A 169,975-nucleotide genomic window follows, 5' to 3' on the forward strand; every position below is an offset into this window, starting at 1 on the left:
TCCAGTCCCGCAAGACGCCTCGCTAGCTTCGGGCTCGGGGATTCCAGCAACGAAAAAAGCATGTCATGGCGGGCCTGCCGGATGCGGCCGAGCCACAGATTGGCACGGACGAGATCATCCATCATATTCAAAGAACTGTGTTGGTGCGCGAAACCCGCCATAGTCGCCCGCGCTAGCGGACTGGCGTTGGCATCATTCTCGATGGCCAAACGCGAGAGCCCGTGTTGACGGGCATTACGGCTCGACTTTGCCTTTCCAACTTCCGTCTTGGGCCCAGTGCTTCGCTTGGCATTCCGTCGGTTCGCTTCGATCTTTCGCTCTGAGGTCATGCTGCTGCGTTCTACAGTTTTTGCTCCCCTACACGATTCCCTCCATCCGGCTGATAATTCAACCGCTGTCGAACCTCCACGGTTCTCGGGCGAGAATGCAAGCCGGGAGCGTCGTTATTTCGTGGGCCTTCTAAACAGGTTCTTGATAGCGCCAATCACCCTGACCAGCGGCTTCGGCGCCGGCGACTTACGCAGCGGGATCACGATCAGCACAAAAAGTAAGTTCAGCAGCAGCCAAGTGCCAAGAACAATCAAATAGACCCGCATTCAGAATCCGGGGCAAATGGACAATCAAAAGGATCAAATGAAGCTTGAAACAGATTGATTGAAGCCCAGGCAGGACGCCAGTTCAAGTCCCGGGATTGGAATCTTGAAGTCTGTATAGCTTAGCCGCGGTGGAGGCACCTCCCTATCGAGTTCGCTAACGCGCTGGATTTTGGCCGGGACGCCGATGTCGAAGCTTCTTCTGCACCGGTCCAGACGACTGCTCGTCCCGCGGCCCCGTTATGTGGCTTCGATTTGTCACTTTGCGAGAGCGAGGTATGCTGGGCGACCAACCGCTGAAAGTCCGGCAACAAGAGCAACAAGATTGCTGCAGAATGGACTGGCATTCCCCTTCGATTGGAGCGTTACTGAGTCGGCCGGGCGCAATGGCGGGGCCGGTATCTCACCTCGCGGACGCGGGGCTTCAGGCAGTGCGGCGACGAGCGCCGCTGTTCTTGGAGTAGGAGATACCCGTGCGTAGCGTACAGAGTGACGGCGTGGCCGAGCCACAGCATCAAATCATCAGGTTCAACCCGAACGACCGCCGCCATTTCATCGGCGGCTCGGATGCCCGCATCATCATGGGGGATGACCAAGAGAACCTCATCCGCCTGTGGCGGGAGAAGCGTGGCGAAATCGAACCGCAGGGTCTCTCGGACAACCTGATCGTCCAGCTCGGGACCGTGACAGAGGTCTTGAACCGCGCCTGGTACCAACGCGCCAGCGGTCACACCGTCAAGGATATCCAGAAGCGTCTTCGGCACCCCGTGCACAAATGGATGGCGGCAACGCTGGATGGGACGGTCGAGCAGACCGGAGCGGTGTTCGAAGCCAAATTCATGCTGCCGTGGGCCTTCACAGAGGAAGCCGCGGCCGAGAAGCACATGGCCCAGTTGCAACACAACATGTGGGTGACAGCCGCCCGCAGCTCGGTGCTCTCGATCATCACCGGTGGTGGGAAATGGGTCGAGATCAAGATTCACGCTGATCCGCTCTACCAGCACCTCCTGCTCACGGCCGAAAAGAAGTTCTGGCGCTGCGTTCAAAGCGGCGAGCCGCCGATCCTCTTCAATATTGAAACACCCCGGCCAAGGCTCGAGGCGGTGAAGGTCGTTGATATGTCGACCTCCAACCAATGGGCCGAACTGGCGGCGACCTATCTGCGGACGCGAGAGGCCCATGGCGAGCACGAGACGGCCAAATCGGATCTGAAAAAGCTGATGCCGGAGGATGCCAAGGAGGCAACCGGCCACGGCATCAAGGCCAAGCGTTCCAAGTCGGGGGCGATCAGCTTCGAGGCTCAAGCAGCGGAGGGGTCCCATGCACCAGTCCAGTGAGCGCATCGGGACCATTGCGGCCGCCCTCGCCCGAGCTCAGGCTGAACTGATGAACCCGGAGAAGACCTTGACTGCCGTCATCAGGTCGCCCTTCCCGCGGGAGGACGATCGGACTTTCCGCTACGCCTCGCTCGCGAGTGGCCTGGACATCGTCCGTAAGACGCTGAGCCAGCAGGAAATCGCCACCATCCAGACCACCCGGATCGTGCAGCCAACTGGCCAAATTCACCTCACCACCCTGCTCGCCCACGCTTCAGGGGAGTGGATCTCCTCGGATCTCCCAGTCTGCGCTTCCAAGGAGGTCGAGGCGCCGCATCGGATGGGAGCGGCGCTGACTTACGCTCGCCGCTATGCGCTGTTTGCGTTGGTCGGAATTGCCGGGGAGGACGATCTGGATGCCCCCGACCTCATGACCGGATCTCCCGCCGCCGTCGAGCCACAGATCGCGCCAGGCCCGAAAGGAAAGCCGCACAAAGTCGTCCTGAACCGCTCTCCCGTCCTGCCGCCTGACCGTTCCGCTGAGCTATTGGATCGGCTTTTGGGTGAGCTTGCCATGCGGGAAAGCGGCGAGGACCTGCTCGCCTGGGCCAAGATCAGCCTCGCCCTCAAGAACACTCTCCTAGAGACGGACGCCCGCGTTCTCGAGGCCGCCTACCAGAAGAAGTTCGAGGAAGCCGCCCTTCCCGACATCAATTCAGCAGAGCAACCGCCCGTGTCAGCGGTCGGACTAACTGAGGATTATCCTTTCGAGACAACCAGCGACGTTCACGTACCTGCCAACGCTTCTCCCGGAGAGCAGGTCGGTCTCGCCTTCCCAAAAGAGCCGCCTCGGAAGCGAAGCAAGGATCACCTCGCCTTCATCCGCAGCCAGGGTTGTCTGGTCTGCCACAAGACCCCGGCTGATGCGCATCACCTGAAGTTTGCTCAACCGCGGACCTTGGGGCGGAAAGTCAGCGACGAGTTCACCGTGCCGCTTTGCCGATCCCATCACCAATCTCTGCACCGGCACGGAAACGAAAGAGCCTGGTGGACCAATCTGCAAATTTCGCCGCTGCCGATCGCAAAAGAGCTTTGGGATGCCAGCCCCGTCCATCTGACCAACGGAGCAAACATCGATGCGCCGACGTCACGTCCGCAATCGGAGGTGCGAGGTCAATGAATGGGCCCGTCAGCCTACCTCCACCGCAGTCGCCGATCGTCTTGCCGTCAGAATTCGAGGCGCTGTGTCCTCCGCCTCAACTTCTGCCCGGAGAGAACATCGACCATTATCATGCGGTCCAGGCCGCAATCTTCCGCGACATCGATCCTCAATCAGCTATCGAATGGCTACTCGCCATCGACATCGCGGAACTCTCCTGGGAGATGCAACGCTATCGGGTTCTGCGGCATAGGCTGCTGAGCACCTATCGCCAAAAGGCCGTCGAGATGACGCTTCGCCGGATCGATTTGGCGGGCATTGCCCCGGACTTCCAGGATGTAGCCGAGATCTACACCATCGGTAATGCCCTAGACTGGCAACTGGATTCTTCTGCGGCCCTCGACATCGAAGCTCGTCTCCGATCGTACGGCTTCGATCAACACGCCATCAGCATGGAGGTCTACGTTCAGGCGCGCGAGATCCTCTCTCTGTTTGAATCACTCCTGAATGGAGCGCAACTCCGACGTCTAATGTTGCTGAAGGAGATTAACAACCTTCGCGGCGCAAAACTGGCAGAACTAGGCAATGTCGCTCGGCGCAGAGGTCAGTGAGCGTCCCCTGCTGATCTTCGAAACCCTCAAACTTCGATACTCGCGTTCATTTAGATGGATATCGTCTTCCGAGACGGCATCATTGAAGGGTCACCTCCCGTTGCCAGCACTACCATCCAGTGCTCGCGCGTTATGATGCTTCCGGACGACAGTCGGCTGGGCGCCTTTGGCTAACTCCTGTTTGTCTGACTGGCACGTCCCACGCTCTCGTAGGTGAAACCGGCCGCTTCCATATCTTCAGGGCGGTAGATGTTGCGGAGGTCGACAACGACCGGCTGCACCATGACGGTCTTCAGTCGGTGGAGATCGAGCGCTCGGAACTGCACCCATTCGGTGACGATGACGAGCGCATCGGCACCTTGCGCGCAGGAATAGGCGTCCTCGCAATAGGTGATGTCAGGCAGCTCGCCCCTGGCCTGCTCCATGCCGACGGGATCGAACGCCTTGACCGTTGCGCCCATGTCGATCAGGCCCGTCACCAGCGGGATCGACGGCGCATCGCGCATATCGTCGGTGTCGGGCTTGAAGGTGAGGCCCAGCACCGCAATGGTCTTGCCGCGCAGCGAGCCGCCGAGCGCCTGACTCACCTTGCGCGCCATCGCGCGCTTGCGGTTCTCGTTGACCGCCAGCACGGATTCGACGATGCGCAGGGAGACATCGTAATCCTGCGCAATCTTGATCAGTGCCTTGGTGTCCTTCGGGAAGCACGAGCCGCCGAAGCCGGGACCTGCATGCAGGAACTTGGTGCCGATGCGGTTGTCCAGGCCAATGCCGCGCGCGACCTCCTGCACATTGGCGCCAGCCTTTTCGGAGAGATCGGCGATCTCGTTGATGAAGGTGATCTTGGTCGCGAGGAACGCGTTCGCCGCGTATTTGATCATCTCGGCGGTGCGACGTTCCGTGAACATCAGCGGCGCCTGGTTCAGCGACAGCGGACGGTAGATGTCGCCCATCACCTTGCGGCCGCGCTCGTCGGAGGTGCCGACCACGACGCGATCGGGAAACTTGAAGTCGCGGATCGCGGCGCCCTCGCGCAGGAATTCTGGATTGGAGGCGACCACGACGTCGGCCTTGGGATTGGTCTCGCGGATAATGCGCTCGACCTCGTCGCCGGTGCCGACCGGCACGGTCGACTTCGTCACCACGACGGTGAAGCCTTGCAGCGACTGCGCGATCTCTTTCGCTGCAGCATAGACATAGGAGAGATCGGCATGGCCGTCGCCACGACGGGACGGCGTGCCGACAGCAATGAACACGGCATCGGCATCCGCAACCGGCTTCTTCAGGTCGGTGGTGAAGTCGAGCCGCTTGGCCTTGACATTGGTCGCAACCAACTCGTCGAGGCCGGGCTCGTAGATCGGGATCTCGCCGCAATGGAGCGCCGCGATCTTCTTCTGGTCCTTGTCGACGCAGATGACGTCGTGACCGAAATCAGCAAAGCAGGCACCGGACACCAATCCCACATAGCCCGTGCCGATCATCGTGATACGCATAAGGAACCTAGCTATTCTGAAAATCAAGTGTGGGTATTTCGTAGCACACCCTGGAACATTTCTTCAGCTGGCCGGACGCCAACATGTGAGCAGGAGGCATGGAAATCGGAATAAACCTTAACCGCATCCCGCAAAACAGATGCTAGGCGCTTGCCACGAGCAGCAGCCCGCGATGGATTAGTTTTGCGGCCTACACAAATAGGCCTCGTAGGCTATCTTCAGGCCAATCGCGAGCGGCGTTCGCGCGGACCAACCCGTTTGCGCCAAACGACTGACGTCGAGGATCTTGCGCGGCGTCCCATCCGGGCGTGAGGTATCGAACGTGATCCCGCCGCGATAGCCAACGATGTCTGCTACAACACGCGCAAACTCAGCAATACTGATGTCCTTGCCGGTCCCGATATTGATCAAGTCCGAGCTCGAATAAGTCTTCATCAAATGGACGCAGGCATCGGCCATGTCGTCAACATAAAGAAACTCTCGGCGCGGCGCCCCGGTGCCCCAGACCGCGACGCTGGGTGCACTCAAGACCTTCGCCTCATGGAAGCGGCGAATCAGGGCCGCAACGACGTGGCTATATTCATGGTGATAGTTATCGCCGGGACCATAGAGATTGGTCGGCATCACGCTAATGAAATCGGCGCCGTACTGGCTGCGATAGGCCTCGGCCATTTTGATGCCAGCTATCTTTGCAATCGCGTAAGGCTCGTTGGTCGGCTCCAGTGGGCCGGTGAGCACTGAGTCCTCGCGGAGCGGCTGCGCCGCCAACCTCGGATAGATGCAGGACGAGCCGAGAAACATCAACTTCTCGGCTCTGTTTAGATGGGCCGCATGGATGATGTTCGCGGCGATTGCCATGTTGTCGTAGATGAATTCTGCGCGCAGCGTATCGTTGGCAACAATGCCCCCGACCTTGGCGGCAGCGAGAAATATGACCTGCGGTCGCGCCTTCGCGAACCAATCGAATACAGCGGCCTGGTTGCGGAGGTCAACCTCGCCCCGGTCCACAGCAAGAAGCTCAACATCCTCTCGCGCCAGCCGTCGCACGAGTGCGCTGCCGACCATACCACGATGGCCGGCGACGTAGACGCTCTTGCCTTTGAGTTCAAAGCTTACGTTTGCCACTGCCCACGTCCCGCTTCGCCTCGGCCAGATCGCTCGCCACCATTTCCTCTACGAGCTGGGAGAAGGTCCGCCTCGGCCTCCAGCCGAGCTTCTCGCGCGCCTTGCTGGCGTCGCCGACGAGAAGATCGACCTCGGTGGGCCGAAAGTAAGTTGGATCAATCCGCACCACGGTCTTGCCGCTCGTCACACAAATGCCGGTTTCGTCAACACCCCGGCCATGCCATTCAATCCGACGTCCGACCTGCGCGAAGGCGAGCTCGACCATCTCCCGCACCGAGCGCATCTCGCCAGTGGCGAGCACGAAATCGTCGGGCGTGTCGGCCTGGAGAACCATATGCATGCCCTCGACGTAGTCCTTCGCATGCCCCCAATCGCGCTTCGCCTCCAGGTTGCCAAGATAGAGTGTGTCCTCCAGCCCGACTTCCATGCGAGCAACGCCGCGGGTGATCTTGCGCGTAACAAACGTCTCACCGCGGATTGGGCTCTCATGATTGAACAAGATACCGTTGCTTGCAAACATACCATAGGCTTCGCGGTAATTCACCGTGATCCAGTACCCATAGAGCTTGGCAACTCCATAAGGAGAGCGCGGATAGAAAGGCGTAGTCTCCTTCTGCGGAATCTCCTGCACGAGGCCATAGAGCTCGGAGGTCGAGGCTTGGTAGAACCGAGTCTCCTTCTCCATGCCCAGGATACGGATCGCCTCCAGAAGCCGCAGCACACCGATCGCATCGGCATTGGCAGTGTATTCTGGGCTTTCGAAGCTAACAGCGACGTGGCTTTGCGCGGCGAGGTTGTAGATCTCGGTCGGCCGGATCTGCTGCACCAAGCGGATTAGGTTTGTCGAATCTGTCATGTCACCATAGTGCATCAAGAAAGGCACGTTGCCGACATGCGGGTCCCGATACAGATGATCGACTCGCGCAGTGTTAAATGACGACGACCGCCGCTTGATGCCGTGAACGATGTAGCCCAGCGACAGAAGATATTCGGCGAGATAGGCGCCATCCTGGCCGGTCACACCGGTGATTAAAGCGGTTGGCTTACTCATAGACTACCCAAGTTTATGGGAAAGTACTGAATCATCACGCTTGCATGCGCGAAATCACTGAATCGAACTTCTCTTCGAAGCATCGCAGATCGAGCTGCAATAGGTCACCGCATAATCGCGGCTAGTCAACCCGCGATATTATGGTACGACGGGAAGGCCGCTTAGATCGAAAGCGCAATCGCGCACGTCGGTTTCGATGACTTAAGTGTTGGCCAAGCTGCGCAGTAGATACGCCACACAGCACATCAGCCGCTCACGCCGGGCTATGCCCGTCACATACGTGAAGGGTTCACGAGGCCAACAGGTTAAGCACGATCGCGAGTGTGTAAGCTGCCTGTCAATACGCGCGACGCAGCACGGGACCAACTGGTGCGCATACGCGGTCCATATACCAACCATAAGGCGTCTCGACCCGCACCAAGGGACAACGGCGCACCGGCACATAGCGGTATGGGTATGGCTGCGCCCAAAACGTAATAGGCGTCACTTGGCTCTGACCCGTGAGCAGGGCCGCCGGTGCCGGCATCTGCACCGCGGCGTTAGCTCCGTTCGCTGCGCATAGGGTAACCGTGACGGCGAAAAGGCCTGCTCGCATTAACGTCGAAAACATCCCGAAAGCTCCTCGCGCCTGCGCGATCCAATCCCCATCGCGCTCGCCACATTCCAGTCAACGGAAGCGCCTTGGGTGAGCCGCGCGGCTAGCCCAAATAGTTGACGGAATTTACCAACGCCGCCGGCAGAAAAGCAACCGCTGCCAGGCGGCCGAGAGCTTTTTGGGTCGATATGGCGCGCAGGTGTGGCTTCTTGGTCCTACTTGTCCTCATTCCCGGCCCCCGGAGCAGCGAGGTCGGGTGAACGGCGGTACACATCCCGAAGAAACTGGTAGTTGACCGCCTGAGCCAGCGGTACGTCCTCTTCACCCAGCTTGGCGAAGAGCAAAATATCCCGAAGCGTCCGCCACCGGCTTTCGTCGTAGTCCCCGATACGGCCGCCGGTCGGTAGCACGAGCGAGCGCTGCTGCTGCAGCTCGAATATAAGCCGTTGGGGGTTCAACCTGGCCTGACCGCTGCCGGCGAGAACGGGCACGCTCCTTGCATAGTCCGCATAGGCAAATTGCCACCCTCGAATGAGACCCCGAAGAACATCGGCGATCACGGACGGTTGGTCATGAACGAGATCATTGCTGGCGAAATAGACCATGCCGGGGACATGGATACCGTAGTCCTGCGGCTTAATGACGTTCAGCTTCACGAAGGTCGGGCTGGAGGGATCGGGCTGCTCATCGATCGCGGCGATGATCGCATCCACCTCCCCAGCCCTCAGAGCCTCGAATCTGTCGCGGTCTGGGACCTTGGTGATCTGGCTTCGGGGAAGCCCGAGCTGCGCCATCATGGCATCGAAAACGACTTCTCCCTCACTCGCTCTGCGATACCCGACCCGCTTCCCGACCAGGTCGACCGGACGCCGCAATCCCGAGCTTTCGAGTATGAAGATCGCGACCGAGGTATCGAGAAAGCTGGCCGCGAAGGCAGTGACGGGGACGCCGCGCCAGCTCGCCAGCAGGAACTTCTGGCCGCTCGTCACGCCGATGGCATGTTGGCGTGCGATCGTCTGTACGAAGTCAGGGTCGGGTTGAGCCGCCAACTCAATGAGGGAGGAGAAATATCCCTGCTTCGATGCAGAGAGTTCGCCAGCGAACCGTGCGCCATGTGGCCCGTCCAGGAGGAGCTTGACCGCCACGCTTTTGGAGGCTGTTGGCGCTCGTACAGGAGCCGCGTCAGGGCGAATAAGGAGAAGCACAATGCCTGCCAATGCAACAGCAGCAAGGCTAATGGCGAGGTAACGCTTCGCTCTCGGCCGGGCCTGCCGCCGGGACCGGGCTCTTAACGAAGACTTCCTAATGAGTTGTGGATTCGACATATCACTTGAGGCGAGATGAGCTACAATGTACCTTGGGGTAAGGTTAATTTTTCCCTCACCTTGTTTTAACAGCGATTTTGACCGATAGCACGGTTTGTTCGGACAATTAATTTTGCGTCAATGGATTAGGCAGGATGTCAATTGTTTCTACTCGACCTGTGCCCGTCCCTGATTCTGCGACGGGAATTCGCGTGGTCGAGCAAACCGCATCAACATCTAAGTGGTTTTCGCCGACCTGGTTGCGCCCGGCGGTTGTTGAACGCTTTCTGGCCTTAGTTGATGCGGCGTTGATCGTGATCAGCGGGATTGGCTGCGCGGTCGGCTACCTCCTGTCGACCGCGGGCATCGTCGGCAAAGCCGACTTCTACGCGGCGGCTAGCGTTCTGGTTGCAATAAATTTCATCCTTCTGACTTTGGTACAGCAGGGCTACCGGCTCAAAATCATCACCGACCTGCCACGCACGTTGCGGATGACACTGACGACGTGGACCGGCCTGTTCGGCGCGCTGCTCGCGATCGCCTTTACGATGAAGGTCAGCGAAGAGTTCTCCCGTGGCGCCACGATCTCGTTCTATCTGGTCGGCCTCGCCGCCCTTCTCGCTTGGAAGACCGTCGCCGCGCGCTTGATCACGCATGCCTTACGCACCGGCGCCTTTGCCAACGGCCGTGCGATCATGATCGCCGAATTCGGCCTTGCCACCTCCTCCTCCAACGCGGTCGACGACCTTGGTCAACACGGCTACCGGCTGATGCGAATCATGGAGATCCCCGCGAGGGAGCTGACTTCGCCGCTACTGCTCTCCTCGCTCGCGCCGCGGTTCGAGGAGCTGATTGCCTATGCGCGCGAGAACCGGATCGAGCACATCTTCCTGCTGATTAACTGGGGCCGGCAGCATGTGATCGATAGCATTTTGGACGCACTGAAGATCCTCCCCATTCCGGTGCATCTGGTCCCGGACACTCACACGGCGCGCTTCCTGCGCTATCCGCTTTCCGGCACCGGCAGCACATTCATTGCCGAGTTGCGCCGCGCTCCGCTGTCCTTGCGGGAGCGGGGACTCAAACGCGCGCTGGATCTCGTCGGCGCGAGCCTTGCGCTATTAGTATTCGCGCCGGTGATGCTGGTGACCGCAATTCTGATCAAGCTGAGCTCGATGGGCCCGGTGTTTTTTCGCCAGACCCGCCACGGCTTTGGCGGGCGCGCGTTCAAGATCTTCAAGTTCCGCACTATGCGCGTGCTCGAGGACGGCCCGACGATCGTGCAGGCGCAGAAGAACGACCCGCGCGTCACGCCGATCGGCAAGTGGCTGCGCAAGACCTCGATCGACGAGCTGCCACAGCTCTTGAACGTGCTCAAGGGTGAGATGTCGCTGGTCGGCCCCCGCCCGCACGCGGCCGCCCACAACACCGAATACGAGCAGATCATCGGCAATTATGCCTTCCGCCACCACGTCAAGCCCGGCATCACCGGCTGGGCCCAAGTTAATGGTTATCGCGGAGAAACCAATACGCTTGACCTAATGCAGAAGCGCGTCGAACTCGACCTCTGGTACATCAACAATTGGAGCCTTTGGCTGGACATCCTGATCATCATGCGAACCGCTGTGATCAGCCTCGCGCAGGCTAAGGCATATTAACGCAAACCGGAATATTGAAATGCCTACCTCAATTGTCGTCTTTGGAGGGGCCGGCTTTATCGGCACCCATTTGCTTCGCCGCCTTGTCTCGGAAGGAACGAACAGCATCATCTCTTTCGATCTCAAGGATCCCAAGGAAAGGCTGCCGGGAGTAATTTACCGCATCGCGGATGTACGCAATCTCCAAGACGTCAACGTGGAATCCGGCGTTGCGCGCATATACAATTTGGCGGCGGTCCATACTACTCCCGGTCATGCGGACCACGAGTACTTCGAGACGAACGTCGCGGGCGCGCTAGAGGTAACCAGCTTCGCGACGCGGCATGGCGCGCCCGAAATCATATTCACGAGCTCGATTTCTGTGTATGGACCCGGCGAGTCCGTGAAGACAGAAGAGACGCCGTTAGCACCCACCTCCTCGTACGGGATCTCCAAAGCGCTTGCCGAGCGCATACATCAAAATTGGTTCGACGGAGACAGCAATCGCAGGCTGACCATCGTGAGACCTGCCGTGGTCTTCGGCAAAGGCGAAGGCGGCAACTTCACCCGACTTGCAAGCCTTCTCCAGAAGGGCTTCTTCGTTTACCCGGGACGAAAGAACACCGTGAAAGCCTGCATTTACGTCGGCGATTTGCTTGACGCGATTGAGTTTGCTCGATCGTCCGCCGAGCGTTTCGTGCTGTTCAACGCATGCTATCCGGATCGCTATACAATTGAGGATATTGTAAACGCGTTCCGGTCTACTTCCTTCCCAAATGCGCGAGAGTTTCTCATTCCCGAGCCGGCCGTGAAGGCTGCAGCGGGCATTCTCAAGCCTTTCTCCGCTCTTGGTTTAGGTATTCATCCCGACCGTGTCATGAAGCTCGTCAGGTCGACGGATATTGTCCCGGGTTGGCTTCAATCCAAAGGTCAAGCGCAGCTTGGACAGTTGCAGTCCGCCCTGCTCCGCTGGAAAGACGAATCATCGGGATTGTTCACATAGCGGCCGACAGAATGGCCACAGCCTAGGCCTCGCGACCAATCATTCGAGCGCTACTTGCGCCTTGATCAATCGAGCTAAGATATGACCATTCCTATTGTTATCACGGGTGCGGCAGGGTTCATTGGTATGCATGTGGCCGAACGACTGCTGGATCATGGCGAAGCGGTGATCGGGGTCGACGTCTTCAATGCCTATTATAGTCTCGCCCTGAAGGACGCCCGGGCGGCGCGCCTCGAGGGCCGACGCGGCTTCCGCATGGTCCGCATGGACATCGCCGACCACAAAGCCTTCGCCGAGTTGGTAAAGACCTCCGGCACCAAGCGGGTGATCCACTTGGCCGCCCAGGCTGGAGTTCGCTACTCGATCGAGAACCCGTTCGCTTACGAACGCAGCAACCTCGCGGGACACCTCTCTGTGCTGGAAGCCTGCCGCCACGCTGAGGTAGAACATTTAGTTTACGCTTCATCGAGCAGTGTTTACGGCGACCGGCCGCTGAACGGCGACGGCTTCCGCGAGACCGACCCGGCCAACGAACCCGTCTCGCTTTACGCCGCCACCAAGCGCTCCTGCGAGATGCTGAGCCAGAGCTACGCCCGCCTCTACGGTTTTCCGCAATCCGGCCTGCGTTTCTTCACCGTGTACGGCCCCTGGGGGCGTCCCGACATGGCCTATTATGCTTTCACGGAGAAGATGTTGAAGGGAACGTCGATCGAGGTCTATGGCGAAGGTCGGATGGCCCGCGACTTCACCTATATCGACGACATCGTCGATGGAATCTTGGGTGTGCTCAAGCATCCGCCCGCGCGAGGCGGTCACGAAATCTACAATATTGGCGATAACGACCCCGTCGGGCTGATGGACATGATCACCACGCTGGAAGCCGCCCTGGGCATCGAGGCCAACAAGGCGTTCCTGCCAATGCAACCAGGCGATGTCTCAGCCACCTTCGCTAATATCGACAAGCTCCAGGCCCTTTGCGGCTACAAGCCCAAGATCAAACTCGCCGAGGGCTTGGCCCACTTCGTGGCATGGAGGCGCGTCCAGGTGGGCTCCTAGGCAACAGAATAACTGGGAATCGACTCAGATCTTGCTGAACGGAAGCTCCATGAAACAGGTAAACAAGAAGCGGTGACCCCGCTATCATATAAGCAAGAACATGAGCGATGCCCTCGCAGAAATACGACAAGGTCCTTAGGCCTCCATCTCGAGCGCGCGAACAAGCTGTTGAACTCGACCCTGCGTTTTTCCCCGGATGGGCTCTGAAGCAGGGATTGTTCCGAGACGGCGCCTTCGTCTTGGGCCTAGACCGCTGGATCGCGGCGACGGAACGCACCTTTGTCTGCCCGCAAGTGACCGCACGAAAGCAGATCATGAATCATCATACGATCCTCTCAGAGACAGCTCGGCAAGACTCGAAGATAGTTGTCGTGATTCCGACGTTAAATGAAGAGCGAACGATCGTCGCCGTGATTGCTTCACTTGCTCGTGAAAAGGCCAGATTAGCCAATCTCCAGATTGTCGTCGCTGACGGAGGCAGCGCGGACCGAACAGTAACGTTAGCCAAGGAACAGGGTGAAATTTATCCCTTCGTCTGTGTCATCAACAATCCCAAACGACTGCAAAGTGCGGCCGTCAATCTGGTTGCTCGGCAATGGCGCAATCAAGCTGACGTGCTGGTTCGTTGCGACGCTCATGCGCATTATCCTGAACGCTTTGTCGAGCAACTGCTCACGACTCTTATCAATACCGGCGCAGATTCAGTCGTGGTCCCGATGGATTCAGTTGGGCGCGATTGCTTGGAGAAGGCTGTGGCCTGGGTTTCAGATACTCCCTTAGGGTCTGGCGGGTCAGCGCATCGCGGCGGCAAACGCAGTGGCTTAGTCGACCATGGCCATCACGCAGCATTCAGGTTGTCGAGTTTCCTCGATAACGGCGGTTATGACGAGACCTTCAGCCATAATGAAGATGCCGAATTCGACTGTCGGCTAAATGCTCGCGGTGGAAGGGTCTTTCTCGACGGAGATATCCGTCTCCAATATCATCCACGCAATAACTTCCGCAGCCTCGCTAAACAATATTTCAACTATGGCAAGGGCCGATCGCGTACTGTTCGCCGGCATCCTCATGCAATGCGGCTGCGCCAGATTGTGGTACCGGCTCATTTCGTACTTACGATCGTTTCGTTTCTTGTCGTCCTGATCACCAGAAGCTGGCTGGCTCTTGCTTGGCCGCTCCTCTATTTGACCGTGCTGATGGCCATGTCGCTTATGCTCGGATTCAAGCATAAATCCATCTGTGGACTGCTGGCCGGTTTTGCTGCGGCATGTATGCATTTTTCATGGGCTTCGGGCTTCTTCTGGGGATTGATCAACATAAGAGAACACCGTTGGCTGCCCGTGAAGGCTCCGGCCTAATGCTCCCTTCAGACATGGAAGCGGGCTCCATTGGCGGGATCGAAGGACCAGATTCGGGTGGGATCGTTGATGAGATCGCGATCCCGCCAATCAGATCTGAATCGCGTGGGATGGGGGCGTTGTTGGCAGAAAACCCGTGCATCAATGTCACAGCGTTGGGTGATCGTCATTTCTTGTTAAGCTATAAACCGATGAGGCTGGTAGATAGGATGCTGTGGTCAGAATCCAGTGCGAAACGACAACCAGTAGTCGGGCGATGAAAGCGACCAGAAGACGATTTCTCGCATGGGGCTACGGCGCGGGAATCGGGCTCGGCTTCGATTTTGCCAGACGGGCGAATGCCCGTCAGCCGAACTTCGCGGTCTCGTTTGACGCCGCCGTCGAGAACTACACTCCCCTCGCCGACTACAGCTTCGGAACGGGCGCAGCGCCCCGCGGAGCTACGCGTATCGCCGATGCTGATATCCTTGCCTCTTTCTTCAACCACTGGGCGGCAAATCTCCGCTCGCCGACCGCGACGATCAATACCGAGAATCAGCGCTACATGCCCTTCTCTTCAAGGGAAAACTTCGTTTTCGCCGAAGACGCGCTGGAACTGACCGCGACGTTGCCGCATGGCGGCGGTCTCGGGTCGGTCGTCGTGACTGCGAATGCGGCCGGTTCGCGGACCCTCGCCGTTTCGGACGCAAGCGCCATCTGCGTCGGGCGGGTAGTCTCCTTCGGCGAACGCCAGCTCGCAAACCAGCACGTGACGCTGGGATGCGGCATCCGCGGCAAACTGGCGGACGGCGACAGCGTCACACTGAGCTTCGATCTTTCGGCCACCGGCCAGGAGGCGATCACGCTCAGCGAGACCGTCAGCGCAACCTCCACTCACCGGGCGCTGGCGCAGATTCTCGTCGACCGTATTAACGCCGATGCGCGCCTGAGCGCGCTCGGCATTGCCGCCATCAAGGGGACCAGCCCCGGCAGCTACTGGATCACCTATCCCCGCCTTAACAATCCCGGCGGCCCGCCGTTCGGTAGGGCGGCCAATGGCTCCATGCAATGGTTGAGCCTTTCGGCCGGCCGAAACGGCAGCGTAACGCATGAGCGCAAGGCTAGTGTCTTCCTGACCTGGGTCACAGGACGCGAGGGCAACAACATCACCCTTAACCACCCGGTGACTGCTCAGGCTGGGCAGAAGCTTCACCTCATGCCTTCGAAAATGATGGAGCGATCCGACGCCTATCAAGGCATTTCCGCCACGATTCCTCTGGCCGACACCGAGGGGCTGGAGATCGGACAGGCTGTCACCTTCGGTTACAATGACCGCCAATACCGGCCGATCGTCTCGAAGACGGTGGACAGCATCACCGTCAACGACGGCGTCAACGTCACAGAGGGCCTGTTCGTCACCTCGCAACCGATCTGGCTGGCGAAAGTCGCCGCCGAGGTCAAGAACAGCAATATCATGACCTTCGAGGCGATCCCTGCCGGAGTGAGTGTGGGGCAGCAGGTGATCCGGCAGGACACCAACCCCAACAACAATGTTAAGGTCGTCGCCATCGACCGGACGTCCTCACCGCAGAAAGTGACGCTCAGCGGGCGCGTCACCATGCCGGTGGACGGCACGGCCCTCTTCCACCCGCCGATCCATTCGGGACAGATATGGTCGAAGGTCGGCTATACGCCCGGCGAGTTCGGCCGCGACTGGATCGCTCTCGAACTGAAATGCGACCTGCCCGACAGCGCCGATATCGGCGCATGGCCGGCGTTCTGGCTGTTTCGCGACCCATACCAGCTGACCGACATGCCCACTCCCAAGGACAGCGCCTCGGAAATCGACATGACGGACCTGTTTGTTTACTGGTCCAACCTGAGCACCAACAGCCATCGCCCCGCCAATGGCAAACCCACGACCGAAATCTATCGCAACACCGCCTTTCATAACGGCGAATATGTAGTAGGAAACAACATGGGCCTGAAGACCCGGAAGATCCAGGCAATCTGGTCCACCGACCAGGTCTTCTACTACATCGACGGCATTCTGGTCTGGGCGCGCAACTTCACCTACAACCGCTCGGCGCGAGCGCAGATCGCGGCCAATCTGGCTGTCGGAACGACTTCCCCGAATTTCACCGGCAACGGTTTCTTCCCGCTCGACTTTAGTCGGTTTCCGATGAAGTTCCGATTGAGGCGCCTGCGCATCTTAGCCGCGGCTGACTGAACCCTTTCGAGACGTGGCGGCAACGCCACGCGCAAGCCAGGACCGCTTGAACAGGCCACGATCCATGCCGGTGCTCTTGAAATCGGGACATCGACGGGTGTCTAGCGACTCCAACGAGGGGGTCATAAAATTGCGACCGCTTTCGCTGCGAGCTCGACGTCCGTTTCCATTCAGGTTGCTTTGGAGCTTAGCCGCATGAATGAACTAAATAGTTTACAGTACTTGAGGGCCATCGCCAGTATCGCGGTGGTATTCTTCCATTGCGGCGGCAAGGCACGTATTGACTTCACAGTCGGTCAATCCGGCGTGGACCTGTTTTTCATCATCAGCGGCTTTCTCATGATGGTGATTACCAACGAGCGCAGCAATCCGCGGGAATTCCTTCGAAGACGCCTCCAACGCATCGTTCCGCTTTATTGGGTGGTCACGACCGTCCTTTTAATCGGAGCAGTAGCGGGATTTTTTCCGAGTGTGAGGCTGACAGCCTGGCATATTGTTTCTTCCTACCTCTTCATCCCAAGCGTGTCCCCGAGTAACGGACACATCTACCCGCTTCTCGTTCCAGGATGGACGCTAGTATATGAAATGTTCTTTTATCTCAGCTTTAGCATGGTGCTTTGCCTACGAACTACCGAACGCCGCAGGCTCATCCTTCTCACGACTGTATTTGTCGTTCTGATTGCAGCGGGACAAAAACTGGAGCCGGAGCAAGCCATACTCAAGACGTTCACCCCCATGCTCCTCGAGTTTTTTTTAGCGGGATGCTGGATCGGCTTGGCCTGGAAAGAAGGCTACCGGATTCCGTCGTTCTTTAGTGCTATCTTCATAGGCATCGGCGTGTTGCTGCTCTCGGCTACCATGCTCTACGGCCGATTTGCAATCGACCACCGTCTGCTCTTCTATGGCGTTCCAATGTTGCTCGTCTTCGTTGGCGTTCTCCGTTACGAACAAATTGGTGCGGTCAGAGAATGGCCGATGTTGCACTTCCTTGGCAACGCAAGCTACTCGATTTACTTGTGGCACACACTTGCGATCTCTGCCGCGGCAAAGGTGGCGATTATGCTAGGGATTGGCGACATTTCGACGTTTGCATTCTTAGCCCTCGCTGGCATTGTCGTCGGCTCAATCGGTTATGCCTTACTTGAAAGGCCCGTGCTCACTGCGATCAAGTTGAGCGGTCGTGCCACGCCCGGCGGGGTACAGATCGCGGCCAATCTGGCCGTAGAAACGGACTTCCGCAAACTTCACCAACAACGGCTTCGTCTCACTCGACTCCCGCCGGCTTCCGATGAAGTTCCGATTGAAGCGCCTGCGCATCGTGGCGGTGGCCAATTGAATCCTTTCAAGACAAGGCGGTAACGCCACGCGCAAACCAAGGCTGCTCGAACAGGGTCATGCATCATTGAGCCGGCTCTCGGATGACTTGGTGTTTACGAAAACTGTGTTGTGTGTGGACGAATTGAGATTTAATATGGCAAGTAGGCAAGTCAGTTCAGTGCAGTCAGGCTTTTCCCTTTCCGACAATAGCCTTGACTTGATTCGGATAATTGCGGCAGCGCAGGTTGCGATCTATCACATTTGGGCCCGCATCCAGCCAAGCGATAGCGGCGGCTGGATAATCGAGGCGCTGAAGTATTTTCCCGGCGTGCCCGTTTTCTTCTTCATTAGCGGTTTCGTCATAATGGCCGCATGGCGTCGCGACCCGGATATTCCTCGGTATTGCGTATCGCGCGCGTTTCGCATTCTGCCTGCTTATTACGCGGTGTTCTTGTTTTCACTTGTGTCCATCTTGGTGCTTTACAGCGATCCGGTCGATCAGAACCTGAAGCAAATGGGGCTATGGATCATTGCTCAGATCGTCGTGCTCCCAAGCTGGAATCCTGATTTTCTGAGAGAGTACGGAAACGGCACGGTCAACGGCTCCCTCTGGACTATCCCGGTCGAGATTTCGTTCTACGCCTGTGCGATTGCCATCGGCCTCTGGGGTCGGGATCGCCGCCGAACGACGCGCCTTCTCATTTCAGTGATCGCAGTCTCGCTAGCTGTAAATGTCTACGCTCACTATTTCATGACTCCGCCAGGCGAGAAGGCGGACTTCACGACGAAATTCCTTACCGTATCGCCGCTGTCCTTCGTCAGCTGGATATGGATGTTCTGCATCGGCGGACTTGCGGCCTCATGGTTCGACACGATCGTCAGGCCCGCCGTCCGTTGGTTCTTTCCAATTCTGGCAACCTTTCTGGTTCTCTCGGTTGTCGGGACGATGTGGGGGATACCGGGGGTCCTTCGCCCCTTCGGAAACAATGTCGGCTTGGCCAATATGATCGCAATCGCGGCGCTGGTGTTCAGCTTCGCATTTCGTTATCCGGATCTGGGACGAAAACTTCTAGGCGGAAACGACTATTCCTACGGCCTTTACCTCTTCCACTGGCCCGTTATGAATCTGTTTCTGGAACTTGGCTATAGCGGCTGGTATTGTGTCGTCCTTGCTCTCGTTGGTTCGGCGGCGATGGCAGCGATCAGCTGGTGGTTCGCCGAAAAGCCGATGTTGCGCGTAGGTAAATCGGTAAGAGAACGGTTACGCGCACGGCAGCCTGTGAGCCCCCGGCAGCAGAGCCAGATGATCGCTCCATAAACGTTGCGCCGGTTCAGCTATGATCCAGCGAGCCGGAGCGTGGCATTTCGAAGGGGCGCGGCAGCGGTTTCACTAAACCCCGGGAAGTCACCCAGTTTGCTTGGGGACAGCAAAAGTTCGGCACATGGGCCAGCTGTGCCAGTGAGATCGATGCGGTGCCGACGACGCCGTCCGCCAGATGACCCTCTCACGCTCAAGGTGCTAGTCTTATAAAATCTCGATAACCTAACCCCTACCGGACGACAATTCCCATGGCAGGTCCGTCCTATCCCAAAAGCGGCACACGCTTCAAAGCCGACCTCCAAGACAACGCCGAGCCGCAGACGAGACAACTGATGAGAATTTTGTTCGCTAATATTGTTTATCCCACGCCTTTGAATCCGAAAATCGTCGGAGGCGCTGAGGTATCGGTAAAAGCTCTAGCAGAGACCTTCGCATCAATGGGACACGCTGTTGCGGTAATTCGAGGGCATGATTCTGGCCTACCCGACAGTTTCGAAGTAGTTAATGGGGTTGAAGTTCATAGTTTCAATATCAGAAATTTCTACTGGCCTTTTGACCACACGCCGAGAGGAAAACTGAAAAAACTTATTTGGCATGTTGTTGATAATCTTGGACTGGCGCCGAAAGGCGTAGACCGAGTTTTTGATGAATTTAAGCCCGACGTTGTTCATACCAATAATATTATCGGACTGAGTTGGGGCATATGGCGGAAGGCGCACCAACGAAACATTCCAATCATGCATGTATTGAGGGACTACTACCTTTCCTGTGGCCGAAGCGCTCGCTTCAAACACAACGCGATTTGTGAAACGACTTGCCGTGACTGCAAAATTGCAACTTACAAGCGGTCAGCAATGACGAAATTAGTGCAGGGAGTAAGCGGCAACAGCCTGGCAATCCTTAATATTCATCTACAAGAGGGACTCTTTGCGAATGCCCGGCTGAAGACAAATATAGCCAACATTGCCGTACCTCGCGAGATAGAAAGGGTTCCGAGCCAGACCCTGCGCTTTGGCTTTATCGGTCGTGCATCAGTTGAAAAAGGACTCGAATTCTTAGTAACATCATATGGCGGAACTCGATACGATTGTCAGCTCGTGATCGCAGGCGAGGCAAGAGAAGAAGTTCGAAGTGAGCTGCAAGCGCTTTCTGGAAAGCCCATAAAGTTTCTAGGCTTCGTGCCACCCGAATCATTTTATGCGCAGGTGGACGTCGTGGTCGTACCATCTCTTTGGGCTGAACCTCTTCCGCGAGCTGTTCTGGAGGCCTACTCGTATGGGCTGCCCGTTCTCGGTTCTGATCGTGGAGGCATTCCCGAGGCCATTGGAAATGCCGGTGGTGGCTGGCTTTTCGATCCCAGGAAGATCGATTCATTGACAGCATTGATGGACATGCTCTGCGCTGATCCGCTGTTGCTCGATCACGCATCGACAAAGGCGAAGGAGCGGGCGGAAGATTTTTCGCAAGAGAAGATTGTTGCGCAGCATTTCGCTGCGCTCAAAGAGCTCGTCGGCCATGAAGGAAGTTCAAGATAGTGGGCGTTTGAACTACCGACACACCTCACCTCGCTCCATTGAAAATTTCCATGAAAACATCTCCCTGGTCCCGGGCCTTGTTACCGCTGTCGGTTGCGGCACCTAATGTCGCAAACTTTTTGCTTATTATGGCGGTCGCCGCGTTATTGCCGGCAACGGCTTTTGCGACGTTCAGCCTGATGTGGGGGATTGCTCAGTTTATAGCAGTTGTAGCCTACGAATGGCTCCGTCTCGCAACAATCCGGTATTCTCCCGGCAAGGAAGCGGGCATAGGACTGACCAAGAATTACCCAATCCTATTTCTCTATCGCGCAATGATCCTTGGCGGACTTTGCGTGGCCATTGTTAGCTCGTTGATCCCCGGGATCGGCATTGGAACGTTCGGAATCTTCTTTTTTGCAACCGCCAATTCAGCCTTCGAAGGCCGCCAAGCGTACTTTCGTGCCACCCAACAAAACAAACGATATATATCATCTTCTCTTGTCCGAACAGCAATGTCGATGATTTCGACTATTGGCGCGGCTTGGGTCACCAAGGACGGGATGGCGACACTAATAGGCTTAGGATTTTCGTCTCTGATACCCCTTCTATTCTCATCGAAAGCCGAAATGAAGTCGGCCTTCCGAAAAGATCGAGCTGATCTGCAGAGCGTCACTGAACTAGCAAAATATGGCTCGGGGCTGGCCCTATCCGGCATCGTTTCTGTTGCTACCGTTAGCCTGACACGAGCGTTCATTTTCGAGGGCAGCCATCCGCAGAAAGCCGCCGCTCTATTGCTGGTATTGGAAATTTCTCAAAAGATAACACAAGGCATGGGCATGAGCCTCAATCTCCTACTATTCCCCTCTGCTGCACAGGCTGTTGGTCGCGGAGCAGAGGAGTTCAACAATGTCATTGGATATCAAATAGCATTGGTTGCGGCCGCGATGATGCCTGCAACGATCGGGCTGATCCTTATAACGCCGTCGCTAGCTTGGGTCTTTCCAGGAAAATTCATTCAGTCATCGCCAGATAGCATCTTTATCATTTTAGCTCTCGGCTTCATCGCGTTTCGAAATTTCTCTAGCGATGTCGTCTTTGCTCTAATTGGTAACGTGCGTCCCGTTTGCTATGGACCGATCATAGGCCTGTTGATCAACGCAACGGTCGCCTATGCTGGCGCGGCCTATCTGAACGCACCTGAAACATCGTCCGCTTTGGCATTCTTCATAGGAAGCGCCGTCGCTATGTTGATCAGTTTGGTCTTTTCCAGACAGCGGACGCGATGGAAGATATACACCAGAACGATGTTTGGCACCGCCATCGCGACAACGGCATTGTCCACTCTTGGACTTCTTGTGAATGTGAGGACAGGGCCGCTCTCTTTGGCCGCCATTATTTGTCTTGGAGTAATTGTCTATGCGGCGGTCTTGATATCCTTCGACGCATTTCAAATGCGGACAATGTTGGTAAAAAAACTACGAGCTAACTGATGGCTATCGCTTGGGCGGCGCCTCTGTAACGATAATTCGTGCGGGACTTCCAACAGCGGCAGAGCCCGCTGGAACATCTCTCAGAACCACTGAGTTTGCTCCAACGACGGAGCCGTTACCTAAATTAACTTCTCCAATCACTACCGCACCTGCGTAAAGTATCACATTATCACCGACTGCTGGATAGCTCCTATCCGTCATCTTGTTGCGACCCAGGGTCGTGCATTGATATATTGTACAGCCGTCCCCAACTTTGACGCCTTCGCCTATGACGATGCCTACCGGATGAGGAAAATGTAACCTCGCCCCCAGACAAGCATCAGTGGAGATATAGCACCCGGCTCCTTCCACAAACATGATATGGGCCAGCCTGCCGAATAACCGGCACAAGACATTCTTGTTCGATGCAGCTTTAGAAAAGCGCCAAGTAGAGATCACCCTAAAGCCAGGTGAAAAAATGAAACCAAAAACTGCCCCAACTAGCGTCGGCGGACGAGAGTGAGTAACAAGATCATCTCTCCACATCTTCTTCACCTCTGGACAGATTGGGGCAGAGCGCGTTCTTACATTGCTTAAACCAGTCGAAACGCTCAAGGACTGCGTCACGTAACGTGGCAAAATTGCAAGATCATTTTTGAGAGTGTACTAACCGCGTCGGAGTTGCCGGATTGTGGGCCACAGAACAATCAAGCTGAATAAGACGGCCAGGAAGACGGGCTGGAGCAATTGTCCTCCGGAAGCGAGCCAGGCATAAAAGCCGGCAATCTTCAGTTCTACAGGCCCTCGGGATCGCCAAAGGCAGACCATCAAGAACAGGAAGCCCGCAACGGCGCCCAATATCCCGTACTCATAAAGCAGTTTTGCCCAGGTCGGGCCGTGGATCTCCCATCGGCCCTCATACCAAATGTCGGCATACATACTCAATGAAGGCGCAAGACTGCCGGATCCATTGCCAAGCCACGTTCTTTCGAAGGAAGTCATTCCCGCTTCAACGACCGACTGCGGTGCGATGAAACGCGCCCAGGCGCTCGAGCCTTCTCGATTGAACTCGTCCAACCTATGCAGGAAATAACCGTCGAAAACAAACGCATCGAGTGGGGGTATGATCGCAAAGCCCACGGCGAGAATGGCCGTAGCACGGAGAAGCGCCTTCGGTTTGGTCGGTATCAGCAGTCCTGCCGCGACGACGAACATCCCGGTGCCTGAAAAGCTCAGCAGGATGCCGACGCCGTATATTGCGAGACGCAACAGCCTGCGAAAGTACAAGAATTCTATGAGAATGGCGAACCCGAGTAGATTCGACAGTTCCGAAGGCTCTCTCAGAAAAAATCCGTTGGCTTTGAAAAAGCTGCCGGCATCGGCGCCCGTGTTCCAGCCGCCTTTATCCACGATGGCACGAGGAATGATCAGCGAAATATTGAAAACCCAGGAAAGCCTTACGACGAATTGAGACAGGAACTGCACCACCGCGATGATTGAGATTGCGATCATGCAGTTCAGGAAGAAGCGTATCGTTCTTTCATAGAGCGCGTCCGTAACGGCTGTTCGCGCAACCGTAAACACGAACGGGAAGTAGAGGACGATCAGATAATACATCGACGCCGACGAAATGTTCGGCCCGGTCGCCGATAGCTTCGTCAGGAGAATGCTGTAGACAAAAATGAGGTAGGCTCCCAGCTTCGCCCAATCGAGCGCCAGGTTTCTTTCGAGAAACAGGGCCGGCAATGCCGCATACATGGCGATCATGCTGATGCTGAGCGAAAAATCCTCCTTCAAACCGATCCCGAAATATGCAAGGAAAATAAAGGAAACGATGATGCCGAGCACAGCTCTTCTGGTGAGCGTATGGAAAACTCGCGCGCCAGGATCTCCGACAACGAAGCCCGTCGGAGCGAATTTGGGTGGGTTGTTATGAATGTCTGAGGCCATTCGCGATAACCGTTAAATTTGCAGCGACCGAGGTTCGCTGTGGCCCACTCTAGCCCGCCCGCCGCTGGCTTTTGGGCGGTGCAAGGTTGCTCCAACCTCGATCACTTTCTCGACGAACCGCTTGCCGTTGCTGGACCAGTCGAAGAGCCCTTTCGCGGCTTGGAAGGCCGCGACCTGCATCTGCTGGAGCCTGTCAGGGTCGTTCACCGCTTCGACGATAGCCTTCAGCAGAGGCTCCGTTTCCGAATAGCTCACAACGTGAGGAGCGACCGTATCCGGAAGGCCCTCGAGGGCATGCGTGTAACCGCCGACTGGCACGCGTTGGAAGATATAGTCCAGCATTTTCAGCTTGAAGCCGCCGCCGGTCCGGTCGACGACGAGACCCATCCGCGCATTCTCGAACTCGGCGGTCGGGTCGTCCACGAAGCCGAGCAGCCGCGTCGCTTTCCACCGGCGCGCCCGGATTTCGTGGAAATCCTCGGGGATCTTGCCGATGACCCGGAATTCGATTCCGTTCTGGAAAAAGAACTCGTCCGCACTTTCGACGAATTCCAGCAGGTTCATCCGCTTGGCGAGCCAGGTATAGGAGCCGATTGCGATTACCCGTTTCGGCACGGCGTCTGAAATCGAGCGGGATTCGACGACGGCGCCGCGATATCCCGGGGGGATGACCAGGCTGTCCAGCTTGGGATTGATCTCTCTGAAACTGACAGCATCCTTCTCTGTGAGCGTAACCATCAGATCGCAACGAGCGGCCAGCAATCGTTCGGCGGCTGCGGTGCGTTTGGCATTCAGCTTGAGAAGGGTCTTCTTGACCGGGTTGCCGGAATAGGAATCAGCGATGCCGCGGGTAACATGCGTTTCGAAATCATGTGCGATATGGACGACCGGCCCCCGGAAGCGCGCCTTCTCGATCAGGGGAATCGCAAGTGCCAGCGCATAATGATCGAGCACCACGGCGTCCCAGGGGTCGCGCGTCAGAGCCTGAAAGATCGCATCCGTGTATCCCCGCACGTCGTTCTTTGCACCCGACATCGGCAGACTGCTGTAGAGGAATTTCAGGCTCGAATTTGGCCTGGCATGGACGGGCCGCCAGTCCACCGCGGAGGATGAAGGCTGAAACTGCCCTTTGCTCTGGTCGGTGAGGCCAATATAGGACAGCGTCACGCCGGGTTGCTCAGCGACAGCGCAAACGAAACTATAGCTGTAGACGCGGTCTCCCGCATCCAGGGTCAAATCGACCGAACGGCCTAGCCAAAGAACACGCACTCGTTGTCTCCTGTCTCTGCCGTCTCAGGCGACGTCCGAGGCCGGGCGTTTCGAAGCCCGGTAGTCGTTGATGAGGCGACGCAGCCGGCTATCATTCGCCGTCCCGATAAGAACGACATCGACGTCGGGACGGCTGGTAGCAAAGATGAGCCGATCCCTCACGAACTCCGGTGACAGAGGCACGCTGTCCGGCGGACGGGCGCCACCGAATATCTCGCGTGCGATTACGAGAAGGCCGGCTGCCCGGCGCTTGTGCAGCCGCTCTGCATCGACACCATCCAGGACGTCGAGCGTGACCTGGACTGCGTCGATCCGATCGTCGTCGAGCGCAGCCTCGAGGGCTTCGACGTCATCGCAGGCCGCACCGATCCTCTTCGCCGCGCCGCGCCGCTTGATTGCCTGGAGTGTGGAAACAGCGTCTTTTCGTCTCAGGACATCCGCCGATGGGCTGTGCAACAGGAGAATGTCGACCGAATCCGTCTGCAGCCGCGCGAGGCTCTCCCGGAAATTCCGTTCGACATAGTCGCCCGAAAAATCCTGCGGCAGGATCCGCGCGCGAACCGTACGGACAGCCGACGCGCCGCCCGCCCGGCGCAGCAGCGATTTGATCGTGCCCTTCAGCAGGAAGGCAGGCTTGAAGTACCACGGAAAATACTGGCCGACCTTGGTGCAAATGACAAAGCTGCCGTTGCTGCTTCGAAGGAATTTTCCGATATGACGTTCGCTGTCGCCCTGTGCGTAGATGTCGGCGGTATCGTAAAACGTGATCCCGACCTCTGCTGCCGTCTGAAGAAGCTTTTCGGGCGGTGTGCTGTCCTGGGCACCGATCGAGCCTAGCCGGCTGCAACCAAGCCCGATGCGGGTGATATCGCGGATGGATGCGTCCGTCTGCGCGGTGGATGCCATTATCCAGTCCCTTCGCCTCTTCGCACGATCAGCGCTTTTGCAATTTGTCGATAAGCTTGCCGAGGCGGTTTTCCATCATCCGCTGCCGGTAGCCGGCCCTATAGTCGCGTTGCCCGGTAACCATGTCAGGCAGAGGGGCGATCTTCTCAAAAGTCGTCTGGGGCACGGTCGCAATGCCGCTGGCGCCCGCGCGTTGCACCATCATGGTGAGTTCGTTGATGTGGATCAGAAAGTTCGGCGGCATCGGCTGTTTTCGTCCATCGCGCATGGCCCGGTCCATTTCTGCGAGTCCCAGAAGCTTGTCTTGCGCGTAGATTTCGCGACGCCGCAGCCAACTGACGAACCTGTGCTTGAACGATTTGCCAACACCTTTTTCCGCCTCGACCGCATGGGACTTCCAGCGCCGCGCCAATTTGAGTTTTCTGCCGCCGATGCCGAAAATCCGGCCGACGAGCGGTTGATTACGCGCCGTATAGGCCTTTCGGGCAGCCAGACTGACACGCGAATACCGTTCCAGGTGGACTGGCGTCTGATCGTGAAAGATGTTGTCCGCACCGAGTTCCCCGGCGTCGCCGACAATGCGGAAACGGTGGTCGCGTGGCGCAACCCACGAGCAGGTGATGCGCGCCGCAACCCCTTCGTCAAAGTCGAGGCATACGACGGAGAGGTCCGGTGTATCGGCGGGATTGAGCGGCGTATCTGTCTTGTGCGGGATCAGGTTCTTGGAATAGGCGGTCACCGCTCTTGCCGGACCGAACATCGCACAGATCCACACGAGGTGGTAGGCTAAATGCTCCACCGTGCAGCCTTCCTGCAGTTCCTCCACATAGGGGAAGGGCGCGCCGGTCGGGCTCTCCATCTCTTCCAGGTTCATCAGATGGGCGGGATTGTCGTCCAACTCGGCATAGACGAGAACCGGCTTGCCGATAGCGCCGTCTAGAACGGCTTTCCACATGGTGGCAACGGAATCGCAGTAGAGATTGCAAGGGGCACCCGCCAACACAAGCCCGCGCCTCTCCGCCAAGGCAAAGAGCTCCTTGGTGGTATCGAGTTCGGTCGTGACCGGTTTTTCGGAATAGACGTGCTTGCCTGCTTCAAGCGCGCGTCTGGTGATTTCATAGTGGGAATTAATCGTGGTCAGGTTGACGACGATTTCCACACGTGGATCAGCGAGAAGTGCGTCATAGTCCGCATAGACATGAAAGCCGTAATGTTTCGAAACGGTCTCAGAGCGGCGCTTGTCGATATCGAAGACGCCGCAGATCTCCATCTCCGGATAAGCCCAGCGTGTACGCATATAAATGTCGAAGACATAACCGCAGCCGACGAAAGCAAGCTTCATATTCCGTCTTCCTGTCTTGCGACGATCGCTGCGCAGGACGACATCACGGGAGATTTTTCGCTAGAATTCATGAATATATCAAGCGCATAGCTGAGCTGTTTACTGGGGGCCTGTCCAAGGCGATCATCTTCGATTTCATAGTCTAGTATATGTCGGGCTCAGGCGAGGCAGCAGAATGCGAGCGCCTTGCTGCCAACCGCTCCAATCCTTCGAGCCTTTCCATGATCCTCAATTCGTAAAAGCGATTACGAATTTCAGTTGCTCTCAATGTATGCCCCCGGACGCCCCCTAACATCGATCACAAGCTCGAAAACTTTATGGAGCAACGTTGGCTTTCGCTTTGATTGGGCGATGTTCCTCGAACACCCGCTTGCAATCGGCTCGATACCAGAACCTCTATTTCTGCGAAATGGAATAGCGAAAATTGCGTATTTCTGTCATCGTTCCAAGTATCGTATCTATGCGGCCATACCCTGACACACGAAATACGTTGCACTTGCTGGAGTTGAAATAGCACGCCGTAACATCGATTGCGCGAGGGCAATTGTTCTTGACACTCACGATGTGATCCACAAGTTTGGGATTCACCACACGCGATCTCGCTGCTGCCTCCACGTCCAGACAGGGGCGACCGAATGCATTTTTGATAATCGGCGCAGCGGTCTGCTCCGCTGATCCTTGAAGCGTCAGGCTTGAATTCGCACCTGGAGCGGCAGACTGTGCCTGCCCCGGGACATTTACTGTGACAAGCAGAGTGCAAATAGCATTGCTATACCAAAATCGTGACCGGAAATGCTTCATCTCCAGGGCCTTTCGTCATAGGAAACATCGGGAATTTTCAACTTGAGGCCATCCGCGGCAAGGCGTCTGTAGAGATTCTCTCGCGACACCAAATTCGCCTGTGCAAGAGTCGGCAATAATTCTTCCCGATGTGCCCAGCCCACCCCTTTCAGAATCGAAGCCGCCTCGGTGCTGAAATCGGCGTCGACGATTTGAGCGAACTCTGAGATAGCCACACGCCTGAGAGAATCATCGAGAAACGGAAATACTCCCAGGGTAAGTCGATTCCGTCGTAGCGCGAGCCAACCCTCACATGGACCTATTCGATAGGATTCAGCGAGATATTTGATGTTGACCGGATCGAATCCATTTCTAACCAGCGCTACCGAATACAACGACATCCACAGAAAAGCGTCATTGGGATTCTCCGCAAGCGAGAATTTCATGTCGCGTTCGGCATCAACCGCCTGGCGGTCTCCATCATCTATTGCATCGGGACGCCCCATCGTTTTCCGCGCCAGCTCAAGACGAATGAGAGCCTTCGCCCGTGAAATTGAAGGCTCCGCAACCAAACTCCTTGATGTTCCCTCGATATGCGCCAGCATTTCAATTAGCACACTTTGCTTGAAGCGTTCATCCGCCATAATTCGACCGATGAAATCGCGAGCTGGCGAAGCTGAGAAAAAAATCGGCAAAGTGATCGCGGTCCACCAGGAGCCGATCAAACCAAATACAAGTAGGCAAACGCGCAGCACGCTTCCCGGACACTTTCTATGGAGATCGTTCACATCCCAGCTAGCTTTTTAGAGGCCCAGAATCTGCGGTCGGCCTCCTACTCCACATATCCATAGCGCGCATAGTACTTTTGGTAATAGTAGCGTCCGTGATAGGATTCATAACGCGCAAGTGCCTTCGTATCCGCCTTGTTCAAGACTACGCCCAGCAGCTTATCCTGGATCTCGGGCGCGGTGCGCAGGTTATGCCTGACGACGTCGATTTTGGTTTTGCCCCATTCCAGTACGAAAATGTAAGAGTCGACGAAGCTAGACGTGACGCGCACGTCCACAACGGGCGCCATTGGCGGCATGTCCATTACGACGTAGTCGAATTGGGTGCGGAGCAGGGAGACCAGTTCACGCATCGCCTTCGAGGCCAAGATCTCGTTGGTGTGCAACAATTTCGAAGTAGTCCCGGCAGGCAAGATCGAGAGCTGCGTCACTGGGTCGACCACCAGCGCATCCTCAAGCTTGACCTTCTGCGCGATGACATCCACCAAGCCTGCCTTCGCGTCCGGCACCAGCGCACGGGAGAGTGAAGGGTTGCGCAGGTCGCCATCGACCAGAACGACGCGCGCGCCGCCATGCGCCACGAGTTGAGCGAGATTGCTCGAGAGCGTGCTCTTGCCTTCGTTCGGCAAGGTCGAAGTGGTCGCTAGCACGCGATTCTCACGCAGAATTTGATTGAGATCAGCGGCAACTTTCACCGAACGTACGGCTTCCGAGAAGCGCGATAGCGGATTGCCAACAACGTAGCGGAGCAGATCGGGCTGCTGGCTGTTGCTCCCCGCTCCCCGACCGCTCGGCATCATCCACCCCGACCGCGACCCAGGCGAAGAGCTGAGAACCGGGAGGATCGCGATGCAGCTCACTCCGAGAGCGTCCTCGACCTGTTTGGTTGTACGGAACACCTTGTCAGTCATTTCCCGGGCCGTTGCCACACCAAAGGACAGCATCAAGCCTCCGAGCAGAGCCGCGCTCAGAACGAGAAGAGATTTGGGATAGCTCTTCACCAGCGGCATTGTCGCCACGCTAATCACGCGCGCCTCGGTGATCGGGAACGACTGCTGCTGCACGCTTTCCATGTAGCGCTGCAGGAAGTTGTCGTACATCGCTTGATAGCTCTGCGCATTGCTCTCGAGTTCGCGAAGCTGCACCTGAGCCTGATTGGTAAGCTGGGATTCCGAGACAATATTGGCGAGGCTCGACTTGATGCTTTCCTCACGAGTCCCAGCAATATCGTAGTCGCTCTTGTAAGACTCCTGGATACGCCTCAGTTCATCCCGGATGTTCTTCTTGATCTCCGCCATCTGGCTGCGCAAATTCACGGCCGCGAGATGATCTCGGCCATATTTGATCGACCAGATCGATTCCTTGGAAGCCATATCGACATATTGCGCGCGCAGTTTGACGATGGTCTCATTCTTAAGCGCGTCCGCAACGTTGGCGTCCGGAATGTCGTGCTTCTGGATATCATTCATGCGATCAAGCCGCGCCCTGGCCTCGGCGGTGGCTGCACGCGCCAGGATAAGCTGGCTGTTGACCTCGGCAAGTTGTTGCTCGTTCATCAGCCGTCCGCCAGTGTCGACGATATTGTTGGTGGTTTTGAAGTCTACCACCGCCTTTTGCGCGGCGGAGGCCTGGGTACGCAGCTCTTTGATACGGTCCTGCAACCAGACACTGGCGCGGCGGGTCGACTGGTATTTAGCCTCGAGCTGGTCAACGATATAGGCGTCCACGATAGCATTTGCGATCTTCGCAGCCTTCCCCGGATCCTTCGATGTGAAACCAACCTCCATCACATAAGTGCCTTTGATGCGATTGACGTCGCGGTTTTTTTCGAAGCGTCTCAGCGCCTTGCGCACCTGCTCGTATTCAGACACCGCATTGCTCTCAGAGAACAGGCTGCCGACAAAACTGACAACCGACCCAAGCAAGCCGCCGCCCGTGCCGGTAAATTCAGGATCCTCGACGAGATGCAGATCACGAATCACAGAGAGGCTAATGTTCTCTGCTTTCAGTATCTCAACTTGAGTCTCGACTGCTGCAGCATCTATAGCAACATCGCCAAGGACCGACTGCTGCTGAAACAGCTGCACCTTGCGGGTGTCGATCACCATCGAGGCAGTGGAGGTAAATAGCGGCTCGGCGGTGAAGAGATAGAGCAGCGCCAGGATCACGCAGGCCGAGACGATCGCTACCATGGTCGGGAACTGGCGCCTGACGATGTCAAGATAGGAGGTCAGCGTCTGCGACGGAGAGCCGTCGGTCTCGGCGAAATCACGGTTGATCTCCGAGGTCGGCTTGTTCACCTGCAGCATCTAGCGAATTCCTGAAAATGGATCGATGTTTGTTCTTGGAATCAATGGTGGCCAAAAGCCTGATGGCGTCCGGAGCAAACCCGATGCCAAAGCCTGCGCTGCGCGCAACACTAACATAAGCCTGCCTGCAATTGAACGCGGTGGATGCACTGCACAGCACGGCTTGCGCGACTTTTTGCAGGAAGCTTAACGGCGCAAAAAGCAAAGCGACGCCCGTGGGCGACGTTGCCGTGAGGTGTCATGGGCCTGCCGCCGGGCCGATGCCGATTAGCGCGGGCTGACGCTGTTCGTGCTGCCGCCAACGCCGCCATTACCGGTATTGGGCGCGTGGTTGGCCGTAGTGTTGTTGCCGAACACGACCACACCGCCGCCACCGCCGCCCGTGGGGAAGCCGTTGCCCGTCGGACCGCCTGCGCCAGTGCCACCGCCTCCCGCGCCGCCGGTCGCAGCGATCGCAGCGTCGCCGGTCGCCGCCTGGTAGGAGGCGATCACATCGGGATCGCCGGTGCCAGCAATCGCGGTCTGGATCTCGTTGGCATAGGCCTGGTCCGACTGCGCCGCCATGCGGGCGACCTGGGCGAGGCCGCCGACAATCGCGCGCATCTGGTCCTTGGTGGTCGCGGGATCCTTCAACAGCGCGATCAGGCCGGGGAGCGTGGTGGGGTCGGAGGCGCCGAGGTCGCGCACGCGCGAGATCAGTTGCGGGCCGCCGCTCGGGTATTGCTGCAGCAGACTGTTGGGAGAAGCCTTGAAGTCGGAAATGACGGTAGCCGGCAGCTGGCGCTGTGGCGGGTAAACGGCCGCGCTGGCGACCGACGAGATCGTCGCCGCGAGGGCAGCGGCGGCAGCCATGCGAAGCGCGTTTCTGATAACGCTCATAAATCAACCTCCCAAAAAATCAGATGCGCCGATCTGCCTGTTCGGCCGGGCAAAATGGCTGTGCGGTGCAACAACCTAGCGAAAGAAAGAAGGGCTGTCCATTTTTACTAAAAACTTCGTAAACAGCGCAGCTGCTTCAAATCTGGACACTTTGTAGAGCTCGGGCAGCTGGCGCCTGGCCGTGCCGGCGGTGGCCGGGCCGCCCTCGCCTCGCCGGCTGGTAGAGCGAGTCTCGGCGGCCGGCCGGCTCTCCCGGCTCGAGAAAGATTGCGCCAGGCCCGCGCCGAAAAGCGCAAAGAATGGAATGCTGTAGCCGGGCACCTGCAGCGTGAAATCGAGGCACGAATGCAAGAGCGACAGAGTCGCCGTCGCCGCGGCCACCAGCGGGATGATGGCATCGCGGCGACGTCCGAACACGCCCCGCGCCAGCACCAGCAGCATGATGGCCCAACCCAGCGCCACCAGCAGCGCCATGGGGATGCCCACCTCGGAGGCAAGCTCCAGCGGCGTCGAATGCGCGGCGTCCCAGACGCCGCGAATCGAGATGTTGGGGCTGCGGTAAGGCGGGAAGGCCCATTGGAAGGTGCCTATGCCGGTGCCGAACCAGGGATTGTCGCCGATGATTCTGAGCGTCGATTTCCAGGCCTCGATGCGGCCCTCGTCGAGCAGGCCCTGGCTGTCGAACCGACTGGAGACGCGGCCGCCCAAGAACTGCAACAGGCCGAGCGCCACGGCGATGCTGGAGCCGAGAGAGATCCAGATCCCGGTGCGCGGCGGCAAATCTTTGCGCAGGAACAGTGTGAACGCGACGATCATCGCGAGCAGCGACAGGCCGACGCCGGCGCGCGAGGTCGTCATGAACATCGCCATCAGGCAGTTCAAGAGGCATGCGAGCTGTGGCAGGATTTCTTTCGGCGGGATCGCCCGCAGATCGAGCGACAGGCGTTTCCATTCAATGTGCCGTTCAGGAAGACGGCGGCGAATATCTTCCAGGATCAGCAGCATCCAGGTCACCGCAGCTGAGCCGAAATAAGCCGCGGCCGTGTTGCGGTTGATGAAGGTGCCGGTGACGCTGCCGAGATAAGCCGTCTTGTCCCGCCACAGGATCATGGTGGGCTCGATCAGGAACGAGAGCACGCCGTAGAGCGCGTAGAGCGCGCCCGAGATCGCGATCACCCACAGCAACCGGCGCGCGCGGTCGCGGTTCGCGCCGACGGTGATGCCGAGCACGATCGCGAGGATGTTGGCGAGCGGCGCGCCGAGCGCGAAGAACGCCTCGTTCTTGACGATGGAAGCAGACGGGGCGATCGGCACGCCCAGAAGATCGGAGGCCTGCTTCCAGATCGGCTGGAACGGCGCCACCCAGGGATGGTCGGAGAGCTGCTCATGGAGCACGAAGGCGTAAGCGGCAACGATCACGCCGATGCCGGCGAGCAGCCACAGCTGCGGTCGCCGCAGATCGCGCGTCGGCGCGAACACCACCGCGATCCCGAGGCACAGGCACCAGAACGCGATCGACAGATCATTGGTCGAGCCGAACGGGAACGGCGCGCCGGCGGTGACGAAAAACAGGATGAAGGTCGCGGGCATGCTCCACGACCAGCGAATCCTGAACCAGTCGATGTTGGCAGGCCAAAAGCGCATCGTGATGTCTTGCGAGCTTCGCTTTAGCTTAGAGGAAGCAATCGATGGGGTAGATCTTCAGATCGACGTTGAGGCGGCTGTTCCGGGTCTGCGCCCGGAAGGCGTAGAATAGCCCAAAGCTATCACTCCCCTGATCGAGTTTTATTCCGGGGGTTAATTCATCGGGCGGGACCAGGACGCCGATATGCCGGTTGATCGCAGAGATCTCAATCCGGCTCTCCCCCTCGCCAAGTCGTCCACTGAGCTGGGTCACGGTGACCTTCGGCAGACCGCGGCGCTGATGGCAAACGTCCTCCTCCCACAGCTTGGTCTGCTGGACCAGCGGTTTGCCTGGGCGATCGGGAACGACGATATTGGGGAAAGATGGGCGCAGCATCCCGAAGAACTTGCTCTCCTTGGAGTTCGCCGACAGCCGGATCGTGAACGAAAGCTCGCCCCCGGCTCCCTTCAGCCGCGACAAGATTGGCGCGTCAGATTCGGCGGAGACCATCACGTCGATGCGATGGCGGACGCCCAGCTCTGCGGCAGCGCCAAGAGCCGTCCCGCCCGGTGCGAGCCCGAAGGCGAGCGGGACAAAAGCCAGAAGACACCAGAATGCTCTAAAGCGCATGAAGCCCCTTGCAACAGTGCGGGATGCCCGATGACTGGCGCTCAGTGGCGCCTTGATCCTCTCCCGAACTCGTAGCCGCAGCAGAATCGCTGCGATCTAAACGAAAATGGCACCGGGACAAAGGCCCCGGTGCCATCTCTTTTGGTCGATCAAGTCAGCGCCTTACGGCGCCAGCTTGATGTTGTTGCGGAAGATCAGCGCGTTGTTCGGCAGATTTATTGCATCGTTGCCGGTCGCCATGATCACCCGCATGTACTGCAGGAACTTGGCAACCTCGACGTTGCGCGAGTTCGAGACGTAGAGGATGTCGCCATTCTTCATCATGACCTTGGTGGCCAGGAAGAAGCCGCTCGGGTCTCGGAAGTTGACGTTGAAGATGACCGGGATCGTCTCCGAGGTGTACTTGCTCACGTCGATGCCGAGCTGGGCAGCGACCTCGCGAGGCTCGCGGCGATAGAGATACACGGCAGCAGGATCGGCCTGACCATCGAGGAGACCACCGGCCTTACCGACGGCTTCAGCGAGGTTGATGCGCCAGGCATCGAAGTTAAACTCGCCGCTCTGGCCGCTTGCGCCGAACGCCATGAACTTCTGCTGCTCGCGATAGACGTAGATGCTGTCGTCGGGGCGAACATAGACGTTGTTCTCGGGCGCCATCACGAGATTTTCGAACGGCACGGTGGCGCGTCGTCCGCCACGCTCCAGCATGACCCAGGTCTCGAAGCCTTGGCCCTTGATGCCGCCGGCGCGGGTGATCGCATCGAGCACCTTGTCCTTTGCACCCGCCGCACTCGCCGGATAACGCGCGGGAGCATTGACTTCGCCGAGCACGCTGATCAGCTGGGTACGCTGCGAGGACATCGAAACCACGGCCTGCGGCTCGATGGCGCGGTTGCCGATCTTCTCGATGATCGAGCGCTGGATCTCCACCGCCGTGCGGCCCGCGGCCTTGATCTGGCCGGCATAGGGAACGGTGATGAAGCCGTCATTGTCGACCGACTGATCCGGGATCGTCACATAGTTACCGGGGCGGACGCCGGCTTCCGCCGGAATGAACAAACCGCCTGCGGCGGCTTCGAAGATGGTGACGCTGACGACGTCACCGATGCCGAACACGATGCTGGCGGGCGGACGGCGATCGGTGAACACGCCGGCCAGCCCCTTCGGCTCATGGGTGTGCAGGATCTTCACCGTGGCCGGATTGAGCGGCACCAGCTCATAGGCCGGCGCGTTTTCTGTCTGGATCTTGTTGTTAACATCGTCCGTCAGCGGACCCGAGCCAGGGTTGGTCGAACACGCTCCGAGCGCCAAAGCGGCGGCCAGGAATGCAGGCTTCAAAACATAGGTCTTGGCAATAGATGACATGAATGGCGCCCGAGAGTCCCCAATTGACGTAGATTGGTACGGCCTAGGCTGTGGTGCGACAAGGGTTCCCGGTGGTTAACGGAGCGATCCGTCCGCCACTGTTGCGTGTGGGCCACTCTTTGAGGCTTTGTTTAACCCATTGTGACTATTTGTTGTATTTCGCGTGCCCGGTTTGGGAGCAAATTGCCCTAGTCGAGGCCGCGGTATGTCTCGTGGTCTCGCCCGCCTCTGTTAAGTTAGGATCCTTAAAAGTAGGACCCCCGTGTCTGGCTTCCTTCTGTTCACCTTCTTGGCAGGATCGCTCCTTGGCGGCGCGGACCGCTGCGCGGGCGCGCGACCCTCGTGCCAAGGCGACCCAATCGTTGAGGTGGCCACCCCAGCCCCCTCTTCCGTCTGGAAGTTCAGCCGCACCCAGGGGGCCAAGGACGGCGAAAGCTTCGCTGCCATCACGAAGACAGCGGATACGACCCAGTCCGACCCGGACTTCGCGGGCCTGATCGTTCGCTGCGCGCCGCGGGGCAAGATTGACGTGCTGCTGGCCCTGATCCGGCCCTTCCCGCCGCGCAGCCGTCCCAAGGTCACCATCGCTGCGACCGGCGGCGGCACCCTAACCCTTGATGCCAGCATGGCGGCCGCAGGCGCCGCGGTGTTGCTGCCCGACGAGGTCTCGGCTTTCGCTGCCGGCAAATGGCAGACCACGCCCTCACTATCCCTATTGGTCCGGGAAAACGACAGCGAGATCAAGGGTGTGGTGGCGCTGAACGGCCTGCGCGAGGCCTATCATTCGCTGCTGGCAAATTGCGGCCAATAGGCCAAATTTAGCCATACAGCTTAAGGGTCTTTTTAGGGTGGGGAACCTAGGGTCCGAGGCACGGGAGTGTTTCGGATGACCGCGTTTTTGATTTTCAGCTTTCTGGTAGGTGCCGTGCTGGGCCAACGGTTTCGCGTCCTGGTGCTGCTGCCGCTGACCTTCGTCATGGTGCTCGCCGCGATCCCGGTCGCCTTGGTGATCGATCTCACCATGCTCGAGAGCCTCAAAGGCGTGATGTTCGCAGCCATCGCCCTCCAGGGCGGCTATCTCTTCGGGTCAGCGGCGCGCTTCGGCCTTGCCGCCACACGGGCCGCCCGCGTCTTCGGTCGCCCAGTCAAGGCCACCCGCTAACGCGCCGATCGACGCTGCCACGGTCTTGCACGTATGCACGGGCGGCTCGAGCTCAGCTGTTGGTCCGAGGCAGACCTCTGTTTGAAAACCAATCGACGGCTTGTATGGTGACCTGACCGTTTCAGGATTCCATTCGAGCGCGCGTTTGTCCCTCGCTTATTTTGCCCTCATCGTTTCCATCGTTTCCGCTTCCGCTCTCGAAATCGCTGGCGCCAAGTTCGGTGCACAGCTCGGGACGATGGCCGCCGCGCTCAGCCTGCTGGCGGCCACCGCAAGCGCGCGGAAAGCCGATTACGAGCACTATGTCCGCGCGACCTCCTGGGGCCGCTGGATCCTGATCGCCATTCCGCTGTGCATCGCGGCTCAACTCACACCGCTTCCCCTAGCCTTTGCGCACCCGATCTGGGCCAGCGCCCACGACGTCCTGGGCGACCTCTCGCTCGGGCCGATCACGGCCGATCTCGGCTTGACCGTGAGCGCGCTACTCCTGACGCTTGCAGCGATCTCGTCGCTTGGCGTCACCATTCTGGTGGTCCGTGACCGCGGCCGCGCCGAGTTGGTCCTCTTCGTCCTCGCTGGTGTCGCCGCATTCTCCGCCTTGACCCTGGATCTGCATCGGTTGTCGCCAGCAGTCGCCGAGGCCGCCGCAACTTCCGAGCTGGCGACAACCCTGGCCGGCTTCGGCCTCATCCTGAACCTGGCGGTCATGCAGCTCGCTGCCGAACGGGCCGAGACGCGTCATTCGCTGCTTCGCTCGATCGTGCTTGGTCTTTTGGGCCTCGTGGGCGCACTGGTCAGCGCGCTTGCGATCTTCGGCCTCTCAGGCACGAACAGCGCGATCGCAGCAAGCTTCGGCATCGTGCTGATCCTGCTGATCCTCGTCATTCGCAGGCTCGACCTTTCACCATTGGCAGTGGGCGCGCTCTCGCTGGCAGCTCTGATCGGAGCGGGGATCGTCCTGACCTTTGTCTTTGAGAGGAGTTCTGGACCGGTCCTCCTGCGTCTGGTTCCGGAAATGGGGACCGAGACGAGGGCCGCCCTCGAGCGGATGCTGGCCGACACGCGCTGGTTTGGCGCCGGCGCAGGGACCTTTGCCGCAGTGGGCAGTATCTATCAAAGCGACGCTGGAGCTATTTTGACGGTGCCTTCCACGGCGGCGTCCATCTTTGCAGAGATGGGGTGGATCGGCCTGGCTGCCCTGATCGCGGTGAGCCTGATCGCTTTGGTGCGCCTGTTCTTCGGCGCTTTGCAGCGCGGACGCGACTCGTTCTTCCCCGCAGCAGCGGCGGCCTGCGTTCTCTTTGCGCTGGTTCAGAGCTTCGCAGGTCCCGGACTGCTGCGGCCCGCAGCAATCCTGTGCCTTTCGATGATCGTGGGATTGGGGCTGTCGCAGGGCGTCAGCCAATCGTCATCACGATAGAGCGCCGATGATCAGACCGCGCGGTCGCCCAGCGAAGCCCAGTAGTTCGGGTTCTTGGGCGACTGGATGCGGACCCAGCGATAGGGCTTCTTCGACCACGGCAGGATATGGCCGGAGAGATTGTCCAGCACGAGATCGCCGGTGAAGGTGCGCACCACGACAACGAGATGATGCTCGCCCCAGCTGGTCACGACTTCGCTGAGCAGCACCGAGCGCGCCGGAAAGCCCTTGGCGATCAGATCGTGACGTTTCGTCACGGCGTAATCATTGCAATCACCGCTGGTGGGGTGAAGCAGCCATTTCTCGCCGCGCAGCCCTTCCAGATTGGGCTCGGGACGGATGGCGGTATTGACGCGCAGGTTGACCTCTTGCATTTGCGCCAGCCGCTCGGCGGTGAGCTTCAGCCGCCCCCCCCTGAACACGATCTGTTGCGGCCGCGGCTTGCATTCGTCCTTGTACTTCAGGCAGAAGAGCGTGAACGCCATCGGCGCCAGCGTCGGCTGGTCGAACTTGATATACTGGATGGCACCGCGCAGCCCCAAGGGCGCACCGACGAAAGCGGCTTCAGCGCGCTGATGCGCCCCCGCAGCAACGACGATGGCGGCCAGAGCCGCCAGGAACTTTACAATTTTGCGCATGTCGCGCTCCCCGTTCTTGTTGGGGAGACGCTACGCGAGACGTCTTGAAATACGGCTCAAAGGTCGCGCGATCCTTTAATCAAAATGCGGGCTGATCGGTCGGAAACAATTAAGAATACCGATGTGTGACTTGTTCTGCTAAGAGCGGCCTCGACGTTCCGCTCGTGACGCTAGAGGCGATTCGACCGACCTGATGGGCCTTTCCAGACGCTTTCGAAAGAAGACGAAGCCGCGGCTCCCCGACGGCCTTCGCGTCTATGCCATCGGAGACGTGCACGGCCGCGCCGATCTGCTTCAATCGTTGTTAACCGTCATCGATGCCGATCTTGCCCGCTCCACCCCCGAACGCGCTATCCAGGTCTTTCTCGGCGACTATGTCGACCGCGGCCCGGACTCACGTGCCGTTCTTGATCTGTTGATCGAACGCTCGAAATCTCACGAGACGGTCTGCCTCAAGGGCAACCACGAGGTCTTCCTGCTCGAGGTGCTCAAGGACCCCGCCCGCCTGCAGGAATGGCGCCATTATGGCGGCCTGCTGACGCTGGTCTCCTACGGCGTCAGCCCGACCATGAATCCTTCCGCGGAGCAACAGGTCGAACTGATCGAAGGACTGAAGCGCGCGCTGCCGCCCGAGCACCTCGCCTTCCTGCAGCAATTGCCCTCGTCCTTTACCTGCGGGGACTTCTTCTTCGTCCATGCCGGCATCAAGCCAGGCGTCGCGCTCGAGCGTCAAAGGGAAGAGGATATGCTCTGGATCCGCGAAGAATTCCTGGCCTCCGAAGAGCGCTTCGGCAAATACATCGTCCACGGTCATACGCCTGTGAGCGTGCCAGATATTCGCCCGAACCGGATCAACATCGACACTGGCGCCTATGCGACCGGCAACTTGACGCTGCTGACGATCCAGGGCGATAGTCTGATGGCAATCTAACGAATCCGGCTGAACGTCGGTCGCTTCGTTGGCTGCTCTCACAGGCTTCGTCGATCCACCATGAACCGCATGATCCTGCTTCGCGTCGTCGGCCTCTGTATCGCGATCCTGCTGGCGCTTCATGCCGGCTTGGCATTCTACGGCGATCTCGTACGACCGAATTTCCGCGCGAGCGACTTGTTCTCGGGCGAGATTCCGCCCGACAAGGTCAAGCTTGCCGCCAGCGGCGTCATGGCATCATTTTCGCTGGATGGGGACCTGCTTGCGAATTACGCAGCGGCGCGGGCCGCTGACATTCTTCACCGTCCTTCAACCGACGCGAGCGGAAGGACCAGCGAGAACAAGGCCGCCCAAGCCGCCATCATCGCTGCCTTGAAAGTATCACCAATCAGGCCCGCGCTATGGCTCACGCTCGGGACGCTGCAGGCCCAGTCCGGCGAAGCGGCGACGCCTGCGGTGAAGATGTCCTACCTGACCGGGTCGGTGCCGATCGACGTTGCTATCTCTCGTGTCCGTACCGTGACGTCGAGCGCAGCCGCAACGGACGAGGAGATCAAGCTGCTGGCGCAATCCGACATCCGTTCGGCGCTAGCCAATCGCTCCCGCTACGAGCCGTTGCTGATCGCGGCCTACGTGCAGGCAACTCCCCAAGGCAAGTCACTGCTGCTCGAGACCACGAAAGTGACGGATCCCAGGTTCAACGAGATTCTGCGGCGGTACTGAACCTTAGCGGACCGATTTCGGATTGACCGGCACAAAGTCCTGATCGCGCCGCTGCTGGTCGGATCGCCCCTGATAGACGAACATGCCCTTCTTGGTCGTGACGATGTCGCCCCGTTGCAGGCTATCGTCGCGGAGGAGACGTTCGGTCGCGACGAGGTCCGGATCCTCCGGAATCGGCTTGTAGAGCTCGGGATGCTCGCGCCGCTCGCGCGAGGCCTCCGTGGCCCGGCGCCGCGCGTCCTCGATCCGCTGCCGCCATTCGTCGCGCGAGACTTCCGGCTCGCTCGGTGGAAGATGGTCGTTGAGGGACGGCTCTGGCTCGCTCTGAGCGAGACACAGGGGTGGACCGGCGACAGCGAGCCCGAGCGCGCCGGCAACCGTGATGACCACCGCGCGAACCCACCATCCGTCATCTGGCAATTGGTCAACTCGGACGGTTCGCACTGCTGATCGCTCCAAAGACACACCACAAAGGACGATTGGCCGGAAACTCTCGCCGCTGCCCCTCAGTCTATATCTTTGCCGATTGCAAGGAAGTGGATTCAGCGGCAAGATTTCCTCTTTGGCTTGAGGATTTTCCCGTGGCTCGCATCATTGCCTTGTTCATTCTGATGATCTGCTTTGGCGCGCAGCCGGCAAGGGCCGCCCAGATCGAATACCCGCAAGTCATCCATACTCAATCCGAGGCGGTCGATCAGAAGACCGGAGGTCACTTCGTGCTGTGGTCAGAGCGCGAGAAGATCTTCTACGGCCTCGACCAGAAGCTGTTTCCCGGCGCTCGCTACGTCGACATCACCCAGGTCACCCCGAGCGTCGGCTCGATCACGTTGACTTACATTGAGGTCCGCACGGTCGGCAGCACCACCTCGGACTATCTCTATCTGGCCGGCAATGTGCGCTTCCGCGTCAGCGGCATGACCCTGAAGTCCAGCAACTTTCCTGCCGGGGGCGGGATGACTCCCAACGGGCAGTGATTGACACCTGATCTGGGGCCTTGGACCCTCCCATCAAAAGCTGAAAAACAACCCCATGCACAGTAGACGGCATCAGCCGGATCAATGGCTTACGCTTTTTCCGAAGCTGCAATTGACCTGTCGGGCAAAACAGGCCCAGGATGGCATGCTCCGGAGAGACTGACTGATGTTGGTTGATACGAGCGCGCGGCACCGACAAGTTCCCGCTGCGGATCGCAGGCAAGAACCGGCACGAGCCAGGAGCATCGACCCTGGAGGTCGAGGGCAACCGGCAATAGGTGGTTAGCTCGCTAGCGACGGCTCGACCCGCTGGTCCGGGTTCTGTTCCCGTAATACGGCCGAGCGCGTCCACCCGTCGTCACGGGGGGCTCGATCCGGCTTGGGATATTGCGCGTCGCGTTGGGGCGCGCGGGCTGCGACGGATTGACGATGGTCACGTTGCGGTTGGGTGTCGATGGATCATTGACGCCCTGACCCCAGGCGGTGGCGGGCACAAGCAACGCAATTGCGATCAGGACTGGTCGTTTCATTCGATATCTCCCGAGCAAGAACGTCAGGGAGGCGAACACCGTTCCTTCACGACTGCTTCACGGTTCGTTGCGTCGCCTCACCGCGGCACGGCAATCAGCTTGCCATCCCGCCAGACGCCTTGGGCCGACTTTCCGGCCGGAAGATTGCCCGTCACATGCCGGACCGCGGTCGGCCGGGACGCTTGGGTGGTCTGCGCCTTTTTCGACGATGTCGTGATGATGCTGGAGCTGGTGGTGTTGGACGGGTCCTTGATCCCTTGTGCAGACGCTGGATGAACCAGGAAGGCCAGGAATGTAATGGCTGTCAAAACGCCGCGCATGGTCAAACACCGGAATGAGGAGCTTGGCGAAATGTCACAGGTTTCCGCCCAAAAGCAAGCTCTTCGAGACGATCGCGAAGGTCCTTTGCAGATCAGAGCATCAGGGCGATCGCCAGGGCCAAGCGATCCGGGCCGAAACAGCCTAGCGGAACAGCCATATCCGGGCTAGTTGATCGACCTTGATGACGGAGCCCGGCGACACAGCAGCCAACGCCTCGAAGGCGCAAGAGATCAAGGCGGGACTTGTCCGCCTGTTATCAGGGCGGATCCGTGAAATCTCGGACGACCCCCGGCAGATGCGCGATGTCGTTTACGAGCTGGCCCGCATCAAGCTCCTTGAACAATTTACCCACGCCGATGTGCGGGAAGCGCGAGAGCTCCAGCAGGTGCTTGAACGCGCCATCCGCGAGGTCGAACGGTCATTTGAGCGAAGCGCGGCGTCTTCATCGGCAAAAGCTACTGCCACCATTGCGTCGACTTCTCCGCCGGTCGATATCCCTCCTGCCGCGCCGGTTACTCCCCCGCCCATTCCCACGTCGCCGGCTTTGGCTTCACCGTCCACTCCGAAGGAGACGGAAGCACCGCGCGGTCCTGCCGCACCGCCGGGTTCGCTCGACCGGCCCAAACGGAGCGGCGCCTTCAAATCTCTCGTTCGATTGACCGCGATCCTCCTGCTCATTGGCGGGGCCGCGACCGTGGTTGTCTATTGGCCTCGACTGAAGACACAACTGACCGCATTGACGCAGATGGCGCGGCCGCCGGAGCGAGCACCGAACAGCCCGGAATCTCAGCCGACCGCCAGCCCGCCTCCCGTGGTGGGCGAAACTGCTGAACGGACGCCGGATAGCCAGAAAGAGCCGGCGCAACCTGCACAACCCTCGATGCCTCTGCCGACGACGTTCGGTGTCTACGCCTTGAGCGAGGGCCAGCTCCATGAACTCAAGCCGGTGCCGAGCAAGGTTCCGGACCGCCGCGTCGCGATCTCGGCGGCCATCAATACGCCGAGCGCCACGACGTTGATGGACGGCGACGTCAAATTCATCGTCTTCAGGCCCGATGGAGGCGTCGATGCAAGCGGGACCGAAGTTCGGGTCGTCGCCAAAGTCTCGCGAGCCATGGGCGTCGATGCCACCGGGAGAGCCGCCATGGTCAGCGCCGGCGATTCCTGGGTCATCCGCAGCATGTCCCACCCCTACAAGGTGGGTCCGGTCGACGACCAACCGAGAATGCTCTTGCTGCAACCCGAGCAGGATGGCTTCACGCTCTCTCCCGGCCGCTACGTCGTGGTGATCAAGGGCATCGGCTACGACTTCACGGTGGCCGGAACGGTCACTGATCCCAATCAATGCGTCGAACGCATCAATGCGGCGAATGGCGCGTTCTATTCGCCCTGTCCGCCGCCGCGACGCTAGCTCCCGATGTCTTATTTGGCCGGCTTGTTCTTCGAGGCCTCCGCCGGAGCGTCCTCGACCTTACCGTCGTTCCCCACGCATTTTTTGAAGTATTCGCGCTGATCCTTGGCCGTTCCCTTGACGCTGCCGGCCGCAGGATTTCCGATTTGCCTGGACGGAAAGGCCTTTGCCACCGCCGCCTCGCATGCGCGTGCCACTTCGGCGGTGATCGCCGAGGCCGTCGCCGGCGCAGCCAATGTCAACACGCATGCCAATCCAACCAACCTTCGCATATTCCTGACCGGCACCTCGTTGCTCCTTCAAACCGTGAATGCTTGCCGGAACCATAGCAAAAAGGACCAAAGCGCCAAACGGCAAAGCGTTGCCGAATTGCCGCGCACTTCGTCCTCCTCACGAAAGCGCGCCTAAAGCGACGAGTCGAAGGATGGCCGCAGAGCGCGCAGCAAATTCCCGATGCTAGCTGTTGAGCTGCGGCGGCCTGAAATCCGGAAAGCGTGTGAGCATTGCGGTCCTGACGAACTTCAAATGAGCAATGCTGCTTGCCAATTCCTTGAGCCGGCGTTGGCCATTCGAGATGTCGGCCGCAAAGAGATCCTGATGATGATTGTCGAGCGCCTCCCGCTCGAGATATTCATCGGTCCCGTTTCCGAAGGTGACGGATGCACGCGCGAGGGCATCGTCAACCCGCCGGTTGAGGCCGGCCTGCTCCCTCTCCGCCTCCTGCAACGCTGTTTCGATTGCCGCGAGGACGGCTCCGATCCGTGCGCGATCGGTTTCCGAGTCTCGCTCAGCGGAGCGCGCCTTGAAGGTCTTGTCCTCGCGGCGGGAGCCGAGAAGATTGTGTGCGCGCGCTCTCAGGAACAGCTGAAACATTTGGGCCATCCCACCTTCGAGATTTGGACCGCTACCATCGGTCAGACATAGTTAACAAAGCCTAAATCCTGCGTCCGCTCCGCCTGGCTTTGTGCGATCCACACCCGCCAGGCTCCTTCGTGCTTGGAATAGAGCTCAAGCCATCGAACGTCCTCAACCGCGGCCGCCCCCTCGGTCGCTGCAACATCCAGCACTTCGAATTCCGCCGTCTCCTCCAACGAAAGGCCGATCAGAACACGATGCCGTTGCGCGTCAACGAAATACCTGCGCGGCGCGTTGTGCCGTTGATCAGTCATTTGAATGACCCTCGTTCATGATCCAAGGACCTGGAAGACCTTTCAGATGCCGCCCATAGCTGCAAACAAACCCGATCAAAATGAGGGCGCAAGTCGCCGCGCCCAGCAACGCAATGAGATACGCCATTTATGCCTATCTGCGCGCCCCGAAAAATCGAGGCGACCAAACGCCCGCCATGAACCGATCCGTCTTAGGCCGCCTTTCCAAAGCGCTCAAGGACGGCGTCGGGTTAACCTAACCGCACATGGTTATTTCGATTTCGCCACGACCGGCGAGTTGCGGCGCCGCGCGCGATTCTACGATGACGATGGCGGCTGGGTTCGACCGGTCTCCATCGCGGCGGGGGTATAGGGTGCGTAAAGACGATACCGCTCCGATCGCTTCCGCGAGCGCCACGCCCTTGCACCGTAGCCGCAGCAAAAGCCCGCTGCGAAAATCGAAATCAAAACCAAAACAGCTAACATCTGGAATATTCCCGCGTTTGCCGGAACGCTCCTCCCGCGCTCATTTCATCTTTTCGTTGTGTCGACTTCAAGATCGGGTAGCGATGAAACTTTTGTCAGATGACGATGAAGTTTGTGCAACGTGGTGCTCGAAGATTGGTCGGCACGCGAGGGCCCAAATGGCGGAGAAGAAGCGCAAGTTCTTTTTACCAGAACTTGACACAGCGACACCACGAACCCCGGCTTATCTGACGCTCCAACCCTTCACCGGCGCGCAGCTGCTTATCGTAGGCCCGAGAACGGCTGTTGTCCGTGCTTCCACTCATCGATGCCTGCGTCGTCGGTGCAACGTCACCTGCGATCGGAGCGCGCATCAGATTCGCAGGCGAAAACACCGTGCTCATACGGAGCGTCGCGTGCCGATTTCAGCGGGGTAAGGTTGAGCGGTTAGCTTAATCCGCGTTGTTTGTTGCGAAGTCTCACCGATCGCATATCCATCTTCGCACCGGGCTCCCCCAAGCCTGGCCCCACCCAAGCAAAGCCGTCGAGCGAACATGGGTCGCTTGGCGGCTTTGCCGTTATGTCGACGAGAGGATCATTTCGGTTATGGCGCGCAAGCCCTGGTCGTTTAAGGAAGACCGCCGGCTCATGGAATTGGCGAAGTCTTCGGCTTCGCTGGAAGAAGCGGCAAAAGCTCTCGGACGCTCGCCTGATGCGATCAAGCGCATGGCCTTGCGGCTTGGCCTTTCGTTAAGGTCGAAGACCGGCAAGAAGAGCTAGTCCTGGAAACAACTCGTGGCGGACGGCAGCTTTCCTTGTCCGCCGTGACGGCAACCCTTCTCGCCGAACCCCCACAACTTTTGCTCTTGCAGGACGGAACCAAAGCAATCACGAGATGTTAATCCCGACTTCGCGCTGAGGTCTGGCCGTGGTCCATTTTGTGATTTCCGCAATGTTGGTTTGGCTGGCGATCAACATCGCTTTCGTGGTGCTTCGGCTGCGGGCCACCCGCTATCCCGCCGCGCCCCACATCCCCAGGCGCAGCCTGTCTTCTGCAGAGGCAATTCCCGTCCGCCATCGCCTCGGTCGGTGAGCATCGACCGAAGGTTGAACGGGCCGTCCGCTCGTTCAGCCTAAAGCGCGATGCGATTGGGATGAATGGTCACCGCGCGTTAGGTTGTTGTTTAAGCACGGACTTTTCCGAAAACCGCTGCGCGCTTTTCCGGATCATGTGTTAGTTGCGCGTCTTCTTCTGGGAGCCCATCCCGGGGCTGGTGCCGTAGTTGGGTGTCCCCGTTCCCTTGAAAGCTCCACCCATGCTGTCCGAACCGGAATTCGTCGCGGTGCCACTGCGGGAGGTGGGCTGAGTGCCGGATGGCTGGTCTTTGGTTCCCTGAGCCCAGGCCGCGGAGCTTCCGACGACGAAGGACAGGAGGAGGAGGCTTAACGTCCTGATCATTCTGCTCAACTTTCTGCTCGGGCGCGCGACCATCGGTCAGGCAACCACTCGGTAGCCCTTCCGGACCGGTCCGCCCGTTAAACCCTATCTTAGCCCCCGCTGGCTAGGATCAATTCCCAAAACCAGTTCCCAAGATCAGTCACCCAGCCTCTCGTGAATTCCGCCCGGACCAGATGAGACCGCAGCGACCGAACCTTCCGTTTGTGGCGCTCGTGCTTGCGAGCACGATGGCGTTCGCCCTGGCCGGCCATTTCGCGGCCGAGGCCGTCATTCGTCAGCAACAGGCGCACCAGCTCAACGAGCTGACCGAGGTCGTTTTGCGCCGCGCCGAATTCGCAGCCGATTTTGCCGCGGGGAGCCTGGACGAGCTTGTGAACCGTGATCTTGCCAGCTGCGCTCCGGCCGCGCTGCAAGCCGTCCGGCTCCACGTCTACCAGCGCTCGGCCATCAAGGATGTCCGTCTCGTCAATCCGGACGGCTCGGTGATCTGCTCGGCCTATTCCGAGACGCTCGAGTTCGACAAGGGATGGGCAGGTCGCCACGACATGCTGTCCTCGCAAGACAAGGAGCTCTCGCTGTTCCGCGTGGAGCAATTCGGCGGCGACGCATTGGGCGTGCTCAAGGACGTCAACCGCAGCTCCGCCCTGGTCGCCATTGTCGGCATCAATGCCAACCTGTTCGATCTGATGCCCGCCGAGCTGCGCGCGCACAGCGATGTGACCCTAGCCCTGAGCAATGGCGAGAAGCTCGGCGAATTCCGGCTCGATGCCGACAGGCCCCTGCTGGGACCAATCAGCTTCGAGCGCCATTCCACGCGCTTGCCGCTTCACGCCACGATCCGGCTCGAACACGCCGCCCTTTCGAGCTGGAACAGCGAGGCTTATTGGCCCGCGCTCGCAGTCTCCCTTGGACTTGGGGTCATCTTCGGCATCCTGCTGGCGCGCAGCCGCCGGATGGAAGGGCCGGTCGCCGATCTCGATCGCGGGTTAGCAGCCCGGGAATTCAAGCCATACTACCAACCCATCTTCGATCTCAGGACAGGCAAGATCACCGGCTGCGAGATTCTGGCGCGCTGGGTTCGTCGGGACGGTTCGGTGGTGCCGCCGATGAACTTCATTCCGCTGGCCGAATCCAGCGGGCGCATCCAGGTGATGACCTGGCAGATCCTGAGATCGGCGCTTTCCGACCTGCGTCCCGTCCTGAGGGCCGACAAGACCTTCAAGATGTCCCTGAACGTCGTGCCCAAGCACCTGTTGAGCGCCGGCTTCGTTGAAACGCTGCGCCGCACGGTTCTGACGGCCAGAGTCTCCGCACGCCAGATCGTGATCGAAGTCACCGAGCGCGACGAACTCGACGATCTCGCGCGCGCCGCAGCGATCGTGGCCGAGCTGCGCGACCATGGCTTCCGGGTCGCCATCGACGATGTCGGCGTTGGCCATAGCGGGCTCTCGCGGCTCAAAGGGCTCGGCGCCAACACGATCAAGATTGACAAGTTCTTCGTCGACACCATCACCCTGGATGCATCGACCACGACGATCGTCGAAATGCTGGTCGCGCTCGCCAAGGACTTCCGAATGACGGTCGTCGCGGAAGGAATCGAGACGGAGGAGCAGCGCCGTGCCTTGATCGCGTCCGGCGTAGAGGAAGGACAGGGCTATCTCGTCGCCGCACCGCTCGCGTTTGCGAAGTTCAGCGAGCTCCTCGATTCACGCCGTCGCTCCGTATGCCCGGCGCCGGCTGGCGATGTCCTGGTCGCCTGACCATCTCCGCTGGGCGAACGACAAGGCGTTTTAACGATATTCTCGTCTTTCGAAGCGGAATGGCACCCAAATGGCTAGGGTGGGCCATGCGTCGAAATCACCTCATCGCAGCCGCTGGAATCTGCCTCGCCCTCATCGCCTATGCCACCCTGGCGAGGCTGGCGGGACGGCCGGCGCTGATGGGGCATCACGAGGCCTACTGGATCGTGGTGATCGAGCGCTTCAGCGCCTATGGCCTGCTCGGCTTCCTCCTGGCCTTTCTGTTGCCCGGCCGGCTCGTTTTGGCCTGCTCGCTTGTCGTGGCCGTCGCAATGGGGCTGGAAGTCCTGCAAACGCTGATCCCCGATCGTGACCCGGGTTTCCTGGACGTGCTGCAAAAGGCTGCGGGAGGCACCTTCGGTGTCATCCTCGCCCAGACGATCCTGGCCTTCTTGCCCCGGCCGCCGACCTGAAGCTCAGCGCGCTGAAGATCTTTTCAGCGCCCGTGGGACATGGCCTCTTACTTCATCATCTGCCCGCGCAGCTCGCCGCCCGGGTTCGCAGCCGTATGAATGTTCGCGTACCACTTGCCGGCCAGCAGATCGGCGGCCTGGATGTCCGTGAGCGTGGCGCTGCCCTGGATGGGGCTTTGGACCGTCTTGAACGGCAAAGCGATGCCGGCGTTCTTGCCCGCCTCGCCCGGACCATGAAAATGAGCCGCCATCGCCGCACCGGTCAGATCGGCGTAAGTGACCGTATAGGTCAGGACTTTGGTGTCGGTATCGAACGCAGCTTCGGCCTTGCCTGAGCCGGAGGAGCCGTTCGGAGGCACTTCGTTGCTGCCTTTGAGGTCGGCCTGCAGCTTGATGACCTCGGCCCGTGATGGCGCGGCTGTGACGATCAGCAGCCCACCGAGCATCGCCGCTCCCAAAATCGTCACGCCGACCCGATACTTGGCTTTCCTCATTGCATTCTCCTACGGGCTTTATGACCCGTTGCGGTTGAAACCCCAGTCCCGGCCTGAAATTCCGGAAAGCGAAGTTTATGCCTGATTCGCGAAAAGCGACGGGAAATGCGGCGAGCGCCGTCTGGAGGATGCCGGCTCGAGGATGTCGGGCGAAGGGCCTAAGCCACCCCGCGCTCGCGGGAACCCGGCCGGTGCCAGGAGTTCGGCCATTTGCCTATGCGTGCTCTGGAGCGCCTCGATCGCGCCGTCGAGATCGAAATCCGCTTCGCGGATTGATGCGAAGAACTTGGCGGTCAGCGCCAGGTCGAGCTTGACGCGCGTTGCGCCGTCGCGGCTCTTTCGGCGGTCAAGGGACAGATGGAGTGCCCGCAGTCTGGCTTCGGCCGGCGTGCAGCCGCTGAGCGTCGCCAGTTCGTCGTATGTCATCCAGATTTGAGGCATGTTTCTCGTCCGTCCTTTACAGCGGCCTCATCCTAGCTTTGCGCGCCTGAATGCACCCTTGCCGCGCCGCGGTCGCAGCTGGTTTCGCTGCGGTAGGGTCAACGCAAGACTAATGGTTCAAGCATGATCATTTCGGAAAGCCGCTGCGCAGTTTTCCGGATCATGCTTCAAGAGACGAAGGCCTCGGAGATGCCGGGAATTGACGCGGCCATGAGCGGCTGTCGAGGCCCTTGGGCAATTTGTCATTGAGCTTGACGACGGCGCCGCGAGCTTCCACAGCCGGTGCGTCTTCCTGGCTGTAGATAAGCGTCACCTCGAACATCACGTCGGGGGCTTCCCTCGCTGTTCCGGAGCAGGTCGCCATCCCACCGTTGCACACGCCCGCGAGATTGACCTCGACCTCGTCCAGCCCGAACACCGTCGGCGGACCGTCAGCATGCCGCCGCGTGGTCAGGACGGCCGTGAAGCGCTGCTCGTCGTCGAACCGATAGGAGCCGCCATAGGTGAAGAAGCAGTCGCCGCCGGAGATCCGTCCTTCCGCCAGATGCACGATGCCGGTGCCCTGGGCGCGCGGGGTCCTGAACCAGGCCGCGTATTTGCCGTCTCTCATCATGGAAACATCCGCCGTAAAATTCACTGGTATTTGCAACCAACTCCCGGGCGCGGCAATGACCGATGCGGCGAGCTATTCCGCCACGGTTAACCCCCTGCAAAGCCAACCCCTCAAATTGCCGCCGCCGCGCGAGGGCACCGTCAGAACAATTCTATGCCGTCATCAGCGCTCTCGACCGCGTCGACCCCGTGGCAGCGATCGACACCGATCCGAGTGTTTGCAGAAAGTCGCGGTGAACATCCCGGTCACGCTCGATCGTTCGATCCGGCTTACGTCGAAGCCTTTTTGTCGCGCTGGGACGACGTCCTCGATGTCGCCGCCGGGGAGCAGGCGGCGACGTTTCTCAAGCCAGAGGCTCCGCTCGCTCCGATCATGGGCACTTCCGTCGAGAGCCGTTCGCCTGAGGTTGCGACGGCCACCTGACATCGTCCTCCGGCCAACGGCTCGACACCCCCTTGTCGCCGATGGCGGGTTTGAACCACTTCCTGCTAGAGTGCACCAATACTCAAAGGGTGATTCTGGTCACACTTGCCTGGGCGCTCCGATGCTAAGCATCGCACCGGGACGGGGGCCAGCGAAGTATCGGTCGAATTGAAATGAGCATACCCATGAGAAGCCTGATCGGCGCCGTCATCGGCGCTTTCTGTGTTGCGGCCCCCGCCTTGGCGGAGACGCCGGCCGCGATCGTCGAGGATGTGCAAGGCAAGGTCGACGGCGTCGAATTCATGGACTATGTCGCGCCCGGCAAGATCATCAAGCTCGGGCCCAAAGCGAGCATCACGCTCAGCTACCTCAGATCCTGCCTGCGCGAGACGATCAGCGAAGGCGTCGTGTTGGTCGGCGCCGAGCAAAGCACCGTGCAGCTCGGCGACGTGCAGCGCGCCAAGGTGCCCTGTGACAGCAAGGCGGCGCAGCTCTCCGAGCGCGAGGCGAACCAGAGTGCCGCGACCACGTTCCGGACCATGCGGTCCGATGCCAAGGGCACCCCGTCCAAGCTGCCGACGATCTATGGCGTCGCGCCGCTGGTCCAGGCCAAGAGCGGGAGCACGCTGGTGATCGAGCGCACCGACGGCAAGGAACCCACGATCAGCGTACCACTCAAGAACGACATCATGATCCGCGGCAAGTTTTATGATTTTGCCAAGGCCGGAAAATCGCTGACCCCCGGCGGCAGCTATCTCGCAAGCCTCGGCGCCAAGCGTTACACCTTCCTGGTCGACGCCAGCGCCACCTCGTCACCGACCCCGATCATCGGCCGCCTGCTGCGGCTCGAATAAGTAGCCTAGCGACAGGGCGATGCGGCGGATCGGGGGACGGGACATCGTTGCAGCTATCCTGATTGCGCTCCTGGCGGGCGCAATTTTCACGTCTCCGCCGCTCCAGACCCTGCAAGGCCTCTCACTCGACATTCTCACGGCACTGCGCGGCAAGCTCATTGGCGACCGCCGCGATCCCGCTACGTCGCCGGTCGTCGTCGTGGCCATCGACGGTGAGACCTACGACACACCGCCCTTCAAGGGATCGCCGACTCAGACCTGGACGCGCGAGATCGGCCGGGTGCTCGGCAGCATCACGGAGGGCGGCGCCAAGGTGATCGGCTTCGACGTCATCTTTCCGAGCTCGATCGAGCAGTCGGAGATTCCTTTTGGCGACACGTCGGTCGGCAGCCGCATGAAGGGCTTCGACCGGGATTACCTGATCGCGCTGCGGCAAATCTCCGACAGCGGCAAACTGGTGCTCGGCGATATCCTGAGCAACGACCATCCGGAAGTCCCCTATCGCGCACAGCAAGTCGCGGTGCGCAACAGTATTCGCGCGCTCAACGTGCATACCGACGCCGATGACGTGATCCGGCGAATGCCGCTGAGCTTCTCAATCGAGGGCAAACCGGTGCCGGCAATGGCCGTCGAGCTCGCGGCGCGTGCGCTTGGCGGAAAGCCCGAGATTGCGCCGTCTGGCTCGACCGAATTGTCCGGCTATGCGATTCCGAGCGCAGTGCCGAATACCATGACGCTCAACTTTCGGGGGCTGGGCCGCGACGTGCCGGCCTATTCCTTCGCCGATTTGCGCGCCTGCGTCGAAAAAGGCGACCGCGATTTCTTCCGCCGCGCTTTCGATGGCAAGGTCGTGCTGCTCGGCACGGTCCTGAATTTCGAGGATCGCAAGCTCACATCGATGCGCCTGTCCGGCGGGTATGACGGCACGCCGTCGGCACGATGTGCCCTGCCCGCGCCGGAGCGCGCCACGCAACGCGCCCGCAGCGACATCGCCGGCGTATTCGTGCACGCCACCGCCGTCCGCAACCTGATCGAGCGCGATGCCGCGACCGAGCTCGGCTTTCCCGCGCGGAGCATTCTCACGATCGCGTTCGCGCTCACCATCGCATGCGCGGCCTGCATGCTCGCGCCGAGCGGTGCGCTGATCGCCTGGTTCGCACTCACTGCCATTTACGCGGCCATGGCCGTCAGCGCGTTCGTCCATGCCTTGGCCCTGCCGCTGACGGAGCCGGCATTCGCCGGCCTTGCCGCGCTCGCGATCATGATCGGCTACCGGTTCGTGCTGGCCGATCGCGACGAGCGCTTCCTGCGCAAGAGCTTCGCCTTTTACCTCGCGCCGGAGGTCATCGAGACCATGGTCTCCTCCGGCAAGATGCCGGCGCTCGGCGGCGAGATGCGCAATGTCACCATGTTCTTTTCCGACCTCAGCGGTTTCTCGTCCATTGCCGAGACCATGACACCGGGCGAGTTGGTGACGCTGATGAACGAATATCTGTCCGCCATGACCGACATCATCGAAAGCCATGGCGGCTACGTCGACAAATATATCGGAGATTCCATCGTCGCCATGTTCGGCGCGCCGGCCGACGATCCCGCACACGCGCGCAACGCCGTCCGCGCCGCGCTGAAGTGTCATACGAGGCTTGCGGAGCTCAATGCCGTCAATCCCGCTTTCGCCGGGCACGGCCTGTCGCATCGCATCGGGCTCAATAGCGGCGAAGCCGTGGTCGGCAATATCGGCTCGCGCCGCCGCTTCAACTATACCGTGATGAGCGACACCGTGAACGTCGCCTCCCGCCTCGAGGGCGCCAACAAATATTACGGCACCGCGATCATGGCGTCCGAAACCACGATGGCGCAGACCGGTGATAGTTTCACTTGGCGCGAGCTCGATGCGATCAGAGTGCTGGGCCGCGGCGAGGCCATCAAGGTGTTTGAGCCTTTGGCGGACAAAGGTACGGAGAGCGCCGACCAGACCAAGGTGACCGCGGCGTATGCGCAGGGACTCGCCTGCTGGCGCGCGCGGGACTTTGCGAAGGCGTCTGATGCGTTCGGGCGTGTCGCAGAGATCGACCGGGCATCGGCGCGCTTTGCCGAACGCGCGCGAACGCTGGTCGCAAATCCGCCAGCATCCGATTGGACACCCGTTCATACGCTGGAAGGGAAGTAGCGGCCACTTTGCCCTAAAACGGCAGCCCCACGTAATTCTCGGCGAGCAGGCGCTGCGCCGTCTCGGACGAGAGCAGATAGTCCAGCTCCGTCTGCTGCAACCGATCCTCGTAGGCGGGCCGGTCGGGAAAGCGGTGCAGGAGCATCGTCATCCACCACGAGAAGCGCTGCGCTTTCCAGATCCGCGCGAGCGCCTTGGCGGAATAGCCTGCAAGGCCGGAATCATCGCCGCTCTGATAATGCGCGAGCAAGGCGTGATAGAGATAATAGATGTCCGACGCGGCGCTGTTCAGCCCGCGCGCGCCCGTCGGCGGCACGATGTGAGCGGCGTCGCCGGCGAGGAACAGCCGGCCATAGCTCATCGGCTCCGCGACGAAGCTGCGCAGGGGCGCGATGCTCTTCTCAATCGACGGCCCCGTGATCAGGTTGCCGGCGACCTCGTCAGGAAGGCGGCGCTTCAGCTCGGCCCAGAACGCATCGTCGCTCCAACTCTCGACCTTGGCGGTCAGCGGCACCTGGATGTAGTAGCGGCTGAGCACCTGCGAGCGCAGAGAGCAGAGCGCAAAGCCACGCTCGTGTTTCACATAGATCAGCTCAGGCGAGACCGGCCTGGTGCGCGATAGCACGCCCAGCCAGCCGAACGGATAGACCTTTTCATATTCGCGCAGCACGTCCTTCGGGATCGACTTGCGGCTGACGCCGTGGAAACCATCGGCGCCGACCACATAGTCGCAATCGACGCGCACGATCTCACCGTTGGATCGATAGGTCACGTAGGGCCGGTCCGACATCAGATCATGCGGCGTCACGTCCTGCGCATCGTGCACGACCTTGCCGCCGTGGCGGTCGCGCGCCTCATAGAGGTCGCGCGTCAGCTCGGTCTGGCCGTAGACCAGCACCGAATTGCCGCCGGAATGCTTGTGCAGGTCGATCTTGGAGAGCACGCCGTCATGGGCGATCTCGAAACCGGTGTGGATTTCGCCCTCGCGATCCATTCGCTCACCGCACTGCGCCTCGCGCATCAACTTGGCGAAGCCATGCTCGAGCACGCCGGCGCGGATGCGGGCGAGCACGTGGTCTCGGCTGTATTTCTCCAGCACGACCGTGTCGATGCCCTTCAGGTGCAGGAGCTGGGACAACAGCAGCCCTGAGGGGCCGCCCCCGATGATACACACCTGAACTTTCATTTCTGCGTCCTCCCGTCGGCACTTTTTTGCAGATTTGACGCCGCAGACCGATGGAGGGTTTCGCCATTGTCTTGTACGATTCGAACATGAAACGCACAGCCCCGGCGATCCGGATCTACAATCTGTTCGGCGAGTCCGGCGATCTGCCCGACGTCGTGCATTGCGAGACCATCGCGTCCCGCTCGGTGCTGCACGACTGGACCCTGGCCGTGCACCGCCACGCCCGGCTGCACCAGGTGCTGCTGATCGAGCGCGGCGGCGGCGAGGCGACGCTTGACGGGCGGGTGGTGCCCTTGAGGCCGATGCAGATCGTCAACGTGCCCGTCGGCCACGTCCACGGCTTCCGCTTTGTGCCCGATACGCAAGGGTGGGTGCTGACCATCGCCGCGGAGATTCTGGACGAAGCGCTGCTCGCCGCCGAGGGCCTGCGCGGTGCGCTGTCGCGCTCTTCCGTGGTACGCGGCACACCGCAGATCCGCGCCATCATGAAGCAGATCTTCGCCGAACATGCCGCGCGGGATTTTGGCCGCGCGCATGTGCTGCGCGCGTTGTCGTCCGCCATGATCGGGCTGGTGGCGCGCGCGCTCACGCGCGACAGCGGCGGCAACGGCGCGGTCGAGTCCAGCCTGTTCCGCCGCTTCGAGGCGCTACTGGAGCAGCATCATCTGGAACGCTGGAGCGTCGCGGACTATGCCGAGGCGCTCGCGGTGACGCCGACGCATCTCAACCGGATCACACGGGCGGCGACCGGCGATACCGCCTCGCACCTGATCCTCAACCGGCTGATCCGCGAGGCACGGCGCAACCTCGTCTACACCAATTTGCCGGTGTCGACGATCGCCTACACGCTCGGCTTCGAGGACCCCGCCTATTTCAGCCGGGTCTACGCCGCGGCCACGGGAGTGTCACCGCGGAGCTTTCGGGCGCGGCTCCACGGCGGCGACACGTGAGACCTCACACGTCGAAAAACACCTCTCCTCCGGCCCCTGCAAATTGATCGTAAAGCAATACACGACCTTGCCGGCACGCTCGCAGTGCTTTGCGATCAGAGTCGAGCGCCGGGACGGCTGTTCGATCAGGTTGAGCGCGGGGTCGGCGGTGCCTATCTCGCGGCGCGACACATTACTGTCGTCTACACCGACAATGAGCGGCTCGGCTTCGACCGCCGCTGGCGGTCAACGGCCTTCGCCGCGACATCGCGATCTCGGTGCCGAACTGTTCCGGCGTGCCGCCTTCCTTCGCGGCTCGCAGATGCTGGCGAGCATGCCGAGCCCGCTGGCGTCCGGGGTCATGCGCGGTTCGCGCAGACGCGGAATCCCGTTTGGCGTTCCGCACGCGGACGCTGGCTGAGCTGCCGATGTTCATGGTCTGGCACCAGCGCTATCAGAAAGATCCGGTCCACCGTTGGGTCAGGAGCCAGCTCGAGGGTGTCGCGGCGATGGCGGCAGGCGGCTGAACAAGGATCCCGCCCAATTGCGCGGCCGCCGCGTCGCGCCCAGCGAACAGTTTGACACGGTGCAATCATCGCTGCCGCCCTCGAATGCGTCCCGGACGGTGGCCCCGCCGGGCGCGGGACCGGGTGACCTGCCCCTCGCCAAACCCACTGGTTGCGCGAGGGGAGCCACGCTAAAATCCCCCCATGACAGTGACCGACATTGCGAGCCGGACCTACAATCACAGCTGGCGGCTGGATCCCATCATCCGCAGCCTGCTTGATACCGACTTCTACAAGCTATTGATGTTGCAAATGATTCGGGAGACTTACCCGAAGCAGCAGGTGACCTTCTCGGTCATCAATCGCTCGCGCCACGTCCGGCTCGCGGAGATCATCGACGAGGGCGAGTTGCGCGCCCAGCTCGACCACGCCCGCACCATCCGCTTCACCAAGAAGGAGCTGATCTGGCTTGCCGGTAACACCTTCTACGGCAAGACCCACATGTTCTCGGCGGACTTCATCCGCTGGCTGGCCGAATTCCGGCTACCCGAGTATGAGCTGCGCAAGGTCGAGGGCCAGTACGAACTGCATTTCCACGGGCCCTGGACCCACACCACGATGTGGGAGATCCCGGCGCTCGCCATCCTCAACGAATTGCGCTCGCGCGCGGCGATCAAGGGCCGCGGCCGCTTCGAGCTCGACGTGCTCTATGCCCGCGCGAAGGCCAAGCTGTGGACCAAGGTGGAACGGCTGCGCGGGCTGGAGAACCTGCGCCTGTCCGACTTCGGCACCCGCCGCCGTCACGGCTTCCTCTGGCAGCGCTGGTGCGTGGAGGCGGTGAAGGAAGGCCTCGGCCCGTCCTTCATCGGCACCTCCAACGTGCTGCTCGCGATGGACAACGATCTCGAAGCCATCGGCACCAACGCGCACGAGCTGCCGATGGTCGCGGCCGCGCTCGCCAAGGACGACGAGGAATTGCGCTGGGCGCCCTATCGCATTCTCGACCAGTGGCGCCAGACCTATGGCGGCAACCTCCTGATCGCACTGCCCGATGCCTTCGGCACCAAGGCCTTCCTGCGCGATGCGCCGGAATGGGTCGCCGACTGGACCGGCTTCCGGCCCGACAGCGCGCCGCCGATCGAGGCCGGCGAGGAGATCGTCGCCTGGTGGGAGAAGAAGGGTCGCAACCCCCGGGACAAACTGCTCGTCTTTTCCGACGCGATGGATGTCGGCTCGATCGAGGAGACCTATCACCACTTTTCCGGCCGGGTGCGGCTCTCCTTCGGCTGGGGCACCAACCTCACCAATGATTTCGTCGGCTGCACGCCGGATGGCTCGTTCAATCTCGATCCGATCTCACTGGTCTGCAAGGTGTCGTCGGTCGACGGCCGTCCCGCCGTCAAGCTCTCCGACAATCCGGAGAAGGCGACCGGCATGCCCTCGGAGATCGAGCGTTACCTGCGCGTATTCGGCGACGCTGGCCGCGTGCGCAAGCCGGTGCTGGTCTAGCCGCGGACCCGACTCTCTTCATCAAGCAGACCGCGCACGACGCATCCGAGGCATTGGTTCGGCGATACCGCGCCAGATCCGGTTTAGCTGCATTTAAAGCGATCTGCGCATATCCACGTCACAGTGCCTTCACCCTGCGCCACAGTCCTGCGCGCTTTTCAGATCGAATTAAGCAACCATCTCCACTACTTCACGTTGCAGGCGCAGCGCTTCCGCTGGGCTCGTTGCGCGATTTGGGGAACGCCTGGTGTTTCGCAGAACAGCGACGTCGATGAAGGGACACAGCTTCCTTCACGTCATCAAGCTCGTCTCGCCTTTCGTGATGGTCGTCGTGCTCCAGGCGGCGATCGCGGGATTCAGTCTCGAGGTGATGTCGTCGGTTCGCGCCTATGTCGCGGGCGAAGCGATGTGGTCGCGCTCGCAGAAGAACGCCGTCTATTTCCTCAATCTCTATCTGCATTCGGGTGACGCCAGCCAGTTCACGCAATACCAGGCCTCGCTCGCCGTTCCCATCGGCGACGAGTTCGCGCGCTGGGCGCTCGAGCGCGATCCGGTCGACGTCGATGCCGCGCGCATCGGCTTCCTGCAAGGTGGCAATCATCCTGATGATGTTTCTGGATTGATCTGGCTGTTTCGTTATTTCAACCGCGTCAGCTTCCTGCAGGAAGCGATCCGCGAGTGGACCGCTACCGATCCGATGCTGCTGGAGCTGAGCGTGTTCGGCGAGGTCATCCGGTCCGAGCTGGAGAACGGCAGAGTTCAGGATCCAAACCGCCTGCAATTCCTGTCGTCGCGGCTCTCCGAACTCAACACCCAGTTCACGGTGCATGCCAAACGGTTCTCCACTGTCCTCGGAGAAGGCTCCCGTGCCATCAAGCTGACGCTGACCGGCATCAACATCGTCACCGCCGTGGCGCTGATCCTACTCCTGATCTGGCACACCAGGCGATTGGTGCTGCAACGACAGACATTCGAAGACGCCCTGCATGCCGAGAAGGAACGCCTGGCCTGGCAGGCATCACATGACTGGCTGACCGGCCTCTCCAACCGCCGCGCCTTCGAGGCGCGCCTGCAAAGCGAATTGAACGTTGCCGCGGCGGGTTCGCTGGGCTTGATCCTGCTCGACCTCGATCAGTTCAAGAACGTCAACGACACCTGCGGGCACCTTGCTGGCGACCGTCTGCTCTGCCAAGCCTCGCGCCTCCTGCAACAGGATCGGCATCCGCGTGATCTCGTGGCCCGGCTCGGCGGCGACGAATTCGGGCTGATCCTGCCGCAGTGCCCGCCTGCGAAAGCGGTCGATATCGCCGAACGGCTGCGGCAATCGCTGGAGCTGCTCAACTTCGCCTGGGACGATCGCTGCTTTGCGGTGACCGCCAGCATCGGCGTCGCATGCATCGCCGACCGCAACACCACGCTCGAGGACGCAATGCGGCGCGCAGATGCCGCCTGTTATCGCGCCAAGGAAAAGGGACGCAACCGCGTTCAGGTCGAGGGCGGCAGAGTGGACGTCATCGCCATTGCAACCAGGGCACGCGAAGCTGCACGGGCCTGAGGCGGCTCGCCCCGTTCACCGCAAAGGCAGAATTCCGAGACCCGCCAGATGCGTGTCGACAAATTGCTCGACCTGCTGGCGCAGCATCTGGGGCGGCACGGCCACCATGCGCTCCTCAAGACCGAGCGAGATGATTCCGTGTACGGCGGAGAACAAGGTCCGCGACAGCAGCGCGATCTTCACGTCATCCGCATCCGGCAATAGCCGCACCAGGGGCGGATGCATCAGCGCAAAGGCATCCATCACCATCTGCAGGATGTCATCGGGATAAGGACGGTCGTCCTCCATCCGATGCTCGAACAGCGAGCGCAGCAGATTGGCGTGCTCGGCAAAGAATTCGAGATAGGTCGCGGCAAGCCCATAGAGCTGGCGAACGGGGTCCTCGGCCGGAACCCCGCCAAGCCGGGCCGTGAGCGCCTGAACGGTCTCCCGATTGACGGTCAGGATCACCCCGTCGAAGTCGCCAAACTCGTTATAGACGCTGCCCACGGAACAGCCGGCGGCTTCGGCCACGTCACGGACCTTCAACGATTCCAGCCCTTTAGCCGCGATAATGCTGCGGGCGATCTCCAGGATCTGGAGCCGGCGCCGATTTTTTTTCTGGTCCCGCCGCGATTCTTCTTGAACATTGTTCATTTTCAAGCTACTCATGTGAACATTGTTCAACTTAACCCGGAGAACTGAAAATGCAAACCCTCGCTGTTGATATCGCCTTCACCTTCGTCGATGACGCTGCTGCTATCGCGACCGGCCTCGGCCGGGCCGTGCTGCGCTTTGCCATGGCCCCGATCGATCGCATCGCCAATGCCTGCGACATCGCCGGCGTGCTCACTGAGCGGCGCGCGACCTTCCGGACGTGGCGCGCGAGCCGTGCCCGTGCGCGTCAGGAGGGCCGCCGGTTCAGCCTGCTCGGCCGCTTCTCGCCCTTTCGCCACCTCGCCCATCTCACCTGAGATGCGCATCCGCCACGTTCTGATCGGCTCGAATGCAAGACCCGGTTGCAAGGAAGGAATTACCATCTCCCGACTTTCGCAGCCGATCTCGCGGGGTGTGGCGATGCGGTTCAGCTTTTCCTCATCGTCCCACGCGATATCCCGCCAAGCGCGGCCATTCCGCCCCAACCTGGCCGCGACCAGATATTTGCGAACCAAACGAGACCAGTTGGAGACCAAGGATCGGAGGGATCGAGGGGGAAAAGGCAGGCCGGCGACCGTCGCCCCCTGCAATCGGTCCTCCCATGCCCGTCCGGTCGTGACGCTTCACAGATAACGTAACGAACCTCAGGCTGCCTTTCCAAAACAGGACTAGTCATGATCAGGGAATTGATGTCGTCACGCCGCTTTGCGCCGCTGTTCTGGGCGCAATTTTTCTCGGCGCTCAATGACAACGTGCTCAAGAACGCACTTGTCATCATCCTGCTTTACAGTGCCGCGACCGGCCACGGCGATGCGCTGGTGACGGTAGCCGGCGCCGTCTTCATCTTCCCCTATTTCATCCTGTCCGGGCTCGGCGGCCAGCTCGCCGACAAATACATCAAATCCGTCGTCGCAAGGCGGCTCAAATTCGCCGAGATCTTCGCGGCCTGCTTTGCAGCGGCCGGCTTCTTCCTGCACTCGGTGCCGCTCCTGTTCGCAGCGCTCGCGCTGTTTGGCGTCATCGCCGCCCTGTTCGGGCCCGTGAAATATTCCATGCTGCCGGATCAGCTCGAGCTCGGCGAGCTCGCGACTGGCAACGCGTTGGTCGAAGGCGCGACCTTCATGGCGATCCTGCTCGGCACCGTCGCCGGCGGCCAGTTCGTGGCCGGCTCGGCGCATATGGGCTGGGTCGCGTCGGCCGTGGTCGTGCTGGCACTGTTGTCATGGGCCTTTGCCTCGCGCATCCCGCAGACGACGCCGTCCGCGCCAGATCTGCCCGTCAACGCCAATCCCTGGACGTCGACGGTCGGCCTCCTCAAGACTCTGCACGCCGATCACCGGCTGTGGGACGGCACCGTGATCGTTTCCTGGTTCTGGCTGGTCGGCGCTATCGTGCTGTCGCTGTTGCCGGCGCTGGTGAAGGATGTCGTCGGCGGCACCGAGGGCGTGGTGACGCTGTGCCTTGCGATCTTCGCGATCGGCATCGCCATCGGCTCGCTGTTCGCGGCCAGCCTGAGCCACGTTCGTCCGAATCTCGCGCTGGTGCCGATCGGCGCCATCATCATGGGGTTCGCCGGCCTCGATCTCGCCTGGGCCATCGGCGTGACCACCAAGGGGCAGGACATCAGCGCGGCCGGTTTCGCAACCTCCTTCGCCGGCCTGCGCATGCTGATCGACTTCGTCGCCTTCGCCTTCGGCGGCGGCTTGTTTGTCGTGCCGTCCTTTGCGGCTGTTCAGGCCTGGTCGGCGCCGTCCGAGCGCGCCCGCATCATCGCCGCCGGCAACGTGCTGCAAGCCGCCTTCATGGTCATTGGCTCGCTGTTCGTAGCGGTGCTACAGGCGGCTGGTCTCCATATCGGCTGGATCTTCTTCGGCCTCGGCGTCGCCAGCTTCGGCGCGGTGTGGTTTGTCCTGACCAAATGGGGCAAGGAAGGCGTGCGCGATTTCGGCGGGCTGCTGTTCCGTGCGCTGTTCCGCACCGAGATCCGCGGGCTCGAGAATCTGCCGCCTGCCGGCACCCGCATGCTGATCGCGCCCAACCATGTCAGCCTGATCGACGGCCCGCTGCTGCACGCCGTGCTGCCGATCGACGCCAGCTTCGCAGTGGATACCGGCATCGCCAAGGCCTGGTGGGCCAAGCCGTTCCTGCGCGTGGTCAAGCATTACACCATGGACCCGAGCAAGCCGCTGGCCGCGCGTGACCTGATCAAGCTCGTCGCTGCCGGCGAGCCCGTCGTGATCTTCCCGGAAGGACGCATCACCGTCTCGGGATCGCTGATGAAGGTCTATGACGGCACCGCGATGATCGCGGACAAGGCTGACGCCGTCGTGGTGCCGGTCCGTATCGAGGGGGCCCAGCGCTCGCATCTCAGCTACCTCAACTCGAGCCAGATCAAGCGCTCCTGGTTTCCGCGGGTGACGGTCACCATCCTGCCGCCGGTCAAGCTGCCGGTCGATCCCTTGCTGAAGGGCAAGGCACGCCGCAACGCTGCGGGCGCCGCACTCCAGGATGTGATGATCGACGCGATGGTCAAGAACGCCATGCTCGATCACAGCCTGTTCGAAGCCCTCGGTCACGCCTATCGCGACCGCGACACCGGCAAGGTCATCATCGAGGATGCGCTCGGCACCAAGCTGACCTACCGCAAGTTGATCCTTGGCGCGCAGGTCCTGAGCCGCAAGCTCGAGAGCGGCAGCACTGTCGGCGAGAACGTCGGCGTGCTGCTGCCGAACTCGGCCGGCGTCGCCGTCGTCTTCATGGCGCTGCAGAACATCGGCCGGGTGCCGGCGATGCTCAACTTCTCGGCCGGTCCGATCAACGTCCTCGCCGCCATGAAGGCCGCGCAGGTCAAGACCGTGCTGACCTCGAAAGCCTTCATCGAGAAGGGCAAGCTCGACAAGCTGATGACCGCGATCTCCGCGGAGGCGCGTGTCGTCTATCTCGAGGACGTCCGCACGTCGATCGGCGTCGCCGACAAGATCAGGGGCCTGCTCGCCGGCACCACGCCGCGCGTCGCCCGCCAGGCCAACGATCCGGCCGTGGTGCTGTTCACCTCCGGTTCGGAAGGCACGCCCAAGGGCGTGGTGCTGTCCCACCGCAACATCCTCGCCAACGCGGCGCAGGCGCTGGCGCGGGTCGACGCCAACGCCAACGACAAGGTGTTCAACGTGCTGCCGGTGTTCCACTCGTTCGGGCTCACCGGCGGAATGATGATGCCGCTGCTGGCGGGCATTCCGATCTACATGTACCCCTCGCCGCTGCACTACCGGATCGTCCCCGAGCTGATCTACCAGACCGGCGCGACGATCCTGTTCGGCACCGATACGTTCCTCACCGGCTACGCCCGCTCGGCCCATGCCTACGACTTCCGCACCCTGCGACTGGTGATCGCCGGCGCTGAAGCGGTCAAGGATCGGACACGGCAGGTGTTCATGGAGCGCTACGGCATCCGTATCCTCGAAGGCTATGGCGTCACCGAGACGGCGCCGGTGCTGGCGATGAACACGCCGATGGCCAATCGCCCCGGCACCGTCGGCCGCCTGTCGCCGCTGATGGAGAGCCGCCTCGATCCGGTCCCCGGCATCGAGGAAGGTGGTCGCCTCTCGGTGCGCGGACCGAACGTGATGCTCGGTTACCTCAGGGCCGAAAATCCCGGCGTGCTCGAGCCGCTCGCCGATGGCTGGCACGACACCGGCGACATCGTGGCGATCGACGCTTCCGGCTTCATCACCATCAAAGGCCGCGCCAAGCGCTTTGCCAAGATCGCCGGCGAAATGGTCTCGCTGTCCGCGGTGGAGAGCATCGCCACCACATTGTGGCCGCAGGCCGCATCGGTCGCCGTTTCGATCCCCGACCCGCGCAAGGGCGAGCGCATCGTGCTGCTGACGACGGAGAAGAACGCCGAGCGCAGCGCGATGCTGGGCCAGGCCAAGACGATCGGCGCGTCAGAGCTGACCGTTCCCGCCGCGATCATGGTGGTCGAGAAGGTGCCGCTGCTCGGTACCGGCAAGACCGATTATGTCACGGCAACGACGATGGCCCGCGAGCAGGCGTCCGCGCCGGAGCGCGAGGTGGCGTAAGAGAGATGCACGAGGCGTCTCAATCAGGCGCTGCGCGATGCCCGGGAGTGGTTCTGCTTCATGGCATCGCGCGGACCTCGGCATCCCTGACCAAGCTGGAGCGGACGCTCCATCGCCTATTTCGCCGAACGCGACGCACCGTTGCACGCTTCATCGATCCCGTTGCGGGTCTCTTCGTCCTGCCGAAGCCGAATGACGGGCGGGTCTCGGTGCAAAGCGCGATGCTGGCCGGCATGGCCGAGCATGTCGTCGTGAAGGCGTCCCATACCGGGCTTCCGCGCCACGCCATCGCAATTGCGCAAACGATCACCTTCCTGCGCGACGGCCGCTTCCGACCGTCTGAAACTCAAGAGCCGGCTTCGCTGCGCCGCTCCTGCGCATAACGCAGCAGCGCCGCGAAGCGGTAGATGCCATGCACGAACTTGCCATAGGGCATGGTGACGAACAGCGCGAACACCGCGCCGAGATGCAGCGCGAGCAGCGGACCCATGGCGGCGGTCTCGCGCAGGACCAGAAGCGCCATGCCGGTGAAACCGGTCAGGAACAGCATGGCAATGAAGCCGACATCCATGCCGTAGCGGGCTTCATCGAGCAGCGCGGGATCGCGCCGCATCTTGGCCATGAACAGGCCGATCGGTCCGACGATGAGACCGATGCCGCCGAGCGTGCCCAGCACCACGGGCAGGTCCCACCACGGATACGGCGCCTCGCGGCCGAGCAGATAGTGATACAGCGTGGCGACGGAGGTCGCGGCAAAACAGAGCAGGAAGCCGTAAAAGGTGAGGTGGTGATAGAGCTTGCGTCGGTCGGTCGGCTTCTCGTCCTCGTTGTAGCAGCCGACGCCGCCGCCATGGAGATAGCGCAGCTCGCAGGCATCGCGGATCGCCTGAAAGATCGAGCCGCCGTCGGCCCGGCCGCCGATCGGCGGACCGATGTCGCGCCAGAACGCGCGCACGCTCATGACGAGGGCGAGGATCGCATACAGGAAGGCGGCGCTGAACAGTGCGGCCATGGCGTTATGCGGCATCAGTCTGTAGAAGGCGCCGGGGCCGGTATGAACGCCGAACAGCACGCTGCGGTCGTTCAGGGCGGCGAAGCCGAGGATGAAGGCCGCCATGCTAAGCGCGGCGACGATGCTGATCACGAGACCGTTCCGCGCAAATGTGCCTGACAGCACGCGCGGCCAGGCATACGCCGCATAGGACTCGGCGCGCGCAACGGCCAGCGTCTTTGGAACGTTGACGTTGAACTCGTGCGGCGGCGAGAACTGGCAATCGACATAGCAGGCGCCGCAGGCGTGGCAGAGGTTGGCGAGATAGTTGAGGTCGCCGTCGGAGAAGGCGCGGCGCATCTCCATCGCCGGAAACACCGCGCACAATCCCTCGCAATAGCGGCAGGAATTGCAGACCGTCATCAGGCGGTCGGCTTCGTCGAGAATTCTGGTTCCGTGCATGGCTTTACTTCGTCAGGCCCTTGGCCTCGAGCCATTTCTGGATCAGGCCTGCGACCTCGAGATTGTTCTTGTCCATCATCACCATGTGCGAATTGCCCTTGATGCCGGCTTGAGGAAGGTCGACGACATCGACGCTGCCGCCGGCTGCCTTGATGGCGTCCGCAAAGGCGATGCCGTTGGCACGGATCTTGGGCCAGCGCGAATCGCGCTCGATATAGTCGCCATAGATGATCAGGGTCGGAATGCTCTTCAGGACATCCGCCTTGGCGGGATCGCCGATGCCGGCCGGCTCGATTGCGATCAGCGCCTTGACCTTGTCGGGCCGGGCTTGCGCGACCTTGAAGCCGAAGCTGCCGGCTTGGCTGTGGAACAGGATCACCGAGGGGCCGACGCGGTCGAGCTCGGCGATATAGGCCGCGATGATCGCATCGTCCGTCGTGGTCCAGCGCGGAACGTTCTGCTTGACGAAATTCTCATAGCCCTCGACGGGGAACTGGTTGCCCGGCAACAGCCTTCGCTTGGCAGGATCTGGATCGTAGGAGTTTGGCCCATCGCCGATGCGGAAGCGCTCGAACGGATTGGCCGTAGTGAGAAAGACCGGCTCGCCCTTGAAGATATCGGGGTATTGCGCCCAGCCTGCGCGCCCACGCTCGACCGCGTCGGAATTGTAGACTGCCCATCCCTTGCGCAGGAAGTAATTGAGCCAACCTTCGCGCCCGTCAGGCGTGGTCTCGTAGGTGACGCCGGTCAGTCCGCCGCCATGCCACATCAGCAGCGGATAGGCCCCCTTCTCGTTGGCCGGCAGGAAATACTGCACGTACATCTGCTCGACCTGATAGGTGCCGTTGGGGTCGACCTTGGCCGGCACGCCGCCAGGCGTGAACACGACCTCCTTCACCGGCTTGCCGGAGATTTCGACGAGACGCCCGCCGACGTGGAACGAACCCATGTCACGCAGCGTGATCGGCTCGGCGGCGCGGGCGTCGCCGACCATCAGCAGAGCCGTGATCGAGGCAATGGCAAGGCGCGACATGGTCCCTCCTAAATCTTTTCAGTCTAGTTCTTCGCATGGCGGGCCGCTTCCCGTCCTGCGATCCGTCCGAACACGCTGCCGATGGTCATGCCCATGCCGGCCGCATAACCCTTGCCGAGCACGTTGCCGGCCATGATCTCGCCGGCCGCGAACATGTTGGCTGACGGTTTGCCATCGGCCATCAGCATTCGCGCGTCCTTGGTGACGCGCGTGCCGAGATAGGTGAAGGTGATGCCGGGCCGCACCGGATAGGCAAGATAAGGCGGCGTCTCGATTTTGCGCGCCCAATGCGTCTTGGGTGGCGTTATGCCCTCGGTCACGCAGTCATCCAGAATGGTGTGATCGAAGGTGCCGGGCCGCACCGCCGCGTTGAATTCGGTGATGGTCTTTTCCAGCGCGGCCGGATCGAGCTCGAGCTGGCCGGCAAGCTCGGCCACTGTCTGTCCGGCGATCGGCGGGAACAGCGTCGGCATGAAGCTGGTGACCACGGTCGAGTCGAAGATGATGTAGGCAATCTGATCCGGCTGCGCCGCGACCAGCCGGCCCCAGATCGCGTAGCGCTTCGGCCAGATGTCCTCGCCCTCGTCGTAGAAGCGCTGTGCGTGCTTGTTGACGACGATGCCGAACACGACGGAGTCGTGGCGTGTGATGATGCCGCCGTCGAATTTCGGCGCGCGGGCGTCGATCGCGACCGCATGGCACTGGGTGGGATCGCCGACCTCCTGCACACCCTTGTCGAGCAGCATCTTCAGGATCGACCCGCGATTATAGGGCGTGCCGCGGATCAGGAAATTGTCGGCGGCCTCGCCCCAATATTGCTTGAGCCATTCTATGTTGGCCTCGAACCCGCCGGCCGCCGCGACCAGGGATGTCGCGCGGATCTCGGTTGCGCCGTCGACCGGCCGCTTTAGGCGCGCGGCGAGAAACATGCCGTCCTCGATCACGAGATCGGTGACCTCGGCATCATATTGGACCTCGACACCGAGCTGCTCGGCGGTGAGATAGAGCGCGTTCAGCATTGCGCGGCCGCCGCCGAGGAAAAAGGAATTGGTGCGCCCAAGGCTCAGCGTGCCGCCCAGCGACGGCTGCCAGCGCACACCCTGCTCCACGATCCAGTTCAAGATGTCCTTGGACTCCCGGATCATGTGGCGCGCCAGCACTTCGTCGGTTTGCCCGCCGGTGACGCGCAGCAGGTCCTCCCAGAATTCCTCTTCGGTGTAGGGACCGGTCAGGATTTCGGTCGCGGCGTCATGGGCGCAGCGCATGTTGCGGGTGTGCCGGGTGTTGCCGCCGCGATAGAACTTTGGCGCTCCCTCCAGCACCAGCACCGACGCTCCGCCGCGCCGCGCCGCGATCGCCGCGCACAGCGCCGCGTTGCCGCCGCCGATCACCAGCACGTCGTATTTGCTACTCATGCCGTTTGTCCGATGACATCCGAGATCAGAGACTTTCCATGCGTCAGCGGCATGCTCGATCAGGCTCCGCCATTGCGTACCTTTGTATACAAAGATATACATCAGCGATGCAAGCGGTTCTCCGCATGGGCAGGATGCGCATCGAGGGACAATGGCGAGACGCCCGGCAAAGACAGATGGGTCGATCGTGCGCGGTGGCGGCTTGGCGCTCGGCGAGGCGGTGTTCCGCTCGCTGTGCGAGGCGCTCCAGGCCGGTAGCTACCGCGCCGGAGATCGCCTGCGCGAGGAGGAGGTCGCGCAACGGCTGAAGGTCAGCCGCACGCCGGTGCGCGAAGCCCTGGGGCGCCTTGCAGCGCGCGGCTTCGTCGAGCCCGCCGGCGGCCGCGGGCTGATCGTGCGCAATCTCGACATCTCCGAGGTGCTCGAACTCTACGCCATGCGCGAGATCATGGAAGGCGCTGCCGCGCGCCTCGCCGCCGAGCACGCCTCCGCCCCCGAGATCGATGCCATCAGGGATATCGAGCAAGCTTTTGTTGAGGCCACGGAGAGCACCGCAGCCGAGATGGCAAGAGAACGAGCAAGGCTCAACCGCGCCTTCCACGAGGCGATCTGCCGCGCCGCGCGCAACCGCTATCTCGACAACGCTTCGCGGGAATTGCAGGACTGGATCGCTCTGCTCGGTCCGACCACCTTTACCGTATCGGGCCGCCCCTCAACCAGCCACGACGAACATCAGGCCATCATCGACGCCATCGCCGCGCGCAACGGCGAGGAAGCCGAACAGCTCGCGCGCGCGCATATCCGCGAGGCGCTGCGCTGTCGGCTCAAGCTGTTGCAGAAGCAGTAGGCAGGTGGCCACGCCTGCTAAATGCGCACCAGCAGCCAATAGCCTCCAAGCAGACTGATGGCCGCCGACACCATGTAAACCAGTCTCGCCGCCCTCACCGGCCCGGTCCGGTCGGTCGTGGTCAGCCGGTCCAACAGGCCGAGCGCCGGCAGGACCAGCGCGACAATCGCGACTTGTCCGATCTCGACGCCGATGTTGAAGGCGGCGAGCGCCGGCACCGCCGCATTCGGTGGCAGCCCGATCTCGCGAAGCGCACCGGCGAAGCCGAAACCGTGGATCAGCCCGAACAGAAAGGCCATGCGCCAGCGCTTGTCGACATCGCGCGAGAAGAAGTTCTCCACGGCCACGAAGACGATGGAGGCCGCGATCGCAGCCTCCACGATGCTGCCCGGGATCACGAGGACATCGAGCGCGGTCAGCGACAAGGTGACCGAATGGGCGATGGTGAAGGCCGTCACGATCTTGACGACGGGAATGAGCCGCCTGGCCCACAACACCACGGCAATCAGGAATGCGACGTGATCGTAGCCGAGGAAGATGTGTTCGATGCCGGTGAGGACATAGCGCTGCATGGTCGACCACAGCGACGGCGGCGCGTTTGAGAGTGTGACCGTCGTGTTGCCGGCGTCGAGCAAGGCCTGCGTCTCCTGCCTGTCCTGCGCAATCAGGACGATTTGGCGCGCGGCTGGGTCCTTCTCGGTCAGCACGGTGGAGCGATAGATGATGTCGCCACCGACGCCCGCGCAGGCAAAGCTGTCGCGATAGATGATGCCGTCGCCGTCAGCCAGGATCGCAGCATCTCCAGCCGGACAGGCCTTGGCGCCGCCCGTTACAGCCAGATGCGCGCGCATATAGGCGAGGATGGCTGCGCCCGCCGCTTCGGCCGCCGCGGGATCGACCGCGTCCTGCCGCGAATCATAGGTCTTGGTACCGATCAGGCGATCGACATCGCTGCCCTTCAATCCGAGCTCGACGCTTACCGTGCGATCGGGGCTCAGCGCCACGCGCGCCGTGACGAGGTTGACCTGATGCGCCTCAGCCGGAAGAGCGATGGCGAGCAGCGCCGCAAGCCACGGCAGCTGCAACCACCTCATGGTCCCACCCCGTTGCAGTCACGCCAGCACATCCGCCACGACCGCCTTTACGACTTCCCGCACATCGGCCGGCTTCAGCCGAACCTGCAGTCCGCGTTGACCGCCATTGAGATAGACGAGATCATGCGCAAGCGCGCTTTGCTCGATCACGGTGGCAACCTGCTTGCGCTGCCCGAACGGGCTGATACCGCCGACCTTATATCCGGTGACGCGCTCGGCCTCGGGCGGCTTCATCATCTGCGCCGACTTGCCGTCCGCGGCCGCTGCGAGCTTCTTCATCGAGACTTCCTGGTCGGATGGGACGACGACGCAGACCGGCTTGCCGTCCACCAGCGCCATCAGCGTCTTGAGGACGCGCGCCGGATCCTCGCCGAGCGCAGCCGCGGCCTGAAGGCCGATGCTCGCGGCGTCAGGATCGTAGTCGTAGGCATGGACGGTGAAGGCAACACCGGCGGCGGTGAGCGCTCGGGTCGCGGGAGTGACTTTGGACATACGCCATATCTACCACCGTCATTGCGGTGAGCGAAGCGAGGAAGCGATTCAGAATCTTGCCCTTGAGGCAGCCCTGGATTGCTTCGCTTCACTCGCAATGACGGTGTCAAGCATACGCTTGCCGCACCCTCGGTGCCGTCCCGGAGAACGTTACTCCGCCGCGTCCCGCATCTCCGCCCGTTCGGCTCTGGCCGCGCAGAACTTGAATTCCGGGATCTTGCCGAACGGATCGAGCGCAGGATTGGTGAGCAGGTTCGCCGCCGCTTCCGCGTAGCAGAACGGCATGAACACCATGTTCTCGGGCACGTCACGGTCGGAGCGCACCTTGACCTCGACCGCGCCGCGGCGGGTCTCCAGGCGAATGAAATCGCCGGGCACCAGCTTCTTCTTGTGCATGTCCTTCGGCGACATGAACGCGACCGCCTCGGGCTCGATCTGGTCGAGCACTTGCGCGCGGCGGGTCATCGAGCCGGTGTGCCAGTGCTCCAGCACGCGGCCGGTCGAGAGCACCATCGGATATTCGGCGTCGGGAATCTCGTCCGGCGGGATGACCTTGGCCGGCACGATCTTGCCGCGGCCGCTCGCGGTCGGAAATCCCGTCGTGAAGATGATCTCGTTGCCGGGCTTGTCGGGACCGTCGACGGGATAGGTCACCGCGCCTTCGCGCACCAGCCGCTCCCAGGTGATGTTCTTCAACGACGGCATCAGCTCTGCCATCTCGGTGAAGACCTCGCCGGGACCGGCATAATTCCAGGGCAGGCCCATGCGCTTCCCGATCTCCTGGATGATCCAGAGATCCTGGCGCGCGTCGCCGGGCGGCTTGATCACCTGGCGCGCGAGTTGCACGCGGCGGTCGGTGTTGGTGAAGGAGCCGTCCTTCTCCGCGAAGGCCGAGGCCGGCAGGATGACGTCGGCGTGGAAGGCGGTCTCGGTGACGAAGAGATCCTGCACCACGAGATGATCGAGCATCGCGAGCGCGTGGCGCGCATGCTGGAGATCCGGGTCGGACATCGCGGGATTCTCGCCCTCGATATACATGCCCGTGATCTCGCCGGCATGGATCGCGTTCATGATCTCGACCACGGTCAGGCCGCGGACGGGATCGATCTCCTTCTGCCAGACCGTCTCGAAATTCACGCGCAGATCGTCGCGGCCGACCGGCTGATAGTCCGGCAGGAACATCGGGATCAGGCCCGCGTCGGAGGCTCCTTGCACGTTGTTCTGGCCGCGCAGCGGATGCAGGCCGGTGCCGGGACGGCCGACCTGGCCGGTGATCAGCGCCAGTGCGATCAGGCAGCGCGCATTATCGGTGCCGTGAACATGCTGGCTGATGCCCATGCCCCAGAAGATGATCGAGGATTTTGCGCGCGCATAGGTCCGCGCCACCTCGCGCAGGGTCTGCGCCGGGACGCCGCAGATGGCCTCCATCTTTTCCGGCGTGAACTCCTTGATCTTCTCCTTGAGGTCCTCGAAGCCTTCGGTGTAGCCGGCGATGTACTGGTCGTCGGTCAGGCCTTCGGTGATGATCGTGTGGATCATCGCGTTCAGCATCGCGACGTCGGAGCCGGGCTTGAACTGCAGATGCTTGGTCGCATGGCGCGACAGCGTCTGCCGGCGCGGATCCATCACGAACAGTTTAGCGCCATTCTGCTTGACCGCGTTCTTGATGAAGGTCGCGGCAACCGGATGGTTCACGGTCGGGTTGGCGCCGATCACGATGATGACCTCGGCGTCCATCGCCGCCGAGAACGGTGCCGAGACCGCGCCGGAACTCAGGCCTTCGAACAGCGCCGCGACCGAGGAGGCGTGGCACAGCCGCGTGCAATGGTCGACATTGTTCGAGCCGAAACCGGTGCGCACCAGCTTCTGGAACAGATAGGCTTCTTCGTTCGAGCCCTTGGCCGAGCCGAAGCCGGCGAGCGCCTTCACGCCCTTCTCGTCGCGGATCTTGACCAGGCCCTTGGCGGCGATGTCGAGCGCTTCTTCCCAGCTCGCTTCGCGGAAATGGGTGAAGGGGTTGGCCGGATCGACCTGGTCGTTGGAATCCTTCTTCGCATTCGGCAGCCGAACCAGCGGCTTGGTCAGGCGATGCGGGTGGTGGATGTAGTCGAAGCCGAAGCGGCCCTTGACGCAGAGACGATTGTGATTGGCGGGACCGTCGCGGCCCTCCGCATAGATCACCTTCTCGTCCTTGACCTCATAGGTCACCTGACAGCCGACGCCGCAGAACGGGCAGAGCGAGTCCACCTTCTTGTCCGCGTAGGTCACGCGGGTCTGCTTCTCGTCGAGCATCACGGCCGGCATCAACGCACCGGTCGGACAGGCCTGCACGCATTCGCCGCATGCGACGCAAGTGGACTCGCCCATGGGATCGTCGAAGTCGAACACGATTTTCGAGCCATGATTGCGGTAGGCCATGCCGATGACGTCGTTGACCTGGACCTCGCGGCAGGCGCGCACGCAGAGGCCGCACTGAATGCAGGCATCCAGGTTGACGCGCATCGCCGGATGGCTGGCGTCGGTTTCCCAGCGCTCGGCGGCAGGGAAGCGGCTCTCGGTGACGCCTGTCGTCTCGGCCCAGTGCCAGAACTTCGACTCAGGATCGTGGCTGGTCTCACGCGCCGGCTGGTCGGCGACCAGCAGCTCCATCACCATCTTCTGCGCCGACACCGCACGCGCGCTCTCGGTCTTCACCTTCATGCCGACTGACGGCGTGCGCTTGCACGATGCCGCCAGCACACGCTCGCCCTCGATCTCGACCATGCAGGCGCGGCAATTGCCGTCAGGGCGATAATCGGGCGCCGGCGAATAGCACAGATGCGGGATCTCGCGACCCTGGCGCTTTGCGACTTGCCAGATGGTCTCGCCGGCGTTGGCTTCGACCTGCTTGCCGTCGAGCTCGAACGTAATCTTGGTCATTCGGCCGCTTCCTTGAACTCGTCAGGGAAATATTTGATTACGGTGGAGAGCGGATTCGATGCCGCCTGTCCAAGCCCGCAAATCGAGGCATCGCGCATCGCCTGGCTCAATTCTTCCAGGAGAGCGCGGTTCCAGACCGGCTTCTGCATCAGCAGCGCCGCCTTCTGGGTCCCAACGCGGCACGGCGTGCACTGGCCGCAGCTCTCGTCCTCGAAGAACTTCATCAGGTTCAATGCCGCCGCGCGCACGCTGTCCTTCTGCGACAGGATCACGATCGCAGCCGATCCGATGAAGCAGCCGTATTTCTCCAGCGTGCCGAAATCGAGCGGGATGTCGTCCATCGACGCCGGCAGGATGCCGCCGGATGCGCCGCCCGGAAGGTACGCATAGAATTGATGGCCATCGGCCATGCCGCCGCAATATTCGTCGATCAGCTCGCGCACGGTGATGCCCGCGGGCGCCAGCTTCATGCCGGGGTTCTTGACGCGGCCAGAGACCGAGAAACTGCGCAGGCCGTTGCGCTCATGACGGCCATGGCCCTTCCACCAGTCGGCGCCCTTCTCGACGATGTCGCGCACCCACCACAGCGTCTCGATGTTGTTGATCAGCGTCGGCAGGCCGAACAGGCCGACCTGGAACGGATAAGGCGGCTTGTGCCGGGGCAGGCCGCGCTTGCCCTCGATGCTTTCGAGCAGCGAGGATTCCTCTCCGCAAATATAGGCGCCGGCGCCGCGGCGCATGTGCAGCGTCGGACCGCCCGGCGGGAGCTTTGCGATCTCGCGCTCCAGGATCTCGCGTGAGGCTGGATATTCGTCGCGCAGGTAGATGTAGACGTCGGAGGCCTGCACCACATGCGCGCCGATCAGCATGCCCTCGATAAAACGATGCGGATCGCTTTCGAGATAGACACGGTCCTTGAACGTGCCGGGCTCGCCCTCGTCGCCGTTGATCGCCATCAGCCGCGGGCCAGGCTCCCCGAGCACGGCGCGCCATTTGCGTCCCGTCGGGAAGCCGGCGCCACCGAGGCCGCGCAGCGAAGCATCGTCGAGCGCCTTCAGGAGGTCATCCTTGGGCAATTCGCCTGAGCGCAGGCGGCCCAGCAGCTTGTAGCCGCCGCCGGCGACATAGGCCTCATAGCCGACATAGTTGGGCAGATGCGCGTGGGTGTCACCGGCCTTCGCGGCGGCCATGACATTTGCGACGGTAGCGTGGTCGACGAAATTGTGCCCGACCTCGGCGGCGGGCGCGGTGTCGCAGCGGCCGACGCAGGGCGCCCGCACGACGCGGATGCCGGGGCCGCTTGCACTTTGCAGGTCTTCGAGCAGCTTCTCAGCCCCGAGCATCGCGCAGGTCAGCGAATCGCAGACGCGGATCGTCAGGGGGGCGATGTCAGGCTCGCCCTCCTTCACCACGTCGAAATGGGCGTAGAAGGTCGCGGTCTCGAACACTTCGGCGAAGGCGAGCTTCATCTCGTCGGCGAGCGCAGCCAGATGCGCGGCCGAGATCTGGTGATATTTATCCTGGATCAGGTGCAGATATTCGATCAACAGATCGCGGCGCCGCGGCCTGTCGCCGAGCAGCTGCTCGATCTCGTGCGAGGCGGTGGGATCGACCTGCCGCCCCTTGGGCGTTGCCTTGGCTCGCTTGCGTCCCTCGCCCGGGTGTTCGAACGGGCGGACCTCTTGCACGTCATGGCTCATCGCTTGGTCTCGATCTCGTCTCTTAGAACGGCTCAAGTTCTAGCTGCTGGCATGCCAGATGCCAAGGGAATTATCATGTTCGCGAGATCAGTTAAGGATACCGGAGGGCAACCCCTGGATCGCGGCCGCATACGGCCTCACCTTGGATCCGGCGCGTCGACTGATGAAACGAAGCCTGAATCGGTCTCGAGATCAATAAAGGCTTCCCATGCTGCAATAGCGAAACGGTATCGCGCTCTCGCGATCCCCGGATCAGCTCTTGCCCATGCACTCCTCAATATAGAACCAGCGGTCGTCGCCCGCGAGGCCTTTGGCCTTCACATCCTTGCGGCAGTCCTTGAGCTTCGATTTGTTGGCGCCCCACTTGGCCTTCATGTCCTTGAGCTTCTGCGCCGTCAGCTTGATCTTGCCGGGTTTGGCTTCGGTCGCGGCGGACGACGTTGCGGCCGGCGCCGCGGTCTGTGCAGATGCGGATTGCAGGGCACCGGCGACGAGCAGCATGGCGGCGGCACAAACGAATTTACGAGCCATCGAATCCCCCGAGGAAAGTTTAAACCAATCGAAATGACCGGCGGGAGCGCACCCTAGGTGCGCTCCCGCTCGCGATAAATGTGCGATCAGAAGATCTTGACCGCGCTCTCCAGCGTCTTCCAGACACCCCAGAGCAGGGGAATGCCAACGAAGGCCCAGAACAGCCCCGCCCTGGCGTCGAGCCCGCCAAAGCCGATGCCGTAGGAGCCGTGCGGCCCCGCGGCTGCAGCGCTGGCGCTCGCCGCCTGCAACTTGGCGACGTCGGCGTCCTTCATGTGCCACTTCGAATCGACCGGCTTGATCAGGTAGTTGCAGATCAGGCCCGCGATCAGCATCGCACAGAGGATGTACATAGTGGTGTTGTAGAGCTGGTCGCGCGGCACGCCGGCCGCGAGCTGGAACTCGCGGATGTAGTTCACCACGACGGGGCCGATGATGCCCGCCGTCGACCAGGCAGTCAGCAGCCGGCCGTGGATGGCCCCGACGAACTGGGTGCCGAACATGTCGGCGAGATAGGCCGGCACGGTGGCGAAGCCGCCGCCATACATCGACAGGATGATGCCGAAGCCGAGAACGAACAGCAGCTTCGAGCCCATCGCCGCAAAGGTCGGCGCCAGCGCATAGAGCACGATGCCGAGGATGAAGAACGTGTAGTAGGTGTTCTTGCGCCCGATCTTGTCCGACAGCGATGCCCAGAAGAAGCGGCCGCCGATGTTGAACAGCGACAGCAATCCGGCGAAGCCCGCGGCGATCGCGGCGATCTGCGCCTTCTGCCCGGCGTCGAGCGCGTTGAAGCCGACGTTCGGCAGGCCGATCAGCTTGCCGCCGAAGATCTCTTGCAGCATCGGCGAAGCCATGCCGATCACGCCGATGCCGGCCGACACGTTCAGGCACAGCACCCACCAGATCAGCCAGAACTGCGGCGTCTTGTGCGCGTCGTTGAGATGAACGTTGCTCTTCGAGATCATCGCGTTGGCCTTGGACGGCGGGGTCCAGCCCTCGGGCTGCCAGCCGGGCGGGGGCAAGCGATAGCGGAACGCGCCGATCATCATGAACACGAAGTAGATGACGCCCATCGCGACGAAGGTCTCCCAGACGCCGACCGAGGTCGGGGTCTTGAAGTAGTTCATCAGGAGGTTCGCCAGCGGCGCGCCGATCATGGCGCCGCCACCGAAGCCCATGATGGCCATGCCGGTCGCCATGCCGCGGCGATCGGGGAACCATTTGACGAGCGTCGACACCGGGGAGATGTAGCCGAGGCCGAGGCCGATGCCGCCGATCACGCCCGAACCCAGCCACAACAGCCAGAGCTGATGGGTGTAGACCCCGATCGCACCCAGGAAGAGACCGCCGCACCAGCACAGCGCCGAGACGAAGCCCGCCTTGCGCGGCCCCACGCGCTCCAACCAACCGCCCCAGACCGCAGCCGCGATACCGAGCAGCACGAAAAAGAGCGTGTACATCCATCCCATGCTGGCGACCTTCCAGTCGCAGCTGGTCGTGAACAGCTCCTGCCACAGCGACATGTCCGGGCAGGCCTTCGGTGCGTTCAATCCGATCGCACGCGACAGCGGCAGCCAGAACACCGAAAAGCCATAGGCCATGCCGATGCAGAGATGGATGCACAGCGCCGCCGGCGGCACCAGCCAGCGATTGAAGCCAGCGGTCGCGATGGTCCGCTCGCGATCAAGAAAACCCGCGCCAGCGCCTGAAAGTGTCCCAGCGCCTTCTATTGTGGTCATACATTCCTCCCCTCAGCCACCCTTCTGAGCAGCCTGCCGCTACTATCCCGTGCCTCAGCTCATTGCGGTGCAGACAACTGCCCCTGTTGCCTCGCACAATCATCCGACGCGCGCCAGGATCGTCACGCGCATCCGAAACGCTAACCCCTCGCGCGGGGCACTATGCCAATACGACGTGCAGCCTTCGTGAGGGTGGCCCGTTGATCCGCGTATCGACTCAACCTCCGCGCCTGCACAGTCAATCTGGGCAGAAGCCATGATCGATGTCGATAGACAAAAGGTCGGTATTAGTGAGGTAACGCTCACGAATGCGGTGCACCATTGGCACTGCCTATCGGACCATTTGTCTTTTCTATCAGGAACACGATGCGCTCGTCGTTGCGCTCGGTGATCTCCACCGTGTCGCCGGTCTCGCGGATCAGGTTTGGAATGTCAATCACCGACAACGGGTCGGTGCAGTGAACTTCGAGCTGATCGCCCGGGCGCAACGGCTTCAAGGCCTTGCGTGTCTTTAGGGCGGGCAGCGGGCACTTCAGTCCGGTGAGATCGAGCGTCGTTCTGGTCATGCGCGCAACATGGCGAGACGAAGCGATGGCGTCAACGCAAGGCGTCTAGAGTAGATCGGCATAGGACAAGAAACCTACGCTGTGCCCCGGCTCGACGCCCGTGATGCTCTCACGGAGTTCGACCAGCCCGTCGGTCTCGACCAGCGAGGACAACAGCCCCGCTCCCTCGCGCGGAAACTTGATGGCCTCGAGCCCGCCGTCCTGCGCGCGCCGCAAGGAGACGCGCACATATTCACGCCGCCCCGCCTTCTTCTTGTAAGCAAACGCCGCGCGCACCGGGATGGGCGTCAAAGGCTCCGGCAAGCCACCCGCCAGCGCCAGCACCGTCGGCCGCACGACGTGGACAAACGTGACGAAACTCGCGACGGGATTGCCGGGCAATCCGATCAGCGGCGTCCCGTCGATGATGCCCATCGCCACGGGCCGGCCGGGCTTGATCGCCATCCGCCACAGCACCAGCGAGCCGATGCTTTCGACCGCCGCCTTGACGTGGTCCTCCTCGCCGGTCGAGACGCCACCGGTGGTGAGGATCAAATCGTGGCGACCTGCAACCTGCTTCAAGCCATTCGCGAGCGAAGTGCGCTCGTCGCGAAATATGCCGAGGTCGCTAACCTCGCAGCCAAGCCGGCGCAGCATCGCGATCAGCATGAAGCGGTTGGAATCGAACAGCTGCGACGCCGCGCGTGGCTCGCCGGGGGAAGCCAACTCGTCACCGGTCGAGAACACCGCAACGCGAATGCGCCTGACGACATCGAGCCTGACAAGCCCGAACGCCGCGGCGAGCGCGACGTGCTGCGGCAGCAAGCGCTGGCCGGCGCGTAGCGCGATCTGGCCCTCTGGGATGTCTTCGCCGGCGGGACGGACATTGGCGCCCGGCTTCAGCCCCGGCGGCAGCACGATCTTGCCGGAATCGTCGATGCCGACATCTTCCTGCATGAAGACGGTCTCCGCACCCGGCGGCATCGGCGCGCCCGTGAAAATGCGCGCGGTGTGACCGGGCTTGATCGGTGCCTGTGCAAGCCCGCCGGCCTGGATGCGGCCGTCAAGCGGCAGCGCCTGCTCGGCAGCATCAGGAAGATCGGCGTTGCGCACGGCGTAGCCGTCGACGGCCGAGTTGGTGAAGGGCGGCAACGGCAGCGGCGCCGCCACGTCGCGCGCCAGCACGCGCCCGTCCGCGTTGACGAGCCTCACCGTCTCCAGGTCGGCAATCGCGTTGACGCGCGTCGTGATGAGACCAACGGCCTCGTCGACCGACATCATCGGGCCGCCGAAGGCAAAGCAATCGTCCGACAGTTGCGCCATGGTGCCTCGTCAGCGTATCGCGGCGCTCTTTGCCACCGCTTCCTCGACCGGCATCGCCGCGCGCAGCAGCAATGCGGCAGCCGCCGCGATATCGTCGAGATGGACAGTCGGCAGCCCAGTGTCAATGGCGGTATCGGTCGCGATCCCGGCAATCCCGGGATCGTCGGGAAACAGCAGCGGCTTGTCGTTGGCCGCACGATGCACCTCGATCTTGCGGTGCGGCTCGCGCTTGAAACCCTCGACCACGACGAGGTCGACCGCGGACAACTTGCTCAACAGTTCCGGCAGACGCGGCTCATTCGCGCCGCGCAGCTCGTGCATCAGAGCCCAGCGGCTTGACGAAGCGACCAGCACCTCGGCCGCGCCGGCCTCGCGGTGGCGCCAGGAATCCTTGCCGGGCACATCGACGTCGAACTGGTGATGCGCATGCTTGATGACGGAGACGCGCAGGCCCAGCGCATTGAAATGCGGGATCAGCCGCGTCAGCAGCGTGGTCTTGCCCGCACCGCTCCAGCCCGCAAGGCCGATGACTTTCATTGCAGCTCTCTCTTCCGCAACCAGCGCACGCTGATGGAACCTCCGGCGCCTCCTCCGTCATTGCGAGCGCAGCGAAGCAATCCAGACTGCCGCCGCGGAAATAGTCTGGATTGCTTCGCTGCGCTCGCAATGACGAGTGGAGGCATTTTACCCGCTCCCGGCCATGCTTATATCGGCTTGACCCGAATGTCATGCTAACGTCGCGACCATGATGAAGATCGACAAAGCTCCCGTACCCCTGATCGTCCCCAATCCAGACGATCCGCGCCTGACCCAGAGCGTGACCGGCACCGACCAGACCGGCGCCAGGGTCGAGATCAAGGTGCCGGTGGAGCGGCCGCTGACGCTGTACCTGAATGCCCAAGAGATCGTCACGATGATGACGATCGGCGACTATCCGGAATATCTGGCGCTCGGTTATTTGCTGAACCAGAACATGCTGAAATATAATGACGAGGTCACCGAGGTCGAATACGACGACGACCTCCAGGTGGTCGTGGTGCGCACTGAGCACCACACCAATTTCGAAGCCAAGCTGAAGAAGCGCACGCAGACCTCCGGCTGCGCGCAGGGCACCGCCTTCGGCGACCTGCTGGAGGCGGTCGAGAGCGTCGCGCTGCCGAAAGCGGAGTTGCGTACCTCCTGGCTCTACCAGATGACGCAGACCATCAACACCATGCCCTCGCTCTATCTCGAGGCAGGCGCGATCCACGGCTGCGTGCTGTGCAAAGGGGGCACTCCGCTCTGCTACACCGAGGATGTCGGCCGGCACAACGCGGTCGACAAGATCGCGGGCTGGATGTACCGCCACGGCGTCGATGCCTCCGACAAGATTCTCTACACCACGGGACGGCTCACCTCGGAGATGGTGATCAAGACCGTCCGCATGGGCATTCCGATTCTGGTGTCGCGCTCCGGCTTCACCGCCTGGGGTGTCGATCTCGCTCGCCAGGTCGGGCTGACGCTGGTTGGACGCACGCGCGGCAAGCGCTTCATCGTCCTCGCGGGCGAGGAGCGCATGGTCTACGACCAGGATCTCGCTTACGTCGAGGAAGAATCGGCCAGGCACAAACGCAAGGGTGAAGGCCGTGACGACTAGTGTTCCAGCCACGCAAGGTGTGCTGCTCGCCGGCGGTCTCGCCCGCCGCATGGGTGGCGGCGACAAACCGATGCGCACCATCGGCGGCCGCACCATCCTCGATCGCGTGATCGCGCGCCTGTCACCGCAATGCAGTGGGCTGGTCCTCAACGCCAATGGCGATCCCGCGCGTTTCGCCGCCTTCGGCCTGCAGGTTGTCCCCGATGACGTGCCCGGCTTTCCCGGCCCGCTCGCCGGCGTTCTCGCGGCGCTGGACTGGACTGCGGCAAAGCGGCCGGGTGTCGAGTGGGTGCTCAGCGCCGCCGGCGACTGCCCGTTCCTGCCGCGCGATCTGGTTGCCCGCCTCCATGACGCACGCGCGCGCGAGAACGCGCAGCTCGCGGTCGCCGCGTCGGGGGACCAGTCACATCCGGTGATCGGCCTGTGGCGCGTCGCCTTGCGCGACGAGCTGCGTCACGCGCTGGTCGTCGAAGACCTCCGCAAGATCGACCGCTGGACCGCGCGCTATCCGCTCGCAACGGTGACGTGGCCGGCCGAGCCGCTCGATCCGTTCTTCAATGCCAATACGGTCGAGGACATCGCCGAAGCCGAGCGGCTGGCGGCGCTGGATGACGCATCCTAAGGCGTTGCCTTGAGTTCTTGACCTTGAGACCGACCGTGAACCGGACGTGGGAAGCGAACGACCAATGACCGGGACATTGCCCCGGATCAGCCATGGCAGACTCTCTGTTGGAAGTCATTTTCGATGTTGTCGATCTCGCACTCGATGTTTCGGACGTGATCGATCGCACGAAACAGCTGAGCAAGCGTGACGCCGTCGAGGTCCCGCCGGACCCGAGGCCTCTGCCGCCTGCGGCGCAGCGGGCGCTGGCCGAAGCCGAGGAGCGGGAGCGCGCCGCTCAGGCCGCCAGCGGCACCGACCAGGCATCGCATCGATAACCCGGCCCGCATCTATGCAGGCCGAAATCCAGCCCGCTCCAGCGCAGCGCGTGCATCCTCCGAGCGGAGTGCATTGAGAAAGGCCCGCACCGCCGGCCGGTCCTTGCGCGCGGTCACCAGCGCGAAGTCATAATGCTCTTCCGCGAGCGGAATGAAACCGAGGCCGACCGCATGGGCGACCGGCGCAATGGTCATGCCCCAGTCGGCGCGATGCTGCGCGACGGCAGCGGCAACCGCGTTATGCGAACGCGGCTGGTTCCAATAGCCTTCCGGGCGCGCGCCACCGAGCAACCGATCGATCAGGATGCGCGTGCCGGCGCCCTGGTTTCGGTTGACCATGATGCAGGCGGGGTCAGCGAGCGCCGCGGCAACGGCATCCTTGGCACCGACGCCTTCGAAACGCTTGTCGCCCTTGCGGAAGACAATGCCCTGCATCCGCCGCCAGCCCGGCACGAGTTCGAGTCCCTCGACGAGATAGGGCGTGTTGTAGGTCTCGCTTTGATCGTCGAACAGATGGATCGGCGCGAGATCGCATTCGCCGCGTTTTGCAGCCGCAAGCCCGCCGAGGCTGCCGACCGCGATCGATCGCACGGTGAGGCCGGCCTGCGCGAGCTCAGCGGTAACGAGATCGAGGCCGGTGCAATGGCTGCCGACGATGACGAGATCGGGCACGCGCACATGCGGCGTGAACAGCGTTACTTCGGCTTCAGTCCCCGCCGGCATCTGGTCGGCGAGCGCGTCGATGCGCAGAAAGCCGTCGGCCTGCGCGAAGGACGTGATCGCGCCGGAGCCCTTGCCAGAGGGATAGGCGATCAGGCGATCCTTGCCCTCGACCAGCGAGACCATCACGAATTCGGTGCGGCCGAGCTCGGAAGCGATGCGGACCGGCACGGTTGCGCTGACCCTCGCATCGGAGCGCGGCGGCAGTCCGGCCATCCTGCGCAGCACCGGCACGATCATGTCGTGGAAGGTGAACATCGCCGAGGTTGGAAAGCCCGGCAGGATCACCACCGGCTTGCCGTCGCAAACGGCAAGGCACAGCGGCTTGCCGGGCTTGAGTGCAACGCCGTGCGCGATGATGCCGGGCTGGCCGAGCCGGCCGATGATGCGGTGGGACAAATCGCCCGCACCTTTCGAGGTGCCACCCGACAGCACCAGCATGTCGGCATCCGCCAGCGCGCGACGCATGGCGGCTTCGAGCTTGACTTCATCGTCGGGGACGGCGCCGTGGGAAACCGCCTCACCGCCATTCTCATCGATCGCAGCAGTGACGATCGCACCATTGGTGTCGTAGATGTCGGCAGCCGCGAGCGGCTGGCCCGGCTGCACCAATTCATCGCCGGTGGAGATGACAGCCACAACCGGCTTGCGCGCGACGGTCACCTCGGCGATGCCGCAAGCGGCCAGCATGCCGATCTCGCGCGAGCCGATGATCGTGCCGGCGCGCAGCAGCGCTTCGCCGCGCGCGATGTCGGACCCGGCGTACGAGACGAATTGCCCTGGAGACGTGGCGCGACGAACCTCGATCGCGTCCGACCCTGCCGGCTGGGTGTGTTCGACCATGACGACGGCATCGGCGCCGCGCGGCAGCGGACCGCCGGTGGCGATCGCCGTCGCGGTTCCAGCCGCCACTTGAAGCGTCGGCGCGGTGCCGCAGTGGATGGTTTCGCCGTTCAACCCAAGTCGCACAGGCTCGCCTTCGCCTGCCGCGGCGACATCCGCCGAACGCACGGCAAAGCCATCGACATTGGAGCGGTCGAACGGGGGAACATCGATCGGAGCCGTGACGTCCTGGGCAAGCGCCGCACCGAGCGCATCGGCGAGCTTGCGTAGCTCGATCGGAATCACGCGCGGAAACAGCGCCGCCTCGAAGCCTGCCAGCGCTTCCTCACGCGACAGGATCTTAAGGAACTGCTCCTGTTCGAGCGCGCTACGCTCTTGCGATCGCGGCATCATCGTCATCCCGGAACCCATATCATTCCCGCATCAGATAGGCATCGACCGAGGTGCCCGCCGCAAATCCCTCGTGGCTGGCGGGGGCGAGCAGCCATGCATCGGCACGGGCAATCGCCTGGAGCGGCCATTCGCCCACGGCAAGCGGCATCCACGCATGATGTTCCAGGGACAGCAGCGCCATTTCGGCGACGCCGACACTGGATGCGATTTTACGCGCAAGCGGCAAGGTCACCTGCCGGCGCGGCTGCCGCGCGGACAAATGGTCGATGAGCGGACGCACGAGCGCGAGCCAGGCTGCAAGCGCATGATCGGGCGAGCCGGGCAAGGCAATCACGGGAATCCGCCCGAGCCGCCCGACCGCGGCGGTGCGTCCGGGCTGGAGTGCAAGGCCATGGGCCAACACCTCGCCACGCTGGGCCAGCGCCAAGACAGCGGCATCCCGACGGCTGACGCCGCTGCCGCCCACCGTCAGCAGCAGATCACAAGAGGACGCATCAAGCACGTCGGCAATCGATGCTTGATCGCGTGCACCGGCTTCGCACGTTTCAACACCCAGTCCCGCTGCATGCGCGAGCCCGGCGATCATATGCATCGTCGCCGTTGCGCCCGGCACATTGACGATGCGCAGCCGGGGCCGGCGCACGCCGAGTTTCTCCACACCCGCAACGCGCGCCAGCAGCAGATCAGCCGCTCCGACCGGACAGCCCTCGGCGGCGGCAGGCGTGCGTTCCGCGACGTCGCTGCCGGCGCGTCTGACGCCCTGCCCCGGCACGCCTTCCGCCAGCACTTGCGCGAGCGGCCCCGACACCTCCGCTGTGTCGGCATCGAGCACACAGTCGCATCCCGCCGGCATGGCTTCGCCGGCCTCGACCCATTGCGGCACTTTTGTCAGAGGCAGCGGCGAATAAGAGGACGCGCCGACGAGATCATTGGCGCAGAGCGCCCAGCCGTCCGCGGCGGCAATGTCGCGCGGCGGATGGGCCGCAAGCAACGGCGTGCCCGCAGCGATGCAACCGGCCGCGTCGGTCAGTGGCAACTCCACCGGTGCAAGCGGCTCAAGCCGGTTCAGCAACGCGGCGAGCGCAGTGTCGAGCGGCGTGAGCGAGGACGGCAGGCGCTGGGTCATGCGCCATGGTGGACCATGCATCGCGCGCTTTGGCAACCGCCGGGCGATGCGGGCCTTAACCGCCCGACCGGTCCGAATTCGGGAAGAACAGCTGCTGCCCGTCGACCTTGTAGCCGGCGATGGCCGTCTGCCCCTCCGGCGAGGTCAGCCAGTCGATGAAGGTCTGCGCGAGATCCTTCTTCACGTTCGGAAACTTCTCGGGGTTCACCAGCATCACGCCGTACTGATTGAGTAGCCGCCGGTCGCCTTCGACCACGATGTCGAGATCGCCGCGATCGCCGAACGAGATCCAGCTGCCGCGCTCCGACAGCACATAGGCATTGGCGGCACGCGCGGCGTCGAGGGCCGAGGTCATGCCCTGCCCGGCCTCGCGATACCAGGCGCCCTTGGCAGCGGCGATGTCGATGCCGGCGACGATCCAGAGCGCGAGCTCCGCGGCGTGGGTGCCCGACCGATCGCCGCGCGTCACGAATGGCGCGCCTTTGGCTTCGATCGCCTTCAGCGCCGTCACGATGTCCTTGCCCTTGACGGCCGCCGGATCACTCTTCGGGCCGATCAGCACATAGTCGTTGTACATCACGTTGAAACGCTTCACGCCAAAGCCGTCGGCGACGAATTTCTCCTCCTGCGGCCGCGCGTGCATCAGCACGACGTCGGCCTCGCCCCTTCGCGGCCCGTTGAGCACCTCATCGGCGCGCCGCGCGATCACGGTCACCTCGATGCCGGTCTTGTCCTTGAAGATCGGCAGCAGATAGTCGAGCAAGCCGGACTCCTGTGTCGATGTGGTCGAAGCCAGCACAATCGCGCGGTCCTCTGCGGATAACGCCGCAACGCCCGCGGTGAGGCCGCAGAAGAGCGCGAATGCAACGGACAGTCGGCGGACGGCCATGATCGGGTTCCCACTGGATAAGACGCGGCCATGATGGCGCGCGATTGCGCCGCACTCGTGACGCATCTACTGCTTTGCGCGGCGCAGTCGGGAAATGTCGGCAAAGCATGCTGACTGGTCCTTGCCGAACTGGTCGGCGCCGACCAGGCCGATTGCCGCGCGCCGAGGAGCTGACCGGCTACGATCCGTCAGGCAGGGCAGATCCGCTTCGCAGCCTGACATTGACGCCCGCCCCAAAATAGTTGCAAAAGAAACCAATTCAGCCGGGGGCACACCCGGCAAAAAGCAACACCGGCCAACGCGCCGGATCAGGGGAGGACAAGCGTGAATCCAACCAGATTTGGACTACCGGTCGCGGCCGCCTTGGCCGCGGGACTGATGTCGGGTGCCGCAATGGCGCAGGTCTCCGATGACGTGATCAAGATCGGCGTGCTCACCGACATGAACGGCCCGGCCTCCGCGCCGACCGGCCAGGGCTCGGTGACGGCAGCGCAGATGGCGATCGACGATTTCGGCGGCAAGGTGCTCGGCAAGCCGATCAGCATCGTGGTCGGCGACCATCAGCTCAAGGCCGACATCGGCGCCTCGCTCGCGCGGCGCTGGTTCGACGTTGAGCAGGTCGATGTGATCGTCGACGTGCCGGTCTCGGCGGTCGGGCTCGCGGTGCAGAACATCGCCAACGAGAAGAAGCGGCTGTTCATCACCCACTCCACCGGCACCGCCGATTTCCACGGCAAGTTCTGCTCGCCCTACGCGATCCAATGGGTGTTCGACACCCGCGCGCTCGCGGTCGGCACCGCCGATGCGGTGGTCAAGCGCGGCGGCGACAGCTGGTTCTTCATCACCGACGACTACGCCTTCGGCCATTCGCTGGAGCGCGACGCCTCCGCGGTCGTGACCGCCAATGGCGGCAAGGTGCTGGGCTCGGTGCGTCCGCCGCTGGCAACGCCCGACCTCTCCTCCTTCGTGCTGCAGGCGCAGGCTTCCAAGGCCAAGATCATCGGCATCGCCGCAGGTCCGCCCAACAACATGAACGAGATCAAGACCGGCTCGGAGTTCGGCGTGTTCAAGGGCGGCCAGCAGATGGCGGCCTTGCTGGCGCTGATCACCGACATCCACGGCCTCGGCCTGCAGGCCGCGCAAGGCCTGCTCCTGACGACCTCGTTCTACTGGGACATGGACGACAAGACCCGCGAATGGTCCAAGCGCTACTTCGCCAAGATGAACAAGATGCCGTCGATGTGGCAGGCCGGCGTCTATTCCAGCGTGATGCACTATCTCAATGCCATCAAGGAAAGCGGCACCGACGATCCGCTCAAGGTCGCCGCAAAAATGCGCGAGAAGCCGATCGAGGATTTCTTCGCCCGTAACGGCAAGCTGCGCGAGGACAATCTGATGGTGCACGATCTCTGGCTGGTGCAGGTGAAGACGCCGGAGGAGAGCAAATATCCGTGGGACTATTACAAGATCCTCACCACCATCTCCGGCGACAAGGCGTTCGGGCCGCCGGACCCGGCGTGTCCGCTGGTGAAGAAGTGACCGCGTAGCGAGTACGAAGCCGCGCAGGCGGTGCACCCTCTCCCCTTGCGGGAGAGGGTGGCTGCGCAGGGCGCAGCCGGGTGAGGGGTTCTCTCCGCGAGTCCAACTCTGAATTGAGTGCGCGGAGACAACCCCTCATCCGGCGCTTCGCCCCACCTTCTCCCGCAAGGGGAGAAGGAAGGAAGAAAGCTACTTCACCACGCCGATCTCGCGAAAATACTTCATCACACCGGGGTGGATCAGCTCCGGCCTCGGCGCGGCCGCGACCGTGTTCGCGGCCGTGGTCTCGCACGCTTGAGCCAGCTTCTTGCAGAAATTCGCCTCGACACCGTGCAGCGTCTTCGCCAGGCGATAGGCGACATCGTCGGGCAAGTCTTCGCGCGTCAGCACAAAGCTCCAGGAGCCGAGCGAGGCGATCGGCTCGGCCTGGTTCGGATAGGAGCCGGCCGGCACCGTCAGCGGCTTGAGGAACGCGTGCTTGGCACGGATGCGCGTGATCTCCTCCGCGCTGGGCGCGATGAAGCGCGCGCCTGAGGCGCTCGATGCGAGCGCGGCGAAGCCGGGCCAGCCGATGCCGGCGCCCCACAGCGCCGAGACGCGGCCGTCCTCGACCATCGCGGGGCCATCGCCGGCGCGGTCGAGATAGACAGCCCTGAAGTCCTCGTCCTGCTTCAACCCGAGTCCGTCCAGCACGTAGCGCGCGAGGATCGGCAGGCCCGAGCCCTTGGCGCCGAATGCCACCGGCTGTCCGACGAGATCGCGGATGGTCTTGTAGGGACTGTCCGCGCGCACCACGAACATGCCGGGATTGGAATAGATCGCGGTGAGGATCTTCAGCCGCACCGGTGCGCGGCCGATGCCGGCGAAGGCCTCATAGGCCGGCTCGCCCGCGACCAGCGCGAGATCGAGATCGCCCTTCTCGAGCAGCGGAATGTTCTCGTTGCTGCCCTTGGTGTTGCGGGGCGCGATGGAGATTTGCGGATCGGCCGCGTTCATCACCTCCGCGAAAGCGTTGCCATAGAGCGGGAAACCGCCGCCGGGTGTCGCGGTGCCGAGGCTGATTGTCTGGCTGATCGTATTGGTCGAAATGGCCGTGCCTCCGGTTTGCGCAGCGGCGGGGCTGAAGAGCAGCGCCGCGCTGATGAGGATGATCGCTGATCTCATGGACGTCCCTGACGGACCTGCGTCAACACCGACTTGCGACGATGTAGGCAGCAGCCCGATTTTGTGAGAGCATGCCTTAAACGACAATAGAACAATGGGAGACGTCATGTTGCGAAATTTGCGGTGCGGTGTTTTCGGGCTCGCAATCCTCTTGGGTCTGTTCAGCGCCGCGCCTCCCGCCTGCGCCGCCTATCCCGACCGCCCCGTGCATTGGCTGATCGGCTTTTCCGCCGGCGGCCCGGTCGACATTGTAGCGCGGATCATGGCGCAGTGGCTGTCGGACCGGCTCGGCCAGCAGTTCATCGTCGAGAACCGCACCGGTTCCGGTGGCAACATCGCCGCCGCGGCCGCGATCAGTTCGCCGCCGGACGGCTACACGCTGTTGTTCGTCGCGCCCAACAACGCGATCTCGACCTCGCTCTACAAGAAGCTGCCGTTCGACTTTTTGCGCGATACCGTGCCGGTCGCGAGCATCATGCAGCTCACCAACATGCTGGTCGTCTCCAACGCGTTCCCCGCGAAGACGGTCCAGGAGTTCATCGACTACTGCAAGGCCAATCCCGGAAAGATCTCCTTTGCCTCGTCGGGCAACGGCACCTCGGTGCACATGTCGGCGGAGCTGTTCAAGGTGATGACCAAGTGCGACATGGTTCACGTGCCCTATCGGGGTTCTGCGATCGCCTTCCCCGACATCATCTCCAACAAGGTGCAGCTGATCTTCGACAATCTGCCCTCCGCGCTGGAGCAGGCCAAGGGCGGCAATGTCCGCGCGCTGGGCGTGACCTCGCCGCAGCGCTGGCCGATCGTGCCCGACGTGCCCGCGATCGCCGAGACCGTGCCGGGCTTCGAGTCGGTCGGCTTCTACGGCATCTCCGCGCCGAAGGGCACGCCGGGCGAGGTGGTCGAGATCCTCAACAAGGCCGTCGGCGAAGCGCTGAAGGATCCGAAGCTGGTGGCCAAGCTCGCCGAGATCGGCGGCATCCCCAAGCCGATGACGCCGGCCGAGTTCGGCAAGCTGGTCACCGACGAGACCGAGAAGTGGAAGAAGGTGGTGGAGTTCGCGGGCGTCTCGGTGGACTAGGGAATGGCCATGCGGCGAGCTTGCGACTCGTCGGCAGCGCATCGGAGGGGGCCCGGGAGGGCTCTCTCTCTTCAAAAGCCGAAAACAACCCCATGCACAGTAGACGAGGCCAGTTATTTCAATGGGTTACAGGACCCCGAAAACCGGGTCCTCCGCAAGGCGGTCTACTTCGTCGGGCAAAACAGGGTTAGACAATCATCATCGCTGATTTCGGGTATTCGAAAATGATCGACGATGAGGCGCCGGCGTTCCCCTCCGCCAGAGCCGGCATTGCACCCCCGCCTCGGTCCCTGTAAACGAACCGCGCACCGTTGCCGGCCGCTGCCAAAGCCGCCGTCTCGCGGCGGGGCCTGTAGCTCAATGGTTAGAGCCGGCCGCTCATAACGGTCTGGTTGCAGGTTCGAGTCCTGCCGGGCCCACCAGCCTTCGCTCGCTTCGCGAGCTTCGGCTCCGCAAGCCAACCGAATTCTATCGTTGCGACGTGAGCAAAGCTGCGTCGCCGAAGCTCGAAGGGCGAAGGCGGGCTGCAGGACTTGTTGAGCATACACCGGCAGCTGATGACCTGAATCTCCAACTCACGCACTTGGGAAGCACCTGGTTCGTCCCGAGCAGCAACCGCTGCCGGCAAATCTCTCTCGGAGGCGACGGAAAAAGCCAGCTCTAAGGCCAGTCGCGTTCCATTAGCGAGTCGTCTATAGTGCCTTCTACCTTTGGTTGGCTGCAGTCCTCATGAACGGCTTTATCTCGTATTCGCACGTTGACTACCAGCTAATGGAGCAATTTAGGACGCACGCCCGAGCGATTGAACGCGCCTTCTCCTTTCAACTTTGGGCAGATCGCCGGATCGCTGCAGGTTATTACTGGGACGAACAAATCGCACGTGCGATCGCGTGCTCGGATGTCTTCGTCCTTCTTATTAGTCCGGGCTTTATTGCTTCAGATTATATCTTCGATCGTGAGATACCGGCCATAAACTCGAGGCGGGCAACAGGGGCGCTAGTCCTCCCTGTCGTTTTGCGCAGGTGCATGTGGCAGATAATCGCAAGCGCCCTCCAGGCTGTTCCGGTCGCGGAAGGACATGTTCGACCGATCATGGATTGGCGGCCGAATGATCACGGCTTCGATTCTGCACGCGATCAAATAACATCTGCAATTTCCAGTTATTTTGGATTAACCGCCCACCACATCAATTGGGGACAGAAATGACTCCCGGATGGGCACGTCTAGAAACTCTGCAGGCGAGCTTAACACGCGTGACAGAGGAGCTGGCACATTTTCAAACGATGCTGTCTTCCGTTAACGACCCAGCCTTGCGGACACGAGCGGAGCTGATGCTGAATACAGCGCAGTCTACAATCGGTTCACATCGCCCGTTTCCTAAACCTTCTATTGCAGATGACCTCGCGAGCTTATTGGCCGCAGCTCTTTCTTTTCGTACAGACAACGTGGATCCGGAGCTTGGAAGAACCACATCTCTTAACGCTCTTCGAAACATTAAGGGGCTGCTTATTGCGGAGCTCAGCGAAGCTATTGCCAGTGCAGAACAGGTTGGGGCACGGCCACGCCAGCAAAAATCCATTGAAGAGCCTCGACTTGAAGTAACGACGGCGGAAATCGATCCATTCGTGCCAAGATTGTTGGAGCGCTTGGATAATGTTGATCATGCTTTGAGTGCTTTGGAATTGGCTGATGAGAATCAACAAGGATTTCCGCAGCAACAAGCGCTGCTGACCTTCTACCTTGATTCGATGCGAGCCGAATTGAATCTGGCGCGATTACAGCTTTTGGTCGGCAACAAAGGTGTCGACCTTGCTGCGTTAGCACGCGCAGTTGAGGTCATGGCCGATCTCACTGGGGATTTTCTAGCTACCGTGAAGTCATGGGGAGCGCGGCTAGTAGGTTGGGGACTTGATCAAGCGAATAAAGTATCGAAGACAGTGCGAAAGGCGGCCAGAGGAGTTGGTGCCGTTACTCGTCGCCTTCTGACGAATAAGCGCCGCGTCAACTCAACCGAGAGCCCGATAGTTGAGTCGATCACACCTGTTGATTCGACTGTTGATAAGCCAACGACTCTGCAACAACATGCGATGCGGCTGCGACGGTTTGCGTTTGCGCTAGCGGGCAGTTTGGAAGACGCCGATAGAATCGTCGCCACTGCGCTAGGTCGCGCTGTCAGCAGTTCTATGAACTTTAAGAAAAGCGACGGAACGATCGATAATACATTTCTCTTCGATGAAATTCTGCGCATAGCGGGAGGCATGTTACCCAAATCCAACGATAGGCCGGCCTCCCGCTACGTAGCCAGCCTTCCGACAGAAGCTAGACAAGTGTTTCTTCTTACCGCCATGGAGGGTTTTTCGGCGAGAGAAGCTGGCAGCATTCTACGTCTCTCAGAAGCAAAGGTTAGGGCATTCATTGATGCGACAGGAGTTCTGTTGGGGCAACTCCTTCGAACGGATGTTTTGGTAATCGAGGATGACGAAGCAGCCGCCCGGGACATCTGTTCATCATTGGAAATGATAGGGCACACGGTTGTTGGCGTCGCGAAGACAGCGGACCAAGCAGTAGCATTGGGCCGAACTCGCCCTGTGGGCTTGATCACAGCCGACATTCAGCTCGCAGACGGAAGCTCAGGACTTTCTGCGGTGAATGAGATTCTACAATGGCAAAGCGTGCCGGTGGTGTTCATTACCGCTTACCCGGAGAGGTTTCTTACCGGCCGCCGGCCCGAACCGGCTTTCTTAGTAAGCAAACCATACGATAGGACCGCTCTGCTATTCTACATTAGCGCAGCACTCTTCTTTAGCCGGAAGGCGATAGCCCCGACGTAGAGAAGCCGGGTGATCCGGTAACCGTGCATTCAGTTGCTTGCGCAGCCTAGCGTCGATAAGATTGAGGCAGGGGGCGCAATCGCAGGACGAGATCGACGTTCCGGCGCAGCCTGCAAGGCCCGCGCACAAGGTGCTCGATGAAGCGTGTGCGAGGTCGAGCAGATCGGCACGCCCGCAGAACTACTGCATGTTCCGAATGCGCACCCGGCAACTGCGATTATCGATCGGCTAGATCCAGGGTTGCGACCTGATGGGCTTAGGGTCACAATGCATTAATGCCAATCCGCGCGAACTGCGTGCATCGCCACCCGCGGCTTGAAAAAGCTCCGCCCCCACTCGCATTCTCCACAGCCCTCCGGAACACGTGGACAAGCCCGGCCCTGCCGTTTTCGAATCCCTGCCCCGTGCTAAGCGCCGGGAACGAGCATGGGCGGCGCGGATTCGTCCGGGCAAGGAGCGATCTCGATGCTGATGACCAGGGAAAGACGGCCAGCGGTCCGCACGCTGCGCGGATGGGCGCTCAGCGTGCTGCAGGAGGTCGGCGCAATCCACGAATGCGAAGAACATGGTTGGGCGAAGGACCGGGCCGATCCTCACGCCCTGGCACGCGCCATCGAATTCGCCCGTCAGGATCCGCCGGCCGGCGTTTCTCCCGATGAGGCGACCGCGGAAATCCGCGACGTCCTCGATTCGATCGGAGACACGTGTCCGGAATGCCGGGACGGAGATTGCTGAAGCGGCACTGATCGCCATCCGAACCGCCGGCTTCCGTTCGACGGCTAGTCCTCGGCGGCGCCGTTGCGCCGGACCTCGGCGTACCAATCGGCGTAGGGCGTGTTCTTCGCCATGTGCCGGTTGAGGTCGGGAGCGCCGTCGCGCCACCACACGGGACCGCGCTCGCCGAGTGCGCGCTTCGCTTCGTCGACCGCTCGATGGGCTGCCGCTTCGGACTCGAGATCGGCGGACGCCTTGGCGTCGCGGACGGCGCGCCTTGCCGCCATCAGCCGCTTCACCAGACTTGCGCGCTCGTCTTCCGCAAGATCGGGGCTCGCCATTCGCCAGAGGCGCCCGCGGACGACGAAGTAGCGTCCGTCCGGCGTCACCGGATGCTTCATGCCGATTTTCGCCGCGCTCCTGAGGCCTGCTTCTTCGCGGACGTCTCCTTGGCGGCCGCCTTCTTGCCGGCGATCGGCATCAGCATCTCCTTCTGGCCGGCCGCCGCCTTCTTCGGCTTCTTCGCCGGTTTGTCTGCCTTGACAGGGGCAGCCTGCTTCCCGGCTTCCTTGCCGACACTCCGCCGCAGCGCCTCCATGAGGTCGACGACGTTCTCGCCCTTCGGCCGCTCCTTCGGCTGGATGACCTTTCCTGCCCGCTTTTCGTTGATCAGCTCGATCAGCGCGGTCTCGTAATGGTCCTCGAACTTTTCGGGCTCGAAACGCCCGGCCTTCTGGTTGACGATGTGCCGGGCGAGATCGAGCATGTCCTTGGTGACCTTCACGTCCTGGATATCGTCGAAATACTCCTGCTCGCTGCGCACCTCGTAGGGGTAGCGCAGAAGCGTGCCGACGAGGCCCTTGTCCATCGGCTCCAGCGCGATGATGTGCTCGCGGTTGGTCAGCACCACCCGCCCGATCGCGACCTTGTCCATCTCGCGGATGGTCTCGCGGATCACCGCGAAAGCGTCGTGGCCGACCTTGCCGTCCGGCCGGATGTAGTAGGGGCGGATCAAATAGCGCGGGTCGATGTCCGACCTGCCGACGAACTCGTCGATCTCGATGGTGCGCGTGGACTCCAGCGCGATCTCCTCGAGCTCTTCCTTGGACACCTCGATGTACTGGCCCTTGTCCAGCTCATAGCCCTTGACGATGTCCTCGTTCGGCACCTCATCGCCGGTCTCGGCGTCCACCTTCAGATATTTGACGCGGTGGCCGGTCTGCCGGTTGAGCTGGTTGAACGAGATCTTCTCGCTCTCGGACGTTGCCGGATAGAGCGCCACGGGACAGGTGACGAGGGACAGTCTCAGGAAGCCTTTCCAATTGGCGCGGGGGGCCATTTACGCAGAACTCCGGTTCGAGGCGGCTCGGATTCAAGACGAACGGCCGGCCTGGGTTCCGACATGGCATGTGGATAAAAGTGCAACCCTCCGAATTCGGGCGTTTACCTTCCCACCTGGGTGCACCTGCCGCTCATACCGGTCCAGTTACAGGTTCGAGTCCTGCCGGGCCCAACAGCCTTCGCTCGCTTCGCGAGCTTCGGCTCAGCAAGCCAGCACCACGAACTCCCAGCAGTCACCCACGATTCAATTTTTGTCTTTTGACCTTGCGGCAGGCAAATCTCCAACCGCGTCGCCGTTGCCACCGTGCGCGGCGATGAACATGGCGACGGCCGACCGGCAATAGGATTCGATTTCGGTGTCGTCCTCTGCTCTCGCCTGATCGAAGCGTGCGATCATCAGGAGATCGGATCCTTTGAAAAGCGCGGCAAACAAGCGGGCGGACCGGATAGGATCGGGCACATTCAGAAGCGCCTTCGCGTGCAACTGACGCAACAGGGCCTCGATTTGGGCGATGACGTGCGCGGGGCGGGCTTCGTAATGGAGCTTGCTTAACGACTTTTGATTCGTCGTGTCGGCCATGATCATGGCTTCGACATTGCGGACGTCTGATCTCAACAGCGTGCGAAGCAGGGATGATCCCACCGCCATGAGCTGATCTTCGGCCGAACCATCGACGCCTTCAAAAAGGCCCTGTGTAAACTGATGGCAGCCGGCCGCGATGGCCGCGCTGAACAGCGCCTCCTTGTTCTCGAAGTGCCTGTAGATGCTGAGCTTGGATATCTTCGCCCGCTGGGCGACCTTGTCCAATGTGGTCGCTTGAAAACCCAATTCCTCAAAGAGTTCGCGCGCGGCGTCAAGGATCGTTTGGCCAAGCGCCTCGTTGGCGGGCCGGCCGCGCCGGCCCTGGCTTTTTTCGGTCACCACAATTCCAGTACTTGACAGTATTCTAACTCTTGCATTACGATACCACATAGTATCCGAAATGTGCAAGCCAATGGGTGGGTTTCAACCTGTCCTCCAACGGAGCCCATCACAATGGATGACGTCATCATCATCGGCGGCAGCTTTGCCGGCCTCGCTGGCGCCCTGCAGCTCGGCCGTGCCCGCCGCAAGGTCACCGTTCTCGATACCGGCCTGCCGCGCAACCGCTTCGCCGGCCACTCGCATGGCCTGCTCGGCCACGATCACAAGCCACCGCTGGACATTCTGGCCGAGGCGCGGCAGCAGCTGGCGCGTTATCCCACGATCAAGCTGGTCAGTGCCCGGGCCGACAGCGTCTCCGGCGCCATCGACGATTTCAACGTCCTCACTTCCAATGGCGAAAGCCTTGGGGCGCGTCGCCTGATCCTGAGCTATGGCGTCACCGACCAGATGCCTGATGTTCCGGGCTTCGCCGAAGGCTGGGGCACCTCCATCGTGCCCTGCCCCTATTGCGACGGCTTTGAAGTCGCCGGCCAGCATTGGGGTCTCGTCTGGTCCGGCCGGCAGTCGCACAATCAGGTCAGGCTGTTTCACGATTGGACCGACAGGTTGACGGTCTTCGCCAATGGTCATGACATTCCGCCCGATATCCGGGCCGATCTGGCGCGCCGCAACACACCTGTCGTCGATGGCCGGATCATCGAGATCGCCCATCACGGGGGCCATAACGCCACCGTCAAGCTCGATATCGGCCCCGATGTCCCGGTCGACATCCTGTTCGCGCATCCGCGCAACAAGCCGTCCGCGAGCCTGCATGAATCACTAGGCCTCGCCACGATCGATACGCCCCTCGGCATCATCCTCAAGGTCGACGAGCGCCGCGAAACCAGCATGCCCGGCGTCTACGCCGCCGGCGACCTCGCCAACCCCCTTACGCCGCCATCGGTCACCCTGGCATCATCGCACGGCGCGATGGCGGGTATCTTCGCCCAGCAGTCGATGCTGGTTTGAGGAGATGAGCACAGCCGTCGAACCGGACAGCGCGGGTGTGCGCTTCCCTCCGCCCTTCGTCTATCTGGGAGCGCTGCTGTTAGGGCTGGCGGCGGAGCGGTTCGTCACCCTGCGCTCTTTCAGTATCGACTGGCGGTTGCTGGCCGCGACGGGCGCGCTGCTGTTCGTTGCCGGCGCGGCGATGATGCTTGCCGCGGCGGGGCTGTTCCGGCGGCTGGGCACCAACGTTCCGCCGTCGCAGCCGACGACCCTCATCGCAACGACCGGCCCTTATCGGTGGACCCGCAATCCCATGTATCTCGGCATGGCGCTGATCTATGCCGGCCTTGCGATCGGCTTCGACGGGCCGATCGCCTTCGCCTTGCTCCCATGGGTGCTGATCGCGATCCAGACGCAGGTGATCGCCCGCGAGGAGCGCTATCTCGAAACGAAGTTCGGCGACGACTACCGCCGCTACAAGGCCGAGGTTCGCCGCTGGCTCTGACTATTCCGCCATGGCCGCCTGCGGGGCCTGCCGATAACCAGCACCGGCTTCCTTGCCGTATTCTGAAAGTTGCGGGCCGGTGTCACGGAAAACCGACTGGCAGGCTCACCCCACAGTACACCCGGCGCCACTCCGAATTCAGGATCTCCGATGACCGACGACCTTCCCATTGTGCTCCTCCATGGCTCCGCCACCGGCTCCCATTCGTGGGCCGCGGTCCGCAAGGGTCTTGAGGCGCACGGCGCCAGGGTGTTGGCACCCGACATGCTCGGCTACGGACGGTCGCCGACACCGAGCGAGGGGTGGCAGCCAAAAGACGAGGTGGCCCACCTGCGCGGCTGGCTCGACATGCAGGGCGTCGGCGCGTTCCACCTCGTCACCCACTCGATCGGGACATTTTTCGGACTTCACCTGCGGCTGGCTGTGGGGGCTCGCGTGGCGCGGCTCACGTTGGTCGATCCTGTGGTCGTCAGCGTGCTGCGCGTGCCCGGGGAGGAAGACGCCCTGCGCGAGGTGCAGACCCTCTGCGATCGGTTCATGCGCGCGCTGCCGGATCACGGTGCGGCCGCCTGCCTGTTGGTGGAGCACTGGAGCGGCGCCGGCGCCTGGAACGCGCTGGGCGAGAAGGGGCGTGCGCTGGTTGCGGGGCTCGCACCGCGGCTGCGGCTCGAGATGACCGCCAGCGCAGCCGATCGGACCACGCTCGCCGAGCTCACCTCGCCCGCGGTGCCAACCTCGGTGCTCGTCGGCGAGCGAACGTCGGCCGCTCCGCGGTCGGTGAGCCGTCTGCTCGCGGGAGCGTTCGACGCCCGCACGGTCGTTGTCCCCGGGGCCGCACACATGATCCCGCTGACCCACCCCGCCGCGGTCGTCGAGGCGATTCACGCCGACATGGCGGCGTCGTGAATCGCGCCGAGCAGAAACGGCACAGCCGAGATGCGATGGCCAGCCCCGTCAACCAATTCAACACCAATTCCAGGAGTCGCCGGTAAAGTTGTTCGGTCACACCATTCTCGTCACCGGCGGAAGCGCCGGTACCGATCTGAAGGAAACCTTGACATGAAACACTCCCATCCCATCCTTGTTACCGGTGCCGCTGGCCAAGTTGGAGCGATCGGACCGAGCGTGACGAAGTCTCTGCTGGAGCGCGGGCTGAAGGTGCGCGCCATGGTCCGCCAGGATGACGGCCGGGCGGAATCGCTGAGGGCACTTGGTACCGAGGTGATCGTCGGAGATTTGTTCGACCTTGACGCGGTGCACCGCGCCGTGGATGGCTGCAAGCGCCTGTACTTCAGCATGTCGGTCAACGAGAGGTATCTCGAGGCTACGACGAACGTGGCGGCCGTTGCCCGGCACCATGGCGTCGAAGCATTCGTCAACATGTCGCAGATGACGGTGTCGGACATGAGCATCCGCGAGACCGCGCGCAGCCCGCAGCACAAGCAGCACTGGCTGGCCGAGCAGGTCTTGCGGTGGAGCGGCTTGCCGGTGGTCACGATGCGTCCCACCGCCTTCATGGACGCGTTCTTCTGGCGGTTTGCCGTTCCGACGGTCACCGCTCAGGACGCGCTGATGTTGCCCTTCGGAGAGGGAAAGACGTCGCCGATCGCCGCCCACGATGTTGCGCGGTGCGTGACGGAGGTGTTGGCGAATCCCGAGTCTCACCTTGGCAAGGTTTACGAGCTGACCGGTCCCCGCGCGGAGACTCTCCGCGAGGTCGCCGAAGATTTCACAAGAGTCTTGGGGCGTCCAATCACCTACATGAACATTCCGTTGGAACCGTGGCTGGAGATCCTGCGATCCATTGGCGCATCCGCACACGTGGTCGCACACTTGGAGTCGATGGCACTGCTGCACCGGGACGGCCGATACGACCGATCCTCGGACGATGTGAACCTGCTGACCGGTGTGTCGCCGATGTCGATCGAGGACTTCGTGCGCGCGCATCAGGACGACTTTCAGAAGGCAGACGCGCGCAAGCCGTAAGCTTTCGCTTATAGGCCGGATGAACTGCCTCGTCTCGGAAGTCCCCGGCGGTCGCCACCGCGCCCAGTGACCGGGCCAGAACAAGATATGTCATGGCGCAGCACAATGCCGATCAGGTCGCCGACTGGAATGGCCAAAGCGGGGAGCGCTGGGTCGCCCACCAGGCCCGGCTCGATGCCAGGCTTGAGGTGTTCGGCCAGGCCGCGATCGAAGCCGCCGCGCCCGCGACGGGCGAGCGCGTGCTGGACGTCGGCTGCGGCGCGGGCGCGTCGAGTCTGGCTCTGGCCGCCCGCGTCGGCGCCGGGGGCCAGGTGCTGGGCGTGGACATATCCGAACCGCTGATCCGCCGAGCGCGCGCGCTTGCGCCACAGGATATGCCGGTCCTGTTCCGGGTGGCCGACGCCAGCAGCGCCGAGCTGCCCGAGGGCGTGTTCGACATCCTGTTCTCGCGTTTCGGGGTGATGTTCTTCGACGATCCGACAAGGGCGTTCGCCCATATGCGCCGGGCGCTCCGGCCGGGCGGTCGGGTCGCTTTCGTCTGCTGGCGTGGCGCGGCCGAGAACGATTGGGTGCGCCTGCCAATGGACGCGATCAAAGGCATCGTCCCGCCGACGGCGCCGCCCGATCCCGAAGCACCCGGTCCATTCTCGTTCGGCGAACCGGGGCGGATGGCTCGCATCCTGACGGCGGCCGGCTTCACCGATATCGCTATCGCACCCTTCGATGCTTCCGTCCCGTTTGGCGAGGGCGCGACGCGGAACGCGGCGATCGACGACGCGGTGAAGATGACGTTCGAGGTCGGCCCGCTGTCGCGCGCGATCGCTGATCAGCCCGACGACATCCGCGCCCGCGCCTCGGCCGCGGTTCGTGCCGCTTTCGCGGGCCGCCCCGGCGAGCGGTCGGTGACGATCGACAGCGCGACGTGGATCGTCACGGCGCGCAATCCCGCAAGCTGATAGCGATTAGCAGGGCAGACGCCCCCCTCGGTGGAGACGGCGTCTTGGGCCGGTCAGCGGGAGATGAGGGCGCATTCGCCGGCGGTCTCGGAGAGTAGAGAGTTAGTTGGTGGGCCAAACGGTCAAGGTAATCGAAGCCTTGGCTCCGGGATGCCCGCGGATGGACATTTCGCTGCGTCCTGTTTGTTCCTCCTATCTGCTGTGTCACGTCACGGCATCTACTATTTTCGACGGCCTGTCCGTTGTGGCTTCGATCAAACTCAGGCGTCGACGGGATGGCCGCAGGAAACGATCACTCCTCGACACCGGGTGTCAGCATGGCATTGGCCGAGCTGCCAGCAACAGCCGAAATGCATTTGCCGGCGCGGTGAATGCTATTGAGCGGTTCTTGGCGCCGTTTGAATGCTGGTCGATGATTGACTAAGGCCTGCACGGAGATGAGACGGGTGATCCGAAGCTTGCGAATATCAACGACCCTGAGGAGGCCGAGGCATTTTTGCGCCTGCTAGATTTAACCAATAATTGGTTTAGAATTACGCTTGCGTCAGCCGCCCGATCAGCCGGCCATGATGCGATTGCGGCCTGCATCCTTCGCCTTGTACAATGCAGCGTCAGCGCGCGCCAAAATGTCCTCTGGGGCATCATTGGGACGAACCTGCTCTATGCCCGCCGAGAAGGTCACCCTCAAGTCATTTGAGATCGAGTTCCAATCCAGTTCTGAAATGACCTGCCGCAAGCGGTCCATTGCCGAAACGGCCTGGTCCTTTGAACTCCCCGGCATGACGACAAGAAACTCCTCACCGCCGTATCTTCCAAGCCTGTCGATTGAACGAATGTTGGCAGCAAGGGTGATTGCAAAGCCTCGCAGCACCTCGTCTCCGGTTGGATGACCATACCCGTCATTGATGCGCTTGAAGAAGTCTATGTCCAAAATGGCCACCGAGCACGGCGTAGCTGCACGCTGCGCCCGCGCCATTTCGTCATTCAATGCGCGCATGACGTAACGTCGGTTCAGTACTCCGGTCAGCTCATCGATTTGTGCAAGCTCCTCGATCTTGGCGTGCGCGAGCTTGAGTTCATTGCCGCGCCTGTAAAGTGCTTCGCGGAGCGAGGCGCCATAAAGACCGGTGAAGGCGCATCTGCCAAGAGCCGTGACAAAGCACAGCAAAGCCAAATGCCGTTCTGCAAACGTCTCCATCGGCATGGCGATGGCCTGACTGGTCAGCGTAAAGACGGACGTGAGTCCAATCGCAGCATAAGCCCAAACAACCCCGGTCTGCCGGGCGGACATTCGTAGCGCCCCAAATCCGAGCACCACGAAGATGATGCAGGCGAAATAGAACCCGACTTCAGGGATGAAGTAGATCGCCGCGATTTGAATGCCTATGCTTCCGAGGCTTTGCGGTACCGTGAGGTAGTGATCCCGGAAGCGGTCGTTGAAGTGCCATTCCGAAAGGATCAACGTTATCGCTGTCCAACCAACTCCCGCCGCGAGGTACCAGGCTGAAGCCGAACCCGGTATGGTGCCGCTGAGCGAGTAGAGAAACAGGATAGCAGCATCCAGGATGAAGCTGACCATCTGCGCGAGGTACATCTGCCGCCGCAAGCGGGCGCGCTTTTTAACTCCGTCCTTGACCTCTGCCCGAGGTTCGACGGTTGCCAACTGGAATGCAGATTGCGCCATACCAAGTTATCCCGATCTCCCCTCAGGAAACCGTAAAGGCGTTAAAATTCAGAATGCTACGTTTGGTTACCAGATGCCTAAGGCACCAAAGCAGTTGAAAAACGGTCCTGCATCGAGACTCGGCAGCTTCGGGTGGTAATGGGTGCCGAATCCTTGCCGAAATAGCAGTCGCCTTATCGGCGCGACCGCGTCTTCGCCCGGTTTCCGCAGGTGGCCATCTCGCACCAGCGGCGGGATCTGTTTTTGGTGCGATCGATGAACAGCCAGTGGCAGTCGTGCTGTGGGCATCGTTTCAATCGGCCGAGCTCGTCACCGCGCAGCAGGTCGACCGCGGCCCATGCAAGCGGGCCAATGATCTGATCGGCGTGTGTGAACGCGATGCGGGCTGGCGCGCCAGTCAGGGATGCAGCCATGAAAGTGCGGGCCGCAAGATCGTGGATCACGGCCAGCCCCTGCGCGGCCGGTTCCGCGCCGGCCGCGATCGCAGCGCCCACTTCGTCGATCGCGGTGCGCAGGCTCCGACCCTGGTCGACCAGCAGCGCCCGCTGCCTTGTGGGAAGCGAAAAATCGACTCCTACGAGTCCGGCATGCTTCGCCCACGCCAGAATTCCGTCAGCGTCGCGCAAGTGATCGACCTCGTGGTCCGTGCCTCGCCAGCTGATCGTGTTGGCGAAGTCGAGCGCCAGATTCCCCGCGATGCGGTGAAGCGGTCCAGGAACCGGACCATGGGCGATGCTGCGCAAACCGTTCACGCGGGATGATCCTTCAAAGGCCGGAGCGCCATTGCGGCCGCCGCCAGCATGAGGGCAGCACCGGCTATCTCGACCGCACCGATCGTCTCGCCGAACAACCAGGCCCCGGTGCCGAGCGCGATGATCGGCGAAACAAAGGCATAGAGACCTGCGCGCATCGTACCCCATTCACGCAGCAGCACGAGATAGATCGTGTAAGCGACAATCGTCCCGAGCAGCAACAGGAACAACAGGCTGCCGATTGCCGCTGGGGTGAGGAAAGCGTCGAGCGTGTCTCTCGATATCGGTTCCAGCGCCAGCGAAAGGCCGAGCAGCGCGGCGCCGCCGATCGCCGCCTGCACCATGGTCAGGGCCAGAGGCTTGACCGGACCGATCAACGGGCGCGCGACCACGCTGCCGACGCAATAGCTGACGGTCGCAATCACGATTGCCCCGAGCCCGACGCCGCTCGCACCGCGCTCAGCGCCAAGCCGCGCCCAGAATAGCCCGACGAGACCGACACAACCGATCGCGAGTACGACCGCATGACGCCATGTCGGCCGCTCCTCGCCCGTCAGTGCGGCGAGACCAAACAGCAGGACCGGAATCAGGGTCAGATTGACGAGCCCCGACAGCCCCGACGGCACGTGCTGCATTCCCCAGAACAGCAAGCCGTAAGTGCCGGTGTTGACCAGCAGTGCTGAAACGACCGTTCGCCTGGCGCGCCCTTCGGTGAATGCGGCGCCGGCTCCACGCACTGCGATCGCCAGCAGTGCGGCCGCCAACAGGTATCGCGCCGCAGCCAGCAGCAGCGGCGGCAAATCGCTGAGCCCGATCTTGATGGCGGCCCAAGTCAGCCCCCAGATCAACGACATTACGGTGAAGAGGACGACGTTGCGCACCATGCTCAGCGCAGATCCTGCTGATCGATCAGGATGCGGTGGATCTCCACCCTTTTGGGGAGTTCGATCAGGAGTTCGGGATCGCGCTCGAGGTGATGCACCTTGGTCGGCTCGCCCCCGGTGAAGGCAGTCATCGCCTGCATATCGGACCAATAAGAGATGGTCGTGAACCACGTCTCCTCGTCGCGGTCCTCGCGCAGCAGCTGGACGCCGAGCGCCGTCTTCTCCAGCGGCGGAATACCTTCGGCCCGCAAATATTGCTCGTATCTGTCAGCGACGTCCGGCCGGGTACGCCCGCGCCAGATGCGCGCAATGGAAGGCTTGGTCGCCATTTTTGCTTCCTCCTGTGGACAGGCATCGACATGAGCGCGGCGAAAGCAGCGCGGTGTGACGATCAGGCATGGACACGCGCCAGGAAGGCGCGGACCAGCGGGAGCGCCTCATCGAAATGCGTCTCGAGCAGCCAGTGGCCGGCACCGTCGAGCAGGTGCAGATCGGCATCCGGCAAGTCGCGGCGATAGGCGCGGGCGGCATCGGCTGGCATGTATCCGTCGTGCGGCCCCCATACGACGAGCGTGGGTGGACGATGTTCACGCAAGTACGCCTGGTAGCGCGCGAACCAGCCGAGGTTCTGTTCCAGTTTCTCCATCAGCCCGACGGAGACCTGCCGGCGGACAGGCGTGTCCATGAGCGGCCAATGAAGCTTCCAGAGGTCTGGCGGCACCCGGGCCGCGACCTCGTCCGCCACTTCGCCGATGAACTCGGCGCGGAACCCCTCCTCGCTCACGGCCTCCTCAAGGGGGCGGTGCTTGCTGGGCGTCTTGTCCGCCCACCAGGCCTTGATCGTTGCGTATTTCGGGCCCAGCGCATCCTCATAGATGTCGCCGTTCTGGATAATGAACGCAGCGATCCGCTCCGGGTGGGCGATCGCGTGTCTCAGCCCGATCTGGGAGCCGTAATCGTGCAGCCACAAGGCGTAACGTCCGAGGCCGAGCGCATCGGCGACCCGGCTCAGGACGTCTGCATAGCCATCGAAATCGTAGGCGAACACCGACGGGTCAGGCGTGTCGCTGTACCCGAAACCGGGCCAGTCGAACGCGACTGTCCGCCACCGGTCCGAAAGCGCGGGCATCAGGCGGCGGAACTGGAACGAGGAACAGGGATAGCCGTGCGGTAGAAGCAGGACAGGCGCCTCGGCGGGTCCCGCTTCGCGATAGAAGATCGACGCGCCATTCAAGTCCAGGCGCCGGTGCGCTGGTCCATTCGCCATTCGGGGCTCCCATCGTGCTACACCACCTAAACGCATTTAGCCGGTGTACGTTCCGGGTGCACGAGGTTGAGGCGATGGTTCAGGGATCTCTCGGGACAGTGCTGGACTGCACGCCTCAAGTGCTCGCGTAATTCCCACCCCCGAAGAGAACGATAGCTTCGACGCAGCCAAGGATCGTGCAGGCAAAGTGCTCGACGATGCTCGAGCGATATCGGAGCAGATCAGCCCGGGCTGCGGAGCTTCTGCAATGGACGAAGCTGTTTCCGGGAAAGCCCGACATCCAATGTGCTGGTAAACGGAAGCGTGCCGGTGCTGGTGGTGCCAAAGCCGGCATCAGTGTAGGGCTTACGTCGCACCGCTCCGCTGTTCCGCCGAGCACCCACGCGAGACCGCCGTCTGGCGCCAGGAGAGCTTCATGACCAGTGAAAAAGGCCCGAACATCAAGAAGAAACAGAAATGCAAGAATTGCGAGGGCAAAGGCTTGCTCAAGAAGGGCGACAAGGTCGTGAAGTGCCAGCGCTGTAAGGGTACGGGCGTGCGGTGACGTTGCACTCATGACCGCTGTCGCATGCGGTGGCTCGGCAACCAGCTGCGCACTTCCCACAAGCCGGCCCTGATGTGCGACGGAGCGACCTTCTTGCCTCCCATTCTCCTCCGAGTGGAGAAGGAGAAGCGCGGCCAACGTGCTATCCTCCCCGGGAGCAACACCGGAGACTACCCATGCCAATCAGCGTCAAGCAAATGCTAGAAGCCGCCAACACGGCGGTCCCCAAGATCACGTCGGAACAGGCCGCCGAGATGATCAAAAGCGGCAACACGCTGGTCGTCGACGTTCGCGATGCGCCGGAGGTCGCGGCCAGCGGCAAGATCGCGGGCGCCGTGCATGTCTCGCGGGGGATGCTGGAGTTTCGCGCGGATCCGGAATCGCCCTATCACGACAAGGCGTTCGACAGGAGCAAGGCCGTGATCCTCTATTGCGCGTCCGGCGGCAGGTCGGCGCTGGCCGGCAAGCTGCTGAAGGATATGGGCTACGACAAGGTCTACAATGTCGGCGGCTTCAAGGACTGGACCGGGCCGGTCGAGAAATAGGCATCTCCCGCCGATAGTTCCCTCAAGCAACAACTCGCCCGGTCAATCAGTTGCCGAACAAACTGACGGCGCCGCCCTGCCGGGACTCGTCGCCGCCGAAGGCCATCACCGGCGCTTCGGCGCGCTGCTCCACTTGCGGCAGCGAGTTGCGCCTTGCCGCAGCGAGCCGCCGTGCCTTCCGTTCCGCGGCGCGCTTGCGGCGGTCGCGTTGGTCGGCCTCGGCCTTCCCTGTGTCGGCTTTCTCTACCTTGTCGGCCGACGCTTGCCGCTTGTCAGGCGAGGCCTGTGTCTCCCTTTCCGTGCGGATCGGGGCTGGTGTAGCAGCCGCCGGACCGGATGCGGCCTGTTGTTGCGGCGGCGCCTTCGGCTCGGCCGCCTCGGCTGAAGACGGCAAGACCACGCGAAGAGGCGACGGCGCTTCCGCGGACGCTCTCGACTCGGTGCGGCCCACATCCTTCAGAGCGGAATTCGCCATCATCAGCCCGCTGCCGAAACCCACGCCCAGGATCAGGAAGGTGGTTCCGACGCCGGCGAAAAAAATGCTTCCGTTCGATGGCATGACCGCGTCTCCAGGATTTCACCGAACGAACGCGCAAATCCCGTACCTGTTCCGGGGTCGGGAAAAACATGCAATGCGGTTCCAAAATAAAAAGGCGGTGCCTTGACCATCGATCTTCGGATCAGTGCTGGGCGGCTTCTGCTATTGGCACTTCCCTGGACAACGCGCGTTGCGGTCCTTTCGAGGAGGTGCAGATGACCAAGACCAAAGCTTCCAACGCGCAAGACGCAAAGTCCGTCGCGCAGCCAACGCTCAATCCCGGTGATGACGCCCCGCGTGGGACGACCGGCACCGGTGAGGATGTCTGTCCCGATTGTAACGGCAAAGGGCGGATCGACGGAGCGCCCTGCGCCACCTGCGGCGGGAGCGGCACCGTCGTCAAGGCGATTGGCGGGGCTTAAGCCGGCATGCCGGCTTGGGCCTGCCGATCAAGCTTCATCTTCATTGCAACAATCAGCCTTCGCGCGTGTTTTTCCCGATGGAGACACAGCGAGGCGCGCCATGGACAAGGATCGCGGCAAGGACATCGGCAAGGATATCGGCAAGGATGCCGGACTGACACCTGACGACTTCCCGATCGAAGCCGACAAGGACAAGCTCAAGACTCACAAGGGCGAGCCAGTGGCCTCGGCCGAGTCGGAGCAGATTGCGGAGCAAATGGCCGAACGGCTCAACGAGCATGCTCATCAGGAGGAGCAGGATCGCTGGTCGGCGTGAGGTGCGATGCGATAGGGGTGAATCCTCGCCGCGCTTCAGGTTATCGTTCAAGCAGGATCTGTCGGAGAAGCACTGCGCACTTTTCCGGAACGTCCTGCCGGCGTAATGCCTGGCAAGAGGAACGGAGCAGTGTTGCCGGGAATTAGGCTGCACCGGGGTTTTACAATTCCGGCAATGGCGGCCTCGGCTCGAAGTCCGCCCCCTGACCAGCGCCGAGGCCGCCTGACCCCAGACATAGGAGCGGACATGAAAACCATTGTTCTCGCAGCCCTCATTGCGGCTCTCGCGCAAGCTTCCGCGTTCGCCCAAGGCGGCGCGGGCGCCTCCAGAACCGGATCGAGCATCAATTCGACGGGCACCGGTGGGACGACGGGAGCGGGTGCGTCCAGCCTCAACACGTCGTCGGATAACAATGGCGGCGGCGCAAGCGCACCGGCAAGATCCACGACCGCGCAGCCGGGCAATAACGACCCGCGGCAGACGCAAGGAGGCCAGCAGGCCATGCCGGGCTCCGGCTCCACGGGAGCGAACCGCAAGTAGGATCAAGCGGAACACGGCATCGGGGCGGGCTGCCCGTTTCGCTCGCCCAGCAGCCGCGCGAAGAAGCCCATCAAGGTTGTCCCAGCTCTCCGAAGGCTAGGGCACCGAAGGACCGTAAAGGCGCTTGCTGTCTGCGACGCCGTTCACGCAAGCGAGGCGGATCCACGGTGTCGCTTCCCCCGATCCCGCTCAATCCTCCACCCGGAACAGGCGCCATCGCGCCGGCACGCCCTTGAGCTGATGCACGCCGTGATCCCTGAACTGGATCTCTGATTGCGCCATCAGATCCTTGACGGCGCTCGAGACCAGGACCTCGCCGGCACGCGCTTTGGCGGCGACGCGCGTGCCGATGTGGAAGGCGAGGCCGACCATCTCGCCCCCGCTCACCTTGTATTCGCCCGCATGCAGCCCGACCCTGATGTCGAGCCCCAGCGTGCGCACCGCCTGGCGGATCGCGGTCGCGCAGCCGATCCCGGCCGCCGGCGCCTTGAAGGTCGCCAATATGCCGTCGCCCGTCGTCACGACTTCCTTGCCGCGCGAACTCTTCAGCTCCTTGCGCACAGCGGCGTAATAGTGGCCCATGATTTTGGTCCAACGCGCATCGCCTAGCTTTGCGGCCTTTGCGGTGGAGCCGACGATGTCCACGATCAGGATCGTGGCCAGCGCTTGCCTGAGTTCGGCGCCGCGCTCGGCCGATCGGCGCTGGAGCGCGATCGGTCCGGCCAGCGGTTCATAGCGATGATTGCGCCGCCGGGCGATCGCGGCCTTGGCATAGTCCTGAGCGCGCTGCACCGTGCCGCAGCGAACCGTCTTCTCCTGCGGCAGACGTGTCCAATAGACCCTTCGCCCGTCGCCAGCGCCGTGGACTTCCACGGCGCCCCACTTCAGGAAGACCGCCGAGCCAACCCGCCTGACACACCATGCCTTCGACGTGTACCCCGATACGTTCGACTGATGGACTCCGATGCGAAGGAATTTGGGCATGTACGTGCGCCGATCGAAGGAACGTCTGGACTGGCTGGGCATAAAGCGTAGTCACCAACTGCCGCGTTGACAACAAGACAAGTTGGGAGGCTTGCCTCTCGCCCCGCGGCTGCCACCGCGCGGCCTTCATGCGCGTCACCCCTGATAGGCAAACAGCTCGATCGGATCGCTGAAGCCGCGCACCTCGTGCTTGCCGACGTGCTCCAGCTCAAACCTCGGCTCCACCAGCTCAGCAAAGTCGCGGGACAGCAGCACTGTTCGTCCCAGCTGCTTGGTGAGGGCTTCGAGACGGGAGGCCATGTTGACGGCAGGACCGATCACGGTGAAGTCGAGCCGGCTGGTTGATCCGATGTTGCCGTACATGACGTCGCCGACATGGACGCCGATGCCGTAGTTCAGCGGCGCCCGGCCGGTGCCGTCGTTGCGCTCGTTCAACGCGATCATGGCCTGCCGGGCTTCGGTCACCGCATGCAGCAGGTTCGCGCCGGCGTTGGGCTCGCTCAGCGGGAAGATGGCAAGCAGGCCGTCACCGATGAATTTCAGGATCTCGCCGCCATGCCGCGCGATCGGCTCGGACATCGCGTCGAAATAGTCGTTGAGCAGATCGATGACGTCGTCGCGCGGCCAGTTGTCGGAGATCTTGGTGAAGTCTCTGAGATCGCAGATCATGATCGCGGCGCGCACCGTCGTGCCGGTGCCGCGCCGGGTCGCGCCCGCCAGGATGAGCTCGCTGGCGTGGGAGCCGACATAGGTCTCGAGCAGCGTCCGTGCCAGGCGGTTCTTGATGCGGATCTCGCTGACCAGCGCCAGCACAGGCAGTATGTTCTTGAGGGCAGCGACATGGGCTTCGTCGAAACCGCCGGGCCGGTCGGTCGCGAAGGTGACGAGATGGCGCTTGCCGAGCGTGTGATAGAGCGGCCAGGCTACATAGTCGGTCAGGCCTTTCGCCCGCATCTCGTCGTAGAGCGCGTGCTTGCGGCCGAGCGAGGGGTCCCGTTCGAGATTTTCGCGCACCTCGGTTGCACCGTCGAATAGTTCATTGGCAGGACTGCCGATGTATTCGGACCGCTCGCGGACATCGTAGTCGACCCGCGCGAGCTCCGCCTCGCGGACGCCGTCGGACCACAAGAAGCGGCCCCCAAGCCATTGCGGGTGCTGGATGAGCACGTGAAGCGTCGACCGCGCCAGCGGAATGCCGGCCTGCTGAAGCCGGATGCACATCTCGGCAAAAATGTTGTCGAGGAAGCGTTCGTCGCGCGTGCCGTTGGTCAGCCAGGCGACGACGCCGTCGGACAGCGTGGCGGATCTTTGGTCTGGCGCGGTCATATCCTGCCCTTCAGCGGCGGTCTGCATCAGGGCAGATATCGTGCTCCGGCGCTACGGCGTCAACCTAGCCAGTTGCATGGATTGTGCGCACCCGCGACAGGCGCGGCGCCGCCTAGCCGAGGAGCCGGATCGACGCCAGCACGGCCAGACCAGAGACGAGCGTGAGCCCTGAGGCCGTGGTGAGCTCGACCTTCAGCGTGTCTTCGTGCGAAAGTGAAAAATCCTCAAGCCCGAGGCGGACGCGGCAATCGCCGCGCGCGGCGTAAACCAGGTGCGTGCCGGCGGCAAGCTGCCGGTCACCGGGTTCGCGGAGTGCCGTAAGCGCGATCTCGGCAGCCCCGCGCCGCGCCATCAGGTTCACGACCTCGACGGGCCCTGCCTCGAGCGCGGTCACGATCTCCGTCTCGCCGGTGAAGCGCACCGTCGTAAAAGGTTCACGCTCGTCGAAATCCTGCGCGGGCGATTTCAGCACCAGACCGCGGCCATTGATGACCATCTGGAGACGATCGATGCCAGGCATATGGGAGAACGGACCGGGCGCCACGATCGGCGTCGAGGCAAAGCGCCAGAGCAGGCTGTTCCAATCCCTCGCCGGCGCGTCTTCGCGCCAGGTCCCAGCGATGTCGGTAAAGATTCCGCCGCCGTTCTTCCACGGCGAGCGGGTGTAGTCTTCAGGCTTGAGCAGTGTGGTTTTCATGTCCACATCATGGGCGAAATCGGCAGACTTCGCCAACCGATTTCCGCTTCAACGGCCGGCGGCCGCGACTCGGGGTCTATGTCACTATTTCGACGTCAAAGCCGCCACGGACTGCCACGTCGCACCAGGCGAGGCCGCGGCGAGCTGCCGGCAGCGATCGGACATCAGCGCCGCCGGACGATCGTGACCGCGCTGCTTCAACACGGCTTCGAAATCGGCCAGCGCATCGGCGAACCGGCGCGCACGATAGCTGGCAAGGCCTCGCTCGTAATCAGCGATCCAGGACGCCCCGTCGGGTGTGTCATCATTGACGATACCGATCAGCTCGTGGACGGAGAGTCCCTCCTCCCGTCCGTAGACCGCGATGCTGTCGACCTCGCGGGTGACGACCGCGCCGCGCGCCAGGCGTTCGGTGGTCTCGCCGATCAGGATCTGTGTGCCATAGGACTTGTTGGCGCCTTCGAGCCGGCTGGCGACGTTCACGGCATCGCCGATCACGGTATAGTTCAGCCGCAGCTCCGAACCGATATTGCCGACCAGCATGCGGCCCGAATTGATGCCGATCCGGATCTGAAGTGGCTGACCGAGGTCGTCGGCGAGGCCCGATTCGTCGATCGCGCTGCGGCAGGCAAGCGCGGCGCGGCAGCATCGCGCGGCGTGATCGCCTTGCGGCTGCGGCGCACCCCAGAACGCCATCACGGCGTCGCCGATGAACTTGTCGATGGTCCCGCCATTGGCGACAATGATCTCCGAGGTGACATCGAGATAGCGCGACAGCAGCGGCACCACGCGATCGCCCAGCCGCTCGGACAGTCCGGTGAAGCCGGCGATGTCGATGAACATCACGCTGAGCTCCTGGACGTGACCGCCGGGCTTCGCCTCGACGCCCTGGCGCAGCAAGTCGCGAACGAGATCGGCCGGGATGAATTTTCGGAATGCGGAGAGCCCGGCCGCCATCTCGGCAATCGCGCCCGACAGGCTCGCAATCTCCTTCAGCCGTGATGGATGGCGACGGACCTGCTCCAGCGCAAAGGCCTCGACATGACGAAGCTCGCCGACGACGCGCGACAGCGGCGCGGCGATGACGGAACGCGCCAGCATCGCCGTGGCCAGCGCCGCGAGCACCGCGCCGACCGCAAGACCGAGGATCAGGCGGTGCAGCGTCGTCTCGACCGGTCCGAGAAATTCAGCCTCGGGGATCACGGTAGCGAGCGACCAGCCGGGAAACGGCAGCGGCGTCAGCGCGACCTCGTAGGCTGCGCCGCCGGACGTTAGCCGGCTCCGCCACGCTTCCTTGCGGCCGGCCTCCCCCGCCTTCTCGAGCGCTGTGCGCGCGACCGGCAGCAGCGTCATGTCGCCGCGCCCCGGATGGAGCTCGTCGGCCTCCTTGTCCGGCGCCGCGACGAGCTCGCCGCTGCCATCGACGATGAAGGCCGTCCCCGTGCGCCCGACCTCGAGCTGCGACAGGAAGCGCGCAAGCCTCGTGTATTCGATGATGACGGCCAGAACGCCTTGTCGCTCCTGATAGACGTCGATCGGTCCCGCGAACGCGATCGACGGCCGCTCGCCGGTCGCGTGGTCCATGACCCTGAACCATTGCGGATCGTCCGCGCTCAGCCCGGCCTTGAACCAGGCCTGATCGGCGACACGGAATGAGGTCGGCTCGAAGCGGCGATTGGCGAATTCGATGTCGCCGGGCACGACGTCATATTCATCGACGCGGCGCTGGCCTGGATGGTCGGTCAGCGAGATCTCCATCATTTCCAGTCGGCGATCACCGAGCTTGTGCGCGGCGAAGAAGGAGCCGTCGGGCCAGCCGAAAGCGACCCAGGAAATCGTCGCCTGCGACTGCAATTGCGACAGAAACACGAACTCCCGCTTGTCGGCCTCGCGGGTGTCGAGCACATTCTGCAGGAACAGCGTGCGGATCGCGGTGTGCGCGGCGCGCGCCTCGTCGACGATGGCCGAGACCTCCTTGCGCACCGCGGCCACGATCTGCTCGTTGATCGTCGAGGCGAGTTGCCGGCTGGTCGCCTCCGCCGTGCGCCACCACAACAGGCTCGAGAGCGCGGCCGTCAGCAGGATCGCAGCCAGCACCAGCGCGGATACCACGAGGCGGATGCTGACCGTCAATCTTGCGATCGCCTTAAGCCGTCGTTCGGGATCGCCCATCATTTGCTGTCTTCGCCTGCCGGTCCACGCCAGCCACTAACATTGCTCTACGCTGCCGGCGCTCGCTCGTTACGTCTGGCAGGAACGGGCGAGCGCCGCCAATGCCCGGGGGCTACCGTTTCGATAGGCGCTAGGCATTGGCTTTGAGCGGACGCTTGCCCGCTAATGCCGGTCCAAGCGCACCGGCGGTGCGCCCGATCAATCGGTCTCACGGGTTCGTGAACAGCCTGGCGGTAACGCGGTCTGTGCGCGCCGCGAAGGAGACCATGCACGCATCCCCGCCAGGGCGATGCCATTTCGAACAGGAGAACTCCGATGTCCGCCAAGCATGCCGTTACCTCGCTCGTCCTCGCCGGCGCCCTCTCGACCGCGCTCGCGACCCTCGCTGCCGCTGGCCCGCTGACCAAGGCCGAGGGCGAAGCTGCCGTCGCCGCCAAGAAGGAGAAGTGCTTCGGCGTCGCGCTGAAGGGCCAGAACGACTGCGCGGCGGGACCGGGCACGACCTGTCAGGGCACCTCGACCATCGATTTCCAGGGCAACGCCTGGAAGTTCGTGCAGGGCGGCACTTGCACCAGCATCGAGCTGCCGGGCGGCAAGAAGGGTTCGCTGAAACCGGTTTAACGGCCGGCGCGACGTCACCAGGACGCACGAACGGAGCAGCATGATGAGCACGGTGATCGAGCCGACCCGACCAGCAGCCATGCCGCTCCGCTTCTCAACGCCCATCGGTGGCGTTGCCGGGACCAGCTTCAAGCCCGAGCATCTGCCTGATATCCTCGAGGCAGGACCTCGGCGTGGCTTCTTCGAAGTCCACGCCGAGAATTACATGGGCGACGGAGGTCCGCCGCATCGCGCGCTGGAGGCGATCCGCCGCGATCATCCCCTGTCCCTGCATGGCGTCTGCATGTCGATCGGCGGACCCCGGCCGCTCGACAAGGCGCATCTGGCACGTTTCCGCGGCCTGGTCGCGCGCTATCAGCCCGCCCTGGTCTCCGAGCATCTCGCCTGGTCCACCCATGAGACCAGCTTCTACAACGATCTTTTACCCCTGCCCTACACGGAAGCGACGCTGGCTTGCGTCTGCGATCACATCGACCAGATGCAGGAGGCGATCCGCCGTCCGCTGCTGCTGGAGAATCCGTCGACCTATGTCGCCTTCCGCGACTCCTCGATGCGCGAGACCGAGTTCATCCGCGCTGTTGCAGAGCGCACCGGCTGCGGGCTGTTGCTCGACGTCAACAATGTGTTCGTCTCTTCAACCAATCAGGGATACTCGGCGCTCGACTACCTCGCGGACTTCCCGCTGTCGCGCGTCGGAGAAATTCATCTTGCGGGCCATGCCGAGCAGGCCGACGATGAAGGTGATCTGCTGTTGATCGACAGCCACGACGGCCCTGTCGCAGACGCCGTCTGGAAGCTCTACCAGATCGTGATCCGCCGCCGCGGCGCGGTGCCGACGCTGATCGAGTGGGACAGCAAAATTCCGGCCTGGCCGGTCTTGCAAGCGGAAGCCCTTGCCGCCCAGGCGATCCTCGACCGTCATCAGTCCGCCGCGCCGGAAGGAGAGCGTCATGCGGCCTGAAGCGGGTTTGTGTTTCGCCGCTTCGTTTGCACCGGCGTTGCTGGATCCGGCGCGCGGCACGCCCGAGGTCGTGACCGGCCCGCACGGCAAGGGGGCCAGCCGGCGTTATGATGTCTACCGCAACAACGTCACCGTCAGTCTGATCGACGCGCTGGCCGCGGTCTATCCGGCGGTGCAGCGCATCACCGGTGCCGAGTTCTTCCGCGCCATGGCGCGCTTCCATGTTCGCAGCAATCCGCCGACCTCGCCGCTGCTGTTCGAGTATGGCCACAGCTTTCCGCAGTTCATCGAAGCTTACGAGCATGCGCAGACAATGCCCTGGCTCGCCGACGTCGCGCGTATCGAGCGGGCCTGGCTCGACGGCTACCATGCGCGGGACGCCGCCCCGCTGTCGGCGGCGTCGCTCTCCTCGATCGCCCCGGAACGGCTGGCTGAAATCGTGCTGACGCCGCATCCGGCGATGCGGATCGTCCGCTCGCCATTTGCCGCCCTGACGATCTTCGCGGCCAACCGCGATGAAGCACCCAGCGCGCGCATCGATGCATCCATAGCCGAGGACGCGCTGATCACACGGCCCGATTTCGAGGTCGCGGTGCGGCATCTGCCGCCCGGCGGCGCCGTCTTTGCCTGCTGCCTGGCGTCCGGCCAACCGCTGGGCGAAGCCGCGGGCGCGGCGCTCGAGGCGGCCGCAGACTTCGACATTGCCACGAACATCGCCGGCCTGATCGCGGCCGGCGCATTCACCTCGCATGCTCTCGGAGATGCACGATGATCACGGACCAACGCATTGCGACAGGCGGCAGTCTGCCCTCACTGGGGCTGCTCATGGACAAAGCCAATCTGCTCGTGCAGACGATCGCCGCTCCATCGCTGGTCCAGTTCGTGCTTCGCCTCGCGCTGGCCGTGCCGTTCTGGCGCTCGGGCATGCTCAAATGGGGCGGCTTCCTGCGACTCAACGACACTGCGGTGACGCTGTTCAGCGACGAGTTCATGCTGCATCTGCCCGGCGGGCCCTATCACTTTCCGGCCCCAGCCGTGATGGCCTTCCTGTCGGGCTGTGGCGAGATCATGTTTCCGATCCTGCTGGTATTGGGCCTCGGCACACGGTTTGCCGCGCTCGGGCTTCTGTTCATGACTGTCATCGTCGAATTCACCGTGCCCGACGGCTGGCCGATTCACCTCACCTGGGCGGCGATGGCACTTGGCCTCATGGCTTATGGGCCCGGACACATCTCGCTCGACCATCTCGTCTGTCGCGCGCGATCGCGGACGCAATAGGGACGCGCAAGTCCGTAAACCGGATAGGGCGCAGCGCAATTCAGGGGAGGCTCGCAGGGCGAGACGTTCCCGGATGACACTTTCGCTTCCGTCCGGGCTACGGTCAGCCGTTCATTGCCCGATCGCGCCGCTATCCACCGCGAGCGTCTGCGCGATCCAAACCGCGCAGGACCGGCGGGGTTCAAGTCTCCACTGGCGCGGTGAAGCCGCAATGTGTGGTAACATGCGCCCCGCATTCGAACCTGCAGCGAGGCAAACATGTCCGACACTGACAAGGTTTTCGCCGGCTCGATTCCAAAAATCTATGACGAGTATCTCGTCCCGATGATCTTCTCCGTCTATGCGGAGGACATCGCAAGACGCGTCGCCGCCCGCGCTCCTGCCGTGCTGCTCGAGATCGCCGCGGGCACCGGCGCAGTGACACGCGCCGTGGCAGCGGCGTTGCCGCGCGGCATTCGTTATGTCGCGACCGATCTCAACGAGCCCATGCTCGCGGTCGCCGCGCAGCGCCAGGCGGACGACGATCGCATCAGCTGGCGCCAGGCGGACGCAATGGCCCTGCCCTTCGGCGACGTCGAGTTCGACGTGGTCTGTTGCCAGTTCGGCGCGATGTTCTTTCCCGATCGCGTCAAGGCTTACGGAGAGGTGAAGCGAGTCCTGAAACCGGAAGGCACGTTCGTGTTCAACGTCTGGGATCGGATCGAGGACAATGTGCTGACGCATGAAGTGACGATCGCGCTGGAGAGACTGTTTCCCGACGACCCGCCGCGCTTCATGGTCCGCACGCCGCACGGCTATTACGACAAGTCCGTCATCAGAACCGACCTCGAACGTGCCGGCTTTCGCGACATCTCGATCGAGACGCGACCTGAAATCAGTCGTGCGCCATCGCCCGAATACGTCGCGCGCGCCCTCTGCCAGGGCACGCCACTGCGCAGCGAGATCGAGGCCAGGGATGCCAGCAAGCTTCAGGCTACGACCGACAGCGTCGCCGAGACGATCCGGACGCGTTATGGCTCCGGAGCGCTGGAAGGCAAGATTCAGGCTGTGGTGATCGAAGCGCGTCCATAGTTTCAGGGCGCCGCTCCAGGCGCCGTCCTGCGTCCTACCACCAGTTTCGCTGCATCGGCTGCGTCGACTGGTAGTATTGGTACTGGCCACGCTGCCGGCGCGGATTGGCCTGCTGTACGTAGGGATCACGCTGGTAGAAGAAGCCGAAGCCGTTGCCGCCATTGTCCCAGCCGTCATCGCTGGCGATCATGGCCGGCGCGGTCGGCTTGCGGGTGATGAAGCCGCCTTGCGGCTGATCGCTCAGCACCGCGACGAATTCGGTCCGGTAATTGGTTTCGGCGCTCAGCGGCTCGTCCGAGATGATGATCGAGGAGCGCGGCAATGCGGTCGGCCCGATGCGATCCCACACCTCCTGCGGGATGGTGATGCGGTCAAGTGCATTGCGGGCCTCGTCGCCGTTCTCGATCGTGACCACGCTCCAGCGCAGGCCCGTGTCGGTCTTGGCCATCGCCGTGAAGATGTGGGTGCCCAGCGGCTGCTCGGGATTGCGGATCGTGACGGGGACCTCGATGCTGGTGTCGAACACCTCGCCGCCGCCGTCGGGCGCCGGCTTGTGGGTGTTGCGCCGGACGTAGAGCTTCTGCGTCGAGCGGCTGATGTAGACCGAAACCGGCTCGCCCGCGAGCTTTGCGTCGGTCGCTGCCTTGACGGCGTCGGTCTTTTTGGCCGCAGCAGCCTTTGCGGCGTCCTTTGTCGCGGCCACGGCATCGCGCTTCGGCTGCGCGGCGGCCTTGGCGGAGTCGAGCTGCGTCGCCGCGTCGGCGGCCTTGGTCACCGCCTTCTGCTTCAATTCCTCGGCCTTGGCACGGGCCTGATCGTTCTTGGCATTCGCGAGCGTCTTGTCGGCGAAAGCGAGTTCGGCATCGGCGCGGGCCTTCTGCTGCTCCAGCTTGCGCAGGGCGGCAGGGAGCGAAGCAGCTTCCTTTGCGGCAGCGGAAGCAGCCTTCTTGGCGTCGTCGGCAGCCCTCGTCGCCTCCTCGGCCTCGAAGGAGAGCTTGTCGGCCTGCTTCGGCACTGCCGCAATCGCCTCCCGCTTCGGCACGAACAGCGACGGATGAGAGATCTCAGTCGGGACCGTATCGTGGGGCGAGATGATCACGCGCATACCGATATAGGTCTTGTCAAACAGGTTCTCGGCAAAGCCGAATGGCATGCGCACACAGCCGTGCGAAGCGGCATAGCCGGGCAGTGGTCCGCCATGCAACGCGATACCATTCCAGGTGATGCGCTGCATGTTCGGCATCCAGGCATCGTCATACATGGTCGAGCGATGGTCCTTGTCCTTCTCGACGATGGCAAAGACGCCGGCCGGCGTCTCGCGTCCCGTAGTCCCGGTCGACACCGGAGCGCGGAGGATCCAACCGTCGGCATCGTAGAAAGTGACCTGCTGGCTCTTGATCGACACGATTGCCATGATCGGCTCGCCGGCCTGCCGCTGCGCCACCGCCTCGGCCGGCTGGCGCGCCTGCTTGGCCGCCCCGGCGGGGGTCAGGGCGGAAAACGCGACCATCACCGCCAGCGTCAGAAGTCCGGGAGGGCCCCAACGCCGCATCGCCAAGGTGGATTGCGCCGTCGTCAGTCGGTTTATCATGCCATCCTCGGTCGAAATGCGGGTCCGCTTGGACCGGTAACACGTCAATTGCGATCTCTGGATTAAGAAATCGCAGCCGCCCTACGTTCCGTCTGTGGCGATATTCGGCCGTTCCGGCGACACGTCTCTCATATACGACGGCCTGGGCAGGCGGAAGAGCGGTTAACAGCCGGGCTGATCCGAGGCTGGTGGTCTGTCGCTGCGGCAGAATGTCCGCCTCTGCCGGGTGGACGAGGCCCACGTCTCAACGAAGGCGCGTTAGACGCCCACGGCCTTACGGTTGAAGGTCCGCAGGAAACGTAGCGACAGCGTCCGGACATTGGCGACGTTGAGGAGCCAGGCGGTTGCGACATAAGCAAGGCCGCCGGCGAGGCTGACGATGACGAGCGCCACGAGGCCGGTGCCGCCCGCTTGCGATCGCGCCAGCAGGATCGCGGCCGCCATCACGGCTGCGGAGACCGCAACGCCGGCAAGACGGCTGAGGTCGAACGGGACCGGATGGGCGCGATGCATCAGGACGACGGCAACGAGAAGGCCGATCGCCTCGGTTGCCAACGTAGCCAGCGCCGCGCCGTAGATGTCATAGCCGGCGACCAGCACGACCATCAGGACGACGCTGACCACCAGCGTGAGAAAGGATTGCGCCGCCAGCATGAAGGGCCGCTCGGCGAGTTGGAAGCTGATCTGGACGTAGAACTGATTGGCGATACCGAAGAAGCGGGCAAGCACCAGGGTCGGCAGCAGCGCCGATACGCCGGCGCGGAAGTCGAGGCCGACGAGGGTCCCGGCGACCTGATCCGCAGCTAGCGCGAGCCAGATCGCAACGGGCGTGACAACGACGAGCAGGAGCTCGAAGCTCTCGGTCAACCGCTCCCGCGTCGTCTCCTTGTTGTTCTCGGACAAGGACCGGAACACCAGCGGCACGGTCGCCGCGGCGACGCTCGATGCAATCATGACCATGAACTGGCGCGGCAGGTCAGCGGCGACGCCGAAGATGCCGGCGGCATCCTTGCCGAGCAAGTAAGCGACGATGAGCCGGTCGCAGGCCGAATAGACCGCAACGGACAATCCGGCCAGCGTCAGCGGCAGGCCGTAGCGGGCCAGCTGCATGAACTGGTTGCGTTGGAAGCGCGCGATCCTGGTGCGGTCGCCGACCAGGTTCAGGATGATTCCGGTGAGCGAGCCCAGGCCGAACGCGGCAAGCAGCCCCAATCCACCCCAGCCGAGCCAGATTCCGAACAGGCCAAATCCGACGCTCGACACGCTGCGCACGATCGAGATCGCGGCAAACCGGTAGGGCCGCAATTTGGCGCGTTCGAACTCCTGGCCGACATCGACGGCATTGGCCATGATCGCGACGAACATGCTGGCAAGCAGCAGCTCGACACTGACGTCGCTGCGGAACAGGAAGACCAGGGGGGTCGCGGCGCAGAGCACCGCGGCGGTGAGGGCGAAGGCAACCATCGCAGTGCCACGAAAATCCACGTCCGCCGACATCGCCTGATAGCGGGACACCGACAGCTTGATCCAGGCGAAGAAGATCGCGCCCAGAATGCCGGCGAGGCTGATGCCGACGACATAGACGCCGTACTCCGCCGGGCTCAGCAGGCGCGTATAGGCCGTGACAGCGAAGAAGCCCACCGCCGCAGGCAGGATGTAGGCGACGAGATAAATCGAGAAATGGCGGTTCAGCATGCGAGCACGGGACCGGCGGTCTTGCGAGTGTGACGGCCGTTCATCAATGGGACCATGGCGGGGCGGACGAACTGCGCCGCAGCATCGCTCAAGAGTGTCACATAAGTCTGCAAATTCGGCGGCGATTGAAGCGGTGAGGCCGCTTTCGCGCGTTAGCGTTAAATTTGCCCTTCCTTGAGCAGCAAGCCGTGAATAGCAAGTCTGGAACAGCAAGGCGCGATCATGGCCGGAACCCATGACGTGCGGACGGCAGAGGTTAACCCAACAAGGCAAAACCCCGGCATCGCAGGGTGCCGCTTGGTACGATGGGGCGTTGGTGCGAAAAGGACTGCCGTGACCAGGCTCGACAGACGCGAATTTCTTCTCGGCGGCGCCGCAGCACTCGCGGCGGGCGCATCGGCATCGGCGGTGCCGGCATCGAAGCTCGCCCAACGCCATCAGGGTTTTGGCGCGGCTGCCACGCTCTGGGACCTGCAAGCCGATCCCAGGCTCGGCGAAGCCATCAGCACCTATTGCACGCAGGTGGTGCCGGTGCTCGAGCTGAAATGGCCGATGCTGCGGCCGAACGCGCACACGTTCAACTTCGAGCGCGCCGACGCCATTCTGGATTTCGCGCGGGAGAACGATCTGACGATGCGCGGCCACGCGCTCGCCTGGTACCATGACATTCCGGACTGGACCAAGCAGATCAAGGACACCCGCGGCGTCGAGCGCGCCTATCTCGATCACATCGGCACCGTCGTCTCCTACTACAAGGACAAGCTGACCTCGTGGGACGTCGTCAACGAGCCGATCCCGGACAATCCTCGCAGTCCAAAGGACCGGCGCGACACGTTCTGGACGCAGCATCTGGGTCAAAGCTCGATTCCGCTGGCCTTCCGCACCGCGGCCGCGGCCGATCCCTTCGTCAAGTTGGCGATCAATGAATATGACATCGAGTCGGCGAAGGATTCGTTCATCGCGAAGCGCGCAGCCTACCGCAATCTGATCATGGACCTGCTCGACCAGGGTGTTCCGCTGCACGCCGTCGGGCTGCAATCGCATCTGCATGCCGAGCTCGAGATCGACACCCATGGGCTCGCCGAATTCGTCACCGAGCTGCGCTCCTGGGGCCTGGAGGTGCTCGTCACCGAACTCGACGTCGACGACCAGAAACTGACGGGTAATCCGGCGCAGCGCGACGCCATCGTCGCCAAGCGCGTCGACGATCTTCTCACGGCGATCTCGACCAGCGGACCGGTGCGCTCGATCCTGACCTGGGGCCTCTCGGACCGCTACAGCTGGATCAACGGCACCTTCGCCCGCGCGGACAAGCAGCCGAACCGCCCGCTGCCGCTCGACGGCGAGTTCAAGCCGAAGCCGTTCATGGACGTCATCGGCAAGTTCACGAAGGACGTCTGAACGCGCGAGCTCAGCTGCGCGTTGGCACCTCGAACTCGGCCGCGTCGCCGACGTGATCGGGCGACAGGCTCGGCGCACGACGGTCGCGCGAACTGAGCTGGAAGACGTCGCGGATGTCGTCGATCGAGGTCGACGAATAGGACTGAATGCAGAGCGCGACCTGTTCGGGAGAGGCTGTGCGGATCAGCGCTTCGATCGATGGGCGGTCGAGCGGCGTGTCGTCCCAATGCGAGACCGCGATGCTGTCTTCCGTGACCCGATGGGCCGCCAGATGCTTCGGCGAGTTCGCGACAAAGTTGCCGTAAAGCAGGTATTCGGAGAATTTCTTCTTGCGGCACAGAGCCAGAGCCCAGCTCAGGCCGGTCGCCGACTTGATGGCGTCGGTCATCGCACGCGCGGTGTCCTTGTCCCAGACCAGCGCGTTGCCGACATAGTCGTCGGCGGGGAACGCGCGCTCCGTGAACCCCAGAAGCTGATCGACGGTACGAAGCCACAGGCCATGCAACGGATGGTCGGCGCCGATCGCCTTGCGCGTGACGAACAGCGGCGTCTGCTCTCCGCCGGCATATTGGCCGACGTCGAACGCGCGGAAGAACAGATTGTCCGAATCCAGGATGCAGACGCGCTGCTCGGGCGCGTTGAGGACGCCGGCGATTTTCAGCATCTGCTGGATGTGCCAGCCGTGCACAGGCGACGACAGCAGCGACAGCCAGACGCGCCGCTTGCTGATGAATTGAAGCGCCGGCGGGAGCGCGAACAGCCATTTCGGCAAATAGCGCGAGGCCGGAACGATGACGCGCCTGTCGGACGCGAAGGGCTCGAACAGCGGCACATCCTCATCGTTAACGAGAACATAATGCCGCGTATATCCCGTCAGCCAGGTGTCGATGCTGTCGCTGAGCAGCGAAAAGCGTTCGATATCCTTGGCGTAGCTGGCAGTCAGCAGTGCAACGGAATGCATGGAGCGCGCTCGTATGGCGATCAAGCCGCAGTCATAGCGGCGCCGAGACGCGTTGGATACTTACATTCGCAATCAAGGTAAAATGAAACGAAGCATTAGCTATCCGACGGCAGCCCCTGCGCGAGCCTTCGAAAGCGCAGCGGTGCGAGGGCGGAGGCGCGCTGCCACCAGTCCGCGACGCGGTCGTCGAGGGCGCTCGTGCCGCGGCCCTGGCCGGGGAAAATCCGGATCTGCTGGACCGCTTCGGCCTGAAAGCCCCGGCCCTTGCGCGTGATCTTGACTGCAATGCCTTCGCGGTCCCGCTGGGTCAGCGGCACCAGAAGGCGGCCGCGCGGACGAAGCGACTGCAGCCAGTGCGGATGCGGCTGCGAGAAGCCGGCGTGAATGATGATCACGTCGGCGGCCCCGCCGAAATCCTCGCATCCGTCGCCGCGCACGACCGCGACGTTGCCGTAAGACATGAGATAGCGCGATGCGCGAGCCGCGAGCCGCTCATCGCATTCGATGGCGATCACCCTACCCTTCGGGCCGACCATCTTCGACAACACTGCCGAGAAATAGCCGAGCCCGCAGCCGACCTGGACCACGCGGTCCCTTTCCCCGATATCGAGCAAATCGATGAAATGCGCCCACAGGCTCGGTAGTCCGGTGTCGAGCCGGCGGCGCGCGTCGATCGCGACCAGCACGTTGTCGTAGAGATGGATGGGATCGTCACTGGGCGTCAGCCGGTAGCTGCGCGCCGCCTCGCTCTTGATGCGCCAGGGCCCTTTTCCCAGAAATGCCTCGCGCGGAACCGCGGCGAGCGCTTCGAGCAGGCGCGGCGAGGTAATGCCCTCGCGCCTCGCAATCAACGCGACGTAACGCGCGCGCGCGGCGGCAAGATCGCTCATCTCACGGAGCGGCCTGTTCGCGGACCGGCGCGCCCGCGCCGAGCTCGTTGAGGAGTTGCATCGCCTGCTTCAGGTCCGGCGTAGAAAAACCCTCGCTGAACTTGGCGACAACCGGCACGAGCAGGAGACGTGCGTGTTCCCATTTGCCGGCTTCGAGCGACAGCCGAGCCAGGCTGACGGCAGTGCGAAGCTCCCAGGACAGCGCGCCCTGCTTGTGCGCGATCTCCAGCGACAGCGTGAACAGATCCGCAGCCTCCTGCACCGAGGCCGGGTCACCGTCCGACATCGTGATCTCGCCTTGCAGGCGATAGACTTCGGCGAGATAGGAGTGATCGCCGGTCCGCCGCGCGGTCGCGAGCGCACCGTCCAGCGCGCGCAACGCGGCGTCGCGCATCCCGACCTTGGCGTAGGCCTCCGCGAGCAGACAACGGAACCAGCAACCGGCCAGCCAGGAATCCATCGCCTCGTACTCGTCGAGGCCGAAGCGCATCTGGCTGAGGCCTTCATCCGCCTCGCCGAGCTGCGCCAGCGCCCAGCCGCGCAGGATCGCGGCCTGCTGCTTCCAATGCAGGAAATTGTGCTCGGTGGCGATGATCATGGCGCGGTTGGCGTGGTCGCGCGTCCCTTCGACATCGCGCAGATGCTGGCAGAGATAGGCCCCGAACACGAGCGCGAAGGCGAGCGTGAAGGGATGGCGGATCTTCTCGGCATTAGCGATCGCCTGTTCGCTGTGCTGGCGCGCCGCGTCGGGCCGGCCGAGGAACCAGAGGAGGTAGCCGAGATAGGACAGCGAGACGACGCCGGGATCGGTGCCGTGCCGCTCCATCAGATCGGAGTGCAAATCGGGGCTGTAGAGATTGATGCAGCGGTGCAGATGATGTTGGGACGCAGCAAAGCGCCCGCGATACAGCATGGTCATCGCGATCGAGCGGTGCGCTTCGATCAGATAGCCGGTCTGCTGCGCCGGCTGCGTCCGTTCGTTCAGCCGCTCACGCTTGGCGAATTTCAGCAGTTCGACGCTCAGATCGTGCGCGCGGATGAGATCGGCGCGGATGAAATGGCAGACCCAGAGCCCGCGGGTGGCGGCAAAGGCGTTTTCGTCGTCATCGAGCTGCTGGCCGAGCTCGAGCGCGCGGATGTAGTTCTCCTCGACCTCCTGCACCGCATAGCCCTTGGCGGAGATCAGCGCGTTGCCGAGCGCGATGCGCAGCTCCAGCTCCATCTCGTCCGCGCCCTGCATGCGCGCATTGGCCTGCACGACGCCGAGGCCGCGGCCCAGATGTCCGATCGCCTCCAGATTGGCGCCGCTCTTGGCCGCCTGCTTGCCGGCCTTGAGCCAGAAGCTGGCGGCGCCCTCGCTCTGGCCGGATTCCGTCAAATGATAGGCGAGCAGTTCCGGTTCGCGCTCGGTCTTCTCCGGATACATCTCGGTGAGCACCTGGGCGATCCGCGAATGCAGCTTGCGCCGCTCGCTGTGCAAGAGGCTGGCATGCGCGGCGTTCTGGATCATCACATGCTTGAAGGAATAGAGCGCGTCCGGCGGATGGCCGCGCCGCATGATCAGCCCCGCCTGCTCCAGATGATTGAGCGCGGCCTCGATTTGCTCGGCCGGCGTGTTGGCGACGGCATGCAGCGTCTCGTAGGAGAACTCACGGCCGATGGTGGCGCCGATCTGGGCGATCCGCTTGAACGGGCCCATACGGTCCAGCCGCGCCATCAGCGAGTCGGTCAGGGTTGCCGGGATTGCAAGCTGTCGCCACGGGCCCGACAAGACGTAGCGCCCGTGCCGCTCGGTCAAGAGGTTGGATTCGAGGACGGTTTTCGTGAGCTCCTCGAGGAACAGCGGCACGCCGTCGGTCTTGACGATGATTTCCTCGACGACCTCCTTGGGCAGCTCGCGTCCGGCGACGCGCTCCACCAGCGTCGTGCGCAACTGCCGGCTCAGGCGGTTGAGCACCAGCGTCGTGATGTGCGAATGCGCGTTCCAGCTCGGCTGGAATTCGGACCGTGCGGTGATGATGACCAGGATCGGCCGGTTCTGCACCCGATCGACCAGAAGGTCGATCACCTCGCGGGAGGTCGGATCGATCCAGTGCAGATCCTCGAATGCGATCACAAGTGGCATCTCGCGCGCAAGGCCCAGGAAGTGATTGATCAGCGCCGTGACGGTCGCATCCTTCTGCTGCTGCGGCGACAGCTCGAGCGGCGGATAGCGGCCTGCGGTCGGTAGCGACAGCAGCGCGGCAAACAGCGGCGCAACCTGCTCGACGTCGCCATGCGCGGTGGCGATCGCGGTCTCGAGGCTCGTCAGCGACAGTACAGACGGATCATCGCGGTCGAGGCCGAGAGAGAATCTGAGCTGCTCGGCGAACGGATAGAGCGCGGTGGACGTGTAATAGGGCGAGCACTGGAACGAGACCTGTCCATGCCGGTCGCCCGAGATCCGCTCGAAGATCTCCTGGATGATGCGGGACTTGCCGATACCGGGCTCGCCGAACTTGACGACGACCTGGCCGTCGCCGTCCTTGGATTGCTGCCAGCGTCCCATCAGCAGCGCGATCTCTTCCTCGCGGTTGACGAGCGGGGTCAGCCGCGTGCCCATGGCGGCAGCGAAGCGGGTCTCCACCCGCGAGGCGCGCATCACGTGCCAAGCCTGGACCTTCTCGGAGATGCCCTTCAGATCATGGACGCCGAGATTGCGGTAGTCGAACTTGCCCTTCAGCAGCGCCTGGGTCGAGGCGGAGATCACGACGCCGTTGGGCGGCGCCAGGCCTTGCAGGCGCGCGGCGAGATTGACGGTCTCTCCGACCGCGGAGTCGCGCTCTTCGGTGCCCTGCCCGACGAGATCGCCGACCACGACGAGCCCGGTCGCAATCCCGATGCGGACGGCGGGTGAGTGGCTGAGCGCGCCACGCGGTTCGACCGCGCGTGCCGTCGACAGCACGCGCACGATCTCGAGCCCGGCACGCACCGCACGTTCGGCGTCGTCCTCATGTGCGGTCGGGTAGCCGAAATAGACAAGGATACCGTCGCCAACGAAACGGGCGGCAAAACCCTCGTAATGCTTGACCACGCGGACGCAGGTTTCGCGGAAACTCGCGATCATGTCGCGCACGTCTTCCGGATCGAACTGCACGGAGAGCGAGGTGGAATCCACCATGTCACAGAACATGGTTGTAAGCTGACGCCGTTCGGCGCCGACCTCCGTGCGGATTTGCGGCCGCACCGTCGTCGCGGGTGCCTGCGCCGTTTCCGCCTGGAACAGCGCCGCCATCGCCCGCTGCAGCCGCTTGCGATCGCCGAGCGGCAATCCGAGCTCGACCAGATCGGATTCGGTCAGTTCGCCCATGACGTCGAGATCGAGGCGGTGCTGTACGAATAGATCGGAGTAATGGCCGAGGCCGATGCCCTCGAGCCAGCGCTTCAGCCCGCCTTCTACTCCCGTGTCCGACTCATTCTCCAGCATGGTGATTTGCCCGACCCTAATTCCGTCGAAGGGCTTTAGGGGCCTCAACCACAGATTTTGGGCCCAAAACTTCACCTCAGACTGGACGCGTTCCCCAACTTCTTGGAAGAATAGCTCAACCGCATCAAAAGGGAACGGAATTGTCTGACGTCACACGCCCGGCCCCGGAGGAATCAGGCGGCACCACCGCCGAAACGAAGATATTCGCCGATATCGGCGGCCTTCTCGATTTCTACGCCCGGAAGACGCCGACGGCTCCCGCCCTGCTCGCCCCGGGCCGGCCCGCCCTCAACTACAGCGCGCTTGGTGAGGTGACGCAGGATCTTGTCCGTACGCTGCGTCGGCTCGGTATGACCCCTGTCGACCGGATCGCGGTTGCGCTGCCGCGCGGCGCCGACAGCGCGCTGGCGCTGCTCGCGGTCGCATCGAGCTGCGCCTGCGTCCCGGTCAATCCCGATCTGACGGCTGACGAGCTGCATCGCTATTTCAGCGAATTGAAGCTGACTGCGCTTGTGACGCGGGCCGAATTGAACCCGGCAAGCCTCGAGGCCGCCAAGGCGCTCAATATCGCGGTGATCGATTTCGTGCCGGGGCCGCGAGACAATCTCGGCGGCTGCGCATTCGTCGGGCCGACGGTGGGGCCGGCTGCTCCCGGCGGCGCCTCGCGCGGCGACGACGATGCGTTCATCCTGTTGACGTCGGGCACGGCGGCGCGCCCGAAAATGGTGCTGCTGACGCATCGCAATGTGTGCCTGTCCGCCACCAATGCCGGCCGCGTACTGTCGCTCACATCCCACGATCGTCTGCTCAACGTCCTGCCGCTGTTTCACGCCCATGGTTTGATCTCCGGCCTGTTGACGGCGCTGGCCGCCGGCTCCAGCGTGATCTGCACCGACGGTTTCGACGCACCGTCCTTCTTCGGCTGGATGCGGGAGCTGCAGCCGACCTGGTACACGGCCGTGCCGACCATCCATCGCGCGCTGCTGACGGCGGCGGAATCCGACCCGGACCGCGCCCGGTCGTCGTCGCTGCGCGTGATCCGCTCGGCCTCGGCCTCGCTCGCGCCCACGATCCTCCATGGGCTGGAGGCGACGTTCGGCGTTCCCGTGCTCGAGACCTACGGCATGACGGAAGCGGCCTCGCAGATCGCGGCCAATCCGTTCGAGCTGCGCAAGGTCGGCTCGGTCGGACGCGCCGCCGGCCCCGAGATCGCGATCATGGACGAGACCGGCCGCGCGCTTGCGAGCGGCGCGCACGGCGAGATCATGCTGCGCGGACCGAACATGACCCGCGGCTATTATAATGATGAGGCGGCGACAGAAGCCGCGTTCCGCGACGGCTGGTTCCGGACCGGCGACCTCGGCTATCTCGACAGCGACGACTATCTTTTCATCGTCGGGCGCATCAAAGACGTGATCAACCGCGGCGGGCAGAAGATCTCGCCTCTCGAAGTGGAAGAGGTTCTGCTCAGTCATCCGGCGGTGCTGGAGGCCGGCGTGTTCGCCGTCCCGCACGAGAAGCTCGGCGAGAACGTTGCAGCCGTCGTGGTGCTGCGGCCGCACGCCGAGGCGAGTTCGGACCAGTTACGCCAGTTCGCGCGAAAGCGCCTGGCAGCCTACAAGGTGCCGAGCCTGATCCGCAGCGTGGCAGCCCTGCCGAAGGGCGGCAGCGGCAAGGTCAAGCGCAACGCGCTGGCCGAGCTGATCGCCAAGGCGGAGGATGGCGACAAGGCGCGGCTGCCACGCAACGCGCTGGAGCGCCAGCTCGCTGCGATCTGGGCCGATCTGCTGGAGCTGCCGCAGGTCGGCGTCGATCAGGACGTCTTCGCGCTCGGTGCGGACTCGCTCGCGGCGACGCAGATGCGCTCGCGCCTGCGCGAACGCTTCAACGTCGACTTCTCGTTCGAGGACATTTTCGATTGCGCCACCGTCGCCGCGCTTGCGGCCCGGGTCGAGACCTCCGCGAGCGGTCGCGAGGCGGCACTCCCGGCGTGGCGGCAGGCGACAGAAGTAGAGGCGCCGCTCTCGTTCCAACAGCAGCGGATGTACGTGCTCTCGCGGCTCGATCCAACGCGCTACAATTACAATGTCGTCGAAGTCGCTATGCTCAAAGGCATGATCGACGTCGCCGCGCTTCAGGCCGGTCTTGCCGCGATCTGCGTGCGCCACGAGGCGCTGCGCTCGGTCATCGTCGAACGTCAGGGCGAGCCGGCGCAGCTTGTGCTGCAATCGCTGCCGCGGTTCGAGCGGATCAAGCTCAAACCCTGTCCTGCCGACAAGCGAAACGCAGTGATCAGGCGCGAGGCGCTCAAGCTCGCGCAATATCCGTTCGACCTTGCGCACGAGGCGCCGCTGAAGGTCACTCTGCTGTCATTCGACAAGACCAGCCATGCGCTCTTGGTCAACGTTCATCACCTCGTCACCGACGGCTGGTCGCAACGCCTGTTCTGGGAGGAGCTTGCCGCCCATTACGCCGCCGCACACAGGAAGAGCGTGGCAGCACAGCCTTCCCCAGCTTTCCAATATCGCGACTTTGCGCTCTGGCAGCAGAGCTGGGCGCAGACGCCGGCGGCAAAGGACCAGCTCGACTATTGGCGAGCCCAGCTCGACGGCGTCACCACGCTGCCGCTGCGGACGGACCGGCCAAGGCCGGAAATCTGGAGCGGTCAGGGCGCCCGCCACTATCTCGAATTCTCCAGGACGCTGTCGGCCGAGCTGCGTGCGTTGAGCCAGAACCAGGGCGTTACGCCTTTCATGACGCTGCTCGCGGCCTTCCAATGCCTGCTGTTCCGCCACTCCGGGCATGAGGACGTCGCGACCGGTTCGCTGATCGCCAATCGCAACCAGATCGAGAGCGAGCGCCTGATCGGGCTGTTCGCCAACACGCTGATCCTGCGCAACGACTTTGGCGGCGACCCAAGCTTCGGCGAGATGTTGCGGCGGGTCCGGCAGGTCACGCTCGATGCCTACCGCAACCAGGACCTTGCGATCGAGGAGGTGTTGCGCGCGCTGCAGATCGCCCGGCGGAGCGATGGCAATCCGCTGTTCCGGATCATGTTCATCCTCCAGAACGCCTCGATCGAGGCGGCACGCTTCCCGGGCCTGTCGACGCAGCGGCTGGAGATCGATCCAAAAGTAGCGCGCTTCGACATCACGCTCGAGCTGGTCGAGGCCGACGGCCGCTTCACCGGATTCTTCGAATACGCCACCGATCTGTTCGACGCCGCGACGATCGAGGCCATGGCGGCCCAGTTCAAGTCCCTGCTGAAGTCCGTCATCGGCAACCCGGAGCAGCGCATCTCGCGCCTGCCCCTGCTGACTGGGTCCGAACGCCGGCAATTGCTGGCGACAGGCCGGGGCGTGCCGGGCAATTTCACCAGAAGCGGCAATTTGAGCGAACGCTTCGACCGTCAGGCCAGGAAGACGCCGAACGCGATTGCGGTCTCGGACGGACAGACCTCCCTGAGCTATCGCGAACTGGCGCGCCGCAGCCAGGCCATCGCGCACTGGCTGGCGCGCGAGGGCGTCGGCGCCGAGAGCGTGGTGGCCTTGCTGGCGGATCGCGGGCCCGACCTGCTCGCCGCGATGATCGGCGTGCAGCGCGCGGGCGCGGCCTTCCTCAATCTCGATCCCAACCAGCCGCCGGCCCGCCTCGCGACCATTCTCGGATCGAGCTGCGCCCGCATGCTGCTGACCGGACGGGCCCAATCCGCCATGGTGGAGACGCTGCTCGAGCCGATCGTCGAGCGCATTCCGGTGACGGAACTCGAAGACGCCATCGCGCGGGGATCGACCCAGCCGGCCGGCGCCGCGCGGCGCACGGCTTCCAGCCTGGCCTATCTCATTTTTACTTCGGGCTCCTCCGGCGCGCCGAAGGGCGTCATGATCGAGCAGCGTGGCCTGTCCAACCATCTTGCCTCGCTCATCTCCGAGCTCGGCCTCTCCTCCAGGGACGTGATCGCGCAATCCGCGCCGCAGAGCTTTGTCATCTCGGTCTGGCAGTTCCTGGCGGCGCCGATGGTCGGCGCGCGTGTGCATGTCTGCGACAACGCGGTTGTGCAGGACCCGATCCTGCTCGCGCGGGAGATCGAGCGCGAAGGCATCACGGTGCTCGAGATCGTCCCATCGCTTTTGCGCGTCGTGGTCGAGCGGATGAACGAGGGACAGGTCCGGCGCGCCTTCGCCGGATTGCGGCTCCTGATCTCGACCGGCGAGCCGTTGCCGGTCGAGCTCTGCCGGGCCTGGTTCGCTCAGTGCCCGAAGGTGCCGCTGATCAACGCCTATGGCGCCTCGGAATGTTCCGACGATGTCTCCCTGCACCGCCTGACCAAGGCGCCGGCGATCACGACCGGCATCGTTCCGGTCGGTGCACCGCTGCCGAACACCCAGCTCTACGTGCTCGACGCCAACCTTCAGCCGCAGCCGATCGGCGTGACCGGCGAGCTCTGCATCGGCGGCGCGGGCGTCGGCCGCGGCTATATCAACGATCCCGCGCAGAGCCGGCAGCGCTTCCTGCCCGATCCGTTCTCGCGCCAGGCAGGCAGCCGGCTTTACCGCACCGGCGACCTGGCCCGCCGCCGCGCCGACGGGACGATCGAATGCCTCGGCCGCGCCGACCATCAAATCAAGGTTCGCGGCTACCGTATCGAGCTCAAGGAGATCGAGAACGCGCTTGCCGATCATCCCGGCGTGCGGGCCGGCATCGTCGAGCCGCGCCGCGAGGCGAGCGGCGACGTCAGGCTGATCGCCCATATCGTCGCAAGGCCCGACAACCGGAGCAGCGCCAGCGAGCTGCGCGAATTCCTGAAGAGCCGGCTGCCTGGCCACGCCATCCCGTCCGCATTCCTGTTCCTGGATCACGTTCCGCTCAATGCCCACGGCAAGATCGACCGGTCCGCGCTGCTGGCGCCGGCAGAGCCGGAAGCGCCCGGACCGGATGCAGTCGTGCCGGCGCGGCGCTTCACCGAAAAGGTGCTGTCCGACATCTGGATCGACCTGCTTAGGGTGGACAGCCTCGGCGTCACCGACAATTTCTTCGACCTCGGCGGTCATTCGCTGCTGGCAGGCCAGGCCATGGCGCGCGTCGCCCGGGCGCTCGGGGTGTCGCTGCCGATCAAGACCATCTTCGAGGCCCCGACGATCGAAAGTCTTGCCCGGCGGGTCGACGAGGCCATGGCGGAGACGCCGCGCAAGCCTGCCGTAAGCGTGTCGGGCCTCGCTGATGCGAGGCCGACCGGCAGCAGCGGGCCAACGCTCTCGATTGCGCAGGACCAGATGCTGCGGATCGAGCAGAACCTCCCGGGGTTGCCACTGTTCAACCTGCCTTTCGCCCTCCGTCTCCAGGGCCCGCTCGATGCGACCGCCCTGGCGCAGGCGATCGATGATGTCGTGGGCCGCCACGAATCGCTGCGGACCGCGTTCGGCTGGAACGGCGAGGAGCCCGCCCATCGCCTCGCCGCACCCGGCACCCTCGGCCCTGTCCTGACCATCGAGACGATCGGCGACGGCCGCGCCCACAACAACAAGCGGCGCAGAGCCCTGGAGCTCAGGAAGATCGATCTCCTGATCCAGCACGAGACCTATGTCCCGATCGACCTCACGCGCGCGCCGCTGCTGCGCGCCCGGCTGTTGCGGCTCCACGACGACCATCATGTCCTGCTGCTGACGCTGCATCACGCCATTGTCGACGGCTGGTCGATCGGCGTGCTGTTCGAGGAAGTGTCGAGCCGCTATGCGGCGCTGGCCGGATATCCGTCGGTGCCGCTACCAAAGTCACCTCCGGCTTTTTCGGACGTCGCACGCTGGCAGCGCTGGTGGTGCGGCACGGACGCCGCCCGCCGCCAGGCTGCCGACTGGACCGAGAATTTGCGCGGCGCGGCGCCTGTCTTCGACGGCAAATCAACTCCGGGCGCGTCCAGCGGGCACCATCCGGTCAACCTCGAGCCCGAGCTGATCGGGCGGCTCAAGACGTTCGCCGGCCGGCACGACTGCACGCTGTTCATGTGCCTGCTCACCGGTCTGAAGGCCCTGTTGCTGGCGCGGACGGGCCGCACCGACATCGCGGTCGCGACCGCCATGGCCAATCGCGCCCAGCCGGACACCGACCGAATCATCGGCCCGTTCGAGAATACGGTGGTCGTCCGCACCAGAATCACGCCCGAGCTGTCGTTCGCGCAAGCGTTGGTGAGGGTCCGCCAGAGTGTGCTCGACGCCCACGCGCGGCAAGAGCTGCCGTTCAACCTCCTGGCCGACCATCTGGAGCGGGAAGGGATTGATCCGGCCTCGCTGCTCCAGGTCTATTTCACGCTGCAAAATCCGCTGCGCCAGCCGCTCGATCTTCCGGATCTCGCGACGGAATCGATCGGCAACATCGCGCGCGAAGGCCAGCCGGTGCTGCCGATCGACCAGATCTGGCTGTCGCTGATGCTGAAGGAGCGTCCGACCGGCATCACCGGCTCATGCAATTACAAGCGCCAATTGCTGGACGACCGTATGGTCGGCGCGTGGATGGAGGATCTTGTCGCGCTGTTGATAGCTGCCGTCGCCCGACCCAACTTGCCGCTCGGCCGATTGCTCGCTCGCAAGGCGGCATGACCGGCCGGGCCAACATGGTTCACTCGCCAAAGCTGTGAATGGGCAAGTTACATCTTGATTATTTGGCGCCACCGCGCAAGATTATTCCGGCGTTTTGATTGAACGATCATTTTCAAACCGGGGGAGTGTTATGGGCTTCGTCAAATTTACCAAGGGTACCTCGTTGAGCGACAAGGACCGCAAGGCCCTGCGGAAGCTGCTGGGTGCCGAGAAGAAGAAGCTTCAGTCCGCGCTGAAGGACGTCGACGCCAGCCTTTCGGTGCTGGGCGGCGGGAAGAAAGCCAAGAAGAAGAAGTAAGATTCGTCGGCCGGGACGCCGCACGAATCTTCAGGCTTCACTTTTGGGACATGGGCCGCTCGCGTGTCGAGCCGGGGTCTCGCACAAGCTTGCGGCTGTAAACCGGCCTGCAAATCGACAAGAATCCGCCTGGGTGGATCGCTACAAGCGGTCTGCTTGGATGATTGTTGCTCAGTTGTTTCTTCCGTCGGGACCGGTGCATTTCTCTCCGCCCGACGCAAAAGGCCCAATTGATGGCTAACGACAGAATTGAACTGTTTGTCGGATTGATCGAGTCCATTGACGCGCCGGGCGCGGTCGAGACCTGCCGACGGCTGCTCTCGTTGGACGAACTGGTCCGGGCCGATCGCTTCATGTTCGAGCGGCATCGACGGCAGTATATCTTCGCGCACACCATGCTGCGCCTGGCACTGTCGCAGGTCGCCTCCAACGTCGCACCGTCCGACTGGTCCTTTGGAGCCGGCCGCTACGGGCGGCCGTTTGTTGCAGCGCCCGCGACCTCGACCGCGCTGCATTTCAGTCTGTCTCACGCCGACGGCTGCGTCGCCTGCGTCGTATCAAGGCATGAGACCGTCGGCGTCGACGTCGAAACCGTGTCGCGGCGGGTAGCGCCGCTGTCCACCGCGCTTCGCTTCTTTGCGCCAGAGGAGGTCGAAACGCTGCGCGGACTGCCTGAGCCGGCCGCGATCGAGCGCTTCTTCGACTATTGGACGCTCAAGGAGGCCTATCTGAAGGCCAGGGGCTTCGGCCTCAATTTGCCGCTCGACGCCTTCGCGATGCAGGTCTCGCGCGAGGCCATCGAGATCAGCTTCAAGCCGGATATCGCCGACGATTCCGACGGCTGGCGCTTCTCGCTGTGCTCGCCATCGCCGGCGCATCGCCTCGCGATCGCCGACGGCTCTCGCGCGAACGGTGGCCTTCCCATCAGCCGCAATGCCTGGCCACTCCAGGAAGCGGCTGAATGACGCCGCCGCGGCTGCGCGTCTTTCCAGCGATTTCGCGCAACCGCGACCCCGGGAAATATGTCGGCGAGCTGATGCGGGTGGCGCGGTTCGCCGACAGCAACGCCTTCGAAGGCATCCTGCTGTTCGAAGGCAACGACGTGTTCGTCGAGCCCTGGGCGATGGCCCAGCACATCATGGCGGCGACGACGCGATCTTCGCCGCTGATCGCCGTCAATCCGGTCTACATGCACCCGTTCACGGCGGCGAAATTCGTCTCGTCCTTTGCGCAGCTCCACCGCCGCAAGGTCTATCTCAACATGATCACGGGGACGGCGATCAGCGACTTGCAGGGCCTCGGCGACGACCAGTCCCATGCCGACCGCTATATCAGGCTCGGCGAATTCGTGGAGCTGATGCGCCAGTTGCTCTCGAGCCCGCGGCCGGTGAATTTCGAGGGGCGCTTCTACCGCGCGCACCATCTGCAGCTGCGCCCGCGCATGCCGGCTGAGCTGATGCCGGAATTCCTGATCGCCGGCCAATCCGAGGCAGCCCAGCGGGTGGCAAAGGAGACCGGCTGCATCAAGATGCAGATGCTGCCGCCCGATCTCGATCGCGGCCTCAATTCGCCCGGCATGAATTTCGGCATCTTCGCCCGCGAGGGACGCGAGGAGGCGCGGCAGGCCGCGAAACTACGTTTCCGCGACAGCCCCGATGATCGCGAACTGCTGGTGCTCACCATGGAGAACACCGACTCGGTGTGGAAGCGGCACCTCTACGCCGGCCAGAGCGGCGAGCTCTCGGAGAATGGCTATTGGCTGCTGCCGTTCCTGACCTTCCAGGCCGATTGCCCCTATCTCGTCGGCAGCTACGAGGAGATCGGCGCGAAGCTGAAGGCGTTTGCGGCGAAGGGCCTGACCACGATCATGCTCGACATGGTCGCCGACGAAACCGAGATGCAGCACGTCTGCAAGGCGCTCGCGGCGAGCGGGATGTTTTGACGACGGATCATGCTGCATCCACATCGTCATTGCGAGGAGCCTTTGCGACGAGGCAATCCAGATTGATGACGGGAAAGATTCTGGATTGCTTCTCTGCGCGCGCAATGACGGAGAATGACGAACTAGTCAGCCAAAATCACCTTGCCTCTTCGAATCCCGCCAGCACCGAGGTCAGGTTCGCGCCCAGAATATCCGAGAGATAACCGCCCTCCTGCACGAACACCGTCGGCAGGCCCATCCTGGCGATGGCCTGGCCGATCCGACGGAAGCCCGGCGTGGTGACGGCCAATCCCTTCAGCGGATCGTGTTCGGAGGCGTCCAAGCCGAGCGCGATGACGAGCGCGCCGGGGGCAAAGGACTCGATTGCGCTGCGCGCGACGTCCAGCGACTGGATGTAGCCGTCATCGCCGGTGCCGATGGCCAGGGGGATGTTGAGATTGGTGCCGAGGCCGGATCCCTCCCCGCGCTCGTGGGCATAGCCCCACACATAGGGATAATACGCGATCGGATCGGCATGGATCGAGATCGTGTAGACGTCGGGCCGGGCGTAGAAAATGCCTTGCGTGCCGTTGCCGTGATGGACGTCGACGTCGAGGATCACGACGCGCTCGTGCTTCTGCCGCAGATGCGCCGCGGCAATCGCGCTGTTGTTGAGGAAGCAGAAGCCGCCGGCCATGTCGCGATAGGCGTGATGACCGGGCGGACGGCAGAGCGCATAGGTCCCGTCCTCGCCGTCCATCACCATCTGCGCGGCGGTGACCGCAACATCCGTCGCAGCGCAGGCCGCAGCCCAGGTGCCCGGACCGATCGGCGCCGCGGTGTCGGCGGTGTGCCAGCCGAGCTTGCCGACGATGTGGGTCGGATAGGTCGCGGCATGACGCACCGGATGGATGTTGCCGATCATCTCCGGGCCGGAATCGCCGAGCGCGGTCCATGCGTCCCAGGCCTCGCTCAGGAACGACAGATATTCCGGACTGTGAATGCGCGCGCGAGGTCCTTGGCCGAATTTTGTCGGCTCGACGAGCTGGTGCTTGCCGTCCTCCAACCCCTTGAGCAGGCGGTCGGCGCGCTCGGGCTGCTCGGTGGTGCGCTTGACGACGCCGCGGACCAGGAAGAATTGCGGATCGTGGCTGCGGTGCAGTTCGGTATGGACGGCTTTCACTCAAACACTCCGTGTCGCGTGCTCACAGATGTCTTGATCGCTGCGGCAATCGGATGCAAGCAAGAAGAATGCCGTCTCGACTGCCCTGCGCGGGAAGCAGAGCGCCCGGAGCTCAGCAGCGCCCGCGCTGGAGACAGTGCTCGCGGCCTGGCTGATCGGTACGGAAGGACTCGATGAAGCCGCCCTGACGCTGGGTGACGTAGACGGTCTTGCCGTCGCCGCCGCCGAAGGCGAGGTTGGTCGGCTCCTTTCCCTTCAGCGCGATCTCCCGCTCGACCGCGCCATTGGGCTTCATCAGCGCAACTGTCCCTTTGAGAATGCGCGCGACATAGAGACGGCCGGTAACGTCGGTACGCAAGCCATCGACGGTGTCGGGCTGAAACGCCTTGACGAGTTTTGCAGCCGTCAGCTCGTTGCCGTTGACCGCATAAGACCAGATCTGGCCGCTGCTGGATTCTCCGACATAGAGCGTCTTGCCGTCGGGGCTGAGATCGATGCCGTTGGTGGTGCCCATCGCGCGCGGCGCCGACATCACCTGTCCCTGCACGGTGCCGTCGGCGGCTTTCGCAATCCGCCAGATGTGGCCTTCCCTGCCCTTCCAGTTCGGATCGCTCGCATAGATCGTGCCGTCGCGGGCGATCGTGATGTCGTTGGGCTGGTTCATCTCGTCGGAATGAAACCAGATCCCCGGCTCGGTTGCCCCCTTTGGAATTACAAAGATGTTGTGCTTCTTGTAGTCGGCGATGAACATGGTGCCGCTCCCATCGAAGCGGATGGCGTTGCCGACACTGCCGTCGGGCAGCACCGTGAATGGCTCCGATGCCGCACCGCCCGCAGGCAGCCTGCCGATGGTGCCGGGCTTGCCGAGATTGACCACGAACAGATTGCCGTCGAGGTCGGAAGCGGGTCCCTCGATGCCGAAGGTGTATTCGCCTGATGGCGTCACCTGCGCGCTCTCGAACAGCTTCGTTTCCGCTTGGGCGGACGCCGTCGCAACGACGAATAGGACGCTACTGCACAGGCACCAGGAATTTCTGCCGGATGTAATAGCCATCGCCGTCGGTGCACTCGCCATTCAGATAGGGGTCGGCCGGCCGGAAGAATCGGCTGAAGCCGGGTTTGTCTACAGCGCTCCTTTGTGTCACGACAACGACCTTCGCAGCCGGTATTTCGCCGCATTCCTTGTTCGTCTTGCCAAAGAACTTGCGCTGCGGCGGACCGGGCTTGATCCGCATCCGTGTGCCCGGAACCATTTTCGCAACGAGCAAGTCCATTGTGTCGAGCAGGCGCGTGTAACCGGGCTCGGTCTTCGGCAGGCTCTCGCCGCCCGGCGGCATCAGCTTCTCCGCGCCGATGCCGCGCAGGCGGGTGCGCAGCTTGCCGAAAGAGGGATCATCAGGATAGATCCAGCCGTCCTGCGAGAGCATGAAGCGGAGCACGGCTTCGTCCTTCTCTGCGTCCGACTGGCGGGCTTCAGACCGAAATCGGAATGGCAGCCAACGCAATGCTTCTCGACGAGGCCCTTGCGCAGCGTCGTGAGCCGGGCGCTGTTCTGTACATCCCTGGCGACGAAGGTCGCGAGCTGGTGGATCATCGCCTGGCTGCGCATGTCGCAGGGCAGCGGCGGCGGCGGATCGCCCGCGGCGCGATCGATGCGGATCACGGTCTGGTTCTTGTCCTCGACCAGCCAGATCGCGCCGTCCTCTGCGACCGTCATGCCCACGGGCGCGCCTTGCGGCCGCGCGCCGTTGACGCGGTGCCAACCCGCGATCAGCTCATCGAACGGCGCGGCAGCGACCGCGCCGGCCTCGGTCTGAAAGCTGCGCGTCGGCTCGGCCGCGCAACTGACGTGATAGCGCACCGGCGCCGCGACAGGCCTTGGGAAGCCGTGATCATCGACGTCGTAGACGAGGAGGCGGCTTCCGGTCGGACGATAGCCGTGCAGGCCGACCAGCAGCTTGCCCGCCAGTTCCGGAAATTTCGTGCCATGATAATACAACATCGCGAGCGGCGCGCCGTGCGGCGGCAGCAGCGAGAGCGGCGGCTTGTAGAGCGCGCCTGCCGTGCAGAGCGACTTGTAGACCCCGCCTTGCAGCACGTTTTTGAATTCGGCGCTCGGCGTCGACACATCGTAGCAATAGGGCCAGCCATAATGCCTGCCCTGCTCGATTGCGTTGATCTCCTCGTTCGGCTTGAAAATATCAGGCAAGTCGCGGCTGTTCTCAGCCTGCAGGAAGGCGTAGCCGGCGTCGGGAAATTTCGGATGCAGCGCCAACGCCATCGAGTTGCGCAAGCCGCGCGCATAGACAATGTGCGGCGGATCGGCATCGCCAGGCTTCAGCGCCGGGAAGACGCCGCTTGCAGGCGGGGTGAACAGCCAGATCGATGCCATGGCGGAAGCGCCCTCGGCCGCGGCGCAAGGCCTCGTGATCGGCGCCGGCGTGATGCAGTCGTCGCTGTGCGAGCCAATATTGACGAATAGCCGCCCGTTGCTGTCGAACACGAACTGCTTGAGCGGATGCGCGCTCTCCTGGATCCGAGTGCCGTCGGGCAGCGCGATCCGGCGCCCGGGCATGTGACGGATGATGGTCTCGACGGTGCCGCGCGGATTGTCGGCGAGCGGATCGAACCGGAAGATCGTCTCGGCAGTCGAGGCGTAGAGCCACTTGTCCGGACCGAGCGCGAGGCCGAAGGGATATTCGATTTCGGTCAGAAGCTCCTTGAACCGCCCGCCCTGTGGCGCGCGCGGATCGAGCAGCAGCAGCCGTCCGTCGGCGCGGCCCCAGCCGCCCATGTCGGCCACCACGAACAGATCGCGGCCCGGCACCTGAACGATCGCGCGTGGAAACGTGAGGCCATCCGCTTCGCTGGCGACGAGCCCGGCGCAAAATCCAGCCTTCATGTCGATCTGGATCCTGGAAAAGGCGAGATCACCATTGCCGCAGGCTTCCGCGCCGATGGCATAGCCGCTGCGGCGGAGCGACTCCGATGACGCCGCGGAGGTGAGCCCAAGCAGGGCCGCCAAGACGGACGCCAAGAACGACGCCAAGCCCCACGCCAAGACCTCCGCACATGCGCGCAGCCTTCGGCGTTCGCGCTTAGATGTGAAATAGCTCACGGCGGCCCCAGACTTGCCCGCAAAAGGTGTTCCACGCCGGGAAAACGCCGTCCAGCTGAACATCACTCGCCTGTGATTAAACCTGTAGCGACCCTGGGGCCGACCAAATATCCGTAAATTCCCTTACCGGGTTCGGCCCGAATGTTTCGCGAAGGCTTCGGGTGGTATCGATTTGCCGTCAGTTGCTCCCTACAGGAGGCGCATATGGTCCAGGTCTATTTTCACTGCTCCAACACCGAGGGCACCCTGATCGACCGCTACGGCGCCGCCGTGTCCAATCTCTCCGAGGCGCGCGACCGTGCCTCTCAGATCATGCGGTCGATGATCCTGACGCCGAGCAGCGAAGACTGGCGCGACTGGGTGATCCATGTCAGCGACGACGCCGGCGAAGAGATTTTCGATCTGCCCTTCACCGCCATGCTCGGCAAGCCGCATTGAGGTGATGCCATGCTGATCGCTTCACTGAGCCTGTTCCGCCAACCCCTGAGTTTCGTCGCCGCCAAATGGCAGACGCTGGTTCGGGTCGCCGGCAACCCCTACCGTCCCGAGCTTCACTATATGCGCGGACCTGGCCCGAAATGGCGCGCCAAGTATCAGGCCAGCCGGCTGAACCGCCCGCTCTGACGGACGGCGGCTCAGCTGCTTCTTCGTTAATCTCCGTCTTCTTCGTCGTCATGGCCGGGCTTGTCCCGGCCATTCACGTTTTAAGGGCGCGATTCAAAGACGTGGATGCGCGGACAAGCCCGGACCTGGCAGCACGATTACATTGAGAGCCTATCCCTGCGGCCATCCTTCGAGACGCGCGCTTTAGGCGGGCTCCTCAAGGAGGCCCGTAAGCGACGGCTCGAAGGACGAGGCGTTGCGCGCGGGCTGTCGTCACAAGTCACATTGATAGCTCGGCAAAGCCTGGCGAGTTTGGCAGGCGGCCATCCCGCGCCTGTTTCACACCTGCCATGTCGCCGCTCCCTTTGGATATTCTCGTTGGCCACAATGTGCCATTGTCGGCGCGCTGCGCCAATCGCGTAGCAAGTCAGCGCCACGAAGCCAGCACAGAACATCAAGACGACATCATGCCTCACCAGTTCAGCCTCAACCAGACCGTCCGCAAACCCGCCGTCACGTCCAAGGGCGGCATCGTCGCCTCGCAGTCGCGGCGGGCTGCCGAAGTCGGGGCGCAGGTGCTGGCGGCGGGCGGCGACTGCGTGGACGCGGTCGTGGCAACCACCATGGCGCTGAACGTGCTGGAGCCCTGGAACAGCGGCATCGGCGGCGGCGGTGCGATGGTGCTCTACCGCGCCAAGGAAAATCGCACCGAGGTGATCGACTACGGCATGTCCGCGCCTCAAAGCCTGCGCGTCGCCGACTATCCGCTCAGCGGCGACGGCGCCGCTTCCGACCTCTTCCCCTGGCCGCGGGTAAAGGACGATCGCAACACCCATGGCCCCGGCTCGATTGCCGTCCCCGGCGTCGTTGCCGGAATGGAAGAAGCGCATCGCCGTTACGCAAGGATGCCGTGGAAGGATCTGCTCGCGCCGGCAGCCAGGCTCGCCGGTGAAGGCCTGCTGGTCGATTGGTGGACGACGGTGGCGATCTCGGGCTCGGCCGCCGATCTCAGGCGCTATCCCGCCAGCGCGGCGGCGTTCCTGAAGGACGGCCTACCACCGAGCGCGCCATGGGGCATCAAGGCCGAGATCCGGCTGCCGCAGGACACGCTGAAAGCGACGCTGTCGCATCTCGCCGAGGCTGGGCCGCGCGATTTCTACCAGGGTGATCTCGCCAGGAGCATCGCCTCCGACATCAAGGCCGATGGCGGTTCGCTGTCTGTCGAGGACCTCGCCGCCTTTCGCGCGCATTTGCGCGAACCGCTGGCGATCCCCTACCGCGAGGGCAAGGTGTATGCGACGCCCGAGCTCACGGCCGGGCCCACCATGGCGCACGCGCTGCGGCTGTTGCAGCAGAGCCTGAAGCCGGCAAGCGCGCCGGACGCGGCCGCCTATGTCGAATATGCACTCGCTCTTCAGGCAGCCTTCCGCGGGCGGCTCAAGGACATGGGCGATGCCGACGGCAAACGCTCGCTCGGTGCCGAATATCTGGCGCCCGCCTGCACCACGCATTTCTCCGTGGTCGACCGGCACGGCAACATCGCCGCGGTGACGCAGACGCTGCTGTCATCCTTCGGCTCGAGATATGTGACGCCGCACACCGGGATCGCCATGAACAACGGCATCATGTGGTTCGATCCGACGCCCGGCACCACCAACTCGCTCGGGCCCGGCAAGCGCTGCCTTTGCAACTACACGCCCGTCATCGCCGAGACGAAGGATGGCAAGCGCCTCGCCGTCGGCGCCTCGGGCGGACGCCGCATTCTGCCCTCCGTGATGCAGCTCGTCTCCTTTGCGATGGATTTCGGCATGGATCTCGATGCCGCCATTCATCAGCCGCGCATCGACGCCAGCGAAGGCGCGGTCGTGATCGGCGATGCTCGTTTGCCAGAGGACGTGCGCAAGACGCTGAGCTCGCGCTTCGACTATGAAGAGACCCGCGTGCAGGCATTGCCGCAAAAATTCGCATGCCCAAGCGTGGTGATGCGCGAGGACGACATCAATTCCGGCGCGGTCGAGATCTTTCATCCCTGGGCCGATGCGGTCGCGGAAGACTGAGCGAACGGATCGCTGCTGCGTTTCTGCCAGTGCGCGTTGTGCTCTCGCGCGATTGCGCATCGAGGCGAGCATCACGACTCCTCCACATTCGCAGGGAACTTAGCTGCGCACAGTTCGTTCGTTGAACGGACGAATGCGCTCACCCCCAATGGAGGACTTGATGAAGAAACTTGCGCTCGCTGCGTCGCTGGTCATTGCGGCCGGCTTTACATTTAGCAGCCCTGTACTGGCCAAGGGTGGGCATGGCGGCGGTCATGGCCATGGTCACGGTCATTCGATGGGCCATCATCACCATGGCACCCCGCACGGATGGTCGCGTGGACGCAAGGTCGGCTGGCGCGGTCACGGCTGCCCGCCCGGCCTGCGGATGCAAGGCCGCTGCTGAAGCCCCATCCGCCAATCATTGCAAGGCGTCGCCCCTGAACGGGCGGCGCCTTTTTCGAAAATGACGCAAGGGCAGAGATCCTACCCGAACCGGTGATTATACCGCTCCACCGTGAGCTCACTGACGTCGATTTCCGGCTTCCTGCCCGACAGCATGTCGGCGAGGACGCGACCCGAGCCGCAGGACATGGTCCAGCCGAGCGTGCCATGGCCGGTGTTGAGGTGGAGGTTGGCGTATTGCGTCGGGCCGATCACGGGCGGACCGTCCGGCGTCATCGGACGCAGGCCGCTCCAGAATGTCGCCTTGGAAAGATCGCCGCCGCGCGGGAACAGGTCGGTCAGCGAGTGATCGAGCGTGGCGCGGCGCGCATCATAGAGCTTGTCCGAATAGCCGGAGATCTCGGCGGTGCCGCCGACGCGGATGCGATTGCCAAGGCGCGTGATCGCGACCTTGTAGCTCTCGTCCATCACGGTGGATGCCGGCGCGCCCGTGGCGTCCTTGATCGGCACCGTGATCGAATAGCCCTTGACCGGATAAACCGGCAACGAAATGCCGAGCGGCGCCACGAGGCGCGACGACCAGCTTCCGAGCGCGAGGACGTAGGCGTCGGCCTGCAACGTGCCGGCCCCCGTCACGACGCCGCTGACACGCGCACCCTCGGTGACGATGCGCTCGATCCCGGTGTTGAGCATGAAGCGCACGCCGAGCGCCTCGGCATGCTTGGCCAGTGCCTGCGTGAACATGTGGCAGTCGCCGGTCTCGTCCTGCGGCAAGCGAAGCCCGCCGACGAATTTCTCCTTTACGCCCGATAGCGCCGGCTCGACTGCGATGCAGCCCTCGCGGCTCAGCACTTCGAAAGGGACGCCGTATTGCTTGAGCACGGCGATGTCCTCAGCCGTGCCGTCGAGCTGCGCCTGGTAGCGGAACAGCTGCAGCGTGCCCTGCGCACGCTCGTCATATTGAATGCCGATGTCGCGGCGGAGATCGCGCAGCGCGTCGCGGCTGTATTCCGCGATCGGGATCATCCGGCTCTTGTTGACGGCGTAACGCGCGCTGGTGCAGTTGCGCAGCATCTTGAGCAGCCAGACCCACATCACAGGATCGAGCTTCGGCCGGATCACCAGCGGGCCATGCTTCATCAAGAGCCACTTGACCGCCTTCACCGGCACGCCGGGACCGGCCCAGGGCGAGGAATAGCCGGGCGACACCTCGCCGGCATTGGCGAAGGAGGTCTCAAGCGCCGGCGCCGGCTGACGGTCGACGATCGTCACCTCGTGACCGGCACGTGCGAGGTAGTAGGCAGAGGTGACACCGATGACACCGCTGCCGAGAATCAAGACTTTCACGCTTGGTCAAACTCCCGCGGCATCACGCTCGCCGCTGCAAGGAAACAACTCGCAACGGCGAGAGCAATTATCACGCCACCCGCTTGATGGCGTCGCCAAGAATGGAGACGATATCGTCGATGTGGCTCTTCTCGACGATCAGCGGCGGCGACAGCGCGAAGCTATCGCCGCTCATGCGGAAGTACAGCCCGCGATTGAAGCAGTCGACCATGACGTCGTAGCCGCGCGCACCGACCGCACCGTCACGCGACGACAGCTCGACCGCGCCCATCAGGCCGCAATTGCGGATGTCGACGACATTGGGCAGGCCCTTCAGCGAATGCAGCGCATCGCGCCAGTATTCCGCGATCGAGGCACCACGCGTCAGCAGGCCTTCGTCCTTGTAGATGTCGAGCGTCGCGATACCGGCAGCGCAGGCGGTCGGATGCGCGGAATAAGTGTAGCCGTGGAACAGCTCCATCGCGTTCTCCGGGCCGACCATCAGGCCGTCGTGAACCTTGCGGCTCGCAAACACGGCACCGCAGGGAATGGTGCCGTTGGTGATGCCTTTGGCCGTCGTCATCATGTCGGGCGTTACGCCGAAGAAGTTGGCGGCGAACGGCGTGCCGAGGCGGCCGAAGCCGGTGATGACCTCGTCGAAGATCAGGAGGATGCCGTGCTTGTCGCAGATCTCGCGCAGGCGCTGCAGATAGCCCTTCGGCGGCGGCAGCACCGCGGTCGAGCCCGGCACCGGCTCGACGATCACGGCAGCGATGGTCTCGGCGCCGTGCAAGGCCACCAGGCGCTCGAGATCATCGGCGAGTTCGGCGCCGTGCTCGGGCTGATCCTTGGCGAAGGCATTGCGGGTGAGATCATGGGTATGGCGAATGTGGTCGACACCCGGCAGCAGGGTCGCGAAGGCGCGGCGGTTGGCGACCATGCCGCCAACCGAGGTGCCGCCGAAGCCGACGCCGTGATAGCCGCGCTCACGGCCGATCAGGCGGGTGCGGCTGGCCTGGCCGTTGGCGCGGTGATAGGCGAGCGCGATCTTCAGTGCGGTGTCGACCGACTCTGAGCCCGAGTTGGTGAAGAAAATGCGGTCGAGGCCCTTCGGCGCGATCTCGGCGAGCCGCTCGGCGAAGTCGAACGCCAGCGGATGGCCCATCTGGAAGGACGGCGCGAAGTCCAGCGTCATCAGCTGCCGCTCGACGGCGGCGGCGATCTGCTTGCGGCCGTGGCCGGCGTTGACGCACCAGAGGCCGGCGGAGCCGTCAATCACCTTGCGCCCGTCGACGGTGGTGTAATGCATGCCCTCGGCCGAGGAGAACAGGCGCGGCGCCTTCTTGAACTGCCGGTTGGCCGTGAACGGCATCCAGAACGAGTCGGTCTTGATAGTGTTCGGAATCTGATGAAGGGTCACGGCCGCGCTCCTTTGCTGATCTGCCAGCAGAGCCACGTCTAGGAAAGCGCAACAAGTCCTTTTCTGTTGCGCCGCAACCTATTGATTTCGCTGGGGCTGCCGGTCCATATTTGCGCGATCCGCAACACCTGCAACACGGGACAGGGCCGGGACCAGGGCATGAGCGTCGACATCGGTGGACGGCTCCGATTCATCCGGGCGCGGCACAAGCTGTCGCAGCGCGCACTCGCCAAGCGAGCGGGCGTCACCAATTCGACGATCTCGTTGATCGAATCCAACCAGATGAACCCATCGGTCGGCGCGCTCAAGCGCATCCTCGACGGCATTCCGATGGGGCTCGCCGAGTTCTTCGCGCTGGAGCCGGAGTCGAGGCGCAAGATCTTCTACCGCGCAGAGGAGCTGACCGAGGTCGGCAAGAAGCCTATCTCGTATCGCCAGGTCGGCGACAATCTGTTCGGCCGCAGCCTGCAGATGTTGAAGGAGCGCTACGAGCCCGGCAGCGACACCGGGCGCGTGCACCTCGTGCATGACGGCGAGGAAGGCGGCATCGTGATTTCAGGCAAGCTCGAAGTGACCGTCGAGGACGAGCGCCGCATTCTCAATCCGGGCGATGCGTATTATTTCGAGAGCCGCCGCCCGCACCGTTTCCGCTGCGTCGGCGGCAAGCCGTGCGAAGTGATCTCGGCCTGCACGCCGCCGACGTTTTGAGATGGCGGCAGGCCGAAAGCCTTCAAGGCTGCGTCAACAGATCATCGATCTTGATCGGGAAACGACGCACACGGACGCCGGTCGCGTGCCAGACCGCATTGGCGACCGCGCCGGCACTTCCTGTGATGCCGATCTCGCCGACGCCCTTGATGCCCAGCGCATTGACGTGCGGATCGTGCTCCTCGACCGTGACGACGTCGAGCGGCGGCACGTCGGCATTCACGGGGACGTGGTACTCGCCGAGATTGGCATTCATGATCCGGCCGGTGCGTCGGTCAGTGATCGCCTCCTCGTGCAGCGCAAAGGACAGGCCCCAGATCATGCCGCCGAACAGCTGGCTCTGCACCATGCGCGGGTTGACGATGCGCCCCGCCGCGAAGGCGCCGACCATGCGGCTGACCCGGATCTGGCCGAGTTCGGGATCGACCTTTACCTCCGCAAACACGGCGCCATGGGCATGCATGGCGTATTCCTCCATGGCCGCGGGATTCGGCACGCCGGTGCCCCGTGCCTCGACCTCGGCGACGCCGGCCCGCGCGAGGATCTCGGCGTAGCTCTCGCTGCGGCTCTCGTCGTCGCGCCGGATCAACCTGCCATCGCGCGCGATCACGCCGGCATTGCCGGCGCCGAACAGCGGCGAGCGCCCGTCATTGGTTGCGAGATCAGCGAGCTTTGCGATCACGGCCGCGCCGGCGCTGTGGATCGCAGCGCCCGCGGTTGCCGTGTGCGCGGAGCCGCCGGCGATACCGGCATCGGGCAAATCGGACGTACCGGACTTGAACGTGACCCGGTCGATATCGAGCCCGACGGCATCGGCCGCGATCTGGGCCAGCGCCGTCCAGGCGCCCTGACCCATGTCGTGCGCGCCGATTTCCATCACGCCTGAACCGTCGCGGCGGATCGCCGCGCGCGCCTCGGCCTGGAACATCAGCGCCGGGAAGGTCGCCGTGCCCATGCCCCAGCCGACCAGAAGGCCGGCATCGTCGCGCATCTGCCGCGGCTGCAGCGAACGCTTCGCCCAGCCAAAGCGCGCCGCGCCCTGTTCGTAGCAGGCGCGCAGCGCTTTTGAAGAGAACGGCTTGCCGCTGATCGGCTCGCGCTCGGCATAGTTCTTCAGGCGGAAGGCAAGCGGATCCATGCCGCAGGCCCAGGCCATCTCGTCGATCGCGCTCTCCAGCGCAATCGAGCCGGTCGCCTCGCCGGGCGCCCGCATGAACAGTGGCGTTCCGGTGTTGACACGCACGGCATCATGCGAGGTGCGGATCGCCGGCGCCGCATAGAGCGTGTGCGAGGCGTCCGCTGCGGGCTCGTAGAAATCGTCGAACGTGCTCGACACGGTCCTGGCGTGATGATCGAGCGCGGTCAGGCGTCCTTCTCCGTCGGCGCCAATGCGCAGCCGTTGGCGCGTCGGCGCACGATGGCCGACCGGCCCATACATCTGCTCGCGGCGCAGCACGAGTTTGACCGGCCTGCCGACGAGCTTGGCGGCCATGATGCCGAGAGTTTGCGGTCCCGCCAAAAATCCCTTCGAACCAAAGCCGCCGCCGAGAAAAGGACTGCGGATGTGGATCTTGTCGTGGGCGATGCCGAACAGCTCGGCGATGCGCGCCAGCGACAGCCTCAGGCCCTGGGTCGGCATGTCGACCGACAATTTGTCGCCGTCCCAATGAGCCACGATCGCATGCGGCTCCATCGCATTATGATATTGCGGCGGCGTCTCGTAGACCGCGTCGATCTGCTTCTCGGCCGAAGCAAGGCCGGCCTCGACATCGCCGCGGTGATTTTCGGTGGGATTGCCGACGCCGACGGCGGGCGGCACGAAGCTCTCGCCGGCATCGAGACCGACCAACGCCGGCAGCGACTCATAGCGCGGCGCCAGCAACACGGCGCCTTCCGTCGCGGCTTCGAGCGTCTCGGCGATCACGACGGCGATCGGCTGATTGGCGTAGCGGACCTCATGGCTCTGCAACACCTCCATCCGGAACACGAACGGACTGGTCTTGATCTCGGGGTCGATCGCGAGCGGCGGCTTGTGGTCGGGCGTCATGACATCGACAACGCCGCGATGGCGCTTTGCGGCGGCGACATCGAGCGAGACCACGCGGCCGCGCGAGATGCCGGCGACGGCCATCACCGCAAACAGCATCCCGGGCGGATGATTGTCGGCGGCATAGGTGGCCTGCCCCGTGACCTTGAGGACGCCGTCGCGGCGGGTCAACGGCTGGCCGATATTCGAGCCGTGCCGAAGATGAGCGGGTGCGCTGGTGAGGTTGAGCTCAGGCATGGATGGCTCCGGTGGTCGAGGCAAAGGGAGAGGCCGGCAGCGCCGGCAGGCGCGCGGGCGTGCCGGCGGCGGCGAGGGCCAGCGCGCGCACGACGATGCGGCGCGCGAGCTCGATCTTGAAGGCGTTGTCGCCGGATGGCTTTGCGTCGGTGAGCGCGCGCCAGCCGGCTTCCTGGAAAGCGTCGGCCGTGGGCGCGACGCCCCTGAGAACATCCTCCGCGCCGCGGGCGCGCCAGGGTTTTGCAGCGACACCGCCAAGCGCGAGCCGCGCTTCAATGATCTTGCCGCTCTCGATCCGCAACGCAGCGGCGGCAGACACCATTGCGAAGGCGTAGGAGGTGCGCTCACGGACCTTGAGGTAGCGCGCATGCGCGGCGAAGCCGCTTGCCACCGGCGGCAGGCGCACCGCGACGATGAGATCGCCGGGCTCAAGCGCGGACTCGCGCTCGGGCGCATCGCCCGGCAGGCGATGCAACGCCTCGAGCGCGATCTCGCGCCGGCCGTTCCTGCCCTCGATCTCGACGACGGCATCGAGCGCAACCAGCGGCACGCAGAAATCGGACGGATGCGTGGCGATGCAGTGTTCGCTCCAGCCGAGCACGGCGTGGCTGCGATTCTCGCCGTGGCGGGCGTCGCAGCCGCTGCCGGCATCGCGCTTGTTGCAGCGGCTGGCGGTGTCGTAGAAATACGCACAGCGCGTCCGCTGCAGGAGATTGCCGCCGACAGTCGCGGCGTTGCGCAACTGCGCGGATGCACCGGAGAGCAGTGCTTCGGCGACGGCCGGATAGGACCTCGCGAAATCCGCGTCATGTGCGAGATCGGCATTGCGGACGAGCGCGCCGATGCGCAAGCCACCATCGGCGAGGCGCTCGATGCCGTCGAGCCCTCCGAGATGGGTGACGTCGACGAGACGATCCGGACGGCTGATATTGCCCTTCATCAGATCAAGCAGATTGGTGCCGGCGGCGAGATAGACCGCGCCGGGCTGGGCCGCGGCGGCGATGGCCTCGGTGACCGTGGCGGGCCTGACATAATCGAACGGCTTCATGCGGAGCGCCTCTGGTTGGTTTCGTCAGCGTGTCCTTGCGCCTCGAGCACGGCATCGACGATGCCGGCATAGGCGCCGCAACGGCACAGATTGCCGCTCATGCATTCTCGGATGCGTTCGGGATCCCTGCCGGCCTGCGCCTCGCTCATCATGCCGATGGCGCTCATGATCTGCCCGGGCGTGCAGAAGCCGCACTGGAAGCCGTCATGGGCAATGAAGGCGGCCTGCACGGGATGAAGCTGGTCGCCGCGCGCAACGCCTTCGATGGTGAGGATGTCGGCGCCGTCATGGCTGACGGCGAGTGCGAGGCAGGAGTTGATGCGCTTGCCGTCGACCAGAATGGTGCAGGCGCCGCACTGGCCGCGGTCGCATCCCTTCTTGGTTCCGGTGAGGTGAAGGCGCTCACGCAGGAGATCGAGCAGCGTGACGCGCGGATCGTCGAGGACGAAGTCGCGCCGCGCACCGTTCACGGTGAGGCTGATGGAGTGGTTCATACAAGGCTCCGATCAGATATGGACATGAGTGATCGCGCAGCGCGCCACCGCCGTGGCCGCGGTCGATCCGCGCCCGCCGGGTACACAGTCCCGGCTTGCACTTGGCCCAAGATACGGAGGCACCCTCCGTTTAACAAGGGCCGCCGGAAAATATTTGGAATTTCTCAAAAGCCCGTGCGCCACACGCGATGCAGCCAGCCAAGGGTTCAACAAGGGTGCAACGAGGGTTCAATCTGACCAATTCGTGATCTACATTGCCTGATATGGACGACCATACCGACCAGACCCGAAAACCCCGCGCGGACGCCGTGCGCAATCGCGAGCGTGTGCTCGAAGCGGCGAAGGCCGTGTTCAACGCGGGGGGCCCTGAGGCGAGTCTGGAGGCCGTGGCCAAGCGCGCCGGGGTCGGCATCGGCACGCTCTATCGGCACTTCCCCACGCGCGAGGATCTGTTCGAGGCGGTGTACCGGCGCGAGGTCGAGCAGCTCAGCGAGCTTGCCGAGCATCTGCGAAGCGCCAAGGACCCGGTCGACGCGCTGCGCCGCTGGCTGCGCTCCGCCGTCGAATTCGTCGCCACGAAAAAGGGCATGTCCGCCGCGCTGGCGCTGACCTATCAGAGTTCGTCCGAGCTCGCCGCCTTTTCGATGGACCGGCTGACCAAGGCGATCGGCTCGTTGCTCGGGCGCGCGGCTGAGGCCGGCCAAATGCGGGGCGATATGAGTCCGGAGGATCTGCTCAGGGCCCTGATCGGCATGTGCTACATGCACGATCAGCCCGGCTGGCAATCCTCGGTGCTGCGCATGCTGGACGTGTTCGTGGATGGACTCCGCGTGCAGCCCGCCGCCAAGGCCAAGGCGCGCGCGGCCAAGCGGACGACGCCCCCCGAGAAGCGGAAACGGTAGGGATCATCCTGTCAGGATACGCTTCAGCGCCTCGCGCCGGAGCACGATGAAGTCGAAGAACGCCGCAATCCGCGGTACGCGCCTGAGATCGGGGTGTGTCAGGATACGCCAGCTCCGCGTCAATTCCGGGATGGGGCCGAGCACGCGAACGAGGTCGGGCTCAGCGTCGCCAAGCGCGATCGGAAGGGGCCCGATACCGACTCCTGACTTGATCGCAGAGACGAGGCCGAGCACGCTGTTGATGCGCGCTGACATCCGGGCATCCGGCGCGACCTCTTTCAACCATCTGACGGCGCGGTGGTTGGCCAGCGATTCGTCGAGGCCGACCAGCAGATGCCGCGCGAGATCCTCGACGCGCTCCGGCTTGCCGTGCCGTTCGATATAGTCGCCGCAGGCGTACACGGCCCAGATCGACTCGGCGATCTTGCGCCCGACGAGCTCATCATCGGTGTCACCGGAGCGGAAGGCGACGTCGACCTCGCCCTTGGACAGGTCGAGATAGCGGTCGCTCATCACGAACTCGACGCGCAGCGAGGGATGCTGCGCGTGAAAATCCTCGACCAAGCCGGACTGGATCAGCCTGGCGACGATCGGCTCCGGGCAGGTGACTCGGATCACGCCCTTCATGTCCTGCTCGACATCGCCGGCCCGCCGCGTGAAGTCCCCGATGCTGGCCTCGATGCGCTCGGCATACGGCAACATTGCGTGGCCAAATTCGGTCAGGCGGTAACCGCTTTGCTGACGCGCCACCAGCGTCCGGCCGAGCCGCCGCTCGAGCTCATCGAGGCGGCGATGCACAGTCGACTGGCTGAGACCGAGCGCCTTGCCGGCAGCAATGGTGCTGCCGTGGCGCGCGACCGCCAGGAAGTATTTCAGATCGTTCCAATCGAACATGACGCGATTATGCACTTCTGGAGCCGCCCGCCGCAATGTTGCGGCTCGCCGGCCCGAACGAGCGCTCCTAGGCTGGTGCACATCCGCGGCTTGCAATGGAGACCGAAGATGCGCCCTCACCTCGCCCTCAGCACGGCAGTCGTACTGGGCTGGACTGCCGCAGCCATCGCTCAGAACCACGATGCGCCCGGCTTCGCCAAACCGAATCTGGTGCTGCAGCAAGTGGTTGAGGGGCTGCCGAAGGACGACAAGCAATCGGTCCGGGTGATGACCGCGTCATTCAAGCCGGGCGACAAGACCGTCCATCACACCCACCGTTACCCGGTGACGGTGTACGTGCTCGAAGGCGCCTTCACCCTGGAGCTGGCCGGCAAGCCGCCCCTCACAGTCAAGGCCGGCGAGGCGCTAGTTGAGCCACCCGGCGTGTCCATGACCGGCTACAACCGGACCGAGGGAGAGACCAAGGTCGTCATCTTCTATCTCAGCGCGGTCGATACGCCGTTTCTCGATCCGATTTCGCATTGAGGCGGCCTAGGTCGCGAGCTCCGGCCGCCCCTTCACCGCATTCATCCGCGAGCGGATCAGCAGGGTCACGACGATGGCGATATTGAGCGCGTTCCACGCCACGCCGTTGGCGAACGCCGCGGCATATGAGCCGGTGGCATCGAAGATCACGCCCGACACCCAGCCGCCGAAGGACATGCCGAACACCGAGGCGAAGATCACGATGCCGACGCGGGTTGCGGCCTCGCTCGCCGGCATCGCCTCGCGCACGATGATGGCATAGCTCGGCACGATGCCGCCCTGGAACAGGCCGAACATCGCGGAGATCAGATAGAGCGAGGCGAGGCTGTCGAAGAACAGGTAGAACACCAGCGCAAAGCCCTGCGCCAGCGATCCCACCAGCAGCGTGCGGATGCCGCCGATCTTGTCGGCGAGGAAGCCCGAGCCAATGCGGCTGATGATGCCGCAGGCCATCATCAAAGAGAGCATCTCGGCGCCGCGCGCCACGCCGTAGCCGAGATCGCCGCAATAGGCGACGATATGCACCTGCGGCATCGCCATGGCGACGCAGCAGGAGATACTCGCGATCGAGAGCAGCACGGTCAGCGCGTTGGTCGAGAGCTTGAGATCGACCTGGGGCGGCGGTGCATTGGCGTGATTGCGGACCTTGTCGTCACCCATCTGCGCGCGCAGGACGAGGACCAGAAGCGCCATCGTGCTGGCGCAGACGACGCCGATGCCGACATGGGTGTAGCGCCAGCCGATTTCCTGCGTGCCCCAACTCACGATCGGCGGCCACATCGTGCCGGCGACGTAATTGCCGCTCGCGACGATCGTCACGGCAAGTCCGCGATAGCGCTCGAACCAGTGCGAAGCTTCCGCCATCAGCGGCGCGAAGGTCGCGGACGTGCCGAGCCCGATCAGGAAATAGGCCGCCACGAACTGCCAGAGCTGGCTCGACAGCCCCGCGAGGACGTTGGCGACGCCGAGGAAGGCGATGCTGATCGCCATCGCCGCCACGATGCCGAACCGATCGGTGATCTTGCCGGCGATCACGCCGCCCAGCCCGAAACCGAACATCATCAGCGTGAAGGCGAGCGACACTGCTCCACGTGTGGCACCGAATTCGGTCTGCACCACGGGAATCACGACCACGACCGCCCACATGCCGACGGCGCCGATCGAGCCGATCACAAGCGCAATGAGCAGCCGCATCCAGGCCTGACGGGAATCAGGGCTGAACGAATCAGGGCTTTGTCCTGGATGATTGGGTGCGTGCACGCGCGGAACATGTTCGCGGATCGCCTCGCGGTCAAGCATCGTGGCGCGATATTGGGCATGCGCGGTGCACTGCGGTAAAGCTCTTGGCGAACGCGTATATTGCCATCAATTGCAAATCAGCGTGCGCAAGGCGTAGCACGTCCTGCTCGCCAACATCGTGCCGACGCATCATCAGAGGCAGACGAGCCATACGCACGGCGACTTCTCGCATGACGACGCGGGGACACGGGCGCATCGCCAGCTCGCCGCCCAGGAGGCGCCCGCGCCGCATCGTCACGATGGCAAGGGCACCCCAGGACCTGCTGTGCGATGATCTGTGTGAGCGCGCTGGCAACCGAGGGGGCCAGCGTCACAAAAGCGCTTCAGCCGGTTTCCGCCTGCGCGCCCGAGATCGTGGCCAGGCCACAAAGCGCAGCGCCGCCCCTGCGACGTCAGGCCGAGCGCGCATCTGTGCGCGCGAACCTGTCGTCTCCAGACAGATCGGGGATGAATCATGCTTACGCTTTCCGGGGACGAAGTCCGCCGCTGCACCCACGGTGCCGGGACCACATTTCGATTCAATTGGCCGCCGCGGGGCGCGCTGGCGTTGTCCGGCTGCGTGCCGGCACCGACACAAGTCGCCGGCGCTAATCCTTGCCGATCCCGCGGCCAAGATCGCGCGCGCCGGCTATCTGGCGCTTGCCACACGCGTTCGGCCGCCGGCCCCGAAATAGCCCGGTCTGACCTCCTGCCGCACCCTTTATTAACCCTTTGCTAACCATACACCCGGCAAGAATTGCCGAGTGGAGTCGAGTGTCGTCAGCCGCGTAGAACGGGAGCCCCCGTGGACGCCAGTGCGGTGCCTCACTTTCGGAACGGCGGCCCTTCGGCCGCCGCGCAGACGTTTGGGGCGCGTGGACGGCAGTCGCGCGGGGAGGCAGCTACCATGGTCGACGTCACCGCGGGACAGGGCGTAGGCGCCGCAAGGCCCGGCATCCCCTCCCTCAACGAGATTGTCACCATCCTCAAGCGCGGCGATATCGCGCTGGCGCTGGGCATCCTCACCATCCTGGTGGTGCTGATCCTGCCGCTGCCCGCGATCGTGCTGGACCTGTTCCTGGCGATCTCGATCACGCTCTCGATCCTGATTCTGATGACCTCGCTGTTCATCCAGACGCCTTTGGAATTTTCGGCCTTCCCGACCGTCCTCCTGATCTCGACCATGCTGCGGCTGTCGCTCAACATGGCCTCGACCCGCCTGATCCTGTCGCACGGCCACGAGGGCACGGCTGCTGCCGGGCACGTCATCGAAGCCTTCGGCAACTTCGTGATGGGCGGCAATTTCGTCATCGGCATCATCGTCTTCGCCATCCTGATCATCGTCAATTTCGTCGTCATCACCAAGGGTTCGGGGCGCATCGCCGAAGTCGCCGCCCGCTTCCACCTCGACGCGATGCCCGGCAAGCAGATGGCGATCGACGCCGATCTGTCCGCCGGACTGATCGACGAGAAGGTCGCCAAGGAGCGGCGCAAGGAGCTGGAGGACGAGAGCGGGTTCTTCGGCGCCATGGACGGTGCCTCCAAATTCGTCCGCGGCGATGCCGTTGCAGGTCTCTTGATCGTCTTCATCAACGTCGTCGGCGGCATGATCATCGGCGTGGCGCAGCAGGGCATGTCCTTTGCAGATGCCGGCCGCAGCTACACGCTGCTGACGGTCGGTGACGGTCTCGTCACCCAGGTGCCGGCGCTGATCGTCTCGACCGCGGCCGGCCTGCTCGTCTCCAAGGCCGGCGTCTCCGGCGCCGCCGACAAGGCGCTGATGAAGCAGTTCTCCGGCTATCCGCAGGCGCTCGCGATGTCCTCGGCGGTGATGCTGGTGCTGGCAGCGCTGCCGGGCATTCCAACCATTCCCTTCCTGGCGCTCGGCGCCGGCGCCGGCGCGCTCGCCTGGAACGCCCGCAACCGCAACCGGGTCACCGCCAGGGCCGAGGAAGCCGCCAAGGCCGCGCCCGCGGCAGGTCAGCCCGGTGCACCCGGAGCCGCTGCGGCCGAAGAGCCGATCTCGGCCGCGCTCAAGATCGACGACCTCAAGATCGAGCTCGGCTATGCGCTGCTGCCGCTCGTCAACGGCCCCGACGGCACCGACCGTCTCACCGAGCAGATCAAGGCGCTGCGCCGCTCACTCGCGATCGAGATGGGTTTCGTGATGCCGGCGGTGCGCATCCTCGACAACGTCCAGCTCGAGGCCAACACCTACATCATCAAGATCAAGGAGGTCGACGCCGGCACCGGCAAGATCTGGCCGAACCAGTTCATGGTCATGGATCCCGGCGGCAGCCAGGTGCAGGTGCCCGGCATCCACACCACCGAGCCGACCTTCGGCCTGCCCGCGACCTGGGTCGACGCCAGCCTCAAGGAAGAGGCCTCGCTCAAGGGCTACACCGTCGTCGACGCCGCGACCGTGCTCTCCACCCATCTCACCGAGTTGCTCAAGGCCAACATGTCGGACCTGCTCTCCTATGGCGAGGTGCAGAAGCTGCTCAAGGAGCTGCCGAAGGAGCAGGGCGAGCTGGTCAAGGACATCGTCCCCGGACAGGTCACGGTGTCCGGCATCCAGCGCGTGCTGCAGCTGCTGCTGGCCGAGCGCATCTCGATCCGCGACCTCTCCACCATCCTCGAAGGCATCGCGGATTCGCTGGCCTTCTCGCGCAATCCCGCGACCATGGTCGAGCACGTCCGCGCTCGCCTCGCGCGCCAGATCTGCGCGCAGAACACCTCGTACGCGGGCTATCTGCCGCTGATCGCGCTGTCGGCGCGGTGGGAGCAGGCTTTTGCCGAATCCATCATCGGCCAGGGCGAGGAGCGCAGCCTTGCGATGCAGCCCTCGAAACTGTCGGAGTTCATGACCAGCGTGCGCGAGGCATTCGAGCGCGCGGCGCGAGAAGGCGAAGCGCCGGTGCTGGTCACCTCCGCGGCAATCCGCCCCTTCGTGCGTTCCCTGGTGGAGCGGTTCCGGGCCCAGACGACCGTGCTGTCGCAGGCTGAAATTCACCCCAGGGCGAGGCTCAAAACGGTCGGAAGCGTCTGATTGCCTTAAGAAGCAGTGTGTTTTTCAGCCACAGGCAAATGGTTTTTGAGCTTTTTACGCCTTGTGGACAGCCGACGAAAAGGCGCCTGACAGCCACATTACAGCTTTGAAATAATTGCCAAAAATGCGCGATCAGACGTGACTTTTGATCGCGCTCTTTCACGTCGTGTCACGCTCTTGTGATGGCCTCTTGGGAACGAATCTCCCCAATACTAGGTTGTTGGGCACCGGAAGCATGAACCTGCCTGAAACGGCTGGCGACTACTTCGGGTAGGTGGCGGCAGGAGGCTTCCATGAACCACTCGATCTACAGCGCAGATCGCTCGACCCATCTGAAAGTTGTGGTCGTCGCCCTCGTCGCGGGAATCGCGGTGGCAGGCTTCGGCATCACGGCACGCACGGGTTCGGACGAAGGTCTGACCCAGACGGCCCGCGTCATCAAGGCCGGCAAGCCGGTCGTTATCACCAGCTCGAACGTGTCCCTCGTTCGCTAAGGAGATCTGAGAGTTTTTTGAATTCACGCGGCTCTTTATCAGCCCCCCAAAGTCGCCACGTGGATATGTAGACGACCCCAACCCCAAGTCGACTACAGAAAGCGCCCGCCCCCCACGGGCGCTTTCTCATGTCTGGGGTACATCTTCGCTGCGGGCGTTGACCTAGGGCTGGCCTGCTTCGCCCTCCGGGCAGCCAGGGCTGGTAGGGAAGCAGCGCGAGATTACCGCGCCCCATAGCTCGGCGGCGACTGCACGATCGGCGGCAGCGAACAGTTCTTCCCTGCTCCCGGTTGGCGGTGGATAGATGCGCTTGCGGTTGATTGTTTCCTTGGTCGCTTGCGCGGCCGCGCCTGTCGTCCTCACCTCGCGATCCCAGCCTCGGTATAGAGCGCGCCGCAGCCGCCGAGATCGAGCAGCCTTGCCGGCATTTCGGCCGCGACCTCGATGCCGGTGATGCCGGCGCCGACCACCACCACCGTCGAACGCCCCGGCGCCGGCACGCGGCGTCCGAGCGAGACGAGATGATCTTCGAGGCGGAGCGCCGCAGCATAGGTGTCGACGTCGAAGCCGTGCTCGGCAAGACCGGGAATGGCGGGACGCATCACCTCGCTGCCGAGCGCCAGCACGAGACATCATGGTGCAGCGTCTCCTCGCCGCCGCTCGCGCCAGCGAGATTTTTCGCTCTGCCGGGTCGATGGCCTCGACCTCGCCGAGACCGTGGCCGACACCGATCGGATCGAGCAGTTGCGGCAGCGGCAGCGCGACCTCGTCAAGATCGGCTTCGTAGTGGCGCACGCGGATGTTGTGATAGGGATTGCGGCCGACGGGACGGATCTCGATGTCGTCGTGAGCGCCGATCTCATCGCGCTTGCGCGCAGCGCCGATGGCCGCCCACAGGGCTGCAAAACCGGCGCCGAGCACGACGATAAGCGCCATGTCCGCCTACTCTACTTTCCAGAGCAATCCCGCGGTCTGCCCGCGCCGGCAATATAGCTAAACCGCCGGATCGACCAACTGGCCGGCGCCGCGCCGCTGCACGAAGTCGCGAGCTTAGGCTTGGCGCAGCTCCGACGGCGTCGTGCCGAAGCGCTTGCGGAACGCGCGGTTGAAATAGGACAGATCGGAAAAGCCCGAGGAATGCGCGATGTCGCTAATCTTGCGCGTCCTGGCGCGGGGATCGCCAAGCAGCTTGCGCGCCTGCAGCAGGCGCTGCTCCAGCACGAATTCGGTGAAGGTCGTGCCGGCCTGCTCGAACAGGCGCTGCGCCTGGCGTGGGCTCAAGCCCGAGCGCGCCGCGACCTCGGACAGGCAGAGGTCGTTGCGGCCGAGCGCGGCCATTACGTCGGCACGCATGAGATCGAGGCGCGCCGCCGCATGCCCCCGTCCGCGTGCCACACTTGCATGCTCGGCATCGGTGCCGAGCAGAAGGCCGACGAGATCGACCATATGCTGCGCCGTCAGGCGCTGGCCTACCGCGTCGAGATGCGGCGCGTGATTGGCGGCGAGCGCATGGTAGCGGAAGATCGTCTCGGCGACCGCGCCGTCGACGAGCACTTGCGACAGCTTGTCCTCGGCGCGCGGACTGATGTCGAGCAGCGCGCGGCGCGGCATGCGGATGGAGGTGAAGCGGTTTTCGTCAGTGTGGCCGACGCTGCCCGTGATACTCATGTCGACGAGCACCATTTGGGCGGGCGCAAGCTCCACGGCGTGGCCGTTCTGCCCGACGCGGACAAGGCCAGCATGCGCGGCGATCAGGACGAGGTCGTCGCTGCCGTCGGCGAGATGGCTTTGGGTGCGGGAATATTGCGCGGATGCGCCTTCGGGAATGGCGAGCGCGATGTTGTCGACCACGCTGATCTGGAGCCGGCAATCGATGCTCTCGCCATGGCTCGGCCCGATATCGAAGCCGCAGGCGCCGAAGGCCCGCTCGCGCCATTGTTCGAACGCCGGGCCCTGCGGCAGTCCCGCGTATTGGTGAACAAAGATGCCGGGAGGCTTCACTGCATCCATTTGATTTTTTCGCCCTCTCCGGCGGCACGGTCGGCAGCGCCGCAACTTCAAATTCCGGGCATTTGACGCCGCGAAACGCCGGGAGGTTCAAATGGGGAGCGGATTCGGCCGGACTTGTCGGGATGCGACGGCGGGACGGACCGTGGCGACAGGATCAAGCCCGCCACTGGAGGCACTACTTCTTCGCGGGCGCCTGCGGCTGGGACGGCGGCACGGTCTCGATCAGCTTGCCGGTAAACACGGGGGACGAGGTCGGCTGGCCGTTCGGGGAGCCGCCGGCCTGTTCGACGGTGATGGCGTAGGTCGCGCCGTTGACGACCTCGGCATCATAGGAGGCGAGCAGCGGACGCGCAGTGAAATCGCCGGAGCCGATCACGCCGAGCGAACGCGGGCGCGGCAGCTTGTCCGAGATCAGCCAGAGCTCGAAACTCTTGCCGGGCTCTGGCGTCGCGCCGACCTTGCGCACGGTGAAATTCCGCGTCGCGCCATCGATGGTGAGGATGAAGGCGGGGCCGCCACCCTGGCCCTGCAATAGCGCGACATATTGCGCCGAAGCGGCGAGCGGGGTGGCCGGCGTCTTCACCTCCACCGTCTGGATCCGCGGTGCGGGACGCAAGACCCCCGGCAGCGCATCGGGCAGGAAGATCTGAAACGACAGCGTGACGAGCAGCGCGGCCGCAAGCGCGCCGACGGCGGATGCGATCGAGCGCCAGCGCTTCACGCGTGCCTCGAGTTGGATCACATTGCTGTCGTCGACGATTGGTCCTTGCGATGTCCGGACGACCTCGGGATCGGGTGCGTGGACCTGCGGCATGAAGACCGGCGCGAAATCGGGAATCGCATCGGATCCAGAGCGCGTCGGCTCGGGCTGCCCTGCTTCGGGAGGCTGCGGCTGCGGTGTCCGCTGCGACGGCGCTTCTGGCGGCGCGGTCTCGATCGGCGGGATTGGCGGCGGCGCGACGTCGGAAAGACCAGGCAGTTGCTGCGCAAGCGCCGTGCGCGCGATCTCGGACCTGATGTTCTCCCACACGATCGGACGCGGCTCGACCGAGCCGACCATCTGGTTGAGCGCGCCGAGCCGGAAGGCCCAGGCCTGCACGACCGCGGCGAACGCCTCGTCCACCGCCATCATGGTCTCGACCTGCGCGCGCTCGTCAGCATCGAGCGTACCGAGCGCATATTCCGCGGCGAGCGCGATATGGTCCTCCGTGTAAGCCATCACTTTCCTTCACCTCTCCCGAAGGGAGAGGTCGATTTGCACCGGGCGATGCGAAGCGTCGTCCCGCGCAAATTGGGCGAGGGGCTCAGGTCCCATGAGAGAGCGTAACCCCTCACCCGGATTGCATCTTGCAATGCAATCCGACCTCTCCCTGCGGGAGAGGTGAAGTGAGAACGCTGCGCCAGCTTGTACACTCTCATCATCCTCTAAAGTCCGAGGCATTCCCGGATATCCAACATGCTGCGCCGGAGCCACGTCTTCACCGTGTTGACGGGAGCGGCGAATTTCTCAGCCAATTGCTCGCGGCTCCAGCCGTTGTAATAGGCGAGAAGCACGAGCCGCTGACGGTCCGGCTCGAGCCGGCCGATGCATTCCAGCAACCGCTTCAACTCCTCGGTCATCTCCCGTCGCGCCAGCGGGTCGGGGCTGTCGGCCGCCACCTCCAGCGCCTGAGGCTCTTCCTCGATGGAGACCTCCGACTTTTTGCGCACGATGTCGATCGCACGGTTGCGCGCAATCGAGGCCATCCACGTGATCGGCGACGATAGGGCCGGATCGAACCGGCCGGCGCTGTTCCAGATCTTGACGTAGGTCTCCTGAATGACCTCCTCTGCGAGATCCTGTCGGCGCAAGATACGGAGCACGACTCCAAAGAGTTTCGCCCGCGTGGCGGCGTAGAGGCGCTCGAACGCGGCCTGATCGCCCTTTGCCACCGCCTCAATCAACCCGACCAGCTCTGCTGGCGTCAGCATTCAGCCCCCCGACACGCGGCGTGCCGCTTCCCTTCACCTCTCCCCAACGGGGAAAGGTCGATTTGCGCAGCAAATCGGGTGAGGGGGCGCAGGGCTAAAGGGGGACCGTCACCCCTCACCCGGCGCTCCGCGCCGACCTCTTCCAAGGGAGAGGTGGGCACCGCGGTTGCTGGCACAGCATTCATCCCCTCCACCATAGCGCGTGGCAAAGCCGACCACCAAGGCCACGCTGTGGACAGCACATACGAAAAACCCGGACCTTGCGGTCCGGGCTTAGCGGATTCCTCGGCGGTCGGGTTGCTGGCGCCGTTAGGCGACGGCGCCGATGCGGGCGCGCATCAGGCCGATGCTGTCGAGGTCGGCCTGCTCGCGGGCGTTTTCCTCGGCGCGCTCGCGGGCCTGGTCGCGCTCGTCGAGGAGCTCGACCTTCTTCAGCTCCTCGAAGGCCTCGGCCAGCGCGGCCTTGGCTTCGTCGAGTTGGCCCTTGAGCTCGTCGGCCGAGCGGGTCAGGTTCTCGCGGCGCTGGATCGCGGCCTTGGCATAGGTCGGATAGGCAAAGTGCGAGGGATCGTTGATCCCGGCACGCTCCTGCTCGGTCGTGATCTCGCGCTCAAGATCGGTCGACATCCGCTGGAAGTCGGCGATCATGGTCTCGATCTGGGTGACCCGGCGGCGCTTCTCGTCGACCTGAAACTTCTTCAGGCGAATGAGGGTATCTCGTGACTTCATCGACTCGTACTCCCCAGAAGTCCCCCCGCTGCACGTGGGACGATACCGGTCACCCCACGGGCCCGATGGGGGCCCAGACCGGCTCTGCTACTCTGTGGGATGGGATGATGACGGGACAAAGTTAGCGTTCCGTTTCCAAATTACCGAGGATTAGCGCCAACTGGCGGTAGCCGTCCGCCAGCGATGCATTTTCATCCTTGCGCTGGCGCAGGAAGGTCTCCAGCGGCTCGTGCAGCCGGATCGCCTCGTCGACTTCGGGGCTGGAGCCGGCCCGGTAGGCGCCAAGACGGATCAATTCCTCCATGTCGGCATAGGTCGCCATCACCGCCCGCGCCTTCTGGATGACGGGCCAGAATTGCGGATCGGCCGATTTCGGCATGGTGCGGGAGACGGATTTGAGGATGTTGATCGCGGGATAGCGGCCGCGCTCGGCGATCGAGCGCTGCATCACGATGTGGCCGTCCAGAATGCCGCGGACGGCATCGGCGATCGGCTCGTTATGGTCGTCGCCGTCGACCAGCACCGTGAAGATCGCGGTGATGGCGCCCTCGCCGAGGCCCGGTCCGGCTCGCTCCAACAGTTTCGGCAGCTCGGTGAATACGGTCGGCGTGTAGCCCTTGGCCGTCGGCGGCTCGCCGGCGGAAAGGCCGATCTCGCGCTGGGCCATTGCAAAGCGCGTCACCGAGTCCATCAGGCAGAGCACGTCCTTGTCCTCGTCCCGAAAATATTCGGCGACCGCGAGCGTCAGATACGCGGCCTGGCGGCGCATCAGCGCCGGCTCGTCGGAAGTTGCGACCACCACGACCGAACGCGCCAGGCCCTCCTCGCCGAGATCGTCCTGCAAGAATTCCTGCACTTCGCGGCCGCGTTCGCCGATCAGCCCGATGACGCTGACCGCGGCATCGACGTTGCGCGCCAGCATCGAGAGCAAAACCGATTTGCCGACGCCGGAGCCTGCGAAGATGCCCATGCGCTGGCCGCGGCAGCAGGTGAGAAACGTGTTCATCGCGCGCACGCCGAGATCGAGCGGAGCGCCGACGCGCTTGCGCGAATGCGCCGGCGGCGGCGTATTGCGGAACGGCATCGGCGATGAACCTTGCGGCAACGGCCCCTTGCCGTCGATCGGCTCGCCCAGCGCGTTGACGACGCGGCCGAGCCAGGCCGCTGACGGCCGCACTTGATTGGCGGCATTGGCGATGACGGCCTTGCAACCGCGGCGCACGCCGTCGAGGCCGGCGAACGGCATCACGACAGCATTGTTGCCGGAGAAGCCGATCACCTCGCAAGGAATGCTGCGGTTGGCGCCGGTCTCGATCACGAGCCGCGCGCCGACCGACATCGCGTGAATGGGTCCGGCCACCTCGACCATCAGACCGCGCACGCCGACCACGCGGCCGTAAATATTGACGCCGTCGATGTCGCCGATCTGTTCGGCCAAAGCCTTCATTGGGGGGCCTTCGTTAAGGGGGGCGCCTTGGAGATCCGGGACTTCACAGTGAAAACCTTAAGTTTCGCCATATTTCTGAACGGAGCTTAACTCCGTGTTTACCCGCATCATTAATCATTGCGTCACTGTCTTTGTGACTGAGCGTGACTCCCCTTCAGAAGAAGGCTGAGTCGCGGGAGTCGGTTAGGCCCGTCTCTTAAAGTGGAACTTGAACGGAGCTGGGTGACGAAAGCTGCTTCACACGCAAGACCTTAGGGCGATTCGACAAAAATTGCACCGGGGGGACTTGCGTTCCAGAATCAGGATTTGTTAACCATCTGTTGTCAGGATCCGAATCAGTTGTTCAAAGGCGTTTTGTTGAGTGCCGCGAATGCGGCCGACCTGACGCCCAGGAGCGGCGACTATGGGGAACTGGCATGCGCGTTTTGCTGATTGAAGATGACAGCGCCGTCGCGCAGTCGATCGAGCTGATGTTGAAGTCTGAGAGCTTCAACGTCTACACGACCGATTTGGGGGAAGAAGGCGTCGATCTCGGTAAATTATACGATTACGACATTATCCTTCTCGACCTCAACCTGCCCGACATGTCCGGCTACGACGTGCTCAAGCAGCTTCGGGTTTCCAAGATCAAGACACCGATCCTGATCCTCTCCGGCCTCGCCGGCATCGAGGACAAGGTCAAGGGTCTCGGCGTCGGCGCCGACGACTACATGACCAAGCCCTTCCACAAGGACGAGCTGGTCGCCCGCATCCACGCGATCGTGCGCCGCTCCAAGGGCCATGCCCAGTCGGTCATCCAGACCGGCGACCTCGTCGTCAACCTCGACACCAAGACGGTGGAAGTCGGCGGCCAGCGCGTGCATCTGACCGGCAAGGAATATCAGATGCTGGAGCTGCTCTCGCTCCGCAAGGGCACCACCCTCACCAAGGAAATGTTCCTCAACCACCTCTATGGCGGCATGGACGAGCCCGAGCTGAAGATCATCGACGTCTTCATCTGCAAGCTCCGCAAGAAGCTGGCCAATGCGTCCGAGGGACGCAACTTCATCGAGACCGTGTGGGGCCGCGGCTACGTGCTGCGCGAGCCGCACGAGGTCGAGGAGCGCATTCCCGCCTGATCAGTTTACGTCGCAAGCCCCGTTCGGGCTTGCTCCTCCCAGCCTGGACCCCGCCGCAAATGGCGGGGTTTTGTTTTTTGGGGACGCGCCACGCGGCCTCGTCGTCGTCCCGACGTTGAACCGCTAACCTTCCCCCGCCGACGAATGGTTGCTGCACGATGGGGGAACGATGATCCTGCAATCACTCGCGGGCCTGCCCGCCTTCCTGGTCTATTTCTGCACCGGGCTGATCGGGATCGTCGCGTATCTGTTTGTCTATACCCGCATCACGGCGCACAACGAGTTCCAGCTGATCCGCGACAACGAGCCGGCCGCGGCGATCGCGCTCGGGCTGAGCCTGCTCGGCTTCGTGGCACCGCTGGTCAGCGCGATCGCACATTCGGCCAATGTATTGGACTGCATGATCTGGGCGACGGTCGCACTGGTCGTGCAGGTCATCATGTTCTTCCTCGTGAAGGTCCCGGTGCCGAATCTGTCGGCGCGGATCTCTGCCGGCGAGCTGGCCCCGGCGATTTGGCTCGGCCTGTCCTCGCTCGCCGCGGGCCTCCTGAATGCCGCCTGCATGATTTACTGACCATGGCCGACAAACCCTCCAAAAAGGAATTCGGCAAGCGCCGGAAGGCGGCCGAGCCACCTCCTGAGCGATCGCCGATGAAACGCTCCGGCCATGTCGCGCTGCTGGTGATGGGCACGCTCGCGGTCGGCACCACCGCCTACACGATGATGCCGGGGAGTTGCGAGCCGCCTCCATCCGGAACGGAAGCCTCGGCTCTGTCGAGCACCGCCTGCAGCAGCAGGAGCAGCTCCTCGAGCAGCGGCAGCTCGCGCTGGTCGTCGCGATCGAGCTTCTTCAGCAGCGATTCCTCGAGCCATTCCTCATCTGGAACGTCGTCCGATTCCGGCCACAGCAGCGTCAGCCGCGGCGGCTTCGGCTCGTTCGGCCATGGCTTTTCGAGCGGCGGCTAGCGCATGATCCGGAAAAGTGGCCACCGGTTGTCAGGCAAGAGCATGCGCAGGAAATAACATGCAGCGCATCAATTGTCTCGAGCGCGACGACTGGCGAGAGACCGCGGCGCAATGCGGCTTCGTCTTCCACACCATCGACGGCGAACGCTATTGGGACGAGCGCGCCTATTACGGCTTCACGCTCGAGGAGATCGAGCGCGGCATCGAGGCGCCGACCGGCGAGATCGATGCGATGTGCCTGGAGCTTGCCGGCCGCGTCATCGGCGACGAGCGGCTCCTGCGTCGCTTGCAGATTCCGGAAGCGTTCTGGAGCCTGATCGACGAGAGCTGGAAGCGCGACGACCGCAGCCTCTATGGCCGGCTCGATCTCAGCTATGACGGCAAAGGTCCGGCAAAGCTGCTCGAATACAACGCGGATACGCCGACCTCGCTGTTCGAGGCTGCCGTCTTCCAATGGACCTGGCTAGAACAGGCGATCGAACGCCGCGTCATCCCCGCGCGTGCCGATCAGTTCAACTCCATGCACGAGCGGCTGATCGCGGCGTGGAAGGAGATCGCCGGCGGCCGCCAGCTCCATCTCACCGGCAGCACCGGCAATCAGGAAGACGCCGGCACGCTGGCTTATCTCGAAGACACCGCACGCCAGGCCGGGCTCTCGACCAGGCTGCTCGACATCGAACAGGTCGGCTGGCGCGATGAGCCTGGCTGCTTCGTCGACCTCGATGATGGCGACATCACGCTGGCGTTCAAACTCTATCCCTGGGAGTGGATGTTCCATGACTCGTTCGGCGCCAAGCTGAAGGACGCGCCGACGCGCTGGATCGAGCCGCCGTGGAAGGCGGTGCTTTCCAACAAAGGCATTTTGCCGCTGCTGTGGGAGATGTTTCCGAACCATCCCCATCTGCTGCCGGCCTTCTTCGAGGACGATCCGCGCTCCCCGGAGCTCGGCACATCCTATGTGCGCAAGCCGCTGCTGTCGCGCGAAGGCGCCAATGTCACGAGTGTGTCCGGCGGCATGGCGCTCGACGAACAGGCAGGCCCCTACGGGGCTGAAGGTTTCGTGCGGCAAGCGCTGGCGCCGCTGCCGAATTTTTCCGGCTTCTATCCGGTGATTGGAAGCTGGCTGGTGAACCACGAACCCTGCGGATTGTCGATCCGCGAGGACGAGAGCCCGATCACGGGCAACCGCTCGCGGTTTCTGCCCCATGCGATCTTGTGAGGCACGTCGTCGCGAGCCGGAATGACGAGGAGAAGGATCACCTCGCCGCGGCGATCTTCAACGACGGCGGCATCAAACCGCCCATGGGGCGGCCGGAGCGCGCGGGGTTGAGCTGGTACAGACCACGGCGCTCAGTGATGGGACGGAACGCATCGGTAATGCCGACGACGGATTCGGCAGCGCCGAGCAGCAACGTGCCGTCGGCCTCCAGGCCCTTTGCCATCCGCTCGAAGATCACCGCCTTGGTGTCCTGGTCGAAATAGATCAGTACGTTGCGGCAGAAGATCACGTCGAACGTGCCGAGATGGCAGAAGTCCTGCAGCAGATTGAGCTGGCGAAACTGCACCATCGCGCGAATATCGGCATTGAGCTGCCAAACTTCGCCAGTCTGCGTGAAGTACTTCATCAGGTGCTGGATAGGCAGGCCGCGCTGCACCTCGAACTGGCTGTAGATTCCGGCCTTGGATTTCTCGAGCACCTCCAGCGACAGGTCGGTGGCCACGATCTCGATGCGCCAACCGGCGAGGACGGCGCCCATCTCCTTCACGCACATCGCGATCGAATAGGGCTCCTGCCCCGTCGAGGACGCCGCCGACCAGATGCGCAAGCTCTTGCGCGCCGCGCGCGCCTTGATCAGGCCTGGCAGAATCGTCTCGCGCAGATGATCGAACGGGATCTTGTCGCGGTAGAAGAAGGTCTCGTTGGTGGTCATCGCTTCGACCACGTCGCTCGCGAGCCGGCCGTCGCCGTTCCTGATCTTCAGCACGAGATCGGGAATGCCGGGAAGGCTTGCCTTGCGCGCGAGCGGCAGCAGCCGGCTTTCAACCAGATATTGCTTGTCGGGGGACAGATCGAGGCCGGAGCGCTCCTTCAGGAACTTGCGCAGATAGTCGTAGTCGGTGGGCGTCACGAGCGATCTCCCGCGAACAGGCGGTTGATCTTGGCGCCGATCTGATTGAGCGGCAGGATCGCCGCGCAGATGCCGGCATTGGCAGCCGCGCCCGGCATGCCCCAGACCACGCTGGAGGCCTCGTCCTGCGCGATGACGCTGCCGCCGGCGGCAACGATGTCCTTGCCGCCGCGCATGCCGTCCGAGCCCATGCCGGTCAGGATCACGGAGAGGATGCTGCCGTGCCAGATGTCGATGGCGGAGGTGAAGAGCGGATCGACCGCGGGCTTGCAGAAATTGACGGCGGGGCCGTCGTCGAGCGCGATCACGGTGTCCGCGCCGCTGCGTACGACGCGCATGTGTTTGCCGCCCGGCGCGAGATAAATCCGTCCCGGCTTCACCGGCTCGCCGTCGACCGCCTCGGCCGCCGGCTTGCGGCTCGAACGCGCCAGATGCTCGGCGAGAATGGTGGTGAAGGTCGGCGGCATGTGCTGGGTGATCAGCACCGGGACGCGGTCGATGACCGGGCCGAGCTCGGTGACCAGCGCCATCAGCGCCTGCGGACCGCCGGTCGAGGAGCCGATCAGCAGCACCTTCGGTGCCTGCGTCGAGAACGGGCGTGTGACCAAGGCTCCCGAGGACGGTGCGTGCAGGGCTGGAGCCGAGACGGGCGCGGCGGGCCGCGCAATCGGGCCGCGCGGGGCCGGAGCCGGGCTCGCGGGCGCCAGCGGAGGACTTGCAACCGCGTGCTTGCGGCGCAGCCGCGCGCCGAGATGGCGGATCTTCTGGATCAGATCGTGATGAAAGATGTCCGCGGCCGACGCCTCGCGCGTCGATTCCGGCTTCGGAATATAATCGGCCGCGCCGAGCGACAGCGCCTTGAAGCTGATCTCCGCGTTACGGCGGGTCAGCGTCGAAGCCATGATGATGACGAGATCGCGCTTCTTCGCCAGCAGCTGCGGCAGCGCCGAGATACCGTCGAGCTCGGGCATTTCGATGTCGAGCACGGCAACGTCAGGATTGATGCGTTCGATCTGGTTGACCGCTTCGAGCCCGGTGCGTAGAGAGGCCGCGACTTCCATGTCGTGCTCGGCGCCGATCCAGCGCGAGATCAGACCGCGGATGACGACGGAGTCGTCGACGATCATCACCCGCAGCGGTCCCGCTTCGCGCGAGCCCGCCGTGGCCGAATTACCTGCGAACGCAATACTCATTACTCACCAACTCAGACTGAAAGGACACAGTTGAAAACAGGCGCCGAAGGATCCGTTCGGCATCCGGCCGATCGCTCAGATAAGGCCGACTTCCTGGAATTTCGCCGTCACGATGTCCTTGTCGAAAGGCTTCATGATGTACTCATTGGCGCCGGCATGCAGCGCGCGGGCGATATGCGCGACGTCGTTCTCGGTGGTGCAGAACACTACCTTGGGCTGGTCGCCGCCGGGCATGCGCCTGAGATGACCGAGGAACTCGTAGCCGTCCATCACGGGCATGTTCCAGTCGAGCAGCACCGCATCGGGCAGGCCGCGCTTGCAGGCTTCCAGCGCCTTCTCACCGTCCTCGGCTTCGAGGATCTGGAAGTCGAGACCCTCCAGGATCCGGCGCGCAACCTTGCGGATGACGCTGGAATCATCAACGACGAGACAAGTTCGCATGTGAACCTCTGCTTCCTCCCCCTTTGCGGGGGCACTTCCAATTGCAAGTCCGGCGGCGAGGGCCGCCGTATCAGGCCGCCATCAGCTCGGGCGCGAGTTCGAGGACGCGATCGACGTCGAGGACGACCATGAGCTGTCCGTCGAGGCGGTGGACGCCGCCGGCGAGCTTGGCCATGCGGGGATCGAGATTGACGGGGTTCTCTTCCATGCCGGCGTCGGGCAGGCGCAGCACCTCGCCGATCTGGTCGATCAGCAGGCCGTAGGATTCACCGCGCAGGTCGACGCCGACCGCCATCGGCACCTTGCCGTCCTCGGGCTGCGGCAGGCCGAGACGGGCGCGCATGTCGACCAC

153 protein-coding genes, 1 tRNA gene and 3 pseudogenes are annotated in these 169,975 nt (G+C 63.0%); 77 read left to right on the forward strand and 80 right to left on the reverse strand.

The annotated features are described in order from the left end of the window. Positions 1-443: 443 nt before the first annotated feature. Positions 444-596 carry a hypothetical protein gene (locus tag IVB28_RS25930; protein ID WP_247529933.1) on the reverse strand — a complete coding sequence of 51 codons (153 nt, stop codon included), beginning with the start codon at positions 594-596 and terminating at the stop codon, positions 444-446. 470 nt (positions 597-1,066) lie between these two features. Here IVB28_RS25930 and IVB28_RS25935 point away from each other — a divergent pair, with 470 nt between their 5' ends. The 3 genes from IVB28_RS25935 to IVB28_RS25945 are packed head-to-tail and all read left to right on the forward strand — an operon-like array spanning position 1,067 to position 3,679. Further along, positions 1,067-1,930, forward strand: a complete 864-nt coding sequence (locus IVB28_RS25935) for a YqaJ viral recombinase family protein (protein ID WP_247529934.1) — start codon at positions 1,067-1,069, stop codon at positions 1,928-1,930. Next, positions 1,914-3,089 carry an ERF family protein gene (locus IVB28_RS25940; RefSeq protein ID WP_247529935.1) on the forward strand — a complete coding sequence of 392 codons (1,176 nt, stop codon included), beginning with the start codon at positions 1,914-1,916 and terminating at the stop codon, positions 3,087-3,089. The genes IVB28_RS25935 and IVB28_RS25940 overlap by 17 nt, the downstream gene beginning before the upstream one ends. Beyond that, entirely contained in the window at positions 3,086-3,679 is a 594-nt protein-coding gene (locus tag IVB28_RS25945; RefSeq protein WP_247529936.1) for a hypothetical protein, read from the forward strand. The genes IVB28_RS25940 and IVB28_RS25945 overlap by 4 nt, the downstream gene beginning before the upstream one ends. A gap of 170 nt (positions 3,680-3,849) precedes the next feature. On the opposite strand, the gene IVB28_RS25950 is transcribed toward IVB28_RS25945, so the two are convergent. From IVB28_RS25950 to IVB28_RS25965, 4 genes are all read right to left on the reverse strand, one after another. Then, positions 3,850-5,172 (reverse strand): UDP-glucose/GDP-mannose dehydrogenase family protein, encoded by a 1,323-nt coding sequence (locus tag IVB28_RS25950; RefSeq protein ID WP_247529937.1) that lies wholly within the window; start codon positions 5,170-5,172, stop codon positions 3,850-3,852. Positions 5,173-5,349: 177 nt separating this feature from the next. Then, positions 5,350-6,297 (reverse strand): GDP-L-fucose synthase, encoded by a 948-nt coding sequence (locus tag IVB28_RS25955; protein ID WP_346730766.1) that lies wholly within the window; start codon positions 6,295-6,297, stop codon positions 5,350-5,352. Further along, entirely contained in the window at positions 6,278-7,348 is a 1,071-nt protein-coding gene (gene gmd, locus IVB28_RS25960) for a GDP-mannose 4,6-dehydratase (protein ID WP_247529939.1), read from the reverse strand. Before gmd ends, IVB28_RS25955 begins: the two co-directional genes overlap by 20 nt. An 810-nt stretch (positions 7,349-8,158) precedes the next feature. Then, complete coding sequence (locus IVB28_RS25965; RefSeq protein ID WP_247529940.1) at positions 8,159-9,088, reverse strand: ABC transporter substrate-binding protein; 930 nt, start codon at positions 9,086-9,088, stop codon at positions 8,159-8,161. Between the two features lie 371 nt (positions 9,089-9,459). On the opposite strand from IVB28_RS25965, the gene IVB28_RS25970 reads away from it, so the two are divergent. The 9 genes from IVB28_RS25970 (at position 9,460) to IVB28_RS26010 (ending at position 22,155) form a co-directional block, all read left to right on the forward strand. After that, the gene (locus tag IVB28_RS25970; RefSeq protein WP_247529941.1) at positions 9,460-10,905 is read left to right on the forward strand and encodes an undecaprenyl-phosphate glucose phosphotransferase; all 1,446 of its coding nucleotides are present in this window, start codon (positions 9,460-9,462) and stop codon (positions 10,903-10,905) included. A 19-nt stretch (positions 10,906-10,924) separates the two neighbouring features. Then, positions 10,925-11,887, forward strand: a complete 963-nt coding sequence (locus IVB28_RS25975) for an NAD(P)-dependent oxidoreductase (protein WP_247529942.1) — start codon at positions 10,925-10,927, stop codon at positions 11,885-11,887. Between the two features lie 81 nt (positions 11,888-11,968). Continuing rightward, a complete protein-coding gene (locus IVB28_RS25980; protein WP_247529943.1) occupies positions 11,969-12,943 on the forward strand; it encodes an NAD-dependent epimerase/dehydratase family protein in 975 nt (324 codons plus the stop codon). 107 nt (positions 12,944-13,050) lie between these two features. Beyond that, positions 13,051-14,301 (forward strand): glycosyltransferase family 2 protein, encoded by a 1,251-nt coding sequence (locus tag IVB28_RS25985; protein ID WP_247529944.1) that lies wholly within the window; start codon positions 13,051-13,053, stop codon positions 14,299-14,301. 256 nt (positions 14,302-14,557) lie between these two features. Next, entirely contained in the window at positions 14,558-16,510 is a 1,953-nt protein-coding gene (locus IVB28_RS25990) for a hypothetical protein (RefSeq protein WP_247529945.1), read from the forward strand. 195 nt (positions 16,511-16,705) lie between these two features. Next, complete coding sequence (locus IVB28_RS25995) at positions 16,706-17,869, forward strand: acyltransferase (protein WP_247529946.1); 1,164 nt, start codon at positions 16,706-16,708, stop codon at positions 17,867-17,869. Between the two features lie 112 nt (positions 17,870-17,981). Continuing rightward, on the forward strand, positions 17,982-19,145 hold the full coding sequence (locus tag IVB28_RS26000; RefSeq protein ID WP_247529947.1) for an acyltransferase: 1,164 nt from the start codon (positions 17,982-17,984) through the stop codon (positions 19,143-19,145). 251 nt (positions 19,146-19,396) lie between these two features. Next, positions 19,397-20,683: a glycosyltransferase family 4 protein gene (locus tag IVB28_RS26005; RefSeq protein WP_247529948.1), complete on the forward strand. Its 1,287-nt coding sequence runs from the start codon at positions 19,397-19,399 to the stop codon at positions 20,681-20,683. Positions 20,684-20,733: 50 nt separating this feature from the next. Then, positions 20,734-22,155: a hypothetical protein gene (locus IVB28_RS26010; RefSeq protein ID WP_247529950.1), complete on the forward strand. Its 1,422-nt coding sequence runs from the start codon at positions 20,734-20,736 to the stop codon at positions 22,153-22,155. Positions 22,156-22,800: 645 nt separating this feature from the next. Here IVB28_RS26010 and IVB28_RS26015 read toward each other — a convergent pair. From IVB28_RS26015 to IVB28_RS26060, 10 genes are all read right to left on the reverse strand, one after another. Continuing rightward, positions 22,801-24,084 carry a hypothetical protein gene (locus IVB28_RS26015; protein WP_247529952.1) on the reverse strand — a complete coding sequence of 428 codons (1,284 nt, stop codon included), beginning with the start codon at positions 24,082-24,084 and terminating at the stop codon, positions 22,801-22,803. Between the two features lie 12 nt (positions 24,085-24,096). Further along, positions 24,097-25,353 carry a glycosyltransferase gene (locus tag IVB28_RS26020; RefSeq protein WP_247529954.1) on the reverse strand — a complete coding sequence of 419 codons (1,257 nt, stop codon included), beginning with the start codon at positions 25,351-25,353 and terminating at the stop codon, positions 24,097-24,099. Between the two features lie 24 nt (positions 25,354-25,377). After that, positions 25,378-26,259, reverse strand: coding sequence for an aldo/keto reductase (locus tag IVB28_RS26025; protein WP_247529955.1), 882 nt, complete (start codon positions 26,257-26,259; stop codon positions 25,378-25,380). A gap of 28 nt (positions 26,260-26,287) precedes the next feature. After that, complete coding sequence (locus IVB28_RS26030; protein WP_247529957.1) at positions 26,288-27,601, reverse strand: Gfo/Idh/MocA family oxidoreductase; 1,314 nt, start codon at positions 27,599-27,601, stop codon at positions 26,288-26,290. Between the two features lie 797 nt (positions 27,602-28,398). After that, on the reverse strand, positions 28,399-29,169 hold the full coding sequence (locus IVB28_RS26035) for a hypothetical protein (RefSeq protein WP_247529959.1): 771 nt from the start codon (positions 29,167-29,169) through the stop codon (positions 28,399-28,401). A gap of 44 nt (positions 29,170-29,213) precedes the next feature. After that, complete coding sequence (locus IVB28_RS26040) at positions 29,214-31,478, reverse strand: polysaccharide biosynthesis tyrosine autokinase (protein ID WP_247529961.1); 2,265 nt, start codon at positions 31,476-31,478, stop codon at positions 29,214-29,216. Positions 31,479-31,745: 267 nt separating this feature from the next. Beyond that, entirely contained in the window at positions 31,746-32,357 is a 612-nt protein-coding gene (locus tag IVB28_RS26045) for a hypothetical protein (RefSeq protein ID WP_247529963.1), read from the reverse strand. Positions 32,358-32,432: 75 nt separating this feature from the next. Continuing rightward, positions 32,433-34,001, reverse strand: coding sequence for an O-antigen ligase family protein (locus IVB28_RS26050; RefSeq protein ID WP_247529966.1), 1,569 nt, complete (start codon positions 33,999-34,001; stop codon positions 32,433-32,435). Between the two features lie 28 nt (positions 34,002-34,029). Next, on the reverse strand, positions 34,030-34,461 hold the full coding sequence (locus IVB28_RS26055; RefSeq protein WP_247529969.1) for a hypothetical protein: 432 nt from the start codon (positions 34,459-34,461) through the stop codon (positions 34,030-34,032). 312 nt (positions 34,462-34,773) lie between these two features. Beyond that, the gene (locus tag IVB28_RS26060) at positions 34,774-35,976 is read right to left on the reverse strand and encodes a polysaccharide biosynthesis/export family protein (RefSeq protein WP_247529970.1); all 1,203 of its coding nucleotides are present in this window, start codon (positions 35,974-35,976) and stop codon (positions 34,774-34,776) included. 367 nt (positions 35,977-36,343) lie between these two features. Here IVB28_RS26060 and IVB28_RS26065 point away from each other — a divergent pair, with 367 nt between their 5' ends. The 3 genes from IVB28_RS26065 (at position 36,344) to IVB28_RS26075 (ending at position 38,558) form a co-directional block, all read left to right on the forward strand. Beyond that, positions 36,344-36,787 carry a hypothetical protein gene (locus IVB28_RS26065; RefSeq protein ID WP_247529971.1) on the forward strand — a complete coding sequence of 148 codons (444 nt, stop codon included), beginning with the start codon at positions 36,344-36,346 and terminating at the stop codon, positions 36,785-36,787. 75 nt (positions 36,788-36,862) lie between these two features. After that, entirely contained in the window at positions 36,863-37,138 is a 276-nt protein-coding gene (locus IVB28_RS26070; RefSeq protein ID WP_247529973.1) for a hypothetical protein, read from the forward strand. A 100-nt stretch (positions 37,139-37,238) separates the two neighbouring features. Next, positions 37,239-38,558 (forward strand): hypothetical protein, encoded by a 1,320-nt coding sequence (locus tag IVB28_RS26075; RefSeq protein ID WP_247529974.1) that lies wholly within the window; start codon positions 37,239-37,241, stop codon positions 38,556-38,558. An 11-nt stretch (positions 38,559-38,569) separates the two neighbouring features. Here IVB28_RS26075 and IVB28_RS26080 read toward each other — a convergent pair whose 3' ends face one another. Beyond that, positions 38,570-39,196, reverse strand: coding sequence for a transglutaminase-like cysteine peptidase (locus tag IVB28_RS26080; protein WP_247529975.1), 627 nt, complete (start codon positions 39,194-39,196; stop codon positions 38,570-38,572). A gap of 193 nt (positions 39,197-39,389) precedes the next feature. Between IVB28_RS26080 and IVB28_RS26085 the strand changes: the two genes are divergently transcribed. Both IVB28_RS26085 and IVB28_RS26090 read left to right on the forward strand, forming a co-directional pair. After that, on the forward strand, positions 39,390-40,127 hold the full coding sequence (locus tag IVB28_RS26085) for a metallophosphoesterase family protein (protein ID WP_247529976.1): 738 nt from the start codon (positions 39,390-39,392) through the stop codon (positions 40,125-40,127). A 60-nt stretch (positions 40,128-40,187) separates the two neighbouring features. Next, positions 40,188-40,850, forward strand: a complete 663-nt coding sequence (locus IVB28_RS26090) for a hypothetical protein (protein ID WP_247529977.1) — start codon at positions 40,188-40,190, stop codon at positions 40,848-40,850. A 3-nt stretch (positions 40,851-40,853) separates the two neighbouring features. On the opposite strand, the gene IVB28_RS26095 is transcribed toward IVB28_RS26090, so the two are convergent. Next, the gene (locus IVB28_RS26095; RefSeq protein ID WP_247529978.1) at positions 40,854-41,270 is read right to left on the reverse strand and encodes a hypothetical protein; all 417 of its coding nucleotides are present in this window, start codon (positions 41,268-41,270) and stop codon (positions 40,854-40,856) included. A gap of 161 nt (positions 41,271-41,431) precedes the next feature. On the opposite strand from IVB28_RS26095, the gene IVB28_RS26100 reads away from it, so the two are divergent. Next, positions 41,432-41,824 (forward strand): hypothetical protein, encoded by a 393-nt coding sequence (locus IVB28_RS26100; RefSeq protein WP_247529979.1) that lies wholly within the window; start codon positions 41,432-41,434, stop codon positions 41,822-41,824. Positions 41,825-42,431: 607 nt separating this feature from the next. Here the strand turns inward: IVB28_RS26100 and IVB28_RS26105 are convergent. Beyond that, positions 42,432-42,674, reverse strand: coding sequence for a hypothetical protein (locus tag IVB28_RS26105; protein WP_247529980.1), 243 nt, complete (start codon positions 42,672-42,674; stop codon positions 42,432-42,434). 182 nt (positions 42,675-42,856) lie between these two features. Between IVB28_RS26105 and IVB28_RS26110 the strand changes: the two genes are divergently transcribed. Continuing rightward, the gene (locus IVB28_RS26110; RefSeq protein WP_247529981.1) at positions 42,857-44,086 is read left to right on the forward strand and encodes a hypothetical protein; all 1,230 of its coding nucleotides are present in this window, start codon (positions 42,857-42,859) and stop codon (positions 44,084-44,086) included. A gap of 117 nt (positions 44,087-44,203) precedes the next feature. Continuing rightward, positions 44,204-44,494, forward strand: a complete 291-nt coding sequence (locus IVB28_RS26115; protein ID WP_247529982.1) for a hypothetical protein — start codon at positions 44,204-44,206, stop codon at positions 44,492-44,494. Between the two features lie 48 nt (positions 44,495-44,542). Here the strand turns inward: IVB28_RS26115 and IVB28_RS26120 are convergent, their stop codons facing one another. Both IVB28_RS26120 and IVB28_RS26125 read right to left on the reverse strand, forming a co-directional pair. After that, positions 44,543-44,959 (reverse strand): hypothetical protein, encoded by a 417-nt coding sequence (locus tag IVB28_RS26120; protein WP_247529984.1) that lies wholly within the window; start codon positions 44,957-44,959, stop codon positions 44,543-44,545. A 41-nt stretch (positions 44,960-45,000) separates the two neighbouring features. Beyond that, the gene (locus IVB28_RS26125; protein ID WP_247529986.1) at positions 45,001-45,255 is read right to left on the reverse strand and encodes a hypothetical protein; all 255 of its coding nucleotides are present in this window, start codon (positions 45,253-45,255) and stop codon (positions 45,001-45,003) included. 1,050 nt (positions 45,256-46,305) lie between these two features. Here IVB28_RS26125 and IVB28_RS26130 point away from each other — a divergent pair. The 3 genes from IVB28_RS26130 to IVB28_RS26140 all read left to right on the forward strand — a co-directional run bounded on the left by IVB28_RS26130 (position 46,306) and on the right by IVB28_RS26140 (position 49,370). Continuing rightward, positions 46,306-46,479 carry a hypothetical protein gene (locus tag IVB28_RS26130; protein ID WP_247529987.1) on the forward strand — a complete coding sequence of 58 codons (174 nt, stop codon included), beginning with the start codon at positions 46,306-46,308 and terminating at the stop codon, positions 46,477-46,479. Positions 46,480-47,385: 906 nt separating this feature from the next. Further along, entirely contained in the window at positions 47,386-48,918 is a 1,533-nt protein-coding gene (locus tag IVB28_RS26135; protein ID WP_247529989.1) for an EAL domain-containing protein, read from the forward strand. An 86-nt stretch (positions 48,919-49,004) separates the two neighbouring features. Then, a complete protein-coding gene (locus IVB28_RS26140) occupies positions 49,005-49,370 on the forward strand; it encodes a VanZ family protein (protein ID WP_247529991.1) in 366 nt (121 codons plus the stop codon). Between the two features lie 47 nt (positions 49,371-49,417). Here the strand turns inward: IVB28_RS26140 and IVB28_RS26145 are convergent, their stop codons facing one another. The 3 genes from IVB28_RS26145 to IVB28_RS26155 form a co-directional block, all read right to left on the reverse strand. Then, the gene (locus IVB28_RS26145; RefSeq protein ID WP_247529993.1) at positions 49,418-49,864 is read right to left on the reverse strand and encodes a CHRD domain-containing protein; all 447 of its coding nucleotides are present in this window, start codon (positions 49,862-49,864) and stop codon (positions 49,418-49,420) included. A gap of 75 nt (positions 49,865-49,939) precedes the next feature. Continuing rightward, positions 49,940-50,305, reverse strand: coding sequence for a hypothetical protein (locus tag IVB28_RS26150; RefSeq protein ID WP_247529995.1), 366 nt, complete (start codon positions 50,303-50,305; stop codon positions 49,940-49,942). Positions 50,306-50,465: 160 nt separating this feature from the next. Then, on the reverse strand, positions 50,466-50,918 hold the full coding sequence (locus IVB28_RS26155) for a hypothetical protein (protein ID WP_247529998.1): 453 nt from the start codon (positions 50,916-50,918) through the stop codon (positions 50,466-50,468). A 608-nt stretch (positions 50,919-51,526) separates the two neighbouring features. Between IVB28_RS26155 and IVB28_RS26160 the strand changes: the two genes are divergently transcribed. Beyond that, positions 51,527-52,195, forward strand: coding sequence for a hypothetical protein (locus IVB28_RS26160; RefSeq protein WP_247530001.1), 669 nt, complete (start codon positions 51,527-51,529; stop codon positions 52,193-52,195). 19 nt (positions 52,196-52,214) lie between these two features. After that, positions 52,215-54,365 (forward strand): adenylate/guanylate cyclase domain-containing protein, encoded by a 2,151-nt coding sequence (locus IVB28_RS26165; RefSeq protein WP_247530003.1) that lies wholly within the window; start codon positions 52,215-52,217, stop codon positions 54,363-54,365. Between the two features lie 13 nt (positions 54,366-54,378). Here the strand turns inward: IVB28_RS26165 and pobA are convergent, their stop codons facing one another. Further along, positions 54,379-55,551 carry a 4-hydroxybenzoate 3-monooxygenase gene (pobA, locus tag IVB28_RS26170; RefSeq protein WP_247530005.1) on the reverse strand — a complete coding sequence of 391 codons (1,173 nt, stop codon included), beginning with the start codon at positions 55,549-55,551 and terminating at the stop codon, positions 54,379-54,381. Between the two features lie 50 nt (positions 55,552-55,601). On the opposite strand from pobA, the gene IVB28_RS26175 reads away from it, so the two are divergent. Further along, a complete protein-coding gene (locus IVB28_RS26175; protein WP_247530007.1) occupies positions 55,602-56,501 on the forward strand; it encodes a helix-turn-helix domain-containing protein in 900 nt (299 codons plus the stop codon). On the opposite strand, the pseudogene IVB28_RS29535 reads toward IVB28_RS26175, so the two are convergent. Continuing rightward, positions 56,457-56,648: pseudogene (locus tag IVB28_RS29535) on the reverse strand (hypothetical protein); the annotation flags it as partial. The gene IVB28_RS26175 and the pseudogene IVB28_RS29535 overlap by 45 nt on opposite strands. 3 nt (positions 56,649-56,651) lie before the next feature. Between IVB28_RS29535 and IVB28_RS26180 the strand changes: the two are divergent. The 3 genes and pseudogenes from IVB28_RS26180 to IVB28_RS26190 form a co-directional block, all read left to right on the forward strand. Beyond that, positions 56,652-57,007, forward strand: a pseudogene (locus IVB28_RS26180) (LysR family transcriptional regulator); the annotation flags it as partial. Between the two features lie 183 nt (positions 57,008-57,190). After that, the gene (pncB, locus tag IVB28_RS26185) at positions 57,191-58,495 is read left to right on the forward strand and encodes a nicotinate phosphoribosyltransferase (RefSeq protein ID WP_247530009.1); all 1,305 of its coding nucleotides are present in this window, start codon (positions 57,191-57,193) and stop codon (positions 58,493-58,495) included. Between the two features lie 247 nt (positions 58,496-58,742). Further along, positions 58,743-60,050 (forward strand): GGDEF domain-containing protein, encoded by a 1,308-nt coding sequence (locus IVB28_RS26190; protein WP_247530011.1) that lies wholly within the window; start codon positions 58,743-58,745, stop codon positions 60,048-60,050. A gap of 15 nt (positions 60,051-60,065) precedes the next feature. On the opposite strand, the gene IVB28_RS26195 is transcribed toward IVB28_RS26190, so the two are convergent. Next, positions 60,066-60,686 (reverse strand): TetR/AcrR family transcriptional regulator, encoded by a 621-nt coding sequence (locus IVB28_RS26195; RefSeq protein ID WP_247530012.1) that lies wholly within the window; start codon positions 60,684-60,686, stop codon positions 60,066-60,068. 50 nt (positions 60,687-60,736) lie between these two features. Between IVB28_RS26195 and IVB28_RS26200 the strand changes: the two genes are divergently transcribed. The 3 genes from IVB28_RS26200 (at position 60,737) to IVB28_RS26210 (ending at position 65,148) form a co-directional block, all read left to right on the forward strand. Beyond that, entirely contained in the window at positions 60,737-61,003 is a 267-nt protein-coding gene (locus IVB28_RS26200) for a hypothetical protein (RefSeq protein WP_247530013.1), read from the forward strand. 357 nt (positions 61,004-61,360) lie between these two features. Beyond that, positions 61,361-64,765: an acyl-[ACP]--phospholipid O-acyltransferase gene (locus tag IVB28_RS26205; protein ID WP_247530014.1), complete on the forward strand. Its 3,405-nt coding sequence runs from the start codon at positions 61,361-61,363 to the stop codon at positions 64,763-64,765. A 47-nt stretch (positions 64,766-64,812) separates the two neighbouring features. Then, complete coding sequence (locus IVB28_RS26210; RefSeq protein ID WP_247530015.1) at positions 64,813-65,148, forward strand: hypothetical protein; 336 nt, start codon at positions 64,813-64,815, stop codon at positions 65,146-65,148. Here the strand turns inward: IVB28_RS26210 and tcuB are convergent. From tcuB to tcuA, 3 genes are read right to left on the reverse strand one after another with little or no spacing between them, the layout of a single operon-like run. Continuing rightward, complete coding sequence (gene tcuB, locus IVB28_RS26215; protein WP_247530016.1) at positions 65,112-66,218, reverse strand: tricarballylate utilization 4Fe-4S protein TcuB; 1,107 nt, start codon at positions 66,216-66,218, stop codon at positions 65,112-65,114. The genes IVB28_RS26210 and tcuB overlap by 37 nt on opposite strands. A gap of 4 nt (positions 66,219-66,222) precedes the next feature. Beyond that, a complete protein-coding gene (locus IVB28_RS26220; protein ID WP_247530017.1) occupies positions 66,223-67,251 on the reverse strand; it encodes an esterase in 1,029 nt (342 codons plus the stop codon). Between the two features lie 23 nt (positions 67,252-67,274). Beyond that, complete coding sequence (tcuA, locus tag IVB28_RS26225) at positions 67,275-68,666, reverse strand: FAD-dependent tricarballylate dehydrogenase TcuA (protein ID WP_247530018.1); 1,392 nt, start codon at positions 68,664-68,666, stop codon at positions 67,275-67,277. A gap of 151 nt (positions 68,667-68,817) precedes the next feature. Between tcuA and IVB28_RS26230 the strand changes: the two genes are divergently transcribed. Beyond that, the gene (locus IVB28_RS26230; protein ID WP_247530019.1) at positions 68,818-69,513 is read left to right on the forward strand and encodes a GntR family transcriptional regulator; all 696 of its coding nucleotides are present in this window, start codon (positions 68,818-68,820) and stop codon (positions 69,511-69,513) included. A gap of 17 nt (positions 69,514-69,530) precedes the next feature. On the opposite strand, the gene IVB28_RS26235 is transcribed toward IVB28_RS26230, so the two are convergent. From IVB28_RS26235 to mobB, 9 genes are all read right to left on the reverse strand, one after another. Further along, positions 69,531-70,607 (reverse strand): HupE/UreJ family protein, encoded by a 1,077-nt coding sequence (locus IVB28_RS26235; RefSeq protein ID WP_247530020.1) that lies wholly within the window; start codon positions 70,605-70,607, stop codon positions 69,531-69,533. 18 nt (positions 70,608-70,625) lie between these two features. Further along, on the reverse strand, positions 70,626-71,099 hold the full coding sequence (ybaK, locus tag IVB28_RS26240; RefSeq protein WP_247530023.1) for a Cys-tRNA(Pro) deacylase: 474 nt from the start codon (positions 71,097-71,099) through the stop codon (positions 70,626-70,628). A 150-nt stretch (positions 71,100-71,249) separates the two neighbouring features. Next, positions 71,250-74,018: a formate dehydrogenase subunit alpha gene (gene fdhF, locus IVB28_RS26245; RefSeq protein WP_247530025.1), complete on the reverse strand. Its 2,769-nt coding sequence runs from the start codon at positions 74,016-74,018 to the stop codon at positions 71,250-71,252. Beyond that, the gene (locus IVB28_RS26250) at positions 74,015-75,718 is read right to left on the reverse strand and encodes an NADH-ubiquinone oxidoreductase-F iron-sulfur binding region domain-containing protein (RefSeq protein WP_247530027.1); all 1,704 of its coding nucleotides are present in this window, start codon (positions 75,716-75,718) and stop codon (positions 74,015-74,017) included. Before IVB28_RS26250 ends, fdhF begins: the two co-directional genes overlap by 4 nt. Positions 75,719-75,970: 252 nt before the next feature. Next, positions 75,971-76,249, reverse strand: a complete 279-nt coding sequence (locus IVB28_RS26255; RefSeq protein WP_247530029.1) for a hypothetical protein — start codon at positions 76,247-76,249, stop codon at positions 75,971-75,973. 86 nt (positions 76,250-76,335) lie between these two features. Then, positions 76,336-77,991, reverse strand: coding sequence for an OFA family MFS transporter (locus tag IVB28_RS26260; protein ID WP_247530030.1), 1,656 nt, complete (start codon positions 77,989-77,991; stop codon positions 76,336-76,338). A gap of 302 nt (positions 77,992-78,293) precedes the next feature. Then, the gene (locus tag IVB28_RS26265; protein WP_247530031.1) at positions 78,294-78,557 is read right to left on the reverse strand and encodes a sulfurtransferase TusA family protein; all 264 of its coding nucleotides are present in this window, start codon (positions 78,555-78,557) and stop codon (positions 78,294-78,296) included. A gap of 45 nt (positions 78,558-78,602) precedes the next feature. Beyond that, complete coding sequence (gene glp / locus IVB28_RS26270; protein WP_247530032.1) at positions 78,603-79,859, reverse strand: gephyrin-like molybdotransferase Glp; 1,257 nt, start codon at positions 79,857-79,859, stop codon at positions 78,603-78,605. Between the two features lie 9 nt (positions 79,860-79,868). After that, positions 79,869-80,396, reverse strand: coding sequence for a molybdopterin-guanine dinucleotide biosynthesis protein B (mobB, locus tag IVB28_RS26275; RefSeq protein ID WP_247530033.1), 528 nt, complete (start codon positions 80,394-80,396; stop codon positions 79,869-79,871). A 208-nt stretch (positions 80,397-80,604) separates the two neighbouring features. On the opposite strand from mobB, the gene fdhD reads away from it, so the two are divergent. The 3 genes from fdhD (at position 80,605) to IVB28_RS26290 (ending at position 82,434) form a co-directional block, all read left to right on the forward strand. After that, the gene (gene fdhD, locus IVB28_RS26280; protein ID WP_247530034.1) at positions 80,605-81,495 is read left to right on the forward strand and encodes a formate dehydrogenase accessory sulfurtransferase FdhD; all 891 of its coding nucleotides are present in this window, start codon (positions 80,605-80,607) and stop codon (positions 81,493-81,495) included. Next, entirely contained in the window at positions 81,485-82,117 is a 633-nt protein-coding gene (gene mobA / locus IVB28_RS26285; RefSeq protein ID WP_247530035.1) for a molybdenum cofactor guanylyltransferase MobA, read from the forward strand. Before fdhD ends, mobA begins: the two co-directional genes overlap by 11 nt. A 107-nt stretch (positions 82,118-82,224) precedes the next feature. Further along, a complete protein-coding gene (locus tag IVB28_RS26290) occupies positions 82,225-82,434 on the forward strand; it encodes a hypothetical protein (protein WP_247530036.1) in 210 nt (69 codons plus the stop codon). A gap of 12 nt (positions 82,435-82,446) precedes the next feature. Here IVB28_RS26290 and IVB28_RS26295 read toward each other — a convergent pair whose 3' ends face one another. From IVB28_RS26295 to IVB28_RS26305, 3 genes are read right to left on the reverse strand one after another with little or no spacing between them, the layout of a single operon-like run. After that, a complete protein-coding gene (locus IVB28_RS26295; RefSeq protein WP_247530037.1) occupies positions 82,447-84,396 on the reverse strand; it encodes a molybdopterin biosynthesis protein in 1,950 nt (649 codons plus the stop codon). Positions 84,397-84,409: 13 nt separating this feature from the next. Further along, positions 84,410-85,516, reverse strand: a complete 1,107-nt coding sequence (locus tag IVB28_RS26300) for a molybdopterin-binding protein (protein WP_247530038.1) — start codon at positions 85,514-85,516, stop codon at positions 84,410-84,412. 55 nt (positions 85,517-85,571) lie between these two features. After that, positions 85,572-86,405: a substrate-binding domain-containing protein gene (locus IVB28_RS26305; protein ID WP_247530039.1), complete on the reverse strand. Its 834-nt coding sequence runs from the start codon at positions 86,403-86,405 to the stop codon at positions 85,572-85,574. Between the two features lie 324 nt (positions 86,406-86,729). Between IVB28_RS26305 and IVB28_RS26310 the strand changes: the two genes are divergently transcribed. Then, a complete protein-coding gene (locus tag IVB28_RS26310; RefSeq protein WP_247530041.1) occupies positions 86,730-87,944 on the forward strand; it encodes an ABC transporter substrate-binding protein in 1,215 nt (404 codons plus the stop codon). A 189-nt stretch (positions 87,945-88,133) separates the two neighbouring features. Here IVB28_RS26310 and IVB28_RS26315 read toward each other — a convergent pair whose 3' ends face one another. Beyond that, positions 88,134-89,108, reverse strand: coding sequence for a TAXI family TRAP transporter solute-binding subunit (locus IVB28_RS26315; protein ID WP_247530042.1), 975 nt, complete (start codon positions 89,106-89,108; stop codon positions 88,134-88,136). A gap of 106 nt (positions 89,109-89,214) precedes the next feature. Between IVB28_RS26315 and IVB28_RS26320 the strand changes: the two genes are divergently transcribed. From IVB28_RS26320 to IVB28_RS26340, 5 genes are all read left to right on the forward strand, one after another. After that, entirely contained in the window at positions 89,215-90,189 is a 975-nt protein-coding gene (locus IVB28_RS26320) for a tripartite tricarboxylate transporter substrate binding protein (protein WP_247530044.1), read from the forward strand. Between the two features lie 346 nt (positions 90,190-90,535). Then, positions 90,536-90,611 (forward strand) — tRNA-Ile (locus tag IVB28_RS26325). A gap of 307 nt (positions 90,612-90,918) precedes the next feature. Then, positions 90,919-91,395, forward strand: coding sequence for a toll/interleukin-1 receptor domain-containing protein (locus tag IVB28_RS26330; protein ID WP_247530046.1), 477 nt, complete (start codon positions 90,919-90,921; stop codon positions 91,393-91,395). 125 nt (positions 91,396-91,520) lie between these two features. Then, entirely contained in the window at positions 91,521-93,020 is a 1,500-nt protein-coding gene (locus tag IVB28_RS26335) for a response regulator (protein WP_247530047.1), read from the forward strand. A gap of 465 nt (positions 93,021-93,485) precedes the next feature. Then, the gene (locus IVB28_RS26340) at positions 93,486-93,755 is read left to right on the forward strand and encodes a hypothetical protein (RefSeq protein WP_247530049.1); all 270 of its coding nucleotides are present in this window, start codon (positions 93,486-93,488) and stop codon (positions 93,753-93,755) included. Between the two features lie 44 nt (positions 93,756-93,799). Here IVB28_RS26340 and IVB28_RS26345 read toward each other — a convergent pair whose 3' ends face one another. From IVB28_RS26345 to IVB28_RS26355, 3 genes are all read right to left on the reverse strand, one after another. Next, positions 93,800-94,135 (reverse strand): hypothetical protein, encoded by a 336-nt coding sequence (locus IVB28_RS26345; protein WP_247530050.1) that lies wholly within the window; start codon positions 94,133-94,135, stop codon positions 93,800-93,802. Then, on the reverse strand, positions 94,132-95,073 hold the full coding sequence (locus tag IVB28_RS26350) for a Ku protein (RefSeq protein WP_247530051.1): 942 nt from the start codon (positions 95,071-95,073) through the stop codon (positions 94,132-94,134). The genes IVB28_RS26345 and IVB28_RS26350 overlap by 4 nt, the downstream gene beginning before the upstream one ends. A gap of 246 nt (positions 95,074-95,319) precedes the next feature. After that, positions 95,320-95,997 (reverse strand): TetR/AcrR family transcriptional regulator, encoded by a 678-nt coding sequence (locus tag IVB28_RS26355; RefSeq protein WP_247530052.1) that lies wholly within the window; start codon positions 95,995-95,997, stop codon positions 95,320-95,322. 114 nt (positions 95,998-96,111) lie between these two features. Here IVB28_RS26355 and IVB28_RS26360 point away from each other — a divergent pair, with 114 nt between their 5' ends. The 6 genes from IVB28_RS26360 (at position 96,112) to IVB28_RS26385 (ending at position 100,858) form a co-directional block, all read left to right on the forward strand. Further along, on the forward strand, positions 96,112-97,008 hold the full coding sequence (locus IVB28_RS26360; protein WP_247530053.1) for an NAD(P)/FAD-dependent oxidoreductase: 897 nt from the start codon (positions 96,112-96,114) through the stop codon (positions 97,006-97,008). A 4-nt stretch (positions 97,009-97,012) separates the two neighbouring features. Continuing rightward, entirely contained in the window at positions 97,013-97,492 is a 480-nt protein-coding gene (locus IVB28_RS26365) for an isoprenylcysteine carboxylmethyltransferase family protein (protein WP_247530054.1), read from the forward strand. 150 nt (positions 97,493-97,642) lie between these two features. After that, positions 97,643-98,398, forward strand: a complete 756-nt coding sequence (locus IVB28_RS26370) for an alpha/beta fold hydrolase (protein ID WP_247530055.1) — start codon at positions 97,643-97,645, stop codon at positions 98,396-98,398. A gap of 153 nt (positions 98,399-98,551) precedes the next feature. Further along, positions 98,552-99,478, forward strand: coding sequence for an NmrA family NAD(P)-binding protein (locus IVB28_RS26375; RefSeq protein WP_247530056.1), 927 nt, complete (start codon positions 98,552-98,554; stop codon positions 99,476-99,478). 92 nt (positions 99,479-99,570) lie between these two features. Further along, positions 99,571-100,434: a class I SAM-dependent methyltransferase gene (locus tag IVB28_RS26380; RefSeq protein ID WP_247530057.1), complete on the forward strand. Its 864-nt coding sequence runs from the start codon at positions 99,571-99,573 to the stop codon at positions 100,432-100,434. 160 nt (positions 100,435-100,594) lie between these two features. Continuing rightward, positions 100,595-100,858: a hypothetical protein gene (locus IVB28_RS26385; RefSeq protein WP_247530059.1), complete on the forward strand. Its 264-nt coding sequence runs from the start codon at positions 100,595-100,597 to the stop codon at positions 100,856-100,858. A 132-nt stretch (positions 100,859-100,990) separates the two neighbouring features. Here the strand turns inward: IVB28_RS26385 and IVB28_RS26390 are convergent, their stop codons facing one another. The 5 genes from IVB28_RS26390 to IVB28_RS26410 form a co-directional block, all read right to left on the reverse strand. Continuing rightward, positions 100,991-102,118 carry a GGDEF domain-containing protein gene (locus tag IVB28_RS26390; RefSeq protein WP_247530060.1) on the reverse strand — a complete coding sequence of 376 codons (1,128 nt, stop codon included), beginning with the start codon at positions 102,116-102,118 and terminating at the stop codon, positions 100,991-100,993. Between the two features lie 173 nt (positions 102,119-102,291). After that, the gene (locus tag IVB28_RS26395; protein WP_247530061.1) at positions 102,292-102,870 is read right to left on the reverse strand and encodes an ABATE domain-containing protein; all 579 of its coding nucleotides are present in this window, start codon (positions 102,868-102,870) and stop codon (positions 102,292-102,294) included. Further along, positions 102,867-103,754, reverse strand: a complete 888-nt coding sequence (locus IVB28_RS26400; protein ID WP_247530062.1) for an EamA family transporter — start codon at positions 103,752-103,754, stop codon at positions 102,867-102,869. Before IVB28_RS26400 ends, IVB28_RS26395 begins: the two co-directional genes overlap by 4 nt. Positions 103,755-103,756: 2 nt before the next feature. Next, positions 103,757-104,083 (reverse strand): hypothetical protein, encoded by a 327-nt coding sequence (locus IVB28_RS26405; RefSeq protein WP_247530063.1) that lies wholly within the window; start codon positions 104,081-104,083, stop codon positions 103,757-103,759. Positions 104,084-104,145: 62 nt separating this feature from the next. Next, positions 104,146-105,021, reverse strand: coding sequence for an alpha/beta hydrolase (locus tag IVB28_RS26410; protein ID WP_247530064.1), 876 nt, complete (start codon positions 105,019-105,021; stop codon positions 104,146-104,148). Between the two features lie 415 nt (positions 105,022-105,436). Between IVB28_RS26410 and IVB28_RS29445 the strand changes: the two genes are divergently transcribed. Both IVB28_RS29445 and IVB28_RS26415 read left to right on the forward strand, forming a co-directional pair. Further along, on the forward strand, positions 105,437-105,565 hold the full coding sequence (locus tag IVB28_RS29445; RefSeq protein WP_007600646.1) for a hypothetical protein: 129 nt from the start codon (positions 105,437-105,439) through the stop codon (positions 105,563-105,565). 176 nt (positions 105,566-105,741) lie between these two features. Next, positions 105,742-106,110, forward strand: a complete 369-nt coding sequence (locus IVB28_RS26415; RefSeq protein WP_247530065.1) for a rhodanese-like domain-containing protein — start codon at positions 105,742-105,744, stop codon at positions 106,108-106,110. Between the two features lie 46 nt (positions 106,111-106,156). Here IVB28_RS26415 and IVB28_RS26420 read toward each other — a convergent pair whose 3' ends face one another. Continuing rightward, positions 106,157-106,669, reverse strand: coding sequence for a hypothetical protein (locus tag IVB28_RS26420; protein ID WP_247530066.1), 513 nt, complete (start codon positions 106,667-106,669; stop codon positions 106,157-106,159). 194 nt (positions 106,670-106,863) lie between these two features. Here IVB28_RS26420 and IVB28_RS26425 point away from each other — a divergent pair, with 194 nt between their 5' ends. From IVB28_RS26425 to IVB28_RS26435, 3 genes are all read left to right on the forward strand, one after another. Then, a complete protein-coding gene (locus IVB28_RS26425; protein WP_247530067.1) occupies positions 106,864-107,070 on the forward strand; it encodes a hypothetical protein in 207 nt (68 codons plus the stop codon). Positions 107,071-107,206: 136 nt separating this feature from the next. Beyond that, positions 107,207-107,386: a hypothetical protein gene (locus tag IVB28_RS26430; RefSeq protein ID WP_247530173.1), complete on the forward strand. Its 180-nt coding sequence runs from the start codon at positions 107,207-107,209 to the stop codon at positions 107,384-107,386. A 246-nt stretch (positions 107,387-107,632) separates the two neighbouring features. Then, the gene (locus IVB28_RS26435) at positions 107,633-107,926 is read left to right on the forward strand and encodes a hypothetical protein (RefSeq protein WP_247530069.1); all 294 of its coding nucleotides are present in this window, start codon (positions 107,633-107,635) and stop codon (positions 107,924-107,926) included. Positions 107,927-108,115: 189 nt separating this feature from the next. Here the strand turns inward: IVB28_RS26435 and IVB28_RS26440 are convergent, their stop codons facing one another. The 4 genes from IVB28_RS26440 to IVB28_RS26455 form a co-directional block, all read right to left on the reverse strand. Continuing rightward, positions 108,116-108,910: an adenylate/guanylate cyclase domain-containing protein gene (locus IVB28_RS26440; RefSeq protein ID WP_247530071.1), complete on the reverse strand. Its 795-nt coding sequence runs from the start codon at positions 108,908-108,910 to the stop codon at positions 108,116-108,118. A gap of 135 nt (positions 108,911-109,045) precedes the next feature. Then, the gene (locus tag IVB28_RS26445) at positions 109,046-110,236 is read right to left on the reverse strand and encodes an adenylate/guanylate cyclase domain-containing protein (RefSeq protein ID WP_247530073.1); all 1,191 of its coding nucleotides are present in this window, start codon (positions 110,234-110,236) and stop codon (positions 109,046-109,048) included. Positions 110,237-110,348: 112 nt separating this feature from the next. After that, positions 110,349-110,933, reverse strand: coding sequence for a HutD family protein (locus IVB28_RS26450; RefSeq protein ID WP_247530074.1), 585 nt, complete (start codon positions 110,931-110,933; stop codon positions 110,349-110,351). Positions 110,934-111,017: 84 nt separating this feature from the next. Continuing rightward, positions 111,018-113,108 carry an adenylate/guanylate cyclase domain-containing protein gene (locus IVB28_RS26455; RefSeq protein WP_247530075.1) on the reverse strand — a complete coding sequence of 697 codons (2,091 nt, stop codon included), beginning with the start codon at positions 113,106-113,108 and terminating at the stop codon, positions 111,018-111,020. 312 nt (positions 113,109-113,420) lie between these two features. Here IVB28_RS26455 and IVB28_RS26460 point away from each other — a divergent pair, with 312 nt between their 5' ends. The 5 genes from IVB28_RS26460 to IVB28_RS26480 all read left to right on the forward strand — a co-directional run bounded on the left by IVB28_RS26460 (position 113,421) and on the right by IVB28_RS26480 (position 117,036). Beyond that, the gene (locus IVB28_RS26460; protein WP_247530076.1) at positions 113,421-113,726 is read left to right on the forward strand and encodes a DUF2282 domain-containing protein; all 306 of its coding nucleotides are present in this window, start codon (positions 113,421-113,423) and stop codon (positions 113,724-113,726) included. Between the two features lie 43 nt (positions 113,727-113,769). Continuing rightward, positions 113,770-114,687, forward strand: coding sequence for a DUF692 domain-containing protein (locus IVB28_RS26465; RefSeq protein ID WP_247530077.1), 918 nt, complete (start codon positions 113,770-113,772; stop codon positions 114,685-114,687). After that, entirely contained in the window at positions 114,677-115,459 is a 783-nt protein-coding gene (locus IVB28_RS26470; RefSeq protein ID WP_247530078.1) for a DNA-binding domain-containing protein, read from the forward strand. Before IVB28_RS26465 ends, IVB28_RS26470 begins: the two co-directional genes overlap by 11 nt. Beyond that, a complete protein-coding gene (locus IVB28_RS26475; protein ID WP_247530079.1) occupies positions 115,456-115,965 on the forward strand; it encodes a DoxX family protein in 510 nt (169 codons plus the stop codon). The genes IVB28_RS26470 and IVB28_RS26475 overlap by 4 nt, the downstream gene beginning before the upstream one ends. Before the next feature lie 258 nt (positions 115,966-116,223). Then, entirely contained in the window at positions 116,224-117,036 is an 813-nt protein-coding gene (locus tag IVB28_RS26480) for a class I SAM-dependent methyltransferase (RefSeq protein WP_247530080.1), read from the forward strand. Between the two features lie 34 nt (positions 117,037-117,070). Here the strand turns inward: IVB28_RS26480 and IVB28_RS26485 are convergent, their stop codons facing one another. Both IVB28_RS26485 and IVB28_RS26490 read right to left on the reverse strand, forming a co-directional pair. Next, the gene (locus IVB28_RS26485) at positions 117,071-118,627 is read right to left on the reverse strand and encodes a L,D-transpeptidase (RefSeq protein WP_247530082.1); all 1,557 of its coding nucleotides are present in this window, start codon (positions 118,625-118,627) and stop codon (positions 117,071-117,073) included. Positions 118,628-118,885: 258 nt separating this feature from the next. Next, positions 118,886-120,322 (reverse strand): oligosaccharide flippase family protein, encoded by a 1,437-nt coding sequence (locus IVB28_RS26490; protein WP_247530084.1) that lies wholly within the window; start codon positions 120,320-120,322, stop codon positions 118,886-118,888. Positions 120,323-120,655: 333 nt separating this feature from the next. On the opposite strand from IVB28_RS26490, the gene IVB28_RS26495 reads away from it, so the two are divergent. Continuing rightward, positions 120,656-121,723, forward strand: a complete 1,068-nt coding sequence (locus tag IVB28_RS26495; RefSeq protein WP_247530085.1) for an endo-1,4-beta-xylanase — start codon at positions 120,656-120,658, stop codon at positions 121,721-121,723. A 10-nt stretch (positions 121,724-121,733) separates the two neighbouring features. Here the strand turns inward: IVB28_RS26495 and IVB28_RS26500 are convergent, their stop codons facing one another. From IVB28_RS26500 to IVB28_RS26510, 3 genes are all read right to left on the reverse strand, one after another. Beyond that, a complete protein-coding gene (locus IVB28_RS26500) occupies positions 121,734-122,684 on the reverse strand; it encodes a DUF6492 family protein (protein ID WP_247530086.1) in 951 nt (316 codons plus the stop codon). A 95-nt stretch (positions 122,685-122,779) separates the two neighbouring features. After that, complete coding sequence (locus IVB28_RS26505) at positions 122,780-123,574, reverse strand: methyltransferase domain-containing protein (protein WP_247530087.1); 795 nt, start codon at positions 123,572-123,574, stop codon at positions 122,780-122,782. Position 123,575: 1 nt separating this feature from the next. Further along, positions 123,576-127,040, reverse strand: a complete 3,465-nt coding sequence (locus tag IVB28_RS26510) for an AAA family ATPase (RefSeq protein WP_247530088.1) — start codon at positions 127,038-127,040, stop codon at positions 123,576-123,578. Between the two features lie 140 nt (positions 127,041-127,180). On the opposite strand from IVB28_RS26510, the gene IVB28_RS26515 reads away from it, so the two are divergent. The 4 genes from IVB28_RS26515 (at position 127,181) to IVB28_RS26530 (ending at position 135,873) form a co-directional block, all read left to right on the forward strand. Continuing rightward, positions 127,181-133,633, forward strand: coding sequence for a non-ribosomal peptide synthetase (locus IVB28_RS26515; protein ID WP_247530089.1), 6,453 nt, complete (start codon positions 127,181-127,183; stop codon positions 133,631-133,633). A 130-nt stretch (positions 133,634-133,763) separates the two neighbouring features. Next, positions 133,764-133,931, forward strand: a complete 168-nt coding sequence (locus IVB28_RS26520; RefSeq protein WP_247530090.1) for a hypothetical protein — start codon at positions 133,764-133,766, stop codon at positions 133,929-133,931. Between the two features lie 233 nt (positions 133,932-134,164). Further along, complete coding sequence (locus tag IVB28_RS26525) at positions 134,165-134,896, forward strand: 4'-phosphopantetheinyl transferase superfamily protein (protein WP_247530091.1); 732 nt, start codon at positions 134,165-134,167, stop codon at positions 134,894-134,896. Continuing rightward, positions 134,893-135,873 carry an LLM class flavin-dependent oxidoreductase gene (locus IVB28_RS26530; protein WP_247530092.1) on the forward strand — a complete coding sequence of 327 codons (981 nt, stop codon included), beginning with the start codon at positions 134,893-134,895 and terminating at the stop codon, positions 135,871-135,873. Before IVB28_RS26525 ends, IVB28_RS26530 begins: the two co-directional genes overlap by 4 nt. Before the next feature lie 136 nt (positions 135,874-136,009). Here the strand turns inward: IVB28_RS26530 and IVB28_RS26535 are convergent, their stop codons facing one another. The 3 genes and pseudogenes from IVB28_RS26535 to IVB28_RS26545 all read right to left on the reverse strand — a co-directional run bounded on the left by IVB28_RS26535 (position 136,010) and on the right by IVB28_RS26545 (position 140,153). Beyond that, entirely contained in the window at positions 136,010-137,035 is a 1,026-nt protein-coding gene (locus IVB28_RS26535; protein WP_247530093.1) for a histone deacetylase family protein, read from the reverse strand. A gap of 112 nt (positions 137,036-137,147) precedes the next feature. Then, entirely contained in the window at positions 137,148-138,089 is a 942-nt protein-coding gene (locus tag IVB28_RS26540; RefSeq protein WP_247530095.1) for an SMP-30/gluconolactonase/LRE family protein, read from the reverse strand. Continuing rightward, positions 138,046-140,153, reverse strand: a pseudogene (locus IVB28_RS26545) (PQQ-dependent sugar dehydrogenase). The gene IVB28_RS26540 and the pseudogene IVB28_RS26545 overlap by 44 nt, the downstream one beginning before the upstream one ends. A 204-nt stretch (positions 140,154-140,357) precedes the next feature. Between IVB28_RS26545 and IVB28_RS26550 the strand changes: the two are divergent. The 4 genes from IVB28_RS26550 to IVB28_RS26565 all read left to right on the forward strand — a co-directional run bounded on the left by IVB28_RS26550 (position 140,358) and on the right by IVB28_RS26565 (position 143,198). Beyond that, positions 140,358-140,591, forward strand: coding sequence for a hypothetical protein (locus IVB28_RS26550; RefSeq protein WP_247530097.1), 234 nt, complete (start codon positions 140,358-140,360; stop codon positions 140,589-140,591). A 9-nt stretch (positions 140,592-140,600) separates the two neighbouring features. Beyond that, entirely contained in the window at positions 140,601-140,777 is a 177-nt protein-coding gene (locus IVB28_RS26555) for a hypothetical protein (RefSeq protein ID WP_247530099.1), read from the forward strand. A 446-nt stretch (positions 140,778-141,223) separates the two neighbouring features. Further along, positions 141,224-142,813, forward strand: coding sequence for a gamma-glutamyltransferase (locus IVB28_RS26560; protein WP_247530101.1), 1,590 nt, complete (start codon positions 141,224-141,226; stop codon positions 142,811-142,813). 160 nt (positions 142,814-142,973) lie between these two features. After that, positions 142,974-143,198 (forward strand): hypothetical protein, encoded by a 225-nt coding sequence (locus IVB28_RS26565; RefSeq protein WP_247530103.1) that lies wholly within the window; start codon positions 142,974-142,976, stop codon positions 143,196-143,198. 80 nt (positions 143,199-143,278) lie between these two features. Here IVB28_RS26565 and IVB28_RS26570 read toward each other — a convergent pair whose 3' ends face one another. Both IVB28_RS26570 and IVB28_RS26575 read right to left on the reverse strand, forming a co-directional pair. Then, on the reverse strand, positions 143,279-144,544 hold the full coding sequence (locus IVB28_RS26570) for a D-amino acid dehydrogenase (RefSeq protein ID WP_247530105.1): 1,266 nt from the start codon (positions 144,542-144,544) through the stop codon (positions 143,279-143,281). Between the two features lie 70 nt (positions 144,545-144,614). Next, positions 144,615-145,943, reverse strand: coding sequence for an aspartate aminotransferase family protein (locus IVB28_RS26575; protein ID WP_247530107.1), 1,329 nt, complete (start codon positions 145,941-145,943; stop codon positions 144,615-144,617). Positions 145,944-146,102: 159 nt separating this feature from the next. Between IVB28_RS26575 and IVB28_RS26580 the strand changes: the two genes are divergently transcribed. Continuing rightward, a complete protein-coding gene (locus tag IVB28_RS26580; RefSeq protein WP_247530108.1) occupies positions 146,103-146,651 on the forward strand; it encodes a cupin domain-containing protein in 549 nt (182 codons plus the stop codon). A 22-nt stretch (positions 146,652-146,673) separates the two neighbouring features. Here the strand turns inward: IVB28_RS26580 and IVB28_RS26585 are convergent, their stop codons facing one another. Genes IVB28_RS26585 through IVB28_RS26595 form a run of 3 tightly spaced genes read right to left on the reverse strand, consistent with a single transcriptional unit; the run spans position 146,674 to position 150,477 of the window. After that, positions 146,674-148,935: a xanthine dehydrogenase family protein molybdopterin-binding subunit gene (locus IVB28_RS26585; RefSeq protein WP_247530109.1), complete on the reverse strand. Its 2,262-nt coding sequence runs from the start codon at positions 148,933-148,935 to the stop codon at positions 146,674-146,676. Beyond that, a complete protein-coding gene (locus tag IVB28_RS26590) occupies positions 148,928-149,983 on the reverse strand; it encodes a xanthine dehydrogenase family protein subunit M (protein WP_247530110.1) in 1,056 nt (351 codons plus the stop codon). Before IVB28_RS26590 ends, IVB28_RS26585 begins: the two co-directional genes overlap by 8 nt. Continuing rightward, positions 149,980-150,477 carry a 2Fe-2S iron-sulfur cluster-binding protein gene (locus IVB28_RS26595; protein ID WP_247530111.1) on the reverse strand — a complete coding sequence of 166 codons (498 nt, stop codon included), beginning with the start codon at positions 150,475-150,477 and terminating at the stop codon, positions 149,980-149,982. The genes IVB28_RS26590 and IVB28_RS26595 overlap by 4 nt, the downstream gene beginning before the upstream one ends. A 263-nt stretch (positions 150,478-150,740) precedes the next feature. Between IVB28_RS26595 and IVB28_RS26600 the strand changes: the two genes are divergently transcribed. Then, positions 150,741-151,379 carry a TetR/AcrR family transcriptional regulator gene (locus IVB28_RS26600; RefSeq protein ID WP_247530112.1) on the forward strand — a complete coding sequence of 213 codons (639 nt, stop codon included), beginning with the start codon at positions 150,741-150,743 and terminating at the stop codon, positions 151,377-151,379. Positions 151,380-151,382: 3 nt separating this feature from the next. Here IVB28_RS26600 and IVB28_RS26605 read toward each other — a convergent pair whose 3' ends face one another. Further along, on the reverse strand, positions 151,383-152,273 hold the full coding sequence (locus tag IVB28_RS26605) for a LysR family transcriptional regulator (protein ID WP_247530113.1): 891 nt from the start codon (positions 152,271-152,273) through the stop codon (positions 151,383-151,385). A 108-nt stretch (positions 152,274-152,381) separates the two neighbouring features. On the opposite strand from IVB28_RS26605, the gene IVB28_RS26610 reads away from it, so the two are divergent. Continuing rightward, complete coding sequence (locus tag IVB28_RS26610) at positions 152,382-152,798, forward strand: cupin domain-containing protein (RefSeq protein WP_247530114.1); 417 nt, start codon at positions 152,382-152,384, stop codon at positions 152,796-152,798. Positions 152,799-152,804: 6 nt separating this feature from the next. Here IVB28_RS26610 and IVB28_RS26615 read toward each other — a convergent pair whose 3' ends face one another. Further along, the gene (locus IVB28_RS26615) at positions 152,805-153,992 is read right to left on the reverse strand and encodes an MFS transporter (RefSeq protein WP_247530115.1); all 1,188 of its coding nucleotides are present in this window, start codon (positions 153,990-153,992) and stop codon (positions 152,805-152,807) included. A gap of 991 nt (positions 153,993-154,983) precedes the next feature. Here IVB28_RS26615 and flhA point away from each other — a divergent pair. Then, the gene (gene flhA, locus IVB28_RS26620; protein WP_247530116.1) at positions 154,984-157,125 is read left to right on the forward strand and encodes a flagellar biosynthesis protein FlhA; all 2,142 of its coding nucleotides are present in this window, start codon (positions 154,984-154,986) and stop codon (positions 157,123-157,125) included. A 293-nt stretch (positions 157,126-157,418) separates the two neighbouring features. After that, positions 157,419-157,619 carry a hypothetical protein gene (locus IVB28_RS26625; RefSeq protein WP_247530119.1) on the forward strand — a complete coding sequence of 67 codons (201 nt, stop codon included), beginning with the start codon at positions 157,419-157,421 and terminating at the stop codon, positions 157,617-157,619. Positions 157,620-157,978: 359 nt separating this feature from the next. Here the strand turns inward: IVB28_RS26625 and IVB28_RS26630 are convergent, their stop codons facing one another. Further along, positions 157,979-158,221, reverse strand: coding sequence for an FAD-dependent oxidoreductase (locus tag IVB28_RS26630; protein WP_247530121.1), 243 nt, complete (start codon positions 158,219-158,221; stop codon positions 157,979-157,981). Between IVB28_RS26630 and IVB28_RS26635 the strand changes: the two genes are divergently transcribed. Further along, complete coding sequence (locus IVB28_RS26635) at positions 158,208-158,612, forward strand: hypothetical protein (RefSeq protein WP_247530123.1); 405 nt, start codon at positions 158,208-158,210, stop codon at positions 158,610-158,612. The genes IVB28_RS26630 and IVB28_RS26635 overlap by 14 nt on opposite strands. A 57-nt stretch (positions 158,613-158,669) precedes the next feature. On the opposite strand, the gene IVB28_RS26640 is transcribed toward IVB28_RS26635, so the two are convergent. The 5 genes from IVB28_RS26640 to fliI form a co-directional block, all read right to left on the reverse strand. Next, positions 158,670-159,629 (reverse strand): AraC family transcriptional regulator, encoded by a 960-nt coding sequence (locus IVB28_RS26640; RefSeq protein WP_247530125.1) that lies wholly within the window; start codon positions 159,627-159,629, stop codon positions 158,670-158,672. Positions 159,630-159,804: 175 nt separating this feature from the next. Next, positions 159,805-160,848: an anti-sigma factor gene (locus IVB28_RS26645; RefSeq protein WP_247530127.1), complete on the reverse strand. Its 1,044-nt coding sequence runs from the start codon at positions 160,846-160,848 to the stop codon at positions 159,805-159,807. A 206-nt stretch (positions 160,849-161,054) separates the two neighbouring features. After that, complete coding sequence (locus IVB28_RS26650; RefSeq protein WP_247530129.1) at positions 161,055-161,600, reverse strand: sigma-70 family RNA polymerase sigma factor; 546 nt, start codon at positions 161,598-161,600, stop codon at positions 161,055-161,057. 309 nt (positions 161,601-161,909) lie between these two features. After that, positions 161,910-162,329: a flagellar export protein FliJ gene (gene fliJ / locus IVB28_RS26655; RefSeq protein WP_008138882.1), complete on the reverse strand. Its 420-nt coding sequence runs from the start codon at positions 162,327-162,329 to the stop codon at positions 161,910-161,912. Between the two features lie 121 nt (positions 162,330-162,450). Next, entirely contained in the window at positions 162,451-163,776 is a 1,326-nt protein-coding gene (gene fliI, locus IVB28_RS26660) for a flagellar protein export ATPase FliI (RefSeq protein ID WP_247530131.1), read from the reverse strand. A gap of 416 nt (positions 163,777-164,192) precedes the next feature. Here fliI and IVB28_RS26665 point away from each other — a divergent pair, with 416 nt between their 5' ends. The 4 genes from IVB28_RS26665 (at position 164,193) to IVB28_RS26680 (ending at position 167,079) form a co-directional block, all read left to right on the forward strand. Next, positions 164,193-164,894 (forward strand): response regulator transcription factor, encoded by a 702-nt coding sequence (locus tag IVB28_RS26665; protein WP_007600544.1) that lies wholly within the window; start codon positions 164,193-164,195, stop codon positions 164,892-164,894. A 169-nt stretch (positions 164,895-165,063) separates the two neighbouring features. Next, complete coding sequence (locus IVB28_RS26670; RefSeq protein ID WP_247530132.1) at positions 165,064-165,468, forward strand: DUF350 domain-containing protein; 405 nt, start codon at positions 165,064-165,066, stop codon at positions 165,466-165,468. Positions 165,469-165,470: 2 nt separating this feature from the next. Then, entirely contained in the window at positions 165,471-165,860 is a 390-nt protein-coding gene (locus IVB28_RS26675; RefSeq protein ID WP_247530133.1) for a hypothetical protein, read from the forward strand. A 58-nt stretch (positions 165,861-165,918) separates the two neighbouring features. Then, positions 165,919-167,079 (forward strand): glutathionylspermidine synthase family protein, encoded by a 1,161-nt coding sequence (locus IVB28_RS26680; protein WP_247530134.1) that lies wholly within the window; start codon positions 165,919-165,921, stop codon positions 167,077-167,079. 37 nt (positions 167,080-167,116) lie between these two features. Here the strand turns inward: IVB28_RS26680 and IVB28_RS26685 are convergent, their stop codons facing one another. The 4 genes from IVB28_RS26685 to IVB28_RS26700 all read right to left on the reverse strand — a co-directional run. Next, complete coding sequence (locus tag IVB28_RS26685; protein WP_247530135.1) at positions 167,117-167,989, reverse strand: protein-glutamate O-methyltransferase CheR; 873 nt, start codon at positions 167,987-167,989, stop codon at positions 167,117-167,119. Continuing rightward, positions 167,986-169,182, reverse strand: coding sequence for a chemotaxis response regulator protein-glutamate methylesterase (locus tag IVB28_RS26690; protein WP_247530136.1), 1,197 nt, complete (start codon positions 169,180-169,182; stop codon positions 167,986-167,988). Before IVB28_RS26690 ends, IVB28_RS26685 begins: the two co-directional genes overlap by 4 nt. A 75-nt stretch (positions 169,183-169,257) precedes the next feature. Continuing rightward, positions 169,258-169,623 (reverse strand): response regulator, encoded by a 366-nt coding sequence (locus IVB28_RS26695; protein ID WP_007600538.1) that lies wholly within the window; start codon positions 169,621-169,623, stop codon positions 169,258-169,260. A 70-nt stretch (positions 169,624-169,693) separates the two neighbouring features. After that, positions 169,694-169,975, reverse strand: a 282-nt coding sequence (locus tag IVB28_RS26700) for a chemotaxis protein CheW (protein WP_247530137.1), incomplete at its 5' end; no start/stop codon positions are given.

Source organism: Bradyrhizobium sp. 199, assembly GCF_023073355.1.
GTDB lineage: Bacteria > Pseudomonadota > Alphaproteobacteria > Rhizobiales > Xanthobacteraceae > Bradyrhizobium.

Excerpts from the sequence above, each read along its gene's own strand:
- IVB28_RS25930 (WP_247529933.1), bottom strand. The coding sequence starts at position 596 with ATGCGGGTCTATTTGATTGTTCTTGGCACTTGGCTGCTGCTGAACTTA.
- IVB28_RS25940 (WP_247529935.1), top strand. The coding sequence starts at position 1,914 with ATGCACCAGTCCAGTGAGCGCATCGGGACCATTGCGGCCGCCCTCGCC.
- IVB28_RS25945 (WP_247529936.1), top strand. The coding sequence starts at position 3,086 with ATGAATGGGCCCGTCAGCCTACCTCCACCGCAGTCGCCGATCGTCTTG.
- IVB28_RS25950 (WP_247529937.1), bottom strand. The coding sequence starts at position 5,172 with ATGCGTATCACGATGATCGGCACGGGCTATGTGGGATTGGTGTCCGGT.
- gmd (WP_247529939.1), bottom strand. The coding sequence starts at position 7,348 with ATGAGTAAGCCAACCGCTTTAATCACCGGTGTGACCGGCCAGGATGGC.
- IVB28_RS25975 (WP_247529942.1), top strand. The coding sequence starts at position 10,925 with ATGCCTACCTCAATTGTCGTCTTTGGAGGGGCCGGCTTTATCGGCACC.
- IVB28_RS25980 (WP_247529943.1), top strand. The coding sequence starts at position 11,969 with ATGACCATTCCTATTGTTATCACGGGTGCGGCAGGGTTCATTGGTATG.
- IVB28_RS25985 (WP_247529944.1), top strand. The coding sequence starts at position 13,051 with ATGCCCTCGCAGAAATACGACAAGGTCCTTAGGCCTCCATCTCGAGCG.
- IVB28_RS25990 (WP_247529945.1), top strand. The coding sequence starts at position 14,558 with ATGAAAGCGACCAGAAGACGATTTCTCGCATGGGGCTACGGCGCGGGA.
- IVB28_RS25995 (WP_247529946.1), top strand. The coding sequence starts at position 16,706 with ATGAATGAACTAAATAGTTTACAGTACTTGAGGGCCATCGCCAGTATC.
- IVB28_RS26000 (WP_247529947.1), top strand. The coding sequence starts at position 17,982 with ATGGCAAGTAGGCAAGTCAGTTCAGTGCAGTCAGGCTTTTCCCTTTCC.
- IVB28_RS26005 (WP_247529948.1), top strand. The coding sequence starts at position 19,397 with ATGGCAGGTCCGTCCTATCCCAAAAGCGGCACACGCTTCAAAGCCGAC.
- IVB28_RS26010 (WP_247529950.1), top strand. The coding sequence starts at position 20,734 with ATGAAAACATCTCCCTGGTCCCGGGCCTTGTTACCGCTGTCGGTTGCG.
- IVB28_RS26015 (WP_247529952.1), bottom strand. The coding sequence starts at position 24,084 with ATGGCCTCAGACATTCATAACAACCCACCCAAATTCGCTCCGACGGGC.
- IVB28_RS26025 (WP_247529955.1), bottom strand. The coding sequence starts at position 26,259 with ATGGCATCCACCGCGCAGACGGACGCATCCATCCGCGATATCACCCGC.
- IVB28_RS26030 (WP_247529957.1), bottom strand. The coding sequence starts at position 27,601 with ATGAAGCTTGCTTTCGTCGGCTGCGGTTATGTCTTCGACATTTATATG.
- IVB28_RS26040 (WP_247529961.1), bottom strand. The coding sequence starts at position 31,478 with ATGCTGCAGGTGAACAAGCCGACCTCGGAGATCAACCGTGATTTCGCC.
- IVB28_RS26045 (WP_247529963.1), bottom strand. The coding sequence starts at position 32,357 with ATGAGCGTTATCAGAAACGCGCTTCGCATGGCTGCCGCCGCTGCCCTC.
- IVB28_RS26050 (WP_247529966.1), bottom strand. The coding sequence starts at position 34,001 with ATGCGCTTTTGGCCTGCCAACATCGACTGGTTCAGGATTCGCTGGTCG.
- IVB28_RS26060 (WP_247529970.1), bottom strand. The coding sequence starts at position 35,976 with ATGTCATCTATTGCCAAGACCTATGTTTTGAAGCCTGCATTCCTGGCC.
- IVB28_RS26070 (WP_247529973.1), top strand. The coding sequence starts at position 36,863 with ATGACCGCGTTTTTGATTTTCAGCTTTCTGGTAGGTGCCGTGCTGGGC.
- IVB28_RS26080 (WP_247529975.1), bottom strand. The coding sequence starts at position 39,196 with ATGCGCAAAATTGTAAAGTTCCTGGCGGCTCTGGCCGCCATCGTCGTT.
- IVB28_RS26085 (WP_247529976.1), top strand. The coding sequence starts at position 39,390 with ATGGGCCTTTCCAGACGCTTTCGAAAGAAGACGAAGCCGCGGCTCCCC.
- IVB28_RS26090 (WP_247529977.1), top strand. The coding sequence starts at position 40,188 with ATGAACCGCATGATCCTGCTTCGCGTCGTCGGCCTCTGTATCGCGATC.
- IVB28_RS26105 (WP_247529980.1), bottom strand. The coding sequence starts at position 42,674 with ATGCGCGGCGTTTTGACAGCCATTACATTCCTGGCCTTCCTGGTTCAT.
- IVB28_RS26110 (WP_247529981.1), top strand. The coding sequence starts at position 42,857 with ATGACGGAGCCCGGCGACACAGCAGCCAACGCCTCGAAGGCGCAAGAG.
- IVB28_RS26120 (WP_247529984.1), bottom strand. The coding sequence starts at position 44,959 with ATGTTTCAGCTGTTCCTGAGAGCGCGCGCACACAATCTTCTCGGCTCC.
- IVB28_RS26125 (WP_247529986.1), bottom strand. The coding sequence starts at position 45,255 with ATGACTGATCAACGGCACAACGCGCCGCGCAGGTATTTCGTTGACGCG.
- IVB28_RS26130 (WP_247529987.1), top strand. The coding sequence starts at position 46,306 with ATGGCGCGCAAGCCCTGGTCGTTTAAGGAAGACCGCCGGCTCATGGAA.
- IVB28_RS26135 (WP_247529989.1), top strand. The coding sequence starts at position 47,386 with ATGGCGTTCGCCCTGGCCGGCCATTTCGCGGCCGAGGCCGTCATTCGT.
- IVB28_RS26140 (WP_247529991.1), top strand. The coding sequence starts at position 49,005 with ATGCGTCGAAATCACCTCATCGCAGCCGCTGGAATCTGCCTCGCCCTC.
- IVB28_RS26145 (WP_247529993.1), bottom strand. The coding sequence starts at position 49,864 with ATGAGGAAAGCCAAGTATCGGGTCGGCGTGACGATTTTGGGAGCGGCG.
- IVB28_RS26150 (WP_247529995.1), bottom strand. The coding sequence starts at position 50,305 with ATGCCTCAAATCTGGATGACATACGACGAACTGGCGACGCTCAGCGGC.
- IVB28_RS26155 (WP_247529998.1), bottom strand. The coding sequence starts at position 50,918 with ATGATGAGAGACGGCAAATACGCGGCCTGGTTCAGGACCCCGCGCGCC.
- IVB28_RS26160 (WP_247530001.1), top strand. The coding sequence starts at position 51,527 with ATGAGAAGCCTGATCGGCGCCGTCATCGGCGCTTTCTGTGTTGCGGCC.
- IVB28_RS26165 (WP_247530003.1), top strand. The coding sequence starts at position 52,215 with ATGCGGCGGATCGGGGGACGGGACATCGTTGCAGCTATCCTGATTGCG.
- pobA (WP_247530005.1), bottom strand. The coding sequence starts at position 55,551 with ATGAAAGTTCAGGTGTGTATCATCGGGGGCGGCCCCTCAGGGCTGCTG.
- IVB28_RS26175 (WP_247530007.1), top strand. The coding sequence starts at position 55,602 with ATGGAGGGTTTCGCCATTGTCTTGTACGATTCGAACATGAAACGCACA.
- pncB (WP_247530009.1), top strand. The coding sequence starts at position 57,191 with ATGACAGTGACCGACATTGCGAGCCGGACCTACAATCACAGCTGGCGG.
- IVB28_RS26195 (WP_247530012.1), bottom strand. The coding sequence starts at position 60,686 with ATGAACAATGTTCAAGAAGAATCGCGGCGGGACCAGAAAAAAAATCGG.
- IVB28_RS26200 (WP_247530013.1), top strand. The coding sequence starts at position 60,737 with ATGCAAACCCTCGCTGTTGATATCGCCTTCACCTTCGTCGATGACGCT.
- IVB28_RS26205 (WP_247530014.1), top strand. The coding sequence starts at position 61,361 with ATGATCAGGGAATTGATGTCGTCACGCCGCTTTGCGCCGCTGTTCTGG.
- tcuB (WP_247530016.1), bottom strand. The coding sequence starts at position 66,218 with ATGCACGGAACCAGAATTCTCGACGAAGCCGACCGCCTGATGACGGTC.
- IVB28_RS26220 (WP_247530017.1), bottom strand. The coding sequence starts at position 67,251 with ATGTCGCGCCTTGCCATTGCCTCGATCACGGCTCTGCTGATGGTCGGC.
- tcuA (WP_247530018.1), bottom strand. The coding sequence starts at position 68,666 with ATGAGTAGCAAATACGACGTGCTGGTGATCGGCGGCGGCAACGCGGCG.
- IVB28_RS26230 (WP_247530019.1), top strand. The coding sequence starts at position 68,818 with ATGGCGAGACGCCCGGCAAAGACAGATGGGTCGATCGTGCGCGGTGGC.
- IVB28_RS26235 (WP_247530020.1), bottom strand. The coding sequence starts at position 70,607 with ATGAGGTGGTTGCAGCTGCCGTGGCTTGCGGCGCTGCTCGCCATCGCT.
- ybaK (WP_247530023.1), bottom strand. The coding sequence starts at position 71,099 with ATGTCCAAAGTCACTCCCGCGACCCGAGCGCTCACCGCCGCCGGTGTT.
- fdhF (WP_247530025.1), bottom strand. The coding sequence starts at position 74,018 with ATGACCAAGATTACGTTCGAGCTCGACGGCAAGCAGGTCGAAGCCAAC.
- IVB28_RS26250 (WP_247530027.1), bottom strand. The coding sequence starts at position 75,718 with ATGAGCCATGACGTGCAAGAGGTCCGCCCGTTCGAACACCCGGGCGAG.
- IVB28_RS26255 (WP_247530029.1), bottom strand. The coding sequence starts at position 76,249 with ATGGCTCGTAAATTCGTTTGTGCCGCCGCCATGCTGCTCGTCGCCGGT.
- IVB28_RS26260 (WP_247530030.1), bottom strand. The coding sequence starts at position 77,991 with ATGACCACAATAGAAGGCGCTGGGACACTTTCAGGCGCTGGCGCGGGT.
- IVB28_RS26265 (WP_247530031.1), bottom strand. The coding sequence starts at position 78,557 with ATGACCAGAACGACGCTCGATCTCACCGGACTGAAGTGCCCGCTGCCC.
- glp (WP_247530032.1), bottom strand. The coding sequence starts at position 79,859 with ATGGCGCAACTGTCGGACGATTGCTTTGCCTTCGGCGGCCCGATGATG.
- mobB (WP_247530033.1), bottom strand. The coding sequence starts at position 80,396 with ATGAAAGTCATCGGCCTTGCGGGCTGGAGCGGTGCGGGCAAGACCACG.
- fdhD (WP_247530034.1), top strand. The coding sequence starts at position 80,605 with ATGATGAAGATCGACAAAGCTCCCGTACCCCTGATCGTCCCCAATCCA.
- IVB28_RS26295 (WP_247530037.1), bottom strand. The coding sequence starts at position 84,396 with ATGACGATGATGCCGCGATCGCAAGAGCGTAGCGCGCTCGAACAGGAG.
- IVB28_RS26300 (WP_247530038.1), bottom strand. The coding sequence starts at position 85,516 with ATGACCCAGCGCCTGCCGTCCTCGCTCACGCCGCTCGACACTGCGCTC.
- IVB28_RS26305 (WP_247530039.1), bottom strand. The coding sequence starts at position 86,405 with ATGGCCGTCCGCCGACTGTCCGTTGCATTCGCGCTCTTCTGCGGCCTC.
- IVB28_RS26315 (WP_247530042.1), bottom strand. The coding sequence starts at position 89,108 with ATGAGATCAGCGATCATCCTCATCAGCGCGGCGCTGCTCTTCAGCCCC.
- IVB28_RS26320 (WP_247530044.1), top strand. The coding sequence starts at position 89,215 with ATGTTGCGAAATTTGCGGTGCGGTGTTTTCGGGCTCGCAATCCTCTTG.
- IVB28_RS26330 (WP_247530046.1), top strand. The coding sequence starts at position 90,919 with ATGAACGGCTTTATCTCGTATTCGCACGTTGACTACCAGCTAATGGAG.
- IVB28_RS26335 (WP_247530047.1), top strand. The coding sequence starts at position 91,521 with ATGCTGAATACAGCGCAGTCTACAATCGGTTCACATCGCCCGTTTCCT.
- IVB28_RS26340 (WP_247530049.1), top strand. The coding sequence starts at position 93,486 with ATGCTGATGACCAGGGAAAGACGGCCAGCGGTCCGCACGCTGCGCGGA.
- IVB28_RS26345 (WP_247530050.1), bottom strand. The coding sequence starts at position 94,135 with ATGAAGCATCCGGTGACGCCGGACGGACGCTACTTCGTCGTCCGCGGG.
- IVB28_RS26350 (WP_247530051.1), bottom strand. The coding sequence starts at position 95,073 with ATGGCCCCCCGCGCCAATTGGAAAGGCTTCCTGAGACTGTCCCTCGTC.
- IVB28_RS26360 (WP_247530053.1), top strand. The coding sequence starts at position 96,112 with ATGGATGACGTCATCATCATCGGCGGCAGCTTTGCCGGCCTCGCTGGC.
- IVB28_RS26365 (WP_247530054.1), top strand. The coding sequence starts at position 97,013 with ATGAGCACAGCCGTCGAACCGGACAGCGCGGGTGTGCGCTTCCCTCCG.
- IVB28_RS26370 (WP_247530055.1), top strand. The coding sequence starts at position 97,643 with ATGACCGACGACCTTCCCATTGTGCTCCTCCATGGCTCCGCCACCGGC.
- IVB28_RS26375 (WP_247530056.1), top strand. The coding sequence starts at position 98,552 with ATGAAACACTCCCATCCCATCCTTGTTACCGGTGCCGCTGGCCAAGTT.
- IVB28_RS26380 (WP_247530057.1), top strand. The coding sequence starts at position 99,571 with ATGGCGCAGCACAATGCCGATCAGGTCGCCGACTGGAATGGCCAAAGC.
- IVB28_RS26385 (WP_247530059.1), top strand. The coding sequence starts at position 100,595 with ATGGACATTTCGCTGCGTCCTGTTTGTTCCTCCTATCTGCTGTGTCAC.
- IVB28_RS26390 (WP_247530060.1), bottom strand. The coding sequence starts at position 102,118 with ATGGCGCAATCTGCATTCCAGTTGGCAACCGTCGAACCTCGGGCAGAG.
- IVB28_RS26400 (WP_247530062.1), bottom strand. The coding sequence starts at position 103,754 with ATGGTGCGCAACGTCGTCCTCTTCACCGTAATGTCGTTGATCTGGGGG.
- IVB28_RS26405 (WP_247530063.1), bottom strand. The coding sequence starts at position 104,083 with ATGGCGACCAAGCCTTCCATTGCGCGCATCTGGCGCGGGCGTACCCGG.
- IVB28_RS26410 (WP_247530064.1), bottom strand. The coding sequence starts at position 105,021 with ATGGCGAATGGACCAGCGCACCGGCGCCTGGACTTGAATGGCGCGTCG.
- IVB28_RS29445 (WP_007600646.1), top strand. The coding sequence starts at position 105,437 with ATGACCAGTGAAAAAGGCCCGAACATCAAGAAGAAACAGAAATGCAAG.
- IVB28_RS26415 (WP_247530065.1), top strand. The coding sequence starts at position 105,742 with ATGCCAATCAGCGTCAAGCAAATGCTAGAAGCCGCCAACACGGCGGTC.
- IVB28_RS26420 (WP_247530066.1), bottom strand. The coding sequence starts at position 106,669 with ATGCCATCGAACGGAAGCATTTTTTTCGCCGGCGTCGGAACCACCTTC.
- IVB28_RS26425 (WP_247530067.1), top strand. The coding sequence starts at position 106,864 with ATGACCAAGACCAAAGCTTCCAACGCGCAAGACGCAAAGTCCGTCGCG.
- IVB28_RS26435 (WP_247530069.1), top strand. The coding sequence starts at position 107,633 with ATGAAAACCATTGTTCTCGCAGCCCTCATTGCGGCTCTCGCGCAAGCT.
- IVB28_RS26440 (WP_247530071.1), bottom strand. The coding sequence starts at position 108,910 with ATGCCCAAATTCCTTCGCATCGGAGTCCATCAGTCGAACGTATCGGGG.
- IVB28_RS26445 (WP_247530073.1), bottom strand. The coding sequence starts at position 110,236 with ATGACCGCGCCAGACCAAAGATCCGCCACGCTGTCCGACGGCGTCGTC.
- IVB28_RS26450 (WP_247530074.1), bottom strand. The coding sequence starts at position 110,933 with ATGAAAACCACACTGCTCAAGCCTGAAGACTACACCCGCTCGCCGTGG.
- IVB28_RS26455 (WP_247530075.1), bottom strand. The coding sequence starts at position 113,108 with ATGATGGGCGATCCCGAACGACGGCTTAAGGCGATCGCAAGATTGACG.
- IVB28_RS26460 (WP_247530076.1), top strand. The coding sequence starts at position 113,421 with ATGTCCGCCAAGCATGCCGTTACCTCGCTCGTCCTCGCCGGCGCCCTC.
- IVB28_RS26465 (WP_247530077.1), top strand. The coding sequence starts at position 113,770 with ATGAGCACGGTGATCGAGCCGACCCGACCAGCAGCCATGCCGCTCCGC.
- IVB28_RS26470 (WP_247530078.1), top strand. The coding sequence starts at position 114,677 with ATGCGGCCTGAAGCGGGTTTGTGTTTCGCCGCTTCGTTTGCACCGGCG.
- IVB28_RS26475 (WP_247530079.1), top strand. The coding sequence starts at position 115,456 with ATGATCACGGACCAACGCATTGCGACAGGCGGCAGTCTGCCCTCACTG.
- IVB28_RS26480 (WP_247530080.1), top strand. The coding sequence starts at position 116,224 with ATGTCCGACACTGACAAGGTTTTCGCCGGCTCGATTCCAAAAATCTAT.
- IVB28_RS26485 (WP_247530082.1), bottom strand. The coding sequence starts at position 118,627 with ATGATAAACCGACTGACGACGGCGCAATCCACCTTGGCGATGCGGCGT.
- IVB28_RS26490 (WP_247530084.1), bottom strand. The coding sequence starts at position 120,322 with ATGCTGAACCGCCATTTCTCGATTTATCTCGTCGCCTACATCCTGCCT.
- IVB28_RS26500 (WP_247530086.1), bottom strand. The coding sequence starts at position 122,684 with ATGCATTCCGTTGCACTGCTGACTGCCAGCTACGCCAAGGATATCGAA.
- IVB28_RS26505 (WP_247530087.1), bottom strand. The coding sequence starts at position 123,574 with ATGAGCGATCTTGCCGCCGCGCGCGCGCGTTACGTCGCGTTGATTGCG.
- IVB28_RS26510 (WP_247530088.1), bottom strand. The coding sequence starts at position 127,040 with ATGCTGGAGAATGAGTCGGACACGGGAGTAGAAGGCGGGCTGAAGCGC.
- IVB28_RS26520 (WP_247530090.1), top strand. The coding sequence starts at position 133,764 with ATGGGCTTCGTCAAATTTACCAAGGGTACCTCGTTGAGCGACAAGGAC.
- IVB28_RS26525 (WP_247530091.1), top strand. The coding sequence starts at position 134,165 with ATGGCTAACGACAGAATTGAACTGTTTGTCGGATTGATCGAGTCCATT.
- IVB28_RS26530 (WP_247530092.1), top strand. The coding sequence starts at position 134,893 with ATGACGCCGCCGCGGCTGCGCGTCTTTCCAGCGATTTCGCGCAACCGC.
- IVB28_RS26540 (WP_247530095.1), bottom strand. The coding sequence starts at position 138,089 with ATGGCTATTACATCCGGCAGAAATTCCTGGTGCCTGTGCAGTAGCGTC.
- IVB28_RS26550 (WP_247530097.1), top strand. The coding sequence starts at position 140,358 with ATGGTCCAGGTCTATTTTCACTGCTCCAACACCGAGGGCACCCTGATC.
- IVB28_RS26555 (WP_247530099.1), top strand. The coding sequence starts at position 140,601 with ATGCTGATCGCTTCACTGAGCCTGTTCCGCCAACCCCTGAGTTTCGTC.
- IVB28_RS26560 (WP_247530101.1), top strand. The coding sequence starts at position 141,224 with ATGCCTCACCAGTTCAGCCTCAACCAGACCGTCCGCAAACCCGCCGTC.
- IVB28_RS26565 (WP_247530103.1), top strand. The coding sequence starts at position 142,974 with ATGAAGAAACTTGCGCTCGCTGCGTCGCTGGTCATTGCGGCCGGCTTT.
- IVB28_RS26580 (WP_247530108.1), top strand. The coding sequence starts at position 146,103 with ATGAGCGTCGACATCGGTGGACGGCTCCGATTCATCCGGGCGCGGCAC.
- IVB28_RS26585 (WP_247530109.1), bottom strand. The coding sequence starts at position 148,935 with ATGCCTGAGCTCAACCTCACCAGCGCACCCGCTCATCTTCGGCACGGC.
- IVB28_RS26590 (WP_247530110.1), bottom strand. The coding sequence starts at position 149,983 with ATGAAGCCGTTCGATTATGTCAGGCCCGCCACGGTCACCGAGGCCATC.
- IVB28_RS26595 (WP_247530111.1), bottom strand. The coding sequence starts at position 150,477 with ATGAACCACTCCATCAGCCTCACCGTGAACGGTGCGCGGCGCGACTTC.
- IVB28_RS26600 (WP_247530112.1), top strand. The coding sequence starts at position 150,741 with ATGGACGACCATACCGACCAGACCCGAAAACCCCGCGCGGACGCCGTG.
- IVB28_RS26605 (WP_247530113.1), bottom strand. The coding sequence starts at position 152,273 with ATGTTCGATTGGAACGATCTGAAATACTTCCTGGCGGTCGCGCGCCAC.
- IVB28_RS26610 (WP_247530114.1), top strand. The coding sequence starts at position 152,382 with ATGCGCCCTCACCTCGCCCTCAGCACGGCAGTCGTACTGGGCTGGACT.
- IVB28_RS26615 (WP_247530115.1), bottom strand. The coding sequence starts at position 153,992 with ATGCGGCTGCTCATTGCGCTTGTGATCGGCTCGATCGGCGCCGTCGGC.
- flhA (WP_247530116.1), top strand. The coding sequence starts at position 154,984 with ATGGTCGACGTCACCGCGGGACAGGGCGTAGGCGCCGCAAGGCCCGGC.
- IVB28_RS26625 (WP_247530119.1), top strand. The coding sequence starts at position 157,419 with ATGAACCACTCGATCTACAGCGCAGATCGCTCGACCCATCTGAAAGTT.
- IVB28_RS26635 (WP_247530123.1), top strand. The coding sequence starts at position 158,208 with ATGGCGGGACGCATCACCTCGCTGCCGAGCGCCAGCACGAGACATCAT.
- IVB28_RS26630 (WP_247530121.1), bottom strand. The coding sequence starts at position 158,221 with ATGCGTCCCGCCATTCCCGGTCTTGCCGAGCACGGCTTCGACGTCGAC.
- IVB28_RS26640 (WP_247530125.1), bottom strand. The coding sequence starts at position 159,629 with ATGGATGCAGTGAAGCCTCCCGGCATCTTTGTTCACCAATACGCGGGA.
- IVB28_RS26645 (WP_247530127.1), bottom strand. The coding sequence starts at position 160,848 with ATGGCTTACACGGAGGACCATATCGCGCTCGCCGCGGAATATGCGCTC.
- IVB28_RS26650 (WP_247530129.1), bottom strand. The coding sequence starts at position 161,600 with ATGCTGACGCCAGCAGAGCTGGTCGGGTTGATTGAGGCGGTGGCAAAG.
- fliJ (WP_008138882.1), bottom strand. The coding sequence starts at position 162,329 with ATGAAGTCACGAGATACCCTCATTCGCCTGAAGAAGTTTCAGGTCGAC.
- fliI (WP_247530131.1), bottom strand. The coding sequence starts at position 163,776 with ATGAAGGCTTTGGCCGAACAGATCGGCGACATCGACGGCGTCAATATT.
- IVB28_RS26665 (WP_007600544.1), top strand. The coding sequence starts at position 164,193 with ATGCGCGTTTTGCTGATTGAAGATGACAGCGCCGTCGCGCAGTCGATC.
- IVB28_RS26670 (WP_247530132.1), top strand. The coding sequence starts at position 165,064 with ATGATCCTGCAATCACTCGCGGGCCTGCCCGCCTTCCTGGTCTATTTC.
- IVB28_RS26675 (WP_247530133.1), top strand. The coding sequence starts at position 165,471 with ATGGCCGACAAACCCTCCAAAAAGGAATTCGGCAAGCGCCGGAAGGCG.
- IVB28_RS26680 (WP_247530134.1), top strand. The coding sequence starts at position 165,919 with ATGCAGCGCATCAATTGTCTCGAGCGCGACGACTGGCGAGAGACCGCG.
- IVB28_RS26690 (WP_247530136.1), bottom strand. The coding sequence starts at position 169,182 with ATGAGTATTGCGTTCGCAGGTAATTCGGCCACGGCGGGCTCGCGCGAA.
- IVB28_RS26695 (WP_007600538.1), bottom strand. The coding sequence starts at position 169,623 with ATGCGAACTTGTCTCGTCGTTGATGATTCCAGCGTCATCCGCAAGGTT.